This is a genomic window from Sphingobium sp. WTD-1, assembly GCF_030128825.1.
Lineage (GTDB): Bacteria > Pseudomonadota > Alphaproteobacteria > Sphingomonadales > Sphingomonadaceae > Sphingobium.
On sequence record NZ_CP119127.1, the window covers coordinates 2,281,363 to 2,504,336 of the forward strand.

Below are 222,974 nucleotides of genomic sequence, written 5' to 3' on the forward strand. Positions count from 1 at the left end.
CGATCGCCCCCTATCTGGCCGCCGAAATCTATGGCCTGCGCCTGATCGCCGAGAATATCGAGGATAGTGACGACAATATGACCCGCTTCCTGGTGCTGGCGCGCGAGCCCAAGGCGCCGGCGGCGGGCGTCGGCCCGGTCATGACCACCTTCCTGTTCGAGGTGAAGAATATCCCGGCCGCGCTCTACAAGGCGATGGGCGGCTTTGCGACCAATGGCGTCAACATGACCAAGCTGGAAAGCTACCAGCGCGGCGCCAGCTTTGCCGCGACCGAATTCTACTGCGATATCGAAGGGATGCCGGGCGACCCGGCGGTCGACCGCGCGCTCGCCGAGCTGGAATTCCACACCAAATGGGTGCGCGTGCTGGGCAGCTACCGCCAGGCCCGCCCCCGCACCTGATTGGTGTGCCCGGCAGAGGGCGGTTTCAGGGTCACTCCTGGGTCGCTCCAGGGTCATGGCGCGAAGTTCACAGTGTCGTGACGCGATGATATCGGCGTTTTGTGGCCTTTTCGCGCCTGAAACGCACCGCCGACGCGCCTGTTGGATCACATCCGGGTCATGGCGAAGCGACACCAGGGTCACGGTGACGCGCCTGTTGGGTTGCGGGGGTGGCGGCGTATCGGTGCGCGCGCTGGGGCGGGATCGCGGCTGGTCCATCGCTGAGGATAGATCAGAGATTGCGCGAGTAGGAAAGGGCGGGCCGATGGTCGGTAGGCAAGCGTCCGGCAGGTTTGCGGTTTTAACGGCAGGATTGGAGGCGGCGACTAGGCGGCTTTGTAGGTCTGCAAGACAACGTGATTTTCGAGGGCGTCTGCGAAAGATCGCATCAATTCGACGGTTCCATTCGCTACCTCATTGAGATCTTCCATGGCGATAAGTGTCTCCTCTCCATGTGCAATGGAATTTCGACGTTTGAGCAGCACTACATCAATGAAGGTCGATGCGTCGGAAAATGGCTTTGTATCCACACAGCAGATGACACAAATATCTGAAAAAACTTCGAAATTTAGGTTTGCCTTTGTGTTGATTAGGCGGTGTTGACAAAAGCTTTCAGCCATAGTCGCGCGGCAGCGAGGTTGATGAAGCTCTCGAACGACAGGACGGTCTTGTCGTAGCGGGTGGCGATGCGGCGCTGCTGCTTGAGTTTGGCGAACATGCGCTCGACACGATTGCGATCCTTGTAGCGCCGGTAGTCGGGATGGGCCGGCACCTTGCGGTTGGAGCGCGGCGGGATGACGGGCAGGATGCCTCGCATGAGCAGGTTCTCCCGGAACCTGTCGCCATCATAGCCTTTGTCGGCGAGCAGCGCCCTGGGCTTGGGCAGCGGCAGGTTCATCAGATCGTCGGCCGCCGTATAGTCCGATGCCTCGCCGCCGGTAAGGATGAAGCCGACAGGGAGGCCCTGATTGTCACAGCGGGCGTGGATCTTGCTCGTAAAGCCGCCGCGTGATCGACCAAAAGCCTGCGCACAAGCCCCCCTTTTCCGCCCGCTGCCGAGACGTGGCCGCGAACCGTGGTGCTGTCGATCATGTGCTGCCAGTCGTCGGTGAGGCCCAGATCGACCAACGTTTGCAGCATGGCGTCCCAGACGCCTTGCTCCGCCCAGCGCCGGAACCGGACATAGACCGAGTTCCACTTGCCATAGCGCTCGTGCATGTCGCGCCACGGGCAACCGACCCGCAGCACATGCAGCATGCCATTGAGAAAGCGCCGGTTATCGCCGGCCGGTCGGGCATGCCTCCCACGCTCGGACGGGAGTAGCGGCCCGATCAACTCCCACTCCGCGTCCGACAAATCCCCTCGATCCATGACCGCTCCCCAAAGAGCAGCCTTGAATCAGAACACGCACCGATTGGGAATCCCTTTTGTCAACGCCGCCTAGGTCTTCGTTGACACGGTTGAACCGTCGGTCGGAAGAGGTAAGTATCTCTTCGACTAAGGTGCATCGTTCGGCAATGCTCAGCTTTCCACCGTTGGTGTACGCAAGTTTGGGAAGGAAATAATTTTTGAAAAATTGAGGGCCGAGCTGGCTATATGGGAATTTCCGCAACGCGATATGTTCGAGATATTTTTTTGCAGTGAAGCGAACATATCCTTCCCAATGGGCATAGCAGATGGTGACAAGTGCTCTTAATAGCACTCGCCGTACCCCGCTGTCCCCTTGGCGTATTGCTGCCTTGAGATCGGAAATCTCCTTCATCCGCCAATTACGATCTTCAGTGATCTGGGCCGAAAAATCGGCTTCCGAATATGGTTTGCTCACGGCATGAACCACGCTTCACCAAACGGAACCGTTCGTTGAATGCGAACAGTACCGCGTAGTCCCGGTGATGTGAAAGATGCCACATTAGGCTGTTCCCAGAAGGTCTCGATCTTTTGTTTCACAAAATCTTTGGCGGCCTGATCTCCGAGCGCCTGAATGGCTGCAAGATTCTTAGCGACGCCAACAGCGATTGCTTCGAGACCAACTAAGCCAACTCTACCGGTGTGTTGGCCGTTTTCAAAACGCCGAAGTGCATTGCCTGCCGCTATCTCGTGCAACAGGCCAAAGGTGCTATTAATTAAATTCACCGCTTGAGCAGCATCGCCCTCTCTCGCAAGGGTAACGGCACTCTCATCGATATACTCTTCGACGTCTAATCGGCCATCGTAAGGTACAAGTGTATGAGCGAGGAACCGCATCGCAAGTTCCATATGTCGTTGTTTTTCTTGTTGATCATCGCTCAATGAAATAACTGCTTGAAATGAAGCTTGTTCAGCTGCCATCTTAATGGCGCGATAGTATACGCCATTTACCATAAGAACAACGCAATTGCGAAGTTCTTGAGCATTCGCTTGGGTTCCGCCTGCGTTTAGACGTTGAAACAGATCGTACTTCGTTTGATCATCGCTTGGACGTTTCAATATTTCAACTGCGATCCTGCTTCGGCGAATTGCAAGTTGCAGGCTTTTGTCGATGCTAGACTGATCGACTTCCGGAACATCCTCGATCCGGTCTGATTTTTGCCAAACCGCATTATGCAATGAGGGCAGGTACTTTGTGGCCTCAAGGATCGACGGCGGGCGTAGCCCGCCACCTTCGCGCAAACGCCCCATAAATTCCAAAATGGTTGAAATTCTTTGTAGGCCGTCGATCAGCTCCCAGGTGCCATCCTCTTTTTCAAAGACAAAAATGGATGGAATCGGAATTCCTAGCAGTAGAGATTCAATTAATTTCGATTTCTGACCAATCTCCCATCGGAATAGTCGCTGAAATTCTGGATCTATTGTTATTTCTTCATCTTCATACATCGTAACAATTTCGCCGATAGACATTTGATAGGCGTCGGTCTTCACTAAACGCTGTGCCTGCTCAATTTCATTCAGAAGCATTGGATGGCCCTCAGAGATAATCTTGCGTTGCCGCTTTCGATATCGGCGTTTCTGTACACACTAACAGGGATGGGATGGTCGGCAAGAAGCGGTGGCGCAATGATTTGAAGATCGCGAGGCGGATCGCCGGGAAGCCGGCACCCGCGATTGTGTTCGGAGGCTGCGACTTTGTGCCAAGCTCAGTCATTCCTAGCCAGGCGGCTTGCACGAGAATGTCCGCTGTTGGGACAGGTAATCGCATCACCAAACGATCAGCTTTGGCGCCAACCAGCATCCACCCCCTCCCCACCCCTCCGCTTCCGCTCCCCCGCAATCACCGCTATAGCCCCGCCATGGTCGCTGCGATCCTCTTGTCCGCGCTGGCGATGACGCTGATCGTCGGGGTGCGCTATCTGATTGCCAGTGGCGGCTTTGCGCTGGCGACGCGGGTGCGGCAGCCGGGCCTCTATCGCGGGCAGGGGCGGCAGATATCGCGGGAGATTGGCTGGTCGCTGGCGTCCGCGGCCATCTATGGCATCCCCGCCGGTATCGTCGCCTGGGGCTGGCAGGCGCGGGGCTGGACGCGCATCTATGAGGATGTCGGCGGCTATCCGCTCTGGTATCTGCCGGTGTCGGTGCTGCTCTATCTCGCCGCGCATGACACATGGTTCTACTGGACGCACCGGTGGATGCACGCGCCCCGGCTGTTCCGCATCGCCCATGCCGTCCATCATGCGAGCCGGCCACCGACCGCCTGGGCGGCGATGAGCTTTCATCCGTGGGAGGCGCTGACCGGGGCGGTGGTGATCCCGGCGCTGGTCTTCCTGATCCCGATCCATGTCGGCGCGCTGGGCGTGGTGCTGTCGATCATGACGATCATGGGCGTGTCCAACCATATGGGGTGGGAGATGTTTCCGCGCTGGATGGTGCGCGGGCCGATCGGCCGCTGGCTGATCACCGCCAGCCATCATCAGCGGCATCATGAGCAATATCGGTGCAATTATGGCCTCTATTTTCGTGTCTGGGACCGGCTGTGCGGCACCGACCGGGGGCTGGGTGAATTCAGGGAGAAGCAGGCGTGATCGGTCGGGTGGTGTTTGCAGCGGTGGCGTTGATCGGGCTGGCGGGGGCGGCGCCGGTGGACCTGGCCCAGCCGATCAGCATGACGGCCGAGGGGCTGCGATCGGCCAAGGGGCGCATCCTGATCTGCGTGGCGCGATCGGCCGATTATTTCCCCGATTGCAGCAAGGATCCGGACAAGCGCCACCTGATCGTGGCGACGACGGGCAATGCCATCCCGCTCGGCAATCTGGCGCCGGGCGACTATGCGATCGCGATCATCCATGACGAAAATGGCAATGGCAAGCTGGACACCTTTGCCGGCATTCCGCGCGAGGGGGTGGGCTTTTCGCGCAATCCGGTGCTGCGCTTCGGCGCGCCCAGCTTCCGGTCGGCCGAGTTCGTGGTGAGCGGCGCGCCGGTGCGGCAGGCGATCCGGCTCAAATATTTCCTGTAAGGCGGCGCGCGCGCCCCGACTTGTCCGCCAACTCTGGCAGGGGTGGGGGTGACGCCCCACATAAGGCGCTGTATGACGGCGGCGACTAACCGCATTGCAGGAGAATGAAGCGTGGCGACCCTGGGACTGAGCGAGGCCGACAAGGCGGCCGTGGAGGCGTTTCGCCAGGATGTGGTGGAGCCTTCGCGCACGAGCCTGGTGATCGTCGACTTCTGGGCCGAATGGTGCGGCCCGTGCAAGCAGCTGGCGCCGGTGATCGAGAAGGTGTGCGCCGACTATGCCAGCAAGGGCGTCAAGCTGGTGAAGGTGAATGTCGATGAAAATGGCTTCATCGCCAGCCAGTTCCGCGTCCAGTCGATCCCGACCGTCTATGCCGTGTTCCAGGGCCAGCCGGTCGCGGACCTGAGCCAGGCGCGCACCGAAGGGCAGTTGAAGCAATATCTGGACCAGCTGCTGAGCCAGCTGCCGATCGAATCGGACGAGAAGGCGCAGGCGGAAGAGATCGCGCCGCTGATCGCCATGGGCGAGGAGATGCTGGCCGGCGGCGAGGCGGAGCGCGCCCTGTCGGTGTTCCAGCAGATTGCCGACATTGCGCCCGACAATGCCGAGGTGCTGAGCGGCCTGCTGCGCGCGCTGGTGGCGCTGGGCCAGCTGGACGAGGCCGATGCGCTGCTCGCCGAACTGCCCGCCGAGATGCAGAAGGACCAGGCGATCGAGCGCGCCAAGGCGGCGCTGGCGCTGGCCCGCAATGCGAAGCCCGTGGCCGACCTGTCTGGGGTCGAGGCGCGGCTGGCGGCCGATGCCGACGATCATGAAGCACGCTTCGAGCTGGCGACCGGGCTGATGGGCAATGGCGACCGCGACGGCGCGGCCGAGCAGCTGCTGGAGATCGTGCGCCGCGACCGGGCCTGGAATGACGGCGCCGCGCGCACCCAGCTTCTGACCCTGTTCGAGGCGGTCGGGCTGGAAGATCCGTGGGTGGCGGCGCAGCGCCGCAAGCTGTCGCAGATCCTCTTCTCCTGAGGATCGGTGAGCCGGTGAACCGCGCGCGCATCTCGATCTTTCCCTTGTCCGGCGCGCTGCTGCTGCCGGGCATGGAGCTGCCGCTGCATATCTTCGAGCCGCGTTATCGCGCGCTGGTGCAGGATGCGTCCGCGCGCGACCGGCGCATCGGCATGATCCAGCCGCGCAGCGAGGGGCCGAAGCCGCCGCTGTTCGATGTCGGCTGCCTGGGCCGGATCAGCCATATCGAGGCGCTGGACGATGGCCGGTTCAACATCATCCTGACCGGGCTGGCCCGGTTCCGGCTGGTGCGCGAGCTGGAGGTGTCGACCCTGTTCCGCCAGATCGAGGCGGAGGTCGAGCAGGCGCCGGAGGACGAGGTGCTGCATCTGGTCGAGCGGGCGGCGCTGGAGCAGGAATCGCGGCGCTTCGCCGATGCGCTGGGCTATGCGGTCGACTGGACGGCGGTGTCGCGGCTGGACGACATGGCGCTGGTCAACGGCATCGCCCAGATCGCGCCGTTCGACCCGGCGGCCAAGCAGACCTTGCTGGAGGCGGACACGCTGAGCGAGCGGGCCGACCGGATCATCCAGCTGATGCAGATCGTCGGCCGCGCCGAGCGCGACGGCGGCGCGACGATGCAGTGAACGGGCAATGAGCGAGATTATGAGCGAAGAGACGGCCCCGATCGATCCCTGGCTGCTGGCCAAGCTGGTCTGCCCGGCGACGCGCACGCCGCTGCGCTGGGACGGCGCGCGCCAGGCATTGGTGTCGGACGCGGCGGGCCTCGCCTATCCGGTGCGCCATGGCGTGCCCGTGCTGGTCGCGCGGGAAGCGGTGTCGTTGGGCTGATATCATGGCGCTCTACGTTTTTGTTGTCGCATCATTTTAAGCGCAAACCCGAGCCGGAGGCACGCGGCTCCGGCCCGCCCACTTTTGCGCATGATGCGCTAAAAGCCCAGCGCGCGCATATGCTCCCGCTCGGCGCCTTCATCCATGGGAAAGAGCGCAACATGATGCACTTTGGTGACCAATAGTCGCTGTCCTGCAATCCTGCCGGATAGCGAGGCCCGGATGATGCCTGCTTCGGTCCATTCGCGTCTGATCGGCGCTTCCAGGGCATGTCCCGCTTCGTCGGACCTCCAGTCCAGCGGGATGCCGCGGTGTCGGCATTTTTCCGTAACCAGAATGAAGCCGTGGTCAAAAGTGCCGATGATGATGCCGGACCAACGCACATCGGTCCCGTTCCAGCTTGCGAGATGTTTCGGCATTTCGCAGAGATCGGAGGGCGCTGGAACGGGCGCGGCACATGACGCCATCATTGTCGCGATCAGCAGGGCAATGTATTTCTTCACCGCGATTGCATAGGCGTGGCCGAAAGGCGCGCAAAGCGCCCCTCGCCCTATTTGAACGACGCCAGGCATTCCACTTCGAGCGGGGCGCCGAGCGCCAGGCCATCGGCGCCGAAGGCGCTGCGGGTGGGCAGGCGCTTGCCTTCGAAATAGCTGACATAGATGCTGTTGAAGCGCGGCCAGTCGGCCATGTCGTCCAGCATCACCGTGCATTTGACGACATGGCCGAAGTCGAGGCCATTATCCTTCAAGATCTTGCCGATCGAATCCATCGCGTTCTTCACTGCCGCGTCGAACCCTTCCTTGTGCGGGTCCATGCCGTCGGGCACCTGGCCGATCTGGCCCGACATGTAGAGCATGTCGCCGACCCGGATCGCCGGCGAGAAGGGCAGCTTGGCCGGCAGCGGCTTCTGCGCGCCGGCGGGGGCGGCGATCATGAGGCTGGCCAGAAGGGCGGGGGCGAGCAGCTTTTTCATCATAGGGCTCCGAAAAGGATCAGACGCGGGGCAGGGCGGCGATCAGCCGTTCGACATCCTTGTCATCGTTGAACACCGATGGCGAGATGCGGAAATAATTGTCGTGGACGGACAGGCGGACCTGCGCTCGCGCCAGCGGGTCGGTGAGCAGGCCCTTCGCATTGGGCAGGACGCAGCTCAAGAGCGGGCTGGTCGTGCCCGGCGGGGTGATGAGGCGATAGCCCTTGCGCGGCAGTTCGTCGCGCAACTGGCCGATCAATTGCTGGGCATGGGCCTGGATCGCCGGCACGGTGAGGGTCGAGATGTAGCTGATCGAATGATCGAGCATGGCGCTGATCGCCTGGGCATAGGTGCCGGTGCCGAAATGGCCGAGTGCGCCGGGGCGGGCGACATAGCTGGTCGGCGCATCGCCGGGCGGATCGAGCGGGAAGACATGGGTCTGCGGCGGCGAGAGGCCGATGCCGGGCGGCGCACCGGGCGCGGCAAAACCATAATAGCCATATTCGGTCCGGGGCAGCGGGTCCGCGATGCCGCGCCGGACATAGAGGAAGCCCAGGCCAAAATCGCCCATCAGCCATTTATAGGTGGCGCAGGCGGCGAAATCGACGCCGCTGTCATGCAGGTCGATTGGCACCGCCCCGGCGGCATGGATGATGTCGGCATAGACGAGCGCGCCGACCTTGTGCGCCATCGCGCTGATCGCCTTCAGGTCATGCTGGAAGCCATTATAGGTGGAGACGGCCGAGACGCTGACCAGCTTCGTCCCCGGCGTGATGGCGCGGGCCATGTCCTCGGGTGCGATGCGGCCCTCGCGCGCCTGCACCCAGGCGACGTCGACGCCCTGTTTCGCCATTTCCTGATACATGGGGAAGGCGGCGTAGAAATGGAGCGTGTCGGTGACGATGCGGCCGCCATCCTGGGGAAAGCCGAGTGCGCGCAGCACCGCCTGCTCGCCCATGGTGGTGGACTGGACCCAGGTGATCTCGTCCGCATCGGCGCCCATCAGCGCGGCGAATTTCGCGATCAACGCGGCGCGGTCGACCGGCTTGCGCGCGGTCGCGACGGGATCGAGCGTGCGGCCGGCGAGATAGGCGTCGGCGGCGGCCCTGGCGCCCAGGCTCACCGGATGGGTGGAGGCGCTGTCGAGATAGGCGGCCGGGGTGGCGGCGAAGCTGGCCTTGTCGGGCGGCGATGCCGGTGCGGCGACGGCGCGGACGGCCTGTGCCGCCAGCGGCACGGCAAGCGCTGCGCCCAGCGCCTGGCGCCGGCTGAGACTCATGCCATGATCCGGGCGAGGGCAGTCTTGAACGCCTGCATCTCCGCCGGCGTGCCGAAGGAGACACGGACCCAGTCGTCCATATGCTTGCGCGGGCCGCCGATGAAGATCTTTTCCTTCGCCAGCGCGGCGGTGATGTCGGCGCCGGGGCGGCCGACATGGATCATCGCGAAGCTGGTCTGCGAAGGGAGATATTTGAGGCCGCGCGCGTCGAGCCAGGCGAAGAGATCGTCGCGCACCGCCTTGTTATAGGCCTTGCGCTGGGGCAGCAGCGTGGGATCGAGCAGGCTGGCCTCGGCCGCGACCACGGCGGGCATCGGCGTGATGTTGACGCCATAGTCGGCCATGCCGTCGAGCAGATCCTTGCGCCCGGCGATCAGGCCGCAGCGCAGGCCGGCAAGGCCGTAGATTTTCGAGAAGGTGCGGGTGACGAGGATGTCCGCGCCCTTCGCCACCAGGTCGAGGCAGCTCTGCGCGTCGCTATAATGGATATAGGCCTCGTCGACGAGCAGCACGGAGCCGGCCGGCTTGTTGGCGAGCAGCCATTCGATGTCGGCGCGCGGGATCGGCAGGCCGGTCGGGTTGTTGGGATTGCAGAGATAATAGACGCCGGCGTCCGGCGCGGCGGCGAGCAGCTTGCGGACATCGGCGGTGAAGTCGCCGTCCAGCGGCAGGGCGACGGCGCGGGTGACCGGCTGGTTGCCCTTGCCCAGGAACCCCTGGTCGAAGGTCGGCTCGAAATAGGCGATCGGGCGGGTCTTGGACGAGTAGGTCAGTGCGACCGAGCGCAATGGCATGAAGGAGCCGGGATGGACCTGAACCTGGTCGGGCGACAGGCCGTTCTGGCGCGCGAACAGGTTTTCCAGCTTCGAGGCGAAGGCCATGCCATAGCGGCCGGCGAGCGGATCGAGCCCGGACAGTGCCTGCAGCGCGGCGGGCGCGGGGCCGAGCGGATTTTCGTTGCTGTTGATGAAGATGCCGTCGGTGAGGGTGGCGACCATCGCTTTGGGATCATCGCTCATCGCCACCTTGCGATCGCGCTGGGTGAGGGCGGGCGCCGCACCGGCTATTGCCGCCGCGCCCATGGCGCCGCGCATCAGCATGCGGCGGCTGAGAGTGTCCGGACGGTCGGTCATGCTGGCTGCTTCCCCCGAAGATCACAAAAAAAAGGGCCGGTCCTTGGCGGACCGGCCCTTCATTTTTACGCGCTTAGAACCTGAAGTCGATGCGCGCGTAATAATAGCCGCCGGCCGTGCCATAGGGGCCATGGCCATAGGGGCTGTCATAGGAACCCGAGCCGTTGATGTAGGGCGACTGGCTGACCGGTACGGTCACGCCCTTGAGCAGCTTGGGCACTTCCGGCTTCTGGTTGAACAGATTGTTCGCACCCAGCGAGAAGGTGACAGCGTCGGTGAAGTCGTAGCTCACTTCCAGATCGGTGATCGGAGCGGCCTTGACCACGCCCTTGAAGTAGAGCTGGTCTGCACCGCCGGCGCCGTCCTGGATCAGGAAGCCGCCTTCGGGGACGATGATCGCACCGCTACTGTCGCGTGCGGTGAAGCCCGGCCGGATCAGCATGCTGGTCTTGCCATAATAGGTTTCACGCAGGTTCAGGCTGAACGGGCCGCTCTTGAACAGGGCGCCGAATACGACCTTATAGTCGGGCGTCGAGTCTTCGATATTGCTTTCCGATGCCGCGTTGAACAGCGGATAGCCGACCTTGTTGTTGGTGATCTTCGTCTTGTTATAGTTGGCGTTGAGCGACAGGTTGAGCGAACCGAAGTCCAGCGCCACCGGATAGGAGGCCGAGAAGTCGATACCCATCGTCCGGGTGTTGATGCCGTTGGTGAAGCTCTGCACGCCGACGGTCTGGAGCGCGGTATCAAGCACGATGCCCGCCGCCGCCAGCGCATCGAAGATCGCAGCCGCGCCCGGCTGGACAACGCCACCCTGAACCGCGTTACGCGATGCTGTAGCGGTGATGCGATCCTTGATCTTGATCATATAGGCATCGACCGTGACTGCCAGCTTGGGCACCGGACGCACGACGAAACCGGCCGAGAAATTCTTCGACTTTTCCGGGCCGAGCGGACCGAAGCCGAGCAGCTGGGCGGCCGGGGTGCCGGCAGGCAGCTGGGCGACGGCGCTGGTCGGGCCGACGTTGATGGTCGAATATTTCTGTTCGGCCAGCGTCGGTGCGCGGAAGCCGGTGCTGGCCGTGCCGCGGATCGCGAAGGCATCGCTGAAGTCGTAGCGGGTGGTGATCTTGCCGATCAGCGTGTCGCCAAAGTCGCTATAATCTTCATAGCGGCCGGCAAGGTCGACGCTCCAGCCATCGACCGGCTCGGCGATGAAGTTGACATAGCCGGCCTTGGAATTGCGGGTGTAGCGGCCCGCGTCGGTCGCCTTGTAGCCCGGGAAGGACTGAACACCGGTCTTGTAGGTCGAGTAGAAATCGCCCTGGACGATTTCATACATGTCCTTGCGATATTCACCGCCGAAGGCGAAGGTCAGCGGACCGGCCATGCCGACGTCGAATTCCTTGCGTATGTCGGCGTTGACCGTGGTCTGGCTCAGGCGGAAGCCGCCGTCATAGGCCTTGTCGGGCGTGTTGGGCGTGCCGATGCCGGCGAGCGCTGCGGCATAGCTTTCCTGCCAGACTTCGCGATGGGCCGACTTCTCGGTCCAGATCTCGTTCTTCTGATAGCCATAGGTGCCGCTGACGTCATAGGTCCAGTCACTGCCGAAATCGCCCTTGGCGCCGACGGTGAAGCTATATTCATCCTCGATCACATGCTGAAGCGGGACCATGCCGTAGGTGCCGGTGTCGCCATAGCAGATGCTGGGATCATAGGCGGCAGAGGTGACGCTGCCGCCCAGGTTGCCGGTTTCGTAACAGATGCGCTTGGGATGGCGATAGCCCTGCTTGGCCCAGCCTTCGCGGCGGGAGACATCACCGAAGGCATAGAGTTCGACGCCGCCGAAATCATAGCCGGCGTTGAAGAAGGCGACGTTCAGTTCCGACTTGGGCTGGCCGCCATTGATGTTGGCCAGCGCGTCGCCGGCCAGGTTCGACCATTGGGCCGGGGCGTTGGGCTGGAGCGTGCCGTCGAGCTGGGTGACCTGGACCTGGCCCTTGCCGAGCGTGGTATAGTCCTGGCGGCGATGGAACAGGGTGAGGTCGAAATAGCCGTCCTCGCCCAGTTTGAAGCCGACATTGCCCGAGGCGGAGAAGAGTTCGCCCTGGCTGTTATAATATTGACCGCCGGTCACCTTGAAGGTGCCGCCTTCGGTCTGGTCCTTGAGGATGAAGTTGATGACGCCGGCGATCGCGTCGGTGCCATAGACGGCGGCGGCGCCTTCCTGGAACACTTCGACCTGCTTGATCGCGTCTGGCGGAATGAGGTCGATGCTGGGCGCGGCCGAGCCGGAGAAGGCGCCGAGCACCTGAAGGATGCCGTTGCCGTGGCGGCGCTTGCCGTTGACCAGAACCAGCGTGTGGTTCGGCGACAGGCCGCGCAGACGGGCCGACAGCGAGAAGCTGGACATGTCGGTGCCCTGCGTCTGCGCCGTGAAGCTGGGCACGATCTGGGTCAGCACCTGATTCATGTTGGGCTGGCCGACGCGGCTGATCGCGTCTTCGCTCAGCACCTGGATCGGCGCTGCGGATTCCGCGGCGGACATGCCGATGGCGCGGGTGCCGGTAACGATGATGGCGGCGCCGTCGTCGACCTGCGGTTGCTGCGGTGCTTCCTGCGCAATTGCAGCAGCGGACCAGGACGAAGCGGCGATCAGTGATAGTTTAAGAGCGGATAATCTTGTCATTCTATGCCCCCTGTTATGCATTATCGTGACACAGGGGAAAACGAGGCTTGGCGAAATAACCTCTATTGCAGTGCAAAAATTATGACGTGAAATGAAATATTTCTGCTTTGTATCTAATGCCGGATTCGCCAGGTTATTTTAGATTCGCAATGTTTTTCAAATGACAAGGTTGGATGCATCGTGATGCATTTTGCAATCAACTGGTATGGCGGGTTTTTGGTCGTTGTTCGTTGTTGATTTACTTGTGCCTCATTCGCCCTTGGCCATGGCGATGAGCTTGCGGGCTTCCGCGCCGGTCCAGTCCATGGCTCCGACCACGCGCGCAACCTCCTTGCCCTTGGCATCATAAAGGACGGTGGTCGGCAGGACGCCGGTGGCATAGCCCAGGCCCAGCTTGTTCTCGGGATCGGTCCAGCCCTTGAGGTGGGGCAGCTTGTGCTTGGCGAAGAAGGGCCTGATCGCGGCCTGGCCCTGCACGTCCTGCGAGATCGTCAATACCGCCAGACTCCTGTCACCTTCGCTGTCACTTTGCGCGGCGAAGGCGTCGAGCGTCGGCATCTCCGCCACGCAGGGCGCGCACCAGGTCGCCCAGAGATTGACCAGCAGCGGCCGGCCGGCAAAGTCCTGCAGGGTTGCTGTGCCGCCCTGCGGATTTTCGAACGCGAAGGTCGGCGCGGGCGTGCCCGCCTTGCTGCGGTCGATCGTGTAGTTGAATTCGCCCTTGGCGCTGCCGCCGGCAGCGGGTTGCACTTCGTCGCCCGTCACCTCGCCGCTGGCGCTCGCATTGGCTTGCCCCGCGGGCGGGGATTGCCTATCGCATGCCGCCAGCCCAGCCAGCAGGAGCAGTGTCATTACCGAGCGCAAGGACGATATCATGGAAGCAGGCTCCAACAGCATGTGGGGTGGCCGGTTCGCGGCCGGCCCGGCATCGATCATGCGTGAGATAAATGCCTCCATCCCCTTCGACAAGCGCTTGTGGAAACAGGATATCGCCGGCTCCAAGGCGCATGTCGCGATGCTGGCCAAGCAGGGCATCGTCGATGGCGAGGATGCGCAGGCGATCACCGAGGGTCTGAACCGGATCGCGGCGGAATATGAAGCCAATGGCGTTCCGGTCAATCTGGACCTGGAAGATATCCACATGGTCACGGAGTCGCGGCTGGCCGAACTGATCGGCCCGGCCGCCGGCCGCCTGCACACCGCGCGCAGCCGCAACGACCAGGTTGCGACCGATTTCCGCCTGTGGGTCCGCGATGCCATGGATGAAGTGATGGCGGGCCTGGCCGGGTTGCAGCAGGCGCTGCTCGCTCGCGCCGAGGAGCATGTCGATGCGGTGATGCCGGGCTTCACCCATCTCCAGTCGGCGCAGCCGGTGACTCTGGGCCATCATCTGATGGCCTATTATGAAATGGTGCGCCGCGACCGCAGCCGCTTTGCCGATGCGCGCGTGCGCCTGGACGAATGTCCGCTGGGCGCCGCTGCGCTGGCCGGCACCGGCTTCCCGATCGACCGCCATGCCACGGCGGCGGCGCTGGGCTTTGCCAAGCCGACCGACAACAGCCTGGACAGCGTGTCCGACCGCGACTTCGCGCTCGACTATCTGATGGCCGCGACCCAGGCATCGCTGCATCTGTCGCGCCTGGCCGAGGAATTCATCATCTGGGCGAGCCAGCCCTTCGGCTTCGTCAAGCTGCCCGACGCCTATTCGACCGGCAGCTCGATCATGCCGCAGAAGCGCAATCCCGACGCGGCCGAACTGGTGCGCGGCCATGCCGGCCGCATCATGGGCTGCATGAATGCGCTGTGCGTGACGATGAAGGGCCTGCCCCTCGCCTATTCCAAGGACATGCAGGACGACAAGCCGCCGGTGTTCGAGGCGCACGACCTGCTGGGCCTGTCGATCGCAGCGATGACCGGCATGATCGAGACGGTGACGTTCCGCACCGACCGGATGCGGGGGCTGGCCGAAAGCGGCTTTGCCACAGCGACGGACCTGGCCGACTGGCTGGTGCGCGAGGGCGACATTCCCTTCCGCGAGGCGCATCATATCACCGGGCGCGCGGTGGCGGCCGCGGAAGAGGCCGGCGTGCAGCTCGCCGACCTGCCGCTCGACACGCTCAAGGCCATTGATGCGCGTATCGACGATCGCATCTATGCGGTATTGACGGTCGATGCGTCGGTCGCCAGCCGCAAGAGCCATGGCGGCACGGCGCCCGATCAGGTGCGCGCGCGGATCGCCGCGGCGCGCGCGACACAGGAGTGAGGCAGATGGCACGGCATGTCCGCAACGGGCTGATGATCGGGGTAATGGCGCTGGCGCTGGCCTCCTGCGGCGGCCGTGAATCGCTCAAACCCGTGGCGGGCCAGAAATTGCCCGCCGTGCCGGTGGGGGCGGCGACCGCGCCGACCGCCGCCGACCTGACCGATGCCGGCACCCAGGCGCGCCCGGAGCGCAACGTGGAGTTGCTGACCCAGTCGCGCCAGCGCGGTAATGACGAATTCGATCTGCCGCCGGAAAGCCGGCCGCAACAATAATCCCTATTCCCGCAAGGATCAGACCTTGGATCATTTCGATTATGTAGACGGCACCATGCATGTGGAGCAGGTGCCGATGGCGGAGATTGCGCAGCAGGTCGGCACCCCGGTCTATGTCTACTCGACCGCGACGCTGGAACGTCATGTCGGCGTGTTTCGCGACGGGCTGTCCCAGCTCGACAATCCGCTGATCGCCTTTGCCGTGAAGGCCAATCCCAATGCCGCCGTGCTGGCGACGCTGGCGAAGCTGGGGCTGGGCGCGGACGTGGTATCGGGCGGCGAATTGCAGCGCGCCGTGGCCGCGGGCATTCCGGCCGATCGCATCGTCTTTTCGGGCGTCGGCAAGACCGCCGAAGAAATGAAGCTGGCGCTGGAGCTGGGCATTTTCCAGTTCAACCTGGAGAGCGAACCGGAAGCGGAAATGCTGTCGCAGGTTGCGGAGTCGATGGGCCGGAAGGCGCCGGTCGCCTATCGCATCAACCCCGATGTCGACGCCGGCACTCATGCCAAGATTTCGACCGGCAAGTCGGAAAACAAGTTCGGCATCCCCTATGACCGGGCGCTGGAAAGCTATGCTGCCGCGCGCGACCTGCCGGGCCTCGATGTCCAGGGCGTCGCCGTGCATATCGGCAGCCAGCTGACCGACCTGGCGCCGCTGGAGGCGGCCTTCGTCAAGGTCGGCGCGCTGATCGCGCAGTTGCGCGCGGCGGGCCATGACATCCGCACCGCCGATCTGGGCGGTGGCCTGGGCGTACCCTACGACCCGTCGCAGCCGCTGCCGCCGAGCCCGGCGGATTATGGCGCGATGGTGACGCGGGTGACGCAGGGCTGGGATGCGCGGCTGATGTTCGAGCCGGGTCGGGTGATCGTGGGCAATGCCGGCGTGCTGCTGTCGAAGGTGATCCGCGTCAAGCAGGGCGCGCAGGCGCCGTTCGTGATCGTCGACGCGGCGATGAACGACCTGATGCGCCCGAGCCTCTATGACGCTTGGCACGATATCCGCGCGGTGGCGCCCGACGGCAACCGGATCGCGTCGAACGTGGTCGGGCCGGTGTGCGAAACCGGCGATACCTTTGCCATGGGCCGCGACATGGACGTAGTGGCGGCCGGCGACCTGCTGACATTCATGACGGCTGGCGCCTATGGCGCGACCATGGCGGGCACCTATAACAGCCGGTCGCTGACCCCTGAAGTGCTGGTGTCGGGCGACAAATGGGCGGTGGTCCGCGCGCGCCCGCCGATCGAGGCGCTGATCGCGGGTGATCATATTCCCGATTGGGTTGCTGGCTGATGCACAGCCTGCCCGTCTTTCTGCGGCTGGAGGGGCGGGCGGTCATCCTGACCGGAGAAGGCGAGGCGGCCGATGCCAAGCGCCGGCTGCTGGAGCGCGCCGGCGCGCGCATCGTCGGCGAGGATGATGCGGATGCGCGGGTCGCGATCGTGTCGGATGGCGACGCGGCGGTCGTGGCGCGACTGCGCGCGCGCGGCGTGCTGGTCAATGCGACCGACAAGCCGGACCTGTGCGATTTCACCCTGCCGGCGATCGTCGATCGCGATCCGGTGCTGATCGCGATCGGCACGGGTGGGGCGTCGGCGGGGCTGGCGGCGGCGCTGCGGCAGCGGATCGAGGCCTTGTTGCCGAGCGGGCTGGGCGATCTGGCGCGGGCGCTGTTTGCGGCGCGGGGGCGGTTGCGCGACCTGTGGCCCGATGCCGGCGCACGGCGGCAGGCGATCGGCAAGGCGCTGGCGCCGGGCGGGGCGATCGATCCGCTGGGTTTCGATCCGGATGTCGACTTCTGGCTGGCGGAAAATCCGGAGGCGGACAATAGCGAGCTATATCTTGTCCGGCTGACGTCGGCCGATCCCGACGACCTGAGCGTGCGCGATGCGCGGATGCTGGCGCTGGCGGACCGGGTCTATCATGACGGGTCGGTGGCGTCGGCGATATTGGACCGGGCGCGGGCGGATGCCGAGCGGATCGCGGCGGATGGTCCGCCCGAACGGCCGGGCGTCGGCCTGAATCTGTGGGTCAGTTCTGCCGCGCGTTGAGGCGGGCGACTTCATCCTGCAAGGCCTGGATCGAGGAGACGAGGCGGGCGCGGTCGAGCTGCATTTGCTGCAGGGCGTCGCGGGTTTCGCCCAGTTCCACCGCGCGGCGGGCGATGCGGGCATCGAGTTCGGCATTGTGGCGGCTGAGCATGTCGAGCCGTTCGGCGCGGGCGCACAGATGGCGCAGCCGTGCATCGAGCAGGTCGAAATCGAACGGCTTGACGATATGGTCGTCGGCGCCAGCCTCCAGCACTTCGACGGCGGACTGGCTATCCATGCGACCGGTCAGCATGACGATGCAGGCATGGGGGGCGAGTGCGGCGGCGCGTATGCGCTTCATCGTCGTCACGGCGGGCAGCATCAAAAGGTCCATGTCGATCAGGATCAGGTCGACCGGACGCGTCACCAGCAGGTTGAGGGCGATGAAACCATTTTCGGCCAGCATCACGTCATAGTTAAGCCGTGACAGGCGGCGGGCGATGACGGCGCGGGCGGTCGCATTCTCGTCGATCAGCAGCACGCGCAGCCGACGCGAGGCGGTGGCGTCGCTTTCCGGCTTTTCAGCAACGATCTGATGAAGGGGCTTGCGCTTGAAAAACGGCATTGGATAGCAACTCCTGCGATCGGCAGGTTAGATGCTGGCGGCAAAGAAATGGTTAACGCGCCATGCCTTGGGCGCCATAGGCGCGCAGGAAGATGTCGACGGCGAAGGCGGCGTCGCTTTCCATCTGTTGCGGCGTGACCCGTTCGATCTGGCCGAGCAGCAGCAATTCATGGCAACCCGATGTCGTCAGGCGCATCAGCACGCGAGCGGCCTTGTCGGGATCGTCGCGGCGCAACTGGCCGCGATCCATCGCGCCTTCGAGGAAGCGGGCGAGCAGCATCCGGGTATGGCTGGGCGCCATTTCATAGAAGATGCGGCTCATTTCCGGGAAGCGACTGCCTTCCGACGCGATCAGCCGGTGCAGGGCGATCGCTTCGGGCGATGTCACCTTTTCGAGCAGGCTGAGCGCGGTGCGGTGCAGCGTCGAGGTGAGGTCGCCGCCGGGATCCAATATTTCCGAAAGTCGCGCGCGATAGGTGCTGGTCGCATTTTCGAGAACCGCGCGAAACAATTCCTCCTTGGAAGGGAAATGATTCCACAACGTGCCCTTCGACCCGCCCAATATGGCGGCGATGGCCGACATGCTGGTCGCGGCATAGCCATTTTCCAGAAAATGCCGGGCAGCCACCTCCAATATCGTCTGACGCCGGTCGAGGCGGCGGGCCTCCCGACGGCTGGGGGCAGAAGCTTTTTCCGGGCATGTCATATAAGCGTACCATAGAGTACGCTATTTATATTGACAAGGGTGGTACGGCGGGGCAAAGGCGATTTTCATACTGGATGGTACGGTTTGGATATGTCCGTGAGTCGCATCAGTTTTTCCATTCGCACCGGCGGTATTGCAGTGACAGCGCTGCTTCTGGCCGGCTGTGCTTCAATACCCGATCTGGGCGACAAGCCCGAGATTCGCGCGCCGCAGAGCGTGGAGGCCGGGCGCAGCCTGAGCGCCGACACGGTTGCCTGGCCCAGCGAGAATTGGTGGAGCGCCTATGGCGATCCGCAACTGACATCGCTGATCGAGGAGGGGCTGCGCAATTCGCCTGACATGGCGGTGGCGCTGGCGCGTTTCCGCCAGGCGACGGCGATGGCCCAGCAATCGGGCGCGGCGCTGCTGCCCACGGTCGACGCCACGGCCAATGCCGGCGTGACCAAGCAGAGCTATAATATGGGCATGCCCAAGGATTTCGTGCCGCAGGGCTGGCTGGGCACCGGCAAGGTCGGGCTGGACTTTGGTCTGGATATCGACCTGTGGGGCAAGAACCGGGCGTCGCTGGCCGCAGCCACGTCGGAAGCCCGCGCGGCCGAGATCGACGCGCAGCAGGCACGCCTGGCGCTGACCACCGCGATCGCCGATGCCTATGCCGACCTGGCCCGCCTCTATGACGAGGCGGAAATCCAGGAGCGTACGCTGGAAATCCGCACGGCCAGCCAGAAGCTGGTCGCCGACCGCCGGCAGAATGGCCTGGAAACGCGCGGTAGCGTGCGCCAGGCCGACGCCACCGTGTCCTCGGCCAAGGCGCAACTGGCCGCCGCCCGCGTGGCGATCGAGCTGCGCCAGCATCAGATCGCCGCGCTGATCGGCGCCGGGCCGGACCGTGGCCTGGCGATGACCCGGCCGCAGATCGGCCAGTTGGCGCCGCTGGGTCTGCCGGCGGACGTCACCACCAATCTGGTGGCGCGTCGTCCCGACGTCGCCGCCGCGCTGGCCCGGACGCAGGCCGCCGCCAGCCGGATCAAGGTGGCGCGGGCATCCTTCTACCCGGCGGTGAGCCTGAGCGCCCTGATCGGCGTCCAGTCGCTGGGATATGAAACGCTGTTCACCGGCACCGGTGCTTCGGGCGGTTCGACGTCCTTTGCGGACAATCTGTTCAAGAAGGATTCGCTGTTCGGCAGCGCCGGCCCGGCGATCAGCCTGCCGATCTTCCATGGCGGGCAGTTGCGCGGCCAGTATCGCGGCGCGCGCGCGACCTATGACGAGGCGGTCGCCAGCTATGACAAGACGGTGCTGGGCGCCTATCAGGACGTCGCCGACGCCGTGACCAGCCGCCGAACGCTGGATCAGCGGCTGACCGACGCCAAGGCGGCGCTGACCGCGTCGCAGGATGCCTATGGCGTCGCCCAGCAGCGCTACAAGGGTGGGCTTTCCACCTATCTTGACGTGCTGAACGTCGAAGACCAGCTGCTCGCGGCGCGTCAGTCCGTCGCGCAGCTGGAAGCGAGCGCCTTCTCTCTCGATATTGCCCTCATTCGCGCGCTCGGCGGCGGCTTTGCCGCGAGCGACGCTCAGTCCAAGGATCGACCCAATGGCTGATGCCGCCACCGAAACTTCCCCCGAACTGGCCGAGCAGCGCGGCAATGCCCGCAAGACCTGGCTGACCCGTCTGGCGATCGCCGTGCTGGTGGTCGGCGTCCTGTGGGCGGCCTGGTATTTCCTTATCGGGCGCAACCATGTCAGCACCGACAATGCCTATGTGAATGCGGAGGTCGCCCAGGTGACGCCCTTGCTGTCGGCGCAGGCGATCGAGGTCAACGTCACCGACACCCAGACGGTGAAGCGCGGCGACATATTGGTGAAGCTGGACCCGACCGATGCGCAGATCGCGCTGCAGCAGGCCGAGGCCGATCTGGCCGATGCCCGTCGCCGCTTCCGCCAGACCAGCGCGACCAGCGGTTCGCTGTCGGCGCAGGTCGAGGCGCGTGGCGCCGACATCGTCCAGGCCCGTGCCCAGCTGGCGACCGCGCAGGCCGATTTCGACAAGGCCCGCATCGACCTGCAGCGTCGCGAGGCGCTGGTCGCGGGCGGCGCGGTTTCGGGTGACGAAGTCACCGCGGCGCGCAAATCCTATGCCGCTGCCAAGGCGGCGCTGGACCTGGCCCGTGCCGGCGTCGAGACCGCGCAGGCGACCCGCAATGCCGCCACCGGCCAGCTGGCGGCCAATGACGCGCTGATCCGCGGTTCGACCGAAGAAACCGATCCCGCGGTGATGGCCGCCAAGGCGAAGCTGGAAGATGCCAAGCTGGACCTGGAACGCACGATCATCCGCGCGCCCGTCGACGGCGTGGTGACCAAACGCGCGGTCCAGATCGGCCAGCGCGTGGCGCAGGGCAGCCCGATCATGAGCATCGTCCCGCTCTCGCAGGTCTATGTCGACGCCAATTTCAAGGAGCGCCAGCTGCGCCATGTGAAGGTGGGCATGCCCGCCACGGTGGTGGCCGACATCTATGGCGGCGACGTGGTCTATCATGGCAAGGTCGTGGGCTTTTCCGGCGGCACCGGTTCGTCGCTGTCGCTGATCCCGGCGCAGAACGCGACCGGCAACTGGATCAAGGTGGTCCAGCGCCTGCCGGTGCGCATCGCGCTCGACCCCAAGGAACTGGCAGAGCATCCGCTGCGCGTGGGCTTGTCCACCGAAGTCGAGATCGATCTGGCCGGCAAGTAAGGGAGCGAGCGCGTGAGCGGTCCCGAAACCTATAATCTGCTCTCGCCACGCACCCGCACGCTTGCCGGGCTGGTGCTGGCGCTGAGCAACTTCATGGTCGTGCTCGACCTGACCATCGCCAATGTCTCGGTGCCGCATATCGCCGGCAATCTGGGCATCTCCGGCGACCAGGGCACCTGGATCATCACATCCTATGCGGTGGCGGAGGCGATCTGCGTGCCGCTGACCGGCTGGCTGGCGCTGCGTTTCGGCGTGGTGCGGACCTTCATCTGGGCGATGATCGGCTTCGGCTTCTTCTCGATGATGTGCGGCCTGTCGACCACGCTGGGCATGATCGTCGCGGCGCGCCTGGGGCAGGGCATTTGTGGCGGGCCGATCATGCCGATGTCGCAGACCCTGTTGCTGCGCATCTTCCCGCCGGAAATGCGGCCGCGCGCCATGGGTTTGTGGGCGATGACGACGCTGCTGGGGCCGGCCATGGGGCCGATCGTCGGTGGCTATATCAGTGACAATTGGAGCTGGCACTGGATCTTCTTCATCAACCTGCCGATCGCGGCGCTGTGCGTGGTCGCGGCGATGGCGATGCTGCGGCCGGTGGAGACCGATACGGCGCACCAGCCGATCGACAAGATCGGCCTGTGCCTGCTGATCTTCTGGATCGGCTGTCTGCAGGTGATGCTGGACATCGGCCGCGACCATGACTGGTTCTCCGACCCGCTGATCCTGACGCTCGCCATCCTGGCCGGCATCGGTTTCATCGTCTTCATCATCTGGGAACTGACCGAGGAGCATCCGATCGTCGACCTGCGGGTGTTTCGGCATATCGGCTTCTCATCGGGCGTCTTCACCCTGGCTTTGGCCTTCGGCGCCTATTTCTCCAGCATCGTGGTCATCCCGCAATGGCTGCAGATGTCGATGGGCTATACCGCGACCTGGTCGGGCATCGTCACCGCCTTCACGGCGATGGCGGCGGTGATGAGCGCGCCCTTCGCGGCCCGCTTCACCGGCAAGGTCGATCCGCGCATCATGATTTCGGGCGCGGTCTTCTGGCTGGGCTGCATGACCCTGTGGCGGGCGCACTGGACCAGCGGCATCGACTTTTTCGGGCTGGCGCTGCCGCAGTTCGTGCAGGGCTTTGCCATGCCCTTCTTCATGATCCCGCTGACGACGCTGACCCTGGGGTCGGTGCCGCCGAGCGAGACGGCGTCGGCCGCCGGCCTGCAGAATTTCCTGCGGACCATGGCGATCGCGATCGCGACCTCGCTGGTGCTGACCGGGTGGAGCGACAGCCAGCGCGTGTCGCGCAACGAACTGGCCGGCGCCTTGCAGCCCGACGATGCGCAGCGCGCGCTGTCGGGCATGGGGATGACGACCGAGCAGATCCGCCAGACCATCTCCAATCTGGTGGAGCAGGAGGCGATCGCCATTTCGGTCGACTATGTCTTCTTCATCTCCGCGTTGGTGCTGTTTGCGGCGGCTGTAATCGTCTGGCTGGCGCCCAAGCCCAGCGGGCCGGTGGACACGTCGGCGGCGCACTGAGCGCTGCCCTGTTCGAGGCAAAGAAAAAGCCTCCCGTTGCTGTCGCGACGGGAGGCTTTTTCTTTGTGCGGACCTTGGCCCTAGCGGGCGGCTGAGGCGCGCTTCTGGCCGTAGAGGAAATAGACGGCGAGACCGATCGCGTTCCAGATCAGGCAGGCATAGATGGTCTTCATCGGCAGGCTGAGGAACAGATAGGCGCAGCCGAGCACGGCGCCCAGGCCCACCAGCGTCGCCGCCGGGGTGCGGAAGGGGCGCTTGAGGCCCGGCGCGCGGCGGCGCAGGATCAGCAGGCAGGCGCCGACGGCGGTGAAGGCGATCAGCGTGCCGGCATTGGCGAGCGCGGCGATCTGGTCGATCGGCAGCACGCCGGCGATGACCGCCACCAGCACGGCCGTGACGGCGGTAATGCGCGCAGGGGTGCCGCGCTTCGAGATGCGGGCGAGCGATTGCGGCAGGAACCCGTCGCGCGCCATCACCAGGAAGATGCGGCTCTGGCCGTAGAGGAAGCCCAGCAGCACGGTGGGGAGCGCAATGACGGCGGCGATCGCGACGATCCGGGCGATCGACCCCTGGCCCATTTCACGCAGGATGAGGGCGAGCGGCTCCGGGCTGTCGGCAAAGCGGGTGAAGGGCATGGCGCCCACCGCTGCGGCGGCGACCAGCACATAGATGAGGGTGCAGACGATCAGCGAGCCGACGATGCCGATGGCGAGGTCACGGTCCGGATTCTTGGCTTCCTCGGCCGCGGTCGAGATGGCGTCGAAGCCGTAGAAGGCGAAGAAGATGATCGCGGCCGCCGCCATCACGCCGCGCTCGATGCCGTCAGGCCCCATATGCTTGGCAAAGCCGAACGGCATGAAGGGTTCGAGATGCTGGGCGTCGAAGGCGGGCAGGGCGACCCAGACGAACAGGCTGAGGGTCGCGATCTTGATCAGCACCAGCAGCGTGTTGAGCCGGGCGCTTTCGCGCGTGCCGAACATCAGCAGGGCGGCGACGACGCCGATGATGAAGATGGCGGGGATGTTGATGAGGCCGCCAAGCTCCGGTCCCTTGGTCAGCGCCTCGGGAAAGCCGAGCGGGGTGAGCAGCGGGGCGGCATAGCCCGACCAGCCGACCGCCACGGTCGAGACGACCAGCGAATATTCGAGGATCAGGCTCCAGCCCACGATCCAGGCAATGCCTTCGCCCAGCACGACGTAGGAGTAGCTGTAGGCGCTGCCCGCCGCCGGCATCATCGTCGACAATTCGGCATAGGCGAGCGCGGCGCAGGCGCAGATCGCGCCGGCAATGGCGAAGGAGATGAGCACGGCCGGGCCGGCGCGATCGGCGCCGACGCCGATCAGGGTGAGGATGCCGGTGCCGACGATCGCGCCGACGCCCAGCGCCAGCAGATGCGGCCAGGACAGGGTGCGCGCCATGCTGTGGCTGCCTCCCTGGGGCGTCATCGCCTCCATCGGCTTGCGACGTGTCCAACTCATGTAACGGCTCCCCCTTTATACGGTCTATGGCGCGTTTGCTGGCGCAAAGCGCCGGGCGGCGCAAGCGTTGAGCCGGGATGTGGCGACTTCTTACAATATCGAGCGCGGTTGCTGCGCTATTGTTGCGAAGGAACGGGAGGTCGACGCAATGGCGACGGCAATCGGTATGATCGAGCGGCAGGCGCGAGAGCGGCGCATCTTTACCGGCATGGCGGTGCTGGTCGCCGTCACCGTGGTCGGCGGCTTCGGCAGCTTTGCCCTGCGCGGCTATGTCGACGTGGCGACCGTGCCCTGGTGGGTGCATGTCCATGCGCTGTCGTTGCTGGCATGGACGCTGCTGTTCCTGGCGCAGGCGCTGCTGGTGGCGCAACGGCGGACCGATCTCCATCGCCAGTTGGGCTGGGTTGCGGCAGGGCTTGCCTGCTTCATGATCCCGTGGGGTGTCGCGACGTCGATCCTGGCGGTGCAGATGGGGCGGGCGCCGCCCTTCTTCGCGCCGGGCATCTTTCTGGTGCTGGGGCCGCTCGACATGCTGGCCTTTGGTTCGCTGACGCTGGCGGCAATCCTGCGGCGGCGGCGGAGTGACTGGCACAAGCGGCTGATGCTGTGCGGGACCATCGCGATGATGGAGCCGGCATTCGGCCGGATATTGCCGATGCCGCTGTTGGGGCCATGGGCGGGCGCCTGCGCGACGCTGATGCAATTGCTCTATGTCGGGATCGCGATGCGCGCCGATGCCGGGCTGCGCGGCGCGGTGCATCCGGCCTATCGCTGGGGACTGGCGGTGATCGCCGGACGATTGCTGCTGGTCGAGTCGCTGGGGCGCACGGCGATCGTCGTTGGGGCGGCGGCCGCGCTGGCTGCGGGATAGCGCACTTGCGCGTGCGGCCGCTTTGGCTTAAGGGGCGCCCTGCATCCGGGACTCTGGTCCTGGAACCCTGACGACTCCAGGATGTCCAAGAGGGATATCGAATGGACGCTGGCCGGCGAGTTTTCGCCCGCCGGCGATTTTGTCGTTTTGGGGTGGTGCATGGATTTTCCGGGCCTTGGCCCGAATTGAGGTGATGATGTTCGATTCGCTAAGCGATCGTCTCGGTGGGGTATTCGACAAGCTGCGTGGGCGCGGTGCGCTTACGGAGGACGATGTCCGTGCCGCGATGCGCGAAGTGCGAGTCGCACTGCTGGAAGCCGACGTGGCGCTGCCCGTGGTTCGCCAGTTCGTCGACCAGGCCACCGAAAAGGCTGTCGGCAGCGATGTGCTGCGGTCGATCACGCCGGGCCAGATGGTCGTCAAGATCGTCTCCGACACGCTGACCGAGACGCTGGGCGCCGAAACCAGCGACCTGCTGATCGACGTCACCCCGCCCGCCGTCATCATGATGGTCGGCCTGCAGGGTTCGGGCAAGACGACCTCGACCGCGAAGATCGCCAAGCGCCTGAAGGACAAGGAGCGCAAGAAGGTGCTGATGGCGTCGCTCGACGTCCAGCGCCCGGCCGCGCAGGAACAGCTTGCCGTCCTTGGCACCCAGATCGATGTCGCGACCCTGCCGATCGTCGCCGGCCAGCAGCCGGTGGAGATTGCGAAGCGCGCGCTGCAGTCGGCCAAGCTGCAGGGCTTCGACGTGGTCATGCTCGACACCGCCGGCCGACTGCATGTCGACCAGGCGCTGATGGACGAGATGAAGGCGGTCGCCGACGTCGCCAATCCGGCGGAAATCCTGCTGGTGGTCGACTCGCTGACCGGCCAGGACGCGGTCAATGTCGCGACCAGCTTTACCGCGCAGGTGCCGCTGACCGGCGTCGTGCTGACCCGCATGGATGGCGACGCCCGTGGCGGCGCGGCGCTGTCTATGCGCGCGGTCACCGGCCGTCCGATCAAGTTTGCCGGCACCGGCGAAAAGCTGGATGCGCTTGAGCCCTTCCATCCGGCCCGCGTTGCCCAGCGCATCCTGGGCATGGGCGACGTCGTCAGCCTGGTCGAGAAGGCCGCCGAGACGATCGACGCCGAGGAAGCCGACAAGCTGGCCAAGAAGATGGCCAAGGGTCAGTTCGACATGAACGACCTGCGCAGCCAGCTCAACCAGATGCGCCGCATGGGCGGCCTGGGCGCGCTGGCCGGCATGCTGCCGGGCCTCAAGAAGGCGCAGGCGGCGATGGCCAATAGCGGCGCCAACGACAAGACGCTGCTGCATCTGGACGCGATGATCGGGTCGATGACCCCCAAGGAGCGCGAGAAGCCCGCGCTGATCAACGCCAAGCGCAAGATCCGTATCGCCAAGGGCGCCGGCCGCACCGTGCAGGACGTCAACCGTCTCCTGAAAATGCATCAGGAAATGGAAACGGCGATGAAGAAGATCCGCAAGATGGGCGGCCTCAAGGGGCTGGCCAAGATGTTCACCGGCGGTGGCATGGGTGGATTGGGCGGCCTGGGTGGACCGGGCGGCGCGGATGGGCAGGGCGGTCCGCCCGACCTGTCGGGTCTGGGTGGCCTTGGTGGCCTGGGCGGCAACATGCCCAAGCTTCCGCCCGGCTTTCAGAATTTCATGAAGAAATAAGCAATTTCCGTAATTTGGTTTGAATAGAAAGGTCTAGTTCCATGGCAACCTCCATTCGTCTGTCGCGCGGCGGCTCCAAGAAGCGCCCTTATTACCGCATCGTCGTGGCCGACAGCCGCGCCCCGCGTGACGGCAAGTTCATCGAGCGCATCGGCAGCTACAACCCCGTCCTGCCCAAGGGCGACGAAAAGCGCGTAATCATCGACGTCGAGCGTGCGAAGCACTGGGTTGCCGCCGGCGCCCAGGCGACCGACCGCGTTGCCCGCTTCCTCGACGCCGCTGGCGTGAAGGAACGCGCTGCTCGCAACAACCCGAAGAAGGCTGAGCCGGGCCAGAAGGCCAAGGACCGCGCTGAAGACCGCGCTGCCAAGGCTGCCGAAGCTGAAGAAGCTGCGCGCGAAGCCGCTGCCGCTGCCGCCGCTCCGGCCGCTGAAGAAGCTGCTCCCGCCGAGGAAGCTGCTGCCGAGCAGGCCGAGGGCTGATCCTCTTGACCGACAAGCCCGTCACCCTGGCCGCGATCATCGGTGCCCATGGCGTGGCGGGCGAAGTCCGTCTGAAGCTGTTTGGCGAAGGGGCCGAGGCCCTGAAAAGCTACAAGAGCTTCGATGCGGCGGGGCGCACATTGACGTTGAAGTCGGTGCGCCCCGGCCCGAATGGCGCGGTGGCCCGCTTTGCCGAGATCGGCGATCGCGGCGCGGCCGAAGCCCTGCGCGGCACGGCGCTGACCGTCCCGCGTTCCGCCCTGCCGGCCTTGCCCGAGGGTGAATATTATCATGCCGACCTGGTCGGCCTTCCCTGCACCAGCAGCACCGGCGAGACGCTGGGCGAGATCATCGCGGTCGAGAATTTCGGCGCCGGTGACATCATCGAGGTGCAGCGTCCGTCGATCGAGGGCAAGCCCGGCAAGCGCTTCATGGCGCCGATGCATGTGGTGGTGCTGAGCGAGGACGGCGCCGTGATTGACGCGGCTTTTACCGAATAGTATATACGCTCCGTATATACGGAGCTTCTCCATGGGCGAAGAATATCGGGCCAAGGTCTTCAAGTCGGGCAACAGCCTGGCCTTGCGGCTGCCCAAGAGCCTGGGGCTGAATGACGGCGAGGAAGTCGTCATGATACCGCATGCCGATGGCAGTTTTTCCTTCTGGAAGCAGGGTCAGCAGCGCGACATCCTTTTGTCCCTGTTCGGCAGCATGTCGGCGGGCTTCATGGCGGAAGGGCGCGGTGATATCGATCAGGGTGATCGCGATTGGACCGGGCCGGCGTCGTCTGCGGCATGACGCACCTCGCTTATCTGCTCGACACCAATATTTGCATTGATTTCCTGCTCGGACGGAGCGCTCGTCTGGCCGAGCGGATGGCGGCCGAGTTCGATCGCCTGTCGGTTTCCGCTGTCACTGCTGCCGAATTGCGGGTCGGCAATCGCGGCTCTAGCGATCCGGTCGGCGACCTGCGGCGCGTCGATACATTTCTGGCGCTGCTGAATATCTTGCCGTTCGATGATGCGGCGGCGCACACCTATGCCGAGATGGTGCGCCTGGTGGGGGTGCGTCGTCGGGGGTTCGATCGGTTGATCGGAGCGCAGGCGATGGCGTCGGCCATGGTGCTGGTCACGCGCAACGAAAAGGATTTCGCGGATATTCCCGGCCTGACAGTGGAGGATTGGAGCGCATGATGACCATGGCTGTGCGCATGGTGGCCCTGTCGGGATTTCTGTCCATCCTGTCTGCGCCGGCGGTTGCTGCCGATGCCAGGAAGATCGACGCTGCCATCCCCGAGATTGACCGTCTCTTTGCCGATTTCCAGGTCGATAGCCATGCGCCGGGTCTGGTCTATGGCATCGTCGCTGATGGCAGGCTGGTCCATGTGAAGGGCTTTGGCGCGCAGGATCTGGTGCAGAAGCGGCCGGTGACGGCGGACAGCCTGTTCCGCATCGCATCCATGACCAAGGCGTTCACCGCGCTGTCGATCCTGAAGCTGCGGGAGGAGGGCAAGCTCTCGCTCGATGATCTGGCCGAGACTTATGTGCCGGAAATGCGTGGCTGGACCTATACGACCAAGGATAGCCCGCGCATCCGCATCCGCGACCTGCTGACGCACAGCGCGGGCTTTGTCGACGATAATCCGTGGGGCGACCGCCAGACGCCGCTGCCCGACGCGGACTTCACCCGGATGCTGGAGCAGGGCGTACCGATGAGCAGCGCGCCGGCCACCCATTATGAATATTCCAACTTCGGCTATGCGCTGCTGGGGCGGATCATCGCCAATGTCTCGGGCATGCCCTATCGCCGCTATGTCGAGCAGAGCCTGTTGACGCCGCTGGGCATGGCATCGAGCGGCTATCAACTGAGCGAATGGCCGGTTTCGCGGCGCTCGCTCGGCTATCGCTGGGAAGATGGGCGCTGGAAGCGCGAGCCCGACATGGCCGACGGCGCCTTTGGCGCGATGGGCGGGCTGCAGACCAGTGCCAATGATTATGCCCGCTGGGTGGCCTTCCTGCTGTCGGCCTGGCCGCCGCGCGATGCGGCAGAGAGCGGCCCGGTCAGCCGGGCATCGGTGCGGATGCTGGCGGAAGGCAGCAATTTCATGAGCGTCGCCCAGCGCAACGGCAAGAGCGGGGCGACTGCCTGTCGCCAGGCGGCGGCCTATGGCTTTGCCATGCGGATCGCGCAGGATTGCGACCTGGGGCTGACCCTGTCCCATGGCGGGGGCTATCCCGGCTATGGCAGCCATGTGATGCTGATGCCGGATTATGGTGTCGGCATCTTCGTCTTCACCAACCGCACCTATAATGGCGGGGCGGGCGCCGCCTGGGATGCGGCGATGCTGTTGCAGAAGGCGGGCGCGCTGATCGCGCGGGATGTGCCGGTCAGTCCGCTGCTGGCGCAGGGCTATGCCGCGGCAGGGCGCATTTACGCGTCGGGCGATGTGCTGGCCGCCCGCGACAATCTGGCGATGAATTTCCTGATGGACGCCGATGCGGTGCATTGGGGCAAGCGCCTGGCGGCGTTGAAGGGAGAGGTCGGTAGCTGCGCGGTCGATGCACCGCTGAACGCGACGGGCAATCTGTCGGGCAAGTTCACCTGGACCTGTGAGAAGGGGCGGGTGGCGGGCAGCCTGTTGCTGGCACCGACCGCAGACGCGGAAATCCAGGAACTGAAGCTGGAGGTCAAGGCGCCCTGAGCGCGGCGCGATCGGCAGTTCCCCCTGCGGCGAAAATGCTCTAGGCGCGCAGCCATGGCGCAAATTTTGACCGCAATCTATCTGCTGATGATGCTGGCCGGGGGCTGGCGGCTGTTCGGCCTCGGCTGGCCGCTCTGGGTGAAGGCGCTGGTGGCGATCGGGCTGGTCTGCCCCCTGCCACTGCTGGTGCTGCTGCCGGGCATGTTGCATCCTGAGCGGCCCTTCGCCGACATGCTCCGCATGATCGGCTTCGTGATGATGGGATGTGGTGCGCTCTGCCTGATTGGCGGCCTGTCCGCTGCCCGGCTGCGGGCGCGCCGGAGATGAGCTTTGCGGCCCAGATCCTGACCCTCTATCCCGAGATGTTTCCGGGGCCTCTGGGCGTGTCGCTCGCGGGGCGTGCGCTGGCCGAAGGGAAATGGACGTGCGATCCGATCCAGATGCGCAGCTTTGCCACCGACAAGCATCGCACCGTCGACGATACGCCGGCGGGGGGCGGGGCGGGCATGGTGCTGAAGCCCGACATATTGGCGCTGGGCATCGACCATGCGCTGGCGCAGCGGCCTGACCTGCCGATCCTGGCGATGACGCCGCGCGGCACGCCGATCACCCAGGCGCGGATCCGGGCGCTGGCGGACGGTCCCGGCGTGACGCTGCTGTGCGGGCGGTTCGAGGGCTTTGACGAACGGATTTTCGATGCCCGGCCGATTGAGCAGATATCGATGGGCGACATCATTCTGTCCGGCGGGGAAATGGGCGCGCTGATGCTGCTGGATGCTTGCATCCGCCTGCTTCCCGGTGTAATGGGCGCCGCTTCCAGCGGTATCGAGGAATCCTTTGAAACGGGGCTTCTTGAATATCCGCATTATACCCGACCGGTTGAATGGGAGGGGCGCAGGATTCCCGAAGTGTTGCGATCGGGGGATCATGCGAAGATCGCTGCCTGGCGGAAACAACAGGCGGAGGCAGATACACGGCTAAGGCGGCCGGACCTTTGGGAACGTCATATCGGCGTTCGGGACCAGTCGCCCTCTGGTGCGCAACGCGAAAATAAGGACTAAGTTACATGAACTTGATCCAGCAGATCGAGGCCGAGAACATTGCCGCCCTGGCCAAGGAAATCCCTGATTTCCGTCCCGGTGACACCCTGCGCGTCGGCGTGAAGGTCATCGAAGGCGAGCGCAGCCGCGTTCAGAACTATGAAGGCGTTTGCATTGCCCGTTCCAACAAGGGCATGGGCAGCAACTTCACCGTTCGCAAGATTTCGTTCGGCGAAGGCGTTGAGCGCGTATTCCCGCTCTATTCGCCCAACCTCGATTCGATCACCGTCGTCCGTCGTGGCGTCGTGCGTCGTGCGAAGCTCTATTATCTGCGCGGCCGCACCGGCAAGCGCGCGCGCATCGCCGAACGTCGCGATACGCGTACCGAAGGTTAATCCTTCAAAAACTGTTCTTGACAGTTGTAAAAATGAAACAGGCGGCGGCCCCGGGGGCTGCCGCCTTTTTCTTTGTGTTACAATCATTTGACATATGATTTGGCAGCCATGTTGTTCGCATGTGCGAAGCGATTTTTTGCGACTGCGTGAAATCCATTTCTGCCATGGCGGTTTTATGTCAGCCTAACGTTTCCAGTCGTTGCTGAATATGTCTGCGTCCAGATCCTGTGGATTTGGCGAGCGGCATACTTCGCCTGAAAAAAAGGAAAGATAAGGGACAAATAAGAGAAATAATATCTGGGAGAGGCTCCACACATAAAAATATTAGGGGGCATTTCATGAAGTATACGGGTTTGACGTCTCGTGCTGCGATTGCTGTTGCAATCTGTTCTTCTGTTCCCGTTTTTGCGCAGGATAGCGTGCCGCAGGCCGCTGCTGTCGATCAAGGCGCCGCGATCATCGTGACCGGTACGCGAGCCACCGGCGTGACGGCTGCCGAAAGTGCCGCGCCGATCAAGGTGATTGACAGCGCCGCACTGGAGAAGGTGGGCCAGCCCAACCTCAATCAGGTGCTGACGCAGCTCGTCCCTTCCTTCACCGCTGAAGCCTTTGGCGGCGATACCGCCAACCTGACCCTGTCGGCGCGCCTGCGCGGCCTCAGCCCGAACCATGCATTGGTGCTGGTCAACGGTAAGCGCCGCCATGGCACCGCCAACCTGCATGTGTTGAGCGGCCCCTATCAGGGCGGTGCTTCGCCTGACCTCGACATGATCCCGCCCGGTGCGATCGGCCGCATCGAAGTGCTGGAGGATGGTGCCGCGGCCCAATATGGTTCCGATGCGATCGCCGGCGTCATCAACATCATCCTGAAGGATGACAAGGACAGCATTTCGGGCAGCTTTACCGGCGGCCAATATTATGAAGGTGACGGCACGACCTATTCGGGCAGCATCACCTTTGCGCCGAAGCTGGACGAGGACAGCTATCTCAACTTCACCATGTTCCATCGCTATCATGGCTTCTCGCAGCGGGGCGGCGTCGACTCGCGCATCTACAATGCGGATGGCAGCCTGCGCGACGATCTGGGCGATGCGCATGAGGCGATGGCGGCGATCGGCCTGCCCAATGCGCCTTACACCAACCGGATTGTCGGTGACTCGCGCTCGAAGCTGACCACCATCTTCTACAATGCCGGCCACGACTTTGGCGGCGTCGAGCTTTATGCCTTCGGCAGCTATGGTCATCGCGATGCCAGCGCTTATGAAAATTATCGTCAGCCCTGGCGCGTCACGCGCTCCAACACGCTGGGTGTGGCGGGCGAGGATCTGCTGGTCAGCGTCACCGGCTTCAATCCGCGCGAGGCGATCAAGGAAGATGATTTCTCGAACACGGCGGGCCTGAAGGGCGAAGCCGGCGGCTTCCGGTGGGATATCAGCACCACCTATGGCCAGGATTATATGAAGCTCTACACGCTGGATTCGGCGAACCGGACCCTGTTCATCAACACCGGTTATACCCCGTCCAACTTCTATGACGGCTTCCTCAAGGCGTCGGAATGGACCAACAATCTGGACATCGCCAAGGAAATCGACGCTGGTCTCGCCTCGCCGATCAACCTGGCCTTTGGCGCGGAATATCGCGAAAACACATTCACGATCGGGCAGGGCAATTTCGAGGCGACCTATTTCGAAGGGGGCCAATCCTATCCCGGCTTCCTTGCCACCGATGCCGGCAAGCACAAACGGCATAACGTGGCCGGCTATGGTGACATTGCGATCAACCCGATCGAGATGTGGAAGATCGACGGCGCGGTCCGCGTCGAGGATTATAGCGACTTCGGCACAAAATGGACCTGGAAGGTCACGACCCGCGTCGACCTGTCCGACCAGTTCGCGGTTCGCGGCACGATCAGCACCGGTTTCCGCGCGCCCTCGCTGCTCGAATCCTATTATTCGGCGACCAATGTCGGTCCGACGACCGCCTATGTGCAGTTGCCGCCCAACTCCGATGCCGCCAAACTGCTGGGCTATGATAATCTGAAGCCGGAGACGTCGAAGAATCTCAGCCTGGGCCTGGTCATTCGTCCGGTCGATAAGCTGAACATCACGATCGACGCCTATCAGGTGAAGATGAAGAACCGGATCGTCGGCACGGGGTCGATCGTCGGTCTGACTGGCGGTGAAGTGACCAACCAGGCGGTGCTCGACGCCATTGCCGCCCATGGCAATGTGCTTGATCCCTATGTGCTGGAAGTCGGCGATGCCGGCGTCAACCTGTTCACCAACGGCGCGGACACCCGCACCCGCGGCGTCGATGTGACGGCCAGCTATCCGACCCCGATCGGCGAGGGCAATATCCTCTGGTCGCTGTCGGCCAACTATAACGAGACCAAGATCACCAAGCTGCGGATCGACGAGGATCTCTATGCCGCGGACGCGCGCAGCGTGCTGGAAAATGCGTCGCCCAAGTATAAGATCATCACCGGCGCGCTGTTCACCCTGGGCGGCTTCAGCCTCAACCTGCGCGAGACCTTCTATGGCAAGTCGTCGCAGGTGGTGATCTATAATGGCACCACGCCGACAGTGAAGGTGGGCGCGGCCGCGATCACCGATCTGGAAGCAAGCTATGACCTCACCAAGGCGGTCACGCTGACAGTGGGTGCGAACAACCTGTTCGACAAGAAGGCGGACACTGTGCCTAATGGCGCGGACGGCCTGCCGATCGATGGTGGCGCGGTGCTCGATGCGCCGGTCACCTTCTCGCCCTATGGCATCAATGGCGGCTACTGGTATGGCCGCGTCAGCTTCAAATTCTGAGGTTGAACGGGGATCGCCGGGCTTTTGCCTGGCGGTCCCTTCTCTTTGAAAAGGGGCGATATCTCGTTAGATATGCGACCGATGAGCGCACTTCTTCCTACGCTGACCCACCGCCTTGCGACGCTGGCCGATGAGCCGGCGCTTTCCCGACTGATGACGGCCGCGATCGATGCGTTGCAGTCTGCCTTCCTGACGCCCGAGCAGGTGAAGGCCAGCCATGGCTTCATGGGGCTGGACAGCCGGCTGATCGCGGATGGCACCTATTTTCTGATCCAGGATGGCGATGTGATCGCCGGATGCGGCGGCTGGAGCCGGCGCGCCACCGCCTATGGCGGCAATCACAGCGCAGGCCGCGATGACCGGATGCTCGATCCCGCGACCGATGCGGCGAAGGTGCGGGCGATGTACACTCATCCCGACCATGTCCGCAAAGGCGTCGGCACGCTGATCCTGTCGCTATGCGAGCAGGCGGCGCAGGTGGAAGGTTTCACCGCGCTCGAACTGTCGGCGACAATGGCTGGCGTGCCGCTCTATCGGAGTTTCGGCTTTGTCGATGTCCGCCCATTTGAGGATAATGGCGTGCCATTGATCCTGATGCGCAAGACAATCTGATTCAGGTGCGGCTGGTCCACCACAGGCCGGCGAGACTGATGAGCGCGGCTGCCGACATGTAGAGGCCAACCCATGCCACACCCTGCGCGCCGATCAACCAGGTGGCGACGATCGGCGCCAGCGCGCCGCCCAATATGCCGCCCAGGTTGAAGGCGAAGGAGGCGCCGGTATAGCGCAACTGGATCGGGAAGAGGGCGGGCAGATAGGCGCCGAGCGGGCCGTAGATGAAGCCCATCACGAACAAGGCGAGGCTGAGCGCGACGAAGATCGGCAGCAGCGCCGTAGTGCCGATCAGCGGGCCGAAGACGATGCCCATCAACAGCGTGCCGGCGCAGCCCCAGGCGAGGACACGGGTGGGGCTGCTCCTGTCCGACCACCAGCCGGCGATCACGATGCTGAGCGCCATGAACATGATGGCGCCAAGCTGGATCGCGAGGAAGATTTCCCGATCGATCTTGAGCGCGGTGGTGCCATAGCCCAGCGCGAAGGCGGTCGCGATATAATAGACGGCGAAGCAGGCGGCGCAGGCGAAGGTGCCGGCGATGGCCGCGCCCAGATGGGTCGAGAGCAGGGTGGCAAGCGGCACGGTCGGCGGGGGCGCTTCCTGCTGCGCGGCGGCAAATTCGGGCGTCTCGGTGAGCTTGAGGCGGACCCAGAGGCCGAGGATCACGAGGACCGAACTGCCCAGGAACGGCAGGCGCCAGCCCCAGGCAAAGAATTCCGAATCGGTCAGGAAGGCGCCGAGCAGCAGGAAGAGGCCATTGGCGGCGATGAAGCCGACCGGGGCGCCCAGTTGCGGGAACATGCCGAAGCGGGCGCGCCAGCCTTCGGGTGCATTCTCGACCGCCAGCAGCGCCGCGCCGCCCCATTCGCCACCCAGGCCAAAGCCCTGACCGAAGCGCAGCACGCACAGGATCAGCGGCGCCCAGAAGCCGATCATGAGATAGGTTGGCAGGAAGCCGATCAGCAATGTGCAGCCACCCATCAGCATCAGTGAGGTGACGAGCGTCGCCTTGCGGCCGATGCGGTCGCCATAATGGCCGAAGACGGCAGCGCCCAGGGGCCGGGCGAGGAAGGCGAGGGCGAGGCTGCCATAGGAGGCCATCAACTGTGCCGAGGGCGAGGAGGCCGGGAAGAAGAGCGAGGGGAAGATCAGGCTGGCGGCGGTGGCGTAGATGTAGAAGTCGTAAAATTCGACCGCCGTGCCGATGAGGCTCGCTGCCAGCACCCGCTTATGCAGCCACATTGCGCCCATGCCGCTCGTCTGTGTCACGTCTTCTCGCCCCCTTTGGCGTCATGCCAGCGAAGGCTGGCATCTCTCTTCTTCCACATGTCTGAAGAAAAATGAGATCCCAGCCTTCGCTGGGATGACTTTATGATGTCTTTCGTTTCTGGTTCAGCAGCTCATAGGCCATGACCGCCGTCGCGACCGCGGCGTTGAGGCTGTCGGCCTTGCCCAGCATCGGCATCTTCACCAGCTGGTCGCATTCGGCCTCATAGCTTTCGGGCAGGCCCTGCGCCTCATTGCCGACCAGCAGGAAGCTGGGGCTCTGATAATTGGGTTCCTGATAATCCTGGGTCGCTTTCAGGCTGGTGCCGATCAGTTCGCCCGGCCCCTGGCGCAGCCAGTGCATGAATTCGCCCCAGCGCGCCTGGGTGATCGACTGGGTGAAGAGGGCGCCCATGCTGGCGCGCACCGATTCGACCGAGAAGGGGTCGACGCAATCGTCGATCAGGATGAGGCCGCCGGCACCGACCGCGTCACCGGTGCGCAATATGGTGCCGAGATTGCCGGGATCGCGCAGCGACTGGGCGACGATCCAGATGTCGGCGGTGTTGCGATCGAGCTTTTCCAGCGGGGTCAGCCGGTCGCGATAGACGCCGACCACGGCCTGGGCATTATCCTTGCCGCTGATCTTGGACAGGATGTCGGGCGTGGTTTCGATCACGTCGCCGCCGTCCGCCTCGATCGCGTCGATCAGGTCGAGCGCGAGCGGGTGGGTGGAGCCGGCATGGAAGAGCATTTCGGGCAGCACGCCTTCCTCGCGTGCTTCGGTCAGGATGCGCAGCCCTTCGGCCAGGAACAGCCCTTCGGCCTTGCGATATTTCTTTTCGCGCAGCGAGCGCACGCGCTTGACCAGCGGGTTGGAAAAACCGGTGATTTCGCGTGCCACGTTCTGCGTCCTGCCTTGTGGTCCGCGACCAGTGCGGACGAAGCGGCCTCTCTATCGAGGGAATGGGAAAAAGGACAGCCTTTCGGTGTCAGTCGGGCTGGGCGGCGTCCGTTTTCGCGATGGCAACGCGATTGCGACCGCCATGCTTGGCGGCATAAAGGGCAATGTCGGCGGCGGCGAGCCAGGCTTTGCTGTCGAGCCGGTCCTGGGCGATCTCGGCAATGCCGAAGCTGGCGGTGACGCGCAGCGGCGGGTCATGGGGGATGTCGAGCGTCGCGATGGCATCGCAGAAACGCTGGGCCGCTACGCCAGCCTCTGTCGCGCGGGTTTCGGGGAGCAGCACGCCGAACTCCTCACCGCCCAACCGGCCTAGCATGTCGTTCGGGCGTTTGGTCCGTTCGCAGCAGGCCGCGATTTCCCGGATCACGACATCGCCGGCCGGGTGGCCATGGGTATCGTTGACCCGCTTGAAATGGTCGATGTCGAAGAGCAGCAGGCTGGCCGGGCGCGCATAGCGCCGGAAGAGGGCGATATGCTTGTCCATTTCCGCCACGAAGGCGCGGCGGGTGAGGGCGCCGCTCAGATGATCGCGCTCGGCGATCCGGCGCAGTTCCAGTTGTTCGACCACCAGCGCGGCGAGATTTTCGAGGATGGCGATCTGGCCGGGATCAAATTCGCGGGGCACGGTATCGATCGCGCAGAGGGTGCCGACATTATAACCGTCGGGCGTCGCCAGCGGGACGCCGGCATAGCTGCGGATATTGGGATCGCCGGTGACCAGCGGATTGCTGCTGAACCGCTGGTCGGAGCAGGCATTGGGGACGACCACCGGCACACGGTCACGGATGGTGTGGTTGCAGAAGGCAATGTCGCGCGGGGTCTCGACCGTGTCGATGCCGGTGCGCGACTTGAACCACTGACGATCGCTATCGATCAGCGCGACGACCGATATCGGCACGCCCAGGATCGACCGGACAAGCTGGGTGATGCGGTCAAAGGCGGGTTCGGCCGGCGTGTCGAGGATTTCGTAGCGCCCGAGCGCGGCCAGGCGACCGGCTTCGTCGTTCAATTTCGTGTCGAGCATGGCGCCTATCCACTTGAACTGGCGGCGAATGCTGCCTCCCGATCAGCGATCGCCCTGTTCTGCAAGATGGGACGCCAGATCGGAGACGTCAATGTCGGGATGCGTGTCTGTTGCGGCAACGGGACCGTTGGTCGCGTGCCTATTCCTCGCCGAACTTGTCTTCGACCAGGGTGACCAGTTGATGCAGGCTGTCATGTGCATCGGGGCCGGCGGCGCTGATGATGATGCTGTCGCCCATGGCGGCGCCGAGCATCATCAGGCCCATGATCGATGTGCCGGTGACTTCGCTGCCATCCTTGCTGACGGTAATCTGGGCGGGCAGGCCGCTGGCCAGGGTGACGAATTTCGCGCTGGCGCGGGCGTGGAGGCCGCGCTTGTTGCTGATCCTGACTTCCCGGCTGATATCATTCATGAGGTGCTGCCCAGCAATTCCGACGCGACGCTGATATATTTCTGGCCTGCTTCGCGGGCAGCGGCGACGGCGGCGCGCACGTCCATCACCTTGCGGGCGCTTTCCAGGCGAATGAGCATGGGCAGGTTGATGCCTGCAATCACCTCGATCTCGCCGGCCTTGAGCAGCGATATGGCGAGGTTGGAGGGGGTGCCACCGAACAGGTCGGTCAGCAGGATGACGCCGGCGCCGTCATTGACGCGCGCGACCGCCGCCGCGATGTCCGCGCGGCGCAGTTCCATGTCATCCTCCGGCCCGATGCAGATCGTTTCGATCTGCTGTTGAGGTCCCACGACATGTTCCATGGCCACGACGAATTCCGTCGCAAGCGACCCATGGGTGACGAGTACGAGTCCGATCATCTGCTTCCGCGGCCCACCTTTTTCATGATATTGCTTTCGGGCCTCCCGGTCTGCGCTTCTCCAGACTGTCCTGGGGCGCTGATTCCATATTGCGGTGCGAGACGGTGGGCGAAAAGCCCGCATCTTGCAAGTATCTAGCGACATGTTCGGCGACATGAACCGAGCGATGGCGCCCGCCGGTGCAGCCGAAAGCCACGGTAATATAGGTTTTGCCCGCTTCGGCGTAGCGCGGCAGCAGGGTCGTGAGCAGATCCTGGATCTTGCCCAGCGCCTCCTGATAGGCCGGGTCGGCCTGGATATAGGCGGCGACGTCGGCGTCTAGGCCGGTCTTGGGACGCAATTCCTCGTCCCAGAAAGGGTTACGCAGGAAGCGCATGTCGAACATCAGATCGACATTGCGCGGCACGCCGCGCGAATAGCCGAAGGACAGGATGGTCAGCACCGGGTCGGAGAGCTGTTCGCGGGCGAAGCGGGCCCGCATTTCCTGCTGCAGCGCATTGGTCGACAGGCTGGTGGTGTCGATCAGCTGGGCCGACCAGCGGCGCAGCGGTTCGGTCAGTTCGCGTTCGCGGGCGATGCCGTCGGCGGCCGGGCGATCCTGCGCCAGCGGGTGGCGGCGGCGGGTTTCGGCATAACGGCGTTCCAACTCGGCACCCGAGCAGTCGAGGAACAATGTCTCGACGTCATGGCCGTGCCGTTCGCGCAGCGCCTTGATCCGCTGGACGATGGCATTGGCGTCGAAGCCGCGGGTGCGTGCGTCGATGCCGAGCGCCAGCGGCCGGTCATCCTCCCCGGCATGGCCGGCGGGGAGCGGGGTGTCGAGCAGGCGATCGAGCAGCACCAGCGGCAGATTGTCCACCACTTCCCAACCCATATCCTCCAGCGTCTTGAGCGCCGTGGTCTTGCCGGCACCAGACAGGCCGGAGACGAGGAGAATGGTCTTGGGGCTGGTGGCTGTCATGTCTTGCCCAATGCCTTGAGCGCCAGTTCGACCTTGATCGGGGCGGATGCTTCGTGCGCGACGACGGCAATCAGCGGAATTTCGACTCCGGCGATGGTGCGGGTGGCGGCGTGCATCGGCATGCGTTCGACCGTTTCGGCCAGATCGACGATCAGCGCGACCGGCGAATCGCCGACATGGGGCACGGGCACGATGCCGATGCCGCGCACTTCCATCTGGCCGCTGATGGTTTCGGGGGCGGTGGCGATCAGCCGGCCGTCGACCCGCTTGAGCAGGGTGTAATCGTCGGAAACCAGCGTTGCGCCGCGATCGATCAGGCGCAGGGCAAGGTCGGACTTGCCCATGCCGCTGGCGCCGTAGAGCAACACCGAGCGTCCCTCGATCGCGACGGTCGTTGCGTGAAGCGTCTCTGATGAAAGTGCCCGCACCATGTTCCCCTGCCTTCCTGCTTCTAGCCCCAGTTCGCCGCGTTGGAAATCGAAATGCGTCGATTCACGCGGTATCGCGGGCTGGCATTGTGGTGCGGATGAATGAACAGCTTATTGCTTTCATTCGGACATTATGCCGGGGTCGCGTTCCACGGCCATGGGCAGGCGGACGATGAAGCGGGCGCCGCTCTGCCTATCCTCGCGGTCGGCGATGCTGATCTTGCCCTGATGCCCCTCGACGATCGAGCGGGCGATGGCGAGGCCGAGGCCCGAATGCTTGCCGAACGCCTCACCTTCCGGGCGGACGCTGTGGAAACGGCGGAAGACATGCTCGCGCTCGCCCTCGGGCACGCCGGGGCCTTCATCCTCGACGCTGACCAGCACTTCATTGTCGGCGACGGTAGCGATGATCTGGACCAGCCCGTCGTCGGGCGAGAAGGAAATGGCATTGTCGATCAGATTGTCGAGCACGCGCACGATCCGCTGTTCCTCGCCCAGGACGACCGCGACTTCCTTGCGCGGGCGGGCGAAGGCGAGGCGGATGCCGCGCGGCACGCCGCGTGCCTCGCGCGCCAGCACCATGCGTTCGATCAGCAGGCCAAGGTCGATCGGCTCGAACCGGGTGCGCGACAATTGGGCGTCGATGCGGGAGGCTTCGGCGATGTCGGTGACGAGCCGGTCGAGCCGGCGGACATCATCCTGCGCGATCGCCATCAACTGGTCGCGCAGGTCCGGTCGGTCCACCCGTTCGAGTGAATCGAGCGCGGAGCGGAGCGAGGCGATCGGGTTCTTGAGTTCATGGCTGACGTCGGCGGCGAAGGCGTCGGTCGCGTCGATCCGCTGGCGCAGCGCATGACTCATGTCCGACAGGGCGCGGGCGAGCATGCCGATCTCGTCGCGCCGCTCGGGCAGGCGGGGCACGGTGACCTCCCGCGCGCGGCCGAGGCGAACGCGCACGGCGGCACGGGCCAGGCGCTGGAGCGGCTGGACGATGGTGCGGGCGAGGAACAGCGACAGCAGCACGGAGGCGAGGACGGCGGCAGCCAGCACGATGCCCAGGCGGAGGCGTTCGGCGCGGACGATGCGGGTGATGTCGCGCGCATTTTCGGTCGCGAGCAGGCCCGAACCGTCGCGCACCGCGACGGCGGCCGAGATCATGAAGGTGCGGTCGGGCGCGTAGCGGTTCATCGCCTGGGGCTGGCGCGTCTTGGCGGCCAGTACCAGTTCGGGCCAGGCGCTGGCGCGATCGACGGCGGGTTCCTCGAAATTGGGCGGGCGATCGGCGGAGACGACGCGGTCGACCGCCTTGTCGAGAAAGCGGGCGACATGGCGCTGCCATTCCTCTTCCGAGGGCAGGCGCAGCCGATAGCGCGGCGCATCCATGGCGAAGCTGTCGGCCATCAGATTGCCGGCCGCGTCATAGCGGCGCACCCGGTCGCCGGTCTGGCGCGCATAGGCGGCGATCAGCGCATTCTGCCGGTCGGCAGGCGCATTTTCCAGGCCAATGGCGAGCAGCTTCAGCTCGCGCGCCGACTGTTCCAGCCGATCGTCGACGATCCGCGTGCGATAGCTGTCCAGATAGAAGAAGCCGCCCGCCAGCAGGGCGAGCGCGAAGACATTGACCGCCAGGATGCGCGGGGTGAGGCTCAATCGCCCCGACCAGCGCACCGCGAGCGGCGCGTCCTCATTCTTCGGAGAAGCGGTATCCGGCGCCATAGAGCGTGTCGATTGCGTTGAAGTCAGGGTCTACCTCTCGGAATTTGCGACGCAGCCGCTTGATATGGCTGTCGATCGTGCGGTCGTCGACATAGACGTCGTCCTGATAGGCGGCGTCCATGAGCTGGTTGCGGTTCTTCACCACGCCGGGCCGTGCAGCAAGGGTTTCCAGGATCAGGAATTCGGTGACGGTCAGCGTCACATCCTTGCCGTCCCATTTTACCCGGTGGCGGGGTGGGTCCATTTCCAGCCGGCCGCGCACGATCGGATCGGACGGCGGTTCGTCGGCGGCATCGGGGGCGCGGCTGATTTCGGCGCGGCGCAGGATGGCGCGGATGCGCGCGATCAGCAGTCGCTGCGAGAAGGGCTTGGAGATATAATCATCCGCGCCCATGGCCAGGCCCAGTGCCTCGTCCAACTCGTCCGCCTTGGAGGTCAGGAAGATGACCGGCATCTGGCTCTTTTCGCGCAGGCGGCGCAGCAGTTCCAGCCCGTCCATCTGCGGCATCTTGATGTCGAACACGCCAAGGTCGGCCGGATTGTCGGTCAGCGCCTTCAGCGCGGCTTCCGGGTCGGTGTAGATGCGCGTGACGAACCCTTCGGTCTGCAGCGCGATCGACACCGACGTCAGGATATTCTTGTCATCATCCACCAGCGCGATGGTTGCGGTCATGCTGCGTCCCGGAACGTCATGATAAAATGGGTGAAGGCATCCAGCGTTAGACGATGGCCGCCGGGCCTGCAAGGAAGGCGCGGCGTAAATGTCGCTGCGACCCGTGCGTCGTTTTTCGGGACGGGCTGTGGTTCGCCGCTATTTGACGACCGTAGCGCAAAGGCCTATGCCGATATGGCTTGAAGGGGAGGATGTCCGCGCGACTAGGATCGCGGCGCTCCCGGACGGGCCGGTCGCATAAAAAGACAAGCGACTAAGGGACTTTTTACATCAGGAGCTAAGGCGTGCAGGCCAAATCCTCAATCACCCTGGTCGACCAGGGCATCTCCACCCATGCCACCCAGTTTTGGAATCTCGGCACCGCGCCGCTGGTCGAGGCCGCGCTTGCCAATGGCGAGGGCATTTTGGCCAAGGACGGCCCGCTGGTCGTCAAGACCGGCAAGCATACCGGCCGCAGCGCCAGCGACAAATTCATCGTCCAGGATACCGAGACCCAGGATACGGTCTGGTGGGGCAAGACCAATGTGCCGATGACGCCGGCGCATTTCGCCGCGCTGAAGGAGGATTTCTTCAAGGCGCTGGGCGAAAAGGACAAGCTCTATGTCGCCGACCTCTATGGCGGGTCGCAGCCCGAATATCGGGTCAATGTGCGCGTCATCAACGAGTTTGCCTGGCACAACCTGTTCATCCGCACGCTGCTGGTGCGGCCCGAGGCGGCGGCGCTGGCCGACTTTGCGCCGGAATATACCATCATCGACCTGCCGACCTTCGTCGCCGATCCGGCGCGCCATGGCTGCCGCAGCGAGACGGTGATCGCGGTCAACTTCACCGAGAAGCTGATCCTGATCGGCGGCACCCGCTATGCCGGCGAGATGAAGAAGTCGGTGTTCGGCATCCTCAATTATCTGCTGCCGACCAAGGGCGTGATGCCGATGCACTGTTCGGCCAATATCGGCCCGAATGGCGACACGGCCGTCTTCTTCGGCCTGAGCGGCACCGGCAAGACGACGTTGTCGGCGGATGCCAGCCGCACCCTGATCGGCGATGACGAGCATGGCTGGTCGGACCAGGCGGTCTTCAATTTCGAGGGCGGCTGCTATGCCAAGATGATCAACCTGTCGGCCGAGGCCGAGCCGGAAATCTTCGCCACCACCAAGCGGTTCGGCACGGTGCTGGAAAATGTCGTGATCGACGAGGAAAACCGCGAGATCGATCTGGACGACAACTCGCTGGCGGAAAATAGCCGCGGTTCCTACCCGATCGACTTCATTCCGAACACGTCGGAGAAGAATCTGGGGCCGGTGCCCAAGAACATCATCTTCCTGACCGCCGACGCCTATGGCGTTCTGCCGCCGATCGCGCGGTTGACCCCGGAACAGGCGATGTATCACTTCCTGTCCGGTTACACCGCGCGCGTCGCGGGCACCGAGATCGGCGTGACCGAGCCGACCGCGACCTTCTCGACCTGCTTCGGCGCACCGTTCATGCCGCGCCATCCCAGCGTCTATGGCAATCTGCTGAAAGAGCGGATCAACAAGGGCGGCGTCACCTGCTGGCTGGTCAATACCGGCTGGGCCGGTGGCAAGGCGACGATGCCGGGGATCAAGCGCATGCCGATCAAGGTGACGCGCGCGCTGCTCAACGCCGCGCTCGACGGCAGCCTGAACAGCGCCGAATTCCGCACCGATCCCAATTTCGGGTTCGAGGTGCCGGTGGCAGTGAATGGCGTCGACAGCCAGATCCTCGACCCGCGCGCCATGTGGGCGGACAAGGAAGGCTATGACGCGACGGCGGCGACGCTGGTGAAGGCCTTTGTCGACAATTTCGCCCAGTTCGAGGAGCATGTCGACGATGGCGTGCGCAGCGCGGCGCTGACGGCGGCCTGAATGGGCGCCTGATCGGGCGCAGCAGTGTAGTGAAGGGGCCGGGGCGGGAACGCTCCGGCTCTTTTGCTTTTGGCGGGGGCGCGGCGGTGCTATGCTGCCCGCCTATCATGGCAGCGGAGATTAGCATGGGCATGTTCGACAATCTGATGGGCAATCTGGGCGGGCTGGACGCGATCGCGCAGAAGGTCGGGCTGGAGCCGGAACAGATGCAGGGCCTGCTGAACGAGATCGGCGCCAAGATCGGCAGCGGCGAGACCAGCGTGTCGGCACTGGCCGAGACGGCAGCCGAGCATGGCGTGTCGGCCGATGCGCTGCAGCAGCTGCTGGGTCAGTTTGGCGGGCCGGAGGCGATATTGGGCCAGCTTGGCGGCTTCCTGGACCGCGATGGCGACGGCAATCCGCTCAATGAGCTGAGTGGCCTGGCCAAGGGGCTGTTCGGCTGAACAGGTTGCGGCGCGGGCCGGCAAAGCCGGCCCTTGGTTGCCCCCAAGTTTTTTTGGCCTTGCCTTCGCGATGCGGTGGGGCCATTTGCGGACTACACCATTATTGCGAATGATCCGCAACTAGCGCCGCCCGATCATGGCGGCGCCGACGAAATGCAAGGATAAGGTCTTGACCGACGTGACGATCGAAAAGCCGGTTCTGGAACCCACCGGCGCGCTTTCCGTGGAAACCGTGCTGTCGGTGAAGCACTGGAACGAGCATCTGTTCAGCTTCCGCATCACCCGCCCGGCAAGCTTCCGCTTCCGCTCGGGCGAGTTCATCATGATCGGCCTGAAGGGCGACAATGGCAAGCCGCTGCTGCGCGCCTACTCGATCGCCAGCCCGGCTTGGGACGAGGAAATCGAATTCCTGTCGATCAAGGTGCAGGACGGTCCGCTGACCAGCAAGCTGCAGAAGATCGAGCCGGGCGACCAGATCTATCTCGGCCGCAAGCCGACCGGCACGCTGGTGACCGACGCGCTGCTGCCGGGCAAGCGGCTGTTCATGCTGTCGACCGGCACCGGTCTGGCGCCGTTCCTGAGCCTGCCGCGCGACCCGGACGTGTATGAGTTCTACGAGCAGGTCGTGGTGGTCCATTCGGTGCGCCGGGTGAGCGATCTGGCCTTCCGCGACGAGATGGAAGGCAAGTGGGCCGAAGACCCGCTGGTGTCGGAACAGGCCGCCGGCCAGTTCCATTATGTGCCCACCGTGACGCGGGAAGAATTCCCCAACAATGAGCGCATCGACAAGCTGGTCGAGAGCGGCAAGCTGTTCGAGGGGATTCCGGGCGCGGCCAAGTTCGACCCCGAGACCGACCGGATCATGATGTGCGGCAGCATGGAGATGATCAAGCAGTTCGCGGCCTATTTCGAGGAGCAAGGCTTCACCGAAGGCTCCAATGCGGCGCCGGGTCAGTTCGTGATTGAAAGAGCCTTTGTCGGTTGAAGCGGACTGAACACGAATAGGAAAGGGCCGGGGGAGCGATCCTCCGGCCTTTTTTTGTTGCGTCAGGTCCGTTCGTCCTGAGCGAAGTCGAAGGACGCGCCGAGCGGAGCGAGGTGCTTCACTGCGTTCGGCAGAAGGCTTCGACTTCGCTCAGCCCGAACGGTTCTTTTACGCCCTCCTCCGGCCCGCGACATAGGCGTCGACATTTTTCGCCAGCACGGTCATCGGCACGCCGCCGCCCTTGACCACGGCGTCGTTGAACAGGCGGAAGTCGAACTTGTCGCCCAGCGCCTGTTGCGCCTGTGCCCGCAGGCGGACGATTTCGCCATGGCCGACCTTGTAGCCGCAGGCCTGGCCCGGCCAGGCGCAATAACGGTCGACCTCGCCCTGCACATCCTCGACCGTGGAGCCGTTGGTGGTGGCGAACCAGTGGATCGCCTGTTCGCGGGTCCAGCGCTTGGCATGGAGGCCGGTGTCGACCACCAGGCGGCAGCAGCGATAGGCGATCGACTGGAGATAGCCCAGCCGCCCGGCGACATCGCCATCATAGGCGCCCAGCTCGTCGCCCAGCTGCTCGGCATAGAGCGCCCAACCCTCCGAATAGGCGTTGAAGGCGAGCAGCGAGCGGATCAGCGGCAGCTTGTAGGTATATTCGCCCTGCCAGATATGGCCCGGAATCCCCTCATGATAGCAAAGGGTCGGCAGCGAATAGCGCGGCCAGATGCTGGTATCGCGCAGGTTGATATAATAATTGCCCGGCACGCTGCCGTCGATCGTGCCCGCGCCGGCATAGGCGCCCGGCGCCCCGGCCTCGATCTCCACCGGCACCCGCTTCACCACCAGCCTGGCCGGCACCAAAGTCGCGAAGGCGCGGGGCAGGCGGGTGCGGATGTCGGCGAGGCGCCCGTCGATATAGGAGAGGATCTGCTGGCGCCCCTTGTCGTCATTGGGGAAGAGGTAGCGCGGATCCTTGCCCATCGCCGTCATCCGCTCGCCCACGGTCCCCTTCGTCATGCCGAGGGATTTCAAGAGCCGGTCCATTTCCGACTGGAGGGCTTTCAGCTGTTCCTGGCCCAGCGCATGGACTTCGTCGGGCGACATGGTGGTGGTGGTGCCGGCCTGGAGTGCCCAGGCATAAAAGGCCTCGCCCTGCGGCAGTTTCCACACGCCCGCATCCATGGTGGCAAGGCCACGCTGGCGGGTGAGTTCGGCGGCCTGGCGGGCGAGGGCGGGGGCGATGGCGGTGCGGGTGATCTGCGCTGCCTTGGCGGCATGATCGCCCTTCATGTCTTTGGTGCGGCGCGCGATCGAGGCGACCGGCACCCACTGGTCGATCGGCTGGCCCTGCACCGCCTTCATCTGGCCCAGCGTCTTGTCGAGCAGGAAGGCGGGGGCGACGACGCCGATGCCGGCGTCATGGCGCAGCCGCTCGGTCTCGCCGTCGAGATTGGCGGCATATTGGGTAAGGCGTTCGAGATAGGCGTCGGCGTCGGCCGGGGTGGCGATGGCGTGATTGGCGTCGAGGAAATCGGGCGTCTCGATGAAGGCGCCGGTATTTTGCGCGACGGCATAGGGCGCGTTGCGATAGGACCAGTTGCTGTTCATCATCGCCATGTCGCCGAAGGGGAAGGCGAAGCCCGCGTCGGCCAGTTCATGGGCGGCGCGCACCACCTCCACATCGGTGCGGGTGGCCGGCGACAGGGCGTCGAGATCGACGGCGCGCAGCTGGGTCAGCCGATCCTTCACATGGGCGGCGATCCGCGCCTGGCCGGCCGGGCTCTTGTCGCCAAGGCGCGCTTTGAGCGGGGCGCGGGCGCCGGTGTCGAGGCCAAGGCCGCTTGCGGTTTCGGGCGCATCGACCAGCATCGCCTCGGCCATGCCGGCGAGCAGGGCTTCGGCGCGGGCGTCGGCTGTCGTTGCCTGCGCCAGGGCGCGGGCGGGGAGCGCGGACAAAGCGAGGGCGGAGGAGCCGGCGACGAGGAAATCGCGGCGGGAGGTCGTCATGGGGATTGGGTCTCCGTAGGAATTCACGCGGCTGGCGCGATTTCCGAGTCATCCGGCGGGGCGCCGGATTGGAAATCACTCTCTTAACTTCGCATATTTCCCGCACATTTCGACATCTTATTTCCTACCCGCGACAGATCATAATAATCGGGCGATGCTGCCAAGGTCGATCTCTGGCGCGCTGATCGAGAGTTCCGCGACCAGATCGCGCAGGGCGATGCGCTGGCGATGGGGCATGGCGGCGCGGGCGCCGCTGCGCTCGGCACAGATGGTGCGTATCGCCGCCAGCATTACCCGATTGTCGGGCGCGCGGCGATGGCCGACCACCACGCCGCGCCGGACGACGGGGCGGACCTGCGCGCAGCGGGTCAGGGCGATCGCCTGGGCACGGGCGGCGTCCAGCCCCATCTCCAGCGCCCAGTCCCAGGCGGCGGCAAAACTCTCCGCCCCCTGTTTCTGCCGCAGCTGATAGGCCGAGCGCGGCGAACAGCCGACGCTGCGCGCCGCCTGCGCCACCACGCCGCAGCGCGCCAGCATGTCGATAAAGGCCCGCTGCGCGGCCGGCGACCAGCCCGACGCGCGCCGGCGCAGCATCGGGACGGAGGTGAAATGGAGAAGGGGCATGTCGGTCATGCCGGCGAGGCTATCATGCGGGGGGAGATGTAGGACAGCATTGGCCCGAATGGCCGATTTCGGAACGTCTCCTTTCGGCAACGTATTACGCCATTGCCGAATTCTTCGCCCGTGCTACTCCCAAGTGCAAAATCTCTCCTAAGAATAGGTATACGTTCAGGAACAGGCTAAAAGCTTCCTCTGCAGTCACGTCGGTGTGAACACCCGTTGAGACTCTGTCGTAAAGATTAGACAGGTTCTGACGGATGCGAGTTCGTCGAGATTTGCTATCTGTGCGCTCAGCTACATATACATTAATACGATTCTGATGCTTATTTGCATCTAGGCTAAGATCGTTGCCGCCAAGATTATAGGTACCCGCCTGAGGTGGGAAGATCGCGTCCGCAAAACTATCGATAATGCGGCGGCATGTTGTCAGAGCCTGACTGACGGCTTCGTCGTTGCCTTCCTGTAGGCGGGCAACAACCGATGGTAACTTCTCAAGCACGTCCCCAGCGTGAGCTGCAATCAGCGCATCGACGTCCTTTTTATATTGCTCGAAAGTGCTCTCCGCTACCTTGGCAAACTGTCGCTCATAATAAACGCCAGCTACAAACGTGTGCAGCATGTTCAGGACGCGGGACCGTATGGCGACCATCGACGAAATACCGTTGGCGAGCGCCTGTTGTGCATCCCGGTTCATCCTCATAGCACCGATCAGGCCGTCACCGGAGAGGCTTTCAACTTTGCTGACATCGATACGTAGCTTCTGGACGCGAATGTTTTCTTCAATTTGCGCCAGCGGTCCCCAGTACCCCTTTCTTTCAGCGAAATTGGTCCAACGGCCGGTCCGGCTCATGTAGTGATCCGATAGCTCCTTGCTGCCGCTGTACCCTTCCATCTCCAGCTTGATCCACTGCTTGATCTCATCCGTGCCAGATAGCCTCGCAAGACGGGAGCACTTCAGTAACAGTTTGTCTGCCTCAAGCCTTTGCAGTTCAATGTCATCCAGAAGTTCGCGACTGAGAAAGAGGATGTGGTCGGATTCACTTTCAGTCGTCATCCTTGATCTTTCCGCTTTGCTAACAGTAGGTGCACATGTTTCATGCTCGTGGAGCAACGTCAGTCAACTATGCGACCAACTTATTTTTGGCGCCGATAGCACATACCTGAACAATCGGCCGCTTCTCAGGCAAGAATTTAGTGGCTTGAATGACTGCAAGGGGCGCAAAGCCCTTCCTGCAGCCCTCTCATTGAGCTGTAATATTTTTTGGTATATCCTCGCCTCGCTCTGCAACAGGAAGGTGCGGCGATGGCGCGCAACACATCGGTGACGATCGGCGATCATTTTACCCGCTTCATCAGCGATCAGGTGCAGACCGGTCGCTATGGATCGGCCAGCGATGTCGTGCGGGCGGGGCTGCGTCTGCTGGAAGAGCGTGAGGCGCAGGTGCAGGCGTTGCAGGCGGCGCTGATCGCCGGGGAGGAGTCGGGCGCAGCGACGCCGTTTGATTTCGAGGCGTTCAAGGCGGCGAAGCGGGGCGGCTGACGCGGGCGGGGCGGTGAAACGGCTGCTTTTTACGCCGGCGGCGCAGGCCGAGCTGTCCGACATCTGGGATTATAGCGCGGCGACCTGGGGCGTGGATCAGGCCGATCTCTATATCGACGCGATCCGCGATGTCTGCCTGGCATTGGCGGATGGGCGACGGCCGGGGCTGCCGGTCGATGTGCGGCCCGGCTATCGCAAGGCCTCAGCGGGATCGCACATGATCTATTATCGCAACGGGGGCGATCATCTGGCCATTGTCCGTGTCCTGCATGGGCGGCAGGATACGGGGCGGCATTTGGCCTGAGGGAGCGGTCGCTCCGTTCGTTGTGGTGCGCGCGTGGCGCTAGGATCGCGGGCGAGTGCTGAATGGATCCCGGATCAAGCCTGTCCTGAGCCTGTCGAAGGAGTCGGGATGACGGCGGTTCGATGAGGCTCGCGTGGGGTCATGTGCCCTCCACCCACAGCACCGCCCCCTCGGCGCCCGTCACGCGGACCCGTGTGCCCGCTTCGCTGTCCGGGCCGCGGGCGGTCCAGACGCTGTCGCCGACCTTGACCCGGCCTTCGCCGCCGCGGATCGGCTCTACGACTGTCACCAATTCGCCGATCAGGCGGGCGGTGCGGTCGTTGAGATTGGGGTCGGTCGAGGGCACCGGATTGTCCACATACCAGCGCCGCCCGGCCCAGACCGAGACGACGCAGAGCGCGGCGAAGATCAGCAGTTGCAGCGGAATGGTGATCGGCAGCGCCAGCGCGGCGAGGCCGGTGATGGCGGCGGCGATCGCGATCCAGATCAGGAAGACGCCGGGGATCAGCACCTCTGCAATCGCCAGCAGCGCGGCGAAGACCAGCCAGGCCCAATGATCCTGGAGCAGGGTGAGCCAGTCGGTCATGGGGTGGTCCTGTGGTTGGTGGGGTGGGGTGTTTTTGCGTCATCCCCGTGGAGGCGGGGATCCATCTCAGGAGATGTCGTGCTTGGACGGCGGTTGAGAGATGTCGAAGAGAGGCGCGGGCCTCTCTTCGACCCGCTTTCGCGGGAATAACGGATTTTCGGCGCGGGACCTCTCGTCCGTTCGGGCTGAGCTTGTCGAAGCCCTCGCCTGAGCGGAGCGAAGGCCTCACTTCGTTCGGCCGAACCCTTCGACAAGCTCAGGGCGAACGGTTTTTGGGGTGGGCGTTGCGCTGCGGGCTTCTCGACTTCATCCGCATGGCGGATGAAGTTTATCCTGAGCGTCAAAAGCAGTCGCGTGCCTGCTTTTGACCGCAGGCAGGCAGTCGAAGGGCTCGAAGCGAACGGAGGTGGTGGGCGCTTCGGGGTGATGGTGGCTCTTTGGGCGCGCAGGATGGTGATGGGGTGTGTGGCGGCCCGGCCGGCTTGGCTGGGCAGTGCTGCCCGATGACCGCGCATCGCTCTCCCCTTCAGCCCTGGGTCTGGCCGAACGGTCCCCGGCGGGACGCGGCGGGGGGCGCGGGCGGGGTGGGGGTGTCGCCCAGCGCTTCCTTGGCGAGCTGGCCGATGCCGCCGAGCGTGCCGATGAGCTGGGTCGCCTCGACCGGGAAGAGGATGGTCTTGGCATTGGGCGAGGTGGCGAACTGCTGCACCGCGTCGGTATATTTCTGGGCGATGAAATAGTTGAGCGCCTGCGGATTGCCGGCCGCGATCGCGTCCGACACCATCTGGGTCGCCTTGGCTTCGGCTTCCGCCTCGCGCTCGCGCGCCTCGGCATCGCGGAAGGCGGCTTCGCGGCGGCCTTCGGCTTCCAGGATCTGCGACTGTTTCTGGCCCTCGGCGCGCAGGATCTCGCTGCTTTTGAGGCCCTCGGCCTCCAATATGTTGGCGCGCTTCTCGCGCTCCGCCTTCATCTGCCGGCCCATGGCATTGACGATGTCGGCGGGCGGGCGGATGTCCTTGAGTTCCACGCGGGTGATCTTGATGCCCCAGGCGTTGGTGGCGTGATCCACCACGGAGAGGAGGCGGGCGTTGATCTCGTCGCGCTTCGACAGGGTCTCGTCCAGGTCCATCGAGCCCATCACGGTGCGCAAATTGGTGGTGGCGAGCTGCATGATGGCGACATAGAGTTCGGACACTTCATAGGCGGCCTTGGCGGCGTCGAGCACCTGGAAGAAGACCACGCCGTCGACCGACACCATGGCATTATCCTTGGTGATGATCTCCTGCCCCGGAATGTCGACGACCTGCTCCATCATGTTGATCTTGCGACCGACGGCGTAGAAGAAGGCGGGGTAGAAATTGAGGCCGGGCTTCGCCACCTCGGTAAAGCGGCCGAAACGTTCGATGGTATATTGATAGCCCTGCCGCACCACCTTGACGCTGACCGCCAGGTAGAAGAGCACCAGAAACGTGACCGTGAGTGCGAAGGTCGTCACCATATGTCCTCCCCAGAGAAGGGGATCACTATGGCGGTTCTTCGTTAACGGGAAAAGGCAAAGTGATGGAGAGACATAAGATGCAGTTGCGCCACGCCCGATCCCTGTTGTTCCTACCTGCGTCCAATCCGCGCGCGGTGGCTAAGGCGCGCACACTGGCGTGCGACATGGTGATCCTGGACCTGGAGGATGCGGTGCCCGACGCGGACAAGGCGGCGGCGCTGGACGCGGCGGTGGAGGCCGTGGGCGAGGGCTTTGGCGGGCGGCTGATGGCGGTGCGGATCAATGTCGAGGGGATGCCGTCGCACGGGCCAGAGATGGTGGCGCTCAAGCGCACCGCGGTCGACTATGTGGTGCTGCCCAAGGTCGAGAATGCCAAGCAGGTGAAGGATGTCTATTCCGTCGCGCAGAAGCCGGTGATCGCGATGATCGAGAGCGCGAAGGGCGTGCTGGCGGCGCCGGGAATCGCGGCGGGCGAGGGCTGTGCCGCTTTGTTCGTGGGCACCAATGATTTGCGCAAGGATCTGGCGATACCGCCGTCGGCCGGGCGCGACGGGCTGGCCCATGTGCTGCAGAGCGTGGTGCTGGCGGCGCGGGCGGCGGGCATCGCGGTGTTCGACGGCGTGTTCAACCGGCTGGATGATGAAGCGGGGCTGGAGGCGGAATGCGCCGAGGGCCATGGCTTCGGCTTTGACGGCAAGACGCTGATCCATCCGGGGCAGGTGCCGGTGGCGAACCAGGCGTTTGGCCCGGATGCGCAGGCGGTGGCCGACGCGCGCCGGCTGATCGAGGCGGCGACCGGCGGGGCCGAACGCTTCGAGGGGCGGATGATCGAGGCGATGCATGTCGACGAGGCGCGGGCGCTGGTGGCGCGGGCGGAGGCGGTCGGGCAATAGGAAAACGCAGTGGCGATGACTGAAATAGCGCGAAATTGCTATGTTGCCATGATGTTACAGCCCGCAATAAAAGCGCTACGTTTGTGAAGCATCCATCGAAGTTTCATTGACTTGGCACGGCTGGCCGGGATTTTTTCTCTCCATGACGCCCGTTGAGGGTGGAGGAAAAAATGGGGATCAGCATGTTCACACGCACCAATATTGCGCGGACGCTTTTGGCGGCAAGCGCGCTGTCGACCATCTGGGCGGTGCCGGTCATGGCGCAGGAAGCGGCCACGACGGATGACAGCGATGCGATCATCGTGACCGGCAGCCGCATCCAGCGCAGCGATTACAACATGGCCAACCCGCTGGTGACGGTGAGCGCCGAGACGCTGGAGCAGGCGGGCAATGTCCAGATCATTGATACGCTCCGCCAGAATCCGGCGCTGATCTCGTCCTTTGGCGGGGCGCAGACGTCCGGCTCCAACGCCAGCTTCGGCGCTGTCGGCGTGCAGTTGCTGAACCTGCGGGGGCTGGGCGAGAATCGCACGCTGACGCTGGTCAATGGCCGCCGCCATGTGGCGAGCCTGTCGGGCACGGCCGCCGTCGACGTCAACACGATCCCCGAAGACCTGATCGAGGGCGTGGACATCCTGACCGGCGGCGCGTCGGCCATCTATGGTGCCGATGGCGTGTCGGGCGTGGTCAATTTCCGTCTGAAGCGGAATTTCGAGGGGCTCAAGGCCAGCGGCCAGATCGGCATTTCCAGCCGCGGGGATTCGGGCCAGCGCTATGGATCGCTGACCTATGGCAAGAATTTCAGCGACGGCCGCGGCAATATTGCCCTGTCCTACGAATTTCGCGAGCAGGACCGGCTGAGCAGCTTTGACCGCAAGCGGACCGGCAATCCGCTCTATACCTATGGCATCGTGCGCAATCCGGGGGATTTCCCGGATGATCCCAATGTACCCGATCGCCTGCCGTTCAACAATCTGCGCTATGCGGACAGTTCGCTGGGCGGCGCGATCGACGTGGATTTCGACGGTATCCCCGACTTCACGGGCGAAGGCGGCGTCTATGACCGCGGCACGTTGCTGCCCTCGTCGGGCGGGCTGACCCAGGGCGGCGACAGCACCCCGCTGGCCGGCTATCAGGGCGACCTGCAGGCCTATAACCGTGTGCATAACATCAACCTGCTGTCGCATTATGATTTCAGCGACGCAGTAAAATTCTTCTTCGAAGCCAAATATGTGAAGAACAAGACGAGCACGCTGTCGCAGCCATCGTTCGACTTCTTCACCTATTTGTCGCCGGACAATGCCTATCTGCAGGACCGGTTCGGCGGGCTGGCGCCCGATGGCGCGCTGGTGTCGCGCGACAATTTCGACATGGGCGTGCGCGGCGAGAAGAATGACCGCGAAACCATGCGCTTTGTCGGTGGTTTCGAGGGCGCGATTTCCGACCATGCCCATTATGAACTGTCTTACACTTTCGGCCAGACCAAGTCGAAAGTGCTGCTGACCGACTATCGCATCGCCGACCGTTACTGGGCTGCGATCGACGCGGTGCGCGATCCGGTGACGGGCAATATCGTCTGCCGGTCCGATCTGGACCCGACCGGCAACATCAACCCGGACAATTTTGACGGGCCGGCCACCACCTTCACGCCCGGTTCCGGCAGCGGATGCCGGCCGATCAACCTGCTGGGCAATGGTTCGCCCAGCCAGGCGGCGCTCGACTGGGTCAATGCCGACATCATGAACCGCGCCAAGATCCAGCAGCATGTCGTGTCCGGATCGATCTCCGGCGATTTCGGGCAATTTTTCGAACTGCCCGGCGGCCCGATCGGATTCGCGATCGGCGGCGAATATCGCAAGGAAAAGAGCAGCTTCGTACCCGACGATCTGTTGCAGCAGGGCGCCCTGGCCGACTTTTCGCTGCAATTGCCGGAATCGGGCAGTTTCGACGTGAAGGAAGTGTTCGGCGAATTGTCGGTGCCGGTGCTGAAGGAAGTGCCCTTCGCCTATGCCCTGAATTTCGGCGCGGCGATCCGCCTGTCGGATTATTCGACCATCGGCAAGACCACGACCTGGAAGGTGGACGCCACCTATGCGCCGATCAAGGACATCAGCTTCCGCGGAACCTGGTCCGAAGCGGTGCGGGCGCCCAACATCACCGAACTGTTCGCGCCCCGCAATGGCAGCTATGACTTCATCAGCGATCCGTGCGACCCGGTCTTCATCAACGAAGGTACGCAATATCGTGCGGCCAACTGTCAGGCGGCGCTGACGGCGGCGGGGCTGACGCCCGGACAGATCGCCGCCTTCAATCCGGAGAATGACCCGACGGCGACGGTCAGCCTGCCCGGCTTCACCGGCGGCAATCGCAACCTGAAGGAGGAAACGGCGCGGACCTGGACGGCCGGTGTCGTGCTGCGTCCCAGCTTCATTCCCGGCCTGATCGCGTCCTTCGACTGGTATGACATCAAGCTGAAGAATGCGGTCAACACCGCGACCGCCGAGGAAGTGGCCGAACTCTGCGTTGACCAGCCGACGCTGGACAATGTCTTCTGTGGCAATATCACCCGTGCATCGGGCACCGGCTATATCGACAGCTGGTATGTCCAGCCGCAGAATGTGGCCAATTTCCGTACCGCCGGTGCGGACTTCAAGCTGAACTACGGCTTTGACACGGCGAAGGCCGGATCGTTCGCAATCTCGCTGGTTGGCGGCTATCTCGACAAGCTGGAATTCATCCCGACCCCTGGCGCCACGGTCGATGTGGATCGGGAGGAAGCCTATTATCCCAAGTGGAACGCGACCGGGGACATCACCTGGAAGCTGGACAAGCTGACCGTCAACTATGGCGTCAGCTGGTTCAGCAAAACCCGCCGCTATACGATCGAGCAGCTGGCGGCGAACCCCGACCTGTCGGAAGACAAGTATAAGTGGTACAAGGAAAAGTGGCAGCACGACATTTATGTCGCCTATGACATTGATGAGAAGTTCCGCCTCTATGTCGGTGCCAACAATCTGTTCGATCAGCAGCCCTCGATCGCATCGGCCAACTATCCGATCAGCTATGTCGGCCGGTATATGTATGCCGGTGCCAAGATCACGATGTGATCGGGGCTGGAGCCTGAAAATTGGCTTCGTCGATACAGGAAGGGGAGGGGCGGATTTTTCCGCCCCTTTTTCATGTGCGTCTGTGGACCGGATAAAGGGGGAGGGCAGTTCGCCTATTTTCTCTCATATTTCCAGTTGCGGCCCTTGCCCTCGCCAATCCAGTCGACGGCCTGGGCGATGCGCTTGTCGCGGGTGGCGTCGGTCCTGGCCTCATTGATCCACTCGCAATAGTCGCGGATCTTGCCGGGCGGGAAGGCGGCCCAGATGGCGGCGGCGGCCGGATCGGCGGCTATGGCGGTCGCGAAGGCGGGATGGACGGGCAAAGGCGCTTTGGGCGGTTTGGGGCCGGTGCGTGGGCGATCGCCGGCGTCGATCAGGGCCATGGCTTGCGCGATCAGGCCGGCGATGTCGGCATCGGAGGGGAGGTCGGCAAGGGCGGTGAGGCGGCCGAACTGGCCCATGGCGTCGTCGCTGCTGCCCTCGCGTCCGACCTTGTCATGCCAAAAGCCGAAAGCGGCATGGCCCTTGAAGGCGGCCATGTTGGCGAGATTCTGGTTCCTGTAGGTGAAGAAGGGCATGCCCCATTTGACCGCTTCGCCGATGTCGGGCGAGGCGGCATGCATCAGCGCGCGGATATGGGTGAGGATGGGGCGGGCGAAATCGGCCTGGGCGGCGATATAGGCGTCGATCCTGTCGGGAGCGTCGGTCATGTCCCAATCTCCTGATGCAGTGGGATGCCTGATCGTTGCGAAAGTCCGTCCCTGTTCAGCCCTTGTGCCGCGCCGTCAGCAGATAGTTGATCGCTGTGTTGGCTGACAGGGTGAAGCCGCGCGCCGGATCTAAGGCAAGGCCACTGCTGTCGGTGACTTCCAGGCCGGCGTCTTCGAGCAGGGCGGTCAGTTCATCGGGGGTGATGAACTTGGCCCAGTCATGCGTGCCCTTGGGAATGCCGCCGATGCTTTCGCCGATGGTGATCATGGCGAGGCGCGACATCGGCGTGCGGTTGGGGGTGGACAGGATCATCAATCCGTCGGGCGCGAGTTTGGCCGCGAGCGCGCGGACGAAGGCGGCGGGATCGGCGACATGTTCGATCACTTCCATCGAGGTGACGAGGTCATAGCCGGTATCGGCGACCTGCTCCACGGGGGTGGCGCGATAGTCGATGCCGAGGCCCTGGCCCTGTGCATGGGCGACAGCGACGGCGATATTTTCGGGCGCCGCGTCGAGGCCGGTGACGCTGGCGCCGAGGCGGGCGAGCGGTTCGGCCAGCAGGCCGGCGCCGCAGCCGACATCGAGCGCGCGCTTGCCGCTGAGCGGACGGAAGCCATGATCGTCGCTGTTCCAATGCCGGTCGATCGCGGCGCGGATATAGGCGAGGCGGACCGGGTTCAGCTTGTGCAGCATCGCGCTCGACCCCTTGGGATCCCACCAGTCGGCGGCCATGGTGCCGAAATGGGCGGCTTCCTTCGGGTCGATCGTCGCGGTCGTCTCAGTCATCATGCACCTTGGGTCTTGCTGGGTGGCGAAGCACCCGTGCGGCGGTTCTAGCAGCGGGCGGCGGGAAGGCCAATGTGCCATGCTGTCATAGCTATGTCTTTGAAGGCGGGGCATGTAGATGCGCGGGCAGCGGCAAGGTGAGCGAGCGGATGGCGGGATTGCTTGCCATATCCGTCGCGGCTGCTAATAGGGCAGCCGTTTTGCCCCTTTGGGACATTTTGTTTCACAACTATAGACAGGTTCGGCACACAAATGGCGCGCATCGTGATGAAATTCGGCGGCACCTCCATGGCGGGGATGGAGCGAATTCGCAACGTGGCCGCGCGCGTCAAACATGTCGTCGACCAGGGGCATGAAGTGGCGGTCGTGGTGTCGGCCATGGCCGGCGAGACCGATCGCCTGGTCGGCTTCTGCAAGGAAGCCTCGGCGCTTTACGACCCGGCCGAATATGATGTCGTCGTGGCGGCGGGCGAGCAGGTCACCAGCGGCCTGCTGGCGATGACGCTCAAGGCGATCGGCGTGGACGCGCGCAGCTGGCTGGGCTGGCAATTGCCGATCCGCACGATCGAGGCCCATGCCAAGGCGCGCATCAGCACGATCGAGACCGACGCGCTGATCGCGGCGATGCAGTCCGGCCAGGTCGCCGTCATCCCCGGTTTCCAGGGCATGATGGACGATGGCCGGGTGTCGACGCTGGGCCGTGGCGGTTCGGACACGTCGGCGGTCGCGGTGGCCGCGGCGGTCAAGGCCGATCGCTGCGACATCTATACCGACGTCGACGGCGTCTACACCACCGACCCGCGCATCGTGGCGCGTGCCCGCAAGCTCGACCTCGTCACCTATGAGGAAATGCTGGAGCTGGCCTCGGTCGGCGCCAAGGTGCTGCAGACCCGCTCGGTCGGCCTCGCCATGAAGGAAGGCGTGGTCGTGCAGGTGCTTTCCTCCTTCGATGATCCCACCCAGGACGACCTCCCCGGCACGCTGATCGTGAGCGACGAGGAACTGGAAGCCAAGCTCAAGGAAACCAAGATGGAACGTCAGCTCATCACCGGCATCGCCCATGACAAGAATGAGGCGAAGATCATCGTCACCCGCGTGCCCGACAAGCCGGGCGCGGTGGCCAGCATCTTCACCCCGCTGGCCGATGCGGCGATCAACGTCGACATGATCATCCAGAATGACAGCAAGGACAATGAAGAGACCGACGTCACCTTCACCGTCCCGCGCGCGGACCTCGCCCGCAGCGTCGACATCCTGGAAGCGAACAAGGACGCGATCGGCTTCCGCCGGATCATCACCGACACCGAAGTCGCCAAGATCAGCGTCGTGGGCGTGGGCATGCGCAGCCATGCCGGCGTCGCCGCCACCATGTTCAAGACGCTGGCCGAACGCGGCATCAACATCGAGGCGATCTCCACCAGCGAGATCAAGGTTTCGGTGCTGATCGACGAGGACGAGACCGAACTGGCGGTGCGCGTGCTGCATACCGCTTACGGCCTCGACGCCCCGGCGGCTTGACAGACATACTCCCCTCCCTTCTAGGGAGGGGCATGGGGGTGGGTGCGATTGCGTCAGCAATCGCTGCCTGCCTTGGTGGAAAGGGAGGAAGCTCGCTTCGCTCGCTACCCACCCCAACCCCTCCCTTGAAAGGGAGGGGCTTTTTTATGTTGTAGGATATGACGATGACCACTGCCAAACTCGCTTCCCTGATGGCCCGCGGCACCGAATTTCTCGGCTGCGAGAGCGCGATCCTGTGCGGGGCGATGAGCTGGGTCAGTGAGCGCCATCTGGTGTCGGCGATCTCGAATGCCGGCGGGTTCGGCGTGATTGCCTGTGGCGCGATGTCGCCCGAATTGCTGGACGCGGAAATCGCGGCGACCAGGGCGCTGACCGACAAGCCGTTCGGCGTGAACCTGATCACCATGCATCCGCAGCTGTTCGACCTGATCGCGGTGTGCGCCAAGCATGACGTGAGCCATGTCGTGCTGGCCGGCGGCCTGCCGCCCAAGGGCAGCATCGAGGCGATCAAGGCCAATGGCGCCAAGCTGATCTGTTTCGCGCCCGCGCTGGCGCTGGCGAAGAAGCTGGTGCGGTCGGGCGTCGATGCGCTGGTGGTCGAGGGCATGGAAGCGGGCGGCCATATCGGCCCGGTCGCGACCAGCGTGCTGGCGCAGGAAATCCTGCCCGAAATGGCGCAGCAGGTTCCGGTGTTCGTGGCCGGCGGCATCGGCCGGGGCGAGGCGATCGCCGCCTATCTGGAAATGGGTGCGGCCGGCGTCCAACTCGGCACGCGCTTTGCCTGCGCGAGCGAGAGCATCGCCCACCCCGCATTCAAGAAGGCCTTCTTCCGTGCGTCGGCGCGCGATGCGATCGCCAGCGTGCAGATCGACCCGCGCCTGCCGGTGATCCCGGTGCGCGCGCTCAAGAATGCCGGCACCGAAGCCTTCACCGCGAAGCAGCGCGAAGTCGCCAACCTGCTGGACAGCGGCGCAGTCGACATGGGCGAAGCGCAGTTGCAGATCGAGCATTATTGGGCCGGCGCGCTGCGCAAGGCGGTGATCGACGGCGATGTCGAGGGCGGATCGCTGATGGCGGGCCAGTCGGTCGGCATGGTGACCAAGGAAGAGCCGGTCGCCGACATCATCGCCGAACTGATGGCGCAGGCCGCCACGGCGCTGGAACGCCGCGCGGCCTGATCCCTGCTGCCCGGAAAACAGGCTTTATCGGCTTTTAACCAATATCGGGCATGGTTTCCGGCATCAGATTTGCCGGAGACCGTTCATGCTTGCCTCGATCCGTCACCTGCTATTGTACCCGCTGGGCGGGATGGCGCTGCTGTCGGGCTGCGCCGGGCAGCGGGAGGTGGCGGTCGCGCCGCCGCCGCCTGCGCAACTCCAGCCCGTGCCCCAGCCACTGCCGCCGCTGGGCGCGACGGCCACTATGCAGATACCGCCGATCGGCGCCGATGGTCAGCGCGTGACGCCCAACCGCGACCTGAGCGGGCCGGCGACGCTGTGGCATATGCGCATGGCGCTGAATGTGGCGGCCCTGTCCTGCCAGGGGAGCGGCGACGCTGCGCGGTTGCAATATAACCAGATGCTGGTTCGGCACCGGACGGCGCTGACGCGGGCCAATGCGCAGGTGGAGGGGGAATATAAGGCGCAGTTCGGCGGGGCGGCGATCGCGCAGCGCGAACGGCTGAACACCGTGGTCTATAATTTCTTTGCCCTGCCGCCGGCGCAGGCGGGTTTCTGCGCGGAGGCGGTGCGGGTGGGGGCGGCCGTCAACAGCCTGCCGACGGACCAGTTGCAGGCCTATGCGCCGGCTGGGCTGGCGGCGTTGGAAAAGCCCTTCACCGACTTCTTCGATGCCTATGCCCGCTATCAGACCGACCTGGCGGCCTGGCGTTCGGGGCGGGCACTGGCGATGGCGCCGGCATCATCGGCGCCGGTGGTGCTGGAGGCGAGGCTGAGCCGGGCGGACCTGATCGCCGATGATGGCGTGATCGCGCCGAAAGGGACGCTGCCCCGGTTGCTGGCGCGCGCTGACTGAGAAAAATCGGCTTTTTCCGGCCTTTTCGCCATTCCCGGCTTGTTGCATTGCAACCAATTGGGATAGCGCGCTTTTAACAGCAGCCGGGCGGGGGTTCAGTCGTGAACCATGAGCGGGGCCGTTACCGGCCGCGCATTAAGCATATTTCCTCCGGTGGAAATGCCCGGCATGTTGGTCGGGCCAGATCGTCGGAGTAGTGGATGTTCTTGCCTCGCCCTTTGTTTGCCCGTCTGTCGCTGGCTGCCCTGCTGGCGCTCGCGGCCTGTGCGACGCCGGTGAAGCAGGTACCGACGCCGCCTCCGGCGGTGGTGCCGACGGTGATGCCGACCCCGCCGCGCAATTCCGCGCCCGACATGGTGCCGCCGGACAAGGACGAGGCCGGGAAGTTCATCACCCCCAATCGCGATTCCCAGGGCGACCAGGCGCTGTGGCATGTGCGCATGGGGCTGAACGTCGCGGCGCTGGGCTGTCCCGAGACGAATGGTCAGACGCGGATATTGTACAACCAGATGCTGACCGTGCATGGCGCGTCGCTGAAGCGCGCCAACGACACGCTGGAGGTCAGCTATCAGCAGCGTTACGGCAGCAGCGCGATCCGCATGCGCGAAGTGCTGAACACGCTGGTCTATAATTTCTTCGCCCTGCCGCCGGCGCAGAAGGCCTTCTGCCAGAAGGCGGTGGCGACGATGACGATCATCAACGGGCTGACGCCCGAGGCGCTGGCCGCCTATGCGCCCAAGGCGCTGGACGAGCTGGAACAGCCCTTCCGCGATTTCTGGGCGGAATATGAGGATTATCTGCGGCGGCTGGAGGAATGGCGCAAGCGCTTCGGCGCGACGGTCAGGCTGGTCGGCCCGGTCGGCGGCGATGATCTGAACGACCATGAACCGCCTGCGCCGACCGCGCCCGCGCCGATGGGGCAGGTGCCGGCCACGCCAATGCAGCGGCCGTCGGACATGATCCTGCCAAATGCGCCGGCTTCTGCGCCCGCGCCTGCTGCTCCGGCTCCTTCTGCGCCGACTCCGGCTGTTCCGGGAACGCCGAGCGCGCCGCCGCCGGTGGTGCCGACCCAGCCGCAGGTGCAGGCGCCCAAATTGCCGTTGCAGCCGGTTCCCGCTCCGCCCGAAAGCTGATCGTCGGTCAGGCGTCGCGCGCGTCGAAGCGGGCGCGGGCGTCCTCGACCGTGGCGAGATTGCGTTCGGCCCAGACCCATACGCCGCAGAAGGCGGCGCTGAGGCTGTTGCCGAGCGGGGTAAGGGCATAGTCGACGCGCGGCGGTACGACCGGATGGACGGTGCGGGTGAGCAGGCCGTCACGCTCCATCTGGCGCAGCGTCTGGGTCAGCATCTTCTGGCTGATCCCCTCGACCGCGCGGCCGATCTCGGTAAAGCGCAGCGTGCCGCGCTCCTCCAGCAATTCCAGGATCAGCATCGTCCATTTGTCGGCCACCCGGCCGATCAGTTCGTTGACGAGTCGCTCCACCCGTGGATCGAGTTCGGCCGGCGGATCATGGTCGAGATACTGCTCGGCGGCCGCTATTTCAGCGGTGGCGAAGCGGGATTCCAGAGGATTTGCCATTTCTTACCTTTGGGTGCCTATGGCACTTTGCGGTGCCTTCTTTCCAAAAGAGAGTATAGGCTTAAATTGATGGGCAAGCCACCAGACTAAGGAGCTTTCCCCATGAAAAATTCCGGCAACACCATCCTCATCACCGGCGGCGGTTCGGGCATCGGCGCGGCGCTGGCGCATGAATTTCACGCAGCGGGCAACCAGGTCATCATCGCCGGGCGGCGGCAGGCGGCGCTCGACGAAGTGGTCGCGGCGCACCCCGGCATGGCGTCGATGGTGATCGACATGGAAGATCCGGCGGCGATCGCGGCCTTCGCCGACAAGCTGGTCGCCGATTTCCCGGCGCTCGACGCGGTGCTGCTGAATGCCGGGATCATGGTGGCGGAGGACAGGATCGACCTCGCCATCGCCGAGGCGACGGTGGCCACCAATCTGCTCGGCCCGATCCGCCTGACCCATGCGCTGCTGCCGCATCTGCTGGCGCAGAAGAGCGCGACGATCCTGACCGTGTCGTCGGGCCTGGCCTTCGTCCCGCTGGCGGCGACGCCGACCTACAGCGCGACCAAGGCGGCGATCCATGGCTGGTCGCTGGCGATGCGCGAGCAGCTCAAGGGCACGGGCGTCGATGTGGTGGAGATCGTGCCGCCGGGCGTGCAGACCGACCTGATGCCCGGCCACGCCGAAAATCCGCAGATGATGCCGCTCGCCGATTTCATCAGCGAGACGATGGGCCTGTTGCGGCAGGAGCCGACCCCGGCCGAGATCCATGTCGAGCGGGTGAAGTTCCTGAGCGAGGCGACCCGGCGCGGCGAGTTCGACCAGGTGTTTGGGATGCTGAACGGGGCGCATTGACGCCCGCAAAGCTTGCCTCCTGCATGGGGGAGGACTATCTCACGCTTCGTCAAGCGAGGCCACGTCCTCCCCCGCCATGCGGGTTTCAAGTCCGGGACGGCCCGGCGCCCCTCTTGAAGGAGCGCCATCATGGCTTGGATTGCCCTGTTTTTTGCCGGATTGCTGGAAATCGTCTGGGCCTTTGCGATGAAGCAGTCGCATGGTTTCACCCGGCTGGTGCCGAGCCTCATCACCCTTGGCGCGATGATCGCCAGTTTCGGCCTGTTGTCGCTGGCGATGCGCAGCCTGCCGCTGGGCACCGCCTATATGATCTGGACCGGGATCGGCGCGCTGGGCGCCTTTGCCGTTGGCGTCGCCTTCCTGGGCGAAGCGATCAGCCCGGCGCGGCTGGCGGCGGCGGCGCTGATCCTCTCCGGTCTTGTCATGATGAAGCTGGCGTCGCCGGGCTGACGGTCGCCTAGCTGACGGTTGAGGGCGCCTTGGGCGGCAGCGGGAAGAGGCGGACGAACCGCTCCGCCAGCGCCCGGTCGCCCTCCATTTGCAGGGCCGGGGCCATCGCGGCGAAGGACTGGCCGCCATAGACGATCGCGGCGAGAGCATTCTGATCGCCGGTGAAGATCAGATCGGCGCCGGCCGCTTCGCCCCGGTCGATGGTGAAATCGCCGTCATGGAGCGTGGCGCGAAATTCCTCCTCACCGAAGCGGAAGCCGATGGTCGCTTCGAGATCGCCGATTGCGGCGCGATCGATCATCGTGCGCATCGACATCACCACCGATACCTGGCTCATCGGCATGCCCGGCTGCATCGTCGGTGATCGGCAGGCCCAGCGGCCCAGCACCATGAACAATATTTCCGACTCGCGGCCCCATTCGGTCAACTCGTAAATCTGGCTGGCGGCGGGCGGGGGCAGGCGGCGGCGGACCAGGATGCTGGCCGCTTCCAGTTCCTCCAGCCGCTGGGTCAGCACATTGGCGCTGATTCCGGGCAGGCTGGCGCGCAGGTCGGTGAAGCGCTTGGGGCCGAGCAGCAATTCCCGCATGATCGGCATCGCCCAGCGATCGCCGATCAGATCGAGCGCATGGGCGGTGGCACAGCCATCCTGATAGGCGCGTTTGCGGGAGGTGGGACTCATTGGTTATCTTTTCTAACTTGTCTGTTGCATAATATAATCTTCGAGCGCACAAAGTTCAAGTCGGCGACTCAAAGCCAAGGTGCGCGCCGCCATGAAAGCATGAGGAGAGAGACGATGGCCGATGCGCCCGCGCCGAAGATGATCTTCGTCAACCTGCCCGTCACCGACCTGCCCGCCGCGATTGCCTTCTATGAAGCGGTCGGCGCCGTGCGGAACAATGATTTCGCCGATGACAGCGCGCAGATGATCAGTTTTTCCGAGACGATCCACGCGATGCTGCTGACCCATGCGCGGTTCGCCGGTTTTACTCCGCGCAAGATCCCCAATGCCCATGAAACTGCACAGGTGCTGCTGTGTTTGAGCGAGACGAGCCGGGACGCGGTGGACGCGACGGTGGACAGGGCGCTGGCGGCTGGCGGGACCGAGCCGAACCCCAAGCAGGATCATGGCTTCATGTATGGCCGCAATTTTGCCGATCTGGACGGCCATATCTGGGAAGTGATGTGGATGGATGTCGCCGCCGCAATGGCCGCGAACCAGGGAGAAATTGCCGACGCCTGATGTCGACGACCTTGCACAAGGAGAGAGACGATGAGCTATATGGACGGGTTCGTGATCCCGGTGCCCAAGGGCAACAAGGAACGCTACAGGGAGGTCGCCGCCTATGCCGCGCCGATCTTCATCGAATATGGCGCGCTGCGCGTGGTCGAATGCTGGGCCAACGACATCAAGCCCGGCAAGGTCAATGATTTCCGCACCGCCGTGATTGCCGAGGATGATGAGGAAGTCGTCTTCTCCTGGATCGAATGGCCCGACAAGGCGACCCGCGATGCCGGCGCGGAAAAGGTGATGAAGGACGAGCGCATGCAGCCCAAGGAGGGCGAGGACATGCCCTTCATCGGCGCGCGGCTGATCTATGGCGGGTTCGAGGTGCTGGTCGACGCGACCGCCTGACCTTTCCCAATATCGCATTCCGGAGAAAGACGATGACCGACCTTAGCGGCAAATTCTTCTGGTATGAACTGATGACCAGCGATCCCGCGGCGGCGCTGGCCTTTTATGGCGATGTCGTCGGCTGGACGGCAGAGCCGTTTGGCGGCGACCTGCCCGACGGCCCTTATCAGGTGATTTCCGGCAGCGCCGGGCCGCTGGGCGGGGTGATGGCTATCCCGGCCGAGGCGAAGGAGTGCGGCATGACGCCCTGGTGGGGCGGCTATGTCGGGTCGGCCGATGTCGACGCGGATACCAAAAGGCTGACCGATGCCGGCGGCAGCGTGAAGCGGCCGCCCGAGGATATTCCGGGCGTCGGCCGCTTTGCGGTGATGGCCGATCCGGGCGGCGCGGTGTTCATGCTGCTTAAGGGATCGAGCCCCGAGGGGATGGATGCGCCGCCGCCAATGGCGCCGGGCCATGTCGGCTGGCACGAGCTATATGCCGGCGATTTCGACAAGGATCTGGCCTTCTATACCGGGCAGCTCGGCTGGTCGAAGGGCGAGGCCATGGATATGGGCGAGATGGGCAGTTACCAGCTTGTCTCGCAGACCGGCGCTAGCGATTTCGAGGGTATGACCGGCGGCATCATGCCGGTGCCGCCGATGATGCCGGTGCCGCTATGGCTGTTCTACTTCACCGTCGGCGACATCGATGCGGCGGTCGAGCGGGTGACGGCCGGTGGCGGCAGCGTGCTGCAGGGGCCGATCGAGGTGCCGGGTGGCGCCTGGATCATCCAGGCAAGCGACCCGCAGGGCGCGATGTTTGCGCTGGTCGGCAGCAAGGGAGAGGGATGATGGACAAGATTTCCCCCTGCCTGTGGTTCGAAGGCCAGGCCGAGGAAGCGGCGCATTATTATGCGTCAGTCTTCGGCGGATCGGTCGACCATGTGAGCTATTATCCCGAGGTCAATCCGTCGCCTTCGCCGCTGCCGGGCGGGAGCGTGCTGCTGGTCGAGTTCAGCCTGTTCGGGCAAAGCTATCAGGCGTTGAACGGCGGGCCGCAATTCAGCTTTGACGAGGCGATATCGCTGTCGGTGGCGTGCGCGGATCAGGCCGAGCTGGACGGCTATTTCGATCGGCTGACCGGTGATGGCGGCACGGCCGGCCCGTGCGGCTGGGTGACCGACAAATATGGCCTCTCTTGGCAATTGGTGACGCGCCAGATCATGGACAATTATCATACGGGCGACCGCGCCGGCATTGCCCGCATGATGCAGGCGATGATGACGATGCAGAAGCTGGACAGCGGCGCGATGCACGCGGCGTTCCTGGGAGAGGCGGCATGAGCGGGGCGGAGCATGAACTGTCGGTCACCTGCCTGATCGATGCGCCGCGCGAGATATGCTGGAAGGTGTGGACCGACCTGAAGGACGAATGGTTTTGTCCCAAGCCCTGGCGCGCCGAGGTGATCGAGGAGGATATGCGCCCCGGCGGCCGCAGCGCGGTGCAGATGTTCGGGCCGAATGGCGAGGAAACCGGGCCGATGGAGGGCATTTTCCTGGAGGTGGTGCCGGGTGCGCGGGTGGTGACAACCGATGCCTATGCCGCCGGCTGGATACCGCAGGTGCCGTTCATGACCGCGATCTGGGACTTCGCAACGGAGGGAGACGGCACCCGCTTCACCGCGACCGCGCGCCACTGGGACGCGGAGGCGAAGGCGCGGCATGAGGAAATGGGCTTCCATCCCGGCTGGGACGAGATGATGGCCCAGTTCAAGGCGCTGTGCGAGACGTCGGCCGCGAGCGCTTAGTTATTCGCGCGAAGGCCGGGCTATTATAATTGCACATTATTGTCGCTCGGCTATCCTGTGTTCAACGAAGGTGGGCCGCATGGACTGTCGAATATTGCGAGCCTTAACGCTCAAGAGCAACGGGCAATTGGTCTGCGACGATAGCAGTGGTTACGGCATCATCCTGGGTGATCTGAGCACGGCGTCAAACTGGAATATCGGCCAAGTGCTGAACGGGCCGGTCTATGGTCATGTGCGCAAATCCTTTGCCGAGGGGCGGGCGCCCTGGCCGGGCATCTGCGAGGGCTGTCATACTTTTTCGGGCGGCGGCGCACCCAACGACACGCTCGAAAGCCGGATCAGCCTGATCGTCGAGCCGACCCTCAACTGCAATCTGCGCTGCCCGTCCTGCCTGCGGATAAAGGAAGGCAAGACCCGATCGGGCGAATGGGATCTGGAGCCGGCGAAGTTCGAGGCGCTGTTGCGTAGCTGTGCCAAGAACGGCATTGAGGTTGAGACGGTCCATTATCTCGGTTGGGGCGAACCCCTGCTCTATGCGGGCCTAGGCGCGCTGACCCGGCTGGTCCGCAAATGGCATCCCCATTGTATCCAAGAAGTGACGACCAGTGGGAGTATCGCCGATCCGACCGTGCTGGATGACACGGATATTGATCGCCTGACGGTGTCCTGCGACGGCGCGCTGCAGGATAGCTATGTCAAATATCGCAGGTTCGGCGAGATCGATCAGGTGTTCGGCCTGCTGGATTATGTCTCGCGCCTGAAGCGCAAACCCTTTGTCGAATGGAAATATATCCTGTTCGAACATAATGACAGCGACGAGGAACTGGCGCTGGCCCAGGCGCTGGCAGAGGGGTTTTCTGTCGACTCGCTGCTGTTCATCATCACCAATTCGAAACGCGCGTCGAAGCGCTATACGATCGACAATATCCGCAGCTTTCCGATGCAATTTGCGCGGGGCGAGATATCGCCGGCGGCGGCGCTGCTGACGATCCGGCAGAGTGGGCGCCCGGTGCCCGAATATTCCCGCCTTGGTGATCTGGCCGATTTCTCCTTCTTCCTCGATCAGGCGCAGATCACCATCAGCAATATCCTGGAACTGCGCGGCTGGAGCCTGACAGCCGATGGCGCTTATGTCGATCGGATCGAATGCTATGATGGGCCTGATCTGCTGGGATGGGCGCGGCTGGGCCACCGACGCAGCGATGTGTCGCGTGGTCGGCCGAATGCGCAGGGGCCGGATTGTGGTTTTGCCTTCAAAATTCCGATCGATGCAGGTTTCGCGCCGCAATCTCTGCAGTTCCGGGTGTCGTCAGGCGAAGCCTGCGGCCGATTCGCCGCCACATTGGAATTCACCGGCGCGTAACAGGCTGGCTCGTCAGTCGATTTTTGGCTGCAAGGGCATGCACAATCTGGCAACGGGCTGGTCGGGCACCAATATTTCCGCCGGGTCCATTTTCGACATGGCGATGGCGGCGCGCATGAAGAGGAGGGCGGGGCGCAGCGATGTGTCGCCGCCTTCCTGCACCAGTTCCCGCAGCGCGCGGACGAACAGGTCGGGCCAGCGTTCGATATCCACGCCCTGGCCGCGCAGGATCAGCGCGGTGGCGCTCCAGTGGCGCTGGAGCAGGCCGATCATGTCGGTATAGTCGCGGGAGTCGCCGACACAGGCATCGGTCATCTCGCGGAAGATCGGGCCGAGCAGCAGTTGCGGCTTGCCATCGCCCACGCCCGCCCAGAGCGAACCGGGATATTCGGCGATCAGGCCATTCAAGGCATCGCCGAAATAGCGCAGCCGCCCGTCATGGGTCGCGACCTCGATCAACGGGGCGGCGGTGCCTTCCTGCTCGGCGCGATGGCGCAGCAGCATCTGGCAGGCGAAACCGGCCAGGGCGCCCAGCGTCTCTTCGGCCGAGCGGGTGCGCGGCGGACGGACCCGGTCGAGCAGGCGGCGGGCAAGCGCCTCGTCCGGATCGAGCAGGGCGGGGATGCCCTGTCGCGCGCGATCGATGCGGTGCAGGCCGCGCGTGGCGTGACGGACCCAGAGGAGGAAGGTGATGCTGAACAGCGCGAAGCTGGCCGCCATGGCGCCGAGCAGCGGCAGGGCGTAGGCGTTGCGCAGCGGCGGCAGGAGCAGCGCGAACAGGCAGAATATCGGCAGCAGGGCGAGCGGCAGCAGGCGCGCAAGGCCACGACGCAGGCGCTGCGCGGTGCCCATGTCGGGGATGGCATATTGGCCGCCGATCAGGCCGAACGGCATGAACAGCGGGCGGCCGTCTGCGCCATGGCCAAAGGCGCTGTCGAGGAAGCTGGTCGTGAGGCGGCGCATGGCAAGGGTCCGGCAGGAAGGAATGCGGGCGCGCCGCGGCGGCAGCCTGACGGGGAAGCTGTTACCGAAATATGAGGGAATGGGCTGAAGGGGGTGTTTACCCTGTGTCTGAGACGGAAACGCATGATGACGTGGATCAAGCGCTATTCTCTGGCCCAGGGCCGCGTTGACAAATTCGGACGGTCTGAAAACGACCATTTACAGCTATTCGCCCCTGTTATCCACGCCGCCTAGTTGCAGACGTTCATTGGGGGAAAACCTCCGCTCATCAGTTTCAGCGCTTGGGAAACGGGTTGCTGCATCTGCGGCAAGCTGCCATCTACCAGACATTTATGGGCGGGGGGCAAGAATGAAAAAACTGTTTGCAATCATATGCCTTTGCCTCGCTGCCTGTAGCCAGCAGGGATGGATCGACCGTTTGTCCACGCAAGAAGAGCAGGCGTTCGTTCTTGATACCGCTGAAAGGCTTCGTGCCGGGCAGATTGATCAACTTGCCCAAGGAGCAGAGCCGGAACTGCAGCGGCAACTGCCGATCTACATAAAGCGAGTCATGCCAATGCTCGCGCCCGTTCGCGGAACTTTCGGATTGCAGACGGTCAATGTGTTCACCCCTAACGGTGGTCCAACAACTAAAACCTTCACCCTCCAAGGCGGCTCAAACAACCATTGGGCGATAGTCAGGGTCGTGCTGCGGGGATCCAGCAATTCGATGCAACTCGCAGGGCTCAACGTCACGCCGTTCCGCAGTGATCCGTCTAAGTTGGACGAATTTGAAATCCGTAAGCGCGGCTTCATGGGCTATTTGTGGTTGGCGGCAATGCTGGCGAGCGTCAGCATGTGCCTGTGGGCAACCGTCCTCATATGGCGGCGTCGGTGGCTGCGCCGCAGATGGCTGTGGACTTTAGGTAGCCTTTTGGGTTTCGCTGGCTTCGGCCTGAATTGGTCGACGGGAGCATGGGCGATCCTTTTCGTGAATATTTCCTTTCTCGGAGCACAAGCTACCAAAATGGGGCCTTATGCACCTTGGATTCTGAGCTTTGGTATCCCTGTGGTGGCATTGATCGTCATTGTACGGTGGTATCGACGTGATCACGAAGCGGATGCTTCGCCGTCCTAGGCGGTGTTGACAAAAGCTTTCAGCCATAGTCGCGCGGCAGCGAGGTTGATGAAGCTCTCGAACGACAGGACGGTCTTGTCGTAGCGGGTGGCGATGCGGCGCTGCTGCTTGAGTTTGGCGAACATGCGCTCGACACGATTGCGATCCTTGTAGCGCCGGTAGTCGGGATGGGCCGGCACCTTGCGGTTGGAGCGCGGCGGGATGACGGGCAGGATGCCTCGCATGAGCAGGTTCTCCCGGAACCTGTCGCCATCATAGCCTTTGTCGGCGAGCAGCGCCCTGGGCTTGGGCAGCGGCAGGTTCATCAGATCGTCGGCCGCCGTATAGTCCGATGCCTCGCCGCCGGTAAGGATGAAGCCGACAGGGAGGCCCTGATTGTCACAGCGGGCGTGGATCTTGCTCGTAAAGCCGCCGCGTGATCGACCAAAAGCCTGCGCACAAGCCCCCCTTTTCCGCCCGCTGCCGAGACGTGGCCGCGAACCGTGGTGCTGTCGATCATGTGCTGCCAGTCGTCGGTGAGGCCCAGATCGACCAACGTTTGCAGCATGGCGTCCCAGACGCCTTGCTCCGCCCAGCGCCGGAACCGGACATAGACCGAGTTCCACTTGCCATAGCGCTCGTGCATGTCGCGCCACGGGCAACCGACCCGCAGCACATGCAGCATGCCATTGAGAAAGCGCCGGTTATCGCCGGCCGGTCGGGCATGCCTCCCACGCTCGGACGGGAGTAGCGGCCCGATCAACTCCCACTCCGCGTCCGACAAATCCCCTCGATCCATGACCGCTCCCCAAAGAGCAGCCTTGAATCAGAACACGCACCGATTGGGAATCCCTTTTGTCAACGCCGCCTAGCTGTCCAATCCGCAAGCGCTCGCCAAGGGAATGTCTGCTATGGCCCTTTCTATTCCGTGAAACAGCCAGTCCGCATCGCCCCCTGATCGCTGCTCATCCCGCCGATCGCTGAGGGGCCTGCCCGATAGCTGCCCGTCCGCTCCTGGGCCCAAAGCTGCCGGGCGCGAAGCGACCAGAAGCTGACATGTTCCCCCTCCCGCAGGCGGGAGGGGGTTAGGGGGTGGGCTAGACGTCGCGATAGCCCACCCCGCTGCGACTAACGCGCTGCGCGCGTAAGTCTCGCTACCCCTCCCGTTTACAAGAGGGGAATGGCCGCTTCCCACCCACCCCCCCAATTCAACGGGCGTCGGGCTTGTCCGCTTGCGGTCTAGCGTGGTTTCGCGATTTCCACCGCATAGATGGCGGGGCTGCCGGCGACATTGCTGCGATAGACCAGCCATTTGCCGTCGGGCGTGAAATGCTGGTTGGGTTCGAGCGTGTAGTCGTGGCTTGTCAGATCGACGAGCCGTTCCGTCTCCAGCGTGCCGGTGGCGATCAGCGTGTCGCCGCCGAGCGTGTTGCGGGCGCGGGGATTGTCGTCGGGGCGGGGGTGGAAGAGGCTGATATATTTGCCGTCATTGGCGCCGTCGCCGGAGAAGCTGCGGCCGTCGGGCGATGAGGCGAAATGATAGGAGCCCTGGCCGGGGCGGATCGCATACCAGCGGCGCGCGCCATTGGTGACGTCATGGCCGGCGAGCCAGCGCATCCCCTGCGGCATGATGAGGTCATACCAGATGGTGCGGCCATCGGGCGCCCAATATTCATGGCCGGCAATCTCGCCCTGGAGGATGCGCTGATGCACCTTGGTTCTGGCGCTGCCGTCGGTGCGGATGGTCCAGATGCGGTCGACCTGCTGCCAGGGGCCTTCATGGCAATACATCAGCAGATCGGGATCGGTCGGCGAGAATTGGACATGGTTGAGCCAGTCCTTCGACGTGGTGATGCGGCGTTGCTGGCCGGTGGCGATGTCGATCGCGAAGATTTCCATCGGCACGCCGGCGGCGAGCCGGGCCTCCATCCATTTTTCCTTGGCGGCGGCGAAGGAGAGGGGGCGGCCCTGATTGTCGGTGCCGCTGTAGCTGGGTGAGCCGGTTTTCGGATCGCGCTTGCCCTGGGCGGCGATGGCGGGCGGCGGCGGGGCGAGTTCGCGATGGCCGGCGAGCAGCGTGTCGTCGGCATTGATGGATTCGATGCGGCCGCCCGGCATTTCCGCGATACGGCGGCGCTTGCCGCTGTCGAGATCGACCGACCAGACGATGAAGGACGGTTCGCCCTCGCTGCTGCCGGTCGGGTTGGTGGTATAATAAGCGACATTGGCCCGGTGGCCGACGAACAGCAGCCGGTCGACCTTTTCCTTCAGCACCAGCCGGGTTCGCCAGTTGCTGGTGTCGGCGACGCGGATCCCCTCCGGCGTCAGATAGACCATGCGCTTTCCGTCGGGGGTAAAGGGATTATAGTTGAAATAGAGGCCATAATTGCCCGGCCGGTCATCGACGCGGACGATGCGATGGCCGGTGGTCGGGTCGGTCCAACTGGCGGGGGAAGCGGCGGGTGCGGGCGCTTTCGCTGCGATGAGCAGGGGAAGGGCCAGTCCGATCATTGCCTGCCTCAACCGCATCCCATCCTCCCAATTCAAGTTCAATTTGCGGGATTGGATACCGCATATCGGGAATTTGGCAAGGCGGCTGTGATCTCGGCGCGGCGCATGCTTGCCGGGCCAAGCCTTTGAGAGAGGAGGGCAATAAGGCGCGGGCTTCTGAAATATTCGTGAAATGACGGGGCAAAATCGGGTGGCCACAGACGGGGCGGAGATTTTCCACCCAGATGAAAGGCCATGACATGACTTATCCCTCGCTCCTGACCCTGGGCGCCGCCGCGCTGATGGCGACGCTGGGCGCGCCAGCCATGGCGCAGGCGCCGCATCATGGCGCGAGCCAGCCGGTGAGCAGCAAGGCGCCGGCCAAGAAGCCTGCCCCGGTAAAGGCCCAACCGGCCAAGGCCCAACCCGCCAAGGCCCAGGGCCGTTCGACCGGCGCGGCGCACCAGAAGGCCTGCCGCAATCGCTACAAGAGCTATGACGCCAAGCTGGACAGCTATCTCTATCGCGGCAAGCGGGTGCGCTGCACGCTCTGATCGCGACCGATGCGGGGCGGTGCCGGGGGACGGCGCCGCCCCGTTCCTGTTTTCATGAAGAAGGACGATGCGCGATGCGCAAGATGATGATCGGGGCGGCGCTGCTGCTCTGTTCGGCGCCGTTGCTGGCCCAGGGGGGCATGGGGGGCGGCATGGGCGGCGGCGGCATGGGTGGCATGGGCGGTGGCCCGCCCGGCGGTGGTGGCCCTCCCGGTGGCGGCGAAGGCCGGCCGCAAAAACCGCGCGAGATGAAGCCGATCAAGCGCAGCCAGATCGACAGGATCGTGACCGCCATGTTTGCCGAAGCCGACAGCAATCGCGACGGCATGGTGACGATCGACGAATTGCGGCTGGTGGTGCAGGCGCGGCGCGAAGCGATCATCCGCACCCGGTTCGAGGCGATCGACAGCAATCATGACGGCGCGCTGAGCCTGGCCGAGTTCCAGGCCTGGCAGGGCAGCATGGGATCGGTCGCGCTGTCGGAAACGGGCGCGATGGGCGATCAGGGCGGGCCAGTGGCCGAGGCGATCATGCCCAAGCTGGGCGACGACCCCGAGGACGCGATACTGGGCCGGCTGATCGAGCCGCTCAATGCCAGCGCCATCGCCCAGGCCAACAGCAATTATGATGCCGGCGCCTCGCTGGAGGAAGTGCTGGCGTTCGAACATGCCCGCTTCGATGCGGCGGACGCCGATCATGACGGGGTGCTGTCGGCCGAGGAGATGCGCAGCCTGATGCCGCGGCGTGGTCCCGGTGGTGGCCCCGGCGGTCCGGGTGGACCGGGCGGCGCGGGTGGACCGCCGCCGCGCAACTGACGGGATTGATGCCGATGCCTTGCCTATCCTTGTCCTGCCGTCGGGCGGGTGGCGCCCTGCTGCGAGCCGGATGCAGCCTGTTCGCCCTGTCGACGCCCGCTGCGGCGCAGAGCGTGGCGAGCGACGATATCGTCGTCACCGGGCAGGCGCCGCCGGGGGCGGTGATCGGCGACATTCCCGCGCAGAACCAACTCGGCCGTGCCGACATCGATGCCTATGGCGTCGGCACGGTCAGCGAATTGCTGGACGAGATCGCGTCGCAGACCAGCAGCAATCAGGGGCGCAGCGATGACGGCCCGGTGGTGCTGGTCAACGGCAAGCGGATTTCCGGCGTCAACGAGGTCAGCGACCTGCCGACCGAGGCGATCTTGCGGCTGGACATCCTGCCCGAGGAGGTCGCGCTCAAATATGGCTATGACGCGCAGCGCAAGGTGGTGAACATCATCCTGCACCGCCGCTTCCGATCGCAGGTCGCCAATGCGGGGGCTGGGATCGCGACGGCGGGGCAGGGCGAAAATCTGACCGGCGACGTGGGCTATACCCGCATTCGCGACAATGACCGGGTGAGTGTGACCGCGCGGGCCAAATCCTCCGCCTCGCTGCTGGAAAGCGAGCGCGATGTGATCGTCGATCCGGAAGCTGCGGGCGATCCGACTGGGCGGGTCAGTGACGACCGTGCCTATCGCACCCTGTCGCCCGCCACCCGCAGCTATATGCTGAACGCCACGGTCGCGCATCAACTGAGCGAGACGGCGAACCTGTCCTGGAACGGGCGGGCGGACTACAAGACCAGCAAGGCGCTGAATGGCCTGGCCACCGGCAGCCTGACCGATGGCGACGAGACGGTCGACCGCATCCTGTCGCTCGATCCGCTGCATCAGGACACGCGCGCGCTGACGCTGAGCAGCGGCGTCAGCCTGAATATCGATCTGTCCAAGACCTGGCGCCTGTCGGTGATCGGCAGCTACAGCCATAGCGATAGCCGGACCGACAGCGATCGCGGCTATGATCTGGGCGATGTGCAGGCGGCGCTGGACGCGGGCGATGTGGCGGCCGATGGCGTGCTGCCCGCGAGCCTGCTCGGGGCCATGGGCACGCAGAGGGCGCGCGCGTTGCAGGACACGGGCAGCGCCAGCCTGCTGGTCAATGGCAAGCTGTTCAAGCTGCCGGCCGGCAATGTCGGCATGAACCTGCGCCTGAGCGGCGACACGAGCAGTTTGCGATCGTCCAGCACGCTGGACGGCGTGATGTCGCAGCGGACCGCGAGCCGCACCAATGGCGGCGCACAGATCAGTTTCGACCTGCCAATCGCCAGCCGGCGCAATGGCTTCCTGCCGGTGCTGGGGACGCTGACCGCCAATATGAACGCGTCGGTGACGCAGGTTTCCGACTATGGCACGCTCGGCACGCTGGGCTATGGCCTGAGCTGGACGCCGCGCACCGGCATCACCATCATCGCGGCGGTCAATAATGACCGGACCGCGCCGACGCTGGACCAGCGCAACAGCCCGACCATCACGACCAGCAATGTGCGCGTCTATGACTATGTGCGCGGGCAGAGCGTGACGGTGACGCAGGTGAGCGGCGGCAATCCGGCGCTGACCGCCGACAATCGCCACCAGTTCAAGCTGGGCGCGACGGTGAAGCCGCTCACCAAGGTCAACCTGACCTTGTCGGCCAATTATGTGCGCAGCGAGACGCGCGACGCGATCATCAGCCTGACCGGCGTGTCCTCGGCGTTGGAGGCGGCCTTCCCCGATCGCTACAGCCGCGACGAGGACGGGATGCTGACGCGGATCGACACACGGTCCGTCAATGTCGCGCGCGAAGAGGTGAAGCAGCTGCGCTGGGGCCTCAACTTCACGCAGATCTTGCGCAAGCCCAAGCGACCCGAGCCGCCGGCCGGCTTCGTGCCGCCATGGCGGCGGACGGCGGCGCAGGGCGATGAGGCGCAGATGGCGGCGCCAAAGGCGGAGGGTGGCGATGGACAGCCCGCAGAGGGCGCGCCCGGCGGTGGTCCCGATGCCGAGCAGGATGCGATCCTGGTCGACGGCCACCGGCCCGATGATGCGACACCGATGGGGCCGCCCGGCGGCTTTGGCGGGCCGGATGGCTTCGGTCCGCCGCCTGGTCCCCCGCCTGATGGCATGGGGCCGCCCGATGGTCCGCCGCCCGGCGGCGGACCTGGTGGTCCGGGCGGTCCCGGCGGACGGGGCGGCTTCGGTCCGCCCGGTGGCGGTCCGTTCGGCGGCGGCAGCGACAATGGCGCGCGGCTGCAACTCTCGCTCTATCACAGCATCATGCTGCGCGACGCGGTGCTGCTGAGCGAGGGCGGGCCGTGGGTCGATTTGCTGAATGGTGGCACGCTGGGCGGCAGTCCGCAGCCGCGCCACAAGGTGCAACTGAGCAGTGGCGTGATCGACAATGGCGTCGGCATCCGGCTGGACGGCAACTGGCAAAGCGCGTCGCATGTGACCGGGGACCAGACGGCGTCGGGTGGCGACCTGCGCTTTGGCGAGCTGGTGACGTTCGACCTGCGGCTGTTCGCCAACATGGCCAACCGGTTCCGCGGCCAGGACTGGGCGCGGGGCATGCGGGTGAGCTTCACCGTCGGCAACCTGCTCAACCGGCGGCAGAGCGTGACCGATGGCACGGGCGCGACGCCGGTCGCCTATCAGCCCGCCTATCTCGATCCCGAGGGGCGGACGCTGATGCTGTCGGTGCGGAAGATATTCTAGGCTGATTGGGAGGTGAATGGGCCGGGGCGGCGCGGAAATTGACCGGTCCGGCCGCCACATGGGCCGTTTCACGCCAAATTCCACGATGAATATTGGCGTTGTTTCAATATGTTGGGGCATGATGCGCGAAAGTTTGCGCGTATGCGCCATGACGAATTATCGGCGGACGGGAAAAATCCACCGGAATAGAATGGGTTGACGGTAGAAGGAGCCAGCCGGAAGTTTACGGCAGGCACCTGCCTGTAGGAAAGACCTTTTCACAGGGGCGACCGCGATGAGTGGTTTTCCGCCATTCCCCTCCCGCTGGCGGGAGGGGGGGCATGTCTGGAATTGGTCGCTTCTTGCCCGGCGGCCTTCTGCCCCGGCGAACGGCGATCGAGGGTAAAACGTAGGTGCGAAATACGTCTTGGAATTAGGCGATCATTGCGTTCGCCAAACCGAAACTACCTTTGAATCACTTTTGCGTAGTTTCATCTCGATCCCACCACCAGCGTAACGGGGCGAAAAACTTTTCGGATCAAACGCAGGATGCAAGCTGACGCACCACAAGTTTCCACATTCGATTACGTTGATATTGTATCCTTTTCCATCTGGATCGAAAGATTTTGGACCAAAATGGTCTTCAGCATACCGAATTGCGGCGACCTCGGGCCGATCCGAGGGGCTTGAGCAAGCGGCCATCACAAGAGCGATAAACATAGTGGCGACGGTTCTCATGGTGACAGTTCAATCCAAAAGGCAAATGTCCGCAAGTGGTCGCTATCGGCTCAAAGCACGGCTCCGTTCAACCGCGTCAATCCAGTCCAACCGCTGAGCGGGATCCACCTCCAATGAGCCCAAAAGCACAGCAATGTCGTCTGATGAGCGACCTCCCCTCTCCCAGTAGGCCTCAAGGAAAATACGCATGGCAGCAAATGCTGCTTGTTCATCAAACTTTGTTGTTCGCTTACCCACTAGGCGGTGTTGACAAAAGCTTTCAGCCATAGTCGCGCGGCAGCGAGGTTGATGAAGCTCTCGAACGACAGGACGGTCTTGTCGTAGCGGGTGGCGATGCGGCGCTGCTGCTTGAGTTTGGCGAACATGCGCTCGACACGATTGCGATCCTTGTAGCGCCGGTAGTCGGGATGGGCCGGCACCTTGCGGTTGGAGCGCGGCGGGATGACGGGCAGGATGCCTCGCATGAGCAGGTTCTCCCGGAACCTGTCGCCATCATAGCCTTTGTCGGCGAGCAGCGCCCTGGGCTTGGGCAGCGGCAGGTTCATCAGATCGTCGGCCGCCGTATAGTCCGATGCCTCGCCGCCGGTAAGGATGAAGCCGACAGGGAGGCCCTGATTGTCACAGCGGGCGTGGATCTTGCTCGTAAAGCCGCCGCGTGATCGACCAAAAGCCTGCGCACAAGCCCCCCTTTTCCGCCCGCTGCCGAGACGTGGCCGCGAACCGTGGTGCTGTCGATCATGTGCTGCCAGTCGTCGGTGAGGCCCAGATCGACCAACGTTTGCAGCATGGCGTCCCAGACGCCTTGCTCCGCCCAGCGCCGGAACCGGACATAGACCGAGTTCCACTTGCCATAGCGCTCGTGCATGTCGCGCCACGGGCAACCGACCCGCAGCACATGCAGCATGCCATTGAGAAAGCGCCGGTTATCGCCGGCCGGTCGGGCATGCCTCCCACGCTCGGACGGGAGTAGCGGCCCGATCAACTCCCACTCCGCGTCCGACAAATCCCCTCGATCCATGACCGCTCCCCAAAGAGCAGCCTTGAATCAGAACACGCACCGATTGGGAATCCCTTTTGTCAACGCCGCCTAGTTGCCACCATGACTGCCCGCTTTCAGGGATGACATAGCACGAACCCAATGCCTACAAATGATCGTCAGCCGTCAAAGTCAGCTATCGTCATGGCGCGCGCTTCTGGCCCTTCGGCAACGTCCATATGGCCCGGTCGGTACGCGAAAGGGGCGCCCGGTTGTCCGGACGCCCCTCCTTCGTAACGGCTTTGCTATGGGATGCCGTGGTTCAGGCTTAGAGTCTGTTCGAGAAAGCCGGCTCCAGCCCGCTCCCCCGCCCAACCACCCGACAGGATGACACTGGATCGGGTGGTTGGGCGGGGGCGCGGGCCGGAACCGTACTGAAAAATCGCCCTTTCGCGATTTTTCAGACAGGCTCTCAGGCCTTGTAGACCTTGTCCACAGCCGCACAGAATTTCGTCATGTCTTCGGCCGAACCGACGGTGACGCGCGAGACATTGGGCCAGATCGGCCAGTTGCGGCCAATCTGCACCTTTTCCGGCGAGGCGAGCAGGGCGGCCTGCATTTCCTTGGCCGGCTTCTTCCAGTTGACCATGAACATGTTGGCCTGGCTGCCGGGCTGGACTTCTATGCCCTTCTTGGTGAGCCAGGCAATGGTCTGGTCGCGGGCGGCGATCATCTCGTCGCGGCGCGCCTTGATGAGCGCGGCTTCGGGATAGACGGCGTTGCCGCAGGCCATGGCGGTGATCGACAGGCCGCCGGCCGACGGGCCGAACAGCATCAGGCGCTTCTGCACTTCGGGATCGGCGAAGGTCAGGCCGAGGCGGATGCCGGCCATGCCGAACAGCTTCGAGAAGGTCCGCATGACGATGATGTCCTTGCGGTTGCCGATCAGCGAAGCGGCGCTGGGCGCGTCCGAGAAGTGGATATAGGCTTCGTCGACCAGCAGCATGGCATCGGCCGGCTTGTTGTCGAGCAGCCACTTGATGTCGGCGATCGGCGTGATCGTGCCGGTCGGGTTGTTGGGCGTGCAGATGTAGTAGAGGCCGGCGTTCGGGTTGGCGGCCAGCATGGCCTTGACGTCATGGCCCTTGCCGACGGCCTGGGGCGCCTTGGCGATCGGCGCCTTGAGGTAATCGGCGGTGCGCCAGGCGGATTCGAAGGTCGGGTCGGCGGTGACCAGGCCCTTGGTCGGCGAGCAATAGGCCGCGACGGTCGAGACCAGCGGGCCACCCGAGCCGGGCCACAGCATCACCTGGGCTTCGGGAATGCCCTCCACCTTGGCGATGGTCGAGACCAGGTCGCCACGATAATTGTCGGGATCATACCAGTTGCCGACGGCGCCTGCCTTGGCGATGGCGTCGACGCCCGAGGGGAAGGGGCCGGTCCAGCATTCGTTCGAGCCGATGCGCACCGCGCCCTTGATGCCGCGGGCGGCCTGCTGCTGCGCGAGGGCGGGCGCGGCCAGCATTTCGTGCATCGCGGCGCCGGCGCCGATCAGGGCGGCAACCTTGGCAAGCTGGCGGCGCGAATAGCCGCGCTCGATCAGGTCTTCCCGCGCTTCCTTGTCCAACATCATGGTCATGCCGATTGTCCCCTTGTTTTCCTGCGAAATGCCTTGGATTTCGTCTGGAGAAACGAAGGCGGAAACAATTTCCGCAATGCAAAAGGGGCTGCGGCACGCTTTATTTTGCGCGCCGCAGCCCCTTTTTCGTAAGGTCAGGTCAGATCAGGCTTTCCAGACCGCATCCACGGCCTTGCAGAAGGCGTCCATCTCGCTGGCCGAGCCGACCGAGATGCGCGATACATTGGGCCAGATCGGCCAGTTGCGGCCGATCTGCACCTTCTGCGTCAGCAGGGCGGCCTGCATGTCCTTGGCGGGCTTGCCCCAGTCGACCATGAACATGTTCGCCATGCTGCCCGGCAGCACCTTGATCCCCTTCTTGGTCAGATGGGCGATCGCCTTGTCACGGTTGGCCGCCATTTCGGCCTGGCGCGCCTTGATGAGATCGGCCTGGGCGACCGAGACGGTGCCGCAGGCAACGGCCGTCATCGGCAGCATGGCGGTGACCTGGCCACCGTCATAGCGCATCATCTTTTCCATCAGCGAAGGCGCGGCGAAGGTGAGGCCCAGGCGCATGCCGGCCATGCCGAACAGCTTCGAGAAGGTGCGCAGCACCAGCACGTCGTCGCGGGTGGCGGCGAGCTTGGCGGCGCGCGGCGTGTCGGTCCAGTGGATATAGGCTTCGTCGACGACCAGTACCGAATCCTTGGGCTTGTTGGCGGCCAGCCATTCGATGTCGCCGATCGGTGTGATCGTGCCGGTCGGGTTGTTGGGCGAGCAGATATAATAGACGCCGGCATTGGGATCGGCCGCCAGCATCGCCTTCACGTCATGGGCATTGTCCTTGGTCAGCGGCACCTTCGTCACCTTGGCGCCGAGCCAGGCGCCGGTGCGCCAGATCGCTTCATAGGTCGGGTCTGCGGTGACGATGCCCTTGGTCGGCGAGGCGAAGGCGACGGCGACGCGGCTCAGCGGATCGGACGAGCCGGGCCAGGCGACGATACGGTCGGCCGGAATGCCCTCCACCTGCGCGACGGCGGCGAACAGCTTTTCATGCTCATTGTCGGGTTCGTAGCGATTGCCTTCGGTCACCAGCTTGAAGGCGGCTTCGGCGGCGACCGGGAAGGGGCCGGTCCAGCATTCGTTGGCGCCGATGCGGACCGCGCCTTCGACCGGCTTGGCGGCCTGCTGTGCGGCGGCACCGACGGTGCGCATCGCGACGGCGCCGGCGCCGAGCAGCGCGGTCACCTTGGCCAGCTGGCGGCGCGAATAGCCGCGGTCCAGAAGCTCCTGTTCAAACTCCGTTGGCGTGGTCGTTTCCATGATCCCTGACTCCCAGACATGCTTGATGCTGCCTTTGTGGCGTTAGACGAATGTACAGCATGTATCCGCCACGCAAATGAGGAAGATGCGCCAGCTTATCAGCGATGCGCAACAATCGTGCTTTTCTGCGGGGTTCATCAACATATCGCGAGGAAAGCGCTTGGAAAGAAAGCCGCCGATCTGTTAGCGCATGGGCATGTCCAGCACGCCCGCCGCCGCCGCCCGCCAGATCCTCGTCCGCTTGCAGGAAGTGATGGCGGCGCGCACCAGCGCGCAGGCCAAGCTGAACAAGGTGGTGGAGATCATCGGCGAATCGCTGTCGAGCGAGGTCTGCTCCATCTATCTGGTGCGCGAGGGCGTGCTGGAACTGTTCGCGACCCGCGGCCTGAAGCAGGAGGCGGTGCATGTCACCCGCATGGCCAAGGGCGAGGGGCTGGTCGGCCTGATCGCGACCAATGTCGAGACGCTGAACCTGGACGAGGCGGCGGCCCATCCCGACTTTTCCTATCGGCCCGAAACCGGCGAGGAACTGTTCCACAGTTTTGCCGGTGTCCCGATCGTGCGGCGCGAGCGGGCGCTGGGCGTGCTGTGCGTGCAGCATGTCGAGCCGCGCAAATATGAAGAGGTCGAGATCGAGGCGTTGCAGACGGTGGCGATGGTGCTGTCCGAACTGATCGCCAATGCCGAACTGGCCGATGACGGCCCGACCGATGCGCGGGTGCAGGAAACCGGGTCGAACATCATGACCGGGCTGCAACTGGTGATGGGCATGGCGCGCGGCCATGTCGTCTTCCACCAGCCGCGCGTCCATATCGAACATACCGTCGCCGAGGATACCGAGGCCGAGCGGCAGCGGGTCATTTCCGCCTTTGCCAAGATGCGTGAGCAGATCGACCGGATGACCGGCGCAGTCGAGTTCGGCATGGAGGGCGAGCATCAGGAGGTGCTCGAAACCTACAAGATGTTCGCCTATGACGAGGGCTGGACGCGCCGGATCAACGAGGCGATCGACAGCGGCCTGACCGCCGAGGCGGCGATCGAGCGGGTGCAGCAGCGCACGCGGATGCGGATGCGGCAGATCGACGATCCGTTGCTGAGCGACCGGATGCATGACCTGGAGGATCTGGCCAACCGGCTGTTGCGGATCGTGTCGGGCCAGTTGGGCACGGCGGCGCAGATGGGCCTGCGCCAGGACGCGATATTGATCGCGCGCAATCTGGGACCGGCGGAATTGCTGGAATATGATCGGCGGCGGCTGAAGGGGGTGATCCTGGAGGAAGGATCGCTGACCGCCCATGTGACCATCGTGGCCCGCGCCATGGGCGTGCCGGTGCTGGGGCGTGTGCGCGACATCCGTCATCAGGTGAATGAAGGCGACGTGATCCTGATGGATGTCGGGAGCAACGCGCTGCTGATCCGGCCGACCCCCGATATGGAGGAGGCGTTCGAGTCCAAGCTGCATGTGACGCAGAAGCGGCGGGCGGAGTTCGCGGCGATGCGCGACCTGCCGTCGGTGACGCTGGACGGGGCGCGGATCGAATTGATGGTGAATGCGGGCCTGCGCGAGGATGCGCAGGCGCTCGACATGGTCGGCGCCGACGGCATCGGCCTGTTCCGCACCGAATTCCAGTTCCTGGTGTCGGCGACGCTGCCGCAGCGCGAGAAGCAGCAGCGGCTCTACAAGGATGTGCTGGACGCGGCGGGCGACCGTCCCGTCATCTTCCGCACCGTCGACATCGGCGGTGACAAGGCGCTGCCCTATATGACGCGCGAGGATGACGAGCAGGAGGATAATCCGGCGATGGGCTGGCGCGCGATCCGCCTGGCGCTGGACCGTGACGGCCTGATGAAGGCGCAGGCGCGCGCGTTGCTGGAGGCGAGCGCGGGCAAGGTGCTGAACATCATGTTCCCGATGGTGTCGGAGCCATGGGAATATGACGAAGCGCGCGCATTGGTGGAGCATCAGCGGCAATGGCTGGCGGGGCAGAAGAAGAAACTGCCGGTTGCGGTCAAATATGGTGCGATGCTGGAGGTGCCGGCGCTGGCCGAGGTGCTGGACCTGTTGCTGCCGCGGCTCGATTTCCTGTCGATCGGCACCAACGACCTGACCCAGTTCCTGTTTGCAGCCGATCGCGCCCATCCCAAGCTGGCGGAGCGCTATGACTGGCTGAGCATCGCGATCCTGCGTTTCCTGGATCGGGTGGTGCGGATCTGCGAAATCTACAAGGTGCCGGTCGGTGTCTGTGGCGAGATGGGCGGGCGCACGCTGGAGGCGATGGCGCTGATCGGGCTGGGGGTTCGTCGCCTGTCGATCACGCCGGCATCAGTGGGTCCGGTCAAGGCGATGATCCGGGCGATCGATGCGGCCGAATTGCAGGCGCTGATGCGCGATCTGCTGGACAGCGGGGCGGGCGATATCCGCGCGCAGCTGACCAGCTGGGCCGATCAGCGAAACATTGAACTCGCCTGATAAAGACACCGTCCCGGCGTTGACAAGCGCCGTCCCGCAATGAGACAAGGCCGCCAACCAAGGTCGCGGAGCAGCATGGCAGACGAACCCGAATTCGAACCCGTCGCGAAGGACGCGACGGCAGCGCATCCCAGCACCCCCGGCGCCAAGTTGCGCGCCGCGCGCGAGGCGCAGGGGCTGTCGGTGCAGGACATCGCCACCCGGACCCGCATCGCCCAGCGCCAGCTGGAGGCGATCGAGCGGGACGATTATGCGGCGCTGCCGGGTATCCCCTATGCCGTGGGTTTTGCGCGTGCCTATGCCCGTGCGATCGATCTGGACGATGTGGCGATCGCCGCCGATGTGCGCAATGCCGTGCATAATTCCGACATGGGGGCGACCCGTTACGAGGCGTTCGAGCCGGCCGATCCGGCGCGGGTGCCGTCGCGCACCCTGGCCTGGACCGCCGCGGTGATCGGCATCATCGTGATTGCCGGCTTCACCATCTGGCGCACCCAGTTGCTGACCCCGCCGACCGGCGAGGAAATCGCCGAGCAGCAGGCGGAAAAGCCGGCCGCCGCACCCAAGGCCGGCGTGCAGGCGCCGATTGCGGCGCCCGTGACCGGGCCGGTGGTGTTCACCGCCAATGACGATGTGTGGATGCGTATCGTCGATGAGGCGGGCGAGCGGCTGAAGGACGGGCTGCTGAAGAAGGGCGAGAGCTTCACCCTGCCGGCTGGCGCACGCAATCCGACGATCCTGACCGGTCGCCCGCAGGCGCTGGACGTGACCGTGGGTGGCAAGCCGATCCCGCCGCTGGGCGCGGCCGATCGCACCATCGCCGATGTTCCGGTGAGCGCGGAAGCGCTGCTGGCGCGGGCGGCGCCGGCTGCCGTTCCGGCCGGGCAGACGTCGTCGCCATCGCGGCCGGTGCGTGCGCCGGCATCGGCTGGTACGCCGTCGCTTCAGGCGCCCGTGCCCGCTCCGGCTACATCGACGCCCGCACCCGCCGCGCCGGAACCCAGCGCCGGCAACTGACCCGTGCCATTACCGGACAGGCGCCTGAAAGGCTGCGCTTTATTGCGTGGCGTGCGCGCCTATGGTTAAAGGTAGAAAGATTTAGTCGGGGATCATCATGCGTTACGCCTTTCTTGCCACCACCGCCATCGCGCTGGCGGCCCCGCTGCTGTCGGCTGTGCCGGCTGCGGCCCAGCAGAACCCCACGGTCGAACTGCGGGTCGACCGGCTGGAAAAGGAAATGCGGGCGGTGCAGCGCAAGGTGTTCCCGGCCGGCACGCCGGTAGAGGCGGAAATCACCCGTCCCCAGACGCCGACCGTCGCGCCGGGCAGCCCGACGTCGAGCCCGGTGGCCGACCTGACCGCGCGAGTGGGGGCGCTGGAATCGCAGCTCGCCTCGATCACCGGCCAGGTCGAGGAAAACAGCTACAAGCTCAAGCAGCTGGAAGAGGCGTTCAACCGCTACAAGGCGGAAGCCGAAGCGCGGGCCGCAACGCCGGTCGAAGCCGGCCCGCCGGTGATGCGTCCGACGGTCGCGACCGATGCTCCCGCGCCCAAGCCGGCCGCCGCCAAGCCGACGACCCCGTCCGCAAAGTCCGCTGCCGCGCCGGTGGCCAGCGATGCCCGCAAGACGGCGGTGGCGGCGATCGAGAAGCCGGATACCGGCGATGCGGCGGGCGATGCCTATAGCTATGGCTTCCGCCTGTGGGACGCGAAATTCTATCCCGAGGCGCAGGCGCAGCTCAAGGCGACGGTCGACAAATATGGCGACGGGTCGGTCGGCAGCCGCGCCGCCAACCTGCTGGGCCGCGCCTATCTGGACGATGGCAAGCCGGCGCTGGCGTCGGTCGCCTTCTACGAAAATTACCAGAAGCGCCCGCGCGGCGAGCGCGCGCCCGACAGCCTGGCCTATCTGGGCGAGGCGCTGATCCAGCTGAAGAAGCCTGCGGATGCCTGCAAGGTCTATGCGGAGCTGGAGCAGGTCTATGGTTCGACGCTGTCGAGCGGCCTGCGCGGCATGATGGACAAGGGCCGGACCAAGGCCAAGTGCAGCGTGTGAGCCGATAGACGTGCCGGAGCTGGCACCTTCCCATCGCCCCGATGCGCTGCGGCTGGCCGTGCGCGCATTGGTGGACGGGGAGGAGACGGCCCGGTTCGGCATTGCGGTGTCGGGCGGGCCGGACAGCATGGCGCTGCTGGACCTGGCGGTGCAGGCCTGGCCCGGCCGGGTGGCCGCGGCGACGCTGGATCATGGATTGCGGGCTGAATCCGCGGCCGAGGCGGCGATGGTCGCGCGCTGGTGCGCGCAGCGGCGCGTCCCCCACGCGACGCTGGCGCCGGAGACTGCGGTGTCCGGCAATATCCAGGACTGGGCGCGGCGACAGCGTTATGCCCAGCTGGAGGCATGGCGGGCCGGCGCCGGGCTGGACTGGATATTGACCGCCCATCATGCCGATGACCAGCTGGAAACCCTGCTGATGCGGCTCAACCGGGGATCGGGGGTCGGCGGACTGGCCGGGGTGAGGGCGCGGGCCGGCCGGGTGCTGCGGCCGTTGCTGACGGTGCGCAAGGCGCAATTGCAGGCCCATGCCGACCAGGCGGGGCTGCCCTATGTGCTGGACCCGTCCAATGCCGATCCGCGCTTTGACCGGGCGGCGCTGCGCAAGCGGCTGGATGGCGTCGACTGGATCGATGCCGAGGCGGCGGCGCGCAGCGCGGCGGCGCTGGCGGAGGCGGAGGCGGCGCTGATATGGACGGTGGCGGGGCTGGCGGCTACGCATATCCATCCATCGACCGACGCCTGGGTGCTGGACCGCACCGACCTGCCGCGCGAGCTTTTGCGCCGGCTGCTGATCGAGATGCTCTGTTCCGCCGACCCGGAGATCGTGTTGCCGCGCGGCGAGGCGCTGGACCGGGCGATTGCCGCCGCGCGGGCGGGCCGTCAGGCGAGTCTGGGCGACTGGCTGCTGCGAGGCGGGGCGGTGTGGACCTTGTCGCCGGCACCACCGCGACGCTGAAATTCCCGAAAAGTTCCACCGTCCGACGCAGGGTGCAAACGGCCGGTCGCTTTTGGGCGGCGTGCTGACCGGTTCTTAACCCATGGGTCGTTAACCACATGGCGTGACCAATAGCGGGATTTGTTCGGAATGATGGAATTTGCGGCGCTGACCTATGGCTTGCTGATCAGCGTGATCCTCTCGGCCGTGAAGCGGAACCGGAAGCTGAACAAGGCGCATCCGCCGCTGCTTCTCTATATGGGCTATCTGCTGTGCGGGCTGTCCGCCGGCCTGGCGCTGGTGCTGGCCTATGTCGCGCTGTTCCAGCTGACCGGCAACTGACCAGCTGGATATCGACAGGGGCGGAAATCCGCAGCGGACAGCGCGTCCAGCTTGCGCTTTGCCGGCCACACCCTATCTTGCGGGGTGAAAGAGAGTGATGATGAACGACGAAAAAGACCCACAGGGTAATCCCTGGATCAAGAGTGCGATGATTTGGGCAGGGGTCATCATCGCCCTGCTCCTGTTCGTTTCGCTGTTCGAGCGCCCGACCACCCAGGCCGGCAGCGCCATCGCCTATTCCGAATTCCGCGCCAAGGTGCAGGAAGGCCAGGTCAAGGACGTGGCCATCGCGCCCGACCGGATCACCGGCACCCTGTCGAGTGGCCAGGGTTTCAGCACGGTCCCGGTCAATGATCCCAAGCTGACCGACCTGCTGGACGATTATAACGTCAAATATTCGGGCCAGGCCGAACAGCAGCCCAGCTTCTGGCAGATCATGCTGTATCAGTCGCTGCCGTTCCTGCTGATCCTGGGCATCGCCTTCTTCGTGCTGCGCCAGATGCAGAAGGGCGGCGGCGCCGGTGGCGCGATGGGCTTTGGCAAGTCCAAGGCCAAGCTGCTGACCGAAAAGCATGGCAAGGTGACGTTCGATGACGTCGCCGGCATCGACGAAGCGCGTGAGGAACTGCAGGAAATCGTCGAGTTCCTGAAAGATCCGAGCAAGTTCGCGCGGCTGGGCGGCAAGATCCCCAAGGGGGCGCTGCTGGTCGGTTCGCCGGGCACCGGCAAGACGCTGCTGGCCCGCGCGATCGCGGGTGAGGCGGGCGTGCCCTTCTTCACCATTTCGGGTTCCGACTTTGTCGAGATGTTCGTCGGCGTCGGCGCGAGCCGTGTTCGCGACATGTTCGAGCAGGCCAAGAAGAATGCGCCGTGCATCGTCTTCATCGACGAAATCGACGCGGTCGGCCGCCATCGTGGCGCGGGCCTGGGCAATGGCAATGACGAGCGCGAGCAGACGCTGAACCAGCTGCTGGTCGAGATGGACGGTTTCGAGGCCAATGAGGGCATCATCATCGTCGCGGCGACCAACCGTCCCGACGTGCTGGACCCCGCGCTGCTGCGTCCGGGCCGTTTCGACCGTCAGGTCGTGGTGCCCCGTCCCGACATCGAGGGCCGAGAGAAGATCCTGGCCGTCCACATGAAGAAGGTGCCGCTGGCGCCCGACGTCAACCCGCGCACCATCGCGCGTGGCACGCCGGGCTTCTCGGGCGCGGACCTCGCCAATCTGGTCAACGAAGCCGCCCTGATGGCGGCCCGTCGCGGCAAGCGCCTGGTCGCCATGGACGAGTTCGAGGCGGCCAAGGACAAGGTCATGATGGGCAGCGAGCGTCGCTCGATGGTCATGACCGACGACGAGAAGAAGATGACCGCCTATCATGAGGCGGGCCACGCCATCGTCGCGGTCCATGAGCCGGCGTCCGACCCCATTCACAAGGCGACGATCATTCCGCGCGGCCGTGCGCTGGGCATGGTGATGCGCCTGCCGGAGCGGGACAGCTACAGCTATCATCGTGACAAGATGCACGCGAACATGGCGGTTGCCATGGGTGGCCGCGTCGCCGAGGAAATCATCTTCGGCTATGACAAGGTGTCGTCGGGTGCATCGGGCGATATCCAGTACGCCACCAAGCTGGCGCGCGACATGGTCACCCAGTGGGGCATGTCCGACAAGCTTGGCCCGCTGCAATATGAAGAGCAGCAGGGCGAGACCTTCCTTGGCTATTCGCAGAGCCAGCGCGTCCATATGTCGGACGAGACGGCCAAGCTGATCGACAAGGAAATTCGTGGTCTGGTGGAGCAGGGCTATGCCCGTGCGCAGGAATTGCTGAAGGGCCATGAGGACCAGCTGCACCTGCTGGCCAACGCGATGTTGGAATATGAGACGCTCTCCGGCGAGGAGATCAAGGCGCTGCTGGAGAAGGGCGAGATCACCCGCGACGACGGCACCACGATCAAGCCGTCGGTGATCCCGGCTGCGGGTTCGTCCATCCCCAAAACGCGCAAGCGCAAGGGGCCGTTCGGCGATCCGACCCCCGCTGGCGCCTAAGCGCCGCGCAGGCAGTGGCATGAAAAAGGGGCGCGGCCATGATGGTCGCGCCCCTTCTTGTTTGGGTGGGCGCGGTCAGTCGCCCCGGCGTTGCAGCGCATCGCGGAAGCCGCTGAGCCAGGTGCCGACCCGCTGGATGGCGTCGCCGCCCTTGCCGAGCAGGCCGCGCAATTCCTCCTCCGCCCGATCAAGCGGTGCGCCGTCGGGCGCGGGCGGCAGGATATGGGCGAAATAGGTGCGGTCGAGCAGGCGACGAAGCAGCCGCTCGCCGATGAAGGGCTCGCCATTGTTGAGCGCGCGGGCGGCTTTCAGCAGATTGCGGATATCATATTGGGTCGGGCTGAGGTCCGGCACGGCCTTGGGGATGTCGAGTAGCGTATAGACCGCGACCCGCGCGGTGCGGACCGAGCTTTCCATGGTGAAGACCACGTCATTGTTGGTTTCCACGAACTGGCCGAGCAGGCCGAGATTGGTGCAGCCCTCCGGCACGATGCGGGGGCGGTCGCCGGCGGCGCGCGGCATGAATTCGGCGGTGATATAGGGCATCAACGCCAGGCGCACCTTGGTATTGGCGGCGACGGCGTCAATCTGGTCGGCGATGCCCAGATGATAGCAGAGTTCGGCCAATATCTCCCGCCCGGTGCAGGCCGGCATCGGTTTCTTCACATGATTGCCGTCCTTGTCCATCAGCAGGGCATAGACCCACAGCACCAGCACATCGCCGGGCTGGTCGGGGAAATGGGGCTGGCGGTTGCAGGTGAAGCTCATCACCCAATTGCTGTCGGTGAAGGTGATGACCCCGCCGGTGACGGTGCGGCCCGAATAGGGATCATTGACGGACAATTGCTTCAGGCGATCGACCAGCGGCGATGGCTTGCAGGTGAGCGTCGCCGATTCCCAGGTGGAACGGTCCGCATCGCCATAGAATTTTTCGGGCCGGCCGAAGACCGGCGACTTGGCGGCGAGATTCTTCCACAGCGTCCAGTCGCTGTCGGGGCCGGGATCGGCCTTGCCCCGTTCCAGCACCGGCGCATGGTCCATGTCGCCATAGGCCGTCCCCTCGGTGATCGATCCGGTGAGGGCGAAGACCAGATCGCGGGGGCCGATGGCGATGCTGTCTTCCCGGCCGCCGATGCGGCAGAGCAGGTCGGTGACGGTGCGCCGGTCGCCCTCCAGGCGCATGCGCATGTCGCGCACCTGGGTGTCGAAGCGGATCTGCACGCCCTTGTCGCGCAAGAGCTTGCTGAGCGGGCGGACGAAGCTGTCAAACTGGTTATATTTGGGGAAGACCAGCGCCGACATGTCGTGCAGCCCGTCGAGCGCATCGAGGAAGCGGTGCATGTAGAGCTTCATTTCCAACAGGCTCTGCCAGTTCTGGAAGGCGAACATGGAGCGCCAGAGGAACCAGAAATTGCTCTGGAGGAAGCCTCTGGAGAAATAATCCTCGATCGTCAGGTCATCCAGATCCTCCTTGCGCTTGAGCAGCAGGCGAATGAGTTCCCATTGCTGGGCGCGGGTAAGGCCGAGGGTCGAGAAGTCGCGTATCTCGCCCTGCCGGTGCATGAGCCGGGCCTTCGACCAGTTTGGGTCATTGTCGTTGACCATCCGATATTCGTCGAGGACGCTGAACCCTTCGGGCAGTTCGAGCGCGGGCACGTCCTGGAACATGTCCCACAGATTATCGTAGTTCCAGTTCATCTCGCGCCCGCCGCGGATGATATAGCCGTCCTGCGCATTGCCCGCGCCATCGAGCGAGCCGCCCTCGATATGGAGATTTTCGAGGATCATGATGTTGGCCGGCGGCATATGCGCGTCGCGGATCAGATAATAAGCGGCGGCAAGGCCAGCGATGCCGCCGCCGATGATATAGGCCTTGCGCGTGTCGATGCCGTCCGTGGGCAGGGGCCGATTGCGCTGATAGGCGGCGACCATGTCGGGCGGGGGAAGCGTGTTGGCGGCGCTGTTTTCCCAAAAGGCGCCGGCTGCGTCCGGTTCGTGGACGAATCCCTCGGGGGCGGTGCGGGGAATATCGAAACCCGGTATCGGCGATGACGTCATCTTTGCCGTCTCCTTGGCTCTGGCCGTGGGCAGGATCACAGGGGGAAGCTTTGGTCGGGGGCCGGTCTAGCAGCCGGGGGGCGGGCTGGGCACCGCGTAAATACCCTGAGACAAGGCAGAAACTTGTCGAGACGAGGATATCGCTTCCGGGGATGGCCGGCTGATTGCACGGGCAGCGGGGGCTGTTGCGCAGAAGCAGCAATAAAATGACGCCGGGGTCTGGCCGTTTCGGCACGAAGTGGTTACATGGGCCGCCACAAATCCCCCAGCGATCGGGTTCCCCTCCATCCGGTCCGCGCAGCAGAAAGTGGCTTTTTCCATGGACATCCGCCTTGGCCTCACCTTTGACGACGTGCTGTTGCAGCCCGCCGAATCCGATGTGCTGCCGAGCCAGGCGGACACGTCCACCCATGTGACCAAGGCGATCAAGCTGAACATCCCGATCCTGTCGTCGGCGATGGACACGGTGACCGAGGCCGACATGGCGATCGTCATGGCGCAGCTGGGCGGCATCGGCGTGCTGCACCGCAACCTGACCGTCGAGGAACAGGCTGATGCGGTCCGTGCGGTCAAGCGCTTCGAGAGCGGCATGGTCGTAAACCCGATCACCATCCTGCCGACCGCGACGCTGGCCGACGCGCAGATGCTGATGCAGCGTCACAGGATCAGCGGCATTCCCGTCGTCGAGGCGAACGGCAAGCTGGTTGGTATCCTCACCCATCGCGACACCCGCTTTGCCGAGAACCCCAACCAGCCGGTCAGCGAATTGATGACCAAGGACAATCTGGCGACGGTCAAGGCCGGCGTCAGCCAGGACGAGGCGCAGCGCCTGCTGCATGCCCGCCGGATCGAGAAGCTGCTGGTGGTGGACGATAATTATCACTGCGTGGGCCTCATCACCGTCAAGGATATCGAGAAGGCCGTCACCTATCCGCAGGCGACCAAGGATGCGTCGGGCCGGCTGCGCGTCGCCGCCGCCTCGACCGTGGGCGACAAGGGGCTGGAACGCAGCAAGGCGCTGATCGACGCGGAATGCGACCTGATCGTCATCGACACCGCCCATGGCCACAGCAAGCAGGTCGCGGTCGCGGTGGAAGCGGTCAAGAAACTGTCCAACCATGTCCAGGTCGTGGCCGGCAATGTCGCCACCGCCGAAGCGACCAAGGCGCTGATCGACGCCGGCGCGGACTGCGTGAAGGTCGGTATCGGCCCCGGTTCCATCTGCACCACCCGCGTCGTCGCCGGCGTGGGCGTGCCGCAGCTGACCGCCGTCATGGATTCGGCCAATGAAGCGCACAAGCATGGCGTGCCGGTGATCGCCGATGGCGGCCTGCGCACGTCGGGCGACGTAGCCAAGGCGCTGGCTGCGGGTGCGGGCTGCGTCATGGTCGGATCGCTGCTGGCGGGCACGGCCGAGGCGCCGGGCGAAACCTTCCTGTATCAGGGCCGCGCCTATAAGAGCTATCGCGGCATGGGCAGCGTCGGCGCGATGGCGCGCGGCAGCGCCGACCGCTATTTCCAGGCCGACATCAAGGACCAGATGAAGCTGGTGCCCGAAGGCATTGAAGGCCAGGTGCCGTTCAAGGGGCCGGCCAAGGATGTCATCCATCAGCTGGTTGGCGGCGTGAAGGCGGCGATGGGCTATACCGGCAGCCGCACGATCAAGGATCTGCAGGAGCGCGCCCGCTTCGTTCAGATCACCAATGCCGGCCTGTCGGAAAGCCATGTCCACGACGTGACGATCACGCGTGAGGCCCCCAACTATCCGACGCGCTAACCCATTTCATTCCCCTCCCTTTGAAGGGAGGGGTAGGGGTGGGTAGCGAGCGGAGCGAGTCTCCTGCGGAGGCACCCACCCCCAAGCCCCTCCCTGGAAGGGAGGGGGAAGGTATACATGACTCCATCCGCCCGTATCCAAGCCGCGATCGACCTGCTGGACGCGATCATTGCCGCCGCCCGTGATGGCGGGCCGGCGGCGGACACGCTGATCGCGCGCTATTTCAAGGAACGGCGCTATGCCGGGTCGCGCGATCGCCGCGCGGTGCGCGACCATGTCTATGATGCGATCCGCCGCGTTGCCGATCGGCCCGAAACCGGCCGCGCGGCGATGATCGGCCTGGTTGAGGCGCAGCCGGAACTGGCCGCGCTGTTCGACGGATCGGCCCACGCACCGCTGCCGATCGAGCCGGGCGAAGCAGGCGCGGCGGCTGGCGCGGTGCCGGGCTGGTTGCAACCCTTGCTGGCCGCACCGGTGGAGCAGGATGCGTTGCTGGGCCGCGCGCCGGTGGACCTGCGTGTCAATCGACTGAAGGCGACGCCCGCACAAGTGGCGCCCGAATTGCCGGACGCGAAGCCGATCGCCGGCATGGCTGACGCGCTGCGCCTGCCCGAAGGCTATCCGGTCGAGCAGAGCGAGGCGTGGAAGCGCGGCGCGGTCGAGGTGCAGGATGCCGGTAGCCAGCTGATTTCCGCGGCATGCGGGGCGCAGGCCGGGCAGACGGTGATCGACCTGTGCGCAGGGGCGGGCGGCAAGACGCTGGCGCTGGCTGCGGCGATGGGCGGCAAGGGCCGGCTGATCGCCGCCGACACGATCCGCAACCGGATCGACCGGCTGGCGCCGCGTGCCGAACGGGCCGGCGTGACCTGTATCGAGAGGCTGTTGCTGGACCAGGGGCATGAGGCGCGCGCGCTGGCGCCGCTGACTGGGCAGGCGGACATCGTGCTGGTCGACGCGCCCTGTTCGGGCACCGGCACCTGGCGTCGCAATCCCGAAGCGCGCTGGCGCCTGACCCAGGCGCGGCTCGACCGGCTGGTGTCGGAACAGGCCCGGATCCTGGATTTCGCCGCGCCCTTGCTGGCGCCCGGCGGTCTGCTGGTCTATGCTACCTGCGCATTGACCGACAGAGAGGGGCGGGATCAGGTGGATGCGTTTCTGGCGCGTCAGGCCGGCTGGAGTGCCGAGCCGATCGAAGCGGATATGGGCCGCGCCCATGGCCATGGGCTGCTGCTGACGCCCGGCCATGACGGCACCGATGGCTTCTACTTCGCCCGGCTGCGGAGGACCGCCTGAAACAGACCATGGACAAGCGCGCGCAAAATAGCGACACTTGCCCTTCGGTCTGCGGGCCTGAGTCAATGCCTGAAACATGGCTGGAGATTTTGATGCGTTTCACCCCGGCCTCGATTGCCCTTGCCGTCCTTCTGACCACCGTTTCCAGCGTGGGCCTGACCCAGCGCCCCGATACCCAGATCGAACCGCGGTCGATCGAATGGCAGAAGGCAGGCGAGGCGGCGCGCAAGGCGGGCAATCTGACCGGTGCCACCGATGCGCTGGAAAGCGCGCTGGCGGTCGATCCGCGCAACCGCGCGGCCTATATCGAACTCGCTGAAGTGGCGCGGGCGCAGGGGCTGCAGGGCAAGGCCATCCGCCTTTACAAGGAAGCGCTGCTGCTTGATCCGACCGACGTGACCGCGATCGCCGGCCAGGGTGAGGCGATGGTCGAGAAGGGCGCGATCGCCAAGGCCAAGGAAAATCTCGCCCAGGCACAGAGCCTGTGCAAGGGCAGCTGCCCCGAGGTCGCGCAGCTCAACGCCGCGATCCAGAAGGGACCGCCGGCGGTGGCGATGACCAGCAAGGAAGCGGTGCCCGGCGCCAAGGCAAACAGCACCGATAATCCGTAATCTATCCGGCCTTCGCCGGTTCGATCTTTCGTTCGTAGAAGCGCGTGTCGACCGCCATCCTGGGGAAGTCGGGCGGCAGGTCGTCGGCGTCGACCAGCGCGAAGCCATTCTTCTCGTAGAAGCGATGCGCCGCCAGGAAGCGGGCGGTGGTGCCGAGATAGATTTGGGCCAGGCCGCGGTCGGCCGCCGCGTCGAGCAGATGGTCGAGCAGCGCCCGGGCGACGCCGGCGGCGCGGCCGCGATGGCTGGACGCCACGAACATCTTGCGCAGCGCGCCCTGACCCCGGCCGATATCCTTGAGCGCGATCGTGCCGACGATCCGGCCGTCCTCCTCCGCGACCCAGAAACCGCCGACGCCGGGCAGGTAGAAGCCGGCTATGTCGGTCAGGTCCGGCTGGTCCGCTGCGGTGATGGCGATGCCATATTCGTCGCGCTGTATGCCCAGGATCAGGTCGAGAATGCCCGGCTGGTCGGCGGGGGCGAAGGGGCGGATCAGGGGCAAGGGGCTGGGCTTCCTGGCAGCGGTTCGGAATGATCGATGCGGACGGAAACGAACGACCGCGCCGAAAGCCGCCGGTCAGTTGCTGGCGTTGGCGGCCGGTGCGGGCGTGGCCGTGGCGCTCGCTCCCTCCGGAGTCTGGCCCTCCGGCGTCTGGGCCTTGGGCGCGAAGATGCGCAGGCTGTCGAGCAGGGCCTGCGCGATCGGCTGATATTGTTCGCTCAGCATTTCGGGATAGACGAAGGTGGCGGTGACGATCGCGCCGTCAGGCTGTTTCAGCAGGCGCAGCGCGACATTATTGCCTTCGCCGTCATTGGCGGTGCCGCGATATTCATTCTCGCCGATGAAATCGCCATCCACGCCCTCGGCGCCGTCGGACAGCGCCTCGACAATCTGCTGCAGCGTCTGGTCATTGTCATTCTTCTGCCAGAAGACGCGGACGTCGGCCCCCGCGCCGGGATCCTGATAGACGACGCCATCGGCATTGCTGGCTTCACCATCCTTCATCCAGCCTTCGGGCATGGTGACGGAATAGCCATGGTCGATATTCACATAGTTGCGGCTGTCGCCGGCATCATCCTTCTGCGCGTTGGCCAGCGCATTGGCAGCGGCCGCATTGGCGGCGGCGGCCAGTTCCTCCTGGCTCGGCATGTCCGCGACCGGTTCGGCGCGGCCACAGGCGACCAGCAGCAGGAGGGGGGAGCAGGCGGCGAGGAGGGGCGCTTTCATGCCCCGTTCAAAAGCATAGGCGCGGGGATAATTCAACGCCGTAGCGGAACCCCCGCGACAATATGCCCCAGCCGCAGGGCGCCCGGTCCCGCGATCAGGCGGCGTTGTCGATGCCGAGTTCTGCTAGCTTGCGATAGAGGGTCGAACGGCCGATCCCCAGCCGGCGGGCGACTTCGGTCATGCGGCCGCGATAATGGCCGATGGCAAGGCGGATGACGTCGGCTTCGATCTCGGCCAGCGGACGGACATGGCCGTCGCCTTCGAACAGGGTGATGCCGGCCGCTTCGCGCGGCGGCGTGGCGGCAACGCGCTGGCGCGGGCCGCCGGCGCCGCGCGACAGGATATGGGCGGCGACCTGCGGGAAGTCATGCGGGGTCAGCGCATCGCCCTCGCACAGCACGGCGGCGCGGAACAGGGCGTTCTGGAGCTGGCGGACATTGCCCGGCCAGTCATGCTGCATCAGCAGCGCCAGCGCATCGTCGGTGAGGCCGAGGCCCCGCAGGCCCGGCTGGGTCGCGATGCGGGCGAGGAGATGGCGGCAGAGGGCGGGAATGTCGCCCATACGCTCCCGCAATGGGGGCACGGTTAACTGGACGACGTTCAGGCGATAATAGAGATCCTCGCGGAAGCGCCCGGCCTCGATCTCTTCGCTGAGTTTCTTGTTGGTGGCGGCGATGACGCGGACATCGACATGGACGGGGCGACGGGCGCCGATCGGCTGAACCTCGCCATCCTGGAGCACGCGCAGCAGCTTGACCTGCGCGTCGAGCGGCATTTCACTGACTTCGTCGAGGAAGATGGTGCCCATGTCGGCCGACAGGAATTTGCCGACATGGCGGTCGAAGGCGCCGGTGAAGGCGCCGCGTTCATGACCGAACAGTTCTGATTCGACGAGGTTGGCGGGGATCGCGCCGCAATTGACGGTCACCATCGCCTGCTTGTGACGCGGCGAGGCGGCGTGGATGGCGCGGGCGACGACATCCTTGCCGACACCGCTTTCGCCCTCGATCAGCACCGGCACGCGGGCGCGCGCAGCCTTGGCCGCGATGGCCAGGGCGGTGCGGAACTGGGGCGCGGCGCCAACGACATCCTCGAACGCCAGCGGGGCGCTGATCTTCTCGGTGAGCGGGCGCAGTTCGCCGCGCACATTGCCCTCCAGCGTCGCGTTAAGCGCGGCGAGCAGCCGTTCGGGTGCGATCGGCTTGGAGAGGTAATCGGTGGCGCCGGCGCGCATCGCCTGGACCGCGACGGCGACGCTGTTATGCGCCGTCAGCACCAGGATCGGCAGGGCGGGGCGCTGCGCATGGATGTCGCCGATCAGGTCGGCCGGATCGAAATCCGGACTCCATTGATCGATCAGGACCGCGTCGAGCTGCATGCCGTCCTGCGTGCCCAGCGTCGCCAGGGCGGTTTCGGCATCGCTGGCGAAGATGGTCCGCCATCCCGCGCGCGCGGCCAGCGCGGACACCAGCCGGCGCTGCGCGGGCTCGTCGTCGATCAACATCAGCAAGGGAACGCCTTCGCGAACCATCTGGACCCCTCTTGTGCAAACAGGAGGGCATCCTAGGCACCGGGGGTAAAAGCGCCCTTAACCTGTAAAGATTTTCTTGTGCCCCTACGGCTTGAGGGGGGTGGGGGGACAGGATAAGAGGTTGCACAACGATGTAATAACTAGGGGAACGGATATGGCTTCTGACGGGAATATCAAGAGCGCAACCCAGACCTATGAAGGGTTTGTCGGCTTCGTGAAGTGGGGCACCATTGCCTGCCTCATCGTCGCCGCGATTGTCGTGCTGCTGATCTCCAGCTGAGCCATGTCGACGCTATAGGAGGGGGATGCTGATATAATGAAAATCGCGATATTGAAGGAACAGGCTGCGGGCGAACGGCGCGTGGCCGGTACGCCCGAGACCGTGAAGAAATTCATCGCGCTGGGCGCGAGCGTGGCTGTCGAGGCCGGCGCGGGCGCGACGGCGTCGATTGCCGACGAAGCCTATGTTACGGCCGGTGCCAGCGTTGGCGATCGTGCCGCGACGCTGGCGGGTGCCGATATCCTGCTGGGCGTGCAAGGCCCCGATCCGGCCAGCCTTGGCGGCGCTGCGGCGGGGGCGTGGATCGTCGCGGGCCTCAACCCGTTCGGCGAGCGGGCGCGGGTCGATGCCTATGCCGCCGCCGGCTATGAGGCGCTGGCGATGGAATTCATGCCGCGCATCACCCGTGCGCAATCGATGGACATCTTGTCGTCCCAGTCGAACCTGTCGGGATACAAGGCGGTGCTGGACGCGGCGGCCGAATATGACCGCGCCTTTCCGATGATGATGACCGCGGCGGGCACCGTGTCGGCGGCCAAATGCTTCGTCATGGGCGTGGGCGTGGCCGGCCTTCAGGCGATCGCCACGGCGCGGCGGCTGGGTGCGCAGGTGAGCGCCACCGACGTGCGCGCCGCGACCAAGGAGCAGATTGAATCGCTCGGCGCCAAGGCGATCTTCGTGGAGAAGGTGGCCGGCATCGAGGGTGAAGGCACCGGTGGCTATGCCACAGAAATGTCAGACGAATATAAGGCTGCCCAGGCCGAGCTGGTCTCGTCGCACATCGCCAAGCAGGACATCGTCATCACGACGGCGCTGATCCCCGGCCGGCCTGCGCCGCGCCTGATCAGCGACGCGCAGATCGCATCGATGAAGCCGGGCAGCGTGATCGTCGACCTGGCCGTCGAGCAGGGCGGCAATGTCGAGGGCGCGGTCGCCGGCGAAGTGGTCGTGCGCCACGGCGTCAAGATCGTGGGCCATCGCAACGTGCCCAGCCGCCTGGCCGCCGACACCTCCGCCCTGTTCTCGCGCAACCTCTATAATTTCCTGTCCGCCTTCTGGGACAAGGACAAGAATGCGCCGGTGCTGGACGAGGAAATCGGCAACGCGATCCGCCTGACCCAGGGGGGCAAGGTCGTCAACGAACGACTGCTGGGCTGAACGCATATCGCTGCGCGCTTTCGGTTTCAGGCCGGGCGCGAATGGCGCAGACGCTTCGCGAGCAATGCTCCGGGGCGAACAGGGAGTAGGAACGATGGACTTCATTGCCATCCTGTCGATTTTCGTGCTGGCGTGCTTCGTCGGCTATTATGTGGTCTGGTCGGTGACGCCGGCGCTGCACACGCCGCTGATGGCGGTCACCAATGCCATTTCGTCGGTCATCATCGTCGGCGCTCTGGTCGCGTCGGCGGAGGCCGGTAGCCTGGCGGCCAAGCTGCTGGGTCTGGTCGCGGTGGTCTTTGCATCGGTGAATATCTTCGGCGGCTTTGCCGTGACCGAACGCATGCTGGCCATGTACAAGAAGAAGGAGCGCAAGTGATGCACGAGCTTGCGCCCGTTTCGCCCTTCGTCGCCTTGGCCTATCTGGTTTCCGGCGTCCTCTTCATCCTGGCGCTGCGCGGCCTGTCGAGCCCGTCGACCAGCCGTCGCGGCAACCGCATGGGCATGGTCGGCATGGCAATCGCCGTGGTCACGACCCTTTATACCCATGACGTGCTGAGCCTGCCCGAAATCCTGGGCGCGATCGCCATCGGCGGCGGCATCGGCTTCATCATCGCCCGTCGCATCGAGATGACGGCGATGCCGCAGCTGGTTGCGGCCTTCCACTCGCTGGTCGGCCTGGCCGCCGTGCTGGTCGGCGCGGCCGCCTATCTCAATCCCGGCGCGTTCGGCATTCTCGATCCGCTGACGAACGAGATCCACAATGCCAGCCGCATCGAAATGGGGCTGGGCGTCGCGATCGGCGCGATCACCTTCTCGGGTTCGGTCATCGCCTTCCTGAAATTGAACGGCAACATGTCGGGCAAGCCGATCATGCTGCCGGGCCGCCATGTCATCAATCTGGCGACGCTGGCGGCGATCCTGGGCCTGATCGCCTATTTCGTGACCGACCAGTCGCCCTGGATCTTCTGGACCGTGACGGCGCTGAGCTTCGTCATCGGCTTCCTGCTGATCATCCCGATCGGCGGCGCGGACATGCCGGTCGTGGTGTCGATGCTGAACAGCTATTCGGGCTGGGCCGCAGCGGCGATGGGCTTCACCCTGGGCAATACGGCGATGATCATCACCGGCGCGCTGGTGGGCAGCTCCGGCGCGATCCTGTCCTACATCATGTGCAAGGCGATGAACCGCAGCTTCATCAGCGTGATCGCCGGCGGCTTCGGCGCGGAAGCCGGCCCGTCGGGTGGCGGCGCGGCGGCGGTCGACCGTCCCTACAAGCGCGGCAGCGCCGAGGACGCGGCCTTCCTGATGAGCCAGGCGGACAATGTCATCATCGTGCCGGGTTACGGCATGGCGGTCAGCCAGGCGCAGCATGCGCTGCGCGAAATGGCCGACCTGCTGAAGAAGGAAGGCGTGAACGTCAAATATGCGATCCATCCGGTCGCAGGGCGCATGCCCGGCCATATGAACGTGCTGCTGGCCGAAGCGAACGTCCCCTATGACGAGGTGTTCGAGCTGGAGGACATCAACAGCGAGTTCGGCCAGGCCGACGTCGCCTTCGTCATCGGCGCCAATGACGTGACCAATCCGGCGGCCAAGACGGACAAGACGTCGCCCATCTATGGCATGCCGATCCTGGACGTCGCCAACGCCAAGTCGGTGCTGTTCGTGAAGCGCTCCATGGGCGGGGCCGGCTATGCCGGCGTCGACAATGAGGTCTTCTACATGGACAACACGATGATGCTGCTGGCCGACGCCAAGAAGATGGTCGAGGAGATCGTCAAGGCGCTGGCCCACTAAACAAGCCGATCCACCCGCGTCGGATCGCCCCGTCGACGGGGCGGGTGGATCGTCCTGACTTGTCGAAGCCGGCATCTTTCGTAAAAGAAGGGCTGGGGCACCGACATGCCCGGCCCGCACGGGGCCGGACAGGCGCCCCCATATTGGGAGCGACATGCGTAAACTCGGTCTGATTGGTGGTCTCAGCTGGACGTCCACCGCCCGCTATTATGAGATCATCAACCAGGCGATCCACCGGGCCAAGGGTGGCCAGCACAGTGCGCGGCTGCTGATCGAAAGCCTAGATTTCGCACAGGTTTCCGGTTGCATCACGCAGGAAGACTGGGATTGCGCATCGGGCCATCTGATCGGCGCGGCCCAGCGGCTGGAACAGGGCGGGGCGGAAGCGCTGCTGATCTGCGCCAATAGCATGCACCGCATCTATGACCGGATCCAGGCGAGCATCGCCATTCCCATCATCCACATCGCCGATGTCGTCGGCACGCGGATGAAGGCCGATCGCATCGATCGCGCCGCCCTGATCGGCACGCGCAACGTGATGACCGAGAAATATTATCGCCAGCGGCTGGTGTCGCACGGCGTGTCGCTGCTGCCGGCCGATGTCGCGCTGGCCGAACGGATCGACCGGATTGTCTATGACGAACTGACCGTCGGCAAGATCAACCGCGATTCCGAGCGTTTCATGAAATCGGAACTGACCGACATCGCCAAGGAGGATGTGCAGGCCGTCGTGCTCGCCTGCACCGAACTGGAGATGATCGTCGACGTGAAGGCCAATGTGCTGCCGATCTACGACTGCACCGAAATCCACGCCATGGCGGGCGTGGAATTCATCCTGGGCGAATAAGGGTGAAGGCGGCCGGGCGCGGTATCAGACCGCGCTCAGCCCCGCATCGGCCAGGCCGCGCCACAGATGGAGCGCCTGGACGCTTTCCTTGACGTCATGGACGCGGACCATCTGCGCGCCCAGTTGCGCCGCGCGGAAGGCGAGGGCGACCGAGCCGCCCAGCCGGTCGGCTGCCGGTGCCTCGTTCGACAGGGCGCCGATCAGGCGCTTGCGGCTGCCGGCGAAGAGCAGCGGCACGCCCAGCCCCTGGAAGGTGGCGAGGCCGTTCACCAGCGCCAGATTGTCGGCCAGGCTCTTGCCGAAGCCCAGGCCCGGATCGACCATGATCTTCTCGCGCGCGATGCCGGCGTCGAGGCAGGCGGCGATGCGGGCGTCGAGATAGTCGAACACGTCGCTGACGACATCGGCATAGCCGTTGGGATTGTCGTGCGGGTCGTCGCCGGCCGAAGGCGCGTGCATCAGGATTACCGGGCAACCGGCGCGGGCCGCGACCTCCAGGCTGCGGGGATCATGTTCCAGCGCGCTGACATCGTTGATGACATGGGCGCCGGCGGCGAGCGCCGCCTCCATCACCGCCGCCTTGCGCGTGTCGACCGACATGGCGACGCCGGCGGCGGCCAGTTTCTCGATCACCGGCACGATGCGGGCGATCTCGTCGCCTTCCCACAGCTTGGGCGCCTTGGGCCGGGTGGATTCGCCGCCGGCATCGATCAGCGCGGCGCCCGCCGCCGCCATGGCAAAGCCGGCATCTGCCGCCGCCTGTGGGTCGGTCATATGCTTGCCGCCGTCGGAGAAGCTGTCGGGCGTGATGTTGAGGATCGCCATCGTCTGGGGCGCGTCGAAGCGGATGACGCGATCGCCAAGGCTGAGCGGCGCGCGCTGGGCGGAGATGTTCGCGGCCAGTTGGCGGGCGCGCTCGGCCAGCGGGTCGGGCAGGGTGGCGGTGATCGCCTCGAACGCGGCGACCGGGATGGTGTCGCGGGCGATGCGGCGGCCGGCATGGCGGGCGGTCAGTTCATAGGCCTGGAACCAGATCAGGCCATTGCCCATCCGCGCCGCCGATCCATCCGCCAGGCCGATCGGGCTCGGCACGAACCAGGTCGGCTTGAGGTAGAGCCGGGCGTCAGCGGGGATGGAGGAGAGGGTCATAAAGCTCCGTTCGCCCCGGACGGGTTGGGGCCATGTCTTGGAAGAACCGTGGCTGCCTCAACCCGAACGAGGGACGGAAATCAAGGCTCGTTGGCGAGCAGATAGGTCTGGCGCAGCGTGTCGATCGGGTGGAGCTTGCCCGCCTTCTCGATATGCCAGAAGGTCCAGCCGTTGCAGCTGGGCGCGCCCTGAAGCGTGGCGCCCAGCTTGTGGATCGAACCGGTGTCGCTGCCCATAGCGAGCGAGCCGTCGGCGCGCACGGTGGCGCTCCAGCGGCGCTTGCTGTCCATCACCACCGAACCGGGCTGGAGATAGCCGGTCTCGACCAGCGTACCGAAGGCGACCTTGGGCTGCTGGCGTGCGGTCTGCATGATGGCGAGCGCGGATTCATCGAGCGGCAGCGCCTCGGCAATGCGTTCCTCGGCGACCTCGATATAGTCGGGCTCACGCTCGATGCCGATCCACTGGCGGCCCAGGCGCTTGGCGACGGCGCCGGTGGTGCCGGTGCCGAAGAAGGGGTCGAGCACGATGTCGCCTGGCTTGGTGCAGGACAGCATCACGCGATAGAGCAGCGATTCCGGCTTCTGCGTCGGATGCGCCTTGGTGCCGTTGCGCTTCAGCCGCTCCTGGCCACCGCAGATCGGCAGCACCCAGTCGGAGCGCATCTGCAACTCGTCATTGAGCGTCTTCATCGCCTTGTAGTTGAACGTGTATTTCGCGTCCTCGCCCTGGCTGGCCCAGATCAGCGTTTCATGCGCGTTGGTGAAGCGGGTGCCCTTGAAATTGGGCATCGGGTTCGCCTTGCGCCAGATGATGTCGTTGAGGATCCAGAAGCCCTCATCCTGCAAGGCAGCGCCGACGCGGAAGATGTTGTGATAGCTGCCGATCACCCAGATCGTGCCATTGGGCTTCAGGATGCGGCGCGCCTGCGCCAGCCACGCCTTGGTAAAGCGGTCATAGCTGCTGAGCGTGTCGAACTTGTCCCAGTCATTGTCGACCGCATCGACGCGGCCGCCCTCGGGGCGGAACAGGTCGCCGCCGAGCTGAAGATTATAAGGCGGATCGGCAAAGATCATGTCGATGCAGCCGTCGGGCAGCTTGGCCATTTCCGCGATACAGTCACCGCGCAGCAGGCGGTTTGCCTCGATCGCCGGTGCCGGCGCGAGCGCAACCGCCTTCTTCCGCCGCGGTGCGACGCGTTCCATGACACCCATGTGTGCAACCCCCATATGTTTCGTCCGTCAGCACTGAGTCCTCAGGAGTCTGCCGTCAAGGTCAGGGGTTTAGCGGTCGTCGCTGTCAGGATTGCGAGGATGGTGGAGAACGAAGCGGGTAGCCACAACATATTGAGTCATGCGAGTCGCATGAGACTCATCATGGGGTGGTGTGACTCAAAAGACTCAGCGAGGAGGCGGTTCGCACTTTTTTTAGTTAATGGCGCGGCCGAGTCGAAAATCATCCTCCGCTTGACCAACTCATAACCAGATGATTATGAAATTTGCATGACGGAAGTGAAATTCAGAGGCGACCTTGGAGCGAACAGCGATTCACTCTTCAAGGCGCTGTCCGACGGCACGCGACGTGCCCTGCTGGAATATCTGGTGCGCGAAGGGGAACAGAATGTCGTCGCGCTGACGGCCGTGGCCGGCGTGTCGCAACCGATGGTGTCCCGCCATATGGGCAAGCTCAAGCGCGCCGGTCTGGTGACGGCCAGGCGGACGGGGCGCGAAACCTGGTATGCGGCGCGGACCAAGGGGCTGGGGCCGGTGGTGCAGTGGATGGCGATCTATGGTGCGCTCTGGTCACAGCGCTTCACGCCGATGGAACATGCCGGCGACTGAACGGGAACATATCGATAGGAAAAGGGGCGCCATTGGCGCCCCTTCTGTTTTCCGGTCGGTGCGTGCGATCAGCGCAGCGGCGTCCAGGTCTGGGTCTTGCAGAAGAAGGCGATGCAGCCCTGAACCTTGAGCGTGCCGTCGCCATTGCGGCTGACCTTGGACGTATAGCTCTTGCCGCTTTCCGGGTCGTAGATCGTGCCCTTCCAGATATCGCCGGCATCGCTGAAGCCCGACAGCAGGGCAAGGCCGACCAGCGGCTTGGAGCGCAGCGCCGGGTCGGGGTTCTTGATGTCGGTCTGGGGGCGGCCCGGCGTCGGCTTCACGATCTTCTCGATCTTGCCGCAGATGCTCTTTCCGCAGGGTGCGATCTGGACGATCGCCTTGCCATCGACGGTCGACCAGCGGCCGGTGATGGGCTGGGCCGCATAGGCGGGCAGGGCGACGGTGAAGGCGGCCAGAGCGGCGATGGCGACGCGAGCGCCGGTCTTGATGGTCATGATGCGATCCTCTCCTTTTCGGTTGAGGGTGAGAATAAGGGAGGAAAATGCGGCGCGCCAGCGCTTCGCTTGCAGTTTACGGAAACGGAAAGAGGGGACGCTACGGCAGCGCCCCCTCCTTGCCCTGAAATTTTTTAGAAGGCCGTGCTGATCGAGCAGGCGGCCGGACCCAGGATGACGACGAACAGGGTCGGCAGGATGAAGAGAATCAGCGGCACGGTCATGATCGCGGGCAGGCGGGCGGCCTTTTCTTCCGCGCGCATCATGCGTTCATGGCGGAACTCGGCCGACAGCACGCGCAGCGCGGAGGCGAGCGGCGTGCCATATTTTTCGGTCTGGATCATGGTCGTGACCACGCCCTTGACCGCGTCGAGCTTTACGCGGGTCGCCAGATTCTCAAAGGCCATGCGGCGTTCGGTGAGAAAGCTCAGCTCGATCGCAGTCAGCTGGAACTCGTCACCCAGTTCGGGATAGGCACGGCCCAGTTCGCGGGCGACGCGGCTGAAGGCGGCGTCGACGGTCAGGCCGGCCTCGGCGCAGATGACCAGCAGGTCGAGCGCGTCGGGCAGGCCCTTGCGGATCGCGGCGGAGCGCTTGGCGATCTTGTTGTCGATGAAGATGTCGGGCGCCTTGTAGGCGAGCAGCAGCGCGGCGGCGAAGGCCATGAAGCGCTTGGCACCACCCCATTCGGGATAGATGCCGACCGCATAGAGCAGGATCGCGGCGGTGCTGCCGATCACGATCGGCATGATCATGCGGCCAAAGATGACGGCGACGGCCCAGTCCTTGGACCGGATACCGGCCTGGGCCAGACGGATTTGCGCGTCCTTGAGCTGGTCGTCCTGCAGCACCTTGAGGCTGGTCAGGAAGGACCGCATCTGGTCGGTCGTCTGGTTCTTGTTGACGAGCTTGGCGCGACGCTTGGCGGTCGAGGCGGTGATGCCGGCCTTGAGCTGCTCACGGCGTTCGTTCAGCGCCTTGACCCGCTTGGCCATCGGATCGCGCACGGTCATCACGGCATAGAGCGCGTAGAGGGTGGCGAGCGTGGCCAGTGCGGCAAGCAGCGTGCCGAAATCGGTCGCGGTCATGCCGAACAGGGTGCCGGTGGGGGTAGGGGCGTCCATATCTCTATCCGTTCCCCGTCAAATCTCGAAGTTGATCATCTGCGCCATGATGAAGGCGCCGATGCCCATCCAGCAGAAGCCGCCAATGCCGACGACCTGCATGGTCGAGAGCCCGAAAATGCCCGCCGGATCGGGGGTGAAGAAGGGGCTCATATAGTTGAAGTTGATGTAGCAGATCATGCCGAACACCAGGAAAGGCAGGGCGCCGATAATATAGGCCGACGCCTTGGATTCCGACGACATGGCGCGGATCTTGAGCTTCATCTGGGCGCGCTGGCGCAGCACGGTGGCCAGGTTCTGCAGCGTTTCGGCGAGGTTGCCGCCGGTCTCGCGCTGGATCGCCAAAGTGATGACGAAGAACTGGAATTCCGGCGTGCCCAGGCGATCGGCGGTTTCCTGCAGCGCCTGGTCCATGCTCTTGCCGATCTTGATCCGTTCAGTGATCAGCTTGAATTCCTCGCCGACCGGGCCGGGGATTTCGGTTGATACGATGCCCAGCGTCTCGCCGACCGGCAGGCCCGAGCGCAGGCCACGGGTCAGCAGTTCGAGCGCGTCGGGAAATTTGGCGGTGAACTGGTTGATCCGCTTCTTGATCAGTCGGCCGATCCAGAGATGTGGCAGGCCGAGCCCGGCCGCCAGCCCGACCATCAGGGCAAGCAGGAAGGGAAAACCGCGCATCAGCAGGAACAGGGTGGTCAGCAGGAAGACCACCGCGCAGGACGTCATATATTGGCTGAGCGTCCATTTCTTGCCGGTCATGCGGATGCGCTTGGCCAGATTTTCCGGATTGGGGATCAGCGAAACCAGCATCTTGGCTTCGGTGCCGGTTGCCCGGTTGGAAATGGCCTTGCGCATGCGCGCTTCCATCATCGCCTCGGTGGAATCGCTGTGGCGGCCACGGATCAGCGCGACCCGGCGTTTCTGCGCCTTGTCGGGCGAGGGGCCGGCAAAGGCAACCACGACCAGGCCAAGCATGGTCGCGATCAGCACCAAGATCAGAAGGAAATTGCCGTCCATTGCTCGCCCGTTCCCCGTGCGTGAATATGACTGTGCGCCGCCGCCCTAGAGCGGCCCGCGCTTCAGCCTTCCAGTGCCGTCGCCTTGTCCTTGCGGCGCGACGGGATCATGTTCTTGAAGTCGCCGATCTTGCCGAGCAGGGAGTCCCCCTTCTTGGCTGCGGACTTGCCGCCCGCATTGTCGGCTTCATCGCCGGCCAGGCCCATCACTTCGTCCAGCATCGCGGTACAGGCGGCGCCGACCTTGCTGCCCTTGGCGGTTTCCGCCAGCGTCTTGCCGAGCTTGGCCGCCTGGGCACCGATGCGCAGGTCGAACGGCACGATGACATCGACCTTGCGTTCGATCGACTGTTCGAAATCCTTGCGGCTGATTTCAGGCGCGCCAGGATGAACGCGATTGGCGACCACCAGAACGCGCGTCTGCGGCGCGTTCGACCGGAGCCAGGAGAGGATGCGGATCGAGTCCCGCGCCGCCGCCAGGCTGAGTTCCGTCACCACGACGGCCACGTTCACGTCAGTCATCAGGTGGGTATGCTGGATCAACATGTTGCGCGGCAGGTCGATGATGCTGCATTCGAACGCCTGACGGAACTCCTCCAGCAACTGGTAGAATGCGCCGCCATCGGTCATCATCGGCTGGTTGATCGGCGCTTCAGCCGACAGGATCGCCAGCATGTCGCTGGCGCGAACCATGGCGCGTTCGATGAACAGGCCGTCGATGCGGCTGGGATTTTCGATCGCGTCAGTGAGGCCGCGCCCCGGTTCCAGGTCCATCGCCAGCGCATTGGTGCCGAAATGGATGTCGAGGTCGAGCAGGGCGGTCGGGCGCTTCTTCTTCTCGCTCAGCATCCAGGCGAGTGAGGTCGCCATGCTGGAGGCGCCGACGCCGCCGCGCGTGCCGATGACGGCGACGGTCATGTGCGGACGTTCTGGGCCAGCGTCACGCGGGGCGAGGAAGACGGCCTGGGCCTGGGCCAGCGCATCGCGCAACTGATCGGCGCCAAAGGGCTTGAGCAGATAATCCTGGATGCCGCTGGCGACGAGGTCGCGATAGAGGCGTACGTCATTGACCTGGCCCGCCGCGATCACGACGGTGCCGGGTTCGCAGACTTCGGCCAGGCTGTTGATGTCGTTCAGCGGATCGCCGCTTTCCGACATGTCGACGAACAGGATCTGCGGGCTGGCGGTGATCGACAGGCTCTGCACCGCGTTGCGCATGCCGCCCTTGTTCACCTTTTCCGGTGCCCAGCCCATTTCGGACGCGACCGCACGCAGCAGGTCGAAGCTGTGATCGTCGCAGACGAAGGCGTGGAAGGGGTCGCGCTGGCCCACGGAACCATGTTTCCAGGGTGCGTTCATCTTACTGGCCTCCGTTCGAGAGCTGCTTGAGGTCGCCCGAGCCGGTCGGCGCCTTGTCGCGATAGGTGGAAATGGCGCGGTTCGACGTCGCGGTGCGCAATTCGCTGTCCGTGCTCTGGCCACGAACCAGATCTTCGGGATCGGCAACCATTGCCGCCAGATTGCTGTTCACGCCGCAGCCGAAATTGGACGACGCGCCCAGGCTCATCGGCGTTTCGGCCTTGTTCGACCAGTCGGGGCAGCCGGGAACCGACGCGGTGGTGCGGCGGACGACCAGACGGATGGTGCCTTCGGGGGCGGAGCCGGCGGCGGCCGAACTATCCTGGCCCAGCAGCATGCCATGGCGAGCGACGACATTGGCGATGTCTTCGCCAAGGTCGGGGCTGTAATAGCCCGCATCGGTCACGATCGCGACCCGATCACCATAACCGAGCTTGATCGTGGCGAACCAGTCATCGAGGCGCGCGGCTTCGGCGGGTGCCAGGCGAGCGCCGCCGGCCTGCACGTCGAAGGTGTAGCTGGTATAGCTGACGACCGGCTGGTGGACCGAGTCCACGCCGCGATTGGTGGTGTCGGTCGAGCAGGCCGCGAGCGGCAGCGCCAGAAGGGCCAGGGTGCCGAGGCGGACGATGCTCTTGTAGGACTTGGAAGTCATGTCTTTCGTCCTTCCGTCAGAAGCTGAAGCCGGGGGTCGCGCCGCCCGACTTGCCGGAGGAGCGGCTTTCTTCGCGGGCCGCGAGGGCGGGCGCGGCGATCGATGCCTGCGGGCCGGGCGTGGGCGCGACGGGCGAACCGGGCGCACGGGTCGGCATATTGGGCAGGGCGCCGCTGACGCCGTCATGAGTTTGTTCAAGGAACAGGCCCTGGCCGACATTGGCATTGCGGAAGCCGTCGGTCGGCAGGCGGATGTCGGACGCGTTGACCGGCTTCACCAGATAGGGGGTGACGACGATCACCAGTTCGGTCTCGCTCCGCTGGAAGCTGCGCGACTTGAACAGGCTGCCCAGGATCGGGACATTGCCCAGGCCCGGCACCTTGTTGATCGTGTTGCCGGTTTCATTGTTGAGCAGGCCCGCGATCATGAAGCCCTGACCCGAGCCCAGTTCCACCGTGGTTTCGGCGGTGCGGCTCTTGAGCGCAGGAACGGAGCTGTTCACGCTGAAGTCGAGGCTCGACACGGTCGGCCGGACGCGCAGCGAGATGCGGCCATCGGCCAGCACGGTCGGGGTGAAGGCCAGTTGCACGCCATATTGCTTGAACTGGATGCTGTTGCCCGACGACGGGCCGTTATTGACCGTGTAGGGATATTCGCCACCGGCCAGGAAGCTGGCGGTTTCGCCCGACAGCGCGGTCAGGTTCGGCTGCGCCAGGGTGGTCGCGAGACCGCTGGATTCGGCGAGATCAAGCGCACCAGCAATGTCCATGCCGAACAGGCGGGCAACGCCGCCGAGGCTGTAGGAGCCATCGCTAGGGGTGGAGAATGCCCATTCGGCAGGCTTGGTGATCAACCCGGTGGTCGTATCAATTTCCGGCTTGGTGTAGGTCGAGAAAGCCCGGCCGCCGCCACCAATGAAGCCCAGATTGCCGCCGCTGCGGTCGGCGCTGGCGAAGTTGGTGCCGATCTTGTGGCCGACATCCTTGCTGACTTCGGCGATCTTGACCTGCAGCATGACCTGAAGCGGGGTCGCCATCAGCAGGCGGCTGACGACGGTCGTTTCCTTGCCGACAAAGGCCTGGGTCAGGCGTTCGGCCTCGGCCGCGTCTTCGGGCGCCTTGATCGTGCCGGTCAGCAGCACCATGCCGTTCATCTTGTTGACGGCGATGTTGGCACCCGGCATCGCCAGGCGCAGCATGTCGTCGATGGTGGTCAGGTTGTTGCCGACGCGCACTGTGCCGGAAAACAGCACCTTGCCGTTGCCGGCCGTCACGAAGACGGTGGTTTCCCCCGGCTTCTTGGCGATCAGGTAAAGCTGGTTGTTCGAGCGGACATGGACATCGACGACATCGGGATTGGCGATGACGACATCGGACATCTTGGCCGGCAGGTTGACGACCTTGCTGCCGCCGACCGACATCAGGATCGCATTGTCCTGATCGGCCGCAGGGGCGGCATTGAGGGCCGTGGTGGGCGCCGCGACGGCGGCCAGGGCCAGGCCGAGCGCGATCGCCGGGGCGGCGAGCGGACGAGCCGCCTTGTGCCGCGCGAGCATCTGGTAAGCGTTCATCTTACTTCCCCCCGACCGGAACTTCGGTCACACTGGTGCCGCGGGCGATGCGGACGGTCGGCCCCTTGAAGACGGCCGTGCCGACCGGCGCGCCACCCGGCGCGGCCATGGCGGGCATGGCCGCATCAGGCTTGGCCGGGACGCTGCTGCGCTGGTAGCGCGACACGTCCGCACCCGTGGAATAGGTGGAGCCGCGATCGACCGGACGGGCCGCGATCTTGGCAATGATCGACTTTTCCGAACCCGGATTGGTGCCATCGGGCAGGTCGACGTCCGAGCCGGCAATGGCGGCGTCGAGATCCGACGCGGTGTCGGCGATCGAACGCAGCGACAGCGACAGCGAGCCGATGGTCTGCGACACGGCGATCTTTTCCGCAATCTTGGGCGTCACTTCGAGCGTGACGTTGGAGTAGGTCTGGACGACCGGTTTGCCATCGGGGCCGAGCGCATCGGTGCGCTGGTCGGTGGCGAGCACGCGCAGGTTGCGCAGGATCGTTTCCGAGACCTTGAGCGGAGCGCCATCGCCGCCGCCCGAGACCGTCTGGGTCAGCACCAGGTCGATGCGGTCGCCAGGGAAGACGAAGCCGGCAACCGCATTCTGGGCCGAGACCGGCACGGTGACGGCGCGCATACCCGGACCGAGCGCGGCGGCCAGGAAGCCGCGGTCACCCGGACGGATAACGGCGCCCTGGGTCAGCGGCTGGCCAGCGGTGATCGCATTGCGCACGACGCTGCCTGCAAGCTTGAGCGGATCGGCCTGGCCCTTGAGATAATAGGCCGCCTCGATCAGATCCTTGGGCCAGGGCTGGAAGCGGAAGCTTTCCGCGTCCAGGATGGTCCCCACCGGCAGGGCCTTGGTCGCCACCAGAACATGCGGCTGGTCCGCCTCGTTCGGCATTGCGGCCGCGTTCACCTGCGGCGTAGATGAAGAACTCAGCATGCTGCGCGCAAGCAAGGCTGTAGTGACCGCTATGATTAGCGCCCCCACCAGCAGCACGATCTTCTTAGCATCCATGACGAAACTCGCCTTTCTCAAATGGGCGGCCTGCCCCCAGGGGCCCAATCATCACGCAAATTGGTTAAGATATCGTTCGCCAAGTAACCAAAGGGCGGCGATCGATATGGCTACGCCGTAGGGTATTTCGGGTTGGCCCTGTTTCCGGCGGAGACGATGGTGGATCACCGTGACGATCGTCACGGCCCCGCCCAGAATCGCCATCAGCATCAACAGGGTCAGCACCGCCTGCCACGGAAACCACAGCGCCAGCGCGCCAAGCAGCTTCACATCGCCCCCGCCCATCATGCCGAACGCGAACAGCGCGGCGAACAGGACGAAGACCAGCAGGCCGACCAGCAACTGCACCGCCATGCCCGGCCAGAGCGGCAAGCCGCAGGCGATCCACCATAGTGGCGCCAGGGCGGCGACGCCCAGGTTCAGCCGGTTGGAGATGATGCGCGCGCGCAGGTCCGTGATCGCGGCTGCGATCAGCAGAATGCCCAGTGCGGCGATCAGCGCCAGTCTGAAATATTCCCCCAACATGAGGGTCAGGCACTAGACCATATGGCTTACCAAACCGTAACCATGGCCCATGGATTCGCCGATCTTCCCGTCGCCCGCCCTTGACCGTCGCGCCTGGCCAATGGGTGGCCAGCTCGATTATTGGCAGGCCCCCGACGGCTGGCCGATCCGCCGCTATCGGCTGGGCGCTGGCACCCGTGGCCGGATGCTCATCCTCAACGGTCGCGGCGATATGATCGAGAAATATCTGGAGGTGATCCACCACTGGGCGCAGCGGGGCTGGGCGGTGACCAGCTTCGACTGGCGGGGGCAGGGCGGATCGGGCCGGCTGACGGATGATCCGCTGTGCGGCCATATCGACGACTTCGCCCGGTGGATTGGCGATTTGCGCGCGCTTTCAAATGATTGGCGCGCGGAGGGCAGCGGTCCGACGGTCATGCTGGGGCACAGCATGGGCGGGCATATGCTGCTGCGGGCGCTGGCCGAGGGGCTGCCCGAACCGGATGCGGCCGTGGCGGTGGCGCCGATGCTGGGGCTGCATACAGCCCCGCTGCCGCGCTGGCTGGCGGTGGCGATCGCCAATGTCATGTGCGCGATCGGGCAGGGGGAAAAGCGGGCCTGGACGCAGAAGGAAGAGAGCGAGCGGCAGCGTCAGATGCGGCAGAAGCGGCTGACCCATGATCCCGATCGCTATGCCGATGAAATCTGGTGGCGGGACCATAGCCGGGACATCGCGCTGGGGCCACCGAGCTGGAACTGGGTACGGCTGGCGCTCGAGTCGACTCAGGTGCTGGAGGCCGGAAATGGGCCGGAGCGAATCGCGACGCCGACCCTGGTCCTGGCCGCCTGTCGCGACCAGTTGGTATCGACGCCGGCGATCCGGCGGATCGCGGCGCGCTTGCCCGATGCCCGACTGCATGTCTATGGGCGCGAGGCCGCGCATGAAATCCTGCGCGAGCTCGACCCGGTGCGGCTCGATGCGCTGGGGCGGATCGACCGTTTCCTGGATGAGGTTGCCCGTTGAACAGGCCCGATATCGTGATTGTCGGTGGCGGGATTGCGGGCGCCAGCCTGGGCGCGGCGCTGGCGGAAACGGCACGGGTGCTGATCCTGGAGATGGAAGACAGCGCCGGCTATCATGCGACGGGGCGATCGGTCGCCTTCTGGGAAGAAACCTATGGCGGGCCGGTGGTCCAGCCGCTGACCACGGCTTCGGGCAGGCTGCTGGAGTCGCCGGATCCCGATTTCTTCGATGGTTCCTTTTTGTCGCCGCGCCGCACGCTGCATATCGGGCGGGCGGGGGATGAGGGGCTGCGCGACGCGCTGCTGGCTGATTTTGCCGGGGCGGTCGAATTGCAGCCGGTGGCGCCGGCGAGCCTGGTGCCGGGGTTGCGGCCCGAATGGGTGCTGGGCGTGCTGGAACCGAGTTGCCGCGACATCGATGTCGCGGCGCTGCATCAGGCCTATCTGGGCCGGTTCCGCAAGCTGGGCGGCGAAATGCGGCTGGGGGCCAGGCTGGAGCACGCGGAACGACAAGGCGATGGCTGGCGGATCGAGACCGGTGACGGGCCGATCGAATGCGGCCTGCTGGTCAATGCCGCCGGGGCTTGGGCGGACGATGTCGCTATGGCCTGCGGTGTCGCGCCGGTCGGCATCGCGCCCTATCGCCGGACGGTGGTGCAGTTGCGGCTGGAGGATATGCCGGCCGACGAGATGCCGCTGGTGATGGACATGCAGGGCGGCTTCTATTTCAAGCCCGAGGGGCAGGGGCGGATCTGGCTGACGCCGCATGACGAGGTCGCCTCGCCCCCCTGCGATGCCGCGCCCGAGGAACTGGCGATCGCGCAGGCCATCGACCGGTTCCAGGCGGCGGTCGACTGGCGGATCGCGGCGGTCGAGCGCAAATGGGCCGGCCTGCGCAGCTTCGCGCCGGACCGGGTGCCGGTCTATGGCTTCGAGCCGGCGGTCGAGGGTTTCTTCTGGTTTGCCGGGCAGGGCGGTTTCGGCATCCAGACCGCGCCGGCGGCGGCGCTGCTGGGGGCCAGCCTGTTGACCGGCGCGGCCATGCCGCAGGCGATTGCCAGCCTCGATATCGCTGCTTATGCTCCCGAACGGTTTCGATAGCGCAACCAGCAGGAGAGCATGATGGCGCACAAGTTCGTGATCGAAAAGAACAAGGCCGGCGAGTTCGTGGCCAAGTTCAAATATAATGCCGAGATCATCTTCTGGACCGAGGGCTACAGCTCCAAGGCGAGCGCGAAGAATGCGATCGAGTCGATCCTGAAGAACGGCCCCGGCGCGCCGATCGAAGAAGCCGAATAAGCTGCACGGTGCGGGGAGGGTGACCTCCCCGTCCGTCCCTATTTGCGGAAGCTTTCCGCCGCGGCGCAGGCCAGCGCGTCGGCCCGCTCATTTTCCGGGTGGCCGGCATGGCCCTTGACCCATTGCCATGTCAGCTTGTGCCGGGCGGCGGCCTTCACCAGTTCCTGCCAGATCTCGACATTCTTGACCGGCTTGTTGTCGGCGGTCTTCCAGCCGCGCTTCTGCCAGCCGAAGATCCATTTGGTGATGCCGTCCATCACATATTTGCTGTCGGTGTAGAGCGTCACCTGGCACGGCTTCTTGAGCGTGTTGAGCGCCTCGACCGCGGCCATCATCTCCATGCGGTTGTTGGTGGTCATCGCCTCGCCGCCGGAGATTTCCTTCTCCTGGTCGCCAAAGCGCAGCACCGCGCCCCAGCCGCCGGGGCCGGGATTGCCCTTGCACGCGCCATCGGTGAAGATCTGGACTTGGGGCAGGTCGCTCATGCGCCGAGCAGCTCCGCCGGGTCGGCCTTGGCGTAGAAATCCATGCGGCGCAGATAGGCGAGCGGATCCTTGCGCGTCACCAGCGCGTCGGCAGGCGTGTTGATCCAGTCATAGGCGCGGGTCAGCAGGAAGCGCAGCGCTGCGCCGCGGCACAGGATCGGGAAGGCGGCGCGTTCCGCGTCGGTCAGGCCATGGGCGGCGGCATAGCCTGCGCCGATCGCGGCCGCGCGGTCGCCAAACCAGGTGGCGCCGTCATTGCTGAAGCACCAGGCGCTGTGGGTGACGGCCAGGTCATAGGCGCGAATGTCGGTGCAGCTGAAATAGAAGTCGATGAGGCCGGTGACTTCATCGCCCAGCATCAGGACATTGTCCGGGAACAGGTCGGCATGGATCACCGAACGGGGCAGGTCGGCGGGCCAATGGGCGTCGAGAAAGGCCAGTTCCTCCGCCACGCGGGCGCCAAGGCCCGGCGCGATCTGGTCGAAATCATCGCCACACTTGGCCGCCAGCGCGTGCCAGCCATCCTTGTCGAGCGCATTGCGCCGTTCGCCGGCAAAACCCTGTGCCGCCTTGTGCAGTTCGCCCAGCGCCACGCCGCAGGCGCGCGCCTGGGGCGGGGTCGGTTCGGTCACCGATATGCCGGTCAGGAACTCGATCAGGCAGGCCGGGCGCCCGCCCAGCTGTTGCAGCCGCTTGCCATCGGTGTCGGCGATGAAGCGCGGCACCAGACAGCCGCGCGCACCGAGATGGTCGAGCAGGTCCATGAAGAAGGGCAGGTCCGCCTCATCCACCCGCTTTTCATAGAGGGTCAGGATATAGCGGTGACCGTTGCCGTCGGCGCCAGTGGTTTCGAGCAGATAATTGCTGTTTTCCACGCCTTCAGCGATGCCCTTGGCGGACACCAGCCGGCCGGCATCATAGCGGGTGAGGAAGGCGTCAATCTCTTCGGCGGGAACGTGCGTATAAACGGCCATGGGGGTTATGCGACCTCCAGTCCGCGCGGCAGCTTGAAGGATATCGTCTCCTGCGCCGTTTCCACTTGCTCCTCGGTGACGACGAAGCGCTCGGCGATCCGGTCGACGACTTCGCGCACCAGTATTTCGGGCGCGGAGGCACCGGCGGTGAGGCCCAGCGTCGTTACCCCCTCCAGCCAGGCAAAGTCGATCTCGTCGGCGCGCTGGATCAGGCGCGCGGGGGTGCCCTCGCGCTCGGCGACCTCGACCAGGCGCAGCGAGTTGGAACTGTTGGGCGCGCCGATCACATAGACGGCGTCACAGCGGGCGGCGATCGCCTTGACCGCCGTCTGGCGGTTCGACGTCGCATAACAGATATCCTCGCCCTTGGGCGCGATGATCGAGGGGAAGCGGCGCTCCAGCGTGGCGACGATCGCGGCGGTGTCGTCGACCGACAGGGTGGTCTGGGTCAGGAAGGCGAGGTTGTCGGCGTCGGCGGGCGCCAGCGCCTCGGCATCCTCGACCGTCTCGATCAGCGTCATCGTGCCGTCGGGCACCTGGCCGAAGGTGCCGATCACCTCCGGATGGCCCTTGTGGCCGATGAACAATATGTGGCGGCCGGCGGTCACCATGCGTTCGGCCTGGCGATGCACCTTGCTGACCAGCGGGCAGGTTGCGTCGAGATAGTCGAGGCCGCGCTCCTCCGCCTTGGCCGGCACCGCCTTGGGCACGCCATGGGCGGAAAAGACGACCGGCACGCCGTCGGGCACCTGGTCCAGTTCCTCGACGAAGATCGCGCCCTTGGCCTTCAGGCTGTCGACCACGAACTTGTTGTGGACGATTTCATGGCGGACATAGACCGGCGCGCCATATTTCTCGATCGCGCGCTCGACGATGATGATGGCGCGGTCGACACCGGCGCAGAAGCCGCGCGGGGCAGCGATCAACAGGGTCATCGGCGGGCGAGGGGCGGGGCTCTGCGTCATGGGCGCGGCTTAGGGCAATGTCGCGCCCGAAGGAAGGGCCAACGCAAATCACCGCGCTTTGTGTTGCGTGGGCGGCGGGGGATGGATAAGGAAGCCGGACGCCTCTGTCCAAGGGGCATGCTGAGGAATTGCTGCCTGTGACATTGTCCCGAATTGCGTTGACCGGAATGCTCGCCCTTGCCCTTGCCGGCTGTTCTCGCCGGGGGGAAATCGACCCGACGGGCGGTATCGTCACGGTGCGTTCGGCTTGCCCGGTGGCTGCAATCCCGGCCTATACCGGCGACGTGACCCTGTTCAATCCGGCCCAGAGCCGCGATGCCTCCGCGATCGACGTGGTGGCGAACATCACCGATCTGCGCTCGACCTGTTCGGATGGCGCCCAGCTTTATACCCAGGCGACCTTCGTGGTGAATGCGCGTCGCAACGACGCCAGCGCCGCGCGCCAGGTGACCTTGCCCTATTTCTCGGCGATCGTGCGGGGCGGTAGTGCCGTCGTCGCCAAGCGGATCGGCCAGGTGACGCTGAACTTCGCGCCGGGCGAATATCGCGCGACCGCGACCGCCACGGCTGGCTCCTATGTCGACAAGGCATCGGCCACGCTGCCGCCGGAAATTCAGCAGAAGATCACGCAGAAGCGCAAGGCAGGCGATGCGGATGCCGCGATCGACCCCTTCGCCCAGCCGGACGTCAAGGCGGCGCTGCAGCGAACCAGCTTCGAGCTGCTCGTGGGTTTCAACCTGACCCAGGATCAGCTCAAATATAACGCGACCCGTTAAGCCCGTTGATTTGTTTCCGTTCGGGCTGAGCGAAGTCGAAGCCCGCCACTGAGCGAAGCGAAGTGCTTCACTCCGTTCAGCCTGGCCCTTCGACTTCGCTCAGGGCGAACGGAGTTGAAGGAAATGCCCGTGTCCCTTTACACCCGTTTCACTGCCCATCTCGATGCCGTGCTCGACGCGCTGGAGGCTGAAGGCACGCTGCCCGCCGGCCTCAACCGCAAGCCGGTGACGGTGGAGCCGCCGCGCGACCCCAGCCATGGCGACCTGGCCACCAACGCCGCGATGGTGCTGGCCAAGCCCGCCGGCACCAATCCGCGCGCGCTGGCCGACGCGATCGTGACCAAGCTGCAGGCGCTGGACGAGGTCGAGGCGGCCAGCATCGCCGGCCCCGGCTTCATCAACCTGACCCTGACCGACCCGACCTGGCGGGCGGAGCTGGCGGCGATCCATGCCGAAGCGGCCGATTATGGCCGGTCCGATTTCGGCGCGGGCACGACCGTGAACGTCGAATATGTCTCGGCCAACCCCACCGGTCCCATGCATATGGGTCATTGCCGCGGCGCGGTGGTCGGCGATGCGCTCGCCACCCTGCTGGAATATGCCGGGCACAAGGTGATCCGCGAATATTATATCAATGATGCGGGCGGCCAGGTCGATGTGCTCGCCCGTTCCGCGCATGTCCGCTACCGCGAAGCGCTGGGCGAGGATGTCGGCGCGATCCCCGAGGGGCTTTATCCGGGCGATTATCTTGTGCCGGTGGGTCAGGCGCTGGCCGCCGAATATGGCGACAGGTTCGTCGGTGCGCCCGAGGGCGACTGGCTGGTCCTGTTCCGCACCTTTGCCGTGGCGAAGATGATGGACATGATCCGCAGCGATCTCGCGCTGCTGGGCATCCACCACGACATCTTCTCGTCGGAGGCCGAACTGCAGGCGGCGGGCAAGCCGGCCGAGGCCGAGGCCTGGCTGCGTGCCCATGACCTGGTCTATGACGGCGTGCTGGAAGCGCCCAAGGGTGAACTGCCCGACGATTGGGAGCCGGTGGAACTGCCGCTGTTCCGTTCGACCAGGTTCGGCGACGACCAGGATCGGCCGATCAAGAAGTCGAATGGCAGCTGGACCTATTTCGGTGCCGACATGGCCTATCATTTCCAGAAGGCCCAGACCGCCGATCAGCTGATCGACATATGGGGCGCTGACCATGCCGGCACGGTGAAGCGCATCCAGGCCGCCGTCGCCGCCCTGACCGAGGGCAAGGCGCGGTTCGACGTGAAGCTGATCCAGATGGTCCGCCTGCTGCGCGACGGCGAGCCGGTAAAGATGTCGAAGCGCGCCGGCAATTTCGTCACGCTGGCCGATGTCGTGCGCGAAGTGGGCAAGGATGTCGTCCGCTTCACCATGCTGACGCGCAAGGCCGATGCCCAGATGGACTTCGACTTCGCCAAGGTGGTGGAAGCCTCGAAGGACAATCCGGTCTTCTATGTGCAATATGCCCATGCCCGCATTTCCTCGCTCGGCCGTCGTGCAGAGGAGGCCGGGATCGACCTTCCCGCGCCCGACCTGTCCCTGCTTGGGACGGCGGAGCTGAACCTGGTGAAGCTGGCGGCACAGTTCCCGCGCGTCGTCGAAGGATCGGCGCAGGCTCGTGAACCGCATCGTATTGCCTTCTATCTCAATGACTTGGCTTCGGCATTCCATGGCTGGTGGAATATGGGCAATGATGATCCGCGCGCGCGCGTCGTGCTGGCGGACGATCCGGCGCTCACCTCGGCCCGGCTTTTCTTGAGCCGCGGAATCGGGCAGATCATCCGCAACGGCCTTGCCCTGATGGGCGTGGTCGCGCTGACCGAAATGCAGTGAGCCGAGCGGAGTTTCGATAATGGGTGACTATGCACGCGGGCGACTTGACCTCGATGACGAGGATCGGCTGCCCTGGCTGGAACCTGCGCTCGACGAGGCGGATGAGGAGCGGATTTCGCCGCTGCGCCTACTCGGCCTCATCATCCTGGGGCTGGCCCTGATTGGTGCGGTGGTCGCGGGCGTATGGTGGATGCAGAACCGCACCGGCGGTGGCGCGGGCGAGGGGCAACTGATCGCCGCGCCGCAGGGCGACTACAAGATCGCTGCCAAGGAAGCGGACGCCAAGAAGTTCCAGGGCGAGGGCGATGCCAGCTTCGCCGCGAGCGAGGGCGTGGCCCGCGATGGCCAGATCGACCCGAGCCGCGTGCCCGAAGCACCGATCACCCCGACCGGCGCTGCCCCCGCAGGCACCAAGCCCGCTGTTCCGGCCAAGCCCGCGCAGAGCGTCACCGCCAAGGTCGAGGATGAGACCAGAGCTGCGCCCAAGGCAGCCGCGCCCAAGGCAGCCGGCAGCGGCGTCATCCAGCTGGGCGCCTATGGCAGCGCGTCGGGCGCCAAGGATGCCTGGGGCCGCCTGTCGAAGCGCTTTGCCTATCTCGCGCCGCTCGCCATGTCGGTCGAGCCGGCCGAAGTGGGCGGCAGCACCGTCTATCGTCTGCGCGCCAGCGCCGGCGGGCAGGCGGGCACCGTTTGCGGCAAGCTGAAGGTCGCGGGCGAAAGCTGCATCATCGTCAATTGACCCAAACAGGGCGCGGGCGTCGACAGCCCGCGCCTTAGTCATTAGCATCGGCGTCATGAAACCCGTCATCTTCGGCCTATCCGGCGAAACCCTGACCGCCGACGAGCGCGCCTTCTTTGCCGAGGCGCAGCCGGCCGGCTATATCTTGTTCAAGCGCAACATCGCCGATCGCGCGCAGGTGCGGGCGCTGACCGACGAGTTGCGCGCGCTGCACGGGCGCGACGACCTGCTGATCATGATCGATCAGGAGGGCGGCCGGGTCGCGCGGATGCAGGCGCCGGTCTGGCCCAGCTTTCCCGCCGGCGCGGTGTTCGACCGCCTTTATGACATTGCGCCGTCCAGCGCGATCGCGGCGGCGCGGGCCAATGCGCGGGCTCTGGCGCTGATGCTGGCGGAGGTCGGCATCACGGTCGATGCGTTGCCGCTGCTGGACGTGCGGCAGGCGGGCGCAAGCGACATCATGGGCGACCGGACGCTGGGTGCCGAGCCGATGCGCGTCGCGGCGCTTGGCCGCGCGGTGATCGAGGGGCTGGCCGACGGCAATGTCGTGGGCATCGTCAAGCATATGCCGGGCCATGGCCGCGCGCTGGTCGACAGCCATCTGGAACTGCCGGTCGTCCATGCCGGGACGGAGGAACTAGAAACCGATCTGGCGCCGTTCCGCGCGCTCAAGGACGCGCCGATGGGCATGACCGCCCATGTCGTCTACACCGCCTGGGATGCCGACCGGCCGGCCAGCCTGTCGCCGATCGTGATCGAGGAGATTATTCGCCAGCGCGTCGGTTTTGACGGGCTGCTGATGTCCGACGATCTCGACATGAAGGCGCTCAAGGGCTCGATTCCCGAACTGGCCGCCGGCGTGGTCGCGGCCGGGTGCGACCTGGCGCTCAATTGCTGGGGGCGGATGGACGATATGGTCGGCATCGCCAATCTGCTGCCGGAGATCAGGCCGGTTGCGCGGGCGCGGCTCGATCGGGCGATGGGCTCGGCCCATGTCGCCGACCTGCCGCCGTTCGAGCAGTTGCTGGCGACCCGCGACACGTTGCTGGCGCTGGTTCCGGCCTGATCGCGGACGCGGGGGCGATGGACGATCTCTTCACCGCCCCGGCCGCGACGCCCGCCGAGGTCTTGACCGTCAGCTTCGAAAGCTGGGAGGGGCCGCTCGACCTGTTGCTGGCGCTGGCGCGGACGCAGAAGGTCGACCTGCGCGAAATCTCCATTTTGGCGCTGGTCGAGCAATATCTGGCCTATGTCGATGGCGCGCGGCAGCTGAAGCTGGAACTGGCGGCCGACTATCTGGTGATGGCGGCTTGGCTCGCCTATCTCAAATCGGCGATGCTGCTGCCCAAGGAAGCGCAGCCCGAACCCAGTCCCGAGGAAATGGCGCTGCGGCTGCAATTGCGGCTGCAACGGCTGCACGCCATGCGCGAGGCCGGTGCGCGGCTGATGGCCGGCGATCGAATCGGGCGCGACGTGTTCGTCCGCCCCCAGCCCGAGGGGCTGCACATGGTGCGGCGGGCGAAGTGGAGCGCCAGCCTTTATGATCTGATCCAGGCCTATGGCCAGATCCGCGCGCGTAACCAGCCGGTGGTGCATATGGTCGCGGTGCGGCCGGTGATGACCCTGGACGAGGCGATCCAGCGGGTGAGCGCGCTGGTCGGGTCGGCGCTCGACTGGACGACCCTGGAATCCTTCCTGCCCGACGATCGCGATGGGCCGATGGCGAAGTCGGCGCTGGCCAGCAGCTTCGTGGCGATGCTGGAACTGGCCAAGCAGGGGCGGGTGGACATAAGGCAGGACGGAATATTCGAGCCGATCTATCTGCGGGCGGCGCTGTCGGGCGATCAATGGGAGCAGTTGCGGTGATCCGGGAGATGGATGATTTCGCGCGCGCGGTGGAGGCGGCCTTGTTCGCGTCGGAGGAGCCGCTGACGCCCGCCGAACTGCGCGCCCATGTCGGCGATGGCGGCGACCTGCCCGCGACGCTGGCCGGGCTGGCGCAGGATTATGCCGGGCGCGGCGTCAATCTGGTCGAGCGGGGCGGGCGCTGGCATTTCCAAACGGCGGCCGACCTGGCGCATATCCTGCGGCGGGAACGGGACGAGACGCGCAAACTGTCGCGCGCGGCGATGGAGACGCTGGCGATCATCGCCTATCATGAGCCGGTCAGCCGCGCGGAGATCGAGGCGATTCGCGGGGTTCAGGTGGCCAAGGGTACGCTGGATGTGCTGATGGAGGCCGGCTGGGTGCGTCCGGTGGGGCGGCGCGAAGTGCCGGGTCGCCCGCTCATCTATGCGACCAGCGTAGAGTTTCTGTCACATTTTGGCCTTAGCAGCCGCCGGGACTTGCCGGGTCTGGACGATTTGCGGGCTGCGGGGTTGCTGGATCCGGTGGATTTGGCGCTGGAGGGTCTGGGCGGTCAATCCGTTCTGGAAAAGGATGAGGAAGAGGCCTAGAAAGGCCTCCTTTCAGGAGTATGTGAAAATGGGTTCTTTCTCGCTGATGCACTGGGTGATCGTGCTCCTGGTCGTCATGCTGCTGTTCGGTGGCGGTCGGATTTCCGGCCTGATGGGTGACGTGGCCAAGGGCATCAAGAGCTTCAAGAAGGGCATGGCCGACGACGAGGACGACGCGACGCCGGCAAAGCCCGCGACCCGGATCGAGGGTCATCGCGTGCCCGAACAGGATGCGCCGAGCGCAACCGAAGAAAAGACCAAGGCCTGATCTCTAACGCAGGCTGGTAGTCGCGCATGTTTGGCATCGATTCGACCGAATTTCTGGTGATCGTGATCATTGCGGTGATCGTGATCGGCCCGAAGGATCTTCCGCGCGCGCTCTACAAGGTGGGGCAGATCGTGGGGAAGGCCCAGGGCATGGCCCGGCATTTCCGCACCGGCATTGATGCCATGGTGCGGGAAGTCGAGCTGGAAGAGCTGGAAAAGAAATGGGCCGAGCAGAATAAGCGCATCATGGCCGAGCATCCGCCCGAGACCCAGGTTCCCGAAACCCAGGTCATCGAGCATGGTTCGGCCATCGATGCGCCCGCTGCTTCGGCTGTAGACGACAAGCCGCCTTATGTGGCGGAAGCGCCGGCGGCCCCCGCTGTCGATGCGCCGCCCTATGTGGCGGAGGCCGCGCCGCCGCCGGTGGCGGACAAGCCGCCCTATGTCGCAGAAGAACCCGCTGCACCCAAGCAGGGAGATGCGGCGGCATGATCGGCGATATTGACGACAGCAAGGCGCCCTTGCTGGACCATCTGATCGAACTGCGCAGCCGCTTGCTCAAATGCGTGTACGCGCTCGCCATCACCGGGGCGATCTGCTTCTATTTTTCGGAGCAGCTCTTCGCGATCCTGGTGCATCCGCTCAAGGAAGCCTTTGGCGATGCCGGCGGCAAGCTGGTCTATACCAAGCTCTACGAAGCCTTTTTCGTGCAGATCAAGATCGCGCTGTTCGGCGCCTTCTGCCTGTCTTTTCCGATCATCGCCAACCAGCTCTGGGCGTTCGTCGCGCCGGGGCTGTATGCGAAGGAAAAGAAGGCGCTGCTGCCTTTCATCATCGCAACCCCCTTCCTGTTCGCACTGGGTGCGAGCCTCGCCTATTTCGTGGTGATGCCGACCGCCTTCCATTTCTTCCTGGGCTATCAGGGCAATGGCAGCGGGTTGCAGGTCGAGGCGCTGCCGAGCGCGGACAGCTATCTGGGCCTGGTGATGCAGTTCATCCTGGCCTTTGGCATCTGTTTCCTGTTGCCGGTGCTGCTGATGCTGCTCAACCGGGCCGGCTTCGTGTCGCGCGAGCAGCTGAAGGGGATGCGCCGCTACATGATCGTCGGCGCCTTCATCCTCGCCGCGGTGTTGACCCCGCCGGATGTGGTGTCGCAGCTGATGCTCGCCATCCCGCTGCTGCTGCTTTACGAAATCACGCTGGTCGCGATCTGGTTCACTGATCGCAGCCAGGCGAAACGCGCCGCTGCAGAGGCGGCGGCCGAGGAAGCGTCCGCATAAGAAAAGACCCGCGAGACGCGGGCCTTTTTCCATCTTTAGTTGGCCGACTTCTCGACGGCCTTGCCGGCGCTCTGCACGTCCCTGCCAGCGCCTTCCACCGTATTGCAGGCGGATACCAGCAGCGAGCCGGTGAGCAGCAGGGCGGTGACGATTGTCTTGGTCATCGATTTCTCCTTCCGAAATATCGGCCGACCGCATGGCGAGCCATATCGGTGACCGCTGGAGAACACGCCTGGAAGGGAAGGGTTCCGCCGGCTGGCGCTGGTTCGACGATGGGGAGGGCAGCCCGAAAAAGTCTGAGCCCGGAACGCGTCGGGGGGGGGATGATGCGTTCCGGGCTCATATTTTTTGGATAGCAAGAGCGGGGGGCAAAAGATTTGCTATCCGAAATGCAGAACGAGCGGCAAAGCGGGTGGTTCCCGATTTCCGCTCCTGATCGCGAATTTTAATTGCCCTTATTTTCAGGCGTTTCGCTGGTTGATCGGATATTAACCTAAAATAATCTCGCCAGACGAGCGCAAAAAGATGGTGCGGTTCAACCGAGCGGCCGGCCGCTGTTGCGATATTCGGGGCGGATCGTTGATTCCGGCAGATTGTCGATCGGCGCGGCAAGGGGGGGCGCGGGCGCGGGCTGCGTCGCCGGCGTGGAGGGCGCGACCGTCGGCAGGGGCCCATAGGCTGTTGCCGGTCCCGCGCTCATCAGTTCGACGGGCGACACCGGCTGGACCGGCCAGATCCGGCGGGCAGGGCCGGATATCAGTTCGCGCCCCGGATAGGCGTCGCCGAAGGCGGCGGGCGTGCCGTTGAAGCCCATGCCGCGATAGAAGATATGGGCGCCGATCACGGCAACCGGCTGCAGCGTGGCGGACCAGGCCGGGCGGACGGCCAGCGTATGATAATGGGTAGCAAGGCCCACCGGGGCATAGGGTTTGCCCGACAGCGCCTGCTGGGCGATGCCGCGCGCGCGGACCCAGGCGACCGCGTTGGGCAGGCGGGCCATGGCGCCATCGCAGCTGAAGGTGAACTGGCAGTGGAAGTCGGTGCGTTCCGATCCCTGATAGACGACGCCGCAGACGCTGTTGGGCCAGAGCGGGCTGCGCACGCGGTTCAATACCACCTGCGCGACGGCGCGCTGGCCCTCCTCCGGCTCGTTCCCGGCTTCATAATAGATGGCCGATGTCAGGCAGTTGAGCGCACGATAGCTGTCGGTTGGCGTGATGCCGCGAAAGATGGTCGCGGGGGCGGTCTTCACTTCGGCCAGGCCCATGACATGCGGGCTCTGGATGGTGAGCGCGCCGGGGACGGGATCGAAGGCGCCTTCGGCATAGAAGAAGGCCGAGCCGGGGAAATTGGCGCCCGCCTGCTCGGCCGGGTCGGGGCCATGATGATCCTCGGCCAGCATGTCGAGCGGCGCGGCGGTGATGAGATGCGGCACGACCAGCACGCCAAGCGCGAGCGCGCCCAGGCCGCCATGCCAGATCCATCGTTCCTGTTGCTGCGAAAGCCGCATCACCCTGCCGGTATCGAGCGGGCCTGATTGCCGCGCGGCCTTTCCATAGCCGATTTTCCTTTCCAATTCCTCCACGGAATCGGGCAGGCCCTGGATCGGGGGCGAGCGACCGGCGCGCAAAGCCGGAGCAAACCGGCTCTTTTCGTGGTGCAGCATTCCCTTGCTTGGCAAGCACGTATCGGCTCCGCTATGCGGGGTGCATGCTGCTCCAGAAAGATAGCCTCGCCCTGATCGGTAATACCCCGATGGTGCGCCTCGCCGGTCCGTCCGAAGCCACCGGATGCGATATCTACGCCAAGTGCGAATTCGCCAATCCCGGCGCGTCGGTGAAGGATCGCGCCGCCCTGTTCATCGTCAATGATGCCGAGGAGAAGGGGCTGCTGAAGCCCGGTGGCACGATCGTCGAGGGGACGGCCGGCAATACCGGCATCGGCCTGGCGCTGGTCGCCAATGCCAAGGGGTACAAGTCGATCATCGTCATGCCCGAGACGCAGAGCCGGGAAAAGATGGACACGCTGCGCGCGCTGGGCGCGGAACTGGTGACGGTGCCGGCGGCGCCCTATTCCAACCCCGGCCATTTCGTCCACACCTCGCGTCGTCTGGCGGAAGAGACGGAAGGCGCGATCTGGGCCAACCAGTTCGACAATATCGCCAATCGCAAGGCGCATATCGTCGGCACGGCCGAGGAAATCTGGACCCAGATGGAAGGCCGGATCGACGGCTTCATCTGTGCGGCCGGCACCGGCGGCACGATCGCCGGCGTGGGCCTTGGCCTCAAGGCGCATGACGAGAATATCGTCATCGGCCTCGCCGATCCCCATGGCGCGGCGCTCTATAATTATTATGCCCATGGCGAGTTGAAGGCGGAGGGCAATTCGGTCGCCGAAGGCATTGGCCAGGGGCGCATCACCGCCAATCTGGAAGGCGCGCCGATCGACACTCAGTTCCGCATTTCCGACGAGGAAGGGCTGGAATGGGTTCGCCGCCTGCTGGCCGAAGAAGGTCTGTGCCTGGGCTTGTCGTCGGGCATCAATGTCGCGGGTGCCGTTGCGCTCGCGAAACAGCTTGGGCCGGGCAAGAAAATCGTGACAATCCTGTGTGATACCGGCTTCCGCTATTTGTCGACCCTCTACAACCGGCAGTGGCTCGAATCGAAGGGCTTGACGATATTCCCCTGGCTCGCGCACAATTGACGGGCCGACACGGGTCGCGGCGGCATAAAATAGAGCATGTTCATGGCTGATCATTCCCGCCGACAGGAGGGGCTGCAGCGCGTTCAGATAGGGCTGACTGGCCTGGCAGGCGTTGTCCTGCTGGTCGGACTGGCCAATATCGTCATCGACAAGGCGCGGGTGGACGATATTGCGTCCGCGCCGCCGGCCGTGCCGACGATCGACGTCAATGCCGCTGTCGCTGCCACCATGCCCAAGGAACCGCTTGCCGAACTGGGCGTGCAGCCCGCGCAGGAAATGGCGCCGATCGTCCCCGATCTGCAACCCGATCCCAAGATCCGCAAGCCGATGGACCAGGAACCCGCGCCGCAGACGCCCTGACGGGCGATGATGCCGTTCGTTCGCTTTCTTTCCCAGTTGCTCACCCTGTTGCTGCCGGCGACGCTGATGCTGCTCGCCGGTCTGGCTGTCGCCTGGCGAACGGGGCAGGCGGACCCATGGTGCTGGGGCTGGCCGGCGCTGTTGCTGCTCGTGCCAACGGGGTGGTGGCTGGCGCGGCAGGACTTTCTGCATGCGCTGTGGGTGGGGCTGGGTGGTGCCGGGATGGCGCTGCTCTTCTGCGCCTTGGCCGCTGCACGCATGCCCGACCCCAGGGCCATGATCGGCTTGATATTGCTGGCCCTGATGGCAGCTGGCGGTGGCGCGCTCTTGTGGCGACGACGTTGGTTGCCGGCGCTCGCTGTAGTGATTGTGGCCCTGCTGCTGTTTGGCTTCGGGCCGGTCCGTCCCATTTCCTCCCGGCCTGATCGGCCGGTGCTCGCTGTCATCACGGCGCTGCCGCTCTTCTGGGAAGAGGGTGGGGCCGGGACAAGGCGGGACGCGCCGATCGTGACGCTGTTGCGCAGCCGGTTCGACGTGCGGCCGATCGATGATGTGCAGGCGTTGGCCGCATCCGGCGCGCCCGTGCTGCTGCTGGCGCAGTCCCGGCCGATGACGCCGCAGGCGCTGGTCGCGCTTGACCGCTGGGTCAGGGATGGCGGCCGGCTGCTGCTGTTCACCGATCCGCGCCTGCGCTGGCCCTCCGATCTGCCGCTGGGCGACCGGCGCCGGGCACCGATGGTCGGCACGCTCGGCCCTTTGCTGGCGCATTGGGGCGTGCAGGGCGGGGCGGTGCGCGACCGGGAAATGCGCCATTTCCTGCCCGATGGCCGGCTTTTGACGATGGTCGGGATGCAGCCCCTATCCTTGGAGGGGCAGGAGGGCGCTGTTCCGCTGCGGCTGCGGATCGGGCGCGGGGAGGCGCTGCTGCTGGGGGACGCGGACCTGATCGACGACCGGCTGTGGCTGGCCGATCCGGCGCGGCCGCTAGACCCGCGCGCCTGGAGCGCAGATACGCCGGCGCTGGTGGCGCAATGGCTGGGGGCGGAGATGCCGGATGGCCGCCGCTGGATGCGCGATGTCGCGGATGTCCGGCTGGGGCTGCGATCGGCGCTTCTGGCTGGGACAGGCTGGGCGATACTGGGTCTGATGCTGCTTCGCCGTCGTTCCGGCCGGAAGGATATGAGAACAAAAAGTGAAAATAAGCTGGTGAAAGGAGTAAAAAACGGTTAATCCCGTTTCTGACCGGCTTTTCCCAACTTCACCCAATATTTCCCTTTGCAGGCCGCCTCATGCTTGGTAGATATTCCAACATTGGGGTTAGTCAGGCTTTGCGAGAGTCTTGCGCCGGGAGTCGAAAACGCGATTCCGGTGACGGGAAGCCTGCGCCCTGCTTAAAAGGGGCGAATTTCCAGCGTGTCGGACGTCATTCTCTATTCGGGCAACGCGTTCAGCGTCGCGGACGGCAAGGGCCGTTTCGTGCTGCCCCTGGAGATGCGCCGCCAGGTGAAGCTGGCGAGCGGCGGCGAAAACCGCCTGTGCCTTTCGGTCCATATGGACAATGGCTGCGCCACCGGCTTCGGCCTGTCCCATAAGCTGTTCCTGTTCGAGGAAGTGAATGAGCTGGAGCGCGAGGCGCGCGCCGCCAATCGCCCCTTCAACGGCGATCTGGAGCGCGAGAATCGCCTGGGCACGATCGAGGATGTGAATTTCGACGAGGGTGGTCGCTTTTTCCTGCACCCCGATATCAAGGAAGAGGCCGGTATCACCGACGTTGTGTTCTTCTATGGCGTCGGCCGTTATTTCCAGATCTGGAAGCCTGAGGCGCTGGTCGAAAGCCCGGATCGCCCAGCGCTGATCCGCAACAAGGTGCGTCGCTGGCTGGAGCAGCGCGCAGCGGAGGGCGGCAAGTGAGCGCCGCGCAGCATATCCCCGTCCTCCTGACCGAAGTGCTCGATGCGCTCGCCATTGCCCCGGGCGAGCGGCATGTCGACGGCACCTTCGGCGCGGGCGGCTATTCCAGCGCCATGGCGGCCGCTGGCGCGCAGGTCTTCGCCTTTGATCGCGACCCCGATGCGATCCGGGAAGGGCAGGTGCTGGCCGATGAAAAGGGTATCACCCTGATCCCCGGCGAATTTTCGCGGATGGAGGAGTTGCTGGCCGAACGCGGTGTCAGCAGCGTGTCGGGTATCACGCTGGATATCGGCGTGTCGTCGATGCAGCTCGACCGGCCCGAGCGCGGCTTTTCCTTCCAGGCGGACGGTCCGCTCGACATGACGATGAGCCAGGGCGGCATGAGCGCGGCCGATTTCCTCAATACCGCCGCGGAAGAGGATATTGCCGACGTCATCTATCGCTATGGCGAGGAGCCGCGTTCGCGCCGGGTTGCCCGTGCGATCGTCGATGCGCGGCCGCTGGAGCGGACCGGGCAGCTTGCTGCCGTGGTGCGCCGGGCGCTGGGCTACAAGCCGCATGACAAGAAGGATCCCTCGACCCGCACCTTCCAGGCGATCCGCATCCATGTGAATCGCGAACTGGAGGAGCTGGAGCGCGCGCTCGAAGCGGCGGAAGCGCTGCTGGAGCCGGGCGGCCGCCTTGCGATCGTGACCTTCCACAGTCTGGAGGACCGCATCGTCAAGCAGTTCCTGCGCAAGCGCAGCGGCGGCGAGGCGGGCGGATCGCGCCACCTGCCCGAGAAGAAGGCCGAGGTTGCGCCTGCATTCGAAAAGCCCGCCAAGGCCGTCAAACCCGGCGAAACGGAACTGGCGCGCAATCCGCGTGCCCGTTCCGCCACCCTGCGCAGCGCCGTGCGGACCGGCGCCCCTGTTGCCAATGCCCATCGGAGTGCCCGGCCATGATCGCGGTCAAGAGATTGCAGAGCCTGATCTGGGTATTGCTGGTCGCGCTGGGCGCGCTCGGCGCCTATCTCGTCTCCTTGAAGGTCGCGACCGAGCGCAATGACGTGATGCGGGTGCGGATGCAGATTGCGCAGGCGCGCGGTGATATCCGCTATCTGGAAACCGAGTTCAGCGCGCGCGCCAGCATGCGCCAGCTGGAGCGGTGGAACCAGGACGACTTCATGTATGCGACGCCAACCGCCGGCCAGTATCTGGCGGGCGAACAGGCGCTGGCGCATCTGGATGGCGTTCAGCCCAACGGCCCGGACTATGTCGCCCCGCCGGTGATGGTGGCGATGGTCGAGACGCCGGCCGACCTGCCGTCCGCGCCGCAGGCCGCACCGGCCAGTCCAGCCGCCAGCCAGATCCGCAGCGATATCGCCGTGATCCGCGAGGCGCATGCTGCCGACAATGTCGAGAAGCTGGCCAAGCCCACCGCGCCGGTGAAGCTGGCCGAACAGCGTGCGAAGGCCGACGCGGACGTGTCGCGGCCCAATCCGGTCGCGCGCCGGGCCGAGCGCATGGCGATGCTGGATGCCAAGCTGCTGGACGACAGCACCATGGGTGATCTCAGCGCCCGTGCGGCGCGCGAGCGAAAGGGAGGTCGCTAATGGCCACGATCATCGTCCAGCCGGGCGGCGCCCGTGCCGGGCGGCAGCGGGTCAACCTGACGGCGATTGCGCATAATCGCCTGATGTTGCTGCTGATCCTGTTCATGGTCATTACTGCCGTGCTGATCCTGCGACTGACCTGGGTCGGCATTTTCGCGAGCGGCAACGGCAATGGCGATGGATTGTCGGGCTTCACCCCGGCGCGCGCGGACATTGTCGACCGCAATGGCGTGCCGCTGGCGCGGACCATGGACGCCTATTCGATCGCGGTGCGCCCGTCCAAGCTGATCGGTGATCCCGACGAACTGGCGCGCAAGCTGCACGAAATCTTCCCGGACGAGTCCGAAGCGGTGTTCGCCAAGAAGTTGAGGGGGCGCGGCTGGGCCTATCTGCGCCGCCGTGCGCTGCCCGAGGAAGTGGCGGCGGTGAATGCGCTGGGCGAGATCGGCATCGAATTTCCGCGCGAGAAGGAGCGGCTTTATCCGCAGCGCACGCTGGCCGCGCATGTGCTGGGCTTTGCCCCCAATGCTGAGGGCAAGGGCGGCATGGGCGTGGAGGCCGCATTCAACGATCGGATGATTGACCCGGCGCAGCGCAGCAAGCCCTTTGCCATGTCGATCGACAGCCGGGTGCAGGGCGCGCTGGAGAGCGAGCTTTATGCCCAACTGGTGCAGACGCGCGCCAAGGGCGCGGGCGGCATCATCATGGACGTCAATACCGGCGAAGTGATCGCGATGGCCTCGATCCCGGTGTTCGATCCCAACAAGCTCCAGAATTACGCTGGCAAGCGCTGCTCCGAATCGCCGCTCTGCAACCATATGGTGCAGGCCCGTTATGAGTTGGGATCGGCGTTCAAGCCGCTGTCGATCGCGGCCGCCATGGACGCTGGCGTCGTGACCTCGATGAGCAAGCGTTATGACGCGACTGCGCCGCTGGCAGTCGCGGGCTTCCGCATCAAGGACGACCACTCGCTCGGCCGCTGGATCAACGTACCGGAAATCCTGGTCCACAGCTCCAACATCGGCACCGCCCGGATCGCCGACGAAATGGGCGCCGCGCCGCTGCAGAAGCTGTTCCGGAACCTGGATTTCGACCAGCGCTCGCCGATCGAATTCAATGAACGCGCCAAGGGCATCTGGCCGTCCAGCTGGGGTCGCATCACCAGCATGACGACCTCTTATGGTCATGGTATCGCGGTGACCCCGCTGCATCTGGCGGCGGCCTATGCGGCGCTGGTCAATGGCGGCATCTGGCGCCCGGCGACGATCCGCAAGCTCAAGGCCGACGAAGTGCCCGAGGGGCGCCGGGTCTTTTCCGCCGCGACCAGTGCGCGCATGCGCCAGCTGTTGCGGATGATCGTGTCGGCGGGTACAGGGCGTAGCGCCGACGCCAAGGGATTCCGGGTGGGCGGCAAGACGGGTTCCGCTGAAAAGCCCCAGGAAGGGCGCTACAACAAGACTTCGCTGGTGACGACTTTCGCTTCCGCCTTCCCGATGGACAATCCCCGCTATGTGGTTCTCGTCACGATGGACGAGGCGACGGGCCAATATGGCCTGCGTACCGCTGCATGGACGGCTGCGCCGGTGGTGAAGCGGGTGGTGGAGCGCACCGGGCCGATGCTTGGCGTGATGCCGGACGAGCGGCGGGACGTGGATATTTCGGATTTGATGCCGCTGTTGCACGGCGACAAGGAGACAGAGTGATGCGCCTCGGGTCGCTAATCGAGGAGCTGGGCGTCGAGGTCGCCAAATCGGCAAATGTCGACGGCGGCCTCGACACGTCCGTGACGGGTTTCGCCATCGACAATCGCAAGGTTGCGCCGGGCACCATCTTCGGTGCCTTTCAGGGCCTGCGCGTCAATGGCGAGGATTTTATTGCCGACGCGGTGAAGGCCGGTGCGGTCGCGATCGTCGCCCGGCCGGAGGCGAAGGTCGAGGGCGCGGTGCATATCGCCGACGCCAATCCCCGCCGCCTGTTCGCGCAACTGGCCGCGCGCTATTTCGCGCCATTCCCGGATGTGACCGTCGCCGTCACCGGCACCAATGGCAAGACCAGCACGGTCGAACTGGCGCGCCAGCTGTGGCGCATGCTCGGCCACAAGTCGGCCTCGATCGGGACGCTGGGCGTCACCACCTCGGTCGATCAGGTGTCGACCGGCCTCACCACGCCCGACATCGTCACCTTCCTTGCCAACATGTCGGGTCTCAAGCGCGAGGGCATCACCCATGCCGCGTTTGAGGCGTCGAGCCATGGCCTCGACCAGTATCGCACCGAGGGGCTGCCGATTGCGGCCGGCGCCTTCACCAACCTGTCGCGCGATCATCTCGATTATCATGGCGACATGGACAGCTATTTCGACGCCAAGATGCGCCTGTTCGACGAAGTCGTGGGCGATAGCGGCGCGGCCGTCATCTGGGCCGACGATGAATGGTCGGACAAGGCGATCGAGCGGGCTACGAAGCGGGGGCTTCGTGTGCTGAGCGTCGGGGTGCAGGGGCAGGCATTGCGTCTTGCCAACCGCACCCCGACCCAGTTGGGCCAGACGCTGGAGATCGAAGCCGATGGCAAGCTCTACAAGGTCAATCTGCCGCTGATCGGCGCCTATCAGGCGGCCAATGCGCTGACGGCGGCCGGTCTGGTCATCGCGACCGGCGGCGATACCGCCAAGGTGCTGGAATTGCTGGGCCGGGTCCAGCCCGTGCGCGGCCGTCTGGAACGCGCGGTCATCAACAAGGCGGGTGCGCCCGTCTATGTCGACTATGCCCATACGCCCGACGGCCTGCGCGCCGCGATCGAGGCGCTGCGTCCCCATACCAGGGGCAAGCTGATCGCGCTGTTCGGCGCGGGCGGCGATCGCGATGCGGGCAAGCGCCCGCTGATGGGCAAGGTCGCCGCCGATCTGGCCGACCATGTCATCGTGACCGACGACAATCCCCGTTCGGAAGAACCCTCCGCGATCCGCGCCGCCGTGATGGCGGGCGCGCCGGGGGCGGAGGAAATTGGCGGGCGCCGCGCGGCGATTGCCGCGGCCATCGGTCAGGCGGGGGGCGATGACATCGTTCTGCTCGCCGGCAAGGGGCATGAGCAGGGCCAGATCATCGGCGATCGGGTGCTACCCTTTGACGATGTCACCGTGGCACGGGAGTGCGCGGGTTGAGCGATCTCTGGACCTCGGCCGAGATCGCAGACGCTACGGGCGGCGCCGTGTCGGCGCCGTTCGCCGTTTCTGGCGTCGCCTTCGACAGTCGCGAGGTGGGCGCGGGCGACCTGTTCGTCGCGATGAAGGGCGAAACGACCGACGGTCACAAGTTCATCGACAAGGCCTTTGCCCAGGGCGCGGCCGGTGCGATCGTCAGCGAACCGGTCGATTATCCCCATGTGCTGGTAGCCGACTGTGCCGCCGCGCTGGAAGCGTTGGGCCGTGCATCGCGCAAGCGCAGCAACGCGAAGATCATCGGCGTGACCGGCTCGGTCGGCAAGACCGGTACCAAGGAAGCGCTGTTCCATGCCCTTGAACGGGCCTGTCCGGGCGGCGTCCATCGGTCGGTCAAAAGCTATAACAACCATGTCGGCGTGCCGCTGAGCCTGGCGCGGATGCCGCGCGATGCGACCTATGGCGTGTTCGAAATGGGCATGAACCATGCCGGCGAACTGGCTGCGCTGACGCGGCAGGTGCGCCCGAACGTGGCGATCGTGACCGCCATCGCGCCGGCCCACATCGAATTTTTCGGGACCGAGGAAAAGATCGCCGAAGCCAAGGCCGAGATTTTCGAGGGGCTGGAGCCGGGCGGCACCGCCATCATCCCCTATGACAGCCCGCATGTCGCGACCCTCTATGGCAAGGCGGAGCGTCATGCCGATCATATCCTGACCTTTGGCTTCAGCCCGGAGGCGGATATTTTTGTGCGCGATACCGTGCCGGCGCCGGGTGGCGGCACGCTGGTGACCGCCGCGCTGCCGGGGGTGGAGCTTTGCTTCACCGTCGGCGCGCCGGGCGACCATTGGGTGTCCAACTCGCTCGCCGTGCTGGCCGCGGTCGAGGCGCTGGGCGGCGATCTGGCCGCTGCGGGCCTGGCGCTCGCGGAAATGCCGGGCCTGCCCGGACGCGGGGCGCGCCGCATCCTGCCGGTGGCGGGTGGCGAAGCGCTGCTGATCGACGAAAGCTATAACGCTAACCCCTTGAGCATGGCGGCGACGCTCAAGCAATTGGGGCGCGAGCAGGCCGACCGCCGTATCGCCGTGCTGGGCGGCATGCGCGAACTGGGCAGCCGCAGCACCGAACTGCACGCCGCACTCTCGCAACCGTTGAGCGAGAATGGCGTCGACTATGCGATATTGGTGGGCGAGGAGATGGCGCCGCTGGCCAACGCCCTTGGTGGCCTTGTCGCCTTCGACCATGTACCGGACGCCGCGTCGGCCACCGATCTGATCAACAAGGAAATGCGTGCGGGTGACGCGATCCTGGTCAAGGGCTCCAATGGCATCGGGCTGTCCCGCCTGGTCGCCGCCCTTGGCGATGCCGCCCGCGACGGAGATAAAGACTGATGCTCTACTGGCTTGCCCAGACCCTGGATTTTGCGGGGGCCTTCAACCTCATCCGCTACCTGTCCTTCCGAGCGGGCGCGGCGATCGCGACCGCGCTGATCATCGGCCTTGTCATCGGCCCCAAATTCATCGGCTGGCTGCGCGTGCGCCAGGGCAAGGGGCAGCCGATCCGCAGCGACGGGCCGCAGAGCCATCTGGCCAAGCGCGGCACGCCGACCATGGGCGGCCTGATGATCCTGACCTCCATGGTCGTATCGGTGCTGCTGTGGATGGACCTGTCCTCCACCTATGTCTGGGCCTGCCTGTTCGTGACGCTGGGTTTCGGCGCGATCGGCTTCCTCGACGATTATGACAAGGTGACCAAGGCCAGCCACAAGGGGCTGTCGGCCAAGATGCGCCTGGCCTTCGAGTTCCTGATCGCGGGTTTCGCCGCCTGGATGATCGTCAACCAGCATGGCAACACCGCGCTCTACGTGCCCTTCTACAATGGGCCTGCGATCGAACTTGGGCCTTTCTATTTCCTGTTCGCCGCCTTCGTCATCGTCGCTTTCGGCAATGCGGTGAACCTGACCGACGGGCTCGATGGTCTCGCCACCATGCCGGTCATCATCGCCTGCATGGCGTTCATGGCGATCGTCTATCTGGTCGGCCGCGCGGACTTCGCCACCTATCTGGGCATCCCGCATGTGCCGGGCGCGGGCAACCTTACCATATTGTGCGGCGCGATCATCGGCGCGGGGCTGGCCTTCCTCTGGTTCAACGCGCCGCCCGCCGCGGTCTTCATGGGCGATACCGGTAGTCTGGCGCTGGGCGGGACGATCGGCGTGATCGCGGTCACCGCGCATCATGAAATCGTTCTGGGCGTTGTCGGCGGCCTGTTCGTGGTCGAGGCACTGTCGGTCATCATCCAGGTCTTCTTCTACAAGCGGACCGGCAAGCGCGTGTTCAAGATGGCGCCGATCCACCATCATTTCGAACAGCTTGGCTGGGCCGAACCGACCGTGGTGATCCGCTTCTGGATCATCTCCTTCGTGCTGGCGCTCGCCGGCCTTGCCACGCTGAAGCTGAGGTAAGCGGATGATCGTTTCGCAGGCCTTCAAGGGGAAGACCTACGCCGTATTGGGGCTGGCCCGTTCGGGGCTGGCCACGGTCGAGACGCTCGTCGCCAGCGGCGCGCGCGTCGTCGCCTGGGACAGTCGCGAGGAAGCACGGGCGGCCGTCGCCGACAAGGCGGAATTGGGCGACCCGATGGAGATTGACCTGGCCGGTTTCGATGGCATCGTTGTGTCGCCGGGCGTGCCGCTCAACAAGCATCCGATCGCGATGCGGGCAAAGATCGCCGGCGTGCCGATCATTGGCGACATCGAACTGTTCGCGCTCGCCCGGCCGACGCTGCCGCCGCACAAGGTCGTCGGCATCACCGGCACCAACGGCAAGTCGACCACCACGGCGCTGATCCATCACATCATCGAACAGGCCGGCTTCCCGGCGCGGATGGGCGGCAATATCGGCCTGCCGATCCTGGGTCAGGAACCGCTGGAGCCGAACCTGCATGGCGTGGGCGTCTATGTGCTGGAACTGTCCAGCTACCAGATCGACCTCACCCACAGCCTCGACTGCGATGTCGCGGTGCTGCTCAACATCACGCCCGACCATCTCGATCGCTACAACGGCTTTGCCGGCTATGTCGCGTCGAAGGCGCGGCTGTTCGCGATGCAGTCTGCAGAGCATGTCGCGGTCATCGCGACCGAGGATGAGCCGAGCCGTGGCATCGCCGCATCGGCCCCGGCGCAGCTGCGCGAAGTGAAGGCCGCCGATATCGATCCGGAGGCTCAGCTTGGCTGGCCGTCGCTGCAGGGGCCGCACAATGCCCAGAATGCCGCGGTCGCGATCGCCGTCGGCCGGGCATTGGACATCGACGACGCGACCATCATGGCCGCGCTCGCCAGCTATGCCAGCCTGCCGCACCGGATGCAGGCGGTGGGCACGCATAATGGCGTGCTCTATGTCAATGACAGCAAGGCGACCAATGCCGCCTCGACCGCGCCGGCGCTGGGCGCCTGGCCGGCCAGGGATGGCAAGCCGCGCATCCACTGGATTTTGGGCGGCGTCGCCAAGTCCGACAATCTGGACGAATGCGCGCCTTATTATGGCAATATCGCCCATGCCTACACCATCGGTGAGGCGGGCCACATGTTTGCCGACCTGTTGCGGCCGCACATGGCGGTCGATGACAGTGAGATGCTGAGTGCCGCCGTTCGTCGCGCCGCGCGCATCGCCCAGCCGGGCGATGTCGTGCTGTTGTCGCCGGCCTGCGCCAGTTTCGACCAGTTCCGGGATTTCGAGGCGCGCGGCGATGCCTTCGCCGCGGCCGTGAACGCGCTGGAATAGAACGCACTGGAATAGGCAGGGCGATCGGGGGCAACGGGATGGATAGCGAGGGACGGAAAGGCATGTTCAGGGCGGGCGAACTGGTGAAGGGCTTCAAGACCCGCACCGTGCCGCGCGAGCGTACCGCGCTGGCCATCTGGTTCTGGGAAATCGACCGGGTGCTGCTGTCGCTGATCGTCGCGCTGATGGCCATCGGGCTGGTCGCCGTGGCCGCCGCATCGCCGGTGGCCGCGATCGATCGGTCGACCGCGCAGGTGGCGGTCAATCCGCTGATCTATTTCTATCGCCAGCTGATGTGGGTGTTCATCGGCCTGCCGGTCATGCTGGTCATCTCCATGCTGCCCCGGCCGCAGGCGCGGCGGCTGGCGATCTTCCTGGCTGTCTTCTTCTTCCTGATGCTGCTGTTCGTGCCGCTGCTGGGTTCCACCGTGAACGGCGCCAAGCGCTGGATCGACCTGCCGGGCTTCCGCTTCCAGCCCTCGGAATTTCTGAAGCCGGTCTATGTCGTGACGCTGGCCTGGCTGCTGTCGTTGCGCACCAAGGACCAGAGCCTGCCGGTGATGCCGCTCACCGGCGCGATGACGCTGCTGATCGCCGCGATCCTGATGAAACAGCCGGATTTTGGCCAGACGGTCATCTTCCTTGCCTGCTGGGGCGTGCTGCTGATGCTGTCGGGCCTCGAAATGCGCTGGATCGCCATGCTGGGCGGGCTGGCGCTGGCGGGGCTTGTCGCGGTCTACATGTTCTATGAAAATGGCCGCCAGCGCATCAACGACTTCCTCGGCATCGGCGTCCAGATGGACACCGGCCCGGACCAGACGGACCTGGCCTTCCGCACCATCACCCATGGCGGCTTCACCGGCGTCGGGCCGGGCGGCGGCCAGAACAAGTTCCGCCTGCCCGAAGCCCATACCGACTATATCTTCTCGGTGATCGGCGAGGAGTTCGGCCTGCTCGCCTGCATCGCCATCGCCTGCGTCTATCTGGCGATCGTCGTGCGCGTGCTGCTGCGCCTGCTGGACGAGGAGGATAATTTCACCATCCTCGCCGCCGCCGGCCTCACCACCCAGTTCGGGCTGCAGGCGATCATCAATATGGGCGTCAATGCGCAGATTTTTCCGTCAAAGGGCATGACGCTGCCCTTTATCAGCTACGGTGGCTCCTCTATGCTCGCGCTTTGTACCGGCGTCGGCCTGCTGCTCGCATTCACGCGGCGCAACCCCTTCATGGGTCGGCACACGGTCGTCAAATGGAGTGGTCGATGAGCATTTCCCGTCACTTCGTCCTCGCCGCCGGCGGGACGGGTGGTCACATGATTCCCGCGCATGCGGTGGCAGAGGAGCTGATGGCGCGCGGCCATCATGTCGCCCTCGTCACCGATGAACGCGGCGCCAAGATCCCCGGCATCTTCGACAAGGCGCAGGTCCATGTTATGCCGGCGGGCCGCATGACCAAGAATCCGGCGAGCTGGCCCGGCGCCCTGAAGGCGATCCTGGCCGGCCGGGCGATGGCCCGGCGGCTCAACGACACGTTCAAGCCGACTGCCGTGGTCGGCTTTGGCGGCTATCCCGCCATGCCTGCTTTGCTTGGCGCGCTGGCCGACGGCATCCCGACCGCGATCCACGAACAGAATGCGGTGCTGGGCCGGGTCAACCGCCTGCTCGCCGGCCGGGTCGACGCCATCGCCTCCGCCTATCCGGTGGTCGAGCGCCTCAAGGACAAATATGCCGGCAAGGTGCATCTGGTCGGCAATCCGGTGCGCGAGGAAGTGAAGGCGCTGCGCGACGAGGAATTTCCCGCGCTGACCGACGAGAGCGTGTTCCGCGTGCTGGTGATCGGCGGCAGCCAGGGGGCGAGCATCCTGTCGAGCGTCGTGCCCGAAGGGCTGTCGATGCTGCCGATCGCGCTGCGTCGCCGCCTTCAGGTGACGCAGCAGTGTCGCGCCGAGGATATCGAGCGGGTTCGCGCCACCTATGCCGAGATGGAAATCCCGGCCGATCTCGCCACCTATTTCAACGACGTGCCCGAAAAGCTGGGCTGGTCGCACCTGATGATCGCGCGGGCAGGGGCATCGACCCTGGCCGAGCTGACCTGTGCCGGCCGTCCTGCCATCCTGGTGCCGCTGCCCAGCGCCATGGACGATCATCAGACCGCCAATGCGCGCGAGATGACCGAGGCCGGTGGCGCCCGCACCATTCCCCAGTCGCGCTTTACCGCGGTGGAGCTGGCCAAGCAGATGCAGAAGATGGCGCTGGAACCCGGCGCCCTGCAAAATGCCGCCAAGCGCGCCCGTGCCTGTGGCCGCCCGGATGCGGCGCGCGACATGGCAGACCTGCTCGAAAGCATCGGCCCCGCGCCGATCATGAATGAGCCGCTTCGCGTCGGCCCCACGCCGACCACGCTCAATTTGCAGGGCGTCCCTGCATGACCCGCATACATCTCTTCCCGTTCGGGCTGAGCCTGTCGAAGCCCTCTGCTGAGCGGAGCGAAGCCGCTTCGCCTGCGGCTCTGCTGGGCCCTTCGATTTCGCTCAGGGCGAACGGATATTGGAACAAGGAATATCAGGCATGAAGGGTGTCGGCACCGACATCGGCACGATCCATTTCATCGGCATTGGCGGCATCGGCATGTCCGGTATCGCCGAAGTCATGCATAATCTGGGCTACAAGGTTCAAGGATCCGACGTCGCCGAAGGCTATGTCGTGGAAGGGCTGCGCGCCAAGGGCATCAAGGTGATGATCGGCCACAAGGCCGAAAATCTGGGCGATGCCGCCGTGGTCGTCACCTCGACCGCGATCAAGCGGGGCAATCCGGAAGTCGAGCTGGCGCTGGAAAATCGCGTGCCGGTGATCCGCCGCGCCGAAATGCTGGCCGAACTGATGCGTTTGAAGTCCACGGTCGCCATCGCCGGCACCCATGGCAAGACCACGACCACATCGATGGTCGCGGCGCTGCTGGACGCGGGCGGGGTCGATCCGACCGTCATCAATGGCGGCATCATCAACAGCTATGGCTCCAACGCGCGCCTGGGCAACAGCGACTGGATGGTCGTGGAAGCCGATGAGAGCGACGGCAGCTTCCTGCGCCTCGACGGCACGATCGCGGTCGTGACCAATATCGATCCCGAACATCTCGACCATTATGGCAGCTTCGACGCGGTGAAGGACGCCTTTGTCGAGTTTGTCGAGAATGTGCCCTTCTATGGCGCGGCGATGCTCTGCCTCGACCATCCCGAGGTTCAGGCCATCCTGCCGCGCGTGCAGGACCGCCGCATCGTCACCTATGGCTTCTCCGCCCAGGCCGATATTCGCGGCGAGAATGTCCAGCCGGTGCCCGGCGGCAATCGCTTCGACGTCCAGATCCGCGAGCGCGACGGCGCGACCCGCCGGATCGAGGGGATCGAACTGCCCATGCCCGGCCGCCACAATGTGCTGAACGCCATGGCTGCGATCGGCGTGGCGTTGCAGATGGGCATTGATGACGCGACCATCCAGACCGGCTTCGCCAAGTTCGGCGGCGTGAAGCGCCGCTTCACTAAGGTCGGCGAAATCCCGGCCGGCGTAGGCGTCGCCACCGTCATCGACGATTATGGCCACCATCCGGTCGAGATCAAGGCGGTGCTCGCCGCTGCGCGTGAGGGCGCGAAGGGCCGGGTGATCGCCGTGGTCCAGCCGCATCGCTTCACCCGTCTGCGCGACCTGATGGATGATTTCCAGCAGGCCTTCAACGACGCCGACATCGTCTATGCCGCCCCGGTCTATACCGCCGGCGAACAGCCGATCGAGGATGTCGACAGCGCGGCGCTGGTCGCCGGGCTCAAGCGTCGCGGCCATCGCAACGCCGCCACCGTCGCCGATGCGGACGATCTTGCCCGCGTCATCGCCGCCGATGTCCAGGCCGACGACATGATCATCTGCCTGGGCGCCGGCGACATCACCAAATGGGCGGCGGGCCTGTCCGCTGCGGTCACGGCCAAGGTCAAGGAAACCGCCTGATGTTCGAGCTCTTCAATGTCGGCCTCGAAATGCAGAAGCGCATGATCGACATGCAGATGCAGGGCGTGGAAGTCGCGCGCGACATGGTCGAGGCGGCGCAGAAGCAGGTGCAGACCGGCATGGCCGCGCATCAGGCCGGCGAGGCGGGCATGAAGGCGATGAAGAGCTGGATGAATCTCTGGGGCGTGCGCGGTTGACGGTGATGGCTTCTCTCCCGGCCGTTCGCGGCGCGCTCAAGGCCGATGCGCCGCTGGCACCGCTCGTCTGGTTCAAGGCGGGCGGGGCGGCGCAATGGCTGTTCGAGCCCAAGGACGCCGACGATCTGTCCGATTTCCTGGCGATGCTCGATCCGGCGATGCCGGTGATGGCGCTCGGCCTCGGCTCCAACCTGATCGTTCGCGATGGTGGCGTGCCGGGCGTGGTCGTGCGCCTGGGCAAGCCCTTCGCCAAGGTGGAGGCGCTGGACGCCACCACCCTGGTCTGCGGCGGCGGTGCGTCGGGCATCCTCGTCTCCTCGACGGCGCGGGATGCCGGGATTGCCGGTCTTGAATTTCTCCGCTCCATCCCCGGCACGGTCGGCGGCTTCGTGCGGATGAATGGCGGTGCCTATGGCCGCGAGACCGCGGACATATTGGTCGAATGCGACGTGGTGCTGCGCTCGGGCGAGCAGGTGACCTTGCTCGCCAGCGATCTCCATTACAGCTATCGCCATTCCAACATGGTCGACGGCGCGGTTGTCGTGTCGGCGACCTTCCGCGGCGAACCCGGTGAACCGGCCGCGATCCAGGCGGAAATGGACCGCATCGCCACCGCGCGCGAGGAAAGTCAGCCGCTGCGCAGCAAGACCGGCGGATCGACCTTCAAGAACCCGGACGGGCACAAGGCCTGGGCGCTGGTCGATGAAGCGGGCTGTCGCGGCCTCGCGCTGGGCGGCGCGCAGGTGAGCGAGAAGCACACCAATTTCCTGCTCAACACCGGCGACGCCACCAGCGCCGACATCGAAGCGCTGGGCGAGGAAGTCCGCCGCCGCGTCAAGGAAAAGAGCGGCGTCGAGCTGGAATGGGAAATCCAGCGTGTCGGCGTTCAGATGATTGAAGGAAAGAATGCATGAGCCGTGGTCCCTGGCATGTCGCCGTATTGATGGGCGGCTGGTCGGCGGAGCGGCCGGTGTCGCTGTCGAGCGGCGAGGGCGTTGCCAAGGCGCTGGAATCGCGCGGGCATCACGTCACGCGAATCGACATGGATCGCGACGTCGCTGCGCGCCTGGCCGAGACCAGGGCGGATGTGGTGTTCAACGCGCTGCATGGCGTGCCGGGCGAGGATGGTACGGTGCAGGGCATGATGGACCTGATGGGCCTCACCTACACCCATAGCGGCCTTGCCACCTCGGTCATCGCGATCGACAAGCAACTGACCAAGCAGGCGCTGGTGCCGCACGGCATCCCCATGCCCGGCGGCCATATCGTGACGAGCGAGAGCCTCTATGCCGGCGATCCGTTGCCGCGCCCCTATGTTCTGAAGCCCGTCAATGAGGGCAGCTCGGTCGGCGTGGCGATCGTCACGGCCGAGGGCAATTATGGCAATCCCATCGCGCGCGACAGCGTCGGCCCATGGCAGGAGTTTCCCGAGCTTCTGGCCGAACCCTATATTCGCGGGCGCGAACTGACCACCGCCGTGCTGGGCGATGAGGCGCTGCTCGTCACCGAACTGCGCCCCAAGAGCGGCTTCTATGATTTCGATGCCAAATATACCGACGGCATGACCGAACATGTCTGCCCGGCGGAGATACCGGACGACATTACCGAAGCATGCAAGGCGATCGCGCTCAAGGCGCATCAGCTGCTCGGTTGCAAGGGGGCGTCGCGCTCCGACTTCCGCTGGGACGACAGCCAGGGCGTCGAGGGGCTTTACCTGCTGGAGGTCAATACCCAGCCGGGCATGACCCCCTTGAGCCTGGTGCCGGAACAGGCGAAAAAGCTGGGCATCGAATATGCCGAGCTGGTCGAGCGGATCTGCGAGGAAGCATTGACGAGGGGGCCGAATATGGGGGCTGGCAATGGCTGAGGCACGGATCCGGCGCGGCGGCACGGCGCGGCTGAGCACGGCGCGGGGCAAGGTGCGCGCCAAGGCCGGATCGGGCCGTGGCCGCCAGCTCAAGCGCCAATCCTCCTTCGACCGGCTGCTCGAATTGCTGCCGATCAGCGAGGATACGCTGCAGAAGCTGGCGACCTGGGCCATCTTCGCGATCTTCGGTGGCATAGCGATCGCCATCGCCATCTATGCGGGGCTGCCCGACATGGCGCGCCAGCAGGCGGCAAGCCTGGCCGCGCGCGCCGGTTTCGAGGTGGAGAAGGTCGAGGTGCGCGGCGTCGAGCGCATGGACGAGATGCCGGTCTATAATATCGCGCTCGGCCAGGTCGATCGCTCGATGCTCTCGCTCGACCTGCCCAAGGTTCGACAGGAAATGCTGAAGCTTGGCTGGGTCAAGGATGCGCGCATTTCCCGCCGCCTGCCCGACACGCTGGTCGTCGATATCGTCGAGCGTGATCCGGTCGCGGTGTGGCAGCATGACGGGCAACTGCATCTGATCGACGTGGCGGGCGTGGTGCTGCAATCGGTGTCGGCCGGGGCGATGCCCGACCTGCCGCTGGTGGTCGGCCCCAATGCCAATCTCCAGACCGCCGGCCTCAACAAGCTGATGGAAAGCGCGCCTGCCTTGAAGCCGATGCTGGCTGGCGCAACCTGGGTCGGGAACCGTCGCTGGGATCTGCGCTTTCAGTCTGGGGAGACGCTGTCGCTGCCTGAGGGCGAACAGACATCGGCGGCAGCGCTGGTGAATTTCGCGCGCATGGATGGCGTCAACCGGCTGCTCGGCCGGGGCATCGTCAAGTTCGACATGCGTGATCCCGATCGTTTCGTGCTGCGTCTGCCGCAGGGCCAGACCAGCGATAAGCCGGCAGCGGCGGACGCCAAGGCGGAAAAGACCGCAAGTGCGCCTGCCGCAGGTGAGGAAGGCTAAGTCATGGCACAGCCCAAGGTCGAAAAGCTCATCACCGCGATCGATATCGGATCGTGGAAGGTGTCCGCGCTGATTGCGGGGCGCACCGATACGGGTGAGCTGGCGATCCTGGGCACCGGCCAGCGTGAGAGCCGGGGCGTGCGCCGCGGCTTCATCGCCGACATGGAGCGCACCGAACTGGCTGTGCGCGAGACGGTGGAACAGGCCGAGCGTGTCGCCGGCACCAATATCGAGGATGTCTGGGTCAGCTTCTCGGGCGGCAGCCTGGTCAGCGACGTCGTCACGGTCGAGCGCGACATGGGCGGCTATCGCGTCGAGCAGCCGGACATCGATGATCTGCTGACCACCGGCCAGCAGGGCATCGACCCCGATGGCCGCATCATCCTGCACGCGCAGCCGACCTGTTTCACCATCAATGGCAAGGTGCCGGTGAAGAAGCCGCTTGGCATGCATGCCGATCTGCTGGGCGTCGACATCCATGTCGTGCTGGCGGATGGCGCGCCGCTCGCCAATCTCGACCTGTGCGTCCGTGGCGCCTATCTGAACGTCAATTCGATCGTCGCTTCGCCGATCGCGACCGGGCTTGCCTGCCTGTCCGAAGAGGAGCGCGACCTGGGCGTGGCACTGGTCGAGATGGGGGCAGGGGTCACCAATGTCTCGCTCTATGCCGGCGGCATGCTGGTGGGGCTGCATTCGATCCCGATGGGCGCGTCCGACATCACCGACGATATCGCTTCGGCCTTCGGCATTCGCCGCAGCCAGGCGGAGCGGATCAAATGCTTCTATGGCTCGGCGATGCAGAACCGGCGCGACTTCCGCGAGATGATCGAGATCGCGACGCCACATGGCGATGTCGCCATTCCGGGGCAGAGCGCCGGTCCCAATGCGGAAGGCGGCAAGATCACCCGCGCGGCGCTGGTCGGCGTCATCTGCGAACGACTGAACCAGATCATGGCGGAAGTGAATGCGGCGCTGGCCGGCATGGGTTTCAACAGCACCGGGCGCCAGGTCGTGCTGACCGGTGGCGGCGCGGAGATGAAGGGCATTGCCGACTATGCGCAAGGTGCGCTGGGGCGTGCGGTGCGGGTCGGTCGCCCGCGTGGCTTGTCAGCCATGCCCGAAGCGCATAGTGGCCCGGCCTTCGCTACTTTGGCCGGATTGGCGCTTTACGGCGCTTCAAACCCGGTTGATCTTAGGGCGATGGCGCCTGCGCCGCAAACCGTGCATCGTCTGGGCGCCCCGCAATGGTGGCAGCGCATGATGCGGGCGATGCGGACGAATTACTGAGCGAATTTGAACGAAAACGAAAATAGCAGGTGAAATACTCTATTTTCTGGTGTTAACAATTGATGACGGTTGTCACTTCCTGACGAGGAAGCTGAGGGAGCAAAGTATATGAGCATCGAGATCAGCCCGCCGCATGTGGACGAATTGAAGCCACGCATTGCGGTGATAGGCGTTGGCGGTGCAGGCGGTAATGCCATCGCGAACATGATCGCGGCCAGCGTCGAGGGCGTGGACTTCATCGTCGCCAACACCGATGCGCAGGCGTTGAACGCCTCGCCGGCTGAACGGCGCATCCAGCTTGGCCCGCAGATCACCGAGGGTCTGGGTGCCGGTTCGCGCCCTGAAATCGGTCGCGCGGCTGCGGAAGAAACCATCATCACCGTCGAACAGGCGCTGGAAGGCGCCCATATGTGCTTCATCACCGCCGGCATGGGCGGCGGCACCGGCACCGGTGCGGCCCCGGTCATCGCCAAGGCGGCGCGTGAAAAGGGCATCCTGACCGTCGGCGTCGTGACCAAGCCCTTCACCTTCGAGGGCAATCGCCGCATGAAGTCGGCGGAAAGCGGCATCGACGAGTTGCAAAAGCATGTCGACACGCTGATCGTCATCCCGAACCAGAATCTGTTCCTGATCGCCAACCCGAACACGACCTTCAAGGAAGCGTTCCAGATGGCGGACGAGGTGCTGCAGCAGGGCGTGCGCTCGATCACCGACCTGATGATCATGCCGGGCCTCATCAACCTCGACTTTGCCGACGTCCGTTCGGTGATGGGCGAGATGGGCAAGGCGATGATGGGCACCGGCGAAGCGGAAGGCGACGGCCGTGCGCTTCAGGCGGCGGAAAAGGCGATCGCCAACCCGCTGCTCGACGGTGTGTCGATGCGCGGCGCCAAGGGCGTGATCGTGTCGATCGTCGGTGGCGACGACATGCGCCTGATGGAAGTCGACGAAGCGGCCAACCATATCCGCGAACTGGTCGATCCCGATGCGAACATCATCTGGGGCAGCGCCTTCAACGACAATCTGAATGGCAAGATCCGCGTGTCGGTCGTCGCGACCGGCATCGACAATGAAGTTGGCAGCCAGGCCGCCCCGCTGACCCAGCCGTTCAGCTTCGCCAGCCGTCCGGCCGTCGCCGTGCCGCAGTCCGCGCCGCGTCCGGCACCGGTCGCTGCACCGGCCCCGGTTGCTGCCGCACCGGCCCCGGTCGCCGCGCCGGAATCCGAAGCGCTGGAACTGGACGTGCCCGAAGTGCCGGCTCCGGCGCCGCTCGCTGCACCCGCTGTCGAAAAGGCACCGCCGGCCTTCGCGCCGTCGCGTCCGGCCGCTGTGTTCTCGGATGAAGACCCGTCGGAGGATGAACTGCTGCTCGGTGCCGAAGCGGCCGAACCGACCGCACCGGAAGCAGCGCCCAAGCCAGCCCAGCCGGCGCCGCGCGTTGCGACCGGTGGCACGCTGTTCGAGCGTATGGCGGGCCTCACCCGTGGCGGCGAAAAGGCGCCGGGCGTCGAGGAAGGCACGCAGGGGCTGGATATCCCGCGTTTCCTCAATCGCCAGAACAACCAGTAAGGCCAGCGTGCGGGCATAGGCCCGCATTGGCCTGCCAAAGGCGCGCCGTCGGTCGCTTCGGGCGACCCGGCGCGCTTTTTTGTGCAGGTCATTTCCCATTGCTTCCGCGATCCGCTAAGGCAGCCATGTGACACGATCTCATCTATGGATTCTCGGCAGCCTGCTTCTTGCCACGGCTGCGCAGGCGCAAACCGACCAGGCCGATCTGGTCCGGCCCTCGGGCGCCGCGGACCTCAACAATAATCTGGCGAAGCTGGCCACCAATCCGCGTGATTTCAACGCGTTGGTGGGGGCGGGCGAAGCCGCGCTGGAGCTGGACGATGCCCGCGCGGCCGCTGGTTTCTTTGCCCGCGCCGACGCGATCCAGCCCAATAATGGACGCACCAAGGCGGGCCTGGGCCGGGTCATGCTGAAGATGCAGAACCCGGCCGAAGCGCTGCGCCTGTTCGACCAGGCGACCCGTGCCGGCTATTCCGAAGCGACCATCCAGGGCGACCGTGGCCTTGCGCGCGACATGACCGGCGACCAGGCCGGGGCGCAGCGCGATTATCATGCCGCCCTGCAACGCACCCCGGACGATGCCGAACTGGTGCGTCGCTACGCCGCCTCGCTCGGTATTTCGGGGCAGGTGGATGCCGCCGACAAGGTGTTGCAGCCGCTGCTCTACAAGAGCGACCGGGCCGCCTGGCGCTATAATGCCTTCATCCTGGCGATGAACAACCGCCAGGCCGAGGCCAAGAAGGTGGTCGACCAGACCATGCCCGCCCAGCTGGCGAGCGCCATCACCCCCTATATGCAGAAAATGCCCTATCTGACGGCGGCGCAGAAGGCGGCTGCGGTCCATTTTGGCCATTTTCCGCAGGTGGTCGCGACCAGCATCACGCCGATCGTGCCGACCCCGCCGGCGCCGGGCATCCAGCTGGCGTCGCGCGACGCCGCGCCCGCCGCCGCCGCGTCGACCGCGCCGGCCCAGGGGGATCGCCGCACGACCCGCAACGGCAGTGGCCGGCAGCGCGGCACGTCGCTGGCCCGCGCGCCGCTCGGCACGCCCCCCTCTAGCCAGTCCCGCGCCCGCCAGCCTACTGCCAGCCAGCCTGCCGCCAGCCAGCCCGCGCCGACTCAGAACCGGACGCCGATGGCCGCACAAGCCACGCAGCCTGCTGCCCCCACGCCGACGCCTGCGCCCGCAACGGTCCAGCCGCTGCCCGCCGACACGCGCGGACGCCAGCCGGTCGTCCAGCCGATGCCTAGCCAGAGCGCCCGTTCGGAGATGGTGCAGCCGGTGCCCGGTCAGGCGACGGCGCCCGCGCCAATCCCGGCGCCGACCCCCGCCCCGGTCCGCAGCGCATCGGCCGATGTGCAGGGGCCGCCCGCGCCGGGCCTTGACGCGCTGGACGGCGGCGCGCCGCGCTCGACTGCACCGGCGCCGACCACTGGTCAGCCAAGCACCGCCTCGCAGCTCAATTCGAGCGCCCTTGCCCAGGCGTCGAGCGTGACCCCGCCCGCGCCGCAGAGCACGCCGCCTGCGTCGACGCCATCGGCGCCCGTCGCCACCGTATTCACGCCGCCGGCTGACAGCGCCGCGTCGCAGCCGGCGCCGGAGGCGGCCCGGAGCCTCGCCGACATCATCCATGCCATCGACGTGCCCGACAGCGAGCGCCGCTCGAACGTGGTTGCGGTCGACCTGGCCGAGGTCGAGAAGCTGCAGGCCGCCCGCCGCGCCGCTGCGCGTCAGGCCGAAGCCGACAAGGCGAAGAAGGCGGCTGCCGCCAAGGCCAAGGCGGAAGCCGATGCCAAGGCGAAGAAGGAAGCCGAGGAAAAGAAGCGGCTGGCCGCCAATCCCGCGCGCAACTGGGTGCAGATCGGCACCGGGCAGAAGAGCGCGCTGGCCTTCACCTTCAAGCGCTTGCAGGGCAAATATGAAGCGGTCGCGCCGCAGGATGGCTGGAGCGCAAGCTGGGGCCAGACCTCGCGCCTGCTGATCGGTCCCTTTGCCAGCTTCACCCGTGCCAGGGCTGTCGAGGCGGACCTTAAAAAGGCTGGGGCCGACGCCTTCGCCTGGCAGAGCGACGCGGGCGAGGTGGTCGAAAAGCTGGGCAGCAAATAAGGGGTTCGCATGACGATGCTCGCATCCTACGCCTCTCAGCCCGACCAGAGCCGGGGACGGCTCCATGCCGAACCGGGCGGCGAGATGCGCGGCCCGCGCGACGTGTTTCAGCGCGACCGCGACCGCATCATCCATTCGATCTCCTTCCGCCGGCTGCGGCACAAAACGCAGGTGTTCGTGTCGCCCGACGGCGATCATTATCGCGTGCGCATGACCCACAGCCTGGAGGTGGCCCAGATCGGCCGGGCCATCGCCCGCACGCTTGCCCTCAACGAGGATCTGACCGAGGCGCTGTGCCTGGCCCATGATATCGGCCATCCGCCCTTCGGCCATGCCGGCGAGGATGCGCTGGAAGCGGCGCTGGAGGATCATGGCGGCTTCGATCATAATGCGCACACGCTGCGGACGCTGATGCTGCTGGATTCGCCCTATCCGCACTTTCGTGGCCTGAACCTCAGCTGGGAAATGCTGGAGGGGCTGGCCAAGCATAATGGCCCGGTCACCAGGCCGGGCTGGGCGATGCGCGAACTGGACGCGCTGTTCCCGCTTGATCTCACCAGCCATGCCTCGCTGGAGGCGCAGCTGGCGGCGCTGTCGGACGACATCGCCTATGATAATCACGACATTGACGATGGCCTGCGCGCCGGGCTGCTGAGCCTGGAACAGCTTTTGACGGTGCCGCTGGTGCGCCATTGCTGGGACCGGGTGACGGCCCGCTATCCCGACGTGCCGCACGACCGGCTGCTGCGCGAACTGGTGCGCGAACAGATCGGCGTGATGGCCAATGACTTGCTGACCACCACGCGCGCCAATATCTCCGCCGCCGGCGTCGAGACGGTCGCCGATGTCCGCGCGCTGGGCCGCACGCTGGTCGCCTTCTCGCCCGAACTGGCGGCGCAGGAACGCGAGTTGAAGCGCTTCATGTATGCGACCCTCTATCATCATCCCGACCAACTGGCCGCCGCCGATCGGGCGCGGGTGATCGTGATGGACCTGTTCCGTGCCTATCTGGCCGACCCCGCCCTGATGCCGCCCGAATGGCGCGACGAATGCGCGCTGGAGGAACCGACCCGCAGCCGCCATATCGCCGACTTCATCGCCGGCATGACCGATCGCTATGCCGAAAAGCGCCATGCCGAAATTTGCGGGGCCCTGGTCTAGGCGCGAGCGGCCGCCTCCGACGCGACAGTTGAAAGTTCACAGCGTCGTTGCTCGCGCATTCTGGCGTGTTTGCACGGCCCGCGCACCTGCGACGCGCCACCTGGGTCATGTCGACGCGCCTATGACGCCTCTCCCGCGCGACACCGACGCGACAATGAGGCGACAGCGAAACGACGCCGATGGGGCTTTGCGGGAGATAAGGCGGAAGGGGCAGGGGACTGATTCATCGCGCAGGATAGATCAGAGAAAGCCGGAGTAGGAAAGGGCAGGGCGATTAGGGCTCTGGCCGGTGACGACCAGGAGCGGACGTTTCCTACTCCCCTCCCTTCCAGGGAGGGGCCGGGGGTGGGTGCGCCGCGTAGCGGCGGTCTACGGTCGATAGGGCGGAAGCTCGCTACGCTCGCCACCCACCCCAACCCCTCCCTGGAAGGGAGGGGCTATGCCGTGTTCCCACCCAAACTCCGCCAACGGAAACGCTGCGTTGGCGTTCCGCCGGCTGGTCCGGTTGTCGCGCGGGCTTTATCTCTCTGCCCATGACACTGCATCCCCAGATCGCGGCCTTTGCCGCCCAGCTTGACGATCTTTCCCGCCTGTTGCGGGCGCAGGGCGCGCGGCCCTGGGCGGATCGGATCGACCTCATCCAGCGTGCCGTCGCGGACTCCAACTATGCCGGCGTCACCCGCTTCCTAGAGATGTTCGAGGGGGAGGGCGGCTTTGCCGCGCTGACCCTCTCGGACGAAGCGGCCAATGCGGCGCTCTCCGAATGCCGGGTAGCGGCCCGCGCTATGGCGCAGCGGCTGGCGCGCGAGGAGGGGTGATCCGGCTGTAACCTGCATCATACCGAAATTTGCCCGATTGACGCCGCCCGCGCTTTGGGCAAATGCGTGGGGCGTCTCCGGTGCCGAGGATTCGGCAGCGGGCACGATGCGGGAGAGCATGGGCGCCTTTCAGGCTTGAGCCCGTCGCCGAAGGAGCAACCGCCCCGGAATCTCTCAGGCCAAAGGACCGCATCGCGCGTAGATACTCTGGAAAGCGGATGGCCCCGTGCCGTCCCACCGAAGGGGTAAGCCAGTCGGCCCCAAGCCGCTGGTCAAAGCTCTCAGGTTCCGTGACAGAGGGGGTGGCATGCCGGAAGCGCCGATTCGTCGGCTGCGCGGGCCTGTCGCCGCATCCCTCCTACGGAAAGGTCTTGCCATGACCGCCACTGACGACGTCGCCGCCCTCGAAGCAGAACTGCCCCTCGAAGCCCTGCCGCTGGACGCCTGGCACCGTGCCAAGGGCGCGCGCATGGTCGGCTTCGCCGGCTATCACATGCCGATCCAGTATGAAGGCATCATGGCCGAACATAGCTGGACCCGCGAACATGCCGGCCTGTTCGACGTCAGCCATATGGGCCAGCTCACCTTCTCCGACGAGACCGGCGGCACCAGCGTCGACGCGGCGCTCGAAACCCTGCTGCCCAGCGACATCAAGGGATTGAAGCCCTTCCGCCAGCGTTATTCGATGCTGCTGGACGCGGAAGGCGGCATCCTCGACGACCTGATGGTTTCGCGTCCGGGTGACGGCGCGTTCGAAGGCGCGGCGATCTACATGGTCGTCAATGGCGCGACCAAATATGACGATATCGGCTGGATGATCGAACATCTGCCCGACGACGTCACCATGAACCATATGGCCGACCAGGCGCTGCTGGCGCTGCAGGGCCCCGAAGCGGGCGAGGCGATGGCCGCGCTCATCCCCGAAACCGCCGACCTCATCTTCATGCAGTCCGGTCCCTTCACCTGGCGCGGCGTGCCGCTGTGGATCAGCCGGTCGGGCTACACCGGCGAGGATGGCTTTGAAATCAGCGTGCCGGGCGATTCCGTCGCGCTGCTGGCCGATGCGCTGTGCGCACTGCCGCAGGTCAAGCCGATCGGCCTTGGCGCGCGTGACTCGCTGCGTCTGGAAGCCGGCCTGCCGCTCTATGGCCATGACCTGTCGCCCGCCGTCAGCACGATCGGCGCGGACCTGGGCTTTGCCATCCAGAAGCGCCGCCGCGAGGAAGGCGGCTTCATCGGCCATGCCCGCGTGATGAAGGAACTGGCCGATGGCCCCGGTTCCAAGCGTGTCGGCCTGAAGATCGAAGGCCGCCTGCCGGCCCGCGAAGGCGCGCAAATCTATGCCGGCGACGTGCTGGTGGGCGAAGTCACCTCGGGCGGCTTCGCGCCGAGCGTGGGTGCGCCGATCGCCATGGGCTGGGTCAGCCTGCCTTATTCCGCGCTCGACACCGCGCTGGAGATCGAGGTGCGCGGCAAGCGGATTGCAGCGGCGGTTGCGCCGATGCCGTTCGTTCCGCATCGTTATCGCCGCAAGGCCTGAATTACCGCTTTTCGAGGAGAGCAAGCATGAGCCGCTATTTCACCGACGAACATGAATGGATCGACGTTGCAGGCGACATCGCCACCGTCGGCATCACTGACTATGCGCAGGAACAGCTGGGCGACATCGTGTTCGTCGAACTGCCCGCCGAAGGCACGACCTTCGAAAAGGGCGACGACGCCGCCGTCGTGGAATCGGTCAAGGCCGCGTCGGACGTCTATGCCCCGATCTCGGGCGAAGTCGTCGAAGCCAATGGCGCGCTGGAAGACGAGCCGGCGCTGGTCAACAGCGATGCCGAGGAAGATGGCTGGTTCTTCAAGCTGCGCATCGCCGACGCGAGCGAGCTGGAAGGCCTGATGAACGAAGCCGCCTACAAGAAGTTCGTGGCGAGCCTCTGACAAAATAAGCCCCTCCCTTTCAAGGGAGGGGGAAGGGGTGGGTCGCGACCGCAGGGAGCGTCCGCCCTATCGCCACGGAGCAGCGCTCGCTCCGCTCGCGACCCACCCCCATCCCCTCCCTGATAGGGAGGGGGGAGACAGATGAAATGCGCTACCTACCCCTTACCGACACCGACCGGCAGGAAATGCTGTCCGTCATCGGCGCCGAGACGATCGATGATCTGTTCATCGACGTGCCCGCCGAAGCCCGCCTGAGCGGCACCATCGCCGGCCTGCCCGATCATGCCAGCGAACTGGCGGTCGAGCGCCACATGGGCGCCCTCGCTCGCAAGAATCTGTCGGCAGGGGAAGCGCCCTTCTTCCTGGGCGCCGGCGCCTACAAGCATCATGTTCCCGCCAGCGTCGATCATCTGATCCAGCGCGGCGAGTTCCTGACCGCCTACACGCCCTATCAGCCGGAAATCGCGCAGGGCACGCTGCAGGTGCTGTTCGAGTTCCAGACCCAGGTCGCCCGCCTGCTGGGCGTCGATGTCGCCAACGCCTCCATGTATGACGGCTCGACCGCCTGCTGGGAAGCGATCGGCATGGCCCGCCGCATCACCAAGCGCGGCAAGGCGCTGCTGTCGTCCGGCCTGCATCCGCATTATGTCTCGGTCGCCAACACCATGGCGAAGTTTACCGGCGACGCGCTGGTGCATCAGGCGCCGACGCTGGACGCCGCGACCGATATCGACGCGCTGATCGCATCGATCGACAAGGATACGAGCTGCGTCGTCGTCCAGTACCCGGATATTCTCGGCCGCATCGCCGACCTGACCCCGCTGGCCGACGCCGCGCACGCCGCCGGCGCGCTGCTGGTCGCCGTGGTGACGGAACCCGTCGCTCTCGGCGCGATCAAGGCGCCGGGCCATATGGGCGCGGACATCGTCGTGGGCGAAGGCCAGTCGATCGGCGTCGGCCTGCAGTTCGGTGGTCCTTATCTGGGCCTGTTCGGCTGCAAGCAGAAATATGTCCGCCAGATGCCGGGCCGCCTGTGCGGCGAGACGGTCGACGCGGCCGGCAAGCGCGGCTTCGTGCTGACCCTTTCCACCCGCGAGCAGCATATCCGCCGCGAAAAGGCGACGTCGAACATCTGCACCAACTCCGGCCTGTGTGCGCTGGCGTTCAGCATCCACATGACCCTGCTGGGCGAGAAGGGCCTGCGCGAGCTGGCGACCCTGAATCACGGCCTGGCGGTTCAGGCTGCTGATCGCCTCGCCAAGGTGCCGGGCGTGACCCTGCTCAACGACGGCTTCTTCAACGAATTCACGCTGGTCCTGACCAAGGATGCGCGCGACGTCGTCCGCAACCTCGCCGACAAGGGCGTGCTGGCCGGCGTCTCGCTTGGCCGCCTGTTCCCGGACGCGCCGGAGATCGGCAACGGCCTGGTCGTCGCCGTGACGGAAACCGTCACGCCGGAGGATATCGAAACCCTTGCCGCCGCGCTTGAGGAGGAACTGGCATGACCATGTTGAAGGAAGGTCGCCCGACCACCCCGCAGGCCGTCGCGCAGGAGCATATGGCCCCCGCAACCGCCACCGGCAACCGCGCGCTGATGCTGGAGGAAAAGCTGATCTTCGAGATCGGTTCGACCGACACCACCGGCGTTGATTTCGCCGACGCGCCCAAGGTGGCCAGCCGCCTCGGTTCGCTCGCCCGCACCGACAGCATCGGCCTGCCCGGCCTGTCGGAACAGGAAACGGTGCGCCATTACACCCGCCTGTCGCGCCAGAACTACGCCATCGACCTTGGCCTGTTCCCGCTCGGCAGCTGCACCATGAAGCACAATCCGCGCCTCAACGAAAAGGTCGCGCGGATGCCCGGTTTCGCCGATATCCATCCGCTGCAGCCGCAGTCGACGGTGCAGGGCGCGCTGGCCGTCATCCATGAGCTGGCCGCCTGGCTGGTGACGCTGACCGGCATGCACTCGGTCGCCATGTCGCCCAAGGCGGGCGCCCATGGCGAACTGTGCGGCCTGCTGGCGATCCGCGCCGCGCTCGAAGCCCGTGGCGACGCGCGCAGCGTCATCCTGGTGCCCGAAAGCGCCCATGGCACCAACCCCGCCACTGCCGCCTTCTGCGGCTACAAGGTCGAGGATATTCCCGCGACCCCGGATGGCCGCGTGGACCTGCAGGCATTGAAGGCCCGTCTGGGACCGGACGTTGCGGCGGTGATGATCACCAACCCCAACACCTGCGGCCTGTTCGAGCGCGATATGAAGATCATCTCCGACGCGGTCCATGCCGCCGGGGCCTTCGTCTATTGCGACGGCGCGAACTTCAACGCCATCGTCGGTCGGGTCCGCCCCGGTGACCTCGGCGTCGACGCGATGCACATCAACCTGCACAAGACCTTCTCCACGCCCCATGGCGGCGGTGGTCCGGGTTCGGGTCCGGTGGTGCTATCCGAAGCGCTCACGCCCTTCGCGCCACTCCCCTTCGTCGAAAAGCAGGGCGACAAGTTCGTGCTGGTCGAAGAGGAAACGGCCGAGGATCACCACGCCCAGACCTTTGGCCGCATGGTCGCCTTCCATGGCCAGATGGGCATGTTCACCCGCGCGCTGACCTATATCCTCAGCCACGGTGCCGATGGCCTGCGCCAGGTCGCCAGCGACGCGGTACTGAACGCCAACTATATCCTGCGCAGCCTGGATGACGTGCTCGACGCGCCCTTTGGTGCGGCCGGCCCGTGCATGCATGAGGCACTGTTCAGCGACAAGGGGCTGGCCGAAGGCTTCACCACGCTGGATATCGCCAAGGGGCTGATCGACGAAGGCTTCCACCCGATGACCATGTATTTCCCGCTGGTCGTCCATGGTGCGATGCTGGTCGAACCGACCGAGACGGAAAGCAAGGCCGCGCTCGATCAGTTCATCATGGCGCTGCGCAGCTTGGCCGAACGGGCCAAGGCAGGGGACGAGGCGTTGAAGGGCGCGCCCTACCACGCCCCGCGCCGCCGCCTCGACGAAACCCTCGCGGCGCGCAAGCCGGTGCTGACCTGGTCCGAACCGGACCTGGCGGTCGCCGCCGAATAAGCCAGAAGCAGAGGGCGGTGGAGGATCTCCACCGCCCTTTTTGCATCGGCCGGCCACAGACAAGGATTTGTCCATGACACAGGATGCCCCCGCACCCTGGACGCCGCAGGGCGACGGCCCCGATCCGCGCCGCCATGCCCCCGCGACGCTGCGCAACCGCGATGCGATCGCGACTGTCCTGCGGGACGAACTGCCCGATGCCGGGCTGGTGCTGGAAGTGGCGAGCGGTAGTGGCGAACATGCTGTCCACTTCGCTGTCACTTATCCCGCGCTCGATTGGCAGCCCAGTGATCCCGATCCCGCCGCGCTGGCGTCGATCGCGGCGCTGCGCGGAGACGCTAATCTGCCCAATCTGCGCGCGCCGCTGCTGCTCGACGCGGCGGGTGCCGGCTGGCCGATCGAGGCGGCCGACGCGCTCCTGTGCATCAACATGGTGCATATCAGCCCCTGGGCGGCGACGCTGGGGCTGCTGGCGCGTGGCGCGCGATTGCTGGCGCCGGGCGCGCCGCTGATCCTCTACGGCCCCTATGTCGAGGATGATGTGCCGACCGCCCCCTCCAATCTGGCGTTCGACCGATCGCTGAAGGATCGCAACCCGCAATGGGGCCTGCGAACCCTGACCGATGTCGACCGGGCTGCGGCCGATGTCGGGTTGGCACGCTCCCGGCGGGTGGCGATGCCGGCCAATAATCTGATGCTGATCTATCGCCGGGGATAGGGCGCATATGGTCGTCCGCGCATGATCCGCGCCAAGATGCTTCCACCGGGCGGCATCAGGCTCTAAAGCGCTTGGCGATGACCAACAGCCTGTTCTCGCTCGTCGCTGCCGAACTGTCCGCGCCGGCCGATCCGCGCGCGGCCGCCATGGCGGGCGCGCTGGCGGCGAAATATCCCGGTGCGGCACGGGCGGTGCTCTTCTACGGCTCCTGCCTGCGCGAGGCCAATCTCGACGGGCTGATGCTCGATTTCTACCTGATCGTCTCCGATTATGAGGCGGCCTATGGCAAGGGCTGGCTGGCGCGGGCCAATCGGGCGATCCCGCCCAATGTGTTTCCGTTCGAACATGGCGGCCTGATCGCCAAATATGCCGTGCTGTCGGAGGCCGACTTTGCCCGGCTGAACAGCATGAAGGCGGACAATGTCTCGGTCTGGGCGCGCTTTGCCCAGCCGTCCCGGCTGCTGTGGTCGGCGGATGATCTGGCACGGCAGCGCGCGCTGGCGGCGGTGGCGCAGGCGGCGCCGACCCTGTTGTCGCTCGCCCGACCGATGGCGCAGGGGCAGGGCGATGATCCTGTCCCGCTGTGGAAGGCCGGCTTCACCCTCACCTATAATGCCGAGTTGCGGGCGGAGAAGACGGGCCGGTCGCTCTCGATCGTCGATGCCGATCCTGATCGCTATCGCCGCTTCGGTGCGGCCGCTCTGGCAGAAGGGCTGCCGCCGTCCCCCGACAATGCAGACAAGGTCTGGCGCGGGCTGCAGCGGCGCGGCAAATATCTCTCGGTCGTGCGCCTTGCCAAGGCGAGCTTCACCTATGCCGGGGGCATCGATTATTTGGCGTGGAAGATCAATCGCCACGCCGGCACCGCGATCGAGATCAAGCCCTGGCAGCGGCGCTGGCCGCTGCTGGGCGCGGTCACTCTGCTGCCGCGGCTGTTCCTGGGTGGTTCGATCCGCTGAGCGCGTTCGACAGCGCCAGGCCGAGCGCGGCCAGCGTATAGGGCTTGCGCAGCACTTCATGCCCCCGGAAATCGTCGCTGTCGGTCGCGTCGCCAGTGAAGCCGGTGACGAACAGCACCGGCAGATGGCGCATATGGGCGGGCAGGGTGCGGATCATTTCCGGCCCGGTCATGTCGGGCATCAGCACGTCGCTCATGATCAGGCCGATATCGGCATTGTTGGCCAGCAATTTTGCGGCCTTGCCGGGATGGTCGCAGGCGATGGGCAGATGGCCCAGTTCGGCGAGCGCCGCCATCGTCTGGTTGAGGACGCGCGGATCGTCTTCGACCACCAGAATGCGCGTGGGGGGATGCAAGGTCTGCACCTGCTCCAGATTGGGCGCTTCGATCGCCGCCTCTTCCTTGGTCAATATTTTGCGCGGCAAGTAGATATGGACGCTGGTGCCTTCGCCCAGAACGGAATCGATACGGATTTCGCCGGCGCTCTGGCGCACGAAGCCGAAAATCTGGCTGAGGCCAAGGCCGGTGCCCTTGCCAACCGGCTTGGTGGTGAAGAAAGGTTCGAACACGCGGGCCGCGACCTCCGGCGTCATGCCGCAGCCATCGTCGCTGACGCTGACGACGACATAGTCGCCGGCGATGCATTCGCCGATCTCATTGTCGATCAGTTGCGCCTGGCTGGTGGAAATGGTCAGCTTGCCGCGCCCTTCCATCGCGTCGCGCGCATTGACGCACAGGTTGAGGAGGGCATTTTCCATCTGGTGCTGGTCGACGAAAATGCGCCAGCCCTGCGCCTCATGGCCAAAGGCGACGATGATCTGGTCGCCGATCGTGCGGTCGACCAGTTCCGACATGCCGCGCAGCAGCGCATCCGGGTCGACCGCGCTGGGCAATAGCGGTTCGGATCGGGCGAAGGCGAGCAGGCGGCGGGTGAGGGCGGCAGCCCGATTGGCGCCCTCCATCGCATTGTCGAGATGGCGGCTGGCCTCGGTCGGCTTCAGCCTGATCTTGCGCTTGGCCAGCTCAAGGCCGCCGACGACGACCGCCAGCATATTGTTGAAATCATGTGCAATGCCGCCGGTGAGCTGGCCCACGGCGTCCATCTTGTGCATCTGGCGCAGATTTTCCTCGGCGGCGGCGCGCTCGGCGGACTCGCGCTTCAACTGCTCATAGGCGTCCGACAATTCGCTGGTGCGGGCGGAGACCGCCTCTTCCAGTCGGTCGGCGCGTTCTGTTTCCATATCCGCCATGCGGCGCGCGTTGCGCCGTTCGGTATAGGCGGCGTTGACCAGCCATAGCGCGAACAGCACGCAGACCAGCAGGGCAAGGCCCACCATGCGCGACGTCTTGCCGACGAATTCGGTGCGGTCGCCGGCCAGGCTGACGGCCAGGCTGCGTTCGCGCAGGCGCGCATTTTCAGCCTGAATCACCAGATCGATCAGCGCGGTCAGCCGCTTGATATCCTGCGACTGGCCGGCCTGATGAAATTGCGCCAGCGCCCCCACTTTCTGGTCATAGGTTGTGCGCAGGCCGATCTCGCTCAACGTCTTGCCGCGCTGGTTGAAGGCGACCTGGAGTGCACGGACATTGCCGCGCTGCCAGTCGGACTTGCGGGTGGCATAGGTCAGCGACTTGAGCTGGCTGGCAGCGGTGCGCCACTGGTCCTGGAACAGACGGCCGGTATCGGGATCGAGGCTGATGACATAGCGGGCCAGCGTCACTTCGGCGCGGGTCGTCTTCGCTTCGAAGGCGCGGGCGAGCGCCATGATTTCCCAGCTGCGCTGCTGTTCGGCGAGTGCGCGCTGATGATCGCGCGAGGCGTTGCTGGCGCTGTAGAGCAGGGCGCCGAGCGATCCGATCAGTAATATGCCAAGGACCAGGGGCATGTAGCGCCGCGCCACAGCGCGCCAGCCCCGGTCCTGTTCGTCGATCACGTCGCGTTCCGCCATATACCGTTACACTAACCGAACTATGTTAACCGCGCGAATATGCAGGTTAGATGGTTCCGCCGCTGTAGCAGATTCTATCGCAGGAAATACCCGGTCGATCGTCGGAGTGTCGAAAAGCGCGATCAGCTGATCGCGCCGGTGGCCTTGCCGGCGGTTTCGAACATGGCGATGATCTGTTCGACCTGCTCGTCGCTATGTTCGGCGCAGAGCGAGCAGCGCAGCAGGAAGGTGCCGGCCGGGGTCGCCGGCGGGCGCGCCATGTTGACGTAGAGGCCCAGCTCCAGCAGCGTCTGCCACATGGCGACGGCCTGCATCTGGTCGGTCAGGATGACGGCGATGATCGCCGACTGCGGCGTGGCGCTGCCCAGCTTGAAGCCGAGGTCGGTGAGGCCCTTGTGCAGGCGCTGGCTGTTCTTCCACAGATGCGCGCGCTTCTCGCCGGCGTGCATCAGCTTGCGGATGCTGGTCGCGGCGGTGGCGACGACGCTGGGCGGCAGCGAGGCGGTGAAGACATAGGGACGGCAGACGAGGCGCAGGATCTCGAACTTGGGATGGTTCGAGACGCAGAAGCCGCCGACCGTGCCGACCGACTTGGAGAAGGTGCCGACCACGAAGTCGATCTCGCCCTCGACGCCCTGCTCCTCATATGCGCCACGGCCGTTGGGGCCGAAGAAGCCCATGCCGTGGGCTTCGTCGCACAGGATCATGCAATTGGGGTGCTTGCGGATGGCGGCGACCATCTCGGGCAGCGGGGCGACGTCGCCCAGCATCGAATAGACGCCTTCCAGCACGACCAGCTTCAGCGCGTCGGCGGGCAGGCGGCCCAGGCGCTTGTCCAGATCCTCGACGCTGTTGTGGCGGAAGCGGACGATCTCGGCATTGCCCATGGCGCAGCCGTCATAGATGGAGGCATGGCTGTCGGCGTCGAGCACGACATAGTCGCCCTTGCCCGCCAGGGTGGAGATGATGCCCAGATTCGCCTGATAGCCGGTCGAAAAGACCATGGCGCCCGACGTGCCATAGAATTCCTTGAGCGCGTCCTCGACTTCCTTGTGGCCCTGATAGGTGCCGTTGAGGACGCGGCTGCCGGTGGTGCCGGCGCCAAATTCGTCCAGCGCCTTCTTGCCGGCTTCGACCACGTCGGGGTCGAAGGTCATGCCCATATAATTATAGGTGCCGAGCAGGATGGTTTCCTTGCCCTTGATGATCGCGCGGGTGGGCGAGAGCACCTGGTCCATGACGATCGCATAAGGATCGCGCACGCCCGTCGCCAGCAGCGCCTCGCGCTCGTTGATCAGCGGATCGAACTTGGAGAAGAGATCGCGGGTTTGCGTGGCGATGGCGGCGTCGGTCATAATATCCAAAGTCCCTTAACCGTTCGAGCTGAGCGAAGTCGAAGCTCTCTGCCGAGCGGAGCCGAGGCTCCCTGCTTCGCCTTCGCTCAGCAACGCCCTTCGACTTCGCTCAGGGCGAACGGCAAAAATCTAAATCAGGCGGTCTTGAGCTTGGCGACCGCGTCGACCAGCTGGCCCACGGTCTCGATCTCGGCCTGCATGTTCATGGTGATGATGATGTCGAACTCATCCTCGATGGCGGCGACGAAATCCATCACGGTCAGGCTGTCCCATTCCAGGTCGCCGGCAAAGGTGGTGGCTTCGGTCAGGTCGACGCCCTTCTTGTTGAAGGGGGCGATCTGCGCTGCGACGCTGTCGAAAATCTCGCTGCGATCGGTCATTATCTCTTCAATCTTTCCATGAAAGCACGGCTTTTGCCGCCTCACGCCGCTCTTTGGCAAGCGAATAAGGCGTCAATCGGGCAGCATCTGGGGCAAAATGCCTTGTTCGCGGCGCGCCGTGTCGCGCCACGCTTTGCTGTTCCAGCCCCACAAGGGCGGGAAGATCAGCGGAAATTGTCGGCGTAGGCCTGAATTTTCAGCGTCTTGGGCGGGGTCGCGATGACGGTGTAGGCGATCTTCTCGCGCTCGGCATAGGCAACGGCGGCCTCCTGCGAGGAGAAGCTGAGCTTCAGCTGCTGCTTGGTGTCGCCCGAACCGGCCCAGCCGGTCAGCGGATCGGCCTTCTTCGCTTCGGCGGGCGCATATTCCAGCACCCACTTGTGAGTCAGCGCCTTGCCGGACTGGAGGGCGTTCTTCTGGATCTGGTAAATGCGCGCGGTCATCGCGATGGAACTCCGTAAAATCGTCATTGTGCGTTGCACCAGCGGTCGCCGTGAAGTCAAGAGTTGCGGCGCGCGTCCGCATTTTTGGTGCGCAATGTGGCATTGGCGCTCGCCGGATCGTCGGGCCAGGGGTGGCGGGGATAGCGACCACGCATTTCCTTGGCCACGTCGCGCCAGTTGCCGGCCCAGAAGCCGGGCAGGTCGCGCGTCGTCTGGATCGGCCGGCCGGCGGGCGAGGTGAGCGACAGGACCAGCGGGATGCGCTGGTTGCCGACGGTCGGATGCTGCGACAGGCCGAACAGCGCCTGCACCCGCAATTCCACGCGCGGGCCACCCTCGGCCGCATAGTCAATCGCATGGGTGGAGCCGGCGGGCGATCGGAAATCGGGCGGGGCGAGCCGGTCGAGCTGTTGCTTGCCGTCCCAGCCGATCAGCGTTTCGAGCACGCCCGACAGTTGCGACCGGTCGATGTCGGACAGGCGGCGTTTGCCCGCCAGCAGCGGCGGGAGCCAGTCGTCCAGCGTGTCGATCAGGGCGGCGTCGGACAGCGCCTCGATCCCGGCAAAGTCCGCCCGCATCCGCAGCGATTGCGCGGCCTCCGACCAGGGGAGGAGGGCAAGGCCGCCCTGCCGCACGCCATCGACCAGCGCGGCGACGACTGCATCGGGGGCTGGCCGGTCGTCAGAGCCGGACGACAGGCGCACCGCGCCCAGCCGGCGCTCCCGCAGCGCCTCGATTCCGCCATTGGCGGGGCGGAATTTTACCGTGCGATGCTCGGCGATCCGCTCGCCGAATAGGGCGATCACCTCCGCCTCGCCAATTGGGGCGGCCGACAGGATGCGCGCGCCCGCGGCGCTGCCCTGCACTTCGCCGACCGCCAGCCAGGTTTCGCTGGCCAGCGGCGAGAGCGGATCGAGCCGGAAGCCGCGTCCGCCCACGCTGGCCCAGTCGGCGCCATCGGCGGAGCGGCGCTTGGCGACGCGATCGGGAAAGGCAAGGGCGAGGCAGAGGCCGACATCATGCAGCCCGCCCTCTGCGGACGACCGACTATCGACCAGCCTGGCCCAGCGCTTGGCGAGGCCGCGCCCGGCCTCGGCCCGCTTGCCGCCCTCGCGTCGCCAGCGCTGGAGTCGCAGGGTAAGGTCGGTATCCTGCCCGCCCAGGCCGCGTTCGCCGAGCAGGACTGCGATTTCGGCGGCGGTGCGGGCGAGGCCGCGCTCACCGGCGCGCACCAGCATATGGGCGATGCGCGGCGCCAGCGGCAGGGTGGCGAGCGCCTTGCCATGGGCCGTGATGCGGCCGTCGGCGTCAAGCGCCTCCAGGGCGGTCAGTCGCTTGCGCGCTTCGGCCACGGCGGCGGCGGGTGGCGCGTCGAGCCAGCGCAGGCTGGCCGGATCGCTCACGCCCCAGAGCGCGCAGTCGAGCAACAGGCTGGACAGGTCGCTTTCCAATATTTCTGGCGGGTCGAAGGGCGGCATGCCCGCCGTCGCTGCGGCTTCCCACAGGCGATAGGCGACGCCGGGCCGCTGGCGCGCGGCACGGCCGGCGCGCTGGGTCGCCGACGCCTGGCTGGCGCGCTCGGTGACGAGGCGGGTAACACCGGCGGCGCGGTCATAGCGCGGGCGGCGGGCAAGGCCGCTGTCGACGACGATGCGCACGCCGTCGATGGTCAGGCTGGTCTCGGCGATCGAGGTGGCCAGGATCACCTTGCGCCGCCCCTCGCGCGAGGGGCGGATGGCGGCGCGCTGGGCGCCCGGTTCCAGACTGCCGTGCAACATGTGGACCTCGAACGCGCCACCCTCGATCCGTTCGGCCGTGCGCTCGATTTCCCGGACGCCGGGCAGGAAGGCGAGCAGGTCGCCCTGCGCCTCCTCCTCCAGCGCGCGGCGAATGGCGGCGGCCATCTCATCCTCGATCCGCTTTTCGGCATGGCGGCCGATAGGACGCAGTTCGAGGGGCTGGATCTTGCCCTCGCTCTCGATCACCGGCGCGCCATCGAGAAGGGTGGAGAAACGCGCGCCATCGAGTGTCGCCGACATCGGCAGGATGCGCAGGTCCGGGCGCAGCGCTGCCTGCGCGTCGAGCGCCAGCGCGAGGCCGAAATCGCTGTCCAGGCTGCGCTCATGCACTTCATCGAACAGCACCGCCGACACGCCGGCCAGTTCGGGATCATCCTGAATGCGGCGGACGAAGATGCCTTCGGTCAGCACCAGCAGGCGCGTCTTCGCGCTGACCTTGCTGTCCATCCGCGTCGCATAGCCGACCGTGCCGCCCGGCTGCTCGCCCAGCATCTCGGCGATGCGCTCGGCCGCGGCGCGGGCCGCCAGGCGGCGGGGCGAGAGCAGCAGCACTTGGCCGTCGCACCAGGGCTGGTCGAGCAGGGCCGGCGCCACCGCCGTCGTCTTGCCCGCGCCCGGCGGCGCCACCAACACGGCATTGCTGCCGGCACGCAGCGCAGCGAGCAGGTCGGGCAGGACGGCATGGATCGGCAGGGCGGGGGCGGTCATGATCCGCCCCCTCTCGCGCCAATCAGGGCCGAGCGCAAGGCGCGCCGGGCAGAAACGGCAATGCCCGAAGCCGTGCGGCTCCGGGCATCGGGTCTATTCCGGCGATGGCGCGCGACGGTTAGTCGCGGCCCTTGCTCATGAACTGTTCGACCACGTTGGACATGTCGAAGCTCTTGCCGCCCTGGACCGGCGGATATTTGGCGAGCGTCATCAAATGCTCCTTCATCATCTCACCCATCGGTCCGGTCTGCCAGGACACTTTCTGGATCAGATGGCCATAGGAGTCGCTGTTGTCGTAGCTTTCGAACGGGTCCATGCGGATGTTGAAGACCAATGGCTTGGAACGACCGGTGATGGTGCCGTAATAATCTTCGGTGGTGGAGAAATGCCATTTCCACGGGCCCATGCGCATCGCTGCAAGTTTGGACTCATTATAGTGGAAGATGTGGTTGCGGGCTGAATCTTCGGCCTCGCCTTTCCAGTAGGGCAGGTTGTTGACGCCGTCGATATATTGCTGCTTCTCGGCCATCAGCTTCTCGTTCACATCCTCAACGCCGGCGGCGACGGCGAGGGTGGTGAACATGTCCTGATGGCACTGGATGCCGTTCTTGAGTTGCAGCGGCGCGATCACACCCGGCCATTTGAGCATCGAGATGACACGGACGCCGCCTTCATAGGTGGTCATTTTCTCGCTGCGCCAGGGCGTGGTCGCGCCATGCGGCCAGGAACTATGTTCCGGACCATTGTCGGTCGAATACCAGACGATGGTATCCTCCTCCAGACCGTTTGCCTTCAGCCAGTCGAGCACGATGCCGACATCATGGTCATGCTGGAGCATGCCCGAGCCATGCAGGTCCGCTTCCGACGTATATTTTTCGGCAGCATAGCGCCACTTGTCGTTGAGGCGGGTGTAGAGATGCATGCGGCTGGTGTTGAGCCAGACGAAGAAGGGTTCGTCGGCATCCTTGGCCTTCTTCATGAACTCCAGCGCCGGCGGGATGAATTCCTGTTCGTCAATCTCGTGCATGCGCTCCTGATGGAGCGGGCCGGTGTCGACGATCTTCTGCTTGCCGACCTTGCCGAAACGCGGATCTTCGGTCGGATCATCGACATCGGTGGCCCAGCTGTGGATCACGCCGCGCGCACCGAATTTCTTTTCATATTCTTCCAGGCTACCGGAATAGGCCTTGGCGAAATTCTGATAGTCGCGCTGTTCATCCTCTTCCGACACGTTGAGGTGATAGAGATTGCCGAAAAATTCGTCGAAACCATGGTTGGTCGGCAGATGTTCGTTGCGATCGCCCAGATGGCTCTTGCCGAAATGGCCGGTGCGATAGCCTGCGTCTTTCATTACTTCAGCGAGGCAAGGTGATGCGGGCTGCAGGCCTAGTGGTTCGCCGGGCTGGCCCACTGTCACCATGCCGGAACGGATCGGATATTGGCCGGTGATGAAGGATGCGCGACCGGCGGTGCAGGAGGGCTGGCCGTAATGGTCGGTGAAGCGGATGCCGCCATAGCCGATGCTGTCGATATTGGGCGTGGTATAGCCCATCGTGCCCAGGCCATAGGCGCTGACATTCTGCCAGCCGATATCGTCACCCCAGATGACTAGGATATTGGGTTTTTTCTTCGCCATGCTGAGTCTCCGATCATGATGGATCGGCCGAAGGGTAACGGCGGGCGGATCGCGACGCTGCATGGGGATAATCCCGAGATCGGGCGGGAACATCCCCGATGCCCGGAAATGGGGTGTGGGTTCTAGCCGAACAGATAGATGTGAATCGGGTTCTTCGGATCGAGCAGCATCTTGGTCGTCAGCGCCAGCGACATGATGATGAGCAGCGGCTTGATCAGCTTCGAGCCGAAGCGCATGGCGAGGTGCGATCCGATCTGGCCGCCGGTGATCGATCCGACCGCCATGGCGAGGCCGGCGATCCAGATGACATGGCCGCCCGCGACCATGGTCAGCAGCCCGGCGACGTTCGAGGCGAAATTGGCGGCCTTGGTCTGGGCGGTGGCGCGCAGTAGCGACAGGCCGCCCAGCGCGATGAAGATGGTGGTGTAGAAGGCGCCGGCACCCGGCCCGAAGAAGCCGTCATAGAAGCCGACCACGCCGATCATGCCGGACAGGCCCCATAGGCCGACGCGGGCATGGCGATCGGCATCGCTGAGCTTGGGCGAGAAAGTGAAATAGGCCGCCATCGCGATCAGCAGCGCAGGCATCAGCCCGGCCAGGATCGACGGGTCGACCCGTTGCAGCAACCAGGCGCCGCCGATCGATCCGATGAAGGCGGCGATCACCGGCGCCTTGTAGGTTTTGAGGTCCATATGGCCGCGCCGCGCATAGGCGACACAGGCGCCGAAGGTGCCAAGGCAGCTTTGCAGCTTGTTGGTGGCGACCGCCGGGACCGGCGGCACGCCGGCGGCGAGCAATGCGGGCAGGGCGATGAGGCCGCCCCCGCCCGCCATCGCGTCGATGCAGCCGGCCATGAAGGCGGCGGCCATGAGGAAGGCGATGGTTTCGGGGGAGAGGATCACGATATTTACCCCGTTCGGGCTGAGCGAAGTCGAAGCCCGCACCTGAGCGAAGCGAAGGCCCTTCGCCTGCGGCTCAGTCGTGCCCTTCGACTTCGCTCAGGGCGAACGCTTGTCGGAAAGGAAGACGAGCGAACCCGTTCATTCCCTCAACTTATGGTTTGCCGCATGTTCCGGGGCAGCGGACTTAAAATCCGCTTCGGAAATGCGTCAATAGGCCCGTGCTATCGCGAATTCGACCGCTTCGGTAAGGGCCGCTTTCGCCTTGCCGGCATCGAACATGCCCAGCGCGTCGATCGCGCGCTGGCCATAATGGCGGGCGCGGGCCAGCGTGTCGGCAATCGCGCCGGTCTGGCGCAGCAGTTGCGTGGCGTGGGCCAGATCCTCGTCGCTGATGCGATGGCCCGAGATCGCGGCCTTCCAGAAGGCCTTGTCCTCGTCCGACCCGCGCGCATAGGCCAGGATCACCGGCAGGGTGACCTTGCCGTCGCGGAAATCGTCGCCGGCATCCTTGCCCATGGTGGCGCCGTCCGATTCATAGTCGATCGCGTCGTCGATCAGCTGGAAGGCGATGCCAAGATTGCGGCCATAGACGTCGAGCGCATGTTCCTCCGCTTCGCTGCGGTCGGCGACCACGGCGGAAATGCGGCAGGCGGCGGCGAACAGGGCGGCGGTCTTGGCGCCGATGATGTCGAGATATTGTTCTTCGCTGGTGTCGATCTTGCGCTGGGCGGTCAGCTGGTTGACCTCGCCCTCGGCGATGATCGCCGATGCGCCCGACAGAATCTTCAAGACCTTGAGCGACTCGGCCTCGACCATCAGCTCGAACGAGCGCGAGAAGAGGAAATCGCCGACCAGCACGGAGGCGCTGTTGCCCCAGATGATGTTGGCGGTCTTGCGGCCGCGGCGCAGGCCCGATCCGTCGACGACATCGTCATGCAGCAGCGTGGCGGTGTGGATGAATTCGACCGATGCGGCCAGCTTGTAATGGCGCGATCCGGCATAGCCGACCAGGTCGGCGCAGGCGAGCGTCAGCATCGGCCGAAGCCGCTTGCCGCCGCCGGCGATCAGATGGCCGGCCAGTTCCGGGATCAGCGGGATGCGCGACTGCATCCGGTCCAGGATCACGCTGTTCACCTGGTTCATGCCATCGGCGACGAGCGCCATGATGGGAGCGAGCGAAGGGGCGCTGGTGCGGCCGATCGGGTGGACGTTGCCGGGGGAGGATGCAGTCATGACAAGCGTCCTCTGGCGGGGCAAAAAGCAGATGGCAAGCGGGAATAGCTTGCCTGCGCGGCGCAATGGCGCAAAAAGCGCGCCGGACGATTGATTGACGCATCGCAGTAACGGAAAAGCCACGCCTTTTCCCGCCGCGATGCCGCTGTGGAGAATGCCAGGTGGATGAGACTTTGAAGCGCTATCGCGAGAGCATCGACAATATCGACGCGGCGCTCGTCTTCATGCTGGCGGAGCGGTTCAAGGTCACCCAGGCCGTGGGCGAATATAAGGCGACCCACGACCTGCCGCCGGCCGATCCGGGCCGCGAGGAACGCCAGATTTCGCGCCTGCGCCAGCTCGCGCTCGATGCCAATCTCGACCCCGACTTCACCGAGAAGTTCCTGCGCTTCATCATCGATGAGGTGATCCGCCATCATGAGCGGCTGCGGGAAGGCTGATTTTAAAAAAATGCGCGAAAGAGCGCATTTTTGAGGCGGTGCCAGCCCGCTCCCACACCCGGCCACCCAACGGCACTATTCTGCGGGTGGCCGGGTGGGGGAGCGGGCCGGTGCGGCAGAATGTGCGGCAGCATATTCTCCAGGCAACGCTTTACCCCGCGGGATAATTTTCATGGCCTGCATTGGGCCAGTGGAAATGCGTGTAGGTCAGCATGGTCGAGAAGCTTTCCGACCGGACCTGATGCCACCAGCCGATCGGGATGAAGAGCAGGTCGCCCGGCATCAGCCGCACTTCGTAGCGCAGCACGTCGCGGGCGCGCGGGTATTGATCCAGCCGCGCCGGATCGGTCAGGTCGCCGACATCGCTGAAGACATGGCGGTTATGCGCCAGCCGATGGGTCTGCGACGGCGGCACCAGGATGACATGCTTGGTGCCCGTCACCTGCGCCAGCAGATTGTTGGTGAGGTCGAAATGCAGCGGGGTGAAGGCGCCCGCGCCGCCGATCCAGAGCATGCCGGGCGTCGGCGCCAGATAGGCGTCGGGATGGCCGAGATCGGCCTGTAGCGGCGCGAGGGCCGGGCCGTTCGCTGCGCTGTTATAGGCGGTCAGATAGGCGTCGTTGCCGCCGTCGCGCACCAGGGCGATGAACTGGCGAAAGGGCGCATGGCGCTTGTGCCGGTCCTTGGCCAGCTCATAGTCGGCGGCCTGCGCCCGGCCGCCCTGATACTCGATTTCCGCCGCGCCAATGGCATCGGCCAGATAGTCCGGCGTCCATTGCGCGCGGGCAGGCCAGCCCTCCATCGACCCCTTGATCAGGACCGGGCGGCCGGGCGCATAGAAATTATGCAGGAAATCCTCGCCTGACAGCGCGTCGGCGGTCAGCAGGCCGGAGGCATAGGGGGACAGGGCGCGCTGTTGCTCCATGACGTTGAGCAGCCAGTCGCGCCGCTTGAGCGCGAGCGCGCTGTCGTCGCGGGGCGCGGGCGCGGGCTTGGGCGGCACATGGGGCATGGCATTGGCGGACGGCGCGCCAAAGCCGACCTGGCGCAAGGTCATCTGCATCTGCATGTTCGCCGCCTGCGACAGGATCGACGGAAGCGGCGGGGTGCGGCCGGATTTGCTCATGAGCCGCCCTAGCGCGCGATCATGACCGCCATGTTGCAGGATGTGACGATCCCGTGACGGCGCGATGGCGGCTCAGGCTGGCTCCACCACCTCGGTCCGCTTGGGCTGCGACCGGCCGAGCAGCACGCCGACGAGCGCCAGCGCGAAGCCGGCAATCTGCACCGGGCCGAGCTTCTCGCCGAACAGCAGCCAGGCCTCGACCGCGGCGAGCGGCGGCACCAGCAGCAGCAGCATCGACATGCGCGTCGGCCCCTGGGTGCGCACCAGCCATACCAGCAGCGACAGGCCGGCGGCCGACAGGCCCAGCACCGACCAGCTGAGGCCGATCCACAGCATCGGGCTATTGTCCCAGCGCCATTCGCCCACGATCAGGGTGGCGGCGATCGCCACCAGCGCGCCGCCGGCATTCTGCACCGCGCCCGACACCCAGATCGGATCGCCGCCGATTGTGCCGCGCTGGATCAGCGTGCCGCCGGTCATGCCCAGCACGGCAATGATGCCGGCAATGGCGGGGATCAGGGTGATCGCGCCGGCGCCCGATTTGGCGATCGCCGGCATCAGCACGCAGCCAACGCCGAGGATGGCGATGGCAAGGCCGCTCCAGGCGCGCGCCGGCAACCGCTCGCCCAGGATCGCGACGCTGGCGACCGCCACCATCAGCGGCTGGGTCGCGCCCAGCAGCGACATGATGCCGGCCGGCATGCCATGGCCAACCGCCCACCAACTGAGCGTCAGGTAAAAGCCGTGCAGCATCGCGCCCGCCGCCAGATGCAGCCACAGGCGCCGGCCGTGCGGCAGCGGCTGGCGTGCGCGCAGGGCAAGGAGCCCCAGCAGCAGCGCGGTCAGGCACAGGCGCGCGGCCAGGATCAGTTCCGGTGCGCCATGGGGCACCATCGCGCGGGCGACGATGAAGCCGGTGGACCAGATCAGGACGAACAATATGGATGCGATGATGCCGAACATGGCGCAGCCCATGGCCCAAGCGCGGGCGCCTGTCGACCCGGCCAACGGGCGAAGGGATCAGAAGCTGCCGATCGTCGACCCGATCAGGATGACGGCGACCAGCGCCGCAAGCGAGCTGACGATGCCGGCCATGGCGATATCCAGATAGGATTCGCGGTGGGTGACGCCGCTCAGCGCCAGCAGGGTGACGATCGCACCATTATGCGGCAAGATGTCGAGTGTGCCCGACCCGATCACCGCCACCCGGTGCATGATGGCGGGATCGGTGCCGGTCTGCGCCGCAATATCCATATAGGTCGGCCCCAGCGCCTCCAGCGCGATGGTGAGCCCGCCCGATGCCGATCCGGTGAGCGCGGCGAGCAGGTTGGTCGCCACCGCCAGCGACACCAGCGGCCCGCCGCCCATGCCCAGCACCCAGTCGCGGATCATGTGAAAGGCGGGCAGCGCGGCGATCACCGCGCCGAAGCCGACCAGGCTCGCCACGCTGATGATCGGCAGCACGGCGGCGTTGGCGCCCGAATCGATGCTGTCGCGCAGGCTGGGCAGGCGGCCCCGGTTGCACAGGATGATGGCGATCGTCGCGATCATCAGCGCGGCCGTCACCGACCATATGCCCGCAACCGCGCCCAGGCTGGTGCTGCCCCATAACGGCTCCGCCAGGAAGGGCGCGTCCCAGGTCGGGAACAGCCAGAGCGACAGGATGAGGTTGCAGCCGATCATCACCCCGATCGGCAGGAAGGCGATGGCGAGCGAGGGGCGGTCGTCGGTGGGCGCGCCCTTGTCCATCTCCGCGGGGTCGAAGGTGGAGGCCGTCGTCGTATGCTCGCGCATCCGCGCGCTGTCGACCGGCGCGGCGGGGGAGAGGCTCGGGTCATAGCCTTCCAGCCGGGCAGCGGCGGCCGCCTGCGCCCGCAGCAGCCAGCCCAGGCCCACCGCCAGCATGATGACCGCGGCGATCAGGCCCAGGCCCGGCGCGGCATAGATGGAGGTGCCGAAGAAGGGCATGGGAATGACATTCTGGATCGCCGGCGTGCCCGGCAGCGCCGTCATGGTGAAGGTCGACGTGCCCAGGATGATGGTCGCGGGCACCAGCCGCCGGGGAATGTTGCCGGCGCGGAACAGCGCCTGCGCCATCGGCACCAGCACGAAGAAGGCGACGAACAGGCTGACCCCGCCATAGGTCAGGATCGCGCCGGCCAGCACCACCGCCATGATCGCGCGACCGGACCCCAGCCAGCCGATCATGGCATCGGCGATGCTACGCACCGATCCGCTGTCGTTCATCAGCTTGGCGAAGATCGCCCCGAGCAGGAACAGCGGGAAGAATTGGGCCAGGAAGCCGGCGGCGGCGACCATGAAGATCTGGGTCCAGCTCGCCAGCATCGGATAGCCCGAAAAGCAGGCCGCGATCATCGCCAGCGCCGGGGCGAGGAACAGCACGCTCCAGCCGCGATAGGCCATGGCGATCAGCGCGCCGAGCGCGACCAGGATGCCAAGGAAGCTGAGCGTCTCAGACATGGGCGAGCAGCGCGTCGATATCGAGTGTCGATTCCCGGCCGATCGCCTGGCCATGCTCCTTCAGGAAATCATCCGCCGCCTTGCGCCCGATCTTCTTGAGCTTCCACAGGAAAGCCCATTCGGCATTCAGCTTGGACGAATGGCCGAATTGCAGCATGTCGGCGCTGGCGATGCGGTGGATGCGCATCTTCGCCCATTTCTCGCCTTCGCCATGGCCGGGGTCGGCGACCTGGCGCAGCAGCGCCATCATCCGGATTTCCTGCAACAGCACGGCGTTGAAGGAAATTTCGTTCAACCGGCTGGCAATGTCGCGCGCGGCGTAGAGGTCGGTGGCGCGCTCGACCGGGTTCACCTGGATCAGGATGGTGTCGTCCGAATCACAGTCACGCACCAGCGGCGTCAGCGTCGGATTGCCCGAATAGCCGCCGTCCCAATAGGCCTCGCCATCTATCTCGACCGCATGGAACATGGTCGGCAGGCAGGCAGAGGCGAGCAGTACGTCGGGGGTGATCTCGGCATTGCGGAATACGCGGGCCTGGCCGGTGCGCACGCTGGTCGCGGTGATGAACAGGCGGATCGGGCTGGCGGCGAGATGGTCGAAATCGACGCATTCGTTGAGGATGTCGGTCAGCGGGTTGAACCCGCCCGGATTGAGATCATAGGGCGAGCAGAGCCGTGCCATCAGGTCCATGCCGACATAGAGCGGCGAATAATCGAGCGTCCAGCGGCCGAGCGCTATGTCGAGCGGACTGCGGCGGAACGGGCTGAACATCGCTCCGTCCGACACCTTGCTCCAGAAACGGGTGAGGGCGCGGCGGGCACCCGGCGCGCCGCCATGGGCATAGCCGCTGGCCAGCACGGCCGCGTTCATCGCCCCGGCCGACGTGCCGGATATGCCGTCAATCCGCAGCCAGGGTTCTTCGAGCAGGCGATCGAGCACGCCCCAGGTGAAGGCGCCATGGGCGCCGCCGCCCTGCAGGGCCAGGTCGATCAGGCGGCTTTGCGGTGCGGCAGTCGGATCGGGCATCGGGCACCTCGCGCTTGGCGGGCATGGCCCGCTGTCGGAGCTTGTTGCGATGCAGCATGGGACCATTGCGGCCCGCCAATGTCAACGCCTTGCGCGTTGCACAAACCTCATTCCCGACCCGCGCGGATCGCCGCGCCGCCCGCGATCGGCGTGATCGCGACCAGCAGCAGGGAGGCGGCGCCCAGGAATTTGAACGCGGCGCCGCTGCCATCGCCCAGTGTGCCTGCGCCAAAGATCAGCAGCGGCACCGCCAGCGGCAGGGCGAGCAGGCCCGCCAGCGCGCCCGACGAGCGCAGCCCGGCGGTCAGGGTCGCCACCAGCAGGCCAAGCGCGGCCAGCGCGGGCGTGCCGATCAGCAGCCCGGCCTCCAGCGTCAGGATCGTCGCGCCGTCCAGCTTCAGCAGCGCGGCGGCGGGCAGGGCGGCGATCATCAGCGGCGGACCGAAACCCAGCCAATGGGCGATCAGCCGGGCGATCACCACCATCTCCTCGCTGATGCCGCGCAGCGCGATCTGGTCCAGGATGCCGGCATCGCGATCCGGCGCGACCAGCCGGTCGACCGGCAGCAGGCTGGCGAGCAGCGCCGCGATCCACAGCATGCCGCCGCCGGTGCGGGCGAGCAGGGCGGCGTCGGGACCGACCGCGAAGGGATAGAGGCTGGCGACCAGCAGCAGGAAGGCGACCGGCAGCCACAGCCCGGCCGAGCGCCAGGCCTGTCCCAGGTCGCGGGTGACGAGCAGGGCGATCAGTCGCATGACGCCTCCTGTGCCGGGTCCGGTACATGGGCAGCCATGTCGATCCGCACCGGATCGGTCAGCGGCAAAGGCTGGTGCGAGGCGGCGACGACGATGCCGCCGGTCGCCAGATGGTCCGCCACCGCCGCGCCGAGCAGCGCGACCGAAGCGTCGTCCAGGCCGTTTGCCGGTTCATCGAGCAGCCAGATCGCCGCGCCGCTGGCGATCACGCGGGCAAGCATGGCGCGCTTGCGCTGGCCAGTGGAAAGCATGCGCACGGGCACGTCGCGCAACGGGGCGAGCGCCATGGCGTGGAGCGCGCGGTCGAGCGCGGCCGCATCCACCCGGTCGAGCTGCGCCCAGAAGCCGAGTGCGCGGTGGAATGGCAATTCCATGTCGAGCGCCAGCCGCTCGTCGGCCAGCGCGACGCTGCCCTGGCGATCGATCGTCCCGGCATAGGCGGGCAGCAGTCCGGCGCACTGGCGCAGCAGGCTCGACTTGCCGATGCCGTTGGCGCCGTGCAGCAACGCGCTGCCGCCGGCCGCCAGCACCAGGTCGACGCCGGCAAAGAGCAGGCGTCCGCCGCGCAGACAGGCCAGGCCCGACAGGCGCAGCGCCGCGCCGCTCATGGGGCGACCATATCCTCCAGCACATGCATGTCGATGTCCGACAGGCCGAAATGATGGCCGACCTCATGCACCACGACATGGGTGATGAGCGCTTCGAGCGGCACGCCGGTCTCCACCCATTCGTCGAGCAGCGGGCGGCGGAAAAGATGCACGGTCGGCGGCAGGTCGCCGGTCTGCGCCTCCTGCCCGAAGGGACGGCCGCTATAGAGGCCGGTCAGGCCGAACGGATCGTCAATCTCCATCTCCTTCAGGATATCGGCGTCGGCGAAATCCTCGACCAGCATCACGACATTGGAGAGATAGGAACGGAAGGGCTCGGGCAGGCGGCTCAGGGCCTCCAGCGCGAGTATCTCGATTTCCTGTGGGGTAGGGGCGAAGCGGAACGATTGACCAGTGTCAGGCATGGCTGTCACATAGGCGAAAGAAATAACGCAGGATAGAGAAATGCTTGTCAGGTTGAACGAAACGGAACGCGCGATCGCGCTGGCGGATTTGCCCGAATGGACGGCGGTCGCCGAACCGGACGGGATCGCGCGCAGCTTCACCTTTCCCGACTTCGTCGCTGCCTTCGGCTTCATGACGCGCGTCGCGCTGCTGGCGGAAAAGGCCGATCATCATCCCGAATGGTCGAACGTCTATAATCGGGTCGAAATCACGCTCACCACCCATGATGCCGGCGGCCTGTCGCAACGGGACATCGATCTGGCGAAGGGGATAGAGGCGCTGCTGCGCTGATGCTTGACGCGGCATCGCCCGGCCGATAATCGCCCCGGCAACATCAAGAGTCGGGCCAACGTCCGACACCAACCTGCTCCCCGAGCAAGGTGGTGCCTTTCGAAAGAAGGGGATGTGGCCGGACCGGCAATCCAACGGGACATGCAGCCACGACGACGTTGATTCGATGCTTGGTCACACACCAGCAGACGGAAGCATGACGTGCCCATTTCCACACAGCAATTTGCCAGCGACAATTATGCCGGAGCCTGCCCCGAGGCACTCGACGCGATGCTTGCGGCGAACAGCGGATCGGCGACGGCCTATGGCGAGGATGAATGGACGCAGCGCGCGGCGGACAATTTCCGCGCCCTGTTCGGCGGCGATGCGGAAGTCTTCTTCGTCTTCAACGGCACCGCCGCCAATTCGCTGGCGCTCGCGGCGCTGTGTCAATCCTATCATAGCGTGATCTGTTCGGCCGCCGCCCATGTCGAGACCGACGAATGCGGCGCGCCCGAATTTTTTTCCAACGGGTCGAAGCTGCTCGCCGCGCCCTCGCTCGACGGCAAGCTGACGCCGGACGCGATCCGGCAACTGGCGACCAGCCGCTCCGACATCCATTTCCCCAAGCCGCGCGTCGTCACCATCACCCAGCCGACCGAGACCGGCCTTGTCTACACGGTCGAGGAAGTGCGCGCGATTTCCGCCGTGTGCCGCGAACTGGGGCTGAAGCTGCATATGGACGGCGCCCGCTTCGCCCATGCCTGCGCCAGCCTCAACTGTGACCCGGCGGAGATCAGCTGGAAGGCGGGCGTCGATGTGCTCTGCTTTGGCGGCACCAAGAATGGCATGGCCGTGGGCGAGGCGGTGATCTTCTTCGACCGCGCGCTGGCGCAGGATTTCGACTATCGCTGCAAGCAGGCGGGACAGCTGGCGTCGAAGATGCGTTTCCTGTCCGCGCCGTGGATCGGCCTACTGGAAAGCGGTGCCTGGCTGCGCAACGCCCGCCACGGCAATGATTGCGCGACCCGGCTGGCGGCGGCGATCGCCGACCTGCCCGATGTCAGCCCGATCTTCCCGGTGGAGGCCAATGCGCTGTTCCTTGCGGCCCCCGCGCCGGTGCTGGACGCGCTGCGCGCGCGCGGCTGGCGTTTCTACACCTTCATCGGCGGCGGCGCGCGATTCATGTTCGCCTGGGATGCGCAGGTGGAGCGGGTCGACGAACTGGCCCGCGACATCCGGGAAGCCTGTCTGGCGGTCGCCGCCTGACCACAAGCTGATCCGAATAGGCGCAAGGCCATGGGCGGGCTGGCGATGGTGCGCGCCCATTCATGTCCTTGTTGCGATATCGAAATGTCATGATCTGGCGCGGTCAAATGGCGGGATGATCCGTTGAGGATGCTCCAAAGCGGATGATCTTGCCTGGCGCAGCCAATTGAAAAGACGCGCTGATCCGGGCCTTCATCACGCCGCCGGCACAGGGGCCGGTGCGTGGACGGAGGCTGTCATGAAGAGGATCGGATGGTTTCTGCTGGGCGTCATGGCGCCGCTGCCGGCGCCGGCGCAGGAGGCGGCTTCGATGGCCGAGGCGCGGGCGGCGATCGAGACCGCCGATCTGGCCGCGCTGCCGCTGGAGGTGCGCGCCGCGATCGGCAGGGCCTATTCGGTGTCGGAAATCCTGCAGATACGGGGCGTCGAGAAGGTGCCGGGCCAGACGCTGGCGGTCGACGAATTGATCTTCAAGCCTGATGGCACGATCGAGTTTACCGGCCAGCATCCCTGGGTGCTGCTGTTCGCCAAGCGGATGCGGATCGAGGATCCGCACTCCTTGCTGGGTATCCGACGGAATACCGCGCTGCTGGCCGGACCGAAGGGCCAGGCGGGACAGACCGGTACACGCGGTGCCCGTGGCGGCCGTCGCGGCTCTGACGGTGAGCCGGGACGGCCGGGGGGGCGCGGCACCAATGGCGGACCGGGCGCGACGGCGCGGGTACCCGACCTCTATATCGTGGCCGGCCGGCTGGAGGCGACGGCGACGGGCAGCCCGCTCAATCAGGTGCGCATGAACATCGATTTTCGTGGTGTGCCGGGTGGCGCCGGGGGCGCGGGCGGCAGCGGTGGAGCCGGCGGTGATGGCGGCGGGGGGCGTGATGGCAGGGCTGGACCGTTTGGGGATTGCCGACGAGGAGCGGGTGACGGTGGAGACGGCGGGCGTGGTGGTCCGGGGAGCAATGGCGGCGCGGGGGCCAAAGGTGGCGATGGCGGCGCGGTCTATGTCATCGGGCCGGCCGCGGTGACCGACATCTTCACCGCAGGAGACATCCTGACCGGCGGCGGGGCTGGCGGACGCGGCGGGGCTGCAGGGCCGGGTGGCCAGGGTGGTGCGCGGGGATCACGCGGATCTCAGCCGGGGACATGTGGTGGCGCGCATCCGGGCGATGTCGGCGCGATGGGGCCTCGTGGCCAAGTCGGGCCTGATGCACAGCCCGGCGCTCGGGGCCGTGTCTTCGCTGTCAGGATTGGCGGGCTGGATATGCTACAGGCGCCGCCTTCACCCTGATATCGCTCAGGGTTCCTCGCCCTCGATCCGGGCGTCATAGCTGCTCAGCGCACTGATGACGTCCGGCATCTTCTCGTAGCGCTTGCGCAGCAAGGCGAGCTTCGTGTCGGTGCCGGAGCAGAGTTCGGCGACGCTTTCCTCGATATAGGCGCGCCGTTCCGCATCATAGGGTTCCTCGCCGCGGAAATGGTCGCAGCTGTCGCGGTCGACCATGAAGGCGGTGACTTCGCGCGGGAAGGGGGCGGGCTGGGCCGCGTTGCTGGACGGCGGCAGGTCGAGCGAATTGGTCGGGCCGGGCGGGCCGACGGTGACGATCGGCGCCGGGCGCGAGGGCAGGACGGCGGGCGGAGCGGGGGGCGGCGGATCGGGCTGGACGACGGCGATGGCCACCTGCTGCGGCGTGTTTGCCGGGGCGGCCTCTGCGCTGTCGTCGGACGAGCCCTTGCAGCCGGTGACGAGCACCAGCGCCAGCATCATCGGAAACAGCTTCAAACGCCCCTTCACCCGATTTCCTCCCGCAGTCCGGCGATCAGATCCGCAACATGCGGCAAGCGCGACTCTTCCTCGTCGAGGATCGCCAGAAACGCCGCCCGCCTATAGGTGCGCAACGCCCCTTCGGGAAGACGTGTTGGGGCAGGAATTGCAGAAATTACGATATCCAGCAGGCGTTCTACTCCATGGAGCCGGCCCCACAGATAGTCATTCTCCCGATAGACCCGGCTGAAGAAGGCGCCAAAATTGTTGAATTCTATGCCTTTTAATGTGGCGTTGGCGCCGCCGGCGCGGATCGCGGTGCAATCTTCGGGCGAAATTCGGTCGACTTTTATCGGATCATATTCATCGACAGCGTCACCCTGAAGCAACGGTAAGGTCGCGATGTCGGAGAAGGGGAAGCCGAGATAGGCCAGCAACATGGTGCGGCGTCCGGCCTTGGGCAGGTTGGCGAGCGCCTCGGCCAGCAGCATGTCGGCCGCCTCGTCGCGGGCACGCAGGCCGCGCGCCTGCGCCATTGCCTCCAGCGCCGCACCGGCGTCGGTCGGCACCTGCGCTGCGGCGGCGCGAACATGGTCATTGTAGAAATCATTGCCCTCGCATTCGGTGTAGAGGGCGAGCGCGCGATAGATGGCGTCGTGCATCGCCTGCACCGCTTCGCCGTCGGCATCGGCCTCCAACTCCAGCGTCTCGGCCAGCCGCCGCGCCAGGAAGCGCAGGCGACGGATGCGGAAGGCCAGGTCATGGGTGCGGAAGAACAGGACGGGCGCGGCGGCGGACCCGGCATCCTCGGTCAACTGGTCGGCGCCGATCGCGCGCACCTGTTTCCAGATCGCCTGGCGATAGGCTTCGCGCATCATCGGCGCATCCTCGCCGCTCAACTGGAACAGCCGCGCAGCCAGGTCCTCGACGATGCCCGACAGCTTGAGATGGGCATAAGCGGGGAAGGCGAAACCGGCCGATGCGGCGGCGCGCTGCTGCGCCTTGCCGCGCCAGGTCGACAGGCGCGCGGGCGTCGGCCGGTCGAGGAACAGCATCCGGCCGATCGCTCCCTCCACCTCCGCTTCGATACCGGGGCGCAGCGCCTGGATGATCCGGCCCATGCGGCGGATGCGAGCGGAATGGCGGTCGATCGCCTCCAGATTGTCGCGGATCGGCTGTTCGCGCGGAATGTCCGACAGCGCGCCGAAGATAGTACGGAAAAAGCCGGGCAGCGGCGCATTCTCGCCGGTCGGCGCTGTTTCCTCCTCGCCCTCGCGGTTGAGGTGGATCGACCGGTGGCCGGGCTTGGGATCGATATAGACAAAGCGGCGGTCGACCTCGCGCCGCGACGGCCGGTTCCTGAGCGCGCCGATCGCCTGGGCAAAGGGGGCGTTGGCTAGCACCGATCCGTCGATCAGCACCGCGTCCTCCGCCTCGCCCCGTGCCGCCCGGCGCGGCAGCACGCGCGCCAGGAAGGCGTCGCGGCCGGGCCAGGCGCGGTGGCGGCGCTTCAATACCCGGTCCAGCTCGCGCACGGTGAAGGGCGGAAAGGCGCCGGGGAAGCTGGCGGTGGCGCGCGCGGCAAAGACCAGTTCGGCCGGATCGGCAAAGCCGCTGACGCTGCCGCCCCGGCCGCGAAAGCCGATCGACAGCCGATGCTCGGTCTCGATCACCTGGGGCGGGCTGTTGAGGCTCAGGCTTTGCACATGGCCGTCGAAATCGGTGACGGTGACGAACAGGTCGAGCGGATGGCCGTCGGGCAGCAGCGACGGTCCGGCCGGCGTCGCGGCCATGGCGTCGAAGGCGTCGAGCAGCATGGTCGAGAATATCGCCCCGCCAAAGGGCGGCTCGAACCAGCGCGAGCGGATGAAGCGCGACAATTTCATCCGCACCTCCTCGCGCGTGTCGGGCGCCACCGTGCGCTCGACCGCGTCACCGGGCCGGCGCGCGGCCATCCATACCAGTGGCGTCGCCCAGAATTTGGTCAGCGCGCGGGCGGGGCGCGCATCGGGATCGAGCAGTTCGTCGACATCGGCATTGTCCAGCCACAGCGCGGTTAGCGGTTCCAGCGACTGGCCGGTCTCGATCGCCTGGGCAAGGAAGATGCCGTTGATGCCGCCCGCGCTGGCGCCGGCGATGATGTCGGGCAGGATGCGCAGCCGCGTGCCGCTCGCCGCCTCGATATCGGCGAGCAGCCGATGATAGACCGCCTCGCTCGCCCCCTGCGGCGCCACCCCGTCATGAAAGGCCCGGCTTGCCCGCGTCAGGTGCCAGATTTCCTTGGTGATGCCGTGCATGTAGACGGCCAGGCTGATCCCGCCATAACAGACGAGCGCGAGGCGTAATTCCTTCTCCCTCATGGGGATAGGGATCGCAAAGCCAGGCCGCCTTGTCGAGAGGCGGAATGTCCCACCCCCTGTCCGAAGGCGGGAAGGGGCGATGGCGGGGTTGGGTGGTGAGCGGACGGGCAGGTTTGCGGCAAATTACCTGATAGCCGACATCGCTATTTTGCTAGACTGTCATTAGCCTCTTTCACGATTTCCGCTTCCATATCTTCGGTATTCGTATTCGTGTAGGCTTCCATTCTCCAGCGGCCGTCGAGATAATGTTGGCCCACAGGCGCTTCGAGAAAAGTCACAATCTCTTGCAAATCAATTTCGGTAAATTCCCAGTTGAGATGATCTTCATACGCCTGTTGGTAAACCGCGCGTCGCTTCTCATACGCAGCTTTAAGTGCCTTGAACCTAATCTCAAATCCACTGGATAGGCTCTCTGTCAGAGTTTCGCCCGAAGGAGCGCCCCACAGTGGGCCACCGGGCATGGCGTAACGCTCAAGGAAACTGCCAGTATCGAGTTGATCTTGAAGGCCTATGGCTCGCATAAACCGCTTGATCAATTGGAGTTTCGAGGCGCTAGGCGCTTCTTCAATCTGCGCTGACGGGGCTGTTTGCGAGCGCATGCGTTCGGCTCCAAATGCATTAGGTTTCGTGGACAAAGGTTGACAGCAGGATCGGGCGTTGATTCAAGGCTGCCTTTTGGAGGTGGCGTTGGGCGAGCGTATTGGGCTGACGGAGGACGAGTGGGGGATCATCGGCACATTACTGCCATCTGAGCGTGGTCGTGGCTGTCGTCCAGCACAGGACAACCGGCTGTATTTCGAAGGCATGATGTGGATCGCCCGCACAGGTTCGCAATGGCGCCACTTGCCGGATGAATATGGCAAGTGGAACAGCGTTTTCCGCCGCTACCGGCGCTGGGTTACGACCGGGGTGTTCGAGGCGATGCTCGAGACACTGGGCGAAATGGTGGCTCGTGATGCCACTGCGGACATGATCGACAGCACCGTGGTCCGAGCACATCATTGTGCCGTCGGCATAAAAAAGGGACTCAGGAAACCGAGGCGCTTGGCCGATCGCGAGGCGGATTCAGCACAAAGCTCCACGCCCGCTGCGATGCCAAAGGCCGACCGCTCGGCTTTGTCCTGACGCCGGGCCAGAGCCACGATATCCAAGGCTTTGGCCCGCTGTTCCGTTTGATTGCTCATAAGATCGAGGCATTGTTGGCGGACAAGGGCTACGATGCAGATGCCATCCGCGAGGAATTGGCCAATGCTGACGTTGAGGCTGTCATTCCCGCCAAAAGCAATCGGCGCGATCCAATCCCACACGATCGCGAAAAATACCGTTGGCGCAATCTTGTCGAACGCCTCTTCAACAAACTCAAGAACTGGCGGCGTATCGCAACTCGATACGACAAAACCAAAGAGTCCTACCTCGGCTTCGTCAATCTCGTCTCAGCCCTGCAATGGATACCCTTTGTCCACGAAACCTAGTTGGCGCGGTGATTACTGCGATTAAAGCAAGCAGAAATGTCTTCATAAGAGTATCGTGCCAGAGCCGGTTATCGTCCGCAAATGGTCGGAAGCCGACCATATCCAATCCCTCAATCCCGCATGCCGCTGTCCTACAACTCTACCCCTGTTCTAAGCTGGGGCATGACGCTCCCGTTCATCCTGCCTCCGGCATCCATGCAACTGACGCGCGACGGGTGCGTCGCTGTCGCGTCACGGGCGCGCGGGTGGGGCCTCGCCGGCGCATGTCGGGCGCATCTGCCGGACCTGCCATGGCGCGTTATTGGCGCGTGGGCGTTGCGCCATAGGTGCAAAACAGGCGCAAAAGCCCCCAAAAGGCCGTTTACACTGTGAACTTCGGTCGTGACCCGCGCGGACTTGTGTCCTCGGGCGACTTACAGCCAGCCCTTGGCGCGATAGGCTTCGACCGTGGCCTTCAGCCCGTCCTCGGTCGGGATTTGCGGCGTCCACAGGCGCTTGGGCGGCTGCTTGCGCTTGGCGACGACCCAGTCGGGGTGGCAGAAATAATCGACCCGGTCGGGGGTCAGCTTGGCATTGCGGCCGCGCACCAGCCGGTCGAGCCGGGCGGCGGTCACCAGCAGCCATTGCGGCGTCGCGAAGGTGCGGACATTGCGGCCTACCGCCCGGCCGATCGCCTGGCCGAATTCCTGATGGTCCCAGCCGCCGGGCGTCGCATCGTCCGCCTCATAGGTGCGGGTCTGGCTCTGTTCCTTTTCGCAGGCCAGCGTCAGCAGCAGGTGGGAAAGATCGGCGACATGGATCACCGACAGCCGGCCGCCGGGCGGCAGCAGCATGATGCCGCGCTTGGCCATGCGGAACAGTTCCAGCATTTCCTGGTCATTGGGGCCATAGATGGCCGGCGGGCGCACGATCGTCCAGTCGAGGCCGCTGGCCTTCACATGGCGTTCGGCCAGTTCCTTGGACCAGCCATAGTCCGACATGCCCGGCTCGCGCGCGGCGAGCGAGGAGACATGGACGAGCCGGCGCACGCCGCGTTTGCGCATGGCGTCGACCACCGCCATCGTGCCGCGCGCATTGCCCGCCTCGAACCCCTCGCGGTCGGGCGCGTTCACGACGCCGGCGATATGGATCACGGCGTCGGCGTCGCGCACCAAGGTGTCGAGCGCGGCGGTATCGTCGAGCGAGCCGGGCACCCATTTGAGATGCGCGCGGGGTGGCTGCGCCCGGCGGGTGAGGGCGTTGACCTGAAGACCGGCGGCAAGCGCCTGATCGAGCGTTTCGGCGCCGACGAAACCCGTCGCGCCGGTCATGGCAATTCTAAGGGACATAATAGGTCAGACCATCGCCATATGGTCGCGATGGACCAGCACGGAACGGGACATTTCGCCAAGCAGGGCGGGGATATCCTCGCTGCGGCGGCCGGCGATCTTCGCGGCGGCCTCGCTGTCATATTCGATGAGGCCACGGGCGATCACCCGGCCATCCTGATTGAGAATGTCGACCACGTCACCGCGCGCGAACACACCCTCGACCCGCGCGACGCCGGCCGGCAGCAGGCTGTTGCCCTTGCCCAGCGCCGCTTCGGCGCCGGCATCGACGATGATCCGGCCGAGCACGGTGAGGCGGCCCGAGAGCCAGCCCTTGCGCGCGCCCTGGCTTTCGGCGGCAAGGAAGATGGAGCCACGGCCGCCATTGGCCCAATGGCTGAGCGGGGCGTCGACCTTGCCCGAGATGATGGCGAGATGGGCGCCGGCGCCGGTGGCGATCTGTGCCGCCTGGATCTTCGACACCATGCCGCCCGATCCCATGCCCGAAGCCGAACCGGTGTCGGCCATGGCGGCAATGCGCGCGTCGATGCGCTCTATCCTCTCGATCAGCATGGCATTCGCATCGGCGTGCGGATTGGCGGTGTAAAGCCCGTCCACGTCCGACAGCAGCACAACCGCGTCAGCCCGTGCCGCCTGTCCGATGCGCGCCGCGAGGCGATCATTGTCGCCAAAGCGGATCTCCGCCGTGGCGACGCTGTCATTCTCGTTCACCACCGGCACGACGTCGAGCGCCATCAGCCGCTCCAGCGTGGCGGATGCGTTGAGATAGCGGCGGCGATGCTCCAGATCGTCGAGCGTCACCAGCATCTGCGCGGCGGTGATGCCCTTTTCATGCAGCAGGCTGGCCCAGCATTGCGACAGGGCGATCTGGCCGGTGGCCGCCGCCGCCTGCGCATCCTCCAGGCTGCCGCGCCCGCCCTTGGGCAGTTTCAGCCGGCGCGCGCCCAGCGCGATCGCGCCTGACGACACGATGATGACCTGTTGCCCCGCCGCCTTGCGCGCGGCGACATCGGCGACCAGCGTGCGCAGCCAGTCGACGCGCACTTCCCCGGCCGGATCGACCAGCAGCGCCGACCCGATCTTGATGACCAGGCGGCGGACCAGGGCAGGGGGAAAGCCGGACAGGGTGTTCGTGGCCACTTTTACAACAACATCCGTTCGGTTCGAGCCCTTCGACGACGCCTGCGGCGTCGCTCAGGACAGGCTTTGTCGAGAACCTCGCGCGCAGTTCTCGACAAGCTCGAACCGAACGGAGGTAGATCTGTTGATAGCTTAGATCGGCGACCAGGTGGCTTCGCCGTCGCTACCGCCGTCGGCATCTTGCTCGTTCTGATCTTCGTCGAGAATCTCCAGCACCGCGTCCAGCAACGGGCTGACGCCTTCGCCGGTCGCGCCGGAGATGATGAAGACATCTTCCACGCCGGCCTGCTCGCGCAACTGCTCGGCAATATCTTCCATCAGTTCCTGGCCCAGCAGGTCGCCCTTGTTGAGCACGACGATTTGCGGCTTTTCGTCCAGGCCCCCGCCATAGGCAGCCAGTTCGTCGGTGACGATGCGGAAGGCTTCGACCGGGTCGTCACCGGTCGCGTCGATCAGGTGCAGCAGCACGCGGCAGCGCTCGATATGGCCCAGGAACCGGTCGCCGATGCCCGCGCCCTCGGCCGCGCCCGCGATCAGGCCGGGAATGTCGGCCAGCACGAATTCGCGATCACGGTGCAGCACCACGCCAAGCTGCGGCTTGGTGGTGGTGAAGGCATAGGCGCCGACCTTCGCCTTGGTGTTCGTCACCTGGTTGATCAGGGTCGACTTGCCGGCATTGGGCATGCCGACCAGGCCGACGTCGGCCAGCAGCTTGAGGCGCAGCCAGACCCACATTTCCTGGCCCGGCCAGCCGGTGCCATGCTGGCGCGGCGCCCGGTTGGTGCTGGTCTTGTAGGACAGGTTGCCGCGGCCGCCATCGCCGCCGCGCAGGAAGCTCACACGCTGCCCGACCTCGGTGAAGTCGGCCAGGATTTCCTGTTCCTCATATTCGGGATAGCCGTCCTCGTCCTCGGTCCCCTCGATCGGCTGGGGATCGGACAGGATCTGGGTGCCGACCGGCACCTTGACGATCAGGTCGTCGCCGCCGGCGCCATAGCGGTTCTTGCCCATGCCGGGCATGCCGCGCTGCGCCTTGAAATGCTGGGTGTAGCGGAAGTCGATCAGCGTGTTGAGGCCGGCCACGGCCTCGAAGATGATGTCGCCGCCCTTGCCGCCATTGCCGCCGTCCGGGCCACCATATTCGACATATTTTTCACGCCGAAAGCTGACCGCGCCGGGACCGCCCCAGCCGGACTTGATGTAGATTTTTGCTTGATCGAGAAAATGCATGGCGCGCCCATAGCGCCTTCTTGGGCAAAATTAAACCTTAGCCTGCGACACTTTTGCTGTCGCCGTCAACCGCGCTTCTTCGGTGAGGGCGGAGACCAGGCTGCGGGCCGCCAGTTCCCGTGCCTTTTCGCGGCCAAGGCCCAGCGCAGCGGCCATCGGGCCGCCCATCTGCGAATCGCCCAGTGCCAACAGGACCAGCATCAGCGTATTGTCGCGGATCACCTCCGCCAGTTGCGGGCGCAGCGCCGTGGCGGCCAGCTTGTCGACCAGCCGGTGGATCGCATCCACCACCGGATCGAGCGCATCCTCATTACCCGACGCCAGCATCCAGCTAGCCAACGCGCCAGCGCCGCCGGCATCGAACGCGTCGAAGGTCATGTCGACGATCCGCCGGGGTTCGACCTCGCCGCGCCGGGCAGCGTTCACCGCGTCGCCGATCGTCGCGGTGATGGCGTCGGCCAGATAGCCGGCGAGCGCCTTCTGCAGGCCGGCGGCCGATCCGAAATGATGAAGCAGATTGGCGTGGGTGCGGCCGATGCGATTGCCCACGGCCTTCAGCGTCACGGCCTGTGGCCCCGCTTCCAGCAGCAGGGCGCGGGCGGCCTCCAGCGCGATCAGGCGACTTTCGTCGGGGCTGAGGCGCGAGCGCTTGAGGGGGATCGGTTCGGGCAACGTCCCTTGCCCATGACACAGGGGCGGGGGGAAGGCCATAGCCATGTGCGGGGTCGCTTGACCGGCCCCTGCGCGGCCGCCCATAGATTGGCGATGACCGATGCACCCATTCTCATCACCGACCGCCTGATCCTGCGTCCGCACCGGGTGGAGGATTATCCTGCCTGCCAGGCGCTATGGGCCGATCCGGACGTGGTGCGCTTCATCGGCGGCGCGGCGCTCGATGCGCAGGCGGTGTGGTTCCGCATCCTGCGCTATGCCGGCATGTGGGCGCTGCTCGGCTATGGCATGTGGGCGATCGAGGATCGCGCCAATGGCGAATTGCTGGGCGAGGCCGGGCTGCTGAGCGCGGCGCGGGGGCTGGCCGAACTGGACGGCGTGCCGGAAGCGGGCTGGGTGCTGGGGCCGGCTGCCTGGGGGCGCGGGATCGCGACCGAGGCGATGGCGGCGATCTTCGCCTGGACCGATGCGCAACTGGATGCGCCGTCGATCCGCTGCATCATCGCGCCTGACAATGGCGGGTCGATCAAGGTGGCGGAGAAGCTGGGCTTCGTCGCGCTGGGCGATGTCGATTTTCATGGTGCGCCGACCCGTGTCTTCGATCGGTCCCGTCAGGCGTGAGAGGCGGGCGCCTTGATCGGCGCCCGCGCACTTCAGTTAAGCGGCAAGCGCCGGCAGCGCGTCGCCATATAGGTCCATCGCAAGGTCCACGCTCATGCGGGCGGCCTCGCCCTCGTCGAAAACCAGGCAGTCGGCCTCGGCCCCGCGGGCGGGGCTGTAGCGCCGCTCGACCGTGCCGTTGGCGCGGAAACCGATCTTGCGCAGGACATGGCCTGACGCGCGATTGTCGGCGAAATGGACGGCGCGGACCGCCGGCAGATTATGCGCGCGGGCGATGCTCATGACGGCGCGGGCCGCCTCCGTGGCGAAGCCCAGGCCCCAATAGGGGCGGGCGATCCAGTAGCCCAGTTCCGGCGTGCCATCCTCGGCCTCATGGATGCCGCAGCCGCCCACCAGGCGCGGCGCGCCCTGGGTGCGGGTGAAGGCCAGCAGGCGCGGCATGCGCGAATCCTGCGGCAGCGCCAGGAAGGCCTCGGCATCGGCCAGCCCATAGGGGGCGGGTGCGCGGCTCAGATTGCGCAGGACCGCGTCATTGCCGATGGCCTGGGCCAGGGCGGGGGCATCTTCCATCCAACCTGGCCGCAGCAGCAGGCGGGGGGTACGGGCGAACATTCACGTCTCTCCTCTTCGTGCGCGCCAATAGCTGCCAATCATGACGGCTTGACGACGGTCTTCTCTGGCTGAGCCCCGCCCGCACGACGCGCGAGAAGGTCAGTAGTTCCAGAGGTTTGAGGGAAATCGGGAGGAGTGCCCGGTGATGTTCGTCAGAACGGAAAAAGGGCGCTCCCTGTGAAGGGGCGCCCTTTTTTCCCTCGATCCCGATCGACGCACTTATGTGTGCAACCGATCAGGCGGGGCGTCCCTTTTGCGAAGGACGACCCGTCATCGATCGTCCGTTATTCGGCTGCCGCGGCTACCGCGTCGACCGATACATATTTGCGGCCGAGCTTGCCGTCGTGGAATACGACGCGACCTTCGCCGAGGGCGAAGAGGGTGTGATCCTTGCCCATGCCGACGTTACGGCCGGGATATACGCGGGTGCCGCGCTGGCGAATGATGATGTTGCCGCCGATCACTTCCTGACCGCCGAACTTCTTCACGCCAAGGCGCTTCGACTCAGAATCGCGACCGTTACGCGACGAACCGCCAGCTTTCTTATGTGCCATGACCTAAACTCCTTATCTAAGCTGCGCTCAGGCGATCGACACGATCTTGAGGATCGTGTGATTCTGGCGGTGGCCGTTCTTGCGGCGATAGTTGTGACGACGACGCTTCTTGAAGACGATGACCTTCTCGCCCTTCGCCTGCGCAATGATTTCGGCTGCGACGGTCAGCTTGGCTGCGTCCTTCAGGTCGCCGCCTTCGCCGGCCAGCAGGACGTCGTCCAGCGTAACCTTGTCGCCGGCTTCGCCAGCGAGCTTTTCAACGACGATCTTATCTCCGGCGGCGACGCGATACTGCTTGCCGCCCGTGCGCACGATAGCGAACATGGCTTGGTCTCTTCTCGTTCAAATCTGCTTTACGCAGATCGTCGAGGACAAAAAGCCTGTTCGACCCGCGCGGGAATGTGGCCCGGTAGTGGAATGACTCGATTCTGTCAACCGCCATGGGCCCAGCTTGTGGGCTGGTTTTTGGCTCTTAGTCTTCCTACATCGGTGATGGAAGGGAATATAAGCGTCGATGAGCAGATTACATCCCCAGGATGCGACCGGCAAGGGCAGGCTGCCCTTCATCGCATCGCTGTGGGCTGCGATCTTGGTCGCGCTGCTCTGCGCGATCGCGCCCGATGGCCCGCCTTCCAGCAAGCTCAATGGCTCCGCCTTCAGTTCCGCCACGACCGGCGTGGTGCTCAAGGCGCGCTCGCTGCCCGCGCCACATCTCGCCCGCGCGCCCCGCCCCGATGGGGATGGGGTGGCCTTGCCCTGGCTGCTGGCGGCGGCGCTCGCCCTCATGCTCTCCTGGCGCCGTCTGGCGCCCGACGCGCCACTGCCGCTGCCGGCAGGCCGCTACAGCCATCTTCGCGCGCGGAGTCGCCGCGCCCGTGCCCCGCCCGCCTTCCTCTGACATTTTTCCCGCCCGCGATGGCGGGCGTCCGTCAGACAGAAGGAATTGAGATCATGCCCCGCAAAAGAAAGATGCGCGGTGGCCGGCGCAATCCGCCCGGCTGGTTCATGCCCGTCGTCATGGCAGGGCTCGGCGCCGCCGGCGCCCTGCTCTCGATCGCGATGCTCGGCATCGTCGAATAATAGACAATGTTCCGCGCCGGCGGCAGGATGAAGGCCTGCTGCCGGCGGACAGGGAAGGAATTTCATGCCCCACCACACGCCCCTTATCGGGACGATCGTTGCCGGCCTTGTCGTGGCCTTCATCATGGGCGCCATTGCCCATCGCCTGAAATTATCGCCGCTGGTCGGCTATCTGGTCGCCGGCATCATGGTCGGCCCCTTCACCCCCGGCTTCGTCGCCGACAGCGGCCTGGCCAATGAACTGGCCGAAATCGGCGTCATCTTGCTGATGTTCGGCGTCGGCCTGCATTTCTCGCTCAAGGATCTTCTGTCGGTCAAGGCGATCGCCGTGCCCGGCGCGATCGTGCAGATTGCGGTCGCGACCCTGCTCGGCATGGGGCTTGGCTATCTGATGGGCTGGCCGCTGATGGGCGGGCTGGTCTTTGGCCTGGCTTTGTCGGTCGCCAGCACGGTCGTGCTGCTGCGGGCGTTGCAGGGGGCGGACCTGGTGGAAACCCGGCGCGGCCGGATCGCGGTCGGCTGGCTGATCGTCGAGGATCTGGTGATGGTCCTTGCCCTCGTCCTTTTGCCGGCGCTGGCGGGGGTGATGAACAATGCCGATGCGGGCGGCGGGGCAAGCGCGCTGATCGCGCCGCTGGTCGGCACCTTGCTCAAGGTCGTCGGCTTCGTCGTGCTGATGCTGGTTGTCGGCCGCCGTCTCATCCCCTGGGCGCTGCACTGGGTGGTGCATAGCGGATCGCGCGAACTGTTCCGCCTCGCCGTGCTGGCGATTGCGCTGGGTGTCGCTTTCGGTGCCGCCATCGTGTTCGACGTGTCCTTCGCGCTGGGCGCCTTCTTTGCCGGCATGATCCTGGGCGAAACGCCGCTCAGCCGTCGCGCGACCGAGGAGACGCTGCCGCTGCGCGACGCCTTTGCGGTGCTGTTCTTCGTGTCGGTCGGCATGTTGTTCAACCCCGCGGTGGTGGTGGAACAGCCGCTGCCGCTGCTGGCCACGGTCCTCATCATCGTCGTCGGCAAGTCGATCGCCGCCTGGGGCATCGTCCGTGCCTTTGGCCATCCCAATGTCACGGCGCTGACGATCGCCGCCAGCCTGGCGCAGATCGGCGAATTTTCCTTCATCCTGGCGTCGCTGGGGGCGGGGCTGGGCGTCTTGCCGGCCGAGGCACGCGACCTGATCCTTGCCGGTGCGATCGTGTCGATCTTCATCAACCCGATTCTCTTCTCGCTGATCGTGCGCGATCACAAGAAGGAGGAGGATGAGGCGCAGGCCGACACTGCGACCGATCAGCCGCGCCTCGGCCATGTCATCCTGGTCGGCTATGGCCGGGTCGGCAAGCTGATCGCCAAGCGCTTGGCCGAGCGCCATGTCCAGTTTGTGGTGATCGAGGGCGATCCCGAACGGGTCGAGGAAGCGGAGGAGGCCGGCCTGTCGGTGGTGCGCGGCAATGCGCTGGAGGACCGGCATCTGCTGGCCGCAGGCATATGCGAGGCGCGCTATTTGCTGATCGCGGTGCCCGAAGGGTTCGAGGGCGGCGCGATCAACGAGCATGCCCGCCATCTCAACCCCAATCTGCAGGTGATCGCCCGCGCCCATAGCGATGCCGAGGTCGCGCATCTTGAAGCGCTGGGCGTGCGCCATGTCGTGATGGGCGAGCGTGAATTGGCCGGGCGCATGCTGCAGCTTTGCGGCGTCGGCTGACGGACAAGGAAAAAGGGCGGTGAACGATGGTCGATCGTTCACCGCCCTTTTTGTTCAGGAGGCTATGCCGAAGCGCTTAGCCGCGCGGCTTGCGCGGGCCGCCGGGGCGCTTGGGGCCGCCCTTGAAGGGGCGGGGCGCGTAGCCGGCCGGGCGCGGCCCACGGTCGTTCGAACGGTTGCCCTGGCGGCGATTGTCGCGGGCCTGCTCGCGCGGGGCGCCGTCGATCATCTCGAACGCCACGTCGGCGCCCTCGTCATTGGCCTCGCCCGAGCGCTTGACGGCCGACATGAAGCGGCTGGCGATCGCCCGCGGGATTTCGAACATGGTTTCGTTGGTGGTGATGCGGATCGCGCCGATGTCGCCGCGCGACACATGGCCACGACGGCAGATCAGCGGCAGGATCCAGCGCGGATCGGCATTCTGGCGACGGCCGATGTCCATGCGGAACCACTGGGTATCCTCGAATCCCGGACGCGGTCCTTCCTGGCGTGGCGGCGCTTCGCTGCGGTCCAGCAGTTCCTCGGGCGCGGGCAGCGAGGCGCGGGCGCTCTTCACCAGCATCGCGGCGATTTCCTTGGCCGACTTTTCCGCCAGCAGCTCGGCGCCCAGTGCCCAATCGGCCTCGTCCAGCTCGGCCTTTTCCATCAGGGTCGAGCGCAGGCGGGCATTGTCCTGTTCCAGGATCGCTTCCTTGCTGGGCGGGGTGCCCCATTCGACCGGGATCTTGGCGCCACGCAGCATCGATTCGACACGGCGGCGACGCGGATAGGGGACGATCAGGACGGCGGTGCCCTTCTTGCCGGCGCGACCGGTGCGGCCCGAACGGTGCTGCATCGTCTCGGCGTCGCGCGGCAGTTCGACATGGACCACCAGCGTCAGGCTGGGCAGGTCGATGCCGCGTGCGGCGACGTCGGTGGCGACGCAGACGCGCGCGCGCTTGTCGCGCAGCGCCTGGAGCGCGTGGTTGCGCTCATTCTGGCTATGCTCGCCCGACAGCGCCACGGCGGCGAAGCCGCGCTCGGTCAGGCTGCTATGCAGGTGGCGGACATTGTCGCGGGTAGCGCAGAACAGGATCGCGGTTTCGGCTTCATGATAGCGCAGCAGGTTGACCACCGCATTCTCGATGTCCGACGGGGCGACGGTGACGGCCTGGTAGCTGATGTCGCCATGGCCGCGTTCTTCGCCCACGGTCGAGATGCGCAGCGCGTCCGACTGATAGCGCTTGGCCATCGCGACGATCGGCTTGGGCATGGTGGCCGAGAACAGCAGGGTGCGGCGATCTTCCGGCGCGCTGTCCAATATGCCTTCCAGATCCTCGCGGAAGCCCATGTCGAGCATTTCGTCCGCTTCGTCGAGGACGACGGTGCGCATTCCCGACAGGTCCAGCGCGCCGCGTTCCAGATGGTCGCGCAGGCGGCCGGGAGTGCCGACGACGATATGGGCGCCATGGCTGAGCGCGCGGCGTTCCTTGGCGGCGTCCATGCCGCCGACGCAGGTGGCGATGCGGGCGCGGGCGGCGCCATAGAGCCATTCCAGCTCGCGGCTGACCTGCAGCGCCAGTTCGCGCGTCGGCGCGATCACCAGCGCCAGCGGCAGGCCGGCGACGGGTAGCTTGTCGCCACCGGTCAGCAGTTCGGCGGCCATGGCCAGGCCGAAGGCGACGGTCTTGCCCGAGCCGGTCTGCGCCGACACCAGCAGGTCGCGGCCCTGCGCTTCATCCTGCGTCACTTCGGACTGGACCGGGGTCAGGCTCTCATAACCCTTGGTGGTCAGCGCCTGGGCGAGCATGGCGGGGAGATGTTCAAAAGACATTTTTTCGTTTTCCATCGGTAAAGCGACCCGCCATTCCCGACGGATACGTGAAGACCTGCCATGCTCCCGCCGTGGAGAGCCCAGGGGTAGGTCGCGTCCCTGGTTCCAAAATCCTCCCCTTGTCGGGGGAGGGGGACCGTCGACATCGCCGACGGTGGAGGGGTGTCCCCCTATGGCGCAGGCGGCGAATGCCCCTTTGCCCGGCCTTGTGGCCCTCGGGCCGCTTCTTGAGTGAGCGGCTGGTCCTATAAAATAAGAAGGCCGCCTTCCCCCGCAAGGAGGGAAGGCGGCCCCTTTAATTCTTATCCCAACGGGATCAGATCGAGGCGACTTCGGCCACGTCGACCTTCACGCCCGGACCCATCGACGACGACAGGGCGATCTTGCGGACATACTTGCCCTTCGAGCCCGAGGGCTTCGCCTTGACGATCGCGTCGACGAACGCGTCGAAATTCTTGCGCAGGTCTTCAGCCGAGAAGCTCGACTTGCCGAGGCCAGCGTGGATGATGCCGGCCTTTTCGACGCGGAATTCGATCTGACCACCCTTGGCGGCCTTCACGGCTTCGGCGACGTTCGGCGTGACGGTGCCCAGCTTCGGGTTCGGCATCAGGCCCTTCGGACCCAGAACCTTACCCAGGCGACCCACCAGACCCATCATGTCGGGGGTGGCGATGACGCGCTGGAAGTCGATGTTGCCGGCCTGGATCGATTCGAGCAGGTCTTCGGCGCCCACGATGTCGGCACCGGCGTCGAGCGCCTGCTGGGCCTTGTCGTTGCGGGCGAACACGGCGACGCGAACGTCCTTGCCGGTGCCGGCGGGCAGGGTGACGACGCCACGGACCATCTGGTCGGCGTGACGCGGGTCAACGCCCAGGTTGATCGCGATTTCGACGCTTTCGTCGAACTTGGCGGTGGCGTGGGTCTTGATCAGGCCCAGTGCCTCGTCAACGCCGTGCAGCTTTTCGCGGTCGATCGCGGTCGCCAGGGCCTTCGCCTTCTTGGTCAGCTTTGCCATGGTCTTAGCCCTCCACCACTTCGAGGCCCATCGCGCGAGCGGAACCTTCGATGATCTTCGTTGCAGCGTCGATGTCGTTCGCGTTCAGGTCAGCCATCTTCGCCTGGGCGATTTCGGCGAGCTGGGCGCGGGTGATCTTGCCAGCGACGACCTTGCCCGGCTCCTTCGAGCCCGACTTCAGGTTGACGGCCTTCTTGATCAGGTAGGTGGCCGGCGGCTGCTTCGTCACGAAGGTGAACGAACGGTCCGCATAGACGGTGATGATGGTCGGCAGCGGGGTGCCCTTGTCCATCTTTTCCGTCGAAGCGTTGAACGCCTTGCAGAATTCCATGATGTTCACGCCGCGCTGACCTAGGGCAGGGCCGATCGGCGGCGAGGGGTTGGCGGCTCCGGCGGGCACCTGGAGCTTGATATAGCCCGTAATCTTCTTGGCCATTTTCACTCACTCTATAGCTGGCGAATCTGCGGACAGATTCACCGGTTCAAGTTTAGCGGTCTAGCGGCACCCCGAAGGGAACCTCCCGCACATATCCAGCCATCCCGAGGGATGGGCATGGAAGCGCGGCCCTATAGCGACCTTCTCGTCCAAAGGGAAGGGGGAGTCTGTCTTTCGGCGAATTGGGCCGAAAAGCTATGCGTCCCCAACAAAAAGGGCCGCCGGCTGGAAAGCGGGCGACCCTTTTTTGAACAGCCTTGCGGCGGCTGGTTACTTCGACAGTTCGACCTGTTCGAAGTCCAGTTCCACCGGGGTGGCGCGACCGAAGATCGACACCGACACCTTGACCCGGTTCTTTTCGAAATCCAGTTCCTCGACCACGCCGTTGAAGCTGGCGAAGGGGCCGTCCAACACCTTGACGCTGTCGCCGATTTCGTAATCGACATTGACCTTGTGCTTGGGGGCGGCGGCGGCTTCCTTCTGGGCGCCGAAATAGCGGGCGGCTTCGCTCTCGCTGATCGCCTGTGGCTTGCCGCTCGAACCCAGGAAGCCGGTGACCTTGGGTGTGTTCTTGACGAGGTGATAGACGTCGTCGTTCATCGCCAGCTTGGCGAGGACGTAGCCGGGCATGAACTTGCGTTCGACCAGCACCTTCTTCCCGCGCTTCACCTCGGTGACGGTCTCGGTCGGCACTTCGACCTGCTCGACCAGTTGCGACAGGCCCATGCGCTCGGCCTCGGTCAGGATCGATTCCTTGACCTTGTTCTCGAAGCCCGAATAGGCGTGGATGATGTACCAGCGCGCCATGTTACCGTCTTAAACTCCTTTTTGAACGCCGTGCGTTCAACGACCCGATGCGAGGCTCAGCAGCCACTGGACAATCGCACCGAAGAAGGTGTCGATACCGAAGAAGAAGATGCCAAGCAATGAGGTCATGATGACGACCAGGACGGCGGTCATCAATGTTTCGCGACGGGTCGGCCACGCAATTTTCGACCATTCGGTCTTGACCTGATTGACGAACTCACTCGGAGAAGTCTTCGCCATCGCGCTGTCTGCTCACCTTCAAAATCAACACCAAAGCGCGAAGCAACAGTCCGCCCTCCCGATCCCGCCATCTTCAGCGTTTGGGGGTGCGGTCGCGCTTCGCGACCCGTACTTCGCTAAGCGCACTTAGCCGCGAACCCATGGATTTACAAGGTTCGCGGCCAGTTCGCTTGGCAGGAGTGGAGGGACTCGAACCCACGGCATTCGGTTTTGGAGACCGACGCTCTACCAACTGAGCTACACTCCTGCACTGGCCCGAGCCAGCGAAGGAGGGCGCTTTAGCGTGGCCTATCGGAGAGGGCAAGCGACTTTATGCAACTTCTTCAACAAGAATATGCGCGCTGGTCTGGCGCTCGGCTTCCGCGTTGATCTGCGCGCCCAGCAGGACGATATAGGCTGACACGAACAGCCAGAGCTGCAGGATCACCACGGCGGCCAGCGAGCCATAGGTCTTGTTGTAATCGCCGAAGGTCGAGACGTAGAAGGAGACGGCCAGCGTCGCCACCAGCCAGAACAGCGTCGCGGCGATCGATCCCACGGTCAGCCATTGCCATTGCACCCGGCGGCGATGCGGGCCGAAGCGGTAGATCAGGCCGAAGATGCTGCTGGCGAGCAGGCCGGCGCAGATCCAGGTCGTTGCCTTGATCGCGAACAGCACGCCCGGTCCCCAGTTGGTCAGCAATTTCTGGAGCAGGCCGATGATCGTCGCGGTCACGACGCCGGCGACCACCACCAGGACGGCGGAAAAGGTGATTCCCATCGACACGCGATAGAAGGCGAAGATATTGCGGCCCTCCTTCTGCGCATAGACGATGTTGAGTGCCTCCATGATCGCGGAGGCGGCGCGGGTGGCGCCATAGACCGCCAGGCCCAGCGCCAGGAACAGGCCGAAGCCGATCGCCGGCTTGCGCGCGCTGACCATGCCCAGCAACTGGTCGTTAATCAGCTGGGCGGCATCGGCGGGCACGACGGTGATGATCGCCTGCATGTGACGGGCCACGATCTGCGGGTCACCGACCAGGCCATAGGTCAGGACGACGGCCGCCAGCAGCGGGGCGATCGACAGGAAGGCATAATAAGCGACGCCGGCGGACAGCAGGCCCAGATGATTGGCCGACATGGCAGCATAGACGCGCTTCAATATCTCCCACCAGGCACGGGGCGGGATTTTCCATGGCGCATCGACATGCACCTGTTGGGCGATCGTTTCGGTCATGCATATCCCCTGCTGAATAAGGACAGCGCCTGAACGCCGATAGGGTTCCCTGATTCGCGTTCCTCATGGTTTTCCCCGGTTAGGGATTCCCGTTGTTGGAGGATTAACCTCATTTCGCTACCAATGGCCGGTCGCAGCGAGGCGGCAGGGAGCGGACAAGTGACGGAAACCGGCTGGCAACAGCGGCTGAAGGGCTGGGGCAGCCGGTTCACCGCACCGGTGCCGGACAGCGCGCGCGATGCGGTGCTGGATACCCAATATCGCCGTTTCCATCAGGCGCTGCCGCTTTTGTGTCTGCTGATCATGGCCAATGCCGTCGCGATGGGGCTCGCGGTGATGGGCGATCTGCCCCTGTGGCAACAGGTGACGCCGCCTGCGCTGATCTTCCTGGCCTGTGCGATATCCCTGCTGCGCTGGCGCGGCGTGCCGATCGCGACCGACGCCAGGGTGCAGGCGCGCAGCCTGAAGCGGGTCACGCATGTTGCGACCGGGGCCGGGCTGGTGGCGGGGCTGTGGGCGGTCAACGCCTTCACCGAAACCGAAATCTATTATTGCATGGTGGCGCCGGTGTTCATCGGCATCGGCGCGCTCGTTGCGGCGACGACCCTGCTCAGCGTGCCGCGCGCCGCGATCGGGGCGATGGGGGCGGCGGTGTTGCCGATCCTGGTGAAGATGGCGCTCTATGACAATCTGGGCGTGCGGGCGATGGCGGTGATGATGGGGATCGTCACGGTGATGCAGGCCAATCTGGTGCTGGGCAAGTTTCGCGAGACGGTGGCGATGCTGGTGTCGCAGCGAGACCTGGCGCGGCTGGCCGGCACCGATGCGCTGACCGGGCTCGACAACCGGCTGAGCTTCATGCGCGCGATCGAAGAGCGGGTGGAGCGGGGCGCGGCCTTCAGCGTGCTGCTCGCCGATCTCGACGGCTTTAAACAGTGCAATGACCTGCATGGCCATCAGGCGGGCGATGCTTTGCTGACATCATTGGGTGGCCGGCTGCGCGCCCTGATGCCCGACGCGGTGAGCATCGCGCGACTGGGCGGCGACGAATTTGCGCTGCTCCATGACGCGGAAACCGATGTCGACGCCCTGCATCGGCGCATGCCCGGCATCCGGCAGGCGATCGCCGCGCCGGTAGGCTGGCAGGGGCGCAGCCTGTCGGTCGGCAGCAGTTTCGGCATCGCGACCTTCCCGCAGGACGGGGCGGAGGCCGCCGCCGTCCTGCATGTCGCCGACACGCGGCTCTATGCGGACAAGCGGCAGCGCAAAGGGCGACGATTTGTGGGGCCGCAACGCCAGATTGCTTAGGCCTTGATCGCTTCAGGCTGAGTCGGCTTGAAGCGTGAATCAGGCTCTAGAAGAACTGTCCGCCCTTCATGATGCGGCGAGCGCGGCCCTGCACCGGCACCTTGTCGAACGGCGTGTTGCCGGCCGAGGCCGCCATCTTCGCCGAATCGACGATCCAGGGCGCGTCGGGATCGACCAGGATCAGGTCGGCGGCGCTGCCGGGCGCGAAGCTGCCGGCATTTACGCCAAGGATCTTCGCCGGATTGGCGCTGAGCAGGGTCATCAGCCGGTTGAGGCCGACATGGCCTTCGCGCACCAGGTTGAGCGACAAGGCGAGCAGCGTTTCTGCGCCGGCCATGCCTGGTGACGCGTCGGCGAAGGGCAGGCGCTTGTCCTCGGGGCCGCGCGGGTCATGGCCCGATGTGATGACATCGACCGTGCCGTCGGCGACGGCGGCGATGCTGGCATGGCGATCGGCATCGGATCGCAGCGGCGGCGACAGGCGGGCGAAGGTGCGGAAGTCGGTCATCGCCTGATCGTTCAGGAACAGATAGGCCGGGCTGATGCCGCAGCTGACCTTCAGCCCCTCCGCCTTGGCGGCGCGGATCAGGTCGAAGCCGGCCTTGGTCGTGACCAGACGGAAATGGATGGCGGCGCCGGTCTCCCGCGCCAGCATGATGTCGCGCGCGATCGCCATCGCCTCGGCGCAGGCCGGGGCGTGGGCAAGGCCCAGACGCGTCGCGGTCTCGCCGCTGGTCGCCACTGCCTTGGCGGACAGGCCGCCATCCTCGGCATGGGCGATGACGGTGAGGCCCAGGCCCGAGGCATAGGAGAGGATGCGCAGCATCACGCCCGAATCGGCGATCCACTGGCGACCGGTGCCCACCGCCTTGGCGCCGGCGATCTGCATCAGGCCCATTTCGGCCATTTCCGTGCCCTTGAGGCCGCGGGTCGCGGCGGCGATCGGGTGGACCCAGAAGTCGGGCTTGCCCGCGCGGGTCGCTTCCCGGATCAGGCCGACCTCGTCCAGCGGCGCGCGCTGGTCGGGCATCAGCGCGGCGCGAGTGATGCCGCCGAAGTGGAAGGCCGGCTTGTCGGTGGCGAAGACGCCCAGGTCAATGAGGCCCGGCGCGACCACCAGCCCGCCGGCATCGACCTGCTGCGCGTCGGCGGGAATGTCGACCGCGCCGGTGGCCAGGATGCGGTCATCCTCGATCAGGACGGTGCCGGGGACAAGGGCGTCGCCCGCCGGATCGGCCAGCTTGCCGTTGACGATTGCGATCCGGCTCACGCCCATCTCTTTTTCCTTGTTGGTCGGGATGCTCACGCCCATCCCTCCACACCGCGCGCCGTGCGCGTCAAAACATCCAGGCACGCCATGCGCACCGCCACGCCCATCGCCACCTGTTCGGTGATCGCCGACCGATCGGGATCGTCCGCCACCGTGCTGGTGATCTCGACGCCCCGGTTCATCGGGCCGGGGTGCATGACAAGGGCATCGGGCTTGGCGATCGCCAGCCGTTCGGGCGTCAGGCCATAGAGCGCATGATATTCGCGCGCCGACGGGATGAAGGCGCCGTCCATCCGCTCATTCTGCAGGCGCAGCATCATGACGACATCGGCGCCATCCAGCCCGTCTTCCATCCGGCTATAGGGGGTGGCACCCAGCATCTCGACCTCGGGCGGCAGCAGGGTGGGCGGGGCGACCGCACGCACCTGCGCGCCCAGTGCGGCGAGGCAGAGTATGTTGGATCGCGCGACGCGGCTGTGCAGCACATCGCCGCAGATGGCGACCACCAGGCCTTCGAACCCGCCCTTGCGGCGGCGGATGGTGAGCGCGTCGAGCAGCGCCTGCGTCGGATGCTGGTGCCAGCCATCGCCTGCGTTCAGCACCGGGCAGTCGACCTTGTCCGCGATCAGCGCGACCGCGCCGGAACTCGCATGGCGGATGACGATCACGTCGGCGGCCATGGCGTTGAGCGTCATGGCCGTGTCGATCAGGGTCTCGCCCTTCTTCACGCTGGACTGGCCGGCGTGCATGTTGACGACGTCGGCGCCCAGCCGCTTGCCGGCAATCTCGAACGACAGCAGGGTGCGTGTACTGTTCTCGAAAAAGGCGTTGATCTGGGTCATGCCCGCCAGCCGGTCGTCATGCTTGCGCGCCTGGCCCTTGTTGGTGCGGGCCCAATGTTCGGCCTCGTCCAGCAGGAAACGGATTTCCCAGGGCTTGAGGTCGGCGATCGACAGCAGGTGCCGGTGCGGGAACAGCGCCCGGCCGGTCAGCTCGGGCGTTGCATCAGGAATGAAGATGTCGGGCATGAGCCGGGTCTTTAGGCCAGGCTTTCGGTTGGGGCAAGGCGGGGAAAGACCCGATCAGGCCCGGCCGCGCCATTTCCCCCACAGGGCGCGATCCTTCAGCACCTCGCGCGCGGCATTATGGCCCGGCGCGCCGGTGACGCCGCCGCCCGGATGGGTGCCAGCGCCGCACATGTAGAGGCCCTTCACCGGCCCGCGATACGCGCCATGCCCCAACACAGGCCGCGCCGCCCACATCTGGTCCAGCGTCAGATTGCCATGCATGATGTCGCCGCCGACCAAACCGAATTTGCGTTCCAGGTCGAGCGGCGAATGGATCTGGCGGGCGATCACGCTCTTTGCGAAGCCCGGCGCCTGCGCCTCGACCGTGGCGATGATATGGTCGGCCGCCGCCTCGCGCTCATCGTCCCAGCTTCGCCCATCAGGCAGTTCGGGCGCGAATTGCTGGCAGAAGAGGCTGGCGACATGGCATCCCTCAGGCGCCAGACTGTCGTCGATGGTCGACGGGATCAGCATCTCGACGATCGGCTGCTTCGACCAGCCGTCGCGCTTCGCATCCAAATAGGCGCGGTCCATATAGTCGAGCGTCGGCGCGATGATGATGCCCGACTGGTGATGCTCGCCAATGCCGGGCAGGCAGGTGAAGTCGGGCAGGGCGGAAAGCGCGACATTCATGCGGAAGGTGCCCGACCCCGCCTTGAACGCCCTGATCCGTTTCAGGAAATCGGCGGGCAGGTCGGCCGGCTGCATCATCCGCTCATAGAGCAGCTTGGGACCGACATTGGCGATGATGCTGGCACCCATCACTTCCTCGCCGCTGGCCAGCTTCACGCCGACGGCGCGGTCGCCATCCACCAATATATGGTCGACCGGCGCCTCCAGGCTGATCTCGACGCCCATCGCCTGCACGACCTTCGCCATGGCCTGGGTGATCGTGCCCATGCCGCCGACGCTGTGACCCCAGGCGCCCTTCTTGCCGTTCACTTCGCCGAACACATGGTGCAGCAGCACATAGGCGCTGCCCGGCGTGTCGGGGGAGGCGAAATTGCCGACCACCGCATCGAAGCCGAAGGCGGCCTTGACCGCCTCGCTCTCGAACCAGCTGTCGAGGAAGGTTCGGGCCGATTTGGTGAACAGGTCCAGCGCGTCGCGCTGTTGCTCGATATCGAGCCCGGCGACGCGGCGGCCCTGTTTCAGCGCCTCGACCACCATGGTCAGGCCGTCGCCGACATTGGGCGGGCTTTTCAGCACCAGGTCGCGCAACACATCGGCGACCACTTCCAGCGCGTCATAATAGGCCGGTAGGGTCGCGGCATCGCGCGCGCTGAAACGGGCAAACTCGGCCTGGGTCCGCTCCAGCCCGCCGCCCAGCTTCAGATAGCCGCCATCGGGCTGGGGCAGGAAATTGCTGATCGGCCGCTCGATCACGCGATAGCCATGATCGGCCAGCTTCATGTCGCGGATGACCTTGGGATTGAGCAGGCTGACCGTGTAGCTTGCGGTCGAGTTGCGGAAGCCGGGGTGAAATTCCTCGGTCACCGCCGCGCCGCCGACGACATCGCGGCGCTCCACCATGCGCACCTTGTAGCCGGCACGGGCCAGGTAGAAGGCGCAGACGAGGCCATTATGGCCCGCGCCGATGATGACGGCGTCATAGGCTTTGGTCATGCGATGTGGCTCCAGCCGGGCGCAGGGGCGCGATGCTGGCGCGCCTGCGGAATGATGGTGCGCATCCGTGCGCAGAATTGGCGCAGCGCGACTTCCTGGTCGCTCAGCGGGCCGACGGTGAAACTGTCCGACGCCATGCCCGCCTGTACGCGGGCGACAAGATCCGTGTCCTCGGCATTGACCTGGCGGTTGACGCGCCAGTTGAGATAGCGGGCCGCCTTCATCTCCCTACGGTCGTCGGGCAGCGCATAGCTGATCTCGCGGATCAGCGTCTGGGTCGGCGACACCGGCAGCCACTGCATGAAATCCACCTGGTCGGGATAAATGTCGAAGGCGAAATTGGGCCAGAGCTTGAAATAGGTCCAAAGCCTTTGCCGATCGGGCGGCAGATGCGGGACGGTTGGCAGGAAATTCTGATAGGCGCGCTCGGACAGGTTGGCTGACGGGCGATCGAGGATCGGCCCCCACATCTTGTCGGCATAGGGGCTGGCTTCGACGCCATAGCCATCGCCCATCAGCCGCTTGAGGCCGGGATGGGCGACCGCGATATGCAGGCCATCGGAATAATTGTCGCCGATATTCTTCCAGTTCACCGCGCGCGGGCGCAGCGTGACGCGGCCAAGCGAGCGCAGTTCGGCAAAGCGATAGGGCGCGATCTCGTCGACATAGGGCGCCATCATCTGCGCCACCGATGGACCGCCGTCATCCTGAAGCCGGACGAACAGGAAGCCGTGGAAATTCTCGATCTCGACAGGGGAAAGTCCATGCCTGGACCGGTCGAGGCTGCCATAGCTGCCCGCCATTGGCAGGCCCGTCAGGCAACCGTCCAGACCATAGGTCCAGGCATGGTAGGGACAGACCAGCTTTCTGGTGCGACCCGAGGGCCCGTCCACTAGGCGCGCGCCGCGGTGGCGGCACACGTTGGTAAAGGCGCGGGCCTCGCCGTCATCTCCGCGGATGACGATGATGCTCTCGCCAAGATAGTCCAGCACATGGAAATCGCCCGGTGCCGGCAGGTCGCTGTCATGGGCGACGATCTGCCAGCTCGGGCGGAAGATGCGACGGGTTTCGACGGCAAAGAATTCGGGATCGCTATAGGTCCATGCCGGCAGGCTATAGCCCGCGTCCGGATCCGGTTCGCATCCCGTCTCGCCCATCTACCCCGCATGCCCCATTGCAGTTGTACGCTCGTATAACGAGCGGGCGGGGAATTTCCATTATATTTTTGTGACAGCTATTCTCAGCTGGTCCGTTCGGGCACTTCGCCCCAGTCGGACAGGATCGACGCGCGGCTGGCGACCGCTTCCCAGGGGAAGACGAACCAGTCCTTGGTGACGACACGGTCGATTGTGGTCGCGCGATATTCGACCTTCGCGGCCGAGCTGACATTGTCGATCAGCACGGCAAAGCGCAGATGATCGGCCGGCGCGCCGGCCAGCGCCGCGCGCAACTGGTTGATCGTGCGGCCGCTGTCATTGATGTCGTCGACGAACAGCAGGCGCGATCCTTCGAGCGCCATCGCCACCAGCTTGTCGAGCAATTCGTCGCAAAAGCCCACGACCTGGGCCGACAGGTCGACCGACAGCATCGGCTGGCTGATGGCGTGCGACAGATAGGTCGCGGGCACCAGGCCGCCGCGCCCGACACCGACAATATAGTCGGGCCGCCAGTCCGATTTGGCGATCGCGCCGGCCACGGCGTCGATGTGGGAGAGGAAGCTCTCCATCGGAATGTCGGTCAGGATCGGTTGGGTCATGATATGGTTGCCATCTGCGAATCGGCCCTATCGGCCGCCTGCGCCCCATAGCGCCGTGCCAGCAGGGCACAAGCCATCAGCTGAATCTGGTGGAACAGCATGACCGGCAGGATGATCGGCCCGACGGCCGCTGCGGGAAAGAGAACACCGGCGATCGGCACGCCCGAGGCAAGGCTCTTCTTCGAGCCACAGAATTGCAGCACGATCGCATCCTCGCGGGAAAAGCCGAGCAGCCGGCCAAGCCCCCAGGTGAAGAGTAGCACGATCACCAGCATGGCGATACAGAGCAGCGCGAGCAGCGCCAGTTCCGCGCGCGATACCCGGTGCCACAGCCCTTCGACCACCGCCGCGCTGAAGGCGGAATAGACCACCAGCAGGATCGATGTGCGATCGACCCGGCCGACCAGCGTCTTGCGCCGCGACACGAAGCCGCCGATCCAGGGGCGGGCCAGATGGCCGAGCACGAAGGGCAGCAGCAATTGCAGCATGATCCCCTCGACCGAGGAAAGGGAGATGAGGTTGCTGCCGCCCCGCTGCATCAGCAATGCTACCAGCAGCGGCGTCAGCACGATGCCGAGCAGGTTGGAGAAGGAGGCGCTGACGACAGCAGCGGCGACATTGCCGCGCGCGATCGCGGTGAAGGCGATCGAGCTTTGCACCGTCGATGGCAGCAGCGCCAGGAACAGCAGGCCCGCGCGCATATTCTCCGGGATCGCGCCGATCTGTTGCAGCAGGATGCCGACCAGCGGGAAGAAGAGGAAGGTCGTGCCCAGAGTCGCGAGATGGAGTTGCCACGCCTTGGCGCCGCCCCAGATCGCCTCGCGCGACAATTTTGCCCCATGCAGGAAAAAAAGCAGCACGATGCCGGCGTCCGCAACGATCGATGCGACATGGGCGCCCTGGCCGCGCGCGGGCAGGACCGACGCTAGGGCAACGGTGCAGAGCAGCAGAATGAGGAAGGGGTCGAGGATCAGGCGCAGGCGAGTCATCATGATTCCGGGCATAGGGAAGGGGCTTGGAAAAGGATAGACGCCGCCCCATCCTCTGGGCCAACAGCCTTGGCACAGAGTATCGGGAGAGAATTTGCGTGAGCGACCATATCGCCATCATCGAGACGAACGGCGTGCTCGAAATCCATATCGACCGGCCCGACAAGAAGAATGCGCTGACCGGGCCGATGTACCGCGCGATGATTGCAGCGCTGGCCGATGCGTCGGCGCGGCCGGAGATTGGCGTGGTGCTGTTCGCGGGCCGGGGCGACGCCTTTTGCGCTGGCAATGACCTCAAGGATTTCATGGCCGGGCCGGAGGGTGGCGCTGCCGCCTTCGACTTCATCAGTGCGATTGCCGCTTTCGACAAGCCGATCGTCGCGGCGGTGCAGGGGCTTGCCGTGGGCGTCGGCACGACGATGCTGTTCCATTGCGACCTGGTCTATGCTGCGCCTGACGCGCGCTTCGTCATGCCCTTCGTCAATCTGGGCATCGTGCCGGAGGCCGGCTCCAGCCTGCTCGCGCCCGCGATCATGGGCCATGCCAGGGCGGCGGCGATGCTGATGCTGGGCGAACCGATGGATGCGGAAGGGGCCGATCGCGCCGGTTTCGTGACGGCGATCGTGCCAGGGGAGGCGCTGCTTGACCATGCCCGCGCCAAGGCGGCGGCGCTGATGGCCAAGCCGCCCCAGGCGCTGATGGCGACGCGCCGGCTGATGAAGGGCGATCCCGCCGCCTTGCAGGCGCGCATCGCCGAAGAAGCCCGGCTGTTCCGCGAAGCGCTGGCCTCGCCCGAGGCGCAGGAGGCGTTCATGGCCTTTTTCGAAAAGCGCGCGCCGGTCTTCAAGCGGGCCTGATCGAAGCGCGACCGGGGGAAGGGATCAGTCCTTGCCCCGCCGCTCGAACTTCAGTTCGCTCACGATCACGGCGGCGATGATCAGCAGCGCGCCGGCCAGCGCCGTGGCCGGCTGGCGGTCGCCCGCGATCCGGCCCAATATCCCGGCCCAGACCGGCTCGCCGGCATAGATCAGGGTCGCGCGGGTCGGCGATACGGTGCGCTGCGCCCAGTTCATCACGAACTGGATCAGCGCCGTCATCGCGCCCAGGCCACAGGCCGACAGGATCACCGTCCAGGAAAAGGGCGGGATCGCCTCGCCCATTGGTGCCATCAGGCCGAAGGCGAGCAGCGATGTGACCGCCAGTTGCACCAGCGTGACGCGGGCAATGTCGACCTTGCCGGCCCACAGGCTGATGAAGATGATTTCCAGCGCGATCGCCAGGGTGCTGATGAGCGTGAGCGCCTCGCCCTTGCCCAGCGACAGCCCTTCGCGCGGGGCCGCGATCAGGATCAGGCCGGCAAAGGCCAGCGCGACGCCGACCCAACTGGTCCAGCGCGGCCGCCGCCGCAATATCGCCCATTGGAGGATCGGCACCAGCGGCACATAGGCGGCGGTGATGAAGGCGGATGTGCTGCTGGATATGGTCTGCAGCGCCCAGGTCTGGAGCGTGTAGCCGCAGAAGATGCCAAGGCCGATCATCGACCCGGCCAGCAGTTCGCGCGCCGTCAGGCCGCGCAACACCGGCCAGGCGAGCGGCAGCGCCAGCAGCGCCGCCGTGCCGAAGCGCATCCCCACGAAGAAGAGCGGCCCGCTCTGCTGCATGGCATGATGCACGATCAGGAAGGTCGCGCCCCACAGCACGGTGATCCCGATCAGCGCGAGTTCGGGACGGCCGATCATCAGCCGGGGCGCAGGGCTCTTGTCGAGGGCGGCATTGTGCAACATAATGCACATCGCGTTATGAGCAATATATTGCACAGTCAAGTCGAAGTCCCGCGCCCGGACGTTCTTTCCCATGTCGCGGGCAATATCCGCCGCCTGCGCACCGCCAAGGGGCTGAGCCAGGATGCGCTGGCCAGCGCGGCCGGGGTCAGCCGGCGCATGCTGGTGGGAATCGAGAGTGGCGAGGCCAATGTCAGCCTGTCGACGCTCGACCGGCTGGCGCAGGCGCTGGACGTCAGCTTCTCGCACGTCGTGCGCGCGCCCGACATGCCCGACAACAGTCGGATCGATACCCTCGCCTGGCAGGGCGAGGATGCGCATAGCCGCGCGACCCTGCTCGGTACCGTGCCGGCCGCGCGCGAGGCGGAGCTATGGACCTGGTCGCTGGCGCCGGGCGACCGCTACCCGGCCGAGGCGGACGCCGCCAACTGGCACGAGATGCTCTATGTGGTGGAAGGCGTGCTGACGGTCGAGATGGATGCCGGCACGCGCATGATCGCGGCGGGCGACTTCCTCATCTTCAGCAGCGACCGCCCCTATGTCTTCGTCAATCGCGGAACCGACCTGCTGCGCTTCGTGCGCAACGTGGTGTTCTAGGCAGCGCGGACGAATGGCCGGGATGGGTGGATTTACGACGGTCGGCCTTGAACCATTTGATAGGGAAAAGCTGTCATCTGTTACTCTAAGAAATGGGGGATGGAACATGAAGCCCCACGGCCTTGAGAAATTTGGTATCCGGTCTGCGGATGGCATCGCTTTGTGCGAGTCTTCTGCCGCACTAGAAACCGATATCCGTGCAGCTCCCGGCCTATCCGAATTGCTGCAAGACGATTCACTAGCTTTTCATGCCGGCTATCACATCTGGAGTGGCGTGATACGCAAGCTGGACACGCCCCTTTTTCTTGACCTTTTGGAAAGCGAGATTGGCCAGATGCTTTCCAATCTGAGAGGTAAAGGCGAATCCTACATGTGCCTTCCGCGCTTTCGAGCGCGTGAGATCGGCCCCGACGACATAACACCCGAAGAGTTTCTCAAAGCCGCTGGTTGGGAAGTTCTGAACAACGAAGACCAACTTATCTTCGATGGCGCGTGGAAAGAAGCTGGTGGTCGCTGGATTGACTAAGTGGCCACGGTCGTCGGTAGCAATAGCAAGAATTGATCGAAATCTGACAATCATTACAGCCGTCATCCTGACGAATGTCAGGATCTATTCTGCACTACGCCAGATAGGGGGCGCTGAATAGATCCCGGATCAAGTCCGGGATGACGAAGATGGAAATGGCAGCATCCAGGCCGCCCATATTTCTCCTCGCAGCTTGGGGCGGGTCTTCCCATCGCAAGGCCCGCCCATAGGGTCAGTTGTCGTTGCGCAGGTCCTTGCCGGCCTGCTCCAGCGAGGCGCCGACATCCTGCTTGGCTTCCTTGCCCTCGCGCTTGGCGTCGTCGGCCGCCCGGTCGGTCGCGGCGCCGATCCGGTCCGCGCCATTGTCGATCGCGGCGCCGGCGCGGTCGAGGCCGTTGTCAATCTTCGCGCCGGCATCGTCGACGGCGTTGCTGACGTCATTGCCGATCGCGGAGCCGGCATTTTCCAGATTGTCCGACGCCTTTTCCGAACAGGCGGACAGGCCGAGGCCCAGGGCGGACAGGGCCGTGATGGCCAGAAGGGGTGCGCGCATGATGTCTCCTCATTGCGTTGACCAGGCTTGGGCAGCGCCGCATCATATCTGACGCGGCGCTGCCCAATCTCTTGTTGTCGCATCGTTTTAAGCGGAAAACCGGTTCCCACTTTTCCGCACGACGCTCGTAAAAGCGCGGCAGCGGCCATAAGGTTGCGTGCTTTCGCGATCAGCCGCCGCTGAGGCCGAACACCATCGACCGGTCGGCATCGGGGATCAGACCCTCCATCACCCGCCAGAAACCGGTGACGGACCCCTGTCCGGCCTGGGCATAGGCGGCCGCCATCTTCTCGCGCAGGGCGCGGAAAAGCTCGGCCTCCAGCGCGCGGCCGGCGGGGCTGAGGCGCAGCAGTTTCTGCCGCCGGTCGCTGCTGCCGGGCCGGGTCTCGATATAGCCACGATCGATCAGGTCATTGAGCACCCGGCCGAGCGATTGCTTGGTGATTGCCAGCAGGCGCAGCAGATCCTTCACGGTCAGGTCGGGCTGGCGCGAGATGAAATAAAGGGCGCGGTGATGGGCGCGGCCCAGGCCCTGCGCCGCCAGCCCCTCGTCGATCGAGCGGGTGAGCGCGGAATAGCCGAAATAGAGCATCTCGATGCCGCGCCGTATCTCGTCCTCGCGCAGGAACAGCGGCGAAGCCGGCGCGATCTGGCTGGGCGAGGGGGCTTGGACGGACATCGGCGCAGTTTTCCGGTTGCAGGGGAGGGGGGCGTGGCGTTGATCCCTAAGATGGGTTGGGCGGGAAGGAAAGGGAAAGGCGAAGTCCATCGTCAGGAGGGCTTTTCTTTCGTGCATCAGCCGCTATATGGCGGTCCCGCGCTGACTTGGGTCGGCGCATTGCTGGGGCGTCGCCAAGCGGTAAGGCAGCGGCTTTTGATGCCGCCATGCGCAGGTTCGAATCCTGCCGCCCCAGCCATTAAATTGCTTAAATCATTGATTTATCTTCCATTATTTTTGGTGCGTTGCTAATTGGCCGGCCGAAACGGCGAAACCTCGCCATTGCGACTAGTCAGTGTTTGAGAGCTGACTTGGCAAATTGGGTATGCGCTCAGAGCAGCGAACTGCGTTGATCGAGGCGTTATAGAAGGCAACTGAGCAGGCGCGTTGTTGCGGGAACATGTTCTCGATATCGATGGAAAAATCGAAGGTTCGCGCGCGATAACGGAAGGCAAGGTGTCTATCATTCATTCGGCGCGATAGCCGTGTGATCAGCGCCAGATGGTGGCTGCGCAAATGGCGACATTTTGTGGATGCTCTGCTCCTAATTTGTCATTCCGAACTCCGGACGGCCTCCTATTGAGCGGCGGTAGTTGACTGAGCGATCACCAACCGGAGCGGGGGCGGTGTTGCCTGCGGCAGTGGCTGGCCCTCGACAAGATCGATCAGTTGATGGGTCGCTATCTCGGCCATCTCGCCAAATGGTCTTGCCACGGTGGTCAGCGCCGGCGTCAACAATTCGGCGACGAGGCTGCCGTCAAATCCGACGACGGAAAGCGGGCAGGGCACTGAAATGCGGCGTTCCGACGCCACCTTCAAAATGCCCGCGGCCATGATGTCATTGGCAGCAAAAATGGCGGTGGGCAGCGGCGAAAGGGACAGAAGCTGCTCGGCGGCGGCCACGCCGGAGGCCAGGCTGTAATCCCCCTCGATTTCATGAAGCAAGGCAACTCTGTTCCGGGCGAGCGCTTCGATAAAGCCACGTCGTCTTTCGATGGCGGATATCATGGACTGGGGGCCGGTGACCATCGCGATCCGCTGGTGGCCGAGCGCAACCAGATAATCCGCGACCGCACCGGCGGCATCGGCTTCGCGGGACAATATGACGCTGCCATAGCCATCGATCGGCACGGCCGAGAGCGCCACGGCGGCAACCTGTTCGGCTTGCAGGGCCTGGGGCAAGCCGATGATGCCGGACACGGGGGGCAGCACGATCAGGCCATCGATGCGAGACCTGCGGGCAAAGGCAAGCACATCCTCGATCGCGCCTTCTTCTTCCAGTGGCGTCGAATGGCAGATGACCTCATAGCCGCGCCGTGTCGCTTCTCGTCCAACGCCCCGTTGCACGGTGTCCAGGACCAGAGCGTTGCGATCATTATGGACGATGCCGATCAGGAAGGATCGACCCTTGGCCAACGCTCGTGCGCGCAGGCTTGGCCTGAAATTCAAGGCGGAAATAGCCTGCTCGATGCGTTCGCGGGTTTCGTCGCTGACGCGGGGCGAATTGTTGAGGACGCGCGAAACCGTGCGGATCGAAACGCCGGCGCGATCCGCCACGTCAGAAATGGTCGGCTCATGGCCATTGTTGAACGAAGCATTGCTATTCATGGTCGGACGCTATGCTGCCAGATCGCTTCTGTCACGCGCTACCATCATGCCTATCTATTTGACTTGACGCGCGGGTTGGAGAGGCATAATTCACGGCCATCAATGATAGCGCTAACTAAGGCGTGTCGAGCAATTTACGGCGGAGCAGGTCAAGGCTCCAACTGGTCATTGCAAGAAAGAAGGGGAGGATCGAATGAAGCAGATGCAATCGTTGCGCGTGCATTTCCTGACGGGAGTCGCGCTTATTTTTTGTCCGGCCGTGCCAGCGCTGGCACAGGCCCAAACTTCCACCGAAACGCCAGCTGTCACTGCTGCCGAGCAGGCGCAGGGCGGCTCGGATGCCGCGACTGCAGACATCGTCGTCACCGGATCGCGCATCGCGCGCAATGGCTTCGATGCTTCGACCCCGGTCAGCGTGGTCGGCTCCGAGGACATAAAGCTCTCGGGCAATGTGAACGTCGAAAAGACGCTGGCGCAATTGCCGCAGGTGGTCGGTTCGCAATTGGGTAGCGCGACCTCGAATACCGTTCCCGGCGGCTTTGCCGACGTCAATCTGCGCGGCTTTGGTTCGACCCGCAATCTGGTGCTGGTCAATGGGCGGCGCTATGCCATTTACGGCCCCGAGCAGGTTACCGATCTCAACACGATCCCGTCGAGCCTGATTGCGCGCACAGAAATCGTGACGGGTGGTTCGTCGGCCGTCTACGGCTCCGATGCCATCACTGGCGTCGTCAACTTCATCATGCGCGACGATTTCGAAGGCGTGGAAGCGCGCGCCCAGCTCAACATGGATCGCCCCACCGGGACGCCCGTCTATACCGTCGACCTGACGATGGGCGGCAATTTTGCCGACGGGCGTGGCAATCTGGTCGTGTCGGGCAATTATCTCAAGCGCAACTCGATCACGCGCGGGCAGCGCGGCAGCTTTGCCTATGACTCGCTCAACGACGGATGCATCGTGCCGGGCAGTGGCGGCCATGACCGGGCCGGCACGCCCTTCACGCCGGCCTCTGGCCTGGGCTGCGTCGCGGGTGGCGGTGAGCTTGGCTTCGTTGCCGGCGGCAGCGGCGATATCCCCAATGGACGCTTTTCCGGTATTCCGGCGGCGGGCGGTTCCAATGCGGCGCTGAATGCCGCCTATGCCAATGCCGGCCTTTCGGCGATGACGTCGCGCGGCTTCACCTTCAACGATGAAGGCACGGTCGCCCGACCACAGATCACGCCGCAGGATGATTTCAATCTGGGGCCGGACAATTATCTGATCCAGCCGCAGAAGCGCTGGATGATCAACAGTTTTGGCCATTATGATTTCACCGATGACATCACCGGCTATATGGAGCTTCACTATAGCAGCAATGTGGTGAATGCCCGGCTGGCGCCGACCAATGTCGGGTCGCCCACCTTGTTCAACGTCAATAATCCCTATCTGACGCCGCAGTTGCAGGAAGTGCTCCGTCAGCTCGACCTGGCCGAAACCGGGACGACCACCGTCACCAGCGGTACCGCGACGCGGACGACGACCGCAGGGGACGGCCTGGCGGTTCTGACCGCCGGTCGCCGGTATCGGGAAGTGGGGCCACGACTGGCCAGCGAACGGCGCAATGTCTTCCGCGGGGCCTGGGGCTTCAAGGGCAATCTGGGAAGCGTGTCGGACAATGTCCTGACCGATCTCAAGTTCGACGCCTATTACACCTATGCGCGCAGTGAAGACACGCTGCTGCTGCAGAATGCGATTTCGCGCAGTCGGTTGCAGGCGGCCCTGTTGTCGGTCAATGGCGCTGCTCCGGTCTGCAACATCTTTGGCCAGAATATTTCCGAAGCCTGCGCGAGTGCGATCCGCATCAACGCCACCAACTCGACCATCGCCACCCAGCAGGTCGCACAGGCGAGCGTCACCGGCACCCTGTTCCAGCTTCCCGCCGGGCCGGTCGGTTTCTCCAGCGGTTATGAATGGCGCAAGACCAGCGCAACCTTCACGCCGGACTCCTTCCTGGCCTCGGGCGACGTCGCCGGTTTCAATCCCGGCCTGCCGACCAAGGGCGACGTTTCGGTCAACGAGATTTTCGGCGAATTGCGCGTGCCGTTGATCCACGACACGCCGTTCATGGAGAGCCTGGTTGCCAATGGTGGCTTCCGCTATTCTGACTATAGCCTGTCCGGCATTGGCGGCCAGTGGACCTATCTGGGCGGGCTCGACTGGCGGGTGAACCGCGATCTCGCCTTCCGCGGTCAGTATCAGCGGGCGATCCGCGCACCCAATGTGAACGAACTTTATGGTGGCGTGACCCGTGTCGTTGGTGTCGCGACCGATCCTTGCTCCTCGCGCGCATCGGCGGCGCAGCGGACCGATGCCGTCCGCGCGGTCTGCATCGCGACCGGCGTTCCGGCCGGCGCGGTCTTCACCGATGCGGTCCAGCCCAACAACATCATGCCGGCAGACTTTGGCGGCAACGTCAATCTGGGCGCGGAAAAGTCCGACACGTTCACTGTCGGTGCCGTGTTCACGCCCAGCTTCGCACCCAAACTCTATTTCAGCGTTGATTATTTCAACATCTCGCTGGACGGCGCGATCTCGTCGCTGGGCGGTGGCCTGCAGAATACGCTCAACCTCTGCTATACCGTCATTCAGGATGCCAATAGCGAGTTCTGCCGGGCGATCGTGCGCAATCCCAATACGGGTGAGATAAACGATCCCTATGTGGCGCAGATCCGCAACGCCAATACCGGCAAGCTCAAGACGTCGGGCATCGACTTTGCGATGCGCTATTCCTTCGACGTCGGTTTCGGCTTCCCGGGTCTGGGCAGTAGCAGTTCGTTCGATATCAGCAGCAACCTGACCTATCTGGACGAATTCACGTCCACGCCGGTCGCGGCGTTGCCTAACATCAAGAATGAATGTGCCGGTGCCTATGGCCCGACCTGCGGGCAGCCGTTGCCGCGCTGGCGGGCGACGTCGCGCATCACCTGGAACATCGAGGATCTGAGCCTCAGCCTGCGGCATCGCTATATCGGCAAGGTCACGACCGACCGCTATGTCGTGCCGCATCGTCAGGGGGCGGCGAACGCACCCAGCCTCGACAGCTTTGCCTATCCGGTGCTGAACGATCAGAATTATTTCGACCTGTCGTTCAACTACAAGCTGCGCGAGGGGATGGAGATTTTCGGCGGCGCGAACAACATGTTCAACAACAAGCCGCCGGTCACCACCCAGGGGCCGAATGCCAACACCTTCTCGGCGACCTATGACGTGCTGGGGACCGAGTTCTTCATCGGCGCATCGCTGAAATTCTGAGGACGAGACAGGAGGGCGGGGGCAGCTAGGCTGTTCCCGCCTTCATCATGACAAGGGGATGGATGATGGGTTTTGACCGGCGAAGCTTCCTGCAGGGCGGCGCATTGGCAGGCATGGCCGGGATCGCGCAACCGGCTTTTGCGGCGTCCGGTGCGGGCCTGGGATCGGCTGCCGGGGCAGTTGGCGGGATTGTCGATGTCCGCCAGTTCGGCGCCAAGGGCAATGGTACGGCGATCGATAGCGGCGCGATCAACAAGGCGATCGATCATGTCGCCGGGCTGGGCGGCGGCACCGTCTATTTCCCGGCCGGCTCCTATGCCAGCTACACGATCCGGATGAAGAGTCGGGTCACGCTGTTCCTGGCGGATGGCGCTGTCCTGCTGGCCGCCGTGCCGACCGACGCGCAAGGCTATGACCATGCCGAACCGATCGGGGAGTGGGGTGCCTATCAGGATTTCGGGCATAGCCATTGGCGCAACAGCCTGATCTGGGGCGAGGGTCTGAACGACATCGCCATCCTTGGTCCGGGGCTGGTCTGGGGCAAGGGGCTGGGCCGCGGCGACGGCAAGGATAATTGGCTGAAGGATCCGACCGGTCCCGGCACCGGCAACAAGGCGATCGCGCTCAAAAATTGTCGCAACGTCCTGTTGCGCGACATCAGGATATTGGAAGGCGGCTGGTTCGCGTTGCTCGCCACCGGCGTCGATAATCTTACCATCGACAATGTGCTGGTGGACACCAACCGCGACGGCTTCGACATTGACTGCTGCCGCAATGTGCGGATCAGCAATTGCACCGTCAATTCGCCCTGGGACGATGGCATCTGCCCCAAGAGCAGCTATGCGCTGGGCCAGCCTCGCATCACCGAAAATCTCACCATTTCCGACTGTTTCGTCACCGGCAATTATGAAGTCGGGTCGGTGCTGGATGGTAGCTGGCGCAAGATGCCGCCATCCTTCGCGTCCAAGATTCACGGCCGGATCAAGTTCGGCACCGAATCCAATGGGGGCTTCCGCAACATCACGATCAGCAACTGCATCTTCGAGGACAGCCGGGGGCTGGCGTTCGAGACGGTCGATGGTGCAGTGGTCGAGGATGTGACGGTCAGCAATATCACCATGCGGGGCATTATCGACGCGCCGCTGTTCCTGCGGCTGGGCAAGCGGATGCGCGGGCCTGCTGGCGTGCCGATCGGCACGATGAAGCGCATCCTCATCCAGAATGTGGTGAGTTCGGGCGCCAATATGCTGCCGTCTGTGATTGCGGGGCTGGTCGATCACCCGATCGAGGATGTCTCCATTGCCGACTGTCATTTCCAGCATGTCGGTGGTGCGCCGGCGGCGATGGCCAAGGTGCGCCCGCCCGAGGCCGAACTGGCCTATCCCGAAGCGACGATGTTCGGCGATCTGCCCGCCACCGGCTTCTTCGTCCGCCATGCGCGCAATATCCGCTTCAGCAATGTCGAAGTGGCCGTGGCCGCGCCCGATCCGCGTGCAGCCTTCCGGCTGGAGGATGTGCAGGACGCTGACTTTGCCGGCCTGCGCGCGCCACGCGGCACGACCTGGTCGCTTGACCGGGTCACTGGCTTCCGCAGCAGTGGGGCGCGCTGGATCGCGGACCGCCGGAGCGACGGCCCGCTGTCCGGCGACTTTTAACTTCTGCGGTCCGGTGCGGCGGCGAAAGCCGCCGCGATCGCATCGCGGAAGGGCTTGGGGCGAAAATCGGCATCGAAGGGGCAGGGCCGCTTGGTCATGCCGTCGGGCCGCAGCCGCATGCCGCTGAGCCAGCTATAGCGGTCGGACAGGCCCCAGCACATTACCGTCTTCGTCTGGGGGTAGGATAGCATCAGGTCGAGATAGGCCTTGGCATGGGCGGCGACCTGCGCGTCGCGCGGACTGATGGCGCCGGGCAGCGGATTGTCATGCACGTCCATTTCCGTGACCAGCAGGTCAAGGCCCATGCCGGTGACCTGATCCAGGAAGCGGCGGAAGGCGGGCTCATCCAACGACCCCAGCCCCGTCGGCGTGTCGCTGAACTTGCTGCCGAGATGGCTCTGTATGCCGAGGGCATCGACGGGCGTGCCACGCTTGCGCATCTGTTCCAGCAGGCGCAGCACCGCATCCCGGTGCAGCCCCTCATCGGCGCGCCAGCCCATATAGTCATTATAGGCCAACTGAGCCTTGGGCGCTGCCGCGCGCGCGGTGCGAAAGGCGATATCGATGGTCTCGAACGCGCCGATATGACGGGACAGGGCGGTGTCGCGCAGCGCCCCGGTTTCGGAATCGATCGCTTCGTTGACCACATCGAAACTGTCGATCCGGTCGGCATAGCGGCCGGCGACCGTGGCGACATGATCGGTCAGCAGCCGTTCCGCCTCCGCCCTGGGATTGGCGCCATAATCATGCTCCGCCACCCATTGCGGCATCCATCGCTCGCTGTGCCACAACAAGGTGTGCCCGCGCACGCCAAGGCCATTGGCACCCGCCCAATCGACGATCCGGTCGGCCGCGCGAAAGTCGAAGTGCTGCGCATCGGGACGCGTGATCGACCATTTCATTTCATTTTCCGGCACGACCAACGCGCATTGCGCGGCATTGAGCGCGCGATAGCCGGGATCGCCGAAATTATCCTTGCCGACCGTGCTGCCGAAGCGGATGCCCTTGGCGGCGCCTAGGCGGCGTGGACAAATTTGAGCCAGTATCTGGCGGTTGCGATATGAACCATGCCGAGGAAGCTATTGGCCAGTTGGTCGTAGCGGGTGGCGATGGCCCGGTTGATCTTGAGGTGGCCGAACATGCGCTCGATGCGGTTTCGCTGCTTGTAGAGCGTGCGGTCATGCTCGATCTTCACGCGGCGGTTTGACCGGCCGGGAATGACAGCCTCGATTTTCCGTTCGGCAAGGTCGGCACGGATGGCGTCGGCGTCGTAGCCCTTGTCGGCAAGCAACGCGAGCGGTGCACGCTCGGGCAGGCCGATCAGTGCATCATAGGCTTTGCAGTCTGCCGCCTCGCCGACCGTTAGATGGAAGGCGAGCGGTCGTCCGAGGGCATCGGCCAGGCAGTGAAGCTTACTGGTGAACCCGCCCCGCGAGCGACCAAGAGCGCGTCGATGAGTCCCCCTTTTCCGCCCGCTGCCGAGACGTGCGCGCGAACTGTGGTGCTGTCGATACTGTAATGGCCGCTGTCCGCCATGATCTCGGCCAGCGTCACGGCAACGGTCTCCCAGACCCCGGCTTGTTGATTTCCACTGAGAAGTGACCCGGGTAGGGCATAAATTTCCACTGAGAATTGACCCATGTTGAACTCGTCCCTGGCTTTGGCAAGCGAGGGTATATGGAGTGTTGGACATGGCGTTATTGAGCGTTATCCGGCGCTGGCATTTTCGCGATCATCTGCCGATCCGGGAGATAGCACGGCGCACCGGACTATCACGCAACACGATCCGCAAATATTTGCGGTCCGAGACGATCTATCCGCTTTTCAAGGTGCCTGATCGACCAAGCAAACTGGACCCATTTGCTGAGCATCTGGCGGCCTGGCTACGGCGCGATATGGGCCGATCGCGCAAGCAGAAGCGCACGATCAAGCAGTTTCACGCCGATCTGGTGAGCCTGGGTTATGAAGGATCCTACAACCGGGTTGCCGCTTTTGCTCGGGACTGGCGCGAAGATTATCGGCGCCAGCAACAGATTGGCGGGCGTGGGACATTCGTGCCCCTGTCGTTTGCGCCGGGGGAAGCTTTCCAGTTTGATTGGAGTGAGGACTGGGCAATCATTGCCGGGGTTCGGACCAAGCTGCAGGTCGCGCATTTCAAGCTCAGTTACAGCCGGGCATTCATCGTGCGCGCCTACCTGCTGCAAACCCATGAGATGCTGTTCGACGCCCATAATCACGCCTTCCGCGTGCTGGGCGGCGTGCCGCGCCGGGGTATCTATGACAATATGCGCACGGCCGTCGACAAGGTCGGGCGTGGCAAGGAACGCACCGTCAACGCACGCTTCCTGACGATGGTCAGCCATTATCTGTTTGAAGCCGAGTTCTGTAACCCGGCTGCGGGATGGGAAAAGGGGCAGGTCGAGAAGAATGTCCAGGATGCGCGGCACCGTCTGTGGCAACCCACGCCGCAGGCCGAGAGCCTTGATGAGTTGAACCTGTGGCTGGAGGAGCGCTGCAAGGCGTTATGGGAGGACATCCCTCACGGGATCGAACCCGGGTCGGTTGCCAATGCCTGGGCCGATGAATCTGAGTGTCTGATGGTTGCGGGCAGGCCCTTCGATGGTTTTGTGGAATATCGCAAACGGGTATCGCCGACGTGCCTCATCCATTTTGAGCGCAATCGCTACAGCGTACCGGCCTCTTTCGCCAATCGCACTGTCAGCCTGCGCGTCTATCCTGATCGCTTCCAGGTCGTCGCCGAGGGGCAGCCAATCTGCGCACATCAGCGCATCATCAACCGCTCTCACGACGGTCCAGGTCATACGGTTTATGACTGGCGCCATTATCTGGCGGTCGTGCAGCGCAAGCCCGGCGCCCTGCGCAACGGTGCGCCCTTCCTTGAGCTACCCGATGCGTTCCAGCGTCTGCAGCGACATCTGTTGCGCAATCCCGGCGGCGACAGGGAAATGGTCGAAATACTGGCGCTGGTTCTTCATCATGATGAGCAACTGGTGCTGACGGCGGTCACCATGGCGCTGGAGGCTGGCGTTCCGACCAAGACCCATATCCTCAATCTGCTCTATAGGCTGGTCGACGGAAAACCGATCTCCACGCCACCGGTGACGGCGCCCCAGGCGCTCCAACTGGTCAGCGAGCCGGTGGCCAATGTCGAACGCTATGATGATCTGCGCAAGGAGAAGCGTCATGCGTCATGACCCTGCCAGCGGCGCCATCGTTGTCATGCTCCGCAGCCTCAAGATGCATGGCATGGCGCAGGCCGTCACCGATCTCATGGAACAGGGATCTCCAGCCTTCGAAGCCGCCATCCCGATCCTCTCCCAGTTGCTCAAAGCCGAGACAGCAGAACGGGAGGTTCGATCTGTGGCCTATCAGCTCAAGATCGCGCGCTTCCCTGTCTATCGCGATCTGGCCGGCTTCGACTTTACCAGTAGCGAGGTCAATGAAGCTCTGGTGCGTCAGTTGCATCGCTGCGACTTCATCGACATCGCCGACAATATCGTGCTGGTCGGCGGTCCTGGCACCGGCAAGAGCCATGTGGCAACGGCGCTGGGCATCCAGGCCATCGAACATCATCGAAAGCGCGTCCGCTTCTTCTCGACGGTCGAACTGGTCAATGCGCTCGAGCAGGAAAAAGCACAGGGCAAGGCCGGTCAGATCGCCAATCGCCTCCTGCACTCCGATCTCGTTATCCTGGATGAGCTTGGATATCTGCCGTTCAGTGCTTCAGGTGGCGCGCTGCTCTTCCACCTGCTGAGCAAACTCTACGAGCGCACCAGCGTCATCATCACCACAAACCTGAGCTTCAGCGAATGGGCCACCGTGTTCGGCGACGCCAAAATGACCACGGCGCTTCTCGATCGGCTTACCCATCACTGCCACATCCTGGAGACCGGCAACGATAGCTTCCGCTTCAAGAACAGCTCTGCCAAGCAGGCCAGAACCCAAAGGAGAAAACCACGGGTTGACCCAACCATGACACCCGAAACATAATCCGCAGACGGGTCACTTCTCGATGGAAAACCCGGGTCACTTCTCAGTGGAAATCAACACGCTGATGGCTGCCAGGCCAAGACGCGGAGCGTCGCGCTCGTAGCGAGCCATGCGCGCGTCCGTCCCAGGCCATTCCCCAGGACCATAGAAGCCGTCGCTATCCGTGATCGTTCCATCATCGAGCGTAACGGGCTCAAGATAGGAGAAACGTTGTTCTATGCCTGCACGCTCAACCATCCGTTCGAACAGCCGTCGCGTCTTGGGGACTTCTATGCGACCTGCAACGAAACGAACGAAAGCGTCATGGACCTCGTGCGGCGGCTTGGCAGTGCCGATGGCGTTGATGTGTGCAACCGCCATCATACTAATCGTCCGATGAGCACCGCGTTAAGGCCGCCGAAGGCGAAACTGTTCGACACGAGCAGTCGCTGTCCGATCTTCTCCGCTTCCAATGCCAATGGCACCATGTCGCAGCCATCGTCTGGACCTAGATGATGGAGGACAGGGGGAACCCATCCCTCGCGAAGTGCCACCATTCCGAGTAGGAATTCCATCGCGCCGGTCGCTCCAATCATATGACCATGACTGGATTTGGTCGCTACGGCACGATGCGCTTCAAGGCCAGCGCCATAGAAGGCGTGCAACGCTTGCGCTTCTGACGCATCGTTGAGCAGCGTTCCCGTGCCATGGGTAGAGATGAGCGCAGGCGAAGTGGGATCGACATCTGCATCCGCATATGCAGCCCGGATGGCGCGTATGATGCTCTCGCGGTCGGGGGCTGTGATATGGGCGGCATCACTGCTGGCGCCATAGCCGACCAATTCGCCAAAGATCCTTGCGCCTCGCGACCGGGCATGCGCTTCGCTTTCCAGCACCAATATTGCGGCTCCCTCTCCCAGCACCATGCCGCGCCGGTCGCGGGAGAAGGGGCGGCATGTGTCGGATGCCAGCACGCCCAGCGCCGACCATGCCGTCCATGATCCTGGCGTCAGACAAGCTTCCGTTCCCCCGGCTATGGCAACGTCCACCCGACCAGAACGGATCATGTGCATCGCCTCTCCAAGTGCATGGGCCGATGAGGCGCAGGCACTGCCCAGGACGAAGGTTGGGCCATGCACGCCCAGCGCCATGGCCACATGA

General features: G+C 65.1%; 219 protein-coding genes, 2 tRNA genes, 4 pseudogenes and 2 riboswitches (2 of these 227 only partly in view). Of the genes and pseudogenes, 122 read left to right on the forward strand and 103 right to left on the reverse strand.

Features of this window, described 5'->3' with window-relative positions; translation table 11 throughout:
- Window positions 1–401, forward strand: the end of a protein-coding gene (locus tag N6H05_RS11365) for a prephenate dehydratase (RefSeq protein ID WP_004211109.1). 490 nt of this gene lie to the left of the window's left edge; the window shows 401 of its 891 coding nt (coding positions 491–891); its start codon lies off the left edge, out of view; its stop codon occupies window positions 399–401.
- Window positions 402–766: 365 nt separating this feature from the next.
- On the opposite strand, the gene N6H05_RS11370 is transcribed toward N6H05_RS11365, so the two are convergent.
- The 5 genes and pseudogenes from N6H05_RS11370 to N6H05_RS11390 all read right to left on the reverse strand — a co-directional run bounded on the left by N6H05_RS11370 (window position 767) and on the right by N6H05_RS11390 (window position 3,648).
- Window positions 767–1,060 (reverse strand): MAE_28990/MAE_18760 family HEPN-like nuclease, encoded by a 294-nt coding sequence (locus tag N6H05_RS11370; protein WP_284113938.1) that lies wholly within the window; start codon window positions 1,058–1,060, stop codon window positions 767–769.
- Window positions 1,030–1,811, reverse strand: a pseudogene (locus N6H05_RS11375) (IS5 family transposase). The gene N6H05_RS11370 and the pseudogene N6H05_RS11375 overlap by 31 nt, the downstream one beginning before the upstream one ends.
- The gene (locus N6H05_RS28275) at window positions 1,717–2,202 is read right to left on the reverse strand and encodes an MAE_28990/MAE_18760 family HEPN-like nuclease (protein ID WP_502958973.1); all 486 of its coding nucleotides are present in this window, start codon (window positions 2,200–2,202) and stop codon (window positions 1,717–1,719) included. Before N6H05_RS28275 ends, N6H05_RS11375 begins: the two are co-directional and overlap by 95 nt.
- A 59-nt stretch (window positions 2,203–2,261) precedes the next feature.
- On the reverse strand, window positions 2,262–3,374 hold the full coding sequence (locus N6H05_RS11385) for a DUF262 domain-containing protein (RefSeq protein ID WP_284113939.1): 1,113 nt from the start codon (window positions 3,372–3,374) through the stop codon (window positions 2,262–2,264).
- Window positions 3,375–3,384: 10 nt separating this feature from the next.
- A complete protein-coding gene (locus tag N6H05_RS11390; RefSeq protein WP_284113940.1) occupies window positions 3,385–3,648 on the reverse strand; it encodes a hypothetical protein in 264 nt (87 codons plus the stop codon).
- A gap of 58 nt (window positions 3,649–3,706) precedes the next feature.
- On the opposite strand from N6H05_RS11390, the gene N6H05_RS11395 reads away from it, so the two are divergent.
- From N6H05_RS11395 to N6H05_RS11415, 5 genes are all read left to right on the forward strand, one after another.
- The gene (locus N6H05_RS11395; protein WP_284113941.1) at window positions 3,707–4,435 is read left to right on the forward strand and encodes a sterol desaturase family protein; all 729 of its coding nucleotides are present in this window, start codon (window positions 3,707–3,709) and stop codon (window positions 4,433–4,435) included.
- A complete protein-coding gene (locus N6H05_RS11400) occupies window positions 4,432–4,869 on the forward strand; it encodes a DUF2141 domain-containing protein (RefSeq protein ID WP_284113942.1) in 438 nt (145 codons plus the stop codon). Before N6H05_RS11395 ends, N6H05_RS11400 begins: the two co-directional genes overlap by 4 nt.
- A 111-nt stretch (window positions 4,870–4,980) precedes the next feature.
- Window positions 4,981–5,892, forward strand: coding sequence for a tetratricopeptide repeat protein (locus N6H05_RS11405; protein WP_284113943.1), 912 nt, complete (start codon window positions 4,981–4,983; stop codon window positions 5,890–5,892).
- Window positions 5,893–5,906: 14 nt separating this feature from the next.
- A complete protein-coding gene (locus N6H05_RS11410; protein WP_284113944.1) occupies window positions 5,907–6,518 on the forward strand; it encodes an LON peptidase substrate-binding domain-containing protein in 612 nt (203 codons plus the stop codon).
- A gap of 19 nt (window positions 6,519–6,537) precedes the next feature.
- Window positions 6,538–6,723 (forward strand): Trm112 family protein, encoded by a 186-nt coding sequence (locus N6H05_RS11415; protein WP_284113945.1) that lies wholly within the window; start codon window positions 6,538–6,540, stop codon window positions 6,721–6,723.
- A gap of 98 nt (window positions 6,724–6,821) precedes the next feature.
- Here N6H05_RS11415 and N6H05_RS11420 read toward each other — a convergent pair whose 3' ends face one another.
- The 6 genes from N6H05_RS11420 to N6H05_RS11445 all read right to left on the reverse strand — a co-directional run bounded on the left by N6H05_RS11420 (window position 6,822) and on the right by N6H05_RS11445 (window position 13,652).
- A complete protein-coding gene (locus N6H05_RS11420) occupies window positions 6,822–7,226 on the reverse strand; it encodes a hypothetical protein (RefSeq protein ID WP_284113946.1) in 405 nt (134 codons plus the stop codon).
- Window positions 7,227–7,273: 47 nt separating this feature from the next.
- Window positions 7,274–7,699: a RidA family protein gene (locus N6H05_RS11425; protein ID WP_284114213.1), complete on the reverse strand. Its 426-nt coding sequence runs from the start codon at window positions 7,697–7,699 to the stop codon at window positions 7,274–7,276.
- Between the two features lie 19 nt (window positions 7,700–7,718).
- Entirely contained in the window at window positions 7,719–8,978 is a 1,260-nt protein-coding gene (locus tag N6H05_RS11430) for an aminotransferase class V-fold PLP-dependent enzyme (protein WP_284113947.1), read from the reverse strand.
- Entirely contained in the window at window positions 8,975–10,111 is a 1,137-nt protein-coding gene (locus N6H05_RS11435) for an aminotransferase class I/II-fold pyridoxal phosphate-dependent enzyme (RefSeq protein ID WP_284113948.1), read from the reverse strand. Before N6H05_RS11435 ends, N6H05_RS11430 begins: the two co-directional genes overlap by 4 nt.
- A gap of 73 nt (window positions 10,112–10,184) precedes the next feature.
- On the reverse strand, window positions 10,185–12,800 hold the full coding sequence (locus tag N6H05_RS11440) for a TonB-dependent receptor plug domain-containing protein (protein WP_284113949.1): 2,616 nt from the start codon (window positions 12,798–12,800) through the stop codon (window positions 10,185–10,187).
- Between the two features lie 249 nt (window positions 12,801–13,049).
- A complete protein-coding gene (locus N6H05_RS11445) occupies window positions 13,050–13,652 on the reverse strand; it encodes a TlpA family protein disulfide reductase (protein ID WP_284113951.1) in 603 nt (200 codons plus the stop codon).
- A 43-nt stretch (window positions 13,653–13,695) separates the two neighbouring features.
- Between N6H05_RS11445 and argH the strand changes: the two genes are divergently transcribed.
- The 4 genes from argH to N6H05_RS11465 are packed head-to-tail and all read left to right on the forward strand — an operon-like array spanning window position 13,696 to window position 17,384.
- Window positions 13,696–15,063, forward strand: a complete 1,368-nt coding sequence (argH, locus tag N6H05_RS11450) for an argininosuccinate lyase (protein WP_037517474.1) — start codon at window positions 13,696–13,698, stop codon at window positions 15,061–15,063.
- 5 nt (window positions 15,064–15,068) lie between these two features.
- Complete coding sequence (locus tag N6H05_RS11455; protein WP_284113952.1) at window positions 15,069–15,335, forward strand: hypothetical protein; 267 nt, start codon at window positions 15,069–15,071, stop codon at window positions 15,333–15,335.
- Between the two features lie 25 nt (window positions 15,336–15,360).
- Window positions 15,361–16,626, forward strand: coding sequence for a diaminopimelate decarboxylase (lysA, locus tag N6H05_RS11460; RefSeq protein ID WP_284113953.1), 1,266 nt, complete (start codon window positions 15,361–15,363; stop codon window positions 16,624–16,626).
- On the forward strand, window positions 16,626–17,384 hold the full coding sequence (locus N6H05_RS11465) for a precorrin-2 dehydrogenase/sirohydrochlorin ferrochelatase family protein (RefSeq protein ID WP_284113954.1): 759 nt from the start codon (window positions 16,626–16,628) through the stop codon (window positions 17,382–17,384). The genes lysA and N6H05_RS11465 overlap by 1 nt, the downstream gene beginning before the upstream one ends.
- Here the strand turns inward: N6H05_RS11465 and N6H05_RS11470 are convergent.
- A complete protein-coding gene (locus N6H05_RS11470) occupies window positions 17,365–17,988 on the reverse strand; it encodes a response regulator transcription factor (RefSeq protein WP_284113955.1) in 624 nt (207 codons plus the stop codon). The two genes, N6H05_RS11465 and N6H05_RS11470, sit on opposite strands and share 20 nt — an antisense overlap.
- A 52-nt stretch (window positions 17,989–18,040) precedes the next feature.
- Window positions 18,041–18,694, reverse strand: a complete 654-nt coding sequence (locus N6H05_RS11475; RefSeq protein ID WP_284113956.1) for a TetR/AcrR family transcriptional regulator — start codon at window positions 18,692–18,694, stop codon at window positions 18,041–18,043.
- 90 nt (window positions 18,695–18,784) lie between these two features.
- Here N6H05_RS11475 and N6H05_RS11480 point away from each other — a divergent pair, with 90 nt between their 5' ends.
- The 3 genes from N6H05_RS11480 to N6H05_RS11490 are packed head-to-tail and all read left to right on the forward strand — an operon-like array spanning window position 18,785 to window position 22,967.
- Window positions 18,785–20,299 (forward strand): efflux transporter outer membrane subunit, encoded by a 1,515-nt coding sequence (locus N6H05_RS11480; protein WP_017501881.1) that lies wholly within the window; start codon window positions 18,785–18,787, stop codon window positions 20,297–20,299.
- On the forward strand, window positions 20,292–21,428 hold the full coding sequence (locus N6H05_RS11485; RefSeq protein ID WP_284113957.1) for an EmrA/EmrK family multidrug efflux transporter periplasmic adaptor subunit: 1,137 nt from the start codon (window positions 20,292–20,294) through the stop codon (window positions 21,426–21,428). The genes N6H05_RS11480 and N6H05_RS11485 overlap by 8 nt, the downstream gene beginning before the upstream one ends.
- 12 nt (window positions 21,429–21,440) lie before the next feature.
- Complete coding sequence (locus N6H05_RS11490) at window positions 21,441–22,967, forward strand: DHA2 family efflux MFS transporter permease subunit (protein WP_284113958.1); 1,527 nt, start codon at window positions 21,441–21,443, stop codon at window positions 22,965–22,967.
- 80 nt (window positions 22,968–23,047) lie between these two features.
- On the opposite strand, the gene N6H05_RS11495 is transcribed toward N6H05_RS11490, so the two are convergent.
- A complete protein-coding gene (locus N6H05_RS11495; protein ID WP_284113959.1) occupies window positions 23,048–24,445 on the reverse strand; it encodes an amino acid permease in 1,398 nt (465 codons plus the stop codon).
- A 148-nt stretch (window positions 24,446–24,593) separates the two neighbouring features.
- On the opposite strand from N6H05_RS11495, the gene N6H05_RS11500 reads away from it, so the two are divergent.
- From N6H05_RS11500 to N6H05_RS11555, 12 genes are all read left to right on the forward strand, one after another.
- Complete coding sequence (locus N6H05_RS11500) at window positions 24,594–25,316, forward strand: hypothetical protein (protein ID WP_284113960.1); 723 nt, start codon at window positions 24,594–24,596, stop codon at window positions 25,314–25,316.
- A gap of 193 nt (window positions 25,317–25,509) precedes the next feature.
- Window positions 25,510–27,000: a signal recognition particle protein gene (gene ffh / locus N6H05_RS11505; RefSeq protein ID WP_010335520.1), complete on the forward strand. Its 1,491-nt coding sequence runs from the start codon at window positions 25,510–25,512 to the stop codon at window positions 26,998–27,000.
- 41 nt (window positions 27,001–27,041) lie between these two features.
- A complete protein-coding gene (gene rpsP, locus N6H05_RS11510; RefSeq protein ID WP_004208098.1) occupies window positions 27,042–27,482 on the forward strand; it encodes a 30S ribosomal protein S16 in 441 nt (146 codons plus the stop codon).
- A 5-nt stretch (window positions 27,483–27,487) separates the two neighbouring features.
- A complete protein-coding gene (gene rimM / locus N6H05_RS11515; protein ID WP_004208097.1) occupies window positions 27,488–27,982 on the forward strand; it encodes a ribosome maturation factor RimM in 495 nt (164 codons plus the stop codon).
- Between the two features lie 31 nt (window positions 27,983–28,013).
- A complete protein-coding gene (locus N6H05_RS11520; protein WP_004208096.1) occupies window positions 28,014–28,280 on the forward strand; it encodes an antitoxin in 267 nt (88 codons plus the stop codon).
- Complete coding sequence (locus N6H05_RS11525; RefSeq protein ID WP_284113961.1) at window positions 28,277–28,675, forward strand: type II toxin-antitoxin system VapC family toxin; 399 nt, start codon at window positions 28,277–28,279, stop codon at window positions 28,673–28,675. Before N6H05_RS11520 ends, N6H05_RS11525 begins: the two co-directional genes overlap by 4 nt.
- Window positions 28,672–30,183 (forward strand): serine hydrolase domain-containing protein, encoded by a 1,512-nt coding sequence (locus N6H05_RS11530; protein ID WP_284113962.1) that lies wholly within the window; start codon window positions 28,672–28,674, stop codon window positions 30,181–30,183. The genes N6H05_RS11525 and N6H05_RS11530 overlap by 4 nt, the downstream gene beginning before the upstream one ends.
- Window positions 30,184–30,237: 54 nt before the next feature.
- Window positions 30,238–30,510, forward strand: a complete 273-nt coding sequence (locus N6H05_RS11535; RefSeq protein WP_284113964.1) for a hypothetical protein — start codon at window positions 30,238–30,240, stop codon at window positions 30,508–30,510.
- Entirely contained in the window at window positions 30,507–31,244 is a 738-nt protein-coding gene (gene trmD, locus N6H05_RS11540; protein ID WP_284113965.1) for a tRNA (guanosine(37)-N1)-methyltransferase TrmD, read from the forward strand. The genes N6H05_RS11535 and trmD overlap by 4 nt, the downstream gene beginning before the upstream one ends.
- Window positions 31,245–31,249: 5 nt before the next feature.
- Window positions 31,250–31,618: a 50S ribosomal protein L19 gene (gene rplS, locus N6H05_RS11545; RefSeq protein ID WP_284113966.1), complete on the forward strand. Its 369-nt coding sequence runs from the start codon at window positions 31,250–31,252 to the stop codon at window positions 31,616–31,618.
- A 461-nt stretch (window positions 31,619–32,079) separates the two neighbouring features.
- Window positions 32,080–34,434, forward strand: a complete 2,355-nt coding sequence (locus tag N6H05_RS11550; protein WP_284113967.1) for a TonB-dependent receptor plug domain-containing protein — start codon at window positions 32,080–32,082, stop codon at window positions 34,432–34,434.
- Window positions 34,435–34,515: 81 nt separating this feature from the next.
- On the forward strand, window positions 34,516–35,046 hold the full coding sequence (locus N6H05_RS11555) for a GNAT family N-acetyltransferase (RefSeq protein ID WP_284113968.1): 531 nt from the start codon (window positions 34,516–34,518) through the stop codon (window positions 35,044–35,046).
- 1 nt (window position 35,047) lies between these two features.
- On the opposite strand, the gene N6H05_RS11560 is transcribed toward N6H05_RS11555, so the two are convergent.
- From N6H05_RS11560 to N6H05_RS11600, 9 genes are all read right to left on the reverse strand, one after another.
- On the reverse strand, window positions 35,048–36,301 hold the full coding sequence (locus N6H05_RS11560) for an MFS transporter (RefSeq protein ID WP_284114214.1): 1,254 nt from the start codon (window positions 36,299–36,301) through the stop codon (window positions 35,048–35,050).
- A gap of 118 nt (window positions 36,302–36,419) precedes the next feature.
- The gene (locus tag N6H05_RS11565; RefSeq protein ID WP_284113969.1) at window positions 36,420–37,220 is read right to left on the reverse strand and encodes a TrmH family RNA methyltransferase; all 801 of its coding nucleotides are present in this window, start codon (window positions 37,218–37,220) and stop codon (window positions 36,420–36,422) included.
- A gap of 88 nt (window positions 37,221–37,308) precedes the next feature.
- Window positions 37,309–38,304 carry a sensor domain-containing diguanylate cyclase gene (locus N6H05_RS11570; protein WP_284113970.1) on the reverse strand — a complete coding sequence of 332 codons (996 nt, stop codon included), beginning with the start codon at window positions 38,302–38,304 and terminating at the stop codon, window positions 37,309–37,311.
- A 139-nt stretch (window positions 38,305–38,443) separates the two neighbouring features.
- Complete coding sequence (locus N6H05_RS11575) at window positions 38,444–38,716, reverse strand: HPr family phosphocarrier protein (protein ID WP_284113971.1); 273 nt, start codon at window positions 38,714–38,716, stop codon at window positions 38,444–38,446.
- Window positions 38,713–39,117 (reverse strand): PTS sugar transporter subunit IIA, encoded by a 405-nt coding sequence (locus tag N6H05_RS11580; RefSeq protein WP_004208084.1) that lies wholly within the window; start codon window positions 39,115–39,117, stop codon window positions 38,713–38,715. The genes N6H05_RS11575 and N6H05_RS11580 overlap by 4 nt, the downstream gene beginning before the upstream one ends.
- 22 nt (window positions 39,118–39,139) lie before the next feature.
- Entirely contained in the window at window positions 39,140–40,078 is a 939-nt protein-coding gene (gene rapZ / locus N6H05_RS11585) for an RNase adapter RapZ (protein ID WP_284113972.1), read from the reverse strand.
- Window positions 40,075–40,509, reverse strand: coding sequence for an HPr kinase/phosphorylase (locus tag N6H05_RS11590; RefSeq protein WP_284113973.1), 435 nt, complete (start codon window positions 40,507–40,509; stop codon window positions 40,075–40,077). Before N6H05_RS11590 ends, rapZ begins: the two co-directional genes overlap by 4 nt.
- Before the next feature lie 117 nt (window positions 40,510–40,626).
- The gene (locus tag N6H05_RS11595) at window positions 40,627–42,222 is read right to left on the reverse strand and encodes a sensor histidine kinase (RefSeq protein WP_284113974.1); all 1,596 of its coding nucleotides are present in this window, start codon (window positions 42,220–42,222) and stop codon (window positions 40,627–40,629) included.
- Window positions 42,191–42,895 (reverse strand): response regulator transcription factor, encoded by a 705-nt coding sequence (locus N6H05_RS11600; protein ID WP_284113975.1) that lies wholly within the window; start codon window positions 42,893–42,895, stop codon window positions 42,191–42,193. Before N6H05_RS11600 ends, N6H05_RS11595 begins: the two co-directional genes overlap by 32 nt.
- A gap of 284 nt (window positions 42,896–43,179) precedes the next feature.
- Here N6H05_RS11600 and N6H05_RS11605 point away from each other — a divergent pair, with 284 nt between their 5' ends.
- The 3 genes from N6H05_RS11605 to N6H05_RS11615 all read left to right on the forward strand — a co-directional run bounded on the left by N6H05_RS11605 (window position 43,180) and on the right by N6H05_RS11615 (window position 46,209).
- A complete protein-coding gene (locus tag N6H05_RS11605; RefSeq protein WP_284113976.1) occupies window positions 43,180–44,781 on the forward strand; it encodes a phosphoenolpyruvate carboxykinase in 1,602 nt (533 codons plus the stop codon).
- Window positions 44,782–44,906: 125 nt separating this feature from the next.
- Window positions 44,907–45,224 (forward strand): hypothetical protein, encoded by a 318-nt coding sequence (locus tag N6H05_RS11610; protein ID WP_284114215.1) that lies wholly within the window; start codon window positions 44,907–44,909, stop codon window positions 45,222–45,224.
- Between the two features lie 136 nt (window positions 45,225–45,360).
- Window positions 45,361–46,209: a ferredoxin--NADP reductase gene (locus tag N6H05_RS11615; RefSeq protein WP_010335536.1), complete on the forward strand. Its 849-nt coding sequence runs from the start codon at window positions 45,361–45,363 to the stop codon at window positions 46,207–46,209.
- Window positions 46,210–46,377: 168 nt separating this feature from the next.
- Here the strand turns inward: N6H05_RS11615 and N6H05_RS11620 are convergent, their stop codons facing one another.
- From N6H05_RS11620 to N6H05_RS11630, 3 genes are all read right to left on the reverse strand, one after another.
- On the reverse strand, window positions 46,378–48,213 hold the full coding sequence (locus N6H05_RS11620) for a DUF885 domain-containing protein (protein ID WP_284113977.1): 1,836 nt from the start codon (window positions 48,211–48,213) through the stop codon (window positions 46,378–46,380).
- 138 nt (window positions 48,214–48,351) lie between these two features.
- Window positions 48,352–48,846 (reverse strand): hypothetical protein, encoded by a 495-nt coding sequence (locus tag N6H05_RS11625; RefSeq protein ID WP_284113978.1) that lies wholly within the window; start codon window positions 48,844–48,846, stop codon window positions 48,352–48,354.
- Between the two features lie 85 nt (window positions 48,847–48,931).
- Entirely contained in the window at window positions 48,932–49,888 is a 957-nt protein-coding gene (locus N6H05_RS11630) for an AbiTii domain-containing protein (protein WP_284113979.1), read from the reverse strand.
- Window positions 49,889–50,137: 249 nt separating this feature from the next.
- Here N6H05_RS11630 and N6H05_RS11635 point away from each other — a divergent pair, with 249 nt between their 5' ends.
- Window positions 50,138–50,374 (forward strand): type II toxin-antitoxin system ParD family antitoxin, encoded by a 237-nt coding sequence (locus N6H05_RS11635; RefSeq protein ID WP_169860129.1) that lies wholly within the window; start codon window positions 50,138–50,140, stop codon window positions 50,372–50,374.
- 13 nt (window positions 50,375–50,387) lie between these two features.
- On the forward strand, window positions 50,388–50,678 hold the full coding sequence (locus tag N6H05_RS11640; RefSeq protein ID WP_284113981.1) for a type II toxin-antitoxin system RelE/ParE family toxin: 291 nt from the start codon (window positions 50,388–50,390) through the stop codon (window positions 50,676–50,678).
- 139 nt (window positions 50,679–50,817) lie between these two features.
- Here N6H05_RS11640 and N6H05_RS11645 read toward each other — a convergent pair whose 3' ends face one another.
- A complete protein-coding gene (locus N6H05_RS11645; RefSeq protein ID WP_284113982.1) occupies window positions 50,818–51,264 on the reverse strand; it encodes an NfeD family protein in 447 nt (148 codons plus the stop codon).
- Between the two features lie 526 nt (window positions 51,265–51,790).
- Window positions 51,791–52,762 (reverse strand): SPFH domain-containing protein, encoded by a 972-nt coding sequence (locus tag N6H05_RS11650; protein ID WP_284113983.1) that lies wholly within the window; start codon window positions 52,760–52,762, stop codon window positions 51,791–51,793.
- A gap of 77 nt (window positions 52,763–52,839) precedes the next feature.
- On the opposite strand from N6H05_RS11650, the gene N6H05_RS11655 reads away from it, so the two are divergent.
- Together N6H05_RS11655 and N6H05_RS11660 are read left to right on the forward strand one after the other, a co-directional pair.
- Window positions 52,840–53,655 carry an HpcH/HpaI aldolase/citrate lyase family protein gene (locus N6H05_RS11655; RefSeq protein WP_284114216.1) on the forward strand — a complete coding sequence of 272 codons (816 nt, stop codon included), beginning with the start codon at window positions 52,840–52,842 and terminating at the stop codon, window positions 53,653–53,655.
- A 182-nt stretch (window positions 53,656–53,837) separates the two neighbouring features.
- On the forward strand, window positions 53,838–56,762 hold the full coding sequence (locus N6H05_RS11660) for a TonB-dependent receptor plug domain-containing protein (RefSeq protein WP_284113984.1): 2,925 nt from the start codon (window positions 53,838–53,840) through the stop codon (window positions 56,760–56,762).
- A 113-nt stretch (window positions 56,763–56,875) separates the two neighbouring features.
- On the opposite strand, the gene N6H05_RS11665 is transcribed toward N6H05_RS11660, so the two are convergent.
- Together N6H05_RS11665 and ubiG are read right to left on the reverse strand one after the other, a co-directional pair.
- A complete protein-coding gene (locus N6H05_RS11665) occupies window positions 56,876–57,472 on the reverse strand; it encodes a YdeI/OmpD-associated family protein (RefSeq protein WP_284113986.1) in 597 nt (198 codons plus the stop codon).
- A gap of 55 nt (window positions 57,473–57,527) precedes the next feature.
- Window positions 57,528–58,262 carry a bifunctional 2-polyprenyl-6-hydroxyphenol methylase/3-demethylubiquinol 3-O-methyltransferase UbiG gene (gene ubiG, locus N6H05_RS11670; RefSeq protein ID WP_284113988.1) on the reverse strand — a complete coding sequence of 245 codons (735 nt, stop codon included), beginning with the start codon at window positions 58,260–58,262 and terminating at the stop codon, window positions 57,528–57,530.
- Between the two features lie 249 nt (window positions 58,263–58,511).
- On the opposite strand from ubiG, the gene N6H05_RS11675 reads away from it, so the two are divergent.
- The 4 genes from N6H05_RS11675 (at window position 58,512) to N6H05_RS11690 (ending at window position 62,944) form a co-directional block, all read left to right on the forward strand.
- A complete protein-coding gene (locus N6H05_RS11675) occupies window positions 58,512–59,777 on the forward strand; it encodes an aspartate kinase (RefSeq protein ID WP_004208043.1) in 1,266 nt (421 codons plus the stop codon).
- Between the two features lie 164 nt (window positions 59,778–59,941).
- A complete protein-coding gene (locus N6H05_RS11680; protein ID WP_125987424.1) occupies window positions 59,942–60,955 on the forward strand; it encodes an NAD(P)H-dependent flavin oxidoreductase in 1,014 nt (337 codons plus the stop codon).
- Window positions 60,956–61,040: 85 nt separating this feature from the next.
- Complete coding sequence (locus N6H05_RS11685) at window positions 61,041–61,811, forward strand: hypothetical protein (RefSeq protein WP_284113989.1); 771 nt, start codon at window positions 61,041–61,043, stop codon at window positions 61,809–61,811.
- 200 nt (window positions 61,812–62,011) lie between these two features.
- Entirely contained in the window at window positions 62,012–62,944 is a 933-nt protein-coding gene (locus tag N6H05_RS11690; protein WP_284113990.1) for a hypothetical protein, read from the forward strand.
- 7 nt (window positions 62,945–62,951) lie between these two features.
- Here N6H05_RS11690 and N6H05_RS11695 read toward each other — a convergent pair whose 3' ends face one another.
- A complete protein-coding gene (locus N6H05_RS11695) occupies window positions 62,952–63,389 on the reverse strand; it encodes a winged helix-turn-helix transcriptional regulator (RefSeq protein WP_284113991.1) in 438 nt (145 codons plus the stop codon).
- Between the two features lie 102 nt (window positions 63,390–63,491).
- Between N6H05_RS11695 and N6H05_RS11700 the strand changes: the two genes are divergently transcribed.
- On the forward strand, window positions 63,492–64,232 hold the full coding sequence (locus N6H05_RS11700) for an SDR family oxidoreductase (protein ID WP_284113992.1): 741 nt from the start codon (window positions 63,492–63,494) through the stop codon (window positions 64,230–64,232).
- Between the two features lie 129 nt (window positions 64,233–64,361).
- On the forward strand, window positions 64,362–64,682 hold the full coding sequence (locus N6H05_RS11705; protein ID WP_010337553.1) for a DMT family transporter: 321 nt from the start codon (window positions 64,362–64,364) through the stop codon (window positions 64,680–64,682).
- Window positions 64,683–64,689: 7 nt separating this feature from the next.
- Here N6H05_RS11705 and N6H05_RS11710 read toward each other — a convergent pair whose 3' ends face one another.
- Window positions 64,690–65,364, reverse strand: a complete 675-nt coding sequence (locus N6H05_RS11710; protein ID WP_284113993.1) for a winged helix-turn-helix transcriptional regulator — start codon at window positions 65,362–65,364, stop codon at window positions 64,690–64,692.
- Between the two features lie 114 nt (window positions 65,365–65,478).
- Here N6H05_RS11710 and N6H05_RS11715 point away from each other — a divergent pair, with 114 nt between their 5' ends.
- The 6 genes from N6H05_RS11715 to N6H05_RS11740 all read left to right on the forward strand — a co-directional run bounded on the left by N6H05_RS11715 (window position 65,479) and on the right by N6H05_RS11740 (window position 69,469).
- Complete coding sequence (locus N6H05_RS11715) at window positions 65,479–65,925, forward strand: VOC family protein (protein ID WP_284113994.1); 447 nt, start codon at window positions 65,479–65,481, stop codon at window positions 65,923–65,925.
- 30 nt (window positions 65,926–65,955) lie between these two features.
- Entirely contained in the window at window positions 65,956–66,318 is a 363-nt protein-coding gene (locus N6H05_RS11720) for a DUF1428 domain-containing protein (RefSeq protein WP_284113995.1), read from the forward strand.
- 32 nt (window positions 66,319–66,350) lie between these two features.
- Entirely contained in the window at window positions 66,351–67,151 is an 801-nt protein-coding gene (locus N6H05_RS11725; protein WP_284113996.1) for a VOC family protein, read from the forward strand.
- Complete coding sequence (locus N6H05_RS11730; protein ID WP_349666225.1) at window positions 67,151–67,642, forward strand: VOC family protein; 492 nt, start codon at window positions 67,151–67,153, stop codon at window positions 67,640–67,642. The genes N6H05_RS11725 and N6H05_RS11730 overlap by 1 nt, the downstream gene beginning before the upstream one ends.
- Window positions 67,639–68,106, forward strand: coding sequence for an SRPBCC domain-containing protein (locus tag N6H05_RS11735; protein WP_284113998.1), 468 nt, complete (start codon window positions 67,639–67,641; stop codon window positions 68,104–68,106). The genes N6H05_RS11730 and N6H05_RS11735 overlap by 4 nt, the downstream gene beginning before the upstream one ends.
- 94 nt (window positions 68,107–68,200) lie before the next feature.
- On the forward strand, window positions 68,201–69,469 hold the full coding sequence (locus N6H05_RS11740; RefSeq protein ID WP_284113999.1) for a radical SAM protein: 1,269 nt from the start codon (window positions 68,201–68,203) through the stop codon (window positions 69,467–69,469).
- Between the two features lie 12 nt (window positions 69,470–69,481).
- Here N6H05_RS11740 and N6H05_RS11745 read toward each other — a convergent pair whose 3' ends face one another.
- The gene (locus N6H05_RS11745) at window positions 69,482–70,432 is read right to left on the reverse strand and encodes a hypothetical protein (RefSeq protein ID WP_284114000.1); all 951 of its coding nucleotides are present in this window, start codon (window positions 70,430–70,432) and stop codon (window positions 69,482–69,484) included.
- Window positions 70,433–70,781: 349 nt separating this feature from the next.
- Here N6H05_RS11745 and N6H05_RS11750 point away from each other — a divergent pair, with 349 nt between their 5' ends.
- On the forward strand, window positions 70,782–71,549 hold the full coding sequence (locus tag N6H05_RS11750) for a hypothetical protein (protein WP_284114001.1): 768 nt from the start codon (window positions 70,782–70,784) through the stop codon (window positions 71,547–71,549).
- On the opposite strand, the pseudogene N6H05_RS11755 reads toward N6H05_RS11750, so the two are convergent.
- Both N6H05_RS11755 and N6H05_RS11765 read right to left on the reverse strand, forming a co-directional pair.
- Window positions 71,546–72,327: pseudogene (locus N6H05_RS11755) on the reverse strand (IS5 family transposase). The gene N6H05_RS11750 and the pseudogene N6H05_RS11755 overlap by 4 nt on opposite strands.
- A gap of 440 nt (window positions 72,328–72,767) precedes the next feature.
- On the reverse strand, window positions 72,768–74,039 hold the full coding sequence (locus N6H05_RS11765; RefSeq protein ID WP_284114002.1) for an oligogalacturonate lyase family protein: 1,272 nt from the start codon (window positions 74,037–74,039) through the stop codon (window positions 72,768–72,770).
- 239 nt (window positions 74,040–74,278) lie between these two features.
- Between N6H05_RS11765 and N6H05_RS11770 the strand changes: the two genes are divergently transcribed.
- From N6H05_RS11770 to N6H05_RS11780, 3 genes are all read left to right on the forward strand, one after another.
- Window positions 74,279–74,572, forward strand: a complete 294-nt coding sequence (locus N6H05_RS11770) for a BA14K family protein (RefSeq protein ID WP_284114003.1) — start codon at window positions 74,279–74,281, stop codon at window positions 74,570–74,572.
- 74 nt (window positions 74,573–74,646) lie between these two features.
- Window positions 74,647–75,387 carry an EF-hand domain-containing protein gene (locus N6H05_RS11775; protein WP_284114004.1) on the forward strand — a complete coding sequence of 247 codons (741 nt, stop codon included), beginning with the start codon at window positions 74,647–74,649 and terminating at the stop codon, window positions 75,385–75,387.
- A gap of 14 nt (window positions 75,388–75,401) precedes the next feature.
- Complete coding sequence (locus N6H05_RS11780) at window positions 75,402–78,125, forward strand: TonB-dependent receptor (RefSeq protein ID WP_284114005.1); 2,724 nt, start codon at window positions 75,402–75,404, stop codon at window positions 78,123–78,125.
- A gap of 953 nt (window positions 78,126–79,078) precedes the next feature.
- Here N6H05_RS11780 and N6H05_RS11785 read toward each other — a convergent pair.
- The 3 genes and pseudogenes from N6H05_RS11785 to N6H05_RS11800 form a co-directional block, all read right to left on the reverse strand.
- A pseudogene (locus N6H05_RS11785) lies at window positions 79,079–79,860 on the reverse strand (IS5 family transposase).
- Between the two features lie 430 nt (window positions 79,861–80,290).
- Window positions 80,291–81,457 carry a pyridoxal phosphate-dependent aminotransferase gene (locus N6H05_RS11795; protein ID WP_284114006.1) on the reverse strand — a complete coding sequence of 389 codons (1,167 nt, stop codon included), beginning with the start codon at window positions 81,455–81,457 and terminating at the stop codon, window positions 80,291–80,293.
- 144 nt (window positions 81,458–81,601) lie between these two features.
- Window positions 81,602–82,759 carry a pyridoxal phosphate-dependent aminotransferase gene (locus tag N6H05_RS11800; protein WP_004208021.1) on the reverse strand — a complete coding sequence of 386 codons (1,158 nt, stop codon included), beginning with the start codon at window positions 82,757–82,759 and terminating at the stop codon, window positions 81,602–81,604.
- A gap of 196 nt (window positions 82,760–82,955) precedes the next feature.
- Between N6H05_RS11800 and ptsP the strand changes: the two genes are divergently transcribed.
- From ptsP to ftsH, 6 genes are all read left to right on the forward strand, one after another.
- Window positions 82,956–85,229, forward strand: a complete 2,274-nt coding sequence (gene ptsP, locus N6H05_RS11805) for a phosphoenolpyruvate--protein phosphotransferase (RefSeq protein ID WP_284114007.1) — start codon at window positions 82,956–82,958, stop codon at window positions 85,227–85,229.
- A gap of 75 nt (window positions 85,230–85,304) precedes the next feature.
- Window positions 85,305–86,246, forward strand: a complete 942-nt coding sequence (locus N6H05_RS11810) for a helix-turn-helix domain-containing protein (protein ID WP_284114008.1) — start codon at window positions 85,305–85,307, stop codon at window positions 86,244–86,246.
- Between the two features lie 97 nt (window positions 86,247–86,343).
- A complete protein-coding gene (locus N6H05_RS11815) occupies window positions 86,344–87,285 on the forward strand; it encodes a tol-pal system YbgF family protein (protein ID WP_284114009.1) in 942 nt (313 codons plus the stop codon).
- A gap of 10 nt (window positions 87,286–87,295) precedes the next feature.
- On the forward strand, window positions 87,296–88,243 hold the full coding sequence (tilS, locus tag N6H05_RS11820) for a tRNA lysidine(34) synthetase TilS (protein WP_284114010.1): 948 nt from the start codon (window positions 87,296–87,298) through the stop codon (window positions 88,241–88,243).
- A 129-nt stretch (window positions 88,244–88,372) separates the two neighbouring features.
- A complete protein-coding gene (locus tag N6H05_RS11825; protein ID WP_004208016.1) occupies window positions 88,373–88,564 on the forward strand; it encodes a hypothetical protein in 192 nt (63 codons plus the stop codon).
- Window positions 88,565–88,664: 100 nt separating this feature from the next.
- Window positions 88,665–90,611: an ATP-dependent zinc metalloprotease FtsH gene (gene ftsH / locus N6H05_RS11830; protein WP_004208015.1), complete on the forward strand. Its 1,947-nt coding sequence runs from the start codon at window positions 88,665–88,667 to the stop codon at window positions 90,609–90,611.
- A 75-nt stretch (window positions 90,612–90,686) separates the two neighbouring features.
- Here the strand turns inward: ftsH and N6H05_RS11835 are convergent, their stop codons facing one another.
- A complete protein-coding gene (locus tag N6H05_RS11835) occupies window positions 90,687–92,669 on the reverse strand; it encodes an oleate hydratase (protein ID WP_284114011.1) in 1,983 nt (660 codons plus the stop codon).
- 319 nt (window positions 92,670–92,988) lie between these two features.
- Between N6H05_RS11835 and guaB the strand changes: the two genes are divergently transcribed.
- From guaB to N6H05_RS11850, 3 genes are all read left to right on the forward strand, one after another.
- On the forward strand, window positions 92,989–94,446 hold the full coding sequence (guaB, locus tag N6H05_RS11840; protein WP_284114012.1) for an IMP dehydrogenase: 1,458 nt from the start codon (window positions 92,989–92,991) through the stop codon (window positions 94,444–94,446).
- Between the two features lie 117 nt (window positions 94,447–94,563).
- A complete protein-coding gene (locus tag N6H05_RS11845; RefSeq protein ID WP_284114013.1) occupies window positions 94,564–95,739 on the forward strand; it encodes an RsmB/NOP family class I SAM-dependent RNA methyltransferase in 1,176 nt (391 codons plus the stop codon).
- Window positions 95,740–95,831: 92 nt separating this feature from the next.
- Complete coding sequence (locus N6H05_RS11850; protein ID WP_284114014.1) at window positions 95,832–96,350, forward strand: tetratricopeptide repeat protein; 519 nt, start codon at window positions 95,832–95,834, stop codon at window positions 96,348–96,350.
- A gap of 1 nt (window position 96,351) precedes the next feature.
- On the opposite strand, the gene N6H05_RS11855 is transcribed toward N6H05_RS11850, so the two are convergent.
- The 3 genes from N6H05_RS11855 to N6H05_RS11865 all read right to left on the reverse strand — a co-directional run bounded on the left by N6H05_RS11855 (window position 96,352) and on the right by N6H05_RS11865 (window position 99,109).
- Complete coding sequence (locus tag N6H05_RS11855; RefSeq protein ID WP_284114015.1) at window positions 96,352–96,852, reverse strand: GNAT family N-acetyltransferase; 501 nt, start codon at window positions 96,850–96,852, stop codon at window positions 96,352–96,354.
- Between the two features lie 75 nt (window positions 96,853–96,927).
- The gene (locus N6H05_RS11860; protein ID WP_038293072.1) at window positions 96,928–97,578 is read right to left on the reverse strand and encodes a hypothetical protein; all 651 of its coding nucleotides are present in this window, start codon (window positions 97,576–97,578) and stop codon (window positions 96,928–96,930) included.
- A gap of 94 nt (window positions 97,579–97,672) precedes the next feature.
- A complete protein-coding gene (locus tag N6H05_RS11865) occupies window positions 97,673–99,109 on the reverse strand; it encodes a sigma-54-dependent transcriptional regulator (protein WP_284114016.1) in 1,437 nt (478 codons plus the stop codon).
- 154 nt (window positions 99,110–99,263) lie between these two features.
- Between N6H05_RS11865 and N6H05_RS11870 the strand changes: the two genes are divergently transcribed.
- The 5 genes from N6H05_RS11870 to N6H05_RS11890 all read left to right on the forward strand — a co-directional run bounded on the left by N6H05_RS11870 (window position 99,264) and on the right by N6H05_RS11890 (window position 103,194).
- On the forward strand, window positions 99,264–99,389 hold the full coding sequence (locus tag N6H05_RS11870; RefSeq protein ID WP_004208006.1) for an aa3-type cytochrome c oxidase subunit IV: 126 nt from the start codon (window positions 99,264–99,266) through the stop codon (window positions 99,387–99,389).
- Between the two features lie 36 nt (window positions 99,390–99,425).
- Window positions 99,426–100,547 (forward strand): NAD(P) transhydrogenase subunit alpha, encoded by a 1,122-nt coding sequence (locus tag N6H05_RS11875; protein ID WP_284114017.1) that lies wholly within the window; start codon window positions 99,426–99,428, stop codon window positions 100,545–100,547.
- 94 nt (window positions 100,548–100,641) lie between these two features.
- Complete coding sequence (locus N6H05_RS11880; RefSeq protein ID WP_004208003.1) at window positions 100,642–100,926, forward strand: NAD(P) transhydrogenase subunit alpha part 2; 285 nt, start codon at window positions 100,642–100,644, stop codon at window positions 100,924–100,926.
- Window positions 100,926–102,347, forward strand: coding sequence for an NAD(P)(+) transhydrogenase (Re/Si-specific) subunit beta (locus N6H05_RS11885; protein ID WP_037517256.1), 1,422 nt, complete (start codon window positions 100,926–100,928; stop codon window positions 102,345–102,347). The genes N6H05_RS11880 and N6H05_RS11885 overlap by 1 nt, the downstream gene beginning before the upstream one ends.
- A 154-nt stretch (window positions 102,348–102,501) precedes the next feature.
- Window positions 102,502–103,194, forward strand: coding sequence for an aspartate/glutamate racemase family protein (locus N6H05_RS11890; protein ID WP_284114018.1), 693 nt, complete (start codon window positions 102,502–102,504; stop codon window positions 103,192–103,194).
- A gap of 24 nt (window positions 103,195–103,218) precedes the next feature.
- Here the strand turns inward: N6H05_RS11890 and folP are convergent, their stop codons facing one another.
- Entirely contained in the window at window positions 103,219–104,343 is a 1,125-nt protein-coding gene (gene folP, locus N6H05_RS11895; RefSeq protein WP_284114019.1) for a dihydropteroate synthase, read from the reverse strand.
- Between the two features lie 80 nt (window positions 104,344–104,423).
- The gene (locus N6H05_RS11900) at window positions 104,424–105,557 is read right to left on the reverse strand and encodes a site-specific DNA-methyltransferase (protein ID WP_284114020.1); all 1,134 of its coding nucleotides are present in this window, start codon (window positions 105,555–105,557) and stop codon (window positions 104,424–104,426) included.
- A gap of 288 nt (window positions 105,558–105,845) precedes the next feature.
- Here N6H05_RS11900 and N6H05_RS11905 point away from each other — a divergent pair, with 288 nt between their 5' ends.
- A complete protein-coding gene (locus tag N6H05_RS11905) occupies window positions 105,846–106,184 on the forward strand; it encodes an ArsR/SmtB family transcription factor (RefSeq protein WP_188081812.1) in 339 nt (112 codons plus the stop codon).
- A 68-nt stretch (window positions 106,185–106,252) separates the two neighbouring features.
- Here N6H05_RS11905 and N6H05_RS11910 read toward each other — a convergent pair whose 3' ends face one another.
- From N6H05_RS11910 to N6H05_RS11945, 8 genes are all read right to left on the reverse strand, one after another.
- Window positions 106,253–106,681, reverse strand: coding sequence for a DUF2147 domain-containing protein (locus tag N6H05_RS11910; RefSeq protein WP_284114021.1), 429 nt, complete (start codon window positions 106,679–106,681; stop codon window positions 106,253–106,255).
- 134 nt (window positions 106,682–106,815) lie between these two features.
- A complete protein-coding gene (locus tag N6H05_RS11915) occupies window positions 106,816–107,805 on the reverse strand; it encodes a type II secretion system F family protein (RefSeq protein WP_188081810.1) in 990 nt (329 codons plus the stop codon).
- Window positions 107,806–107,823: 18 nt separating this feature from the next.
- The gene (locus tag N6H05_RS11920; protein ID WP_284114023.1) at window positions 107,824–108,822 is read right to left on the reverse strand and encodes a type II secretion system F family protein; all 999 of its coding nucleotides are present in this window, start codon (window positions 108,820–108,822) and stop codon (window positions 107,824–107,826) included.
- Window positions 108,823–108,884: 62 nt separating this feature from the next.
- Window positions 108,885–110,180 (reverse strand): P-loop NTPase, encoded by a 1,296-nt coding sequence (locus N6H05_RS11925; RefSeq protein WP_284114024.1) that lies wholly within the window; start codon window positions 110,178–110,180, stop codon window positions 108,885–108,887.
- A gap of 1 nt (window position 110,181) precedes the next feature.
- Window positions 110,182–110,835 carry a CpaD family pilus assembly protein gene (locus N6H05_RS11930; protein ID WP_284114025.1) on the reverse strand — a complete coding sequence of 218 codons (654 nt, stop codon included), beginning with the start codon at window positions 110,833–110,835 and terminating at the stop codon, window positions 110,182–110,184.
- A 16-nt stretch (window positions 110,836–110,851) separates the two neighbouring features.
- Window positions 110,852–112,405: a type II and III secretion system protein family protein gene (locus N6H05_RS11935; RefSeq protein ID WP_284114026.1), complete on the reverse strand. Its 1,554-nt coding sequence runs from the start codon at window positions 112,403–112,405 to the stop codon at window positions 110,852–110,854.
- 1 nt (window position 112,406) lies between these two features.
- Complete coding sequence (gene cpaB, locus N6H05_RS11940; RefSeq protein ID WP_284114027.1) at window positions 112,407–113,420, reverse strand: Flp pilus assembly protein CpaB; 1,014 nt, start codon at window positions 113,418–113,420, stop codon at window positions 112,407–112,409.
- Between the two features lie 51 nt (window positions 113,421–113,471).
- On the reverse strand, window positions 113,472–113,945 hold the full coding sequence (locus N6H05_RS11945) for an A24 family peptidase (protein WP_284114028.1): 474 nt from the start codon (window positions 113,943–113,945) through the stop codon (window positions 113,472–113,474).
- A gap of 49 nt (window positions 113,946–113,994) precedes the next feature.
- On the opposite strand from N6H05_RS11945, the gene N6H05_RS11950 reads away from it, so the two are divergent.
- From N6H05_RS11950 to N6H05_RS11960, 3 genes are read left to right on the forward strand one after another with little or no spacing between them, the layout of a single operon-like run.
- On the forward strand, window positions 113,995–114,948 hold the full coding sequence (locus tag N6H05_RS11950; RefSeq protein WP_284114030.1) for an alpha/beta fold hydrolase: 954 nt from the start codon (window positions 113,995–113,997) through the stop codon (window positions 114,946–114,948).
- Complete coding sequence (locus N6H05_RS11955) at window positions 114,945–116,048, forward strand: NAD(P)/FAD-dependent oxidoreductase (RefSeq protein ID WP_284114031.1); 1,104 nt, start codon at window positions 114,945–114,947, stop codon at window positions 116,046–116,048. Before N6H05_RS11950 ends, N6H05_RS11955 begins: the two co-directional genes overlap by 4 nt.
- 21 nt (window positions 116,049–116,069) lie before the next feature.
- The gene (locus N6H05_RS11960; RefSeq protein WP_004207987.1) at window positions 116,070–116,246 is read left to right on the forward strand and encodes a YegP family protein; all 177 of its coding nucleotides are present in this window, start codon (window positions 116,070–116,072) and stop codon (window positions 116,244–116,246) included.
- Between the two features lie 38 nt (window positions 116,247–116,284).
- Here the strand turns inward: N6H05_RS11960 and rnhA are convergent, their stop codons facing one another.
- From rnhA to ispH, 3 genes are read right to left on the reverse strand one after another with little or no spacing between them, the layout of a single operon-like run.
- Window positions 116,285–116,731 (reverse strand): ribonuclease HI, encoded by a 447-nt coding sequence (rnhA, locus tag N6H05_RS11965; protein ID WP_004207986.1) that lies wholly within the window; start codon window positions 116,729–116,731, stop codon window positions 116,285–116,287.
- Entirely contained in the window at window positions 116,728–117,705 is a 978-nt protein-coding gene (thrB, locus tag N6H05_RS11970; protein ID WP_284114032.1) for a homoserine kinase, read from the reverse strand. Before thrB ends, rnhA begins: the two co-directional genes overlap by 4 nt.
- Before the next feature lie 5 nt (window positions 117,706–117,710).
- A complete protein-coding gene (gene ispH / locus N6H05_RS11975) occupies window positions 117,711–118,670 on the reverse strand; it encodes a 4-hydroxy-3-methylbut-2-enyl diphosphate reductase (RefSeq protein ID WP_284114033.1) in 960 nt (319 codons plus the stop codon).
- Between the two features lie 167 nt (window positions 118,671–118,837).
- Here ispH and N6H05_RS11980 point away from each other — a divergent pair, with 167 nt between their 5' ends.
- From N6H05_RS11980 to tatC, 9 genes are all read left to right on the forward strand, one after another.
- Window positions 118,838–119,446: a hypothetical protein gene (locus tag N6H05_RS11980; protein ID WP_010336260.1), complete on the forward strand. Its 609-nt coding sequence runs from the start codon at window positions 118,838–118,840 to the stop codon at window positions 119,444–119,446.
- A gap of 129 nt (window positions 119,447–119,575) precedes the next feature.
- Complete coding sequence (gene argS / locus N6H05_RS11985) at window positions 119,576–121,303, forward strand: arginine--tRNA ligase (protein ID WP_284114034.1); 1,728 nt, start codon at window positions 119,576–119,578, stop codon at window positions 121,301–121,303.
- Window positions 121,304–121,322: 19 nt separating this feature from the next.
- Window positions 121,323–122,042, forward strand: coding sequence for an SPOR domain-containing protein (locus tag N6H05_RS11990; RefSeq protein ID WP_284114036.1), 720 nt, complete (start codon window positions 121,323–121,325; stop codon window positions 122,040–122,042).
- A gap of 55 nt (window positions 122,043–122,097) precedes the next feature.
- Window positions 122,098–123,108, forward strand: a complete 1,011-nt coding sequence (nagZ, locus tag N6H05_RS11995; protein WP_284114037.1) for a beta-N-acetylhexosaminidase — start codon at window positions 122,098–122,100, stop codon at window positions 123,106–123,108.
- Window positions 123,109–123,125: 17 nt separating this feature from the next.
- Entirely contained in the window at window positions 123,126–123,908 is a 783-nt protein-coding gene (locus N6H05_RS12000) for a segregation and condensation protein A (RefSeq protein WP_284114039.1), read from the forward strand.
- Between the two features lie 8 nt (window positions 123,909–123,916).
- Window positions 123,917–124,498, forward strand: a complete 582-nt coding sequence (gene scpB, locus N6H05_RS12005; protein ID WP_010336265.1) for an SMC-Scp complex subunit ScpB — start codon at window positions 123,917–123,919, stop codon at window positions 124,496–124,498.
- 28 nt (window positions 124,499–124,526) lie between these two features.
- The gene (locus tag N6H05_RS12010; RefSeq protein ID WP_004207976.1) at window positions 124,527–124,766 is read left to right on the forward strand and encodes a twin-arginine translocase TatA/TatE family subunit; all 240 of its coding nucleotides are present in this window, start codon (window positions 124,527–124,529) and stop codon (window positions 124,764–124,766) included.
- Between the two features lie 26 nt (window positions 124,767–124,792).
- Window positions 124,793–125,257: a twin-arginine translocase TatA/TatE family subunit gene (locus N6H05_RS12015; RefSeq protein WP_284114040.1), complete on the forward strand. Its 465-nt coding sequence runs from the start codon at window positions 124,793–124,795 to the stop codon at window positions 125,255–125,257.
- The gene (gene tatC / locus N6H05_RS12020; protein ID WP_004207974.1) at window positions 125,254–126,045 is read left to right on the forward strand and encodes a twin-arginine translocase subunit TatC; all 792 of its coding nucleotides are present in this window, start codon (window positions 125,254–125,256) and stop codon (window positions 126,043–126,045) included. The genes N6H05_RS12015 and tatC overlap by 4 nt, the downstream gene beginning before the upstream one ends.
- Before the next feature lie 35 nt (window positions 126,046–126,080).
- Here tatC and N6H05_RS12025 read toward each other — a convergent pair whose 3' ends face one another.
- Together N6H05_RS12025 and N6H05_RS12030 are read right to left on the reverse strand one after the other, a co-directional pair.
- Complete coding sequence (locus N6H05_RS12025; protein ID WP_004207973.1) at window positions 126,081–126,209, reverse strand: entericidin A/B family lipoprotein; 129 nt, start codon at window positions 126,207–126,209, stop codon at window positions 126,081–126,083.
- A 371-nt stretch (window positions 126,210–126,580) separates the two neighbouring features.
- Window positions 126,581–127,555 carry a cell wall hydrolase gene (locus N6H05_RS12030; protein ID WP_284114217.1) on the reverse strand — a complete coding sequence of 325 codons (975 nt, stop codon included), beginning with the start codon at window positions 127,553–127,555 and terminating at the stop codon, window positions 126,581–126,583.
- A gap of 200 nt (window positions 127,556–127,755) precedes the next feature.
- Here N6H05_RS12030 and N6H05_RS12035 point away from each other — a divergent pair, with 200 nt between their 5' ends.
- The 29 genes from N6H05_RS12035 (at window position 127,756) to N6H05_RS12175 (ending at window position 160,193) form a co-directional block, all read left to right on the forward strand.
- Window positions 127,756–128,748 carry a cysteine synthase A gene (locus N6H05_RS12035; RefSeq protein ID WP_037510479.1) on the forward strand — a complete coding sequence of 331 codons (993 nt, stop codon included), beginning with the start codon at window positions 127,756–127,758 and terminating at the stop codon, window positions 128,746–128,748.
- 42 nt (window positions 128,749–128,790) lie between these two features.
- A complete protein-coding gene (locus tag N6H05_RS12040) occupies window positions 128,791–129,108 on the forward strand; it encodes a hypothetical protein (RefSeq protein ID WP_284114042.1) in 318 nt (105 codons plus the stop codon).
- A gap of 6 nt (window positions 129,109–129,114) precedes the next feature.
- Window positions 129,115–130,338: a Gldg family protein gene (locus N6H05_RS12045; RefSeq protein ID WP_284114043.1), complete on the forward strand. Its 1,224-nt coding sequence runs from the start codon at window positions 129,115–129,117 to the stop codon at window positions 130,336–130,338.
- A 183-nt stretch (window positions 130,339–130,521) separates the two neighbouring features.
- Window positions 130,522–131,019, forward strand: a complete 498-nt coding sequence (locus N6H05_RS12050) for a division/cell wall cluster transcriptional repressor MraZ (protein WP_004207968.1) — start codon at window positions 130,522–130,524, stop codon at window positions 131,017–131,019.
- Complete coding sequence (rsmH, locus tag N6H05_RS12055; protein ID WP_284114044.1) at window positions 131,016–131,963, forward strand: 16S rRNA (cytosine(1402)-N(4))-methyltransferase RsmH; 948 nt, start codon at window positions 131,016–131,018, stop codon at window positions 131,961–131,963. The genes N6H05_RS12050 and rsmH overlap by 4 nt, the downstream gene beginning before the upstream one ends.
- Window positions 131,960–132,613 carry a colicin transporter gene (locus tag N6H05_RS12060; RefSeq protein WP_284114045.1) on the forward strand — a complete coding sequence of 218 codons (654 nt, stop codon included), beginning with the start codon at window positions 131,960–131,962 and terminating at the stop codon, window positions 132,611–132,613. The genes rsmH and N6H05_RS12060 overlap by 4 nt, the downstream gene beginning before the upstream one ends.
- Window positions 132,613–134,316 carry a peptidoglycan D,D-transpeptidase FtsI family protein gene (locus tag N6H05_RS12065; RefSeq protein WP_284114046.1) on the forward strand — a complete coding sequence of 568 codons (1,704 nt, stop codon included), beginning with the start codon at window positions 132,613–132,615 and terminating at the stop codon, window positions 134,314–134,316. The genes N6H05_RS12060 and N6H05_RS12065 overlap by 1 nt, the downstream gene beginning before the upstream one ends.
- Complete coding sequence (locus N6H05_RS12070; protein WP_284114218.1) at window positions 134,316–135,770, forward strand: UDP-N-acetylmuramoyl-L-alanyl-D-glutamate--2,6-diaminopimelate ligase; 1,455 nt, start codon at window positions 134,316–134,318, stop codon at window positions 135,768–135,770. The genes N6H05_RS12065 and N6H05_RS12070 overlap by 1 nt, the downstream gene beginning before the upstream one ends.
- Complete coding sequence (locus tag N6H05_RS12075) at window positions 135,767–137,158, forward strand: UDP-N-acetylmuramoyl-tripeptide--D-alanyl-D-alanine ligase (RefSeq protein ID WP_284114047.1); 1,392 nt, start codon at window positions 135,767–135,769, stop codon at window positions 137,156–137,158. The genes N6H05_RS12070 and N6H05_RS12075 overlap by 4 nt, the downstream gene beginning before the upstream one ends.
- Window positions 137,158–138,231 (forward strand): phospho-N-acetylmuramoyl-pentapeptide-transferase, encoded by a 1,074-nt coding sequence (gene mraY / locus N6H05_RS12080; protein WP_017501213.1) that lies wholly within the window; start codon window positions 137,158–137,160, stop codon window positions 138,229–138,231. Before N6H05_RS12075 ends, mraY begins: the two co-directional genes overlap by 1 nt.
- 4 nt (window positions 138,232–138,235) lie before the next feature.
- Window positions 138,236–139,549, forward strand: coding sequence for a UDP-N-acetylmuramoyl-L-alanine--D-glutamate ligase (murD, locus tag N6H05_RS12085; protein ID WP_284114048.1), 1,314 nt, complete (start codon window positions 138,236–138,238; stop codon window positions 139,547–139,549).
- Between the two features lie 62 nt (window positions 139,550–139,611).
- On the forward strand, window positions 139,612–140,814 hold the full coding sequence (locus N6H05_RS12090; protein ID WP_284114049.1) for an FtsW/RodA/SpoVE family cell cycle protein: 1,203 nt from the start codon (window positions 139,612–139,614) through the stop codon (window positions 140,812–140,814).
- Window positions 140,811–141,977 (forward strand): undecaprenyldiphospho-muramoylpentapeptide beta-N-acetylglucosaminyltransferase, encoded by a 1,167-nt coding sequence (gene murG / locus N6H05_RS12095; RefSeq protein ID WP_284114050.1) that lies wholly within the window; start codon window positions 140,811–140,813, stop codon window positions 141,975–141,977. The genes N6H05_RS12090 and murG overlap by 4 nt, the downstream gene beginning before the upstream one ends.
- 139 nt (window positions 141,978–142,116) lie before the next feature.
- Window positions 142,117–143,544, forward strand: coding sequence for a UDP-N-acetylmuramate--L-alanine ligase (murC, locus tag N6H05_RS12100; protein WP_284114051.1), 1,428 nt, complete (start codon window positions 142,117–142,119; stop codon window positions 143,542–143,544).
- Window positions 143,544–143,741: a hypothetical protein gene (locus tag N6H05_RS12105; protein ID WP_004207957.1), complete on the forward strand. Its 198-nt coding sequence runs from the start codon at window positions 143,544–143,546 to the stop codon at window positions 143,739–143,741. The genes murC and N6H05_RS12105 overlap by 1 nt, the downstream gene beginning before the upstream one ends.
- A 5-nt stretch (window positions 143,742–143,746) precedes the next feature.
- Window positions 143,747–144,655 (forward strand): UDP-N-acetylmuramate dehydrogenase, encoded by a 909-nt coding sequence (murB, locus tag N6H05_RS12110; RefSeq protein WP_284114052.1) that lies wholly within the window; start codon window positions 143,747–143,749, stop codon window positions 144,653–144,655.
- Window positions 144,652–145,608 carry a D-alanine--D-alanine ligase gene (locus N6H05_RS12115; protein WP_284114053.1) on the forward strand — a complete coding sequence of 319 codons (957 nt, stop codon included), beginning with the start codon at window positions 144,652–144,654 and terminating at the stop codon, window positions 145,606–145,608. Before murB ends, N6H05_RS12115 begins: the two co-directional genes overlap by 4 nt.
- Window positions 145,601–146,563, forward strand: a complete 963-nt coding sequence (locus N6H05_RS12120) for a cell division protein FtsQ/DivIB (RefSeq protein ID WP_004207953.1) — start codon at window positions 145,601–145,603, stop codon at window positions 146,561–146,563. The genes N6H05_RS12115 and N6H05_RS12120 overlap by 8 nt, the downstream gene beginning before the upstream one ends.
- Before the next feature lie 3 nt (window positions 146,564–146,566).
- Entirely contained in the window at window positions 146,567–147,850 is a 1,284-nt protein-coding gene (gene ftsA / locus N6H05_RS12125; protein ID WP_004207952.1) for a cell division protein FtsA, read from the forward strand.
- Window positions 147,851–147,958: 108 nt separating this feature from the next.
- A complete protein-coding gene (gene ftsZ / locus N6H05_RS12130) occupies window positions 147,959–149,419 on the forward strand; it encodes a cell division protein FtsZ (protein WP_284114054.1) in 1,461 nt (486 codons plus the stop codon).
- Between the two features lie 127 nt (window positions 149,420–149,546).
- The gene (locus tag N6H05_RS12135; protein WP_284114056.1) at window positions 149,547–151,526 is read left to right on the forward strand and encodes a tetratricopeptide repeat protein; all 1,980 of its coding nucleotides are present in this window, start codon (window positions 149,547–149,549) and stop codon (window positions 151,524–151,526) included.
- 9 nt (window positions 151,527–151,535) lie between these two features.
- Entirely contained in the window at window positions 151,536–152,687 is a 1,152-nt protein-coding gene (locus N6H05_RS12140) for a deoxyguanosinetriphosphate triphosphohydrolase (RefSeq protein WP_284114057.1), read from the forward strand.
- Between the two features lie 533 nt (window positions 152,688–153,220).
- Complete coding sequence (locus tag N6H05_RS12145) at window positions 153,221–153,505, forward strand: hypothetical protein (RefSeq protein ID WP_284114058.1); 285 nt, start codon at window positions 153,221–153,223, stop codon at window positions 153,503–153,505.
- 99 nt (window positions 153,506–153,604) lie between these two features.
- Window positions 153,605–153,705, forward strand: a riboswitch (glycine riboswitch).
- 176 nt (window positions 153,706–153,881) lie between these two features.
- Window positions 153,882–155,045: a glycine cleavage system aminomethyltransferase GcvT gene (gene gcvT / locus N6H05_RS12150; RefSeq protein ID WP_284114059.1), complete on the forward strand. Its 1,164-nt coding sequence runs from the start codon at window positions 153,882–153,884 to the stop codon at window positions 155,043–155,045.
- Between the two features lie 26 nt (window positions 155,046–155,071).
- Window positions 155,072–155,443 carry a glycine cleavage system protein GcvH gene (gene gcvH, locus N6H05_RS12155; RefSeq protein ID WP_004207946.1) on the forward strand — a complete coding sequence of 124 codons (372 nt, stop codon included), beginning with the start codon at window positions 155,072–155,074 and terminating at the stop codon, window positions 155,441–155,443.
- 146 nt (window positions 155,444–155,589) lie between these two features.
- Window positions 155,590–156,948, forward strand: a complete 1,359-nt coding sequence (gene gcvPA, locus N6H05_RS12160) for an aminomethyl-transferring glycine dehydrogenase subunit GcvPA (protein ID WP_069337091.1) — start codon at window positions 155,590–155,592, stop codon at window positions 156,946–156,948.
- Complete coding sequence (gene gcvPB, locus N6H05_RS12165) at window positions 156,945–158,516, forward strand: aminomethyl-transferring glycine dehydrogenase subunit GcvPB (RefSeq protein WP_284114060.1); 1,572 nt, start codon at window positions 156,945–156,947, stop codon at window positions 158,514–158,516. The genes gcvPA and gcvPB overlap by 4 nt, the downstream gene beginning before the upstream one ends.
- Window positions 158,517–158,589: 73 nt before the next feature.
- Entirely contained in the window at window positions 158,590–159,234 is a 645-nt protein-coding gene (locus tag N6H05_RS12170) for a DUF938 domain-containing protein (RefSeq protein ID WP_284114061.1), read from the forward strand.
- Window positions 159,235–159,311: 77 nt separating this feature from the next.
- Complete coding sequence (locus N6H05_RS12175) at window positions 159,312–160,193, forward strand: hypothetical protein (RefSeq protein ID WP_284114062.1); 882 nt, start codon at window positions 159,312–159,314, stop codon at window positions 160,191–160,193.
- Here the strand turns inward: N6H05_RS12175 and N6H05_RS12180 are convergent.
- The 8 genes from N6H05_RS12180 to N6H05_RS12215 all read right to left on the reverse strand — a co-directional run bounded on the left by N6H05_RS12180 (window position 160,150) and on the right by N6H05_RS12215 (window position 170,597).
- On the reverse strand, window positions 160,150–162,141 hold the full coding sequence (locus N6H05_RS12180; protein ID WP_284114063.1) for an ATP-binding protein: 1,992 nt from the start codon (window positions 162,139–162,141) through the stop codon (window positions 160,150–160,152). The two genes, N6H05_RS12175 and N6H05_RS12180, sit on opposite strands and share 44 nt — an antisense overlap.
- Window positions 162,142–162,263: 122 nt before the next feature.
- Window positions 162,264–163,496: a serine palmitoyltransferase gene (gene spt, locus N6H05_RS12185; RefSeq protein ID WP_284114064.1), complete on the reverse strand. Its 1,233-nt coding sequence runs from the start codon at window positions 163,494–163,496 to the stop codon at window positions 162,264–162,266.
- Between the two features lie 134 nt (window positions 163,497–163,630).
- Window positions 163,631–163,876 carry an acyl carrier protein gene (locus N6H05_RS12190; protein WP_284114065.1) on the reverse strand — a complete coding sequence of 82 codons (246 nt, stop codon included), beginning with the start codon at window positions 163,874–163,876 and terminating at the stop codon, window positions 163,631–163,633.
- 164 nt (window positions 163,877–164,040) lie between these two features.
- On the reverse strand, window positions 164,041–164,319 hold the full coding sequence (locus N6H05_RS12195) for an ETC complex I subunit (protein WP_007711606.1): 279 nt from the start codon (window positions 164,317–164,319) through the stop codon (window positions 164,041–164,043).
- 56 nt (window positions 164,320–164,375) lie between these two features.
- Window positions 164,376–166,826 carry an ATP-dependent helicase HrpB gene (hrpB, locus tag N6H05_RS12200; RefSeq protein WP_284114067.1) on the reverse strand — a complete coding sequence of 817 codons (2,451 nt, stop codon included), beginning with the start codon at window positions 166,824–166,826 and terminating at the stop codon, window positions 164,376–164,378.
- Window positions 166,827–166,944: 118 nt separating this feature from the next.
- Window positions 166,945–168,462, reverse strand: a complete 1,518-nt coding sequence (locus tag N6H05_RS12205) for an arylsulfatase (RefSeq protein ID WP_284114068.1) — start codon at window positions 168,460–168,462, stop codon at window positions 166,945–166,947.
- Window positions 168,463–168,584: 122 nt separating this feature from the next.
- A complete protein-coding gene (locus N6H05_RS12210; protein WP_284114069.1) occupies window positions 168,585–169,364 on the reverse strand; it encodes a TSUP family transporter in 780 nt (259 codons plus the stop codon).
- Window positions 169,365–169,571: 207 nt separating this feature from the next.
- The gene (locus N6H05_RS12215; RefSeq protein WP_004207933.1) at window positions 169,572–170,597 is read right to left on the reverse strand and encodes a polyprenyl synthetase family protein; all 1,026 of its coding nucleotides are present in this window, start codon (window positions 170,595–170,597) and stop codon (window positions 169,572–169,574) included.
- Between the two features lie 161 nt (window positions 170,598–170,758).
- On the opposite strand from N6H05_RS12215, the gene N6H05_RS12220 reads away from it, so the two are divergent.
- Window positions 170,759–171,037, forward strand: coding sequence for a chorismate mutase (locus N6H05_RS12220; RefSeq protein WP_004207932.1), 279 nt, complete (start codon window positions 170,759–170,761; stop codon window positions 171,035–171,037).
- A gap of 151 nt (window positions 171,038–171,188) precedes the next feature.
- On the opposite strand, the gene N6H05_RS12225 is transcribed toward N6H05_RS12220, so the two are convergent.
- From N6H05_RS12225 to N6H05_RS12255, 7 genes are all read right to left on the reverse strand, one after another.
- Complete coding sequence (locus N6H05_RS12225; RefSeq protein ID WP_284114071.1) at window positions 171,189–172,163, reverse strand: cupin-like domain-containing protein; 975 nt, start codon at window positions 172,161–172,163, stop codon at window positions 171,189–171,191.
- Window positions 172,164–172,235: 72 nt separating this feature from the next.
- Window positions 172,236–173,138, reverse strand: a complete 903-nt coding sequence (locus N6H05_RS12230; RefSeq protein ID WP_284114072.1) for a DMT family transporter — start codon at window positions 173,136–173,138, stop codon at window positions 172,236–172,238.
- Between the two features lie 45 nt (window positions 173,139–173,183).
- Window positions 173,184–174,644, reverse strand: coding sequence for a GntP family permease (locus N6H05_RS12235; protein ID WP_284114073.1), 1,461 nt, complete (start codon window positions 174,642–174,644; stop codon window positions 173,184–173,186).
- Complete coding sequence (locus N6H05_RS12240) at window positions 174,637–175,671, reverse strand: patatin-like phospholipase family protein (protein WP_284114074.1); 1,035 nt, start codon at window positions 175,669–175,671, stop codon at window positions 174,637–174,639. Before N6H05_RS12240 ends, N6H05_RS12235 begins: the two co-directional genes overlap by 8 nt.
- 107 nt (window positions 175,672–175,778) lie before the next feature.
- Window positions 175,779–176,426: a heme exporter protein CcmB gene (locus tag N6H05_RS12245; RefSeq protein WP_284114075.1), complete on the reverse strand. Its 648-nt coding sequence runs from the start codon at window positions 176,424–176,426 to the stop codon at window positions 175,779–175,781.
- A complete protein-coding gene (gene ccmA, locus N6H05_RS12250) occupies window positions 176,417–177,034 on the reverse strand; it encodes a heme ABC exporter ATP-binding protein CcmA (RefSeq protein WP_284114076.1) in 618 nt (205 codons plus the stop codon). The genes N6H05_RS12245 and ccmA overlap by 10 nt, the downstream gene beginning before the upstream one ends.
- The gene (locus N6H05_RS12255; protein WP_284114077.1) at window positions 177,031–177,438 is read right to left on the reverse strand and encodes a metallopeptidase family protein; all 408 of its coding nucleotides are present in this window, start codon (window positions 177,436–177,438) and stop codon (window positions 177,031–177,033) included. The genes ccmA and N6H05_RS12255 overlap by 4 nt, the downstream gene beginning before the upstream one ends.
- A 40-nt stretch (window positions 177,439–177,478) precedes the next feature.
- On the opposite strand from N6H05_RS12255, the gene N6H05_RS12260 reads away from it, so the two are divergent.
- The 3 genes from N6H05_RS12260 (at window position 177,479) to N6H05_RS12270 (ending at window position 180,308) form a co-directional block, all read left to right on the forward strand.
- Complete coding sequence (locus N6H05_RS12260) at window positions 177,479–177,769, forward strand: 4a-hydroxytetrahydrobiopterin dehydratase (RefSeq protein ID WP_284114078.1); 291 nt, start codon at window positions 177,479–177,481, stop codon at window positions 177,767–177,769.
- Between the two features lie 35 nt (window positions 177,770–177,804).
- Window positions 177,805–177,913, forward strand: a riboswitch (SAM-I-IV-variant riboswitch).
- A 57-nt stretch (window positions 177,914–177,970) separates the two neighbouring features.
- Window positions 177,971–179,017, forward strand: a complete 1,047-nt coding sequence (locus N6H05_RS12265) for a threonine aldolase family protein (RefSeq protein ID WP_284114079.1) — start codon at window positions 177,971–177,973, stop codon at window positions 179,015–179,017.
- Between the two features lie 238 nt (window positions 179,018–179,255).
- Window positions 179,256–180,308, forward strand: coding sequence for a hypothetical protein (locus N6H05_RS12270; protein WP_284114080.1), 1,053 nt, complete (start codon window positions 179,256–179,258; stop codon window positions 180,306–180,308).
- Window positions 180,309–180,314: 6 nt separating this feature from the next.
- Here the strand turns inward: N6H05_RS12270 and N6H05_RS12275 are convergent, their stop codons facing one another.
- The 3 genes from N6H05_RS12275 to N6H05_RS12285 form a co-directional block, all read right to left on the reverse strand.
- Window positions 180,315–180,812, reverse strand: coding sequence for a hypothetical protein (locus N6H05_RS12275; protein WP_284114081.1), 498 nt, complete (start codon window positions 180,810–180,812; stop codon window positions 180,315–180,317).
- Window positions 180,809–183,142 carry a patatin-like protein gene (locus N6H05_RS12280; RefSeq protein WP_284114082.1) on the reverse strand — a complete coding sequence of 778 codons (2,334 nt, stop codon included), beginning with the start codon at window positions 183,140–183,142 and terminating at the stop codon, window positions 180,809–180,811. Before N6H05_RS12280 ends, N6H05_RS12275 begins: the two co-directional genes overlap by 4 nt.
- A gap of 143 nt (window positions 183,143–183,285) precedes the next feature.
- Window positions 183,286–183,741, reverse strand: a complete 456-nt coding sequence (locus N6H05_RS12285) for a DUF2059 domain-containing protein (protein WP_284114083.1) — start codon at window positions 183,739–183,741, stop codon at window positions 183,286–183,288.
- Between the two features lie 82 nt (window positions 183,742–183,823).
- Between N6H05_RS12285 and N6H05_RS12290 the strand changes: the two are divergent.
- Window positions 183,824–184,614, forward strand: a pseudogene (locus N6H05_RS12290) (IS5 family transposase).
- A gap of 413 nt (window positions 184,615–185,027) precedes the next feature.
- Here N6H05_RS12290 and N6H05_RS12295 read toward each other — a convergent pair.
- The 4 genes from N6H05_RS12295 to N6H05_RS12310 form a co-directional block, all read right to left on the reverse strand.
- The gene (locus tag N6H05_RS12295; protein ID WP_284114084.1) at window positions 185,028–185,924 is read right to left on the reverse strand and encodes an NAD-dependent epimerase/dehydratase family protein; all 897 of its coding nucleotides are present in this window, start codon (window positions 185,922–185,924) and stop codon (window positions 185,028–185,030) included.
- Window positions 185,925–185,948: 24 nt separating this feature from the next.
- Complete coding sequence (gene proB, locus N6H05_RS12300) at window positions 185,949–187,082, reverse strand: glutamate 5-kinase (protein ID WP_284114085.1); 1,134 nt, start codon at window positions 187,080–187,082, stop codon at window positions 185,949–185,951.
- Between the two features lie 132 nt (window positions 187,083–187,214).
- A complete protein-coding gene (obgE, locus tag N6H05_RS12305; RefSeq protein WP_284114086.1) occupies window positions 187,215–188,312 on the reverse strand; it encodes a GTPase ObgE in 1,098 nt (365 codons plus the stop codon).
- A 30-nt stretch (window positions 188,313–188,342) separates the two neighbouring features.
- Window positions 188,343–189,023 (reverse strand): TetR family transcriptional regulator, encoded by a 681-nt coding sequence (locus N6H05_RS12310; RefSeq protein WP_284114219.1) that lies wholly within the window; start codon window positions 189,021–189,023, stop codon window positions 188,343–188,345.
- A gap of 54 nt (window positions 189,024–189,077) precedes the next feature.
- Here N6H05_RS12310 and N6H05_RS12315 point away from each other — a divergent pair, with 54 nt between their 5' ends.
- A complete protein-coding gene (locus tag N6H05_RS12315; RefSeq protein WP_284114087.1) occupies window positions 189,078–189,605 on the forward strand; it encodes a GNAT family N-acetyltransferase in 528 nt (175 codons plus the stop codon).
- A gap of 36 nt (window positions 189,606–189,641) precedes the next feature.
- Here N6H05_RS12315 and N6H05_RS12320 read toward each other — a convergent pair whose 3' ends face one another.
- The 3 genes from N6H05_RS12320 to rplU all read right to left on the reverse strand — a co-directional run bounded on the left by N6H05_RS12320 (window position 189,642) and on the right by rplU (window position 191,095).
- Window positions 189,642–190,217, reverse strand: a complete 576-nt coding sequence (locus N6H05_RS12320) for a GNAT family N-acetyltransferase (RefSeq protein ID WP_284114088.1) — start codon at window positions 190,215–190,217, stop codon at window positions 189,642–189,644.
- A 284-nt stretch (window positions 190,218–190,501) separates the two neighbouring features.
- Window positions 190,502–190,771, reverse strand: coding sequence for a 50S ribosomal protein L27 (gene rpmA / locus N6H05_RS12325; protein WP_004207902.1), 270 nt, complete (start codon window positions 190,769–190,771; stop codon window positions 190,502–190,504).
- A gap of 27 nt (window positions 190,772–190,798) precedes the next feature.
- Entirely contained in the window at window positions 190,799–191,095 is a 297-nt protein-coding gene (gene rplU / locus N6H05_RS12330) for a 50S ribosomal protein L21 (protein ID WP_004207901.1), read from the reverse strand.
- A 190-nt stretch (window positions 191,096–191,285) separates the two neighbouring features.
- Here rplU and N6H05_RS12335 point away from each other — a divergent pair, with 190 nt between their 5' ends.
- From N6H05_RS12335 to ybaL, 3 genes are all read left to right on the forward strand, one after another.
- Window positions 191,286–191,669, forward strand: a complete 384-nt coding sequence (locus N6H05_RS12335) for a hypothetical protein (protein ID WP_097384165.1) — start codon at window positions 191,286–191,288, stop codon at window positions 191,667–191,669.
- Window positions 191,670–191,722: 53 nt separating this feature from the next.
- A complete protein-coding gene (locus tag N6H05_RS12340; RefSeq protein ID WP_257211493.1) occupies window positions 191,723–191,851 on the forward strand; it encodes a hypothetical protein in 129 nt (42 codons plus the stop codon).
- A gap of 64 nt (window positions 191,852–191,915) precedes the next feature.
- Window positions 191,916–193,550, forward strand: a complete 1,635-nt coding sequence (ybaL, locus tag N6H05_RS12345; protein WP_004207898.1) for a YbaL family putative K(+) efflux transporter — start codon at window positions 191,916–191,918, stop codon at window positions 193,548–193,550.
- A 76-nt stretch (window positions 193,551–193,626) separates the two neighbouring features.
- Here ybaL and N6H05_RS12350 read toward each other — a convergent pair whose 3' ends face one another.
- The 7 genes from N6H05_RS12350 to N6H05_RS12380 all read right to left on the reverse strand — a co-directional run bounded on the left by N6H05_RS12350 (window position 193,627) and on the right by N6H05_RS12380 (window position 199,077).
- The gene (locus N6H05_RS12350; RefSeq protein ID WP_284114090.1) at window positions 193,627–195,363 is read right to left on the reverse strand and encodes a DEAD/DEAH box helicase; all 1,737 of its coding nucleotides are present in this window, start codon (window positions 195,361–195,363) and stop codon (window positions 193,627–193,629) included.
- A 316-nt stretch (window positions 195,364–195,679) separates the two neighbouring features.
- Window positions 195,680–196,378: a 50S ribosomal protein L1 gene (gene rplA, locus N6H05_RS12355; protein WP_004207896.1), complete on the reverse strand. Its 699-nt coding sequence runs from the start codon at window positions 196,376–196,378 to the stop codon at window positions 195,680–195,682.
- Window positions 196,379–196,382: 4 nt separating this feature from the next.
- Entirely contained in the window at window positions 196,383–196,814 is a 432-nt protein-coding gene (rplK, locus tag N6H05_RS12360; RefSeq protein ID WP_004207895.1) for a 50S ribosomal protein L11, read from the reverse strand.
- Window positions 196,815–197,084: 270 nt separating this feature from the next.
- Window positions 197,085–197,621 (reverse strand): transcription termination/antitermination protein NusG, encoded by a 537-nt coding sequence (gene nusG, locus N6H05_RS12365; protein ID WP_188081642.1) that lies wholly within the window; start codon window positions 197,619–197,621, stop codon window positions 197,085–197,087.
- 36 nt (window positions 197,622–197,657) lie between these two features.
- Window positions 197,658–197,861, reverse strand: coding sequence for a preprotein translocase subunit SecE (secE, locus tag N6H05_RS12370; protein WP_169860219.1), 204 nt, complete (start codon window positions 197,859–197,861; stop codon window positions 197,658–197,660).
- A gap of 171 nt (window positions 197,862–198,032) precedes the next feature.
- Window positions 198,033–198,108: transfer RNA gene (locus N6H05_RS12375), tRNA-Trp, on the reverse strand.
- A gap of 63 nt (window positions 198,109–198,171) precedes the next feature.
- Window positions 198,172–199,077, reverse strand: a complete 906-nt coding sequence (locus N6H05_RS12380; RefSeq protein WP_099231805.1) for a YihY/virulence factor BrkB family protein — start codon at window positions 199,075–199,077, stop codon at window positions 198,172–198,174.
- Between the two features lie 159 nt (window positions 199,078–199,236).
- Here N6H05_RS12380 and N6H05_RS12385 point away from each other — a divergent pair, with 159 nt between their 5' ends.
- The gene (locus N6H05_RS12385) at window positions 199,237–200,385 is read left to right on the forward strand and encodes a GGDEF domain-containing protein (protein WP_284114091.1); all 1,149 of its coding nucleotides are present in this window, start codon (window positions 199,237–199,239) and stop codon (window positions 200,383–200,385) included.
- Between the two features lie 46 nt (window positions 200,386–200,431).
- Here N6H05_RS12385 and N6H05_RS12390 read toward each other — a convergent pair whose 3' ends face one another.
- The 6 genes from N6H05_RS12390 to N6H05_RS12415 form a co-directional block, all read right to left on the reverse strand.
- On the reverse strand, window positions 200,432–201,655 hold the full coding sequence (locus N6H05_RS12390; protein WP_284114220.1) for a dihydroorotase: 1,224 nt from the start codon (window positions 201,653–201,655) through the stop codon (window positions 200,432–200,434).
- Window positions 201,656–201,687: 32 nt separating this feature from the next.
- Complete coding sequence (locus N6H05_RS12395) at window positions 201,688–202,683, reverse strand: aspartate carbamoyltransferase catalytic subunit (protein WP_284114093.1); 996 nt, start codon at window positions 202,681–202,683, stop codon at window positions 201,688–201,690.
- Window positions 202,684–202,737: 54 nt separating this feature from the next.
- Window positions 202,738–204,348 carry a phytoene desaturase family protein gene (locus tag N6H05_RS12400; protein WP_284114094.1) on the reverse strand — a complete coding sequence of 537 codons (1,611 nt, stop codon included), beginning with the start codon at window positions 204,346–204,348 and terminating at the stop codon, window positions 202,738–202,740.
- The gene (locus N6H05_RS12405; RefSeq protein WP_284114095.1) at window positions 204,345–205,505 is read right to left on the reverse strand and encodes an aromatic ring-hydroxylating oxygenase subunit alpha; all 1,161 of its coding nucleotides are present in this window, start codon (window positions 205,503–205,505) and stop codon (window positions 204,345–204,347) included. The genes N6H05_RS12400 and N6H05_RS12405 overlap by 4 nt, the downstream gene beginning before the upstream one ends.
- An 83-nt stretch (window positions 205,506–205,588) precedes the next feature.
- The gene (locus N6H05_RS12410; protein WP_125987611.1) at window positions 205,589–206,104 is read right to left on the reverse strand and encodes a phosphoribosyltransferase; all 516 of its coding nucleotides are present in this window, start codon (window positions 206,102–206,104) and stop codon (window positions 205,589–205,591) included.
- The gene (locus tag N6H05_RS12415) at window positions 206,101–207,093 is read right to left on the reverse strand and encodes a bile acid:sodium symporter family protein (protein WP_284114221.1); all 993 of its coding nucleotides are present in this window, start codon (window positions 207,091–207,093) and stop codon (window positions 206,101–206,103) included. Before N6H05_RS12415 ends, N6H05_RS12410 begins: the two co-directional genes overlap by 4 nt.
- 98 nt (window positions 207,094–207,191) lie before the next feature.
- On the opposite strand from N6H05_RS12415, the gene N6H05_RS12420 reads away from it, so the two are divergent.
- Window positions 207,192–207,950 (forward strand): enoyl-CoA hydratase, encoded by a 759-nt coding sequence (locus N6H05_RS12420; RefSeq protein ID WP_284114096.1) that lies wholly within the window; start codon window positions 207,192–207,194, stop codon window positions 207,948–207,950.
- 24 nt (window positions 207,951–207,974) lie between these two features.
- Here the strand turns inward: N6H05_RS12420 and N6H05_RS12425 are convergent, their stop codons facing one another.
- Window positions 207,975–208,877 carry a DMT family transporter gene (locus N6H05_RS12425; protein WP_010336335.1) on the reverse strand — a complete coding sequence of 301 codons (903 nt, stop codon included), beginning with the start codon at window positions 208,875–208,877 and terminating at the stop codon, window positions 207,975–207,977.
- Window positions 208,878–208,904: 27 nt separating this feature from the next.
- On the opposite strand from N6H05_RS12425, the gene N6H05_RS12430 reads away from it, so the two are divergent.
- The gene (locus N6H05_RS12430) at window positions 208,905–209,471 is read left to right on the forward strand and encodes a helix-turn-helix domain-containing protein (protein ID WP_284114098.1); all 567 of its coding nucleotides are present in this window, start codon (window positions 208,905–208,907) and stop codon (window positions 209,469–209,471) included.
- 13 nt (window positions 209,472–209,484) lie between these two features.
- Window positions 209,485–209,997: a hypothetical protein gene (locus tag N6H05_RS12435; RefSeq protein ID WP_284114099.1), complete on the forward strand. Its 513-nt coding sequence runs from the start codon at window positions 209,485–209,487 to the stop codon at window positions 209,995–209,997.
- A 232-nt stretch (window positions 209,998–210,229) separates the two neighbouring features.
- On the opposite strand, the gene N6H05_RS12440 is transcribed toward N6H05_RS12435, so the two are convergent.
- Together N6H05_RS12440 and N6H05_RS12445 are read right to left on the reverse strand one after the other, a co-directional pair.
- Window positions 210,230–210,550, reverse strand: coding sequence for a hypothetical protein (locus tag N6H05_RS12440; RefSeq protein ID WP_284114100.1), 321 nt, complete (start codon window positions 210,548–210,550; stop codon window positions 210,230–210,232).
- A 169-nt stretch (window positions 210,551–210,719) separates the two neighbouring features.
- The gene (locus N6H05_RS12445) at window positions 210,720–211,229 is read right to left on the reverse strand and encodes a MarR family winged helix-turn-helix transcriptional regulator (RefSeq protein WP_284114101.1); all 510 of its coding nucleotides are present in this window, start codon (window positions 211,227–211,229) and stop codon (window positions 210,720–210,722) included.
- 163 nt (window positions 211,230–211,392) lie between these two features.
- On the opposite strand from N6H05_RS12445, the gene N6H05_RS12450 reads away from it, so the two are divergent.
- Window positions 211,393–211,467 (forward strand) — tRNA-Gln (locus N6H05_RS12450).
- Between the two features lie 377 nt (window positions 211,468–211,844).
- On the opposite strand, the gene N6H05_RS12455 is transcribed toward N6H05_RS12450, so the two are convergent.
- Window positions 211,845–212,876 (reverse strand): LacI family DNA-binding transcriptional regulator, encoded by a 1,032-nt coding sequence (locus N6H05_RS12455; RefSeq protein WP_284114102.1) that lies wholly within the window; start codon window positions 212,874–212,876, stop codon window positions 211,845–211,847.
- 193 nt (window positions 212,877–213,069) lie between these two features.
- Between N6H05_RS12455 and N6H05_RS12460 the strand changes: the two genes are divergently transcribed.
- Together N6H05_RS12460 and N6H05_RS12465 are read left to right on the forward strand one after the other, a co-directional pair.
- Window positions 213,070–216,168 (forward strand): TonB-dependent receptor domain-containing protein, encoded by a 3,099-nt coding sequence (locus N6H05_RS12460; protein WP_284114103.1) that lies wholly within the window; start codon window positions 213,070–213,072, stop codon window positions 216,166–216,168.
- Window positions 216,169–216,233: 65 nt separating this feature from the next.
- A complete protein-coding gene (locus tag N6H05_RS12465; RefSeq protein ID WP_284114222.1) occupies window positions 216,234–217,823 on the forward strand; it encodes a rhamnogalacturonidase in 1,590 nt (529 codons plus the stop codon).
- Here the strand turns inward: N6H05_RS12465 and N6H05_RS12470 are convergent.
- Complete coding sequence (locus N6H05_RS12470; RefSeq protein WP_349666226.1) at window positions 217,820–218,869, reverse strand: endo-1,4-beta-xylanase; 1,050 nt, start codon at window positions 218,867–218,869, stop codon at window positions 217,820–217,822. The two genes, N6H05_RS12465 and N6H05_RS12470, sit on opposite strands and share 4 nt — an antisense overlap.
- Window positions 218,839–219,516 carry an IS5 family transposase gene (locus N6H05_RS12475; protein WP_284114105.1) on the reverse strand — a complete coding sequence of 226 codons (678 nt, stop codon included), beginning with the start codon at window positions 219,514–219,516 and terminating at the stop codon, window positions 218,839–218,841. Before N6H05_RS12475 ends, N6H05_RS12470 begins: the two co-directional genes overlap by 31 nt.
- Here N6H05_RS12475 and istA point away from each other — a divergent pair.
- Both istA and istB read left to right on the forward strand, forming a co-directional pair.
- Complete coding sequence (gene istA, locus N6H05_RS12480; RefSeq protein ID WP_284112658.1) at window positions 219,515–221,038, forward strand: IS21 family transposase; 1,524 nt, start codon at window positions 219,515–219,517, stop codon at window positions 221,036–221,038. The genes N6H05_RS12475 and istA overlap by 2 nt on opposite strands.
- On the forward strand, window positions 221,028–221,834 hold the full coding sequence (gene istB, locus N6H05_RS12485; RefSeq protein WP_284114155.1) for an IS21-like element helper ATPase IstB: 807 nt from the start codon (window positions 221,028–221,030) through the stop codon (window positions 221,832–221,834). Before istA ends, istB begins: the two co-directional genes overlap by 11 nt.
- Before the next feature lie 36 nt (window positions 221,835–221,870).
- Here the strand turns inward: istB and N6H05_RS12490 are convergent, their stop codons facing one another.
- Both N6H05_RS12490 and N6H05_RS12495 read right to left on the reverse strand, forming a co-directional pair.
- Window positions 221,871–222,197 carry a beta-ketoacyl-[acyl-carrier-protein] synthase family protein gene (locus N6H05_RS12490; protein WP_284114106.1) on the reverse strand — a complete coding sequence of 109 codons (327 nt, stop codon included), beginning with the start codon at window positions 222,195–222,197 and terminating at the stop codon, window positions 221,871–221,873.
- Window positions 222,194–222,974, reverse strand: partial view of a beta-ketoacyl-[acyl-carrier-protein] synthase family protein gene (locus tag N6H05_RS12495; RefSeq protein ID WP_284114107.1) — the 3' portion only. The gene runs 416 nt beyond the window's last position; only the last 781 of its 1,197 coding nucleotides appear in the window; the start codon falls outside the window, past its right edge; it ends in the stop codon at window positions 222,194–222,196. Before N6H05_RS12495 ends, N6H05_RS12490 begins: the two co-directional genes overlap by 4 nt.

Excerpts from the sequence above, each read along its gene's own strand:
- istA (WP_284112658.1), top strand. The coding sequence starts at position 219,515 with ATGGCGTTATTGAGCGTTATCCGGCGCTGGCATTTTCGCGATCATCTG.
- N6H05_RS12030 (WP_284114217.1), bottom strand. The coding sequence starts at position 127,555 with ATGCGGCTTTCGCAGCAACAGGAACGATGGATCTGGCATGGCGGCCTG.
- N6H05_RS12015 (WP_284114040.1), top strand. The coding sequence starts at position 124,793 with ATGTTTGGCATCGATTCGACCGAATTTCTGGTGATCGTGATCATTGCG.
- N6H05_RS11645 (WP_284113982.1), bottom strand. The coding sequence starts at position 51,264 with ATGACCGACTGGCTCACCCTGCTCCAGGATCATTGGGCCTGGCTGGTC.
- N6H05_RS11435 (WP_284113948.1), bottom strand. The coding sequence starts at position 10,111 with ATGACCGACCGTCCGGACACTCTCAGCCGCCGCATGCTGATGCGCGGC.
- murD (WP_284114048.1), top strand. The coding sequence starts at position 138,236 with ATGATCGTTTCGCAGGCCTTCAAGGGGAAGACCTACGCCGTATTGGGG.
- N6H05_RS12175 (WP_284114062.1), top strand. The coding sequence starts at position 159,312 with ATGACCAACAGCCTGTTCTCGCTCGTCGCTGCCGAACTGTCCGCGCCG.
- N6H05_RS12335 (WP_097384165.1), top strand. The coding sequence starts at position 191,286 with ATGAGCAGATTACATCCCCAGGATGCGACCGGCAAGGGCAGGCTGCCC.
- N6H05_RS12070 (WP_284114218.1), top strand. The coding sequence starts at position 134,316 with ATGCGCCTCGGGTCGCTAATCGAGGAGCTGGGCGTCGAGGTCGCCAAA.
- N6H05_RS28275 (WP_502958973.1), bottom strand. The coding sequence starts at position 2,202 with ATGAAGGAGATTTCCGATCTCAAGGCAGCAATACGCCAAGGGGACAGC.
- N6H05_RS12285 (WP_284114083.1), bottom strand. The coding sequence starts at position 183,741 with ATGCGCTCGCAAACAGCCCCGTCAGCGCAGATTGAAGAAGCGCCTAGC.
- N6H05_RS11935 (WP_284114026.1), bottom strand. The coding sequence starts at position 112,405 with ATGAACGCTTACCAGATGCTCGCGCGGCACAAGGCGGCTCGTCCGCTC.
- N6H05_RS11825 (WP_004208016.1), top strand. The coding sequence starts at position 88,373 with ATGATGGAATTTGCGGCGCTGACCTATGGCTTGCTGATCAGCGTGATC.
- N6H05_RS12065 (WP_284114046.1), top strand. The coding sequence starts at position 132,613 with ATGGCCACGATCATCGTCCAGCCGGGCGGCGCCCGTGCCGGGCGGCAG.
- obgE (WP_284114086.1), bottom strand. The coding sequence starts at position 188,312 with ATGCATTTTCTCGATCAAGCAAAAATCTACATCAAGTCCGGCTGGGGC.
- trmD (WP_284113965.1), top strand. The coding sequence starts at position 30,507 with ATGAGCTTTGCGGCCCAGATCCTGACCCTCTATCCCGAGATGTTTCCG.
- N6H05_RS12280 (WP_284114082.1), bottom strand. The coding sequence starts at position 183,142 with ATGAGGGAGAAGGAATTACGCCTCGCGCTCGTCTGTTATGGCGGGATC.
- N6H05_RS11800 (WP_004208021.1), bottom strand. The coding sequence starts at position 82,759 with ATGGAAACGACCACGCCAACGGAGTTTGAACAGGAGCTTCTGGACCGC.
- N6H05_RS11655 (WP_284114216.1), top strand. The coding sequence starts at position 52,840 with ATGCAGTTGCGCCACGCCCGATCCCTGTTGTTCCTACCTGCGTCCAAT.
- N6H05_RS11660 (WP_284113984.1), top strand. The coding sequence starts at position 53,838 with ATGTTCACACGCACCAATATTGCGCGGACGCTTTTGGCGGCAAGCGCG.
- rplK (WP_004207895.1), bottom strand. The coding sequence starts at position 196,814 with ATGGCCAAGAAGATTACGGGCTATATCAAGCTCCAGGTGCCCGCCGGA.
- N6H05_RS11600 (WP_284113975.1), bottom strand. The coding sequence starts at position 42,895 with ATGACCGCAACCATCGCGCTGGTGGATGATGACAAGAATATCCTGACG.
- N6H05_RS12380 (WP_099231805.1), bottom strand. The coding sequence starts at position 199,077 with ATGACCGAAACGATCGCCCAACAGGTGCATGTCGATGCGCCATGGAAA.
- N6H05_RS12060 (WP_284114045.1), top strand. The coding sequence starts at position 131,960 with ATGATCGCGGTCAAGAGATTGCAGAGCCTGATCTGGGTATTGCTGGTC.
- N6H05_RS12455 (WP_284114102.1), bottom strand. The coding sequence starts at position 212,876 with ATGAATAGCAATGCTTCGTTCAACAATGGCCATGAGCCGACCATTTCT.
- N6H05_RS11475 (WP_284113956.1), bottom strand. The coding sequence starts at position 18,694 with ATGACATGCCCGGAAAAAGCTTCTGCCCCCAGCCGTCGGGAGGCCCGC.
- N6H05_RS11710 (WP_284113993.1), bottom strand. The coding sequence starts at position 65,364 with ATGAGTCCCACCTCCCGCAAACGCGCCTATCAGGATGGCTGTGCCACC.
- N6H05_RS12010 (WP_004207976.1), top strand. The coding sequence starts at position 124,527 with ATGGGTTCTTTCTCGCTGATGCACTGGGTGATCGTGCTCCTGGTCGTC.
- N6H05_RS11860 (WP_038293072.1), bottom strand. The coding sequence starts at position 97,578 with ATGAAAGCGCCCCTCCTCGCCGCCTGCTCCCCCCTCCTGCTGCTGGTC.
- rapZ (WP_284113972.1), bottom strand. The coding sequence starts at position 40,078 with ATGACAGCCACCAGCCCCAAGACCATTCTCCTCGTCTCCGGCCTGTCT.
- gcvH (WP_004207946.1), top strand. The coding sequence starts at position 155,072 with ATGAGCCGCTATTTCACCGACGAACATGAATGGATCGACGTTGCAGGC.
- N6H05_RS12245 (WP_284114075.1), bottom strand. The coding sequence starts at position 176,426 with ATGCGACTGATCGCCCTGCTCGTCACCCGCGACCTGGGACAGGCCTGG.
- N6H05_RS12240 (WP_284114074.1), bottom strand. The coding sequence starts at position 175,671 with ATGCCCGATCCGACTGCCGCACCGCAAAGCCGCCTGATCGACCTGGCC.
- N6H05_RS11690 (WP_284113990.1), top strand. The coding sequence starts at position 62,012 with ATGTTCTTGCCTCGCCCTTTGTTTGCCCGTCTGTCGCTGGCTGCCCTG.
- spt (WP_284114064.1), bottom strand. The coding sequence starts at position 163,496 with ATGACCGACGCCGCCATCGCCACGCAAACCCGCGATCTCTTCTCCAAG.
- N6H05_RS12410 (WP_125987611.1), bottom strand. The coding sequence starts at position 206,104 with ATGACCCAACCGATCCTGACCGACATTCCGATGGAGAGCTTCCTCTCC.
- N6H05_RS11770 (WP_284114003.1), top strand. The coding sequence starts at position 74,279 with ATGACTTATCCCTCGCTCCTGACCCTGGGCGCCGCCGCGCTGATGGCG.
- ubiG (WP_284113988.1), bottom strand. The coding sequence starts at position 58,262 with ATGATGACTGAGACGACCGCGACGATCGACCCGAAGGAAGCCGCCCAT.
- N6H05_RS11370 (WP_284113938.1), bottom strand. The coding sequence starts at position 1,060 with ATGGCTGAAAGCTTTTGTCAACACCGCCTAATCAACACAAAGGCAAAC.
- N6H05_RS11445 (WP_284113951.1), bottom strand. The coding sequence starts at position 13,652 with ATGACACTGCTCCTGCTGGCTGGGCTGGCGGCATGCGATAGGCAATCC.
- N6H05_RS12340 (WP_257211493.1), top strand. The coding sequence starts at position 191,723 with ATGCCCCGCAAAAGAAAGATGCGCGGTGGCCGGCGCAATCCGCCCGGC.
- ffh (WP_010335520.1), top strand. The coding sequence starts at position 25,510 with ATGATGTTCGATTCGCTAAGCGATCGTCTCGGTGGGGTATTCGACAAG.
- N6H05_RS12145 (WP_284114058.1), top strand. The coding sequence starts at position 153,221 with ATGACACTGCATCCCCAGATCGCGGCCTTTGCCGCCCAGCTTGACGAT.
- N6H05_RS12460 (WP_284114103.1), top strand. The coding sequence starts at position 213,070 with ATGAAGCAGATGCAATCGTTGCGCGTGCATTTCCTGACGGGAGTCGCG.
- ptsP (WP_284114007.1), top strand. The coding sequence starts at position 82,956 with ATGTCCAGCACGCCCGCCGCCGCCGCCCGCCAGATCCTCGTCCGCTTG.
- ftsA (WP_004207952.1), top strand. The coding sequence starts at position 146,567 with ATGGCACAGCCCAAGGTCGAAAAGCTCATCACCGCGATCGATATCGGA.
- N6H05_RS11930 (WP_284114025.1), bottom strand. The coding sequence starts at position 110,835 with ATGACTTCCAAGTCCTACAAGAGCATCGTCCGCCTCGGCACCCTGGCC.
- N6H05_RS11775 (WP_284114004.1), top strand. The coding sequence starts at position 74,647 with ATGCGCAAGATGATGATCGGGGCGGCGCTGCTGCTCTGTTCGGCGCCG.
- N6H05_RS12440 (WP_284114100.1), bottom strand. The coding sequence starts at position 210,550 with ATGCGCGCACCCCTTCTGGCCATCACGGCCCTGTCCGCCCTGGGCCTC.
- N6H05_RS11885 (WP_037517256.1), top strand. The coding sequence starts at position 100,926 with ATGCACGAGCTTGCGCCCGTTTCGCCCTTCGTCGCCTTGGCCTATCTG.
- N6H05_RS12320 (WP_284114088.1), bottom strand. The coding sequence starts at position 190,217 with ATGTTCGCCCGTACCCCCCGCCTGCTGCTGCGGCCAGGTTGGATGGAA.
- N6H05_RS11415 (WP_284113945.1), top strand. The coding sequence starts at position 6,538 with ATGAGCGAAGAGACGGCCCCGATCGATCCCTGGCTGCTGGCCAAGCTG.
- N6H05_RS12295 (WP_284114084.1), bottom strand. The coding sequence starts at position 185,924 with ATGACCGGCGCGACGGGTTTCGTCGGCGCCGAAACGCTCGATCAGGCG.
- N6H05_RS11890 (WP_284114018.1), top strand. The coding sequence starts at position 102,502 with ATGCGTAAACTCGGTCTGATTGGTGGTCTCAGCTGGACGTCCACCGCC.
- N6H05_RS12435 (WP_284114099.1), top strand. The coding sequence starts at position 209,485 with ATGGCCGGGATGGGTGGATTTACGACGGTCGGCCTTGAACCATTTGAT.
- mraY (WP_017501213.1), top strand. The coding sequence starts at position 137,158 with ATGCTCTACTGGCTTGCCCAGACCCTGGATTTTGCGGGGGCCTTCAAC.
- N6H05_RS12260 (WP_284114078.1), top strand. The coding sequence starts at position 177,479 with ATGCTTGTCAGGTTGAACGAAACGGAACGCGCGATCGCGCTGGCGGAT.
- cpaB (WP_284114027.1), bottom strand. The coding sequence starts at position 113,420 with ATGGATGCTAAGAAGATCGTGCTGCTGGTGGGGGCGCTAATCATAGCG.
- istB (WP_284114155.1), top strand. The coding sequence starts at position 221,028 with ATGCGTCATGACCCTGCCAGCGGCGCCATCGTTGTCATGCTCCGCAGC.
- N6H05_RS12315 (WP_284114087.1), top strand. The coding sequence starts at position 189,078 with ATGACCGATGCACCCATTCTCATCACCGACCGCCTGATCCTGCGTCCG.
- N6H05_RS12400 (WP_284114094.1), bottom strand. The coding sequence starts at position 204,348 with ATGACCAAAGCCTATGACGCCGTCATCATCGGCGCGGGCCATAATGGC.
- N6H05_RS11615 (WP_010335536.1), top strand. The coding sequence starts at position 45,361 with ATGGCGGCGCCGACGAAATGCAAGGATAAGGTCTTGACCGACGTGACG.
- N6H05_RS11795 (WP_284114006.1), bottom strand. The coding sequence starts at position 81,457 with ATGACCATGATGTTGGACAAGGAAGCGCGGGAAGACCTGATCGAGCGC.
- N6H05_RS11390 (WP_284113940.1), bottom strand. The coding sequence starts at position 3,648 with ATGCTGGTTGGCGCCAAAGCTGATCGTTTGGTGATGCGATTACCTGTC.
- N6H05_RS11630 (WP_284113979.1), bottom strand. The coding sequence starts at position 49,888 with ATGACGACTGAAAGTGAATCCGACCACATCCTCTTTCTCAGTCGCGAA.
- N6H05_RS12045 (WP_284114043.1), top strand. The coding sequence starts at position 129,115 with ATGATGCCGTTCGTTCGCTTTCTTTCCCAGTTGCTCACCCTGTTGCTG.
- N6H05_RS12490 (WP_284114106.1), bottom strand. The coding sequence starts at position 222,197 with ATGATGGCGGTTGCACACATCAACGCCATCGGCACTGCCAAGCCGCCG.
- murB (WP_284114052.1), top strand. The coding sequence starts at position 143,747 with ATGGCTTCTCTCCCGGCCGTTCGCGGCGCGCTCAAGGCCGATGCGCCG.
- N6H05_RS11440 (WP_284113949.1), bottom strand. The coding sequence starts at position 12,800 with ATGACAAGATTATCCGCTCTTAAACTATCACTGATCGCCGCTTCGTCC.
- tatC (WP_004207974.1), top strand. The coding sequence starts at position 125,254 with ATGATCGGCGATATTGACGACAGCAAGGCGCCCTTGCTGGACCATCTG.
- N6H05_RS12395 (WP_284114093.1), bottom strand. The coding sequence starts at position 202,683 with ATGCCCGACATCTTCATTCCTGATGCAACGCCCGAGCTGACCGGCCGG.
- gcvPB (WP_284114060.1), top strand. The coding sequence starts at position 156,945 with ATGACCATGTTGAAGGAAGGTCGCCCGACCACCCCGCAGGCCGTCGCG.
- nagZ (WP_284114037.1), top strand. The coding sequence starts at position 122,098 with ATGAAACCCGTCATCTTCGGCCTATCCGGCGAAACCCTGACCGCCGAC.
- ftsH (WP_004208015.1), top strand. The coding sequence starts at position 88,665 with ATGAACGACGAAAAAGACCCACAGGGTAATCCCTGGATCAAGAGTGCG.
- N6H05_RS11905 (WP_188081812.1), top strand. The coding sequence starts at position 105,846 with ATGACGGAAGTGAAATTCAGAGGCGACCTTGGAGCGAACAGCGATTCA.
- rplS (WP_284113966.1), top strand. The coding sequence starts at position 31,250 with ATGAACTTGATCCAGCAGATCGAGGCCGAGAACATTGCCGCCCTGGCC.
- N6H05_RS12225 (WP_284114071.1), bottom strand. The coding sequence starts at position 172,163 with ATGAGCAAATCCGGCCGCACCCCGCCGCTTCCGTCGATCCTGTCGCAG.
- N6H05_RS11730 (WP_349666225.1), top strand. The coding sequence starts at position 67,151 with ATGGACAAGATTTCCCCCTGCCTGTGGTTCGAAGGCCAGGCCGAGGAA.
- N6H05_RS11810 (WP_284114008.1), top strand. The coding sequence starts at position 85,305 with ATGGCAGACGAACCCGAATTCGAACCCGTCGCGAAGGACGCGACGGCA.
- thrB (WP_284114032.1), bottom strand. The coding sequence starts at position 117,705 with ATGGCCGTTTATACGCACGTTCCCGCCGAAGAGATTGACGCCTTCCTC.
- rplA (WP_004207896.1), bottom strand. The coding sequence starts at position 196,378 with ATGGCAAAGCTGACCAAGAAGGCGAAGGCCCTGGCGACCGCGATCGAC.
- N6H05_RS11575 (WP_284113971.1), bottom strand. The coding sequence starts at position 38,716 with ATGAATGATATCAGCCGGGAAGTCAGGATCAGCAACAAGCGCGGCCTC.
- N6H05_RS12205 (WP_284114068.1), bottom strand. The coding sequence starts at position 168,462 with ATGGCGAAGAAAAAACCCAATATCCTAGTCATCTGGGGTGACGATATC.
- gcvT (WP_284114059.1), top strand. The coding sequence starts at position 153,882 with ATGACCGCCACTGACGACGTCGCCGCCCTCGAAGCAGAACTGCCCCTC.
- N6H05_RS11485 (WP_284113957.1), top strand. The coding sequence starts at position 20,292 with ATGGCTGATGCCGCCACCGAAACTTCCCCCGAACTGGCCGAGCAGCGC.
- N6H05_RS11425 (WP_284114213.1), bottom strand. The coding sequence starts at position 7,699 with ATGAAAAAGCTGCTCGCCCCCGCCCTTCTGGCCAGCCTCATGATCGCC.
- N6H05_RS12270 (WP_284114080.1), top strand. The coding sequence starts at position 179,256 with ATGAAGAGGATCGGATGGTTTCTGCTGGGCGTCATGGCGCCGCTGCCG.
- N6H05_RS11900 (WP_284114020.1), bottom strand. The coding sequence starts at position 105,557 with ATGGGTGTCATGGAACGCGTCGCACCGCGGCGGAAGAAGGCGGTTGCG.
- N6H05_RS11430 (WP_284113947.1), bottom strand. The coding sequence starts at position 8,978 with ATGAGTCTCAGCCGGCGCCAGGCGCTGGGCGCAGCGCTTGCCGTGCCG.
- ftsZ (WP_284114054.1), top strand. The coding sequence starts at position 147,959 with ATGAGCATCGAGATCAGCCCGCCGCATGTGGACGAATTGAAGCCACGC.
- ispH (WP_284114033.1), bottom strand. The coding sequence starts at position 118,670 with ATGACGCAGAGCCCCGCCCCTCGCCCGCCGATGACCCTGTTGATCGCT.
- N6H05_RS11945 (WP_284114028.1), bottom strand. The coding sequence starts at position 113,945 with ATGTTGGGGGAATATTTCAGACTGGCGCTGATCGCCGCACTGGGCATT.
- folP (WP_284114019.1), bottom strand. The coding sequence starts at position 104,343 with ATGACCCTCTCCTCCATCCCCGCTGACGCCCGGCTCTACCTCAAGCCG.
- N6H05_RS12170 (WP_284114061.1), top strand. The coding sequence starts at position 158,590 with ATGACACAGGATGCCCCCGCACCCTGGACGCCGCAGGGCGACGGCCCC.
- N6H05_RS11850 (WP_284114014.1), top strand. The coding sequence starts at position 95,832 with ATGCGTTTCACCCCGGCCTCGATTGCCCTTGCCGTCCTTCTGACCACC.
- N6H05_RS12215 (WP_004207933.1), bottom strand. The coding sequence starts at position 170,597 with ATGACTGCATCCTCCCCCGGCAACGTCCACCCGATCGGCCGCACCAGC.
- N6H05_RS12190 (WP_284114065.1), bottom strand. The coding sequence starts at position 163,876 with ATGACCGATCGCAGCGAGATTTTCGACAGCGTCGCAGCGCAGATCGCC.
- N6H05_RS11725 (WP_284113996.1), top strand. The coding sequence starts at position 66,351 with ATGACCGACCTTAGCGGCAAATTCTTCTGGTATGAACTGATGACCAGC.
- N6H05_RS12115 (WP_284114053.1), top strand. The coding sequence starts at position 144,652 with ATGAGCCGTGGTCCCTGGCATGTCGCCGTATTGATGGGCGGCTGGTCG.
- N6H05_RS12025 (WP_004207973.1), bottom strand. The coding sequence starts at position 126,209 with ATGACCAAGACAATCGTCACCGCCCTGCTGCTCACCGGCTCGCTGCTG.
- N6H05_RS11480 (WP_017501881.1), top strand. The coding sequence starts at position 18,785 with ATGTCCGTGAGTCGCATCAGTTTTTCCATTCGCACCGGCGGTATTGCA.
- N6H05_RS12040 (WP_284114042.1), top strand. The coding sequence starts at position 128,791 with ATGGCTGATCATTCCCGCCGACAGGAGGGGCTGCAGCGCGTTCAGATA.
- N6H05_RS11675 (WP_004208043.1), top strand. The coding sequence starts at position 58,512 with ATGGCGCGCATCGTGATGAAATTCGGCGGCACCTCCATGGCGGGGATG.
- rpsP (WP_004208098.1), top strand. The coding sequence starts at position 27,042 with ATGGCAACCTCCATTCGTCTGTCGCGCGGCGGCTCCAAGAAGCGCCCT.
- N6H05_RS12035 (WP_037510479.1), top strand. The coding sequence starts at position 127,756 with ATGCTGCTCCAGAAAGATAGCCTCGCCCTGATCGGTAATACCCCGATG.
- N6H05_RS12415 (WP_284114221.1), bottom strand. The coding sequence starts at position 207,093 with ATGACTCGCCTGCGCCTGATCCTCGACCCCTTCCTCATTCTGCTGCTC.
- N6H05_RS12090 (WP_284114049.1), top strand. The coding sequence starts at position 139,612 with ATGTTCAGGGCGGGCGAACTGGTGAAGGGCTTCAAGACCCGCACCGTG.
- N6H05_RS11455 (WP_284113952.1), top strand. The coding sequence starts at position 15,069 with ATGGCACGGCATGTCCGCAACGGGCTGATGATCGGGGTAATGGCGCTG.
- rpmA (WP_004207902.1), bottom strand. The coding sequence starts at position 190,771 with ATGGCACATAAGAAAGCTGGCGGTTCGTCGCGTAACGGTCGCGATTCT.
- N6H05_RS12140 (WP_284114057.1), top strand. The coding sequence starts at position 151,536 with ATGACGATGCTCGCATCCTACGCCTCTCAGCCCGACCAGAGCCGGGGA.
- ybaL (WP_004207898.1), top strand. The coding sequence starts at position 191,916 with ATGCCCCACCACACGCCCCTTATCGGGACGATCGTTGCCGGCCTTGTC.
- N6H05_RS11845 (WP_284114013.1), top strand. The coding sequence starts at position 94,564 with ATGACTCCATCCGCCCGTATCCAAGCCGCGATCGACCTGCTGGACGCG.
- guaB (WP_284114012.1), top strand. The coding sequence starts at position 92,989 with ATGGACATCCGCCTTGGCCTCACCTTTGACGACGTGCTGTTGCAGCCC.
- N6H05_RS11395 (WP_284113941.1), top strand. The coding sequence starts at position 3,707 with ATGGTCGCTGCGATCCTCTTGTCCGCGCTGGCGATGACGCTGATCGTC.
- N6H05_RS11835 (WP_284114011.1), bottom strand. The coding sequence starts at position 92,669 with ATGACGTCATCGCCGATACCGGGTTTCGATATTCCCCGCACCGCCCCC.
- N6H05_RS11750 (WP_284114001.1), top strand. The coding sequence starts at position 70,782 with ATGAAAAAACTGTTTGCAATCATATGCCTTTGCCTCGCTGCCTGTAGC.
- N6H05_RS11665 (WP_284113986.1), bottom strand. The coding sequence starts at position 57,472 with ATGACCGACGCTCCCGACAGGATCGACGCCTATATCGCCGCCCAGGCC.
- N6H05_RS11915 (WP_188081810.1), bottom strand. The coding sequence starts at position 107,805 with ATGGACGCCCCTACCCCCACCGGCACCCTGTTCGGCATGACCGCGACC.
- N6H05_RS11950 (WP_284114030.1), top strand. The coding sequence starts at position 113,995 with ATGGATTCGCCGATCTTCCCGTCGCCCGCCCTTGACCGTCGCGCCTGG.
- argH (WP_037517474.1), top strand. The coding sequence starts at position 13,696 with ATGTGGGGTGGCCGGTTCGCGGCCGGCCCGGCATCGATCATGCGTGAG.
- N6H05_RS11535 (WP_284113964.1), top strand. The coding sequence starts at position 30,238 with ATGGCGCAAATTTTGACCGCAATCTATCTGCTGATGATGCTGGCCGGG.
- N6H05_RS11910 (WP_284114021.1), bottom strand. The coding sequence starts at position 106,681 with ATGACCATCAAGACCGGCGCTCGCGTCGCCATCGCCGCTCTGGCCGCC.
- N6H05_RS11680 (WP_125987424.1), top strand. The coding sequence starts at position 59,942 with ATGACCACTGCCAAACTCGCTTCCCTGATGGCCCGCGGCACCGAATTT.
- N6H05_RS11765 (WP_284114002.1), bottom strand. The coding sequence starts at position 74,039 with ATGATCGGACTGGCCCTTCCCCTGCTCATCGCAGCGAAAGCGCCCGCA.
- N6H05_RS12120 (WP_004207953.1), top strand. The coding sequence starts at position 145,601 with ATGGCTGAGGCACGGATCCGGCGCGGCGGCACGGCGCGGCTGAGCACG.
- N6H05_RS11620 (WP_284113977.1), bottom strand. The coding sequence starts at position 48,213 with ATGACGACCTCCCGCCGCGATTTCCTCGTCGCCGGCTCCTCCGCCCTC.
- scpB (WP_010336265.1), top strand. The coding sequence starts at position 123,917 with ATGGATGATTTCGCGCGCGCGGTGGAGGCGGCCTTGTTCGCGTCGGAG.
- N6H05_RS11590 (WP_284113973.1), bottom strand. The coding sequence starts at position 40,509 with ATGGTGCGGGCACTTTCATCAGAGACGCTTCACGCAACGACCGTCGCG.
- murG (WP_284114050.1), top strand. The coding sequence starts at position 140,811 with ATGAGCATTTCCCGTCACTTCGTCCTCGCCGCCGGCGGGACGGGTGGT.
- N6H05_RS12465 (WP_284114222.1), top strand. The coding sequence starts at position 216,234 with ATGGGTTTTGACCGGCGAAGCTTCCTGCAGGGCGGCGCATTGGCAGGC.
- N6H05_RS12105 (WP_004207957.1), top strand. The coding sequence starts at position 143,544 with ATGTTCGAGCTCTTCAATGTCGGCCTCGAAATGCAGAAGCGCATGATC.
- rplU (WP_004207901.1), bottom strand. The coding sequence starts at position 191,095 with ATGTTCGCTATCGTGCGCACGGGCGGCAAGCAGTATCGCGTCGCCGCC.
- N6H05_RS12255 (WP_284114077.1), bottom strand. The coding sequence starts at position 177,438 with ATGCCTGACACTGGTCAATCGTTCCGCTTCGCCCCTACCCCACAGGAA.
- N6H05_RS11635 (WP_169860129.1), top strand. The coding sequence starts at position 50,138 with ATGGCGCGCAACACATCGGTGACGATCGGCGATCATTTTACCCGCTTC.
- N6H05_RS11530 (WP_284113962.1), top strand. The coding sequence starts at position 28,672 with ATGATGACCATGGCTGTGCGCATGGTGGCCCTGTCGGGATTTCTGTCC.
- rnhA (WP_004207986.1), bottom strand. The coding sequence starts at position 116,731 with ATGAGCGACCTGCCCCAAGTCCAGATCTTCACCGATGGCGCGTGCAAG.
- N6H05_RS12405 (WP_284114095.1), bottom strand. The coding sequence starts at position 205,505 with ATGGGCGAGACGGGATGCGAACCGGATCCGGACGCGGGCTATAGCCTG.
- N6H05_RS11385 (WP_284113939.1), bottom strand. The coding sequence starts at position 3,374 with ATGCTTCTGAATGAAATTGAGCAGGCACAGCGTTTAGTGAAGACCGAC.
- N6H05_RS11625 (WP_284113978.1), bottom strand. The coding sequence starts at position 48,846 with ATGACCGACATGCCCCTTCTCCATTTCACCTCCGTCCCGATGCTGCGC.
- N6H05_RS12475 (WP_284114105.1), bottom strand. The coding sequence starts at position 219,516 with ATGTCCAACACTCCATATACCCTCGCTTGCCAAAGCCAGGGACGAGTT.
- N6H05_RS11720 (WP_284113995.1), top strand. The coding sequence starts at position 65,956 with ATGAGCTATATGGACGGGTTCGTGATCCCGGTGCCCAAGGGCAACAAG.
- N6H05_RS11595 (WP_284113974.1), bottom strand. The coding sequence starts at position 42,222 with ATGGCGCCGGATACCGCTTCTCCGAAGAATGAGGACGCGCCGCTCGCG.
- N6H05_RS12180 (WP_284114063.1), bottom strand. The coding sequence starts at position 162,141 with ATGGCGGAACGCGACGTGATCGACGAACAGGACCGGGGCTGGCGCGCT.
- N6H05_RS11925 (WP_284114024.1), bottom strand. The coding sequence starts at position 110,180 with ATGAACGCACCCTGGAAACATGGTTCCGTGGGCCAGCGCGACCCCTTC.
- N6H05_RS11700 (WP_284113992.1), top strand. The coding sequence starts at position 63,492 with ATGAAAAATTCCGGCAACACCATCCTCATCACCGGCGGCGGTTCGGGC.
- N6H05_RS11560 (WP_284114214.1), bottom strand. The coding sequence starts at position 36,301 with ATGGGCGCAATGTGGCTGCATAAGCGGGTGCTGGCAGCGAGCCTCATC.
- N6H05_RS11470 (WP_284113955.1), bottom strand. The coding sequence starts at position 17,988 with ATGCCGTTTTTCAAGCGCAAGCCCCTTCATCAGATCGTTGCTGAAAAG.
- N6H05_RS11865 (WP_284114016.1), bottom strand. The coding sequence starts at position 99,109 with ATGGTTCGCGAAGGCGTTCCCTTGCTGATGTTGATCGACGACGAGCCC.
- N6H05_RS11650 (WP_284113983.1), bottom strand. The coding sequence starts at position 52,762 with ATGGTGACGACCTTCGCACTCACGGTCACGTTTCTGGTGCTCTTCTAC.
- N6H05_RS11715 (WP_284113994.1), top strand. The coding sequence starts at position 65,479 with ATGGCCGATGCGCCCGCGCCGAAGATGATCTTCGTCAACCTGCCCGTC.
- hrpB (WP_284114067.1), bottom strand. The coding sequence starts at position 166,826 with ATGACCGCCCCCGCCCTGCCGATCCATGCCGTCCTGCCCGACCTGCTC.
- N6H05_RS12235 (WP_284114073.1), bottom strand. The coding sequence starts at position 174,644 with ATGTCTGAGACGCTCAGCTTCCTTGGCATCCTGGTCGCGCTCGGCGCG.
- N6H05_RS11745 (WP_284114000.1), bottom strand. The coding sequence starts at position 70,432 with ATGCGCCGCCTCACGACCAGCTTCCTCGACAGCGCCTTTGGCCATGGC.
- N6H05_RS11880 (WP_004208003.1), top strand. The coding sequence starts at position 100,642 with ATGGACTTCATTGCCATCCTGTCGATTTTCGTGCTGGCGTGCTTCGTC.
- N6H05_RS11465 (WP_284113954.1), top strand. The coding sequence starts at position 16,626 with ATGCACAGCCTGCCCGTCTTTCTGCGGCTGGAGGGGCGGGCGGTCATC.
- N6H05_RS11500 (WP_284113960.1), top strand. The coding sequence starts at position 24,594 with ATGGCGACGGCAATCGGTATGATCGAGCGGCAGGCGCGAGAGCGGCGC.
- N6H05_RS11555 (WP_284113968.1), top strand. The coding sequence starts at position 34,516 with ATGAGCGCACTTCTTCCTACGCTGACCCACCGCCTTGCGACGCTGGCC.
- N6H05_RS12230 (WP_284114072.1), bottom strand. The coding sequence starts at position 173,138 with ATGGGCTGCGCCATGTTCGGCATCATCGCATCCATATTGTTCGTCCTG.
- N6H05_RS11705 (WP_010337553.1), top strand. The coding sequence starts at position 64,362 with ATGGCTTGGATTGCCCTGTTTTTTGCCGGATTGCTGGAAATCGTCTGG.
- nusG (WP_188081642.1), bottom strand. The coding sequence starts at position 197,621 with ATGGCGCGCTGGTACATCATCCACGCCTATTCGGGCTTCGAGAACAAG.
- N6H05_RS11525 (WP_284113961.1), top strand. The coding sequence starts at position 28,277 with ATGACGCACCTCGCTTATCTGCTCGACACCAATATTTGCATTGATTTC.
- N6H05_RS11735 (WP_284113998.1), top strand. The coding sequence starts at position 67,639 with ATGAGCGGGGCGGAGCATGAACTGTCGGTCACCTGCCTGATCGATGCG.
- N6H05_RS11815 (WP_284114009.1), top strand. The coding sequence starts at position 86,344 with ATGCGTTACGCCTTTCTTGCCACCACCGCCATCGCGCTGGCGGCCCCG.
- secE (WP_169860219.1), bottom strand. The coding sequence starts at position 197,861 with ATGGCGAAGACTTCTCCGAGTGAGTTCGTCAATCAGGTCAAGACCGAA.
- N6H05_RS11580 (WP_004208084.1), bottom strand. The coding sequence starts at position 39,117 with ATGATCGGACTCGTACTCGTCACCCATGGGTCGCTTGCGACGGAATTC.
- N6H05_RS12310 (WP_284114219.1), bottom strand. The coding sequence starts at position 189,023 with ATGGCCTTCCCCCCGCCCCTGTGTCATGGGCAAGGGACGTTGCCCGAA.
- N6H05_RS11695 (WP_284113991.1), bottom strand. The coding sequence starts at position 63,389 with ATGGCAAATCCTCTGGAATCCCGCTTCGCCACCGCTGAAATAGCGGCC.
- N6H05_RS11875 (WP_284114017.1), top strand. The coding sequence starts at position 99,426 with ATGAAAATCGCGATATTGAAGGAACAGGCTGCGGGCGAACGGCGCGTG.
- N6H05_RS12445 (WP_284114101.1), bottom strand. The coding sequence starts at position 211,229 with ATGTCCGTCCAAGCCCCCTCGCCCAGCCAGATCGCGCCGGCTTCGCCG.
- N6H05_RS11780 (WP_284114005.1), top strand. The coding sequence starts at position 75,402 with ATGCCTTGCCTATCCTTGTCCTGCCGTCGGGCGGGTGGCGCCCTGCTG.
- N6H05_RS12000 (WP_284114039.1), top strand. The coding sequence starts at position 123,126 with ATGGACGATCTCTTCACCGCCCCGGCCGCGACGCCCGCCGAGGTCTTG.
- N6H05_RS12195 (WP_007711606.1), bottom strand. The coding sequence starts at position 164,319 with ATGACCGCGCGCATTTACCAGATCCAGAAGAACGCCCTCCAGTCCGGC.
- gcvPA (WP_069337091.1), top strand. The coding sequence starts at position 155,590 with ATGCGCTACCTACCCCTTACCGACACCGACCGGCAGGAAATGCTGTCC.
- N6H05_RS11870 (WP_004208006.1), top strand. The coding sequence starts at position 99,264 with ATGGCTTCTGACGGGAATATCAAGAGCGCAACCCAGACCTATGAAGGG.
- N6H05_RS11610 (WP_284114215.1), top strand. The coding sequence starts at position 44,907 with ATGGGCATGTTCGACAATCTGATGGGCAATCTGGGCGGGCTGGACGCG.
- N6H05_RS11570 (WP_284113970.1), bottom strand. The coding sequence starts at position 38,304 with ATGCTCGACACGAAATTGAACGACGAAGCCGGTCGCCTGGCCGCGCTC.
- murC (WP_284114051.1), top strand. The coding sequence starts at position 142,117 with ATGAAGGGTGTCGGCACCGACATCGGCACGATCCATTTCATCGGCATT.
- N6H05_RS11495 (WP_284113959.1), bottom strand. The coding sequence starts at position 24,445 with ATGAGTTGGACACGTCGCAAGCCGATGGAGGCGATGACGCCCCAGGGA.
- N6H05_RS12350 (WP_284114090.1), bottom strand. The coding sequence starts at position 195,363 with ATGTCTTTTGAACATCTCCCCGCCATGCTCGCCCAGGCGCTGACCACC.
- N6H05_RS11960 (WP_004207987.1), top strand. The coding sequence starts at position 116,070 with ATGGCGCACAAGTTCGTGATCGAAAAGAACAAGGCCGGCGAGTTCGTG.
- N6H05_RS12425 (WP_010336335.1), bottom strand. The coding sequence starts at position 208,877 with ATGTTGCACAATGCCGCCCTCGACAAGAGCCCTGCGCCCCGGCTGATG.
- ccmA (WP_284114076.1), bottom strand. The coding sequence starts at position 177,034 with ATGAGCGGCGCGGCGCTGCGCCTGTCGGGCCTGGCCTGTCTGCGCGGC.
- N6H05_RS11980 (WP_010336260.1), top strand. The coding sequence starts at position 118,838 with ATGCTCGCCCTTGCCCTTGCCGGCTGTTCTCGCCGGGGGGAAATCGAC.
- N6H05_RS11520 (WP_004208096.1), top strand. The coding sequence starts at position 28,014 with ATGGGCGAAGAATATCGGGCCAAGGTCTTCAAGTCGGGCAACAGCCTG.
- N6H05_RS11920 (WP_284114023.1), bottom strand. The coding sequence starts at position 108,822 with ATGGACGGCAATTTCCTTCTGATCTTGGTGCTGATCGCGACCATGCTT.
- N6H05_RS11990 (WP_284114036.1), top strand. The coding sequence starts at position 121,323 with ATGGGTGACTATGCACGCGGGCGACTTGACCTCGATGACGAGGATCGG.
- N6H05_RS11685 (WP_284113989.1), top strand. The coding sequence starts at position 61,041 with ATGCTTGCCTCGATCCGTCACCTGCTATTGTACCCGCTGGGCGGGATG.